The organism is Paenibacillus sp. BAC0078, assembly GCF_054483875.1.
The window spans coordinates 115,343-346,028 of record NZ_JBTLRW010000001.1; the positions used below are offsets into that span (position 1 = coordinate 115,343).

201 protein-coding genes, 5 pseudogenes and 2 riboswitches (2 of these 208 cut by a window edge) are annotated in these 230,686 nt (G+C 49.7%); of the genes and pseudogenes, 59 read left to right on the forward strand and 147 right to left on the reverse strand.

Translation table 11 applies throughout. The annotated features are described in order from the left end of the window. Window positions 1-121, forward strand: partial view of an ABC transporter substrate-binding protein gene (locus tag ACX1DY_RS00515; RefSeq protein ID WP_458962251.1) — the end only. The gene continues 1,328 nt to the left of window position 1, outside the view; the window shows 121 of its 1,449 coding nt (coding positions 1,329-1,449); its start codon lies beyond the left edge, outside the window; the stop codon is at window positions 119-121. Between the two features lie 72 nt (window positions 122-193). On the opposite strand, the gene ACX1DY_RS00520 is transcribed toward ACX1DY_RS00515, so the two are convergent. Beyond that, window positions 194-940 (reverse strand): AraC family transcriptional regulator, encoded by a 747-nt coding sequence (locus ACX1DY_RS00520; protein WP_458962252.1) that lies wholly within the window; start codon window positions 938-940, stop codon window positions 194-196. 166 nt (window positions 941-1,106) lie between these two features. On the opposite strand from ACX1DY_RS00520, the gene ACX1DY_RS00525 reads away from it, so the two are divergent. From ACX1DY_RS00525 to ACX1DY_RS00600, 16 genes and pseudogenes are all read left to right on the forward strand, one after another. Further along, a complete protein-coding gene (locus ACX1DY_RS00525; RefSeq protein WP_458962253.1) occupies window positions 1,107-2,885 on the forward strand; it encodes a glycoside hydrolase family 2 protein in 1,779 nt (592 codons plus the stop codon). A 111-nt stretch (window positions 2,886-2,996) separates the two neighbouring features. Continuing rightward, window positions 2,997-3,593: a sugar O-acetyltransferase gene (locus ACX1DY_RS00530; protein ID WP_458962254.1), complete on the forward strand. Its 597-nt coding sequence runs from the start codon at window positions 2,997-2,999 to the stop codon at window positions 3,591-3,593. A gap of 146 nt (window positions 3,594-3,739) precedes the next feature. Next, a complete protein-coding gene (locus ACX1DY_RS00535) occupies window positions 3,740-4,345 on the forward strand; it encodes a TetR/AcrR family transcriptional regulator (RefSeq protein ID WP_458962255.1) in 606 nt (201 codons plus the stop codon). Next, window positions 4,326-4,832 carry a flavodoxin family protein gene (locus tag ACX1DY_RS00540; RefSeq protein ID WP_458962256.1) on the forward strand — a complete coding sequence of 169 codons (507 nt, stop codon included), beginning with the start codon at window positions 4,326-4,328 and terminating at the stop codon, window positions 4,830-4,832. The genes ACX1DY_RS00535 and ACX1DY_RS00540 overlap by 20 nt, the downstream gene beginning before the upstream one ends. Then, on the forward strand, window positions 4,829-5,479 hold the full coding sequence (locus ACX1DY_RS00545) for a hypothetical protein (RefSeq protein ID WP_458962257.1): 651 nt from the start codon (window positions 4,829-4,831) through the stop codon (window positions 5,477-5,479). The genes ACX1DY_RS00540 and ACX1DY_RS00545 overlap by 4 nt, the downstream gene beginning before the upstream one ends. A 119-nt stretch (window positions 5,480-5,598) precedes the next feature. Then, entirely contained in the window at window positions 5,599-5,985 is a 387-nt protein-coding gene (locus tag ACX1DY_RS00550) for an OsmC family protein (protein ID WP_458962258.1), read from the forward strand. Between the two features lie 689 nt (window positions 5,986-6,674). Beyond that, window positions 6,675-7,106: an immunity 26/phosphotriesterase HocA family protein gene (locus tag ACX1DY_RS00555; RefSeq protein ID WP_458962259.1), complete on the forward strand. Its 432-nt coding sequence runs from the start codon at window positions 6,675-6,677 to the stop codon at window positions 7,104-7,106. Window positions 7,107-7,166: 60 nt separating this feature from the next. Further along, the gene (locus tag ACX1DY_RS00560; protein ID WP_458962260.1) at window positions 7,167-9,443 is read left to right on the forward strand and encodes a hypothetical protein; all 2,277 of its coding nucleotides are present in this window, start codon (window positions 7,167-7,169) and stop codon (window positions 9,441-9,443) included. A gap of 54 nt (window positions 9,444-9,497) precedes the next feature. After that, window positions 9,498-10,184, forward strand: coding sequence for a response regulator transcription factor (locus ACX1DY_RS00565; protein ID WP_458962261.1), 687 nt, complete (start codon window positions 9,498-9,500; stop codon window positions 10,182-10,184). After that, on the forward strand, window positions 10,171-11,160 hold the full coding sequence (locus ACX1DY_RS00570; RefSeq protein ID WP_458962262.1) for a sensor histidine kinase: 990 nt from the start codon (window positions 10,171-10,173) through the stop codon (window positions 11,158-11,160). Before ACX1DY_RS00565 ends, ACX1DY_RS00570 begins: the two co-directional genes overlap by 14 nt. A gap of 81 nt (window positions 11,161-11,241) precedes the next feature. After that, a complete protein-coding gene (locus tag ACX1DY_RS00575) occupies window positions 11,242-11,925 on the forward strand; it encodes an ABC transporter ATP-binding protein (RefSeq protein ID WP_458962263.1) in 684 nt (227 codons plus the stop codon). Beyond that, entirely contained in the window at window positions 11,922-14,501 is a 2,580-nt protein-coding gene (locus ACX1DY_RS00580) for an FtsX-like permease family protein (protein WP_458962264.1), read from the forward strand. The genes ACX1DY_RS00575 and ACX1DY_RS00580 overlap by 4 nt, the downstream gene beginning before the upstream one ends. A 393-nt stretch (window positions 14,502-14,894) precedes the next feature. Then, entirely contained in the window at window positions 14,895-15,110 is a 216-nt protein-coding gene (locus tag ACX1DY_RS00585; protein ID WP_458962265.1) for a glycosyltransferase family 2 protein, read from the forward strand. 57 nt (window positions 15,111-15,167) lie between these two features. Next, window positions 15,168-15,470, forward strand: coding sequence for a MazG-like family protein (locus tag ACX1DY_RS00590; protein ID WP_209445749.1), 303 nt, complete (start codon window positions 15,168-15,170; stop codon window positions 15,468-15,470). 711 nt (window positions 15,471-16,181) lie between these two features. Continuing rightward, window positions 16,182-16,909, forward strand: a pseudogene (locus ACX1DY_RS00595) (hypothetical protein). After that, on the forward strand, window positions 16,836-17,996 hold the full coding sequence (locus ACX1DY_RS00600) for a glycoside hydrolase family 27 protein (protein WP_458962266.1): 1,161 nt from the start codon (window positions 16,836-16,838) through the stop codon (window positions 17,994-17,996). Before ACX1DY_RS00595 ends, ACX1DY_RS00600 begins: the two are co-directional and overlap by 74 nt. Window positions 17,997-18,204: 208 nt before the next feature. On the opposite strand, the gene ACX1DY_RS00605 is transcribed toward ACX1DY_RS00600, so the two are convergent. Next, the gene (locus ACX1DY_RS00605) at window positions 18,205-18,978 is read right to left on the reverse strand and encodes a helix-turn-helix domain-containing protein (protein WP_458962806.1); all 774 of its coding nucleotides are present in this window, start codon (window positions 18,976-18,978) and stop codon (window positions 18,205-18,207) included. Window positions 18,979-19,193: 215 nt separating this feature from the next. Between ACX1DY_RS00605 and ACX1DY_RS00610 the strand changes: the two genes are divergently transcribed. Next, window positions 19,194-20,765 carry a glycoside hydrolase family 43 protein gene (locus tag ACX1DY_RS00610; RefSeq protein WP_458962267.1) on the forward strand — a complete coding sequence of 524 codons (1,572 nt, stop codon included), beginning with the start codon at window positions 19,194-19,196 and terminating at the stop codon, window positions 20,763-20,765. Window positions 20,766-20,944: 179 nt separating this feature from the next. Next, on the forward strand, window positions 20,945-22,063 hold the full coding sequence (locus ACX1DY_RS00615; protein ID WP_458962268.1) for a GNAT family N-acetyltransferase: 1,119 nt from the start codon (window positions 20,945-20,947) through the stop codon (window positions 22,061-22,063). Window positions 22,064-22,347: 284 nt separating this feature from the next. On the opposite strand, the gene xerS (ACX1DY_RS00620) is transcribed toward ACX1DY_RS00615, so the two are convergent. The 13 genes from xerS (ACX1DY_RS00620) to ACX1DY_RS00680 all read right to left on the reverse strand — a co-directional run bounded on the left by xerS (ACX1DY_RS00620) (window position 22,348) and on the right by ACX1DY_RS00680 (window position 55,912). Next, window positions 22,348-23,418: a tyrosine recombinase XerS gene (gene xerS, locus ACX1DY_RS00620; RefSeq protein WP_458962269.1), complete on the reverse strand. Its 1,071-nt coding sequence runs from the start codon at window positions 23,416-23,418 to the stop codon at window positions 22,348-22,350. Between the two features lie 198 nt (window positions 23,419-23,616). Further along, complete coding sequence (locus ACX1DY_RS00625) at window positions 23,617-24,330, reverse strand: thioesterase II family protein (RefSeq protein WP_458962270.1); 714 nt, start codon at window positions 24,328-24,330, stop codon at window positions 23,617-23,619. Between the two features lie 36 nt (window positions 24,331-24,366). Next, window positions 24,367-25,632: an MDR family MFS transporter gene (locus ACX1DY_RS00630; protein WP_458962271.1), complete on the reverse strand. Its 1,266-nt coding sequence runs from the start codon at window positions 25,630-25,632 to the stop codon at window positions 24,367-24,369. 22 nt (window positions 25,633-25,654) lie between these two features. After that, window positions 25,655-26,647 (reverse strand): 2,3-diaminopropionate biosynthesis protein SbnA, encoded by a 993-nt coding sequence (gene sbnA / locus ACX1DY_RS00635; protein WP_458962272.1) that lies wholly within the window; start codon window positions 26,645-26,647, stop codon window positions 25,655-25,657. 23 nt (window positions 26,648-26,670) lie between these two features. After that, on the reverse strand, window positions 26,671-30,768 hold the full coding sequence (locus ACX1DY_RS00640) for a thioester reductase domain-containing protein (RefSeq protein ID WP_458962273.1): 4,098 nt from the start codon (window positions 30,766-30,768) through the stop codon (window positions 26,671-26,673). 20 nt (window positions 30,769-30,788) lie between these two features. Next, window positions 30,789-40,673, reverse strand: a complete 9,885-nt coding sequence (locus tag ACX1DY_RS00645) for a non-ribosomal peptide synthetase (protein ID WP_458962274.1) — start codon at window positions 40,671-40,673, stop codon at window positions 30,789-30,791. 28 nt (window positions 40,674-40,701) lie between these two features. Then, window positions 40,702-49,167: an amino acid adenylation domain-containing protein gene (locus ACX1DY_RS00650; RefSeq protein ID WP_458962275.1), complete on the reverse strand. Its 8,466-nt coding sequence runs from the start codon at window positions 49,165-49,167 to the stop codon at window positions 40,702-40,704. 80 nt (window positions 49,168-49,247) lie between these two features. Then, window positions 49,248-51,698 (reverse strand): penicillin acylase family protein, encoded by a 2,451-nt coding sequence (locus ACX1DY_RS00655; protein WP_458962276.1) that lies wholly within the window; start codon window positions 51,696-51,698, stop codon window positions 49,248-49,250. Between the two features lie 16 nt (window positions 51,699-51,714). Continuing rightward, complete coding sequence (locus tag ACX1DY_RS00660) at window positions 51,715-52,683, reverse strand: 2,3-diaminopropionate biosynthesis protein SbnB (RefSeq protein WP_458962277.1); 969 nt, start codon at window positions 52,681-52,683, stop codon at window positions 51,715-51,717. Between the two features lie 24 nt (window positions 52,684-52,707). Beyond that, window positions 52,708-53,664 (reverse strand): ACP S-malonyltransferase, encoded by a 957-nt coding sequence (fabD, locus tag ACX1DY_RS00665; protein ID WP_458962278.1) that lies wholly within the window; start codon window positions 53,662-53,664, stop codon window positions 52,708-52,710. A 12-nt stretch (window positions 53,665-53,676) separates the two neighbouring features. Continuing rightward, window positions 53,677-54,756: an HAD-IIIC family phosphatase gene (locus ACX1DY_RS00670; protein ID WP_458962279.1), complete on the reverse strand. Its 1,080-nt coding sequence runs from the start codon at window positions 54,754-54,756 to the stop codon at window positions 53,677-53,679. 33 nt (window positions 54,757-54,789) lie between these two features. Beyond that, entirely contained in the window at window positions 54,790-55,026 is a 237-nt protein-coding gene (locus tag ACX1DY_RS00675; RefSeq protein WP_076114511.1) for an acyl carrier protein, read from the reverse strand. A 40-nt stretch (window positions 55,027-55,066) separates the two neighbouring features. After that, on the reverse strand, window positions 55,067-55,912 hold the full coding sequence (locus ACX1DY_RS00680) for a 3-hydroxyacyl-CoA dehydrogenase family protein (protein ID WP_458962280.1): 846 nt from the start codon (window positions 55,910-55,912) through the stop codon (window positions 55,067-55,069). A 233-nt stretch (window positions 55,913-56,145) separates the two neighbouring features. On the opposite strand from ACX1DY_RS00680, the gene ACX1DY_RS00685 reads away from it, so the two are divergent. Further along, the gene (locus tag ACX1DY_RS00685; RefSeq protein ID WP_458962281.1) at window positions 56,146-57,279 is read left to right on the forward strand and encodes an acyl-CoA dehydrogenase family protein; all 1,134 of its coding nucleotides are present in this window, start codon (window positions 56,146-56,148) and stop codon (window positions 57,277-57,279) included. Window positions 57,280-57,389: 110 nt separating this feature from the next. Here ACX1DY_RS00685 and ACX1DY_RS00690 read toward each other — a convergent pair whose 3' ends face one another. From ACX1DY_RS00690 to ACX1DY_RS00710, 5 genes are all read right to left on the reverse strand, one after another. After that, entirely contained in the window at window positions 57,390-58,337 is a 948-nt protein-coding gene (locus tag ACX1DY_RS00690; RefSeq protein ID WP_458962282.1) for an alpha/beta fold hydrolase, read from the reverse strand. A 226-nt stretch (window positions 58,338-58,563) separates the two neighbouring features. Further along, window positions 58,564-59,931, reverse strand: coding sequence for a sensor histidine kinase (locus tag ACX1DY_RS00695; RefSeq protein ID WP_458962283.1), 1,368 nt, complete (start codon window positions 59,929-59,931; stop codon window positions 58,564-58,566). Beyond that, the gene (locus ACX1DY_RS00700; protein ID WP_458962284.1) at window positions 59,928-60,602 is read right to left on the reverse strand and encodes a response regulator transcription factor; all 675 of its coding nucleotides are present in this window, start codon (window positions 60,600-60,602) and stop codon (window positions 59,928-59,930) included. Before ACX1DY_RS00700 ends, ACX1DY_RS00695 begins: the two co-directional genes overlap by 4 nt. Window positions 60,603-60,638: 36 nt before the next feature. Continuing rightward, entirely contained in the window at window positions 60,639-60,992 is a 354-nt protein-coding gene (locus ACX1DY_RS00705) for a DUF488 domain-containing protein (RefSeq protein WP_458962285.1), read from the reverse strand. Next, window positions 60,989-61,420: a MarR family winged helix-turn-helix transcriptional regulator gene (locus tag ACX1DY_RS00710; protein ID WP_458962286.1), complete on the reverse strand. Its 432-nt coding sequence runs from the start codon at window positions 61,418-61,420 to the stop codon at window positions 60,989-60,991. The genes ACX1DY_RS00705 and ACX1DY_RS00710 overlap by 4 nt, the downstream gene beginning before the upstream one ends. A gap of 401 nt (window positions 61,421-61,821) precedes the next feature. Between ACX1DY_RS00710 and ACX1DY_RS00715 the strand changes: the two genes are divergently transcribed. Continuing rightward, the gene (locus ACX1DY_RS00715) at window positions 61,822-63,426 is read left to right on the forward strand and encodes a M4 family metallopeptidase (protein ID WP_458962287.1); all 1,605 of its coding nucleotides are present in this window, start codon (window positions 61,822-61,824) and stop codon (window positions 63,424-63,426) included. Window positions 63,427-63,490: 64 nt separating this feature from the next. Here ACX1DY_RS00715 and ACX1DY_RS00720 read toward each other — a convergent pair whose 3' ends face one another. From ACX1DY_RS00720 to ACX1DY_RS00765, 10 genes are all read right to left on the reverse strand, one after another. Further along, window positions 63,491-64,198, reverse strand: a complete 708-nt coding sequence (locus ACX1DY_RS00720; RefSeq protein WP_458962288.1) for a Crp/Fnr family transcriptional regulator — start codon at window positions 64,196-64,198, stop codon at window positions 63,491-63,493. Between the two features lie 36 nt (window positions 64,199-64,234). After that, entirely contained in the window at window positions 64,235-64,414 is a 180-nt protein-coding gene (gene rd, locus ACX1DY_RS00725; protein ID WP_458962289.1) for a rubredoxin, read from the reverse strand. Window positions 64,415-64,444: 30 nt separating this feature from the next. Next, the gene (locus tag ACX1DY_RS00730; RefSeq protein ID WP_458962290.1) at window positions 64,445-65,665 is read right to left on the reverse strand and encodes an NAD(P)/FAD-dependent oxidoreductase; all 1,221 of its coding nucleotides are present in this window, start codon (window positions 65,663-65,665) and stop codon (window positions 64,445-64,447) included. Between the two features lie 16 nt (window positions 65,666-65,681). Continuing rightward, entirely contained in the window at window positions 65,682-66,917 is a 1,236-nt protein-coding gene (locus ACX1DY_RS00735; RefSeq protein ID WP_458962291.1) for an FprA family A-type flavoprotein, read from the reverse strand. 240 nt (window positions 66,918-67,157) lie between these two features. Next, on the reverse strand, window positions 67,158-67,502 hold the full coding sequence (locus ACX1DY_RS00740) for a hypothetical protein (RefSeq protein WP_458962292.1): 345 nt from the start codon (window positions 67,500-67,502) through the stop codon (window positions 67,158-67,160). A gap of 43 nt (window positions 67,503-67,545) precedes the next feature. Then, window positions 67,546-67,851 carry a metal-sensing transcriptional repressor gene (locus tag ACX1DY_RS00745; protein WP_458962293.1) on the reverse strand — a complete coding sequence of 102 codons (306 nt, stop codon included), beginning with the start codon at window positions 67,849-67,851 and terminating at the stop codon, window positions 67,546-67,548. A gap of 87 nt (window positions 67,852-67,938) precedes the next feature. Continuing rightward, complete coding sequence (locus ACX1DY_RS00750; protein ID WP_458962294.1) at window positions 67,939-69,846, reverse strand: heavy metal translocating P-type ATPase; 1,908 nt, start codon at window positions 69,844-69,846, stop codon at window positions 67,939-67,941. A gap of 244 nt (window positions 69,847-70,090) precedes the next feature. After that, complete coding sequence (locus ACX1DY_RS00755) at window positions 70,091-70,729, reverse strand: ABC-2 transporter permease (protein WP_458962295.1); 639 nt, start codon at window positions 70,727-70,729, stop codon at window positions 70,091-70,093. Continuing rightward, complete coding sequence (locus ACX1DY_RS00760; protein ID WP_458962296.1) at window positions 70,722-71,591, reverse strand: ABC transporter ATP-binding protein; 870 nt, start codon at window positions 71,589-71,591, stop codon at window positions 70,722-70,724. Before ACX1DY_RS00760 ends, ACX1DY_RS00755 begins: the two co-directional genes overlap by 8 nt. Then, the gene (locus tag ACX1DY_RS00765) at window positions 71,588-71,968 is read right to left on the reverse strand and encodes a GntR family transcriptional regulator (protein WP_458962297.1); all 381 of its coding nucleotides are present in this window, start codon (window positions 71,966-71,968) and stop codon (window positions 71,588-71,590) included. The genes ACX1DY_RS00760 and ACX1DY_RS00765 overlap by 4 nt, the downstream gene beginning before the upstream one ends. A 222-nt stretch (window positions 71,969-72,190) precedes the next feature. Between ACX1DY_RS00765 and ACX1DY_RS00770 the strand changes: the two genes are divergently transcribed. After that, window positions 72,191-73,633, forward strand: a complete 1,443-nt coding sequence (locus ACX1DY_RS00770) for a hypothetical protein (protein ID WP_458962298.1) — start codon at window positions 72,191-72,193, stop codon at window positions 73,631-73,633. Window positions 73,634-73,777: 144 nt separating this feature from the next. On the opposite strand, the gene ACX1DY_RS00775 is transcribed toward ACX1DY_RS00770, so the two are convergent. Together ACX1DY_RS00775 and ACX1DY_RS00780 are read right to left on the reverse strand one after the other, a co-directional pair. Continuing rightward, entirely contained in the window at window positions 73,778-74,632 is an 855-nt protein-coding gene (locus tag ACX1DY_RS00775) for an SDR family NAD(P)-dependent oxidoreductase (RefSeq protein ID WP_458962299.1), read from the reverse strand. Further along, window positions 74,629-75,519, reverse strand: a complete 891-nt coding sequence (locus tag ACX1DY_RS00780; RefSeq protein WP_458962300.1) for an NAD(P)H-binding protein — start codon at window positions 75,517-75,519, stop codon at window positions 74,629-74,631. Before ACX1DY_RS00780 ends, ACX1DY_RS00775 begins: the two co-directional genes overlap by 4 nt. A 150-nt stretch (window positions 75,520-75,669) precedes the next feature. Between ACX1DY_RS00780 and ACX1DY_RS00785 the strand changes: the two genes are divergently transcribed. Beyond that, a complete protein-coding gene (locus ACX1DY_RS00785) occupies window positions 75,670-76,221 on the forward strand; it encodes a TetR/AcrR family transcriptional regulator (protein ID WP_458962301.1) in 552 nt (183 codons plus the stop codon). An 82-nt stretch (window positions 76,222-76,303) separates the two neighbouring features. On the opposite strand, the gene ACX1DY_RS00790 is transcribed toward ACX1DY_RS00785, so the two are convergent. The 3 genes from ACX1DY_RS00790 to ACX1DY_RS00800 form a co-directional block, all read right to left on the reverse strand. Next, the gene (locus ACX1DY_RS00790) at window positions 76,304-76,984 is read right to left on the reverse strand and encodes a succinylglutamate desuccinylase/aspartoacylase family protein (protein ID WP_458962302.1); all 681 of its coding nucleotides are present in this window, start codon (window positions 76,982-76,984) and stop codon (window positions 76,304-76,306) included. 349 nt (window positions 76,985-77,333) lie between these two features. After that, complete coding sequence (locus ACX1DY_RS00795) at window positions 77,334-78,191, reverse strand: hypothetical protein (RefSeq protein WP_458962303.1); 858 nt, start codon at window positions 78,189-78,191, stop codon at window positions 77,334-77,336. Between the two features lie 105 nt (window positions 78,192-78,296). Next, window positions 78,297-78,794 (reverse strand): DinB family protein, encoded by a 498-nt coding sequence (locus tag ACX1DY_RS00800; protein ID WP_458962304.1) that lies wholly within the window; start codon window positions 78,792-78,794, stop codon window positions 78,297-78,299. Between the two features lie 146 nt (window positions 78,795-78,940). On the opposite strand from ACX1DY_RS00800, the gene ACX1DY_RS00805 reads away from it, so the two are divergent. Then, window positions 78,941-79,801, forward strand: a complete 861-nt coding sequence (locus ACX1DY_RS00805) for an AraC family transcriptional regulator (protein ID WP_458962305.1) — start codon at window positions 78,941-78,943, stop codon at window positions 79,799-79,801. Window positions 79,802-79,829: 28 nt separating this feature from the next. Here the strand turns inward: ACX1DY_RS00805 and ACX1DY_RS00810 are convergent, their stop codons facing one another. From ACX1DY_RS00810 to ACX1DY_RS00820, 3 genes are all read right to left on the reverse strand, one after another. After that, complete coding sequence (locus ACX1DY_RS00810) at window positions 79,830-81,227, reverse strand: HAMP domain-containing sensor histidine kinase (protein WP_458962306.1); 1,398 nt, start codon at window positions 81,225-81,227, stop codon at window positions 79,830-79,832. Continuing rightward, window positions 81,224-81,895, reverse strand: coding sequence for a response regulator transcription factor (locus ACX1DY_RS00815; protein WP_458962307.1), 672 nt, complete (start codon window positions 81,893-81,895; stop codon window positions 81,224-81,226). Before ACX1DY_RS00815 ends, ACX1DY_RS00810 begins: the two co-directional genes overlap by 4 nt. Window positions 81,896-81,989: 94 nt before the next feature. Continuing rightward, window positions 81,990-82,529 carry a GrpB family protein gene (locus tag ACX1DY_RS00820; protein WP_458962308.1) on the reverse strand — a complete coding sequence of 180 codons (540 nt, stop codon included), beginning with the start codon at window positions 82,527-82,529 and terminating at the stop codon, window positions 81,990-81,992. A gap of 173 nt (window positions 82,530-82,702) precedes the next feature. On the opposite strand from ACX1DY_RS00820, the gene ACX1DY_RS00825 reads away from it, so the two are divergent. The 3 genes from ACX1DY_RS00825 (at window position 82,703) to ACX1DY_RS00835 (ending at window position 84,243) form a co-directional block, all read left to right on the forward strand. Beyond that, window positions 82,703-82,873, forward strand: coding sequence for a hypothetical protein (locus ACX1DY_RS00825; protein WP_458962309.1), 171 nt, complete (start codon window positions 82,703-82,705; stop codon window positions 82,871-82,873). Window positions 82,874-83,037: 164 nt separating this feature from the next. Then, entirely contained in the window at window positions 83,038-83,826 is a 789-nt protein-coding gene (locus ACX1DY_RS00830) for a GNAT family N-acetyltransferase (protein ID WP_458962310.1), read from the forward strand. 63 nt (window positions 83,827-83,889) lie between these two features. After that, window positions 83,890-84,243, forward strand: a complete 354-nt coding sequence (locus ACX1DY_RS00835; RefSeq protein WP_458962311.1) for a DUF4190 domain-containing protein — start codon at window positions 83,890-83,892, stop codon at window positions 84,241-84,243. Window positions 84,244-84,386: 143 nt separating this feature from the next. Here the strand turns inward: ACX1DY_RS00835 and ACX1DY_RS00840 are convergent, their stop codons facing one another. The 5 genes from ACX1DY_RS00840 to ACX1DY_RS00860 form a co-directional block, all read right to left on the reverse strand. Then, window positions 84,387-86,585 carry a DEAD/DEAH box helicase gene (locus ACX1DY_RS00840; protein WP_458962312.1) on the reverse strand — a complete coding sequence of 733 codons (2,199 nt, stop codon included), beginning with the start codon at window positions 86,583-86,585 and terminating at the stop codon, window positions 84,387-84,389. Then, complete coding sequence (locus tag ACX1DY_RS00845) at window positions 86,582-87,901, reverse strand: ATP-binding protein (protein WP_458962313.1); 1,320 nt, start codon at window positions 87,899-87,901, stop codon at window positions 86,582-86,584. Before ACX1DY_RS00845 ends, ACX1DY_RS00840 begins: the two co-directional genes overlap by 4 nt. Before the next feature lie 7 nt (window positions 87,902-87,908). Continuing rightward, on the reverse strand, window positions 87,909-89,531 hold the full coding sequence (locus ACX1DY_RS00850) for a TerB N-terminal domain-containing protein (RefSeq protein ID WP_458962314.1): 1,623 nt from the start codon (window positions 89,529-89,531) through the stop codon (window positions 87,909-87,911). A gap of 297 nt (window positions 89,532-89,828) precedes the next feature. After that, a complete protein-coding gene (locus ACX1DY_RS00855; protein WP_458962315.1) occupies window positions 89,829-91,043 on the reverse strand; it encodes an MFS transporter in 1,215 nt (404 codons plus the stop codon). Window positions 91,044-91,064: 21 nt separating this feature from the next. Beyond that, the gene (locus ACX1DY_RS00860) at window positions 91,065-91,832 is read right to left on the reverse strand and encodes a DUF1836 domain-containing protein (protein ID WP_458962316.1); all 768 of its coding nucleotides are present in this window, start codon (window positions 91,830-91,832) and stop codon (window positions 91,065-91,067) included. A 115-nt stretch (window positions 91,833-91,947) separates the two neighbouring features. Between ACX1DY_RS00860 and ACX1DY_RS00865 the strand changes: the two genes are divergently transcribed. Beyond that, window positions 91,948-93,249, forward strand: coding sequence for a hemolysin family protein (locus tag ACX1DY_RS00865; protein ID WP_458962317.1), 1,302 nt, complete (start codon window positions 91,948-91,950; stop codon window positions 93,247-93,249). A 152-nt stretch (window positions 93,250-93,401) separates the two neighbouring features. On the opposite strand, the gene ACX1DY_RS00870 is transcribed toward ACX1DY_RS00865, so the two are convergent. The 3 genes from ACX1DY_RS00870 to ACX1DY_RS00880 all read right to left on the reverse strand — a co-directional run bounded on the left by ACX1DY_RS00870 (window position 93,402) and on the right by ACX1DY_RS00880 (window position 94,809). Beyond that, window positions 93,402-93,911: a GNAT family N-acetyltransferase gene (locus tag ACX1DY_RS00870; protein ID WP_458962318.1), complete on the reverse strand. Its 510-nt coding sequence runs from the start codon at window positions 93,909-93,911 to the stop codon at window positions 93,402-93,404. A gap of 26 nt (window positions 93,912-93,937) precedes the next feature. Beyond that, window positions 93,938-94,375 (reverse strand): GNAT family N-acetyltransferase, encoded by a 438-nt coding sequence (locus tag ACX1DY_RS00875; RefSeq protein ID WP_458962319.1) that lies wholly within the window; start codon window positions 94,373-94,375, stop codon window positions 93,938-93,940. 80 nt (window positions 94,376-94,455) lie between these two features. Further along, entirely contained in the window at window positions 94,456-94,809 is a 354-nt protein-coding gene (locus ACX1DY_RS00880) for a VOC family protein (protein ID WP_458962320.1), read from the reverse strand. A gap of 146 nt (window positions 94,810-94,955) precedes the next feature. Here ACX1DY_RS00880 and ACX1DY_RS00885 point away from each other — a divergent pair, with 146 nt between their 5' ends. Beyond that, window positions 94,956-96,302, forward strand: coding sequence for a TrkH family potassium uptake protein (locus ACX1DY_RS00885; RefSeq protein ID WP_458962321.1), 1,347 nt, complete (start codon window positions 94,956-94,958; stop codon window positions 96,300-96,302). 78 nt (window positions 96,303-96,380) lie between these two features. Here the strand turns inward: ACX1DY_RS00885 and ACX1DY_RS00890 are convergent, their stop codons facing one another. After that, entirely contained in the window at window positions 96,381-96,662 is a 282-nt protein-coding gene (locus ACX1DY_RS00890; protein ID WP_458962322.1) for a hypothetical protein, read from the reverse strand. 158 nt (window positions 96,663-96,820) lie between these two features. Between ACX1DY_RS00890 and ACX1DY_RS00895 the strand changes: the two genes are divergently transcribed. The 3 genes from ACX1DY_RS00895 (at window position 96,821) to ACX1DY_RS00905 (ending at window position 99,747) form a co-directional block, all read left to right on the forward strand. Next, window positions 96,821-98,053: an aminopeptidase gene (locus ACX1DY_RS00895; RefSeq protein WP_458962323.1), complete on the forward strand. Its 1,233-nt coding sequence runs from the start codon at window positions 96,821-96,823 to the stop codon at window positions 98,051-98,053. 41 nt (window positions 98,054-98,094) lie between these two features. Next, complete coding sequence (locus ACX1DY_RS00900; RefSeq protein WP_458962324.1) at window positions 98,095-99,324, forward strand: aminopeptidase; 1,230 nt, start codon at window positions 98,095-98,097, stop codon at window positions 99,322-99,324. A 246-nt stretch (window positions 99,325-99,570) separates the two neighbouring features. Continuing rightward, the gene (locus ACX1DY_RS00905) at window positions 99,571-99,747 is read left to right on the forward strand and encodes a hypothetical protein (RefSeq protein ID WP_458962325.1); all 177 of its coding nucleotides are present in this window, start codon (window positions 99,571-99,573) and stop codon (window positions 99,745-99,747) included. A gap of 77 nt (window positions 99,748-99,824) precedes the next feature. Here the strand turns inward: ACX1DY_RS00905 and ACX1DY_RS00910 are convergent, their stop codons facing one another. Genes ACX1DY_RS00910 through ACX1DY_RS00920 form a run of 3 tightly spaced genes read right to left on the reverse strand, consistent with a single transcriptional unit; the run spans window position 99,825 to window position 101,854 of the window. After that, the gene (locus ACX1DY_RS00910) at window positions 99,825-100,514 is read right to left on the reverse strand and encodes an AlkZ-related protein (protein ID WP_458962326.1); all 690 of its coding nucleotides are present in this window, start codon (window positions 100,512-100,514) and stop codon (window positions 99,825-99,827) included. A 40-nt stretch (window positions 100,515-100,554) separates the two neighbouring features. Further along, entirely contained in the window at window positions 100,555-101,133 is a 579-nt protein-coding gene (locus ACX1DY_RS00915) for a TetR-like C-terminal domain-containing protein (RefSeq protein ID WP_458962327.1), read from the reverse strand. Between the two features lies 1 nt (window position 101,134). Further along, window positions 101,135-101,854, reverse strand: coding sequence for an MBL fold metallo-hydrolase (locus ACX1DY_RS00920; RefSeq protein ID WP_458962328.1), 720 nt, complete (start codon window positions 101,852-101,854; stop codon window positions 101,135-101,137). Between the two features lie 331 nt (window positions 101,855-102,185). On the opposite strand from ACX1DY_RS00920, the gene ACX1DY_RS00925 reads away from it, so the two are divergent. Both ACX1DY_RS00925 and ACX1DY_RS00930 read left to right on the forward strand, forming a co-directional pair. Beyond that, window positions 102,186-102,500, forward strand: coding sequence for a DUF2089 family protein (locus tag ACX1DY_RS00925; RefSeq protein ID WP_458962807.1), 315 nt, complete (start codon window positions 102,186-102,188; stop codon window positions 102,498-102,500). 1 nt (window position 102,501) lies between these two features. Further along, window positions 102,502-102,789: a hypothetical protein gene (locus tag ACX1DY_RS00930; RefSeq protein WP_458962329.1), complete on the forward strand. Its 288-nt coding sequence runs from the start codon at window positions 102,502-102,504 to the stop codon at window positions 102,787-102,789. Window positions 102,790-102,914: 125 nt separating this feature from the next. On the opposite strand, the gene pstB is transcribed toward ACX1DY_RS00930, so the two are convergent. From pstB to ACX1DY_RS00950, 4 genes are all read right to left on the reverse strand, one after another. Further along, window positions 102,915-103,691 carry a phosphate ABC transporter ATP-binding protein PstB gene (gene pstB, locus ACX1DY_RS00935; RefSeq protein ID WP_458962330.1) on the reverse strand — a complete coding sequence of 259 codons (777 nt, stop codon included), beginning with the start codon at window positions 103,689-103,691 and terminating at the stop codon, window positions 102,915-102,917. 37 nt (window positions 103,692-103,728) lie between these two features. Then, entirely contained in the window at window positions 103,729-104,625 is an 897-nt protein-coding gene (gene pstA, locus ACX1DY_RS00940) for a phosphate ABC transporter permease PstA (RefSeq protein WP_458962331.1), read from the reverse strand. Further along, the gene (gene pstC / locus ACX1DY_RS00945; protein ID WP_458962332.1) at window positions 104,622-105,527 is read right to left on the reverse strand and encodes a phosphate ABC transporter permease subunit PstC; all 906 of its coding nucleotides are present in this window, start codon (window positions 105,525-105,527) and stop codon (window positions 104,622-104,624) included. Before pstC ends, pstA begins: the two co-directional genes overlap by 4 nt. Window positions 105,528-105,622: 95 nt before the next feature. Continuing rightward, on the reverse strand, window positions 105,623-106,579 hold the full coding sequence (locus ACX1DY_RS00950) for a phosphate ABC transporter substrate-binding protein (RefSeq protein WP_458962333.1): 957 nt from the start codon (window positions 106,577-106,579) through the stop codon (window positions 105,623-105,625). A 289-nt stretch (window positions 106,580-106,868) separates the two neighbouring features. On the opposite strand from ACX1DY_RS00950, the gene ACX1DY_RS00955 reads away from it, so the two are divergent. Continuing rightward, window positions 106,869-107,765 carry a LysR family transcriptional regulator gene (locus ACX1DY_RS00955; protein ID WP_458962334.1) on the forward strand — a complete coding sequence of 299 codons (897 nt, stop codon included), beginning with the start codon at window positions 106,869-106,871 and terminating at the stop codon, window positions 107,763-107,765. Window positions 107,766-107,844: 79 nt separating this feature from the next. Here ACX1DY_RS00955 and ACX1DY_RS00960 read toward each other — a convergent pair whose 3' ends face one another. From ACX1DY_RS00960 to queF, 8 genes and pseudogenes are all read right to left on the reverse strand, one after another. Next, on the reverse strand, window positions 107,845-108,675 hold the full coding sequence (locus tag ACX1DY_RS00960; RefSeq protein WP_458962335.1) for a class I SAM-dependent methyltransferase: 831 nt from the start codon (window positions 108,673-108,675) through the stop codon (window positions 107,845-107,847). A 34-nt stretch (window positions 108,676-108,709) separates the two neighbouring features. Then, entirely contained in the window at window positions 108,710-109,624 is a 915-nt protein-coding gene (locus ACX1DY_RS00965) for a DMT family transporter (protein ID WP_458962336.1), read from the reverse strand. Between the two features lie 33 nt (window positions 109,625-109,657). Then, window positions 109,658-110,453 (reverse strand): annotated as a pseudogene (locus ACX1DY_RS00970) (VanW family protein). A gap of 21 nt (window positions 110,454-110,474) precedes the next feature. Beyond that, a complete protein-coding gene (locus ACX1DY_RS00975) occupies window positions 110,475-111,002 on the reverse strand; it encodes a cysteine hydrolase family protein (protein ID WP_458962337.1) in 528 nt (175 codons plus the stop codon). A 123-nt stretch (window positions 111,003-111,125) separates the two neighbouring features. Beyond that, a complete protein-coding gene (queE, locus tag ACX1DY_RS00980; RefSeq protein WP_458962338.1) occupies window positions 111,126-111,848 on the reverse strand; it encodes a 7-carboxy-7-deazaguanine synthase QueE in 723 nt (240 codons plus the stop codon). Further along, window positions 111,841-112,323 (reverse strand): 6-pyruvoyl trahydropterin synthase family protein, encoded by a 483-nt coding sequence (locus ACX1DY_RS00985; protein WP_458962339.1) that lies wholly within the window; start codon window positions 112,321-112,323, stop codon window positions 111,841-111,843. Before ACX1DY_RS00985 ends, queE begins: the two co-directional genes overlap by 8 nt. Next, window positions 112,323-112,985, reverse strand: coding sequence for a 7-cyano-7-deazaguanine synthase QueC (gene queC, locus ACX1DY_RS00990; RefSeq protein ID WP_458962340.1), 663 nt, complete (start codon window positions 112,983-112,985; stop codon window positions 112,323-112,325). Before queC ends, ACX1DY_RS00985 begins: the two co-directional genes overlap by 1 nt. A 30-nt stretch (window positions 112,986-113,015) precedes the next feature. Further along, window positions 113,016-113,516, reverse strand: a complete 501-nt coding sequence (gene queF / locus ACX1DY_RS00995) for a preQ(1) synthase (protein WP_025708122.1) — start codon at window positions 113,514-113,516, stop codon at window positions 113,016-113,018. Window positions 113,517-113,601: 85 nt separating this feature from the next. Beyond that, window positions 113,602-113,640, reverse strand: a riboswitch (PreQ1 riboswitch). Between the two features lie 250 nt (window positions 113,641-113,890). Here queF and ACX1DY_RS01000 point away from each other — a divergent pair. Then, the gene (locus tag ACX1DY_RS01000; RefSeq protein ID WP_458962341.1) at window positions 113,891-114,232 is read left to right on the forward strand and encodes a hypothetical protein; all 342 of its coding nucleotides are present in this window, start codon (window positions 113,891-113,893) and stop codon (window positions 114,230-114,232) included. 59 nt (window positions 114,233-114,291) lie between these two features. On the opposite strand, the gene murB is transcribed toward ACX1DY_RS01000, so the two are convergent. From murB to ACX1DY_RS01045, 9 genes are all read right to left on the reverse strand, one after another. After that, window positions 114,292-115,203 carry a UDP-N-acetylmuramate dehydrogenase gene (murB, locus tag ACX1DY_RS01005; protein WP_458962342.1) on the reverse strand — a complete coding sequence of 304 codons (912 nt, stop codon included), beginning with the start codon at window positions 115,201-115,203 and terminating at the stop codon, window positions 114,292-114,294. Window positions 115,204-115,404: 201 nt separating this feature from the next. Next, window positions 115,405-116,211 (reverse strand): (2Fe-2S)-binding protein, encoded by an 807-nt coding sequence (locus tag ACX1DY_RS01010; protein WP_458962343.1) that lies wholly within the window; start codon window positions 116,209-116,211, stop codon window positions 115,405-115,407. A 12-nt stretch (window positions 116,212-116,223) separates the two neighbouring features. Further along, entirely contained in the window at window positions 116,224-117,030 is an 807-nt protein-coding gene (locus tag ACX1DY_RS01015; RefSeq protein ID WP_458962344.1) for an ABC transporter ATP-binding protein, read from the reverse strand. Between the two features lie 161 nt (window positions 117,031-117,191). Then, entirely contained in the window at window positions 117,192-117,821 is a 630-nt protein-coding gene (locus tag ACX1DY_RS01020) for a histidine phosphatase family protein (protein WP_458962345.1), read from the reverse strand. 125 nt (window positions 117,822-117,946) lie between these two features. After that, window positions 117,947-119,764: an APC family permease gene (locus ACX1DY_RS01025; RefSeq protein ID WP_458962346.1), complete on the reverse strand. Its 1,818-nt coding sequence runs from the start codon at window positions 119,762-119,764 to the stop codon at window positions 117,947-117,949. A 126-nt stretch (window positions 119,765-119,890) separates the two neighbouring features. Next, window positions 119,891-120,049, reverse strand: a riboswitch (cyclic di-AMP (ydaO/yuaA leader). Window positions 120,050-120,239: 190 nt separating this feature from the next. Further along, a complete protein-coding gene (locus ACX1DY_RS01030) occupies window positions 120,240-120,671 on the reverse strand; it encodes a disulfide oxidoreductase (RefSeq protein ID WP_458962347.1) in 432 nt (143 codons plus the stop codon). Next, window positions 120,671-121,423, reverse strand: coding sequence for a DsbA family protein (locus ACX1DY_RS01035; protein ID WP_458962348.1), 753 nt, complete (start codon window positions 121,421-121,423; stop codon window positions 120,671-120,673). The genes ACX1DY_RS01030 and ACX1DY_RS01035 overlap by 1 nt, the downstream gene beginning before the upstream one ends. Before the next feature lie 94 nt (window positions 121,424-121,517). Next, entirely contained in the window at window positions 121,518-123,386 is a 1,869-nt protein-coding gene (locus tag ACX1DY_RS01040) for an ATP-binding protein (RefSeq protein WP_458962349.1), read from the reverse strand. A gap of 178 nt (window positions 123,387-123,564) precedes the next feature. Next, window positions 123,565-124,884: a hemolysin family protein gene (locus ACX1DY_RS01045; protein ID WP_458962350.1), complete on the reverse strand. Its 1,320-nt coding sequence runs from the start codon at window positions 124,882-124,884 to the stop codon at window positions 123,565-123,567. 335 nt (window positions 124,885-125,219) lie between these two features. On the opposite strand from ACX1DY_RS01045, the gene ACX1DY_RS01050 reads away from it, so the two are divergent. Next, entirely contained in the window at window positions 125,220-125,633 is a 414-nt protein-coding gene (locus ACX1DY_RS01050) for a hypothetical protein (RefSeq protein ID WP_458962351.1), read from the forward strand. On the opposite strand, the gene ACX1DY_RS01055 is transcribed toward ACX1DY_RS01050, so the two are convergent. The 8 genes from ACX1DY_RS01055 to ACX1DY_RS01090 form a co-directional block, all read right to left on the reverse strand. After that, a complete protein-coding gene (locus ACX1DY_RS01055; protein ID WP_458962352.1) occupies window positions 125,596-125,958 on the reverse strand; it encodes a YmaF family protein in 363 nt (120 codons plus the stop codon). The two genes, ACX1DY_RS01050 and ACX1DY_RS01055, sit on opposite strands and share 38 nt — an antisense overlap. Before the next feature lie 195 nt (window positions 125,959-126,153). After that, window positions 126,154-126,558: a spore coat protein GerQ gene (gerQ, locus tag ACX1DY_RS01060; RefSeq protein WP_458962808.1), complete on the reverse strand. Its 405-nt coding sequence runs from the start codon at window positions 126,556-126,558 to the stop codon at window positions 126,154-126,156. 271 nt (window positions 126,559-126,829) lie between these two features. Next, on the reverse strand, window positions 126,830-127,252 hold the full coding sequence (locus tag ACX1DY_RS01065; RefSeq protein ID WP_458962353.1) for a cell wall hydrolase: 423 nt from the start codon (window positions 127,250-127,252) through the stop codon (window positions 126,830-126,832). A 191-nt stretch (window positions 127,253-127,443) separates the two neighbouring features. Continuing rightward, complete coding sequence (locus ACX1DY_RS01070; RefSeq protein WP_458962809.1) at window positions 127,444-127,836, reverse strand: DUF2500 domain-containing protein; 393 nt, start codon at window positions 127,834-127,836, stop codon at window positions 127,444-127,446. Window positions 127,837-128,048: 212 nt separating this feature from the next. Then, window positions 128,049-128,225, reverse strand: a complete 177-nt coding sequence (locus ACX1DY_RS01075; protein ID WP_458962354.1) for a hypothetical protein — start codon at window positions 128,223-128,225, stop codon at window positions 128,049-128,051. Between the two features lie 184 nt (window positions 128,226-128,409). Further along, window positions 128,410-128,874 carry a GNAT family N-acetyltransferase gene (locus ACX1DY_RS01080; RefSeq protein ID WP_458962355.1) on the reverse strand — a complete coding sequence of 155 codons (465 nt, stop codon included), beginning with the start codon at window positions 128,872-128,874 and terminating at the stop codon, window positions 128,410-128,412. Between the two features lie 29 nt (window positions 128,875-128,903). Beyond that, entirely contained in the window at window positions 128,904-130,193 is a 1,290-nt protein-coding gene (locus tag ACX1DY_RS01085; RefSeq protein ID WP_458962356.1) for a WD40/YVTN/BNR-like repeat-containing protein, read from the reverse strand. A gap of 236 nt (window positions 130,194-130,429) precedes the next feature. Next, window positions 130,430-131,815 carry an amino acid permease gene (locus ACX1DY_RS01090; protein ID WP_458962357.1) on the reverse strand — a complete coding sequence of 462 codons (1,386 nt, stop codon included), beginning with the start codon at window positions 131,813-131,815 and terminating at the stop codon, window positions 130,430-130,432. 213 nt (window positions 131,816-132,028) lie between these two features. Between ACX1DY_RS01090 and ACX1DY_RS01095 the strand changes: the two genes are divergently transcribed. Further along, window positions 132,029-132,955 (forward strand): L-lactate dehydrogenase, encoded by a 927-nt coding sequence (locus ACX1DY_RS01095; RefSeq protein WP_458962358.1) that lies wholly within the window; start codon window positions 132,029-132,031, stop codon window positions 132,953-132,955. 327 nt (window positions 132,956-133,282) lie between these two features. On the opposite strand, the pseudogene ACX1DY_RS01100 reads toward ACX1DY_RS01095, so the two are convergent. The 3 genes and pseudogenes from ACX1DY_RS01100 to ACX1DY_RS01110 all read right to left on the reverse strand — a co-directional run. Beyond that, a pseudogene (locus tag ACX1DY_RS01100) lies at window positions 133,283-133,414 on the reverse strand (carbohydrate ABC transporter permease); the annotation flags it as partial. 138 nt (window positions 133,415-133,552) lie between these two features. Further along, window positions 133,553-134,485, reverse strand: coding sequence for a tyrosine-type recombinase/integrase (locus ACX1DY_RS01105; protein WP_458962359.1), 933 nt, complete (start codon window positions 134,483-134,485; stop codon window positions 133,553-133,555). 61 nt (window positions 134,486-134,546) lie between these two features. Then, on the reverse strand, window positions 134,547-135,452 hold the full coding sequence (locus ACX1DY_RS01110) for a LysR family transcriptional regulator (RefSeq protein ID WP_458962360.1): 906 nt from the start codon (window positions 135,450-135,452) through the stop codon (window positions 134,547-134,549). Window positions 135,453-135,577: 125 nt separating this feature from the next. On the opposite strand from ACX1DY_RS01110, the gene ACX1DY_RS01115 reads away from it, so the two are divergent. Together ACX1DY_RS01115 and ACX1DY_RS01120 are read left to right on the forward strand one after the other, a co-directional pair. Then, window positions 135,578-136,894, forward strand: coding sequence for an APC family permease (locus ACX1DY_RS01115; RefSeq protein WP_458962361.1), 1,317 nt, complete (start codon window positions 135,578-135,580; stop codon window positions 136,892-136,894). A gap of 192 nt (window positions 136,895-137,086) precedes the next feature. Beyond that, entirely contained in the window at window positions 137,087-138,391 is a 1,305-nt protein-coding gene (locus ACX1DY_RS01120) for an outer membrane protein assembly factor BamB family protein (RefSeq protein ID WP_458962362.1), read from the forward strand. A 117-nt stretch (window positions 138,392-138,508) separates the two neighbouring features. Here ACX1DY_RS01120 and ACX1DY_RS01125 read toward each other — a convergent pair whose 3' ends face one another. The 4 genes from ACX1DY_RS01125 to ACX1DY_RS01140 form a co-directional block, all read right to left on the reverse strand. Continuing rightward, window positions 138,509-139,726: an aminotransferase class I/II-fold pyridoxal phosphate-dependent enzyme gene (locus ACX1DY_RS01125; protein ID WP_458962363.1), complete on the reverse strand. Its 1,218-nt coding sequence runs from the start codon at window positions 139,724-139,726 to the stop codon at window positions 138,509-138,511. 214 nt (window positions 139,727-139,940) lie between these two features. Further along, a complete protein-coding gene (locus ACX1DY_RS01130; protein ID WP_458962364.1) occupies window positions 139,941-141,044 on the reverse strand; it encodes a GerAB/ArcD/ProY family transporter in 1,104 nt (367 codons plus the stop codon). A gap of 417 nt (window positions 141,045-141,461) precedes the next feature. Continuing rightward, complete coding sequence (locus ACX1DY_RS01135) at window positions 141,462-142,400, reverse strand: ketopantoate reductase family protein (RefSeq protein ID WP_458962365.1); 939 nt, start codon at window positions 142,398-142,400, stop codon at window positions 141,462-141,464. 270 nt (window positions 142,401-142,670) lie between these two features. Beyond that, window positions 142,671-144,440 carry an ABC transporter substrate-binding protein gene (locus ACX1DY_RS01140; protein WP_458962366.1) on the reverse strand — a complete coding sequence of 590 codons (1,770 nt, stop codon included), beginning with the start codon at window positions 144,438-144,440 and terminating at the stop codon, window positions 142,671-142,673. A 160-nt stretch (window positions 144,441-144,600) separates the two neighbouring features. On the opposite strand from ACX1DY_RS01140, the gene ACX1DY_RS01145 reads away from it, so the two are divergent. Together ACX1DY_RS01145 and ACX1DY_RS01150 are read left to right on the forward strand one after the other, a co-directional pair. Beyond that, entirely contained in the window at window positions 144,601-145,839 is a 1,239-nt protein-coding gene (locus ACX1DY_RS01145; protein ID WP_458962367.1) for an MDR family MFS transporter, read from the forward strand. Window positions 145,840-146,037: 198 nt separating this feature from the next. After that, window positions 146,038-146,520 carry a hypothetical protein gene (locus ACX1DY_RS01150; RefSeq protein WP_458962368.1) on the forward strand — a complete coding sequence of 161 codons (483 nt, stop codon included), beginning with the start codon at window positions 146,038-146,040 and terminating at the stop codon, window positions 146,518-146,520. A 52-nt stretch (window positions 146,521-146,572) separates the two neighbouring features. On the opposite strand, the pseudogene ACX1DY_RS01155 reads toward ACX1DY_RS01150, so the two are convergent. Next, window positions 146,573-146,988 (reverse strand): annotated as a pseudogene (locus tag ACX1DY_RS01155) (YdeI/OmpD-associated family protein). Next, window positions 146,978-147,448: a VOC family protein gene (locus tag ACX1DY_RS01160; protein WP_458962369.1), complete on the reverse strand. Its 471-nt coding sequence runs from the start codon at window positions 147,446-147,448 to the stop codon at window positions 146,978-146,980. Before ACX1DY_RS01160 ends, ACX1DY_RS01155 begins: the two are co-directional and overlap by 11 nt. Before the next feature lie 102 nt (window positions 147,449-147,550). On the opposite strand from ACX1DY_RS01160, the gene ACX1DY_RS01165 reads away from it, so the two are divergent. Then, window positions 147,551-148,465, forward strand: coding sequence for a helix-turn-helix transcriptional regulator (locus ACX1DY_RS01165; protein ID WP_458962370.1), 915 nt, complete (start codon window positions 147,551-147,553; stop codon window positions 148,463-148,465). 9 nt (window positions 148,466-148,474) lie between these two features. On the opposite strand, the gene ACX1DY_RS01170 is transcribed toward ACX1DY_RS01165, so the two are convergent. After that, window positions 148,475-149,416 (reverse strand): helix-turn-helix transcriptional regulator, encoded by a 942-nt coding sequence (locus ACX1DY_RS01170; RefSeq protein ID WP_458962371.1) that lies wholly within the window; start codon window positions 149,414-149,416, stop codon window positions 148,475-148,477. Window positions 149,417-149,567: 151 nt separating this feature from the next. Between ACX1DY_RS01170 and ACX1DY_RS01175 the strand changes: the two genes are divergently transcribed. Beyond that, a complete protein-coding gene (locus ACX1DY_RS01175) occupies window positions 149,568-150,503 on the forward strand; it encodes a Gfo/Idh/MocA family protein (RefSeq protein WP_458962372.1) in 936 nt (311 codons plus the stop codon). Between the two features lie 350 nt (window positions 150,504-150,853). Here ACX1DY_RS01175 and ACX1DY_RS01180 read toward each other — a convergent pair whose 3' ends face one another. The 6 genes from ACX1DY_RS01180 to ACX1DY_RS01205 form a co-directional block, all read right to left on the reverse strand. After that, window positions 150,854-151,567, reverse strand: coding sequence for an NAD(P)-binding oxidoreductase (locus tag ACX1DY_RS01180; protein ID WP_458962373.1), 714 nt, complete (start codon window positions 151,565-151,567; stop codon window positions 150,854-150,856). Beyond that, a complete protein-coding gene (locus ACX1DY_RS01185) occupies window positions 151,564-152,262 on the reverse strand; it encodes a DUF4386 domain-containing protein (RefSeq protein WP_458962374.1) in 699 nt (232 codons plus the stop codon). The genes ACX1DY_RS01180 and ACX1DY_RS01185 overlap by 4 nt, the downstream gene beginning before the upstream one ends. Window positions 152,263-152,427: 165 nt before the next feature. Beyond that, window positions 152,428-155,067, reverse strand: coding sequence for a LuxR C-terminal-related transcriptional regulator (locus ACX1DY_RS01190; RefSeq protein WP_458962375.1), 2,640 nt, complete (start codon window positions 155,065-155,067; stop codon window positions 152,428-152,430). A gap of 244 nt (window positions 155,068-155,311) precedes the next feature. Further along, window positions 155,312-156,079, reverse strand: coding sequence for a DUF817 domain-containing protein (locus ACX1DY_RS01195; protein WP_458962810.1), 768 nt, complete (start codon window positions 156,077-156,079; stop codon window positions 155,312-155,314). A gap of 13 nt (window positions 156,080-156,092) precedes the next feature. Beyond that, entirely contained in the window at window positions 156,093-157,115 is a 1,023-nt protein-coding gene (locus ACX1DY_RS01200; RefSeq protein ID WP_458962376.1) for a hypothetical protein, read from the reverse strand. Between the two features lie 115 nt (window positions 157,116-157,230). Next, window positions 157,231-157,740 (reverse strand): GNAT family N-acetyltransferase, encoded by a 510-nt coding sequence (locus tag ACX1DY_RS01205; protein WP_458962377.1) that lies wholly within the window; start codon window positions 157,738-157,740, stop codon window positions 157,231-157,233. Window positions 157,741-157,913: 173 nt separating this feature from the next. On the opposite strand from ACX1DY_RS01205, the gene xerS (ACX1DY_RS01210) reads away from it, so the two are divergent. Both xerS (ACX1DY_RS01210) and ACX1DY_RS01215 read left to right on the forward strand, forming a co-directional pair. Next, a complete protein-coding gene (gene xerS, locus ACX1DY_RS01210; RefSeq protein WP_458962378.1) occupies window positions 157,914-158,996 on the forward strand; it encodes a tyrosine recombinase XerS in 1,083 nt (360 codons plus the stop codon). A 32-nt stretch (window positions 158,997-159,028) separates the two neighbouring features. Then, window positions 159,029-159,901 (forward strand): pentapeptide repeat-containing protein, encoded by an 873-nt coding sequence (locus ACX1DY_RS01215; RefSeq protein ID WP_458962379.1) that lies wholly within the window; start codon window positions 159,029-159,031, stop codon window positions 159,899-159,901. A 157-nt stretch (window positions 159,902-160,058) separates the two neighbouring features. On the opposite strand, the gene mobB is transcribed toward ACX1DY_RS01215, so the two are convergent. From mobB to ACX1DY_RS01265, 10 genes are all read right to left on the reverse strand, one after another. Beyond that, window positions 160,059-160,808, reverse strand: a complete 750-nt coding sequence (gene mobB, locus ACX1DY_RS01220; protein ID WP_458962380.1) for a molybdopterin-guanine dinucleotide biosynthesis protein B — start codon at window positions 160,806-160,808, stop codon at window positions 160,059-160,061. 65 nt (window positions 160,809-160,873) lie between these two features. Continuing rightward, the gene (locus ACX1DY_RS01225) at window positions 160,874-162,154 is read right to left on the reverse strand and encodes a molybdopterin molybdotransferase MoeA (RefSeq protein WP_458962381.1); all 1,281 of its coding nucleotides are present in this window, start codon (window positions 162,152-162,154) and stop codon (window positions 160,874-160,876) included. Between the two features lie 88 nt (window positions 162,155-162,242). After that, on the reverse strand, window positions 162,243-162,716 hold the full coding sequence (locus ACX1DY_RS01230) for a DUF5680 domain-containing protein (protein WP_458962382.1): 474 nt from the start codon (window positions 162,714-162,716) through the stop codon (window positions 162,243-162,245). A 134-nt stretch (window positions 162,717-162,850) separates the two neighbouring features. Continuing rightward, on the reverse strand, window positions 162,851-163,357 hold the full coding sequence (locus ACX1DY_RS01235) for a DUF4178 domain-containing protein (protein WP_458962383.1): 507 nt from the start codon (window positions 163,355-163,357) through the stop codon (window positions 162,851-162,853). Window positions 163,358-163,407: 50 nt separating this feature from the next. After that, window positions 163,408-163,818 carry a DUF350 domain-containing protein gene (locus tag ACX1DY_RS01240; RefSeq protein ID WP_458962384.1) on the reverse strand — a complete coding sequence of 137 codons (411 nt, stop codon included), beginning with the start codon at window positions 163,816-163,818 and terminating at the stop codon, window positions 163,408-163,410. Between the two features lie 125 nt (window positions 163,819-163,943). Then, complete coding sequence (locus ACX1DY_RS01245; protein ID WP_458962385.1) at window positions 163,944-164,612, reverse strand: PspA/IM30 family protein; 669 nt, start codon at window positions 164,610-164,612, stop codon at window positions 163,944-163,946. A gap of 76 nt (window positions 164,613-164,688) precedes the next feature. After that, window positions 164,689-165,021 (reverse strand): prenylated flavin chaperone LpdD, encoded by a 333-nt coding sequence (gene lpdD / locus ACX1DY_RS01250; protein WP_458962386.1) that lies wholly within the window; start codon window positions 165,019-165,021, stop codon window positions 164,689-164,691. Between the two features lie 77 nt (window positions 165,022-165,098). Next, window positions 165,099-166,031: a dihydroorotate dehydrogenase gene (locus ACX1DY_RS01255; protein WP_458962387.1), complete on the reverse strand. Its 933-nt coding sequence runs from the start codon at window positions 166,029-166,031 to the stop codon at window positions 165,099-165,101. Next, window positions 166,024-166,728, reverse strand: a complete 705-nt coding sequence (locus tag ACX1DY_RS01260; RefSeq protein WP_458962388.1) for a dihydroorotate dehydrogenase electron transfer subunit — start codon at window positions 166,726-166,728, stop codon at window positions 166,024-166,026. The genes ACX1DY_RS01255 and ACX1DY_RS01260 overlap by 8 nt, the downstream gene beginning before the upstream one ends. An 85-nt stretch (window positions 166,729-166,813) precedes the next feature. Then, window positions 166,814-167,854, reverse strand: coding sequence for an NADH:flavin oxidoreductase/NADH oxidase (locus ACX1DY_RS01265; RefSeq protein WP_458962389.1), 1,041 nt, complete (start codon window positions 167,852-167,854; stop codon window positions 166,814-166,816). A 195-nt stretch (window positions 167,855-168,049) separates the two neighbouring features. Here ACX1DY_RS01265 and ACX1DY_RS01270 point away from each other — a divergent pair, with 195 nt between their 5' ends. Next, complete coding sequence (locus tag ACX1DY_RS01270; protein ID WP_458962390.1) at window positions 168,050-168,937, forward strand: polysaccharide deacetylase family protein; 888 nt, start codon at window positions 168,050-168,052, stop codon at window positions 168,935-168,937. Window positions 168,938-169,023: 86 nt separating this feature from the next. Here the strand turns inward: ACX1DY_RS01270 and ACX1DY_RS01275 are convergent, their stop codons facing one another. Then, the gene (locus ACX1DY_RS01275; protein ID WP_458962391.1) at window positions 169,024-169,689 is read right to left on the reverse strand and encodes a 3D domain-containing protein; all 666 of its coding nucleotides are present in this window, start codon (window positions 169,687-169,689) and stop codon (window positions 169,024-169,026) included. Between the two features lie 325 nt (window positions 169,690-170,014). On the opposite strand from ACX1DY_RS01275, the gene ppk1 reads away from it, so the two are divergent. Next, complete coding sequence (ppk1, locus tag ACX1DY_RS01280) at window positions 170,015-172,177, forward strand: polyphosphate kinase 1 (protein WP_458962392.1); 2,163 nt, start codon at window positions 170,015-170,017, stop codon at window positions 172,175-172,177. Here the strand turns inward: ppk1 and ACX1DY_RS01285 are convergent. From ACX1DY_RS01285 to ACX1DY_RS01300, 4 genes are all read right to left on the reverse strand, one after another. Next, complete coding sequence (locus ACX1DY_RS01285) at window positions 172,125-173,654, reverse strand: Ppx/GppA phosphatase family protein (RefSeq protein ID WP_458962393.1); 1,530 nt, start codon at window positions 173,652-173,654, stop codon at window positions 172,125-172,127. The two genes, ppk1 and ACX1DY_RS01285, sit on opposite strands and share 53 nt — an antisense overlap. Window positions 173,655-173,768: 114 nt before the next feature. Further along, entirely contained in the window at window positions 173,769-174,491 is a 723-nt protein-coding gene (locus ACX1DY_RS01290; protein WP_458962394.1) for an amino acid ABC transporter ATP-binding protein, read from the reverse strand. Next, a complete protein-coding gene (locus ACX1DY_RS01295; protein WP_458962395.1) occupies window positions 174,478-175,137 on the reverse strand; it encodes an amino acid ABC transporter permease in 660 nt (219 codons plus the stop codon). Before ACX1DY_RS01295 ends, ACX1DY_RS01290 begins: the two co-directional genes overlap by 14 nt. A 123-nt stretch (window positions 175,138-175,260) precedes the next feature. Further along, complete coding sequence (locus ACX1DY_RS01300) at window positions 175,261-176,082, reverse strand: transporter substrate-binding domain-containing protein (RefSeq protein ID WP_458962396.1); 822 nt, start codon at window positions 176,080-176,082, stop codon at window positions 175,261-175,263. Window positions 176,083-176,396: 314 nt separating this feature from the next. Between ACX1DY_RS01300 and ACX1DY_RS01305 the strand changes: the two genes are divergently transcribed. Continuing rightward, window positions 176,397-178,142 carry an alpha-glycosidase gene (locus ACX1DY_RS01305; protein WP_458962397.1) on the forward strand — a complete coding sequence of 582 codons (1,746 nt, stop codon included), beginning with the start codon at window positions 176,397-176,399 and terminating at the stop codon, window positions 178,140-178,142. Window positions 178,143-178,238: 96 nt separating this feature from the next. Here the strand turns inward: ACX1DY_RS01305 and glgA are convergent, their stop codons facing one another. Further along, window positions 178,239-179,663: a glycogen synthase GlgA gene (gene glgA, locus ACX1DY_RS01310; RefSeq protein ID WP_458962398.1), complete on the reverse strand. Its 1,425-nt coding sequence runs from the start codon at window positions 179,661-179,663 to the stop codon at window positions 178,239-178,241. A 42-nt stretch (window positions 179,664-179,705) separates the two neighbouring features. Beyond that, window positions 179,706-181,625 carry a 1,4-alpha-glucan branching protein GlgB gene (glgB, locus tag ACX1DY_RS01315; protein WP_458962399.1) on the reverse strand — a complete coding sequence of 640 codons (1,920 nt, stop codon included), beginning with the start codon at window positions 181,623-181,625 and terminating at the stop codon, window positions 179,706-179,708. Window positions 181,626-181,839: 214 nt separating this feature from the next. Here glgB and ACX1DY_RS01320 point away from each other — a divergent pair, with 214 nt between their 5' ends. Next, entirely contained in the window at window positions 181,840-183,063 is a 1,224-nt protein-coding gene (locus tag ACX1DY_RS01320; RefSeq protein WP_458962400.1) for a glucose-1-phosphate adenylyltransferase, read from the forward strand. Between the two features lie 75 nt (window positions 183,064-183,138). Here ACX1DY_RS01320 and ACX1DY_RS01325 read toward each other — a convergent pair whose 3' ends face one another. The 6 genes and pseudogenes from ACX1DY_RS01325 to ACX1DY_RS01350 form a co-directional block, all read right to left on the reverse strand. After that, window positions 183,139-184,215, reverse strand: coding sequence for a GNAT family N-acetyltransferase (locus ACX1DY_RS01325; RefSeq protein WP_458962401.1), 1,077 nt, complete (start codon window positions 184,213-184,215; stop codon window positions 183,139-183,141). Between the two features lie 41 nt (window positions 184,216-184,256). Further along, window positions 184,257-185,684, reverse strand: coding sequence for a sensor histidine kinase (locus ACX1DY_RS01330; protein ID WP_458962402.1), 1,428 nt, complete (start codon window positions 185,682-185,684; stop codon window positions 184,257-184,259). Continuing rightward, on the reverse strand, window positions 185,681-186,379 hold the full coding sequence (locus ACX1DY_RS01335; protein WP_019910749.1) for a response regulator transcription factor: 699 nt from the start codon (window positions 186,377-186,379) through the stop codon (window positions 185,681-185,683). Before ACX1DY_RS01335 ends, ACX1DY_RS01330 begins: the two co-directional genes overlap by 4 nt. After that, entirely contained in the window at window positions 186,372-187,655 is a 1,284-nt protein-coding gene (locus ACX1DY_RS01340; protein WP_458962403.1) for a hypothetical protein, read from the reverse strand. The genes ACX1DY_RS01335 and ACX1DY_RS01340 overlap by 8 nt, the downstream gene beginning before the upstream one ends. A gap of 45 nt (window positions 187,656-187,700) precedes the next feature. After that, window positions 187,701-188,426, reverse strand: a complete 726-nt coding sequence (locus ACX1DY_RS01345; RefSeq protein ID WP_458962404.1) for a phosphonate ABC transporter ATP-binding protein — start codon at window positions 188,424-188,426, stop codon at window positions 187,701-187,703. A 90-nt stretch (window positions 188,427-188,516) separates the two neighbouring features. Then, a pseudogene (locus ACX1DY_RS01350) lies at window positions 188,517-189,694 on the reverse strand (MFS transporter). A gap of 138 nt (window positions 189,695-189,832) precedes the next feature. Here ACX1DY_RS01350 and ACX1DY_RS01355 point away from each other — a divergent pair. The 3 genes from ACX1DY_RS01355 to ACX1DY_RS01365 all read left to right on the forward strand — a co-directional run bounded on the left by ACX1DY_RS01355 (window position 189,833) and on the right by ACX1DY_RS01365 (window position 192,372). Further along, window positions 189,833-190,750 (forward strand): ArsR/SmtB family transcription factor, encoded by a 918-nt coding sequence (locus tag ACX1DY_RS01355; protein ID WP_458962405.1) that lies wholly within the window; start codon window positions 189,833-189,835, stop codon window positions 190,748-190,750. A 39-nt stretch (window positions 190,751-190,789) separates the two neighbouring features. Further along, window positions 190,790-191,530: an HAD family hydrolase gene (locus ACX1DY_RS01360; protein WP_458962406.1), complete on the forward strand. Its 741-nt coding sequence runs from the start codon at window positions 190,790-190,792 to the stop codon at window positions 191,528-191,530. Window positions 191,531-191,637: 107 nt separating this feature from the next. Then, complete coding sequence (locus ACX1DY_RS01365; protein WP_458962407.1) at window positions 191,638-192,372, forward strand: DsbA family protein; 735 nt, start codon at window positions 191,638-191,640, stop codon at window positions 192,370-192,372. Between the two features lie 157 nt (window positions 192,373-192,529). Here the strand turns inward: ACX1DY_RS01365 and ACX1DY_RS01370 are convergent, their stop codons facing one another. Both ACX1DY_RS01370 and ACX1DY_RS01375 read right to left on the reverse strand, forming a co-directional pair. Continuing rightward, entirely contained in the window at window positions 192,530-194,812 is a 2,283-nt protein-coding gene (locus ACX1DY_RS01370) for a type IA DNA topoisomerase (RefSeq protein WP_458962408.1), read from the reverse strand. A gap of 314 nt (window positions 194,813-195,126) precedes the next feature. Then, window positions 195,127-195,522 (reverse strand): winged helix-turn-helix transcriptional regulator, encoded by a 396-nt coding sequence (locus tag ACX1DY_RS01375; protein ID WP_458962409.1) that lies wholly within the window; start codon window positions 195,520-195,522, stop codon window positions 195,127-195,129. A 229-nt stretch (window positions 195,523-195,751) separates the two neighbouring features. Between ACX1DY_RS01375 and ahlS the strand changes: the two genes are divergently transcribed. Further along, window positions 195,752-196,600, forward strand: a complete 849-nt coding sequence (ahlS, locus tag ACX1DY_RS01380) for an AhlS family quorum-quenching N-acyl homoserine lactonase (protein WP_458962410.1) — start codon at window positions 195,752-195,754, stop codon at window positions 196,598-196,600. A 132-nt stretch (window positions 196,601-196,732) separates the two neighbouring features. Here ahlS and ACX1DY_RS01385 read toward each other — a convergent pair whose 3' ends face one another. Together ACX1DY_RS01385 and ACX1DY_RS01390 are read right to left on the reverse strand one after the other, a co-directional pair. After that, the gene (locus ACX1DY_RS01385; RefSeq protein ID WP_458962411.1) at window positions 196,733-197,155 is read right to left on the reverse strand and encodes a GNAT family N-acetyltransferase; all 423 of its coding nucleotides are present in this window, start codon (window positions 197,153-197,155) and stop codon (window positions 196,733-196,735) included. Between the two features lie 203 nt (window positions 197,156-197,358). Further along, window positions 197,359-199,065 carry a proline--tRNA ligase gene (locus ACX1DY_RS01390; RefSeq protein WP_458962412.1) on the reverse strand — a complete coding sequence of 569 codons (1,707 nt, stop codon included), beginning with the start codon at window positions 199,063-199,065 and terminating at the stop codon, window positions 197,359-197,361. A gap of 484 nt (window positions 199,066-199,549) precedes the next feature. Here ACX1DY_RS01390 and ACX1DY_RS01395 point away from each other — a divergent pair, with 484 nt between their 5' ends. After that, entirely contained in the window at window positions 199,550-201,547 is a 1,998-nt protein-coding gene (locus ACX1DY_RS01395) for a methyl-accepting chemotaxis protein (protein ID WP_458962413.1), read from the forward strand. Window positions 201,548-201,645: 98 nt separating this feature from the next. On the opposite strand, the gene ACX1DY_RS01400 is transcribed toward ACX1DY_RS01395, so the two are convergent. From ACX1DY_RS01400 to pdhA, 7 genes are all read right to left on the reverse strand, one after another. Then, entirely contained in the window at window positions 201,646-203,133 is a 1,488-nt protein-coding gene (locus ACX1DY_RS01400; RefSeq protein ID WP_458962414.1) for a glutamate synthase subunit beta, read from the reverse strand. A gap of 235 nt (window positions 203,134-203,368) precedes the next feature. Beyond that, window positions 203,369-203,860, reverse strand: a complete 492-nt coding sequence (locus tag ACX1DY_RS01405) for a dihydrofolate reductase (protein ID WP_458962415.1) — start codon at window positions 203,858-203,860, stop codon at window positions 203,369-203,371. Between the two features lie 47 nt (window positions 203,861-203,907). Continuing rightward, window positions 203,908-204,702, reverse strand: coding sequence for a thymidylate synthase (thyA, locus tag ACX1DY_RS01410; RefSeq protein ID WP_458962416.1), 795 nt, complete (start codon window positions 204,700-204,702; stop codon window positions 203,908-203,910). A 225-nt stretch (window positions 204,703-204,927) separates the two neighbouring features. Next, the gene (gene lpdA / locus ACX1DY_RS01415; protein WP_019910724.1) at window positions 204,928-206,340 is read right to left on the reverse strand and encodes a dihydrolipoyl dehydrogenase; all 1,413 of its coding nucleotides are present in this window, start codon (window positions 206,338-206,340) and stop codon (window positions 204,928-204,930) included. A gap of 3 nt (window positions 206,341-206,343) precedes the next feature. Next, entirely contained in the window at window positions 206,344-207,969 is a 1,626-nt protein-coding gene (locus ACX1DY_RS01420; RefSeq protein ID WP_458962417.1) for a 2-oxo acid dehydrogenase subunit E2, read from the reverse strand. A gap of 193 nt (window positions 207,970-208,162) precedes the next feature. After that, a complete protein-coding gene (locus tag ACX1DY_RS01425; RefSeq protein WP_458962418.1) occupies window positions 208,163-209,140 on the reverse strand; it encodes an alpha-ketoacid dehydrogenase subunit beta in 978 nt (325 codons plus the stop codon). Window positions 209,141-209,155: 15 nt separating this feature from the next. After that, on the reverse strand, window positions 209,156-210,223 hold the full coding sequence (gene pdhA / locus ACX1DY_RS01430) for a pyruvate dehydrogenase (acetyl-transferring) E1 component subunit alpha (RefSeq protein ID WP_458962811.1): 1,068 nt from the start codon (window positions 210,221-210,223) through the stop codon (window positions 209,156-209,158). A 266-nt stretch (window positions 210,224-210,489) separates the two neighbouring features. Here pdhA and ACX1DY_RS01435 point away from each other — a divergent pair, with 266 nt between their 5' ends. Then, window positions 210,490-211,221 (forward strand): alpha/beta hydrolase, encoded by a 732-nt coding sequence (locus ACX1DY_RS01435; RefSeq protein WP_458962419.1) that lies wholly within the window; start codon window positions 210,490-210,492, stop codon window positions 211,219-211,221. 154 nt (window positions 211,222-211,375) lie between these two features. Here ACX1DY_RS01435 and ACX1DY_RS01440 read toward each other — a convergent pair whose 3' ends face one another. After that, window positions 211,376-211,840 (reverse strand): low molecular weight protein-tyrosine-phosphatase, encoded by a 465-nt coding sequence (locus ACX1DY_RS01440; RefSeq protein WP_458962812.1) that lies wholly within the window; start codon window positions 211,838-211,840, stop codon window positions 211,376-211,378. A gap of 129 nt (window positions 211,841-211,969) precedes the next feature. Between ACX1DY_RS01440 and ACX1DY_RS01445 the strand changes: the two genes are divergently transcribed. Beyond that, a complete protein-coding gene (locus tag ACX1DY_RS01445; protein ID WP_458962420.1) occupies window positions 211,970-212,611 on the forward strand; it encodes a thiamine diphosphokinase in 642 nt (213 codons plus the stop codon). Window positions 212,612-212,895: 284 nt separating this feature from the next. Next, the gene (locus tag ACX1DY_RS01450) at window positions 212,896-213,402 is read left to right on the forward strand and encodes a C40 family peptidase (protein WP_458962421.1); all 507 of its coding nucleotides are present in this window, start codon (window positions 212,896-212,898) and stop codon (window positions 213,400-213,402) included. Between the two features lie 59 nt (window positions 213,403-213,461). On the opposite strand, the gene ACX1DY_RS01455 is transcribed toward ACX1DY_RS01450, so the two are convergent. The 17 genes from ACX1DY_RS01455 to ACX1DY_RS01535 all read right to left on the reverse strand — a co-directional run bounded on the left by ACX1DY_RS01455 (window position 213,462) and on the right by ACX1DY_RS01535 (window position 229,888). Further along, window positions 213,462-214,211: a winged helix-turn-helix domain-containing protein gene (locus ACX1DY_RS01455; RefSeq protein ID WP_458962422.1), complete on the reverse strand. Its 750-nt coding sequence runs from the start codon at window positions 214,209-214,211 to the stop codon at window positions 213,462-213,464. A gap of 125 nt (window positions 214,212-214,336) precedes the next feature. Continuing rightward, the gene (locus tag ACX1DY_RS01460; RefSeq protein ID WP_458962423.1) at window positions 214,337-215,407 is read right to left on the reverse strand and encodes a ThiF family adenylyltransferase; all 1,071 of its coding nucleotides are present in this window, start codon (window positions 215,405-215,407) and stop codon (window positions 214,337-214,339) included. 144 nt (window positions 215,408-215,551) lie between these two features. After that, entirely contained in the window at window positions 215,552-217,057 is a 1,506-nt protein-coding gene (locus ACX1DY_RS01465; protein ID WP_458962424.1) for a serine/threonine-protein kinase, read from the reverse strand. Window positions 217,058-217,206: 149 nt separating this feature from the next. Next, window positions 217,207-218,262, reverse strand: coding sequence for an SAM-dependent methyltransferase (locus ACX1DY_RS01470; RefSeq protein WP_458962813.1), 1,056 nt, complete (start codon window positions 218,260-218,262; stop codon window positions 217,207-217,209). Between the two features lie 8 nt (window positions 218,263-218,270). Beyond that, window positions 218,271-219,053, reverse strand: a complete 783-nt coding sequence (locus ACX1DY_RS01475) for an ABC transporter ATP-binding protein (RefSeq protein ID WP_458962425.1) — start codon at window positions 219,051-219,053, stop codon at window positions 218,271-218,273. After that, complete coding sequence (locus ACX1DY_RS01480; RefSeq protein ID WP_458962426.1) at window positions 219,053-219,376, reverse strand: thioredoxin family protein; 324 nt, start codon at window positions 219,374-219,376, stop codon at window positions 219,053-219,055. The genes ACX1DY_RS01475 and ACX1DY_RS01480 overlap by 1 nt, the downstream gene beginning before the upstream one ends. Further along, complete coding sequence (locus ACX1DY_RS01485; protein WP_458962427.1) at window positions 219,376-219,717, reverse strand: cyclic-phosphate processing receiver domain-containing protein; 342 nt, start codon at window positions 219,715-219,717, stop codon at window positions 219,376-219,378. The genes ACX1DY_RS01480 and ACX1DY_RS01485 overlap by 1 nt, the downstream gene beginning before the upstream one ends. Next, window positions 219,714-220,577: a deoxyribonuclease IV gene (locus tag ACX1DY_RS01490; protein ID WP_458962428.1), complete on the reverse strand. Its 864-nt coding sequence runs from the start codon at window positions 220,575-220,577 to the stop codon at window positions 219,714-219,716. Before ACX1DY_RS01490 ends, ACX1DY_RS01485 begins: the two co-directional genes overlap by 4 nt. Beyond that, on the reverse strand, window positions 220,567-221,382 hold the full coding sequence (locus ACX1DY_RS01495; protein ID WP_458962814.1) for an Fpg/Nei family DNA glycosylase: 816 nt from the start codon (window positions 221,380-221,382) through the stop codon (window positions 220,567-220,569). Before ACX1DY_RS01495 ends, ACX1DY_RS01490 begins: the two co-directional genes overlap by 11 nt. A 45-nt stretch (window positions 221,383-221,427) precedes the next feature. Next, window positions 221,428-222,216 carry an HAD-IIA family hydrolase gene (locus ACX1DY_RS01500; RefSeq protein ID WP_458962429.1) on the reverse strand — a complete coding sequence of 263 codons (789 nt, stop codon included), beginning with the start codon at window positions 222,214-222,216 and terminating at the stop codon, window positions 221,428-221,430. 161 nt (window positions 222,217-222,377) lie between these two features. Next, on the reverse strand, window positions 222,378-223,340 hold the full coding sequence (gene rnz / locus ACX1DY_RS01505) for a ribonuclease Z (RefSeq protein ID WP_458962430.1): 963 nt from the start codon (window positions 223,338-223,340) through the stop codon (window positions 222,378-222,380). Window positions 223,341-223,532: 192 nt separating this feature from the next. Continuing rightward, entirely contained in the window at window positions 223,533-226,910 is a 3,378-nt protein-coding gene (gene metH / locus ACX1DY_RS01510) for a methionine synthase (RefSeq protein WP_458962815.1), read from the reverse strand. 186 nt (window positions 226,911-227,096) lie between these two features. Then, window positions 227,097-227,519, reverse strand: coding sequence for a FixH family protein (locus tag ACX1DY_RS01515; RefSeq protein WP_458962431.1), 423 nt, complete (start codon window positions 227,517-227,519; stop codon window positions 227,097-227,099). A gap of 240 nt (window positions 227,520-227,759) precedes the next feature. Beyond that, a complete protein-coding gene (locus ACX1DY_RS01520) occupies window positions 227,760-228,545 on the reverse strand; it encodes an HAD family hydrolase (protein ID WP_458962432.1) in 786 nt (261 codons plus the stop codon). Between the two features lie 34 nt (window positions 228,546-228,579). Then, on the reverse strand, window positions 228,580-229,107 hold the full coding sequence (locus ACX1DY_RS01525) for a hypothetical protein (protein WP_458962433.1): 528 nt from the start codon (window positions 229,105-229,107) through the stop codon (window positions 228,580-228,582). An 83-nt stretch (window positions 229,108-229,190) separates the two neighbouring features. Then, entirely contained in the window at window positions 229,191-229,364 is a 174-nt protein-coding gene (locus tag ACX1DY_RS01530) for a DUF896 domain-containing protein (RefSeq protein WP_458962434.1), read from the reverse strand. 110 nt (window positions 229,365-229,474) lie between these two features. After that, entirely contained in the window at window positions 229,475-229,888 is a 414-nt protein-coding gene (locus tag ACX1DY_RS01535) for a LysM peptidoglycan-binding domain-containing protein (RefSeq protein WP_458962435.1), read from the reverse strand. A gap of 198 nt (window positions 229,889-230,086) precedes the next feature. On the opposite strand from ACX1DY_RS01535, the gene lexA reads away from it, so the two are divergent. Further along, window positions 230,087-230,686, forward strand: partial view of a transcriptional repressor LexA gene (gene lexA / locus ACX1DY_RS01540; protein WP_028530732.1) — the 5' portion only. It continues 27 nt past the right edge of the window; 600 of the gene's 627 nt are visible here — the first part of the coding sequence; the start codon lies at window positions 230,087-230,089; the stop codon falls past the right edge of the window.

Genomic DNA, 230,686 nt, shown 5'->3' on the forward strand with positions numbered 1-230,686 from the left:
AGCTATGTCTACCGTCGTTCAAGAATCATTCTCCAAGAAAGGAACAGACTCTAAGCAGCAGCTTGACGATGCCGCAAAAAACGTGCAAGAGAATAACTTTGACAAAATCGTAGTTAAATAAGTGAGACAAATCAAAACACCTTCAAGAGATTGAGCCCATGTCGTTAGATATGGAGATAACCTTGGAGGTGTTTTACCTTCCTCTGTATTCACTTGGAGTTATTCCTACGAACTTTTTGAATTGCCGCATAAAATGTACATCGTTCTCATAACCGCAAATTCCAGAAATATGACTGATCGTGTATGCTGTGTTCTTCAGTAAATAGGAGGCATATCCTAGTCTGTTAAGGATGATATCGTTAATTACCGATATGCCAAAGATTTGTTTGTATATATTTTGAAAATAAGACCGGCTCATATTCACCTTATCCGCCAAGAACTCGACGGTATACCAGGTAGAAGGAGAACTGAAAACTTCATTTCTCAGGTTCAGGAACTGATCATAGTATTTACTAATCTGATTGTGTGGCTCCAGATGATTTCGAATATCGCTAAGCTTCATGAACAGGCAACGAATGGTATAATCGATGATCTCATTTCGAAATGTTCCATTCTGCAGATTCTCCCAATGAATATCATTCACCTTTCTGGAAATATACAAGGGGTCATATGCTTTGATTAAAGTATCTAAAGGGAGATTCAACCGGTCAAAAAAAACATCTGCATCCTCCATTTCAAAATGGAACCAGTCATGGACCAGAGGCTGTTCGGCATCCCGGTAGAAATACGGGCTGTTTTTATTAAAAATAATAAAGGTATTAGGTTCAACAAACACAGTTTGCGAATGTAGCCTAAGCTCCATTTTGCTCCGGAAGAATAAAAAGACATAATCCCCAGAGCCGTCCGGGCGGTCGACCGTAAAGCCTTCCGGATGAATCACATTGTACCCGCATCGCTTCAGATGTATCAGTGAATTCCACTCCTCAATAGGATAATAGATCAGTCATTAGATAGAATAAATCATTTTCTTTCTCTAAACAAGATAGTAATCTGTGATATGAAATACAGAGGATATATCAGTGATCAGAGAGAGGATTGGTGCTAAGATGCCCACAGCAGCTACGAAATTTTATATGAAAAATTATCCGAGACCCCAATTTGTACGGAGCCAGTGGCTGGATCTGAATGGGGAGTGGGATTTCAGTTTCGATGATGAAAAAGTCGGTGTTGCAGAACGCTGGATGGATCATTTTCCGGCCGCACATAAAATAAATGTTCCATTTACCTATGAGACCCGGGCGAGCGGGATCGGCGAGGAGAAATTCCATGCGCAGATCTGGTATCGCAGAAAGCTGACACTTTCTCCAGAGGCAGAAGGGAAACGAACGATCCTGCATTTCGAAGGTGTGGATTACAAAGCCTCCTGCTGGGTAAACGGCAGATTTGCAGGGGAGCATGAAGGAGCGTACGCCCGGTTTTCCTTTGATATTACCGACCTGCTTAAGCAAGACGCCGAAAATGAAATTGTGCTAAAAGTGGAAGACAGCGATAGCTGTCTTCAGCCTCGGGGCAAGCAGCGCTGGGCGGGACGGAATCATGCTTCGTTTTATGTGCAGACGACAGGCATATGGAAAAGCGTCTGGCTCGAACATGTCCATGAAACCCGTCTGGATATTGTGAAAATTACGCCGGATATTGACCGTCAAATGATTCGTTTTGACTTCCGCGTTAACGGTACGAACAACAAAAATGATCTCCAGCTGGAGACAGAAATTACATTTAAGGGCGAAACGGTAAGGAAGCTTAGCCTTTCGGTGGACAGAGCCTGGCTGACGCTCGAAACCGGCATGATGAGCAGTATCAACGGGCCTTGGCTGCAAAACCTGTGGTCTCCGGGCAATCCAAATCTGTTTGATGTGGAGTTTGTGCTGTATGAAGGAGAAAGAGAGCTCGACCGGGTGGGCTCTTATTTCGGTATGCGTAAAATCTCGATCAGGGACGGCCAAATCCTGCTGAACAATATTCCCCTTTACCAGAGACTGATCCTTGATCAGGGCTACTGGCCCGAAAGTCATCTGACGCCTCCGTCCGAAGAAGCGCTGATAGAAGATATCGAAGCGATATTCGAGCTGGGCTACAACGGTTTGCGCAAGCATATGAAAATTGAAGACGCCCGGTTCCTATACTGGTGTGATGTCAAAGGTATGCTGGTCTGGTCCGAAATGGCGGCTGCTTATGAATATAACGATGAGGCTGTGGAGCGTTTTACCAAGGAATGGATTGAGGTTGTGCAGCAGCAGTATAATCATCCCTGCATTATTACCTGGGTGCCTTTTAATGAATCCTGGGGCATTCAGAATATTATCCATGACGCGCGGCAGCAGAAATTTACGGAAGGTATTTATTATTTGACCAAATCTATCGACCCGTATCGTCCAGTCGTCACCAATGATGGATGGGAGCACACCATTTCTGATATTTTGACTCTTCATGATTATGTAGAACGGGGCGAAGATCTGTACGAAACCTACAAGGATAAAGACGCGATTACGGGTAACAGCGGGACGTACAATGAGTGGAAATTTGCATTCGCCCAAGGCTACAGTTATAAAGGCCAGCCGATTATCATCAGCGAGTATGGAGGGATTGCTTTCAAGAGCGAGCATGGCTGGGGTTACGGCAACCAGGTGGATAGTGAGGAAGCTTTCCTGGAGCGGTTCGGCAGCATAACCAGAGCGATTAAGGCAATTCCGTTTATTTCCGGCTACTGTTATACACAGATTACGGACGTGCAGCATGAGGTTAACGGCCTGCTTACCGAAGACCGAAAACCGAAAGTGGCGCTGGAAAAGATCCGGGAGATTAATTTGGATTACAAGAAGTGAAAGCAGCAGTGATATAATTTTATCTTGTACAACATAAAATGATAGATCCGTGTTTCGCATGGATGGATTGTTCACTTCAAGTGTAGAAATACACTAGGACCAGGAGGGCTTATGAATATCGAAGAGATAAAGAAGATGATTAATTCAGGTAACATGTATGATGATGCCGGAAAAGATGTGTCTGCACTTAGAGCTCATGCGATTTCGAGCTGCAGGAAGTACAATCATAAAGTCAATACCGATGATGAGTACGACATGTCGATTTTAAAAGAGTTGTTTGCCGAAGTGGGGGAGAACGTGTACATCGAGTCTAATTTCCGGTGTGAGTTCGGCTTTAATATTTCCATCGGCAATGATGTTTATATCAATCATGATATGATTATTCTCGATTGTAACGAAGTGAAAATTGGCAACGATGTTTATATTGGTCCGAGAGCAGGACTGTATGGTGCCAATCATGCGGAAGATCCTTTTGAACGTGCAGAAAAAGGGGTGTATTCGGCACCAATCATTCTGGAAGATAACGTATGGCTTGGCGGAGACGTTAAGATTACTCAAGGCGTGACCATCGGGAAGAATAGCATAATCGGAGCAGGGAGTGTAGTGACTAAAAATATTCCACCGAATTCTATCGCTGCCGGAGTTCCATGTAAAGTCATCCGGCCAGTCCAATTCTCTGACAATCCATGGAGAAGACCTGCTGAATGAACCTCATAAAGTACTTTCGAAATTCAGGGTAATTTTTCGTGGTTCTTCGTCAAAATTGAATGATTTCCTAGATAACCTTTAATTTTGACAGCGTCAAGATTAAAGGTTATCTTTACATTGTAAAGATGTTGAAAGGAGCGTTTTTGGTGCGGCCTAAACCCTATCATCATGGAGATTTACGTAACACATTAATTGAAACCGGCATTGAGCTAATTGGTGAGGAAGGTTTAGGAGGTTTCTCCTTGCGTAAAGTTGCAGTCAAATGCGGTGTCAGTCACGCAGCTCCTTACAGTCATTTCAAGGATATACAGGAACTGTTGACGGCAATGGCAAATCATGTAACCGAACAGTTTACAACTTCCCTGCAAGACTCCATTAAAGAGCAAAACGACCCCATGTCCGCAATGGAAAAGCTTGGTACGGCCTATATTGCCTTTTTCGAGCAGCATCCTGCTTACCTGCCATTTCTCTTTTTTCAGTCGGGGATTATCATTCAGGTAGACGAAGGAGCAGAAGGTATTCCGCCTTACCCGCCATTTGCGTTATTCCGGGCAACTGGCTATCGGCTGTTCCGCAGTTTGGGTCTTCCACCAGAGCTGGACGCTAAAATGCTGATGGCCTATTGGTCGCTTGTACACGGCGTGGCATCACTACTATCCAGCAGCGGTATTCGATATTCAGGCAATTGGCATGAGGTATGGCAAGTCATTCTTCAATCGGGAGGAGAAGCAAATGAGACTGATTGTCCATGATTTAGCAGACCATGAGTATGACTCTCAGCTAAGTGGCTACAGCAGGGATACTGATGAGATCATCGGAGAAACGGGTTCCATTCGTCATTGTGTAGGCTGCTTTGGTTGTTGGGTTCGCACTCCGGGAACCTGTGTGCTTAAAGACCCCTATAAGCACATAGGCGAACGGCTCGCCGCCTGTGATGAGTTCGTGCTTATCAGCCGCAACGTGTATGGGGGATACAGCCCGTTCGTGAGCAATGTATTGAACCGGGCACTACCTTATATCCTTCCCTATTTTGTAATTAAAAATGGGGAGACACATCACCAGCAACGCTACAAGCGGCAGTTCAAGTTCACAGTCTATTTTTATGGAGAAGGAATAACGGAGTCTGAACGTCAAACGGCACAAGCATTGACTCGGGCCAATGCAATAAATCTGGATGTGTCCGATTATTGTGTTTCTTTTCACAACACGCTTCATGGGTTGACGGAGGTGCATCAATGAAGATTTCTCTGATTAACGGTAGCCCCAAAGGCGGACCGAGCAACTCTGGATTTCTATTAGAAAAGCTCAAGCCACTCATCAGCGAAGACAACGAGCTAAGTTTTTACCGGGTAAATGCAAAACAGTTGAAGTATGAGCAATACCGGGAAATTAACAATGCCGATGTAATGGTACTAGCATTTCCGCTCTATTTTGATGCCATTCCTTCACATCTACTACGGATGATGGTCGAATTGGAGAATTACCGGCAGAATGAGCAAGGAAACCCGAACCTCATTGTTTATGCGCTAATAAATAATGGATTTTATGAAGGGCATCAGTGCACCATTGCAGTGGATATTGTTAGTAACTGGTGCATACGCTGCAGCTTCCGTTTTGGAATGGCAGTAGGTCACGGAGCAGGGGAAATGCTCAACATAAAGGTTCCTTTGGGAAAAGGCCCTCTAAAGAATCTCGGCACGGCAATGACCCAACTTTCCACTGCTATCCTTACCCAAAGTAGTGCAAAATCGCTGTTTATTCAGCCAAACTTCCCACGTATTCTATGGCGTTTGTCCGCCACTTATTTCTTCTGGCACCGCAAAGCAAAGGAGAATGGACTACGGCCAAAGGATCTGAGGAAGCAGCCGTTTCAGCAAGGCCGGTAGCACAGCAAAAAATGTAATTGACATGGATGGGCATTTAATTGCTTATCCTTTTTTTGTTAGGAAGGGTTAGGTTGGAATTAATGATCTGATCCAAATATCTTCCGTGAAAAGCCATCCCAGTGCCAAAAGGGGGGAGCGGTCATGGAGCAGAACCTCAGCAATTACTAATATCATCCGCGGTTGCTTGCTATACGATGACGCTGGCCTACATGTTAGATCGTAGCATGCTTCCTGTAACCGGGTTCTATATGGATACCGTAGGAAGTGTATCAACAGGTGATCAACTAGGAATTGTCCACTATCCACACGTTGTTTTGTCTGAGGAAGCTACTAATGAAGATATAGCAAAGGCTGAAGGTCTAATTAGCATGGCAGACGAACAGTGCCACATTGGTCAATTACTCATCAAAGCAGGTGTTCCGGTCAAAGCAGAAGGTAAAGTGTCAGTAGATTCAGGGGATGCGGCTACAAAGCAATACATTGAAACACATGGATTGAACTGGTAACCTGTTTGTAGGTACCTTAATTGTTGGTGGATAAGAACATAGTCCCATTAGAACCCGCGCCCAGCGCGGGTTTACTGTTGTAAGCCGAAGGTGGCCAGGAATATGGTACTATTGGCTATTTGAGAGAAATATGCTTTTTAGAATGAGTATATACTCTGTTTTTATGATAGCTGTACCTAAAATCAGGTATTCATGTGAATACTCCCACCGCCTATAGAGGCGGGGGCTTCTTGTTTCGACGATCGCTGCCTTTTTGTAGAAAGGTCTTACATGATCTCCACAAGCGTTCGATGCAGTATGCATCCCGTTCGGGGCAAACCCTCCCTACGGCGATCGATCCATCATGCACTGATTTCCTTGATCGGATCATATGTTCCTATTATATCACACAAACATCCAACATCTATCCTCTTATTGGAAAAAGATAGGATGAATTTGACGCCCAAGGGCACACACAATAGAAAATGCATATAGGCTTCGCCTAACCGAGATTCATCCCCTACCTGCAGAGGTAGGGGACTTCTCTCAGAAGGCCGTTAAAAGGATCGTTTGGAGGATACTGGGGATTACCAAATAATGATATAGTTTAAATCAGTTAAGTAAAGAGTCGGTCAGTCAGAGGAGGCAGTGATCGTGCAAGTTTGGATAAATGTAATTACTAGTTCGGCTGCAGCTGTTAATGGATGCGTATGAGAAAGAGATATAGCGAAGGCGATATATTTATGATTCCCATGCATGATGGACGATTTGCAGTATGCCAGGTGGTTTGTGCGCTAAAAGACCGTTTCAAAAAGGCGTTTTCGTTCGGTGTAATTCGCTTGGAGCTGGATGATACAAATGTGGAGGATGGAGCCTTTCTCAGCTACCGGTTCGGAAGCCGGCAAAGCAGCGTGATTTTCACCTCTCCGGCAAATCTTCGAAACGGAACGTGGAGGATTGTAGGCAATATTCCCTTGACTCCCGATAAGGAAGAACTGAAAGTATTCCAGTGCGCCGGGCATTTGTACCGCGGAGACGAGTACATTCGTAACCTTAGGCAGGATGAGTATGGTAAGTTCACTGCGTTGGGCGTGGCCGGTTATGAGCTGGTGCAGATTCATCTGTCGGAGATGAAGCAATGACAGGTATACATATAACAACGGACATGTAGAACCAACATGAATTAAAGGGAGAGAAACAGATTGAAAAAAAAGCGAGCGGTATCTCTAATCAATTTGGTGTTTTTGATTCCAGTAATACTTTTAAGTTTTTTTATGTGGAACGATTACAAGAGTTATATTAAAAATATTGATAACTATCTGCCATCCTTGGAGAGCACCTATATGCTGGATGAGGGGAAGAAGCTGATTGGCTTTTCAAACGACGACCGGTTTGGTGAACAATACCAGGTTTATCTTTTTGATACGAATACGGAAACTATAATTAAAGAGACTACTATACGTACCAATTTCCAATCCGGACTGGGGCCAGCGGCTTATCAGCAAGATGGAATCATCATCCCAACCTACGACGATACATTAGGGCTGCAAATGAATTACTTCCACTCAACAGGCGAGGTTGAAGAGTTGGCTCAGGGAACAATGCACCTTCCACCCTCATGGAGTTCAAATGTGTATTCCTGGCGCGGCAGACTCATTGTAGCCGGGGAATCACCAAGTTCTGAATGGTATGTAGCTCAGGTGAAGGACGGAAAGTTAGATAAAGTGAATTTAGGCGAAAAGGAACTACTTCCATCCAGGCCTGTTCGGATAGATGAAGTGCATGGAAGTTTTCAGAACGACCAGGCAGTTCCAATATTTTCGGTGAGTTTAAAGGACGATAGAACTGCATTTGTCAGCGGAATACTAGACCCAAAAGGCGATCTATCCGTGCTGCTTAAGAAGAAGGATGAAGGGACGTTTGCTGCACAGGATCGGGCAGGCGTACACTTCGCCAAAATCTTCGGCTTCAATAACGCCAAGCTGGTACGCGAAAATGGGAACTACCCTGAAGAAGCATCATTTTATAACGCTAACGAAAAACATTGGGGAACTGCGGTTCCTACGCCAAAGCCGGTTTATCAAGCCCGGATATTCTTGCTGAATGACGAGGAACTCCTGATCGCCGGATCTACTGCAGAAGATGAATTAAATGGAACTGTAATTGGATATGTATTCAATGAGAAATCCGGAAAATTTCAAGATGCCACAGTTCTTTTGAAGCAGCTGCCCTACGAAAATTTAAAAAATAGCAAATCTGAATTTCACAAGCAATTAGGCAGTGACATCCTATACTATCGCGGTGGAGACCTTGCGGTAGGTTATGCCGATCTGAAAATCCAAAAGGCTAAGGTTCTTTCGAGCGGTCAGGTCGAAGGATGGATGGTCACAGAAGACGAAACCAAGGTCTCGATTCAAAGCTTCTGGAATTATGCAAAGCAAGGTGGAGCGATCCTTATTAACTGGGCGGTTTGGGTCATTATTATTCTTGTCTCATTCCTAGGCCTCGCAATCGCCCCTCGCATGTTCGTAAGATCAAAAATGAAAAAAATAAGAGATGGCCAGCATATTCAGGGCCGGATTATGGGTATGCAAGAATCGGGTGTATATGTGAATGAACGGCCGATGATCCAGTTTATCGTTCAGTTCGAGGATGAAGGTCAAATGAAAGAGGTTGAAATCAAGCAGGTCATCTCCTATCTGAATCCTGTTCAAATTGGTGATACAGTAATGATCAGTTACAACCGAAAGAAACACAAGGCTGTGTTCATCACAGAAGAGGATCTTAAACATGCGTCGCAAGAGTCAGAACCGGTACTTATTAAAGATGCGGTCCTCGCCCGTATCGAACGTTATGGAAAAGTGAACCGGGGACAAGCCCTTCAGCTTCACTTCACAGCCGAAGGACGCGATTATACGATACCGGTCGTTGAACCTTTCGGATTTGAATATCGTACCGGTGAACGGGCGAACCTTATTTTGATTCAGGGAATGGCGAGAATCTTCAGGTATGGCAATATAAGCACCACTAAGGCAGCGGACCAGCTCTCTCTACAGGGTGAAGTAATCCATGTGCAGAAAATGCCGATATTCATTGAAAATAAGCAGCTCATGCTTCTAGAAGTCATAATTTCTAGAGGAGCGGACCGAATCCGTAAAGCCAATAGTCTATTTGTGCCAGAAAACCTGTCCGTAAATGTGGGTACAGTCATTCCAGTCTCCATGGAAATAGACGATTTACAGAAGGACACCCGGTTACTTCAAGGTAAGCAGGGCGCGGCTAAAGTGCTCTCCGTCCATTTTGACGGAACAAAGGGAGAACGGCCACTAGCCAATATTACCGCAGAAAAGGACGGAGTTATCTACCACATTAAACAGACAATTGAACCCGTATATGGTGTAGTGACTGGAGATGAGTTGTGGATCGCTTACGATGAAGGTACGCAAGAAGCCATGATTATTAACTATTCTTCGAGGTAGTCACATTACTTTAGACGACTTGCAAGTATGGATAAGAAAACGGAGGTCTGACTAATGCCACGAATATTTTTGGTTGAGGACGATAAGGCAATCGCTAAAAACCTTATACTTTTGCTTCGCTCGGAGGGATTTACAGTCACCCACGCCCCTACGCGGGGTGACGCCCTTGTTGCGCTTGCCGGGAATAAATTTGACTTGGCGTTGATTGATATTTCTTTGCCTGACGGAAATGGCTTTACGGTTTGCACGGAAATCAAAGAAGCTGGGGATGTTCCCGTTATCTTTCTGACAGCTTCCGGCGATGAGGCGAGTGTGGTTACCGGGCTGAACATGGGTGCGGACGACTATATCACCAAGCCTTTTCGTCCGCGTGAATTGATTGCGCGGATTGGAACCGCCCTGCGAAAAAGCGGGCGCTCTCAGTCGGCTTTTGAAATCTGCGGGCTTCATGTCGATACGGGAAGCGGTGTTGTGAAAAAAAACGGCAACGAGGTTTTTCTTTCAGCTTTAGAATACCGCTTGTTGCTGGTGTTCATTAGCAATCCAAAAAGTATTATCACGAGGGGCAGGCTACTTGACGAATTGTGGGACGCGGCGGGCGAGTTTGTCAATGACAATACCTTGACCGTGTACATCAAACGCTTGCGAGAGAAGATCGAGAACGACCCGGCAAGCCCCCAAATCATTCTGACCGTTCGCGGGACGGGGTATAGATTGGGTGGCGAGTATGCTTCGGAATAGAGAGTTTCGGCAGTTTACCATTTTGTTCTCCTTAATAGCCGCCGCCGCTGTAATACTGGGGTTTGCATTAAATACGTCAGCGGGAATCCTCGCCATGGCTTCTGCCGCCGCCTTTGGTACAGCGTTTTTCGTGTTTACCAAAGCCCGATACAACAGCATTGCGCGGATTTCAAATCAAATCGACCTTGTGCTTCATAATGCTGACCATCTGTTTATTGGTGAATCGGACGAGGGCGAGCTTTCCATTCTACATAGCGAGATAACAAAAATGACGTCACGTATTCGGGATCAAAACGACGCGCTCAAAAAAGAAAAAGAACATCTTGCCGATTCGCTGGCCGACATAGCCCACCAGCTCCGGACTCCGCTCACATCTGTGAACCTCATTCTGTCATTGTTAGCGAATAACCCCGATGAAAACGAGCGGAAAGCATTTGTGAGGGAAACAGAGGAATTGCTTGTGCGGATGGATTGGCTGATTACTTCTCTATTGAAATTATCCCGCCTGGACGCGGGCATTGTGGTGTTCCAAAGCGAGCAGATAGATGTAAACAACTTGATATCCACCGCGCTACGCCCGTTCCTAATCTCAATGGAGCTGCACGATATTGATGTGCAAATAGATGCACCGCAAGGGATAACTATTCAAGGTGACTCAGGTTGGCTTTCGGAAGCAATTCAAAACATCCTCAAAAATTGCATGGAAAGCGCAGGCGGGAAAGGGAAGCTTGAGATTGTCTGCACGGACAACCCACTGTTTACTGAGATTTCCATCCACGACAGCGGCGCGGGCTTTGACAAAGAAGATTTACCCTGCCTGTTCGACAGGTTTTATCGTGGGAAAAACCCAAACGCTACAGGATACGGGATTGGACTCGCTCTCTGCAAGATGATTATTACACGGCAGGGAGGGTTAATTACCGCAAAAAATCACCCGCAGGGCGGCGCGGTGTTTGCTATTCGTTTCCCAAAGTGACTAATCTCTCACCTGAAAGTCACAGAGATGTAAGTTGAAGGTTCTATTATATGGGTAAGCCATAGAAGGGGGACTCACATAATGGAGTTTTTAAAAATTGAAAATTTATACAAGGTCTACGGCAAGGGCGAAAACCAAGTTACCGCGCTTGACCATGTTTCGCTTACAATCGAAAAGGGGGAGTTTACCGCAATCATCGGCTCCTCCGGCTCCGGAAAATCCACATTGCTTCACATCATAGGCGGCGTGGACGTGCCGTCAAGCGGAAAGGTGTATTTGGACGGGCAGGATGTATATGCTCAAAACAATGAAAAACTCGCCATTTTCCGCAGGCGGCAGGTTGGGCTGATTTACCAGTTTCACAACCTCATTCCCACGCTGAATGTGGTGGAAAACATCACCCTGCCTATCCTGATGGACAAGCGCAAGGTCAACGAGGAACGGCTGAATGACCTGCTCGAAATGCTTGGGCTAAAAGACCGCAAAACGCATTTACCCAATCAGCTTTCGGGCGGTCAGCAACAGCGTGTTTCCATAGGACGCGCTTTGATGAACGCCCCGGCGGTCATGCTTGCCGACGAACCCACGGGCAGTTTGGACAGCCGGAATGGACATGAAATCATCAAGCTGCTGAAAGAAAGCAATAAAAAATATGGGCAGACCCTGCTTCTCGTCACCCATGACGAAAATATCGCCCTGCAAGCAGACCGCATTATCGGCATATCAGACGGCAAAGTAGTGCGAGATGAGAGGGTACGGCCATGAACATTTTAAACAAAGTTACCCTGCAAGGCTTGAAAAAGAGTCGCACACGAACGATTGTCACGATTATCGGAGTTGTTCTGTCCGCTGCTATGATCACGGGCGTACTCACCTTTGGCGTTTCCCTGCTGAACTATATGGCAAACGGCGCGGCCCAGAAATACGGCGATTGGCACGTTGAGTTCTTGGACGCCCCTTCTTCTTTCGTACAGGAACGAACCCACGACAAGGGGGTCGCTAACACCGCTGCATTTGAAAATATAGGCTACGCAGCACTTAAGGACGGGCAAAGCCCCAACAAGCCGTATCTTTTTATAGCCGGATTTAGCAAGAAAACCTTCGATACCTTGCCCATCAACCTGACGTCCGGCAGGCTGCCTGAAAACAGCGGAGAGATTCTTGTTCCGATGAGCGTCGAAGTAAAGGGCGGCGTTAAATTTGCGGAGGGTGACAAGCTTTCACTTGGTGTTGGAAGCCGCATGAATGGCGACAAGAAACTCGGTCAACACACCCCTTACATTTCCGGAAAAGAAACTCTTGTGCCAAAAGCCGAGAGAACCTACACGGTTGTCGGTATCTACCAAAAAGCCTACTTTGAGGAATCTTCCGCGCCAGGCTATACCTTGATCACAAAAGCAGATCCTGGAGATAAAGCGGACAGTTTCAGCCTATTTGTCACGCTTACAAATCCACGTGGGGTTCACGCTTACGCAAGCAATACAGCCGGAACCGAGGCTTATGTCTTTAACGATAATGTGCTGCGCTTCATGGGTCTGTCGGATGATAATATATTCAACACGTTTTTGTACGCGGTTGGCGGCATTGTGGTCGCCATCATCATGATCGGCTCGATTTTTCTGATTTATAACGCATTCACCATCTCACTGAACGAACGCACACATCAGTTCGGGATTCTGTCATCTGTGGGAGCCACAGCAAAGCAGCTACGAAATTCGGTGCTGTTCGAGGGGCTTTGTATCGGCGCGGTCGGCATACCGATTGGTGTTATCGTTGGCATAGGCAGCATCGGGCTTGTGATTTCCGTTGTCGCCAAGAATTTTAGCGATATTCTCTATACCAACGTCCCGTTTACCTTGTCGGTGTCCATCCCCGCAATTGTCGTTGCGGCGGCGGTTAGCTTGGTTACGATTCTGATTTCGGCCTATATCCCGGCTCGAAAGGCCGCAAACACTCCCGTTATGGAGAGTATTCGCCAGACGAACGAGGTCAAAGTTGAGTCCAAAGCCGTGAAAACGTCAAAACTGGCGCAGCGTATTTACGGTTTGGAGGGAACCCTTGCGCTCAAGAATTTTAAAAGAAACAAAAAACGCTATCGCAGCATTGTGCTATCACTTGTTCTAAGCGTAGTGCTGTTTATATCGGCCAGTGCTTTTATAACGGATCTGAAGCAGGGGGCGGAGCGGGCAGTAGTGGCTACTGACATTGACATTAGTTTGGCCACGCAGGACATGGACGATAGCGAAATGTTGCCGCTTTACGACAAACTAAAAACCGCCGACGGGGTTTACAAAAGCTCTTATCAAACGCTTATGAAGTATTCAGGCGTTGCCAAAGCAAGCGATCTTTCAGACGCTTACTGGGAAAGCCAGAGTTCCCACTCGCCGGACGAAACGGTTAATCTGCCAATGGACATCCAGTTTCTTGATGACAGCACCTATCTGAATATTGTCCAGGGCCTCGGCTTGCCTGCAGAGGAATATACCGGGCAAAATGCGAAACTGATTGCCGTTGCCAAAATGGTAGACCAGGCCAATCAGGTGGCGGAGGTTGACCAGCTTAGTGATATGTTCAAGAGTTCTTCCATGAATTTTACCATCGCTCCCGAAACAAATGGTAAGCCGAAGATGGAACAGGGGCGAAATGTAAGCATTATGTTTGTCAATATCGTGCCGCCTGATGGCCCCCCGATCCCAGGAAACTCCGGGTCGAAGAATCCGTTCACTTTTAGGGTGATGGCCCCCTATTCGCTCAAAGAGAAGTTTGAAACCCCCGAGACCCATCTGGCTATTAAGGGCTTGACCTTTCGGTCAAAGCATCCCACACAGTCGATGGCTGAAATGAAAACGATGATTCAGGATGTGGGAATTACATCCAGTTACACCCTGATCAATTTCTCTGAAGTGCTTGATCAGAACCGCAATATGATATTCATTGCCAACGTGTTCGCTTATACTTTTATCATTCTGATTTCGCTGATTGCGGTTGCCAATGTGTTCAACACGATTTCCACGAATATCAAGCTGCGCCGGCGGGAGCTTGCCATGCTCCGCTCTGTGGGGATGTCTGAACGCAGCTTCCAAAAGATGATGAATTTCGAGTGTGCCTTTTATGGCATGAGGGCATTGCTCTTCGGGCTTCCCGTAGCGGCACTCTCTTCTTGGCTGATTTACAAAAGGATGGGAGGCGGGGCGGACAATATCGATTTTGTGTTCCCCTGGGGCAGTATGGCAATCAGCGTGTTCAGTGTGCTCTTTATCGTGTTCATTACAATGCTGTATGCCATTAGCAAGATAAAAAAAGAAAATATCATTGACGCGCTCCGTGATGATATGACTTGAATCAAAACCGATATTAATTTGTATTAATTTGATAGAAAAAGCGCCGGCTCACGATGTTATCATGAACCCGGCGCTTTTTCTATTCGTTTCATATTCGTTCAAATGGAGTCGCTGGTTCTCTCAGCATTATAAACCGATATCTTCGGAAAAACTTGTGATGAAGAAGTTGTCAAAGAGATTCCCTATAGAGAGCGAACACTCCATAGCCAGAAAGGGGAATTATTATTAAAAATTTAGGAGCCGAAATATTGTACCCCCTATCCGAAATTCGAGCCATATATATCAGAGATTTTAAAGTTTATTATGTAATTCATAAAAGTAATTTAATTTCATTAAAGAATTTTGTTTTCATTTAAATGGATTATATTTCTTTTTATGAAAGGAGATTACTAATTGCCAGAAATAACCATTATAATCCCGACCTATGAAAAAGCTTTCTACCTAGACTTAACTTTGGCCGGTTTTGTCGGGCAAACCAAAAAAGATTTTGAAATCATTATTATTAATGATGGTAGCGAAGACCACACTGAACAGATAATCAATAAATATAGTAATTTGGATATAAAATATCTGCACCAGCACTTACAACTTGCACGGAGAGCTTATTAAGCCTCCTTACTTGCTCTGTTGCAAATAAAAATTTTATATGGGATAGGGGAGAATAAAATGATTGATTTATTACAATTACAAAAAAGAGTCTATCAGAATAAAATTGCGAAGGGATTTAATGTTACTGATATTTTTCAAGAATTTTGTTTTATTTATGGCGAATTATCAGAAGCTTGCGAAGCATATCTGAAAAAGAAGGACGATTTGGGTGAAGAATTGGCTGATGTTGCACTCTACTTAATAGGACTTTCGGAACTTCTAGGAATTAACTTGGAAGAGGAAATAATGCATAAAATGGAAAAAAACGAAAAAAGAAAATACGAAAATAAAGATGGTGTTCTTACAAAAGTAAAAGAATAATATAAAGAATTTCACACAACACGATAACTACGACAATTGGATCCTGCTCTCGCTACGGAGTTAGCCTCTCAATTTAAGACCGAATCGAAATGGGAAGGTCTTTTTAAGCTTACTTTAACCGGAGATGATCAAATTCCAATGAAAGGAATCCCTTAAGTCCATATTTACGACCGGATGAAGGTGCTCAGCCGGAATACATAAAAGAAGTCATAACGATGTTCCCACTTTAGTAGCTAAAATGCAACATGAAGCGAATTCTAATAATCCCTAGGAGCTATTAAAAGAACAGAAGATGAAGATTAAAGTATCACGGGCTAAAATCTTGGTAGAATATAGTTAAAAGAATATTTGTGATGCATTTTGTTCTTGTTGTAAGAGGACAAGAACATATATTTATTGAACCCCGTGCTGGACGCGGTTTTTTTGATTTATGAATCCATGTTCTTGTCCCAAGCAAAGGACAAGAATATGGATTCATTGCCGAAAATGGACAAGAACATGTATCTATTGCCAATTTCATGATCATCTAAACATATTGTTATGCTGATACATCGGACCTGAAATTACACAAAGTTGATTTTTTTGATAAAAGAACATGCATTATACACCTGCCAGGAGCGTCCGGCGCTGCAATGGCTGAAGCAATATCTGGGCGGCTCGACCGGTGGTGGTGGAGCAACTACCACTGCCTACGCCGATTTTGAATCGGGTATGGAAGGCTGGACAGGCTCGAATATTGTTGGCGGCCCCTGGTCAACCTCAGCCTGGAGTTCCAAGAACACACACTCCCTGCAAGTAGATATTGCGATGTCCCCGAACTCTCAGCATACCGTATCAAGATCGTCAACGCGGATTTCTCCGCCCATACCAAACTGAAGGCGACAGTGCATGGTTCAGATTGGGGCGGATACGGCTCGGGATTAGGTGTGAAATTGTTCGTCAAGCATGGGAACGCCTACACGTTCACCGACAGCGGCTGGGCAACGATAGGCAAGAGCGGAACCATTGACCTGACTTTGGACTTGAAGACAGTCAATGCCGCCGATATCAGGGAGTATGGCATTCAATTCATTGATGCCGGCAACTCCTCTGGTCTATCTGACGAACTGATTTTAAGTATCACTCTGGAGGGCTGTTCCCGGTGCGTGAAGGCGCGGAGAGCAGCCCTTCTTTGTCATGTCAGGAACATTGTCCGGCAAAGTACAATGGCCGAATTTCTGTTCTTCCGGAGAAAAGCAACAAATGTCGATGTGAAAGCAACGTCAAGCTATAGATCGAAAGAGTTGTGTATGATTAAATACATAAAGAATATAACATCTGTTCTTACACCTAATCTTCGAGTTACACGAAAGGATGAATACTATTATGAACAAACAACAACTCGGCTTGACACCACCCATGGGTTGGAATTCATGGAACACCTTTACATGGGACATTAATGAGCAGCTTATCCGGGAAGCCGCCGATACACTTGTTGCAGAGGGGTACAAGGATGCGGGATATGAGTACATTGTTATTGATGATTGCTGGAGCCTGAAAGAAAGGGACAAGGATGGCAAGCTAGTTGCCGATCCGATCAAATTCCCAAATGGGATGAAGGCGCTTGCAGATTATATTCATTCAAAGGGATTAAAATTTGGGATGTACTCTTGTGTAGGAACACATACATGTGCAGGATATCCGGGGAGCTTTGAACATGAATTTCAGGATGCGGAATTACTGGCCGAATGGGGCGTAGATTTTTTGAAGTATGATTACTGCTTCAAGCCCAGACATATATCGGGGGAACTGCTGTACAAACGAATGAGCCTGGCGCTTAAAAACTGCGGAAGAGATATTCTGTTCTCGGCATGCAATTGGGGTGAGGACAATGTATACCATTGGATTCGTGAGTCAGGCGCCCATATGTACCGGTCCACTGGGGATATTCAGGATAGCTGGGATTCCATCAAGAGTTTAGCTTTGTCACAGCTTGATAAGGCCTGCTACACAGGAGCATATTGCCATAATGATATGGATATGCTGGTTGTCGGCATGTACGGAGGCAGCAACAGCGACTTTATCGGAAGCCAAGTCGGCGGTTGTAGTGATGTGGAGTACAAGACCCATTTTTCTTTATGGAGCATGATGGGGTCTCCGCTGATGATTGGCAGTGACATCCGGAAAACCAACCAGGTCACCAGAGATATTCTGATGAACGGGGATTTGATTGCCATTAATCAGGATGTGGAAGGCCGCGGTGCTTATCGCATCAAGCCGGAACCGCAATGGTTTCATGCGGATGATGTATTTATGCTGGTGAAAGTGTTAACTGACGGAGACGTGGCTATAGGTTTCTTCAATTTGAGTGATGGTCAAAGGGAAATGTCGTTGCAGTTCTGGGATATCGGACTCCCCTATGCTTCCGGAAAATCGCTGTCGCTGCATGACTGCTGGGAGCATAAAGAAATCGGTGTATTCCGAGAAAGATATGCTCCTGTAGTTCTGGCTCATGATTGTCTGATTGTGCGGGCGAAATTGGTATAAAGGATAACATGAACATGAATAGGACATGCAGAACATGCGGAGTTCCCTTAATGACGGATGATGTGGCGATTTACCTGAAGCTTGTTACGCGAAACGCCCAAGACTTCCTGTGTATAGATTGTCTTGGCGAGAAACTGAAATGCGGGCGCAGCCCCATTGAGAAATTGATAAAATATTTCCGGGAATCCGGGAATTGTGTGCTGTTTCGCTAAGTCAGACTATTCACATTAACCCTTATAGCCTTCCTATATTGCGAAGGAGTGTACGAAGTTGCTTTTTTGAATACTTTGGAAAAATACAACGGGTCTTGATAGCCCACTGAATAGGCCAATGACTGTATAGATAACTGGGAATTCTCCAATAATTCGCAGGCGCGCCGAATCCTGAAGGCAGTTAGATAGCCGGAAATGGATATGCCGTTTTCTTCCTTGAATAACCGGAACAGATAGCTGCGCTCAATCTTCACAAATTCCACTACATCCAGAACCGATAATGAAGGCTTCCAAAAGTTGCTTTCAATGTAATATGACAATAAAAGATGCAGCCCTGCATCCGATCGCTCTCTTTCGAACGGCTCCATTCCGGCAGTCTTGACTCTATGAAACAATGGTTTGAAATCCTGCGGCGATGCCTCCAAGACCGGATGATCAGGTGCAATATGAATCATCGACAAAAGGCGTGCGGCCTCAAGTCCGTTAAATTCAATCCAATAATACTCCCACGGATCCCGTGGATCAGGATAATAATATACTTCCATATGCGGAAAAATAATGAAGCTTTCGCCTGTTTTCAAAGGAAAGGTTGTATGGCATGTCTTTAAATAGCCCCTACCGCTTACAATATAATGCAGGGCAAAAACATCGCGGACACCCGGTCCCCATTTGTGCAAATTAGGAGGTTTATAGCCGTTCCCTTTACAAATCGAACCCTCGTTGAAACCGTAACACATTGACTTCATAGGCTGTACCCATATCCTTTGCATCAAGATATTATATTTTTACACCAATGTCACGCACACTTGATCTGTGTTTCGAATACATCCCAATTATACCATTATCCGATCAGATAGCAGTTCTTAACCGTTATAAAATAACTGCAAAGTGACAGGTTGTTCGCATTTATTTGTAAACGCTATACTTAGGTTATATCCATTCTTGCAAAAATATTTTATAACCGTATCTATGGAGGAGTAAAAGAATGAAAACTGCTATTAAACACAATTCAGTTAACTATAATAATCCGATTATGCCTGGTTTTTATCCCGACCCGTCAGTATGCCGGGTCGGGGAAGACTATTATTTGGTAACATCGACATTTGCTTATTTTCCTGGTGTGCCGATTTTCCATAGCCGTGATCTTGTGAATTGGAAGCAGATTGGCAATGTACTTAACCGCCCTTCACAATTGAACTTACAGGGAGCCAGGCACTCAGGGGGGATTTTTGCCCCAACGATACGTTATCATGAGGGCAAGTTCTATATGATTACGACCAATGTAACTTATGGTGGGAATTTCGTTGTTACAGCAACCAATCCTGCCGGGCCATGGTCGGAACCCTATTTTATTCAAGGAGCGGTAGGGATTGACCCCACGATTTTCTTTGATGATGACGGAAGAACCTATTATTTAGGTACAAGGCCTAACTCAACTGGAGTACGTTATGACGGCAACTGGGAAGTATGGATTCAGGAACTGAACTTGGAGACCATGGAGTTTGCAGGGGAGAGCTATGTACTTTGGAGAGGCGCCATGACAGATGTGATTTGGCCGGAAGGGCCGCATCTGTACAAGAAAGATGGCTTCTATTATTTAATGATTGCCGAGGGAGGAACAGGGCCGAATCACGCGGTGACCGTTGCACGCAGCCAGAAGCTGACAGAAGGCTATGCCGGGAATCCGAACAACCCGATCATTACGCATCGTCATCTGGGCAAGCATTATCCGATTATTAATGTGGGGCATGCCGATTTAGTTCAGGCTGCAGACGGTCAATGGTTTATGGTGATGCTCGCTTCACGTCCTTATGGAGGTGGCTATAGTAATTTGGGGCGGGAGACGTTCCTTGCTTCAGTGATCTGGGAGGATGGATGGCCTGTAGTCAATGAGGGCCGGGGAATTCTGGAGGAGCAGGGGGTCATGGGTTTGGCACCGGTTCCGGTGGAGCCGCAATTGCGCTGCGACCATTTTGACAGTGACAATCTGGCGCTGAAATGGATGTTCTTAAGGAATCCGCAGGCGGATTTATATTCATTGACAGAACGTAAAGGATATTTGCGGCTAAAGCTAAAACCTCAAACGTTCAAGGATCAGGATAATCTCAGCTTTGTCTGTTTGCGGCAACAGCATTTTGATTATGCGGCTGCAGCAGTGATGGAGTTTGAGGCGCGGAGCATCCATGAATCGGCAGGTTTGGCTGTCATTCAAAATGAAATGTATCATATCCGGTTTGAGCGCGTGTTGCATGATGACAGGCAAGCCCTACGTGTTGTGACTTGCATCAATGGCCAGGAGACGAATGTTGCACAGGCAGATGTTGATGCTCAGCGGTTGCATTTAAAGATGGCTGCGAGAGGCCAGGAGTTGAGCTTCTACTACAGCACCGACGGAGATCAATATCATTTGGTTGCAGAACATGTGGATACGAGTAGTTTGAGTACCGAGGTGGCAGGCGGATTTGTGGGCTGCTGCATAGGAATGTATTGTACGAGTAACGGTACGGCCTCTGATAATGCGGCAGATTTTGATTGTTTTGAATATGGCGCGTATTAAACCAGCCAGAGTAAAATAAAAAGTGATGAGTTCAATGCAGCCGGAGATAACCAGCAAGCGATTGATGAGGCCGCAGCCAAGTGGCAGAAATTAGAGTGAAATGCGGCATGATAATGAATATGCTTCTAGAATAATTGTTGATAGGTAGTTGAATATTTACACTGAAAGGGTAGGCGGAAATGGTTGAATACAGAATGGCAACTCAGGACGAGCGCGAGGAATGCATAGATTTGGCTAATTATGCTTTTCGCTTGGATTTTGAAACCCTGATGCCCAAAGCGTATGACAAGAACGTAGATTCTTCAGCTATGCATAAGGTTGCAGTGGATGAGAAAGGCAGGCTGCGTGCACAGGTGGCCGTTTTTCCAGAGCCTCTGACGGTATGTGATTATACTCTGCGAACCGGCTATTTGGGTACCGTATCAGTCCATCCGCGTGCGCGTGGCGAAGGGCATATGAAGGCGCTCATGGACATGTGGCTTGAAGAACTGCGCAATACGTGTGATATGGTTGTATTATATGGTCAGCGACAGAGATATGAGTATTTCGGCTTCACGCTTGGCGGTGTAAAGTTCAAGTATTTCGTGGGAGAGGCCAATGTGCGCCATGGCTTAAGACATGTGAACGACACTGGAATATCCTTCAGCCCGTTATTCGAGATTGAAGGAGCAGATGCCTTTGCGCATAACATGAACACCTCGCGGCTTGCTTATATTGAACGTAACTTACAGCAATTGCCGCTTATTTTTAACACCCTCCATCAAAATGCACTGGGTGTCCTGGATAAAGGTAAGTTGATCGGGTATCTGATTGTAAACGAAGCAGGCGATGAAATATCTGAATTCGCGATGGGAGATGCGGACGATATTTCGCGGACTCTCAAGGCGTATAGGGGATATAGCAGAGCAGAGCGGATAACGATTTACACGCCGGAGTATGACATTTCTCTGAATACGGCTCTTGGCAGCATTGCTGACGACTATGTTATCGAGACCTCTGATATGTATCATATTCTGGATTTCGCCAATGTATTGAAGGCTTATCTGACGCTTAAGTTCAAGACGACAGGGATTGTCCAGGGGGAATTCTCCGCAGTTATGGACGGTCAGCCGGTTACTGCGCGAGCGGATGCGGGTGGCGTGACTGTCGAGCGGTCTGCTAAGCCGGGTGCAGTTGTCCTTAACAAGCAGCAGGCTCAGGCGCTTCTGCTTACACAGCACAGTCGTTATATGGGAGTTAATGCGCCCGTAGGATGGTTTCCGCTACCCATATTCTGGTACAAGATTGATAAATTCTGACTAATCCAACTATTTAGCTATACCGGATTTTGGATATAGAAAAGATACTAAGCTTCGTACACACAACTCCTTGCCTGCTACGATGAACACTGGCCCTTACACAGCCAGCGTTCTTCGTTCGCAGGCTTTTTTTGAATCATAATGGCTTTATATTTTCCCGGGGGCATGCCGGCTATTGTCCAGTGGTGACAAAGGGTATAAATAATACATAGACATATGTACAAAATACGGGTTTTGTGAAGATGTCCTTGAGAAAACCCGTAACGCCTTAGGTTTAACGATGTTTAACGATCCATATTGTTCACAGCATTACGCATCTCTTCATCTGTTAAGTGTGTGTATATCATCGTTGTTTGAATGGATGAATGTCCTAATTGATTCTTCAATCTGGGTACATCGTTATTCTCCAAGTGATACCGCGTTGCAAAGGAATGCCTTAGTGAATGTACGGTTAAGGATGGTTTCCCAAAAGCTGTTGCGTATTTTTCAATTAACTTTTCGATGGATCGGCCTGTCAAACGCCGGCTTTTTCCTTTGCGGCCTATGGGAGCTGCCATGAACAAGAAGCTTTCAAGCTTTTCAGGTGTATATCTTGATTCTCTGATCTGCAGATAACTTTCTAAGTCCAATAATGCTTGCTTGCTGAAATACACATATTGCTCTTTATTGCCTTTGCGTATAACACGTACTATAGCTTTATTCATATCTATGTCTTCCAGGTTAATCCCTGCAACCTCTGATAGTCTAAGTCCGGAACCCAAAATAAGTGAAACAATGGCTGTATCCCGTTCACGATTGAATTGATGGAAATTATAAATTCGTTTGTTTTCTTTATTCTTTTCTCCAAAATCATGCGCCACAAATTGTCTAAACGCTTCAAAATCATCTTCTCTGAGAATTTTTCCCTCGATACGGTTCGCGATGGTTTCCTGGCTTTCCTTAACCGCATTTAAATCCATTTTAGCCATCACATTCCGCTGTATATAAGGCTTCAGGTCAGTTGTCTCAGCTTTGTTCTGTAGATAATCAAATAAGGACTTTAGAGATGATAATTTACGATTTACCGTCAGTTTAGTGTTCCCCAATTGATACTCCAGGAAAGACAAAAAATTCTCAACTTCACGGACGGTTAATGACTCTAGTGCTTCCAGATTGATTTCTGTTCGACTTGTGGAAGTCAGGTTCTCCACAACAAGCCAGTCAAAAAAGATAATATAATCATGGCAATAGTTCAAAAGTGTCGTGGGAGAAAGTTTTCGTTTCTTGCTATCTATAAATTCTGTTACGAACCAAGGAAGATCGGACAGTTTCTCATCAATGCGTTGTATGTAATGTAGCTTCATCTGTTTATCCATATGTATAACAGCCTCCATGGCTATAATATATCTCATCACCAATTATTCGTCAAATTTATATTTTACGTAATTATATAATGTTTCTTTTCCTATATTGCCTTTATCCTTAATCGAGTTTGTACTGCCTCGTACAGCCAAAGTAGTCATAACAAAAACCAGTGCTGACTGTCCAAAGAATAAACAGCACTGGCTTTCACTTTATACTTGCAATGTCTTATTGATAAAAGCAACCACTTCCGAAGCATTTTGGGTAACAAAAAAATGTCCCCCGGGAAATCCTTGAATTCTACAATCTGCCTCGCTGTACAGCGTCCAATGCTCTAACTGCTTGAGATTATCAATCGTATCCTCCTGACCGAACAAGACAGAAAGATTAGATTGTACAGGGGTAATCTTATCAACAGTCAGGCGGTAATTCTCAACCATCTGCATATCGGACCTGATAATTGGCAGGAACAGCTTAAGCAGATCATCATGTTGCTGAAGTTCAAGAGAAATCCCGCCGAGACCTACAAGATAGTCCAAGAACTCGTCATCGGGAAGAAGGTGCCGACTGCCTCCTCCTGCAAGATGCAAAGGGGATCTTCCGGAAAAAAACACATGGACCGGATCCAGCTGCAGCTCATTATGTATCATTTTGACGAGCTCATAGGCAAGTATCGCTCCTAGACTATGACCAAGTACGGTAAATGGTCCCCCATTCAATTCCGGCTTCACTTGTTCCAACAGATCACGAACGGTCTCGGATACATCCGTAGATAGAGGTTCTCCGAAGCGTCTTCCCCTCCCGGATAATTCGAGCGGGCACAGCTCTATGTCAGGTCGTAAATAATGTCTCCAACTGTTGTAAGCCGACGCAAGCCCGCCTGCATAAGGGATACAAAAAAGTTTAACTGCTTGTTCTTTATTCACTTGTCGCCTCCTTTCTCTGCCACTTCGTCTTTCGAGTTACTGCATAAGTGTGGGGCTTGTTGTAGGATCTAGCGGCGCGGCCTTCTCCTCCATTCTGCTCATAAAGATTACAAATAACCAGGCCGCAATAACTCCTGTACCAAGAAAAAGCAATCCCATTAGCCACACTGGAAGCCAATGACCAATCGTAATCGCTGCTCCGCCCAGCATCGTGGCGGCTCTGCCAACCAGGCTATTGACCGCCATATATACGCTACGGCTCTCCGCAGGTGCAATATCTGCCAGATAGGTTTGTTTTACCGGATAAAACATCAATTCTCCAATCGTTGCAGGAATCATCATCGCCAATAACAGCCAGGCATTGTTGCCAATCGCAATAAAATAATAGCCTACTGCGTTTATAAGAACCCCTAATATGAGCAGCCACCGATCCTTAATAATTCTGCTTAATAAACCCACTGTCAATGAGAACAGGATTACAATAACCGCATTCTCTGAACGCAACAGCCCAAACAGCTCCACACCACCTAATGAGAACTGAAAGCGGTCCGTATTCCACAAGCTAAACTGATCCGTACTATTGGATAACCGTACACCTGTATAATTCATTACCTGGAATTCCAATGATAATGCCAATGTCGAGGCCAGAATGTAGATCATAAACAATTTGTCGTGCCAGGTAATTTTATAATCGTGATATAACTTGCGCAGGTGTACACGTTCCTTAAACTCTGTGAAGAAGGTCTCCTGTATGAAAAATTTCACGATAATAAATGAAAGCAGCGAGCCGGCAGCCGCGATAATCAATAGTTCGAACAAATGGTTCGAAAATAACACGCCTCCCAGCCCGACACCGATGGCTAAAGCCAAATTCGAGGACCAATATTCCAGACGATAAATTAGCTTCCGGTTGTCCGGTGTACTAACATCGACCACCATCGCTTGGGCCGCCGGAAGAGCAAGTCCGCTTCCAATGTTAAGCAGGATCATCAAAACAAAAGTAAGGCTTGGCCATGTTTGCCAGGGGGAATTGCAAAAAATTAACAAGAATAAGGCGACAAACCGGAGCACCTCGGATAATAGCATGATCTTTTTTCTTCCCAGTTTGTCGGCAAGCTGTCCTCCGTACAGGCTTGATACCAAACCGACTACCGTAATCACCGCTACCAGAATACCAGCAAGCGTCTCACCAAAATATTTGGCAAAATAAATCGCCATAAATGGCAGAAACATAAACGTGATGAACGATGAAAAAAATGATTCAGCAAGCCGGACCTTTATGTTCAGATGAAGTTTATTCATTGAGAAATCCTCATTTCAGGGATTATAGATGGAAATGTACGTACCGATCCATGATGTCTTCATCCATTAAGATGTCGTGTTCTTCTAACCAAGCATCCGAGAAGATCGTATCGTAATATCGTTCGCCACGGTCTGGAAGAATGATGAGCACCTTTTGACTGGGAGGTAAAGATTTGGCTAATTGGATACCTGCATGGACGGCGGATCCTGAGGACCCTCCCGCCAAGATCCCTTCTTCCAGCGCAAGCCTGCGTGTCATTTGAAATGCTTCCCGGTCTGTGACGTGAACAACCTGATCAAAAAGCTCTGGCCGCAAATTGCCAGGGACAACCGCTGCTCCAAGCCCAACCTGGAGTCTGGGTCCGGGAGGTTTCCCGAAGATAACAGACCCTTCTGCATCTACAGCCATAACCTTTATATCCGGAATGAGCTCCTTTAACCCCATACTGCAACCTGTTGACAGCCCTGCTGTTCCAACTGGAGTTACTACCCAATCCAAATCCTGGCCGAAATCCTGAAAGATTTCCCGGGCCGTTCCTAACCGGTGCGCTTCTGGATTTGCGGGATTATTATATTGATTAGGCCAGTATACATGCTCCAGCTGTTCACTCAGTGATTGGACCAGTTCAAGTCTGGCAGCCAAATAATTACCATTCTGATCCGGATGATTAACCATTCTGATCTCCGCCCCATAGGCTTGCAGAATTCTGAGATTTACACGGTTGATTTTGGGATCGACTACGGCAATCATCCGATAGCCTTTGATACGGGCAATCATGGCTAGTCCGATCGCTAAATTACCTGATGATGATTCAACGATAACCCCGCCCGGCTGTAAATCTCCACTGGCTTCAGCTTGCCGGATAATATTAAAGGCGGTTCGGTCCTTCATACTCCCCCCTGGGTTAAAGCCCTCGATTTTGACAAAAACCTGCGCACCTTCTGAAGGAGCGATTGTATGCAAAGCGACAACGGGTGTACTTCCGATCAGATCAATTACCGATGAATAGATCATATGAACAACCTGCTTTCTATGGGCTATAGTCTTGCAGCGAACGGACTTACCAGGAACCCGCAATCCACCAGATAGTCAAAATATCGGGTCAATAGGGAAGCGTCTACTTTTGGGCATAGGATGGAATTGGCTGTAAGTCTCTCCGCCGTATTCTGCATATCGTACATTTTGCCCTGTACAGGAATCTTCTGACCGGGTGTATGCGGCTCTTTCTCGGGAGCAAAATAGAATAAAAAAGGAGTCAGCGCATTGTCTTTGGATTCCCGAATGGCTTGTTCCAGCTTGTCGTTCCAATCATTAACCGGGATCAGATCGAGTACATATCCATAACTTTGAATCCATTCCAGCAATGAAAGCCAGGTTTCGGTTTCCGGATTGGTAATATGATAAATAGGCTGACAGCCATCTCCTTGCCGGGACAATAAGACGATAGATCGGGCCACAAAATCGACAGGCGTTACATTGACATACAAATCGGTGTATGGGGCAGCCCCGATCTGTATACACCCTTTTACCATGCGGAAGACAAAATCATTGATATTGCTTATTCCATTCAGACTGCTTCCCGTTACATAGGCCGACCGGAAAATAGAAACGGGAAGACCGCAAGCCCGGGCTTCAAGCAGCAGCTGCTCGGAAGCCCATTTGGATTCCGCGTAACCGGTCTGGAAGGTGCGCAAATGCCCGATGTCTTCATTCTCATAACATACCCGGGTCAGAGGCAGCTCCTGGGAATCAAACACGGCAACAGAAGACATAAAGTGTACAGGCTTCAGACGGCTGTAAGAAGCGAGCCGGATAATTTCTTTAGTACCGAGAACATTCGCGGCTCTCAGCTCGGAATAAGGATAGATCCAGTTCACCCAAGCAGCCATATGGTAAATGACCGACGTTGTGCCAGCGATATCGGCAAATTGCTCTTCGCTTATTCCCAGCCTTTCCTCATCCAAATTCCCCAGTACCGGAATAATGCGGTCTCGATGGTCCTCCGTCCAAATCAAGTAGCGCTGCATAACAGATGAGATCCGTTCCATCGCTTCCTGTGGCGTCAAAGCCCGGACAAGGCAGTAGATATTGCTTCGGGTTTCTCGAAGCAGCTCATATAGCACGTGTGACCCGATGAACCCTGTAGCACCTGTCAGGAAGATCCTGTCATCTGCAGTTTCCAAGGTCTCAAGCCTGGAAAGGCCAACAAGAGTCCGAATGCTGTCAGCCACTTGCGGATCCAGATGAATATCGTCTGGTGCGCTGGATACCGGCACCGGATGATGTACAGGTGTCTCCTGGTCTTGCAACTGCTCGCTACGCAAGCGGTTGACCTCGGCTGCAATCCCCTGTACAGTCGGGGCCATGAAAATCAGTTCCATCGAGAAATGAGACTGAAAGGTATGATTAATCTTGGATAAAAATTGTGCGGCAACAAGTGAATTTCCGCCAAGTGCAAAGAAGTTATCCTGCGGACCCGGCCGCTCCACACCGAGAATATCCTCGAAAATCCCGGCGATGATAAGTGTTGTCTGCTCCTCCTTTGTTGTCTCCGCGGGACTGCCAGCGTTATCCTCGGCTTCGTTCATTCCCGGTGGATGTTGAATCATGCCATCCCTTTCCCCTCCGAATACCGCAGACAAATCAGGTTCGATCCAGTGACGTTTTCTCTCGAACGGATACGTAGGCAGCGGAATGCGGCGGCCAGGCCCCTGATCCAGGCGCATTTCCTTCCAATTTATCGTTTGACCGCAGACCCAGTGCATTCCGCCAAGATATAGGAGCATTGACACTTCGGATTGCTCCTGATGAATCCTTTTTAACGTGCTGAATGTATAAGCGGTCTGGCCTTGTGCTGTGAACATGCGCTGCACACTCGCGCCTAGAACCTGGAGAGGCCCGACTTCGCTGAACAGGAATCTGGAGCCATGACGTTTGATTTGCTGAATTCCTGCCTCAAATTGTTCAGGGCTCTGCAAATGCCGAAGCCAATAGCTTGGATCTGAAGCTTCAGCTTCAGAAATCCAAGTGCCGGTTACAGAGGAGACAAAAGCAAGGTGCGGCGTCTGGAACTCAAGGTTATCCACTGTTCGCTTGAACGCGGTTATGCCAGGCTCCGGTTCTTCTAGGGATGAAGATGTTGCTTCGGCTGTAAGCATCAGCCTGACACGGGCGGATACCAACGCGACTGCATTCTCCAAACTGAGTATGCCGGAGACACAAGCTGCCGCGTATTCTCCTGTTCCGCAACCGATAACAGCTGCTGGCTGAATCCCCCAGGAGAGGAGAAGAGAAGCAAGAGCATATTCCATTGTAAAATTCACAGGCAGGCTGTATAAGGAGTCCAGCCGGTGCTCATGCGGTTCCTCTCTGCTTCCATCCGAAGCAATGACTGCCCTAACATCTATTCCGAGATGAGAGCTAAAGAGAACGTTACAGCGCTCCACTTCTCTTTTTACAACCGGAAAGGTCTCGAATAATTCTCTTCCAATGCCAAAGTACTCCCCACCAATACTTGGAAACATGAAGATGCTTGCATAAGGCTGAGAGGCAGCGATCGGCGATTGATGCAAAAGGGTTCCGACGCGCTTGTCTTCCGGATGCTGAAGCAGATCAATGGCTTCGTCCCTTCCAGAGCAGACAAGCAGTCTGCGGTTTGCGAACGCCTTTCTTCCGAACTGGAGCGTGTAGGCTACATCGGATAATTGTGCTGTTTCGTTTCGAGCCAGATACGATTGTAAATTTTCGGTCATCTGTTCCAATGCACCGGGTGTCTTAGCGGAAAAAGGCAGCACCTGCCAGCCTTCCTGCTCCTCCAAAGCATGCAGCGGCTGAGCTTCCTCCAGCACAAGGTGGACATTGGTTCCTCCAACGCCAAAGGAACTGACCGAAGCTCTCCGCGGCTCGTTACGGGATTCCCAGTTTACTAATGAGGTATTGATATCGAAACAGGAATCCTCCAGCCCCAGTCGGGGATTAGGCGCGGAGAAATGTAGCGTTGGCGGAATCTGGCCGTGCTTCAGGATCAGTATCGTTTTTACAAGACCTGCAATCCCTGCAGCTGTATTCAGATGGCCCACGTTGGTCTTAACCGATCCAAGCACAATTTTGCCGCCGTCCGGCTGGTCATAGCACTGCTTCAGCGCTTCAATCTCGATCATATCCCCCAGCTTGGTTCCGGTCCCGTGGGTTTCGATATAGCCGATCGTTTCCGGAGGTGTCTCTGCCATGCTGAGCGCCTCCGCAATAACTTTAGCTTGTCCTCTGGTGCTGGGGGCTGTGAAGCCAATCTTCATGCTTCCGTCGTTATTCATCGCGGATCCCTTAATGACAGCATGGATGGTATCTCCGTCCTTCAGGGCATCCTCCAGACGTTTGAGCAGCACAATCCCAACACCGTCTCCGAAAATGGTACCGCCCGAGTCTTTATCGAACGCACGGCAATGTCCGTCATCGGAATAAATATTGCCTTCTTCATAGAGATATCCGGAATGATTGGGCATGGCAATAGAGGCAGCCCCGGCAAGAGCCATGTCGCTCTCCCCGTTAAGCAAGCTTTGGCAGGCTAAATGAACATTCACCAGCGCGGTAGAGCATGCAGTCTGTACGGTCATGCTGGGACCTTGAAGATTCAGTTTGTAGGACACGCGCGTGCTCAAAAAATCCTTGTCATTAAAGAGCTTGCTCTGCATCTTCCCTAACTGTTCCAACAGATCCGGCCGGCTGAAAATATGAAATAAGAAATAGGTGCTTTCTCCAACACCGCCAAAAACACCGATCGGGCCAGGATAATCTTCTCCATGGTACCCTGCCGACTCCAGCGCTTCCCAGGCGCATTCCAGAAACAGCCGCTGCTGAGGATCCATCAAGCTGGCTTCCTTCGGGGTGAATTGAAAAAATTCTGCATCGAAAAGATCAATATCTTGTAATACCGGCTTGGCGGAAACATAATTGTCGAGCTTATAGACCGAAGAAGGAATTCCGCTCTTCTCCAGCTCCTCTTCTGTAAAAAAGGTAACCGACTCGACTCCGCTTCGGAGATTATTCCAGAACTCCTCTATGGTTCCAGCGCCGGGAAACCGGATGGACATCCCCACAACCGCAATGGCATTATCCTGCTCTGTCTCGTAATTCATCTGAATCTCTCCCCTCCGGATTACTCATGTGGATCGCGGGCTTGTCTCCGCTTCTTCATCTTTTCCTTGCGCTGGCTGACCCGTTCCATGGTCCCGGATAATTCTTCCCGGTTGCGTTTGTCTTGCTTAGCCGAGTCATGGAGCAGCACAGCCAGCGATTTGATGGTAGGATACTGAAATAAATCAGCAATCGCTATCGTACAGCCCAGTGTCTGCTCAAGCCTGCTGTGAACTTGCATTAACCGGAGCGAATCCCCGCCGATTTCAAAGAAATGCTCGTCGATTCCGACTGTTTCCCTTTGGAGTACATCCTGCCACACGGCGGCAATGGACTGCTGGAGAGCATTCTCTGGAAGCAGAACGGGCTCGTCATTTGACTCCTGACGCTCACTAGGGAGGGGCAGCTTTTTCCGGTCAACCTTGCCGTTTGACGTTAACGGAATCGCATCTATGAGCAATAGATAAGATGGAATGCAGTAATCGGGCAGCTGGGCTCTCAGATAGGAACGCAGCTCCTTGGCTGACAACTCTAATCCAGGCTTTGTAACGATATAACCGGCCAGATATTTTTCATGGGAAATCTTGTCCAGAGCGACTACGACGCTCTCCCGAATTCCCGAATGGCGCCCGAGAACGGTCTCGATCTCCCCGATTTCGATGCGATGACCGCGGATTTTCACCTGGTGATCCACGCGCCCGAGGAATACCAGATTTCCATCCTCAAGGTAACGGACCAGATCGCCGGTTTTGTACAGCCTGGCACCCAAAGAAACATCAAACGGGTTGTCCAGAAAGACCTCGGACGTTTTTTCGGGATTACCGACATATCCTCTTCCCACACCAACCCCGCCTACATACAGCTCACCGGGTACTCCAAGGGGTACTGGCCTCAGGTGGCTGTCCAGCACATACATTGCCATGCCACGGACCGGACGTCCGATCGGGACAATGTTCCACGGGTTAGCCGGTTCTTCGTAAATCGGATAATGTGTAACATCGTCGGAGCACTCCGTCGGTCCGTAGGCATTCATCATTGGAACATGGGAATATTGCCCGAACCACTGCCTAACCAAATCCGGGGGAAGAGCTTCTCCGGTAGGGATCATCCAGCGGAGATGAGGCAATTCAGGCGCTTTCTCCATCCGGCCGGTTTGATCCAGCATCGTCCGGATCACCGAAGGCACCATTTCCAGAATGGTAATTTCTTTGCGTTCAATGACCTGCAGCATGGCGGCTGCGTTATAGACAAGCTCGTCCTCGCAGATATGCACGCTTCCGCCAACCAAAAGCCCGGACAAGAATTGCCACACGGAAATATCGAAGCATTGTGATGCATTTTGGGCGATCCTATCACCTTCGGTCAGCTGAAGATCGGTTATTTTGGCGAACAGATGATTCATCATTCCTTTGTGCTCGACCATTGCCCCTTTCGGCCGGCCTGTTGACCCCGACGTAAAAATAATATAGGCCAGCTGGTCCTTGCCGGGGTACATGCCGGGAGAATCCGCAGCGTGTTCTGCCTGAAGCAGCTCTGTCATCGTAACAATCTCGCATAATTGACCCGAATTTCGGGTATCCATCATCCGCTCAAACGGTTCCGCATACTCATCCGATGTGATCACCAGCCTGCTGCAGCTAATGTCCACCATATCTGCAATCCGCTCTTCAGGATAATGCGGGTCGAGCGGAACATAGACGCCTCCGGATTTTAGAACGGCGATTAAGGTAATCAAGAAATTCAGATTACGCTGGCCGAGTACAGCAATACATACGCCTGGACCCGCGCCCCTAGCGATCAGCTCCCGGGCAGCCTCATTTGAGCGGGTATTCAGCTCGAAGTAACTGATGCTCTGATCCCGGTCACTCGCAGCAATCCGGTTCGGCCAATTCGCTGCTCTCTCTTCAAATAGCTGAGGGAACGATACATCCGGTAACGAAGGATCCTGTGAAGATTTGCTCCGGTTCCACCGGTACAAAAGCAGCTCTTTCTCCTCCTCGGACAACAGATCCTGATGCAGATAACGGGCATGACGGCTACTGAGCAAGCAATCGAATGCTTTTTGGTAATAGCCTGCCACTTCGCGGACCTGTCTCTCAGACAGGATGCTGGCGTTATAGTGCAGCTCAAAACGGACATGGCCGGAGGCAATATCGCGGGAGAACTCTGCGCGAAGCGGAAAGTCGGTTTCAAGCACCGCATCCATATCGGTCAATTCAAGCTCAGGCAGCCTGAGCAGCTCCTCAGCCACGTGGAAGTGGGTATAGTTAAAGACCGTCTCAAATAAAGGCTGACCTCCCTGATCCCTTTGGATCTGAGCCATGGGATAACGACGGTAGGGGAGCAGAGTGGTCTCTGTACGGAAAGCTTCCCGTATCAGCGATTCCCATGAGTCTTCTTCCACATTGAGATTTAACCTGAACGGAATGGTATTCAAGAACAAGCCCAGCATGCTCTCAGCCTGGTCCGCTTCTGGTCTTCCATTGTGCTCAAGCCCCGTCAGCACATCTTCCGTACCGCCCAGCAGGCCCATAACTCTCATGTGTACGGCTAGCAGAATGCTTTTTAGCGGAACCCCCATGTCCTCGGCCAGTTGGATAAGCTTATCCGAAACATGCTGCGGGATATCCGCCTTCCAGTACCGGATCGTAAACCTGCCGGCTGCATTAGGTAAGGCAGTAATCCGCGGGACCGGGCTAAAGGTCATACCCTCTAATTCGTCCAGCCAGAATTGCTTAGCCTCATCAGTGGCGGCCGCCTGTCTCTCCAAAGCCACATATTCACGGAAAGGAACAGACGGAGCGCTTACGGAAGTAGCCGCACCGGTGATCCGTTTGATATAGTCTGTGAACAGTTCGGTGATCAGGGCGTTAACACTCCAGCCGTCAAGCATGGAATCGTGGAAACTAAGGGTTGCACAATATTCGTCGTCTCCCAGCACATGCACGAAGAAACGAACCAGCGGCTTGCTCCAATCGAATTGTAGCTGCCGCTCACTCTCCTTGAACCGATGCAGCGCTTCTTTCCGTTCTACTTCAGATACCCTGGTGAGATCCACAATGATCAGTGCCTCGTCCATCTGCAGATGGACCAGCTGAACCGGCTCGCTATAAGAGGCCAGATCAAAGGTTGTCCGAAGAATGGAATGCCGCCCCGACAGATTTCGAATTGCCTGCTTAAAAGCCTCTTCGTCAAAACGCCCCTTGATCGTGAAGCTCATGATATCGTGATACACAGCAGTATTCGGATATAACTGGCTATGATAGACAAGCCCAGCCTGAAGAGCAGTCAATGGGTAAGCATCCTCAACTCCAAGGCTTTTCAATTTGACGGCATCGGCAGGCGCCAGCAGCGCGAAGGGCTCGACGGCTCTCTCTTCAATGATCTGTGCGGTATTGGCTTCAATCTGGTTCAGCAGCGCTGAAATCGTAGGGAATTCAAAGAGCTGCTGCAGCGTAAAGAAAATTCCAGCGGTTGTGGCCTTCGATAATACTGAAATGCTTCGGATCGAATCTCCGCCCAAGGTGAAAAAGTTATCGTTAACGCCTACCCGGTCAACGCCCAGCACATCCTGCCAAATGCCAGCCAGCTTGCGCTCTGCCTCATTTGATGGCGGGACATAACCTGTCGCAAGTTCCGGTCTGCTCTCCTGCGGCATCGGCAGCTGACGGCGGTCCGTCTTTCCGCTCGGTGTCAGCGGCATCGCCTCCACTTCCACCCACGCCGCCGGAACCATGTATTCTGGCAGCTCGTCTTTCAGGTAGCTCCGCAGCTCCGCTGCACTCACACTTCCCGGCTTCTTCGAGGTCCAGTACCCGATCAGCCGTTTCCCGGCACGTCCGTCCTCCCGCACAACAACGGCACTTTTCAGTACCTCAGGGTGCTTCAGCATCGCTGCTTCAATCTCCCCAAGCTCGATCCGGAATCCCCGCAGCTTGATCTGGTCATCGCTCCGTCCGGCGTATTCCAGTCTTCCATCCGGCCCGTATCTGGCCCAATCCCCCGTCTTATATATTCGCGCGCCTGCTTCTCTACGGAATGGGTCCGGCAGGAACCGCTCGTTCGTCAAATCCGCCCGGCCGTGATATCCCCGGGCCAGCTGCACGCCCCCGATGTACAAATCTCCCGTGACACCCGCCGGCACCGGCTGCAGCTCCCGGTTCAGCACGTACATCTGCGTATTCGCCACCGGATATCCAATCGGTACGTTGCTCGTCCCTGTTCCCGGGCTGCACTTCCAGAAGGTTACGTCAATCGCTGCTTCCGTCGGGCCGTACAGATTCCACAGCTCTGCACCGACCCGCATGAAATACCGCTCCTGCAGTTCATAAGGCAGAGCTTCCCCGCTGCAGATCACCCGCTTCAGGCTTGCGGTATTCTCCACCCCGGGCTGCTCCACGAACATTTGCAGCATCGACGGCACGAAGTGCAGCGTCGTCACCTGTTCCTCGCGGATCAGCCGCAGGAGGTAATTCGGGTCCTTATGCCCTTCCGGCGCTGCGATGATTATGCCGGCTCCGGTCATCAGCGGCCAGAACAGCTCCCATACCGACACGTCGAAGCTGATCGGTGTCTTCTGCATCACCCGGTCTTCGGGCGTGAGGCGGAAGGTATCCTGCATCCACAGCAGGCGGTTCACCACCGCTTCCTGGATATTGATCACACCCTTGGGGGTGCCGGTCGAACCCGAGGTGTAGATCATATACACTGCATCCTTCGGTCCGGCAGCCGACTTCACTGGCTCCTCTTCCGCAAGCTCTTCCGGTGGTACGGCCTCTGGCCCGTCAAGAAGCACGATCTGCGCAGCATGCTCCGGCAGTCCTGCGGATAGATGGGACTGGGTCAGCAGGATTGGCACTCCAGCGTCCTGCAGCATGAAAGCCAGCCGCTCCCGGGGATAGGACGGGTCCAGCGGAACATAGGCTGCCCCGGACTTTAAAATGCCCAGCAGCCCGACCATCATCTCAAGAGAGCGTTCCACGCTGATGCCCACGAACCGGTCCGGACCAGCGCCCATTCTGCGGAGCCGTATAGCCAGCTGTTCCGCTTGACGGTTCAGCTCGCTGTAGGTCAGCTCCCGGCCTTCGAACCGGAGGGCCATCGCGTCCGGGGTCCGTTCGGCCTGCTCTTCGATCCACCGGATCAAGGGCTTGTCCAGCTCGTATTCACACTGTGTAGCGTTCCATTCTGTTAGGATCTTTCTCCGTTCGTCCGCCGGGAGAGGAGTAAACGCCGAATAACTGGTCAAGGGTTCCCGAGTCATTGATTCCAGAGTCCGCAAGTAATATTCCTTGAATTGCACCATTTGCTCCTTGCTGAAGCGGGAAGTGTTCCACTGCAAAATCAATTTGAGCTCCGATGATCTCGGGTCGAGATTAAATTGGATCATCCAATCAAAGTTGGTATAAGCTGTGTCCGCCGCGTTCAGAACGCTCAAATCTTCGGACCCGGCGAAGGATTGATAAATATGGAAATCGGTAAAGTTAAATACGCTATCAAACAGCGGCTGCCCCTCAGCTGCGATTTTTTGGATTTCGTCCAGGGGAAGACGCCGGTACGGCCAGACTTCCATTTCTGTTTTAAAGGTATCCTTCACCAGTTCCAGCCAGCTTGTATCCTTCAACTGCAGCCGCAGAGGAAGTGTATTAAGGAACAATCCGAGTACCTGATCTCCGGACAACTCTTCCGGACGGCAGTTGGCAACGAGACCTGTGACCAAATCGGGTTCGTTGCATAACGTTCGCAGAACATACAGATGGCTGGCGAGAAGTACGCTCTTGAGCGGGACTGAAGCCATTACCGCCAGCTGCTTGGCACCGTTAAAAAGCTCAGACGGAACAGTATATTCAGCGGAGTCCATTGCGATTTCCCGCAGACCGTTCTTACCGGTCCCTGTAGCACCAGGCAATCGGTTATAAGCCGCTTCTGACAGGTATTCCTCCCAAAATCTTCGGGTACCCTCGTCTTCCAAGGTCAGCTGTTCCATCTCCACATAGTCGGAGTATTCAATGGACAGTGCGGTTTCCTGCATGGACTCCCGCTGCAAAATATAATCGTTATAGTAGCCGAATAACTCGGTCAGCATCGAGGCTACACTCCACCCGTCCAGGATGGCATGGTGCTCGGTGAGCGTGAACTGGAATGTATCTTCGGTCAAAAGATGAATATGAATTCTGAACAACGGAAATGAGGTCCAGTCAAAAGAAGTTCTGCGTTCCGTTTCATGCCAGCTATTTAACGCGGCTTCCTGTTCCCTCCCGGACATGCCGCGCAGGTCGTCCATGTTCACTCCGACTTGAGCCCACCCGTGTACCAGCTGCAGCGGAACACTGTAGGAAGTCAGGTCAAAGGAAGTCCGCAGTACACGATGCTGTGAAACCACCTTTTGAACTGCCCTGTCGAGTGCTGCGAATTCGAGCTGTCCCTTCAAGGTGATGCTGGTGATGTTGTGATAAATGGAGCTGCCGTTTGGATGCAGGACCGAATGAAATAACATGCCGGATTGGAGCCTGCTCAGCGGATAAGCGTCGATGACACTGTCCGGCATTTTGGACCGGTCCGATTCAGAGAGACCGTGAAATGCCGTACGTGTTGTAGCTTCATGTAAGATTTGTACTTCCGGCTTGAGAGCTGCAGCCAGCATACGGATCGTCTGAAGCTCGAACAGCTGCTGAATCGTGAACAGAATCCCCAGCTGCTGAGCCTCCGCTCTTACGCGAATAGCCCGGATCGAATCGCCGCCAAGTTCGAAGAAGTTATCATCAATCCCTATGGAATCAACACCGAGTACCTTCTGCCATATCGAGCACAGCTGCCGTTCTTCCCCGGTCCTTGGAGCGCAGAATCTGCTGTTCCCGTCCACCTGCTGTACATTCATGGACAGAATAGTCTTTAGATCTGCTTTCCCGTTATGGGTAAGCGGAATGGCATCCAGTTCATAGAATGCGGCAGGAATCATGTAATTCGGCAGTTTTTGCCCTAAGTAAACCCGGATAGCCTGAAGATTCAGCTCCCTTCCAGGGTTCTTGACCAAATACGCCTCCAGGCGCTTCAGTGCGGAGAGCCCCTGCTCCTCTCTAATGGTCACAACCGCTTCGCCGATCTCTGGAACCTGTTTCAATACAGCCTCAATTTCTCCCAGCTCAATGCGGAAGCCGTTGATTTTGACCTGATGGTCGATCCGGCCGATATATTCGAGGTCCCCGCCGGACTGAAAACGGGCTAAATCCCCTGTTTTATAAAGCCGCTCTCCGGGAACGTAGGGATGAGGTATAAACCGGTCCGCAGTCAATTCTGCTTTTTTCCAATACCCTCGGGTGACCCCGGCGCCGCCGACATACATTTCTCCCGGAATGCCTACGGGTACGGGCTGCAAATGCTCGTTCAACACATAGATGGAAAGATCGCCCAGCGGGCGGCCGATGATACTTCCACTGTGTGTATTTGTATCCGAACTGCTAATCGGGTAAAGCGTCGTATGAACCGTTGTCTCCGTTATCCCGTACATGTTGACCAATTGGGCAGCACGTTCCCCATGACGCTGAAACCACGGCTTAAGCGAATCCATGTCCAGAGCCTCTCCGCCAAAAACGATGTAGCGCAGTGCAAGCTCAGCGCCAGGAAACCCCGATTCTTCAGCCTTCAGCAATTGACGAAAAGCCGAAGGTGTCTGATTCAGGACGGTGACCTGCTCTTGAAGCAGGGTACGGTAGAAATCTTCCGGTGAACGACTAACCCAGTAAGGCACTATCACAAGACGGCCTCCGTACAGGAGTGCGCCCCAAATTTCCCATACGGAAAAATCAAAGGCATAGGAATGGAACAGCGTCCACACATCTTTTTCGTTAAATGTGAAGTAGGACTGTGTGGTCTCAAAGAGCCGGACAGCGTTGCCGTGCTCCACCATAACCCCTTTTGGCTGTCCGGTTGAACCTGACGTATAGATCATATAGGCCAGATGACCGGATGGGATGGTACAATTGGGATTACCTGCCGGCTCTCCGGACAGCAACATTCCAGGCCCGTCAAGCTCGATCCATGCGCCTTGATACGCTGGAAGCGAAGCGGAAAGGCCTTGCGATGTGATGATCGTCTGCAGACCGCTGTCATGCAGCATATAGCTTAGTCTGTCGGCAGGCAGCGCTGGATCAAGCGGAACATAGGCGCCGCCGGCTTTCAGGATGCCGATGAGACCGACGATCATTTCGATTGACCGTTCCATATATAGGCCGATGAATTGTTCTGCCTGTATCCCCGAGCGAAGCAGATAATGGGCGACACGGTTAGCTTGTTCATTAAGCTCCCGGTAGGTCAGCTCCGCTTCATTAAAAGTTAGGGCAATGCGATCGGGCATCAGTGAGGCTTGCTGTTCAAACCATTCAACCAGATTGTGATGCTGCAGCCGAGCTTCGGACGCGCCTCCGCTGTATTCCTTGATCGTCCGCTCCAGTTCTGCCTCACTCATAATGGATAGCCGGGATATTGGAATGTCTGGCGCTTCAACCGCACTTTTCATCATATTTAACAGATGGTCCGCCATGCGCTCGATGTCCTCCGGAGCGAACAGTCCGCTGCGATACTCCAGCGTTCCTTTCAGAACACTTCCCTCTTCTTCGACCGACAACACCAGATTATACTTGGCCGTATCGTTATGAAGGTTCAGATATTCCAACGTTAGACCCGGAAGCTCCAGGGTCTGTTTCGGCGTATTTTGCAGCGTGAACAAGGCCTGGAATAAGGGAGAGACTCCTGCGGACCGGCTGACATGGAGTTCTTGGAGCACCTTTTCAAACGGAACCTCCTGATTGGAAAAAGCGTTCAGGCATGTATGCTTGATCTCCCCGGCCAGTTCCCGAAAGGTTGAAGCTGCAGAGATTTTGGAACGGATGACGAGGCTATTCACGAAGCAGCCGATCAGATTGGCAGTCTCGGAATGGTTCCGGTTAGCCACCGGCGTACCGATCAGCAAATTCTCCTGTCCCGTATACCGGAACAACAGGGCCTTGAACGCAGACAGCAGTGTCATGAACAGTGTGGCACCTTCGTTCGTTCCGAACTCCCGCAGCTTGGCGGTTAATACCGCTGGAATTTCAAAAGAACAGATGCCTCCCCCAGTAGCCGGGACTAATGGAGATTTACGTTCCATCGGTAATTGCAGAACGGGATGCGGGCCTTGTAAATGGTTCTTCCAATACTCCAGCTGCTTCCGGTAACCTTCTGATTGAAGCCACTCTTGTTCCCACCAAGCATAATCCGCATATTGAACCGGCAGCTCCGGCAAGCTTACAGCCACCTGGTCCACCAGGATTTTATAACAGGACATAATTTCCTGGATCAAAATCCCTTTGGACCATCCATCTGAAATAATGTGGTGCATATTGATATAGAAAATCGAAGTATTCCCGCCGGTAAGAAACAGCTTGGTCCGCAGAAGCGGCGCTTCCGATAAATCAAATGGCTGCTGCGCATCCGCTTTGGCAGCGCTGAGCGCCGCTTCCTCTCCATAATCTTCTTTCTCTCCCCTGAGGTCGATAATCTCAAGCGGGATACTAACCGCACTGGCCATCACCTGCTGAGGTTCTCCATTCAGCTCGATAAAGGAAGTACGCAGCGCCGCATGCCTGCCGGCAATAGCTGACAGACTTTCCTCCAGGGCTGCGATTTGAAGATTCCCGGTCATTCTTACAGCAGCACACATATTGTATTCCGAGCTTAAAGAGTCATATTGGCTCATAAACCACATTCCGGATTGAGCAGAAGATAATGGAGCCGGACCTTCGGCTGCCCGTTGTATAATACGGGACCTCCTCGGCTCATGCTCTCCCCGGTTCATCCTTTTGCTCAGCAGCGCAAGTTTGGCATCGGATAATTTGGACAGACGAGAGTCTTGCGGGTCAAAGCTTGTCATTTTGCCAGTCTCCTTTACGATCTAGTCCCTATTCGGCTTCCAGCAGTAAGCGGGCTTCTTCTTCATCCATGTTCTCGATTTCCTCGATGAGAAGACGCTCGATTTCATTGCTCAAACGGGCAACGGTAGGTGAATCGAACAAGGTCTTAACAGAAAGTTGCACGCCGAACTCGTCCCGGACCTGAGATATCACTTCCATAGCCAACAGGGAATGGCCGCCCCATTCGAAGAAATGATCGTGAATGCCCATATCAGGTGCTCCAAGAAGCTCCCGCCAGTATTTCAATATGAATTCATCAATCGCATTTCTTGGTTCTGCGCTGCATTCAGCCGCGTTGCTGGTGGTGTCCGGATGAGGCAGGCTCGTCAAGTCATATTGGCCACCATGGGTTAAAGGAATGTTGTCAAGCAGAACCAGATAACGAGGGATCAAATGACCCGGCAGCCTCATGTGCATGTACTCTTTCAATTCGGAGGCCGTTACGCTCTCCTGGTGAACTGACAGATACACTGCAAGCACCGGGACAGGACCCGCGTCAATTTTCTTCAGGCACACCTGTCTGACCGCAGGATGACGATACAAAACAGCTTCAACAGGTTCTTTCTCCATGCGGAAACCTTCGGATTCGTCGTCATCATCTATCGTTCCTATGTAGCGGATGGAACCGTCCGGCAGTCTGCGGACCCAAACACCGGAACTGAACCATTCAGCCTGCAGTGAACCCGTTTCTGCATGATGTACAGCAGCGTTTTTCCAATACAGCGGCCCAGGACCGGGTTTGGTAAAATACAGTTCTCCGGCTGCTCCTAAGGGTACTGGCTGCTTGTACCGGTTCAGAACGGCTGGCTTCACATCATATAAAGGCTGTCCCAGACAAGGCTCAATGTGATCTGCAATCCGGCATCCAAATGCTGCTCCCGCCTGCTCCGGCATGCCGAAGATTTGATAGAAACGGATATCCTCGCTCTTCGCCAAGCGACTCCACAGTGTTTGGTCCAGTAGCTCACCGATCACACAAATCGTCTTCAGCGCGGTTGGGCGTTGAAGTGTCAGCCCCTCTCCGATCAGCATTCGCAGCTGAGGCGGCGTACAGGCAAATACTTCGATTTCATGTTTTCTTGCAAAAGTTAGCATCTCGGCGGATTCTGTACGAATGTCATGCCGGACAGGATACAGCGTATGCCCATATAAAAGATACTGCATCTGCATCAGAAGGCTCTCCGATTCAGTAGAACCGGTCCATCCTGCCCGCAGAGGCTTTTCTGTCAGCTCTTTCTTGAGCAAGTCTTCCATCCGTTTCGCTTGAACAGCCAGGGAGGAATGTGTGACAATAACTCCCCGGGGTGCTGAACCGCTGCCGGAGGCGTAGATCAGGCATGCCGGCTGTTCAGGCTTCAGGTTGAGGTTAAACTCCAGGCTGTCTTCCATGCCGCAATCGGTCCGGTTTATCCTGGCATCGTCAATGGTGATGATTTGGCCCGGGAATGACGGCAGCTTTTCTTTGAAATGCTGCTGTGTAAGAATCAGCTGCATACCGGAGTCTTCGGCTATCGCGTTGATGCGTTCAGTTGAACATTCAGCATCAATCGGGACGCAGAAGGCTCCGGATTTCAATATCCCCAGGAAGGACGCTGCAAAATCAGGCGATCTTTCCATAAAAAGACCAACGGGGCAACCTTCCCCGATCCCTTCCTTCAGCAGCCTGACAGCCAATAGCTCGGCACGCCCGTTCAATTCCGAATAGGAGACCGTCTGCCCTTCATATACAATGGCTGCGGAATCCGGTGTCCGGTGTACCTGCTCTTCAAACAGCCCAATAAATCCTTCGGCTGACGGCTGTACCTTTTCATACTGCGGCTCTCCGCTTGTCAGCGGATTTTCTTTTTGCGGTATGGACAAGGTGTGGATATTCCAGTCTGGATGCTCTGTTACAGCCTGAAGCAGATCCTGGAAATAACCCGCCATCCTGTTTATCGTATCCGGACGAAACAAATCAGTGTTATATTCGAAATTCCCTTCCAGTCCGCTGGCTGTTTCTTCGAACGTCAGCGTTAAATCAAACTTGGCAATGCCCTGGTCATATTGGACCGGCTCCGTAATGATATGATCGAGCCTAACAGCCGGAAGCTCGTTATTCTGCAAAATGAACATCACCTGGAACAAGGGGGAATACATGGGATTCCGTACCGGCTGCAATATCTCCACAAGCTTCTCGAAGGGAACATCCTGATTATCGTATGCTTCAAGGCAGCTCTCGCGGACTTTGCGAAGCATCTGTCTAAAGTCAGGTGTCCCCGACAGATCTGTCCGCAGAACCAGGGTATTGGCAAAAAAGCCAATAATGGGTTCTATCTCTTTCCGGTTCCGGCCTGCGACGGGTACCCCCACTGCAATATCGTCTTCATTCGTATATCGGCCAAGCAAAATATTAAATGCCGCCAGAAGAGTCATGAACAGGGTAGCTCCCTCAGAACGCCCCAGCTCCTGTAATGATTCTAGCAATCCAGCATCCAGCCCAAACCGCTGCACACTTCCTCTAAACCTCTGTTGCTCGGGACGCGGGAAATCGGCAGGAAGCATCAGGACAGGCTTAAGACTCCGCAGCTTCTTTTTCCAGTAATTCAGTTGACTTGTCCATTGCGGTTCTGCCGAATAGCGGCGCTGCCAGCGTACATAATGTGAATATTGGTATTGAAGCGGTGTCAACGGTGAAGTCTTATGCTGCAAATAGGCATTGTAGAGCTTGGACAATTCTTGCGTAAATATCGCTAAGGACCAGCCGTCCGAGACAATATGGTGCATCGTAACTAGAAACAGATGATCTTCCGTGTCTAAACGGAACAAAGACGCCCGGATGAGTGGATCGCTGGACAGCTCAAAGGGTCTGCTTGCCTCCTCCGCAGCCAGCCGCTGAATCGCAGATTCCCGGTCCTCCTTGGCATATGGACAAGGCAGCGGATCAAGCTCCAGACATACCAATTCTCGTATTTGAACAAAAGGAATACCGCTTAACTCATGAAAAGCAGAGCGAAGACTTTCGTGACGATTGATGATCTCGTTCAGGCTGCTGCGAAGCGCTTGTAGGTTCAAGCTTCCCTTGAACCTTAGTGCGCCGGGAATATTGTAGGCCGCTTTATCTTCCATATAGTGATTCAGGAACCATAACCGCTGCTGAGCAAAAGAAAGCGGATAATCTGCGTCGCGGTCAACAGCATTTCCTTCATTAAATCCTTCTAGCTTCTCAGAGGATTCGCCATAAGCAGAAGGTTGGCTGTGCCGCTCAAGGTAACGTGACAACTCGCTGATTGTCGGATGCTCAAAAATCGCTTTCAGCGAGATCTCGGTCCCTAAAGATTCCCTTATCCAGGACGCCAGCTGTGTTGCCATAATGGAATGACCGCCCAAGGTGAAAAAGTTATCGTTAACGCCTACCCGGTCTACGCCCAGCACATCCTGCCAAATGCCGGCCAGCTTGCGCTCTGCCTCATTTGACGGCGGGACATAACCTGTCGCAAGTTCCGGTCTGCTCTCCTGCGGCATCGGCAGCTGACGGCGATCCGTCTTTCCGCTCGGTGTCAGCGGCATCGCCTCCACTTCCATCCACGCCGCCGGAACCATGTACTCCGGCAGCTCCTCTTTCAGGAAGCTCCTCAGCTCTGCAGCACTCATACTTCCCGGCTTCTTCGATGTCCAGTACCCGATCAGCCGTTTCCCGGCACGTCCGTCCTCCCGCACAACAACGGCACTTTCCAGTACCTCGGGGTGCTTCAGCATCGCCGCTTCAATTTCCCCCAGCTCGATCCGAAATCCCCGCAGCTTGATCTGGTCATCGCTCCGTCCGGCGTATTCCAGTCTTCCATCCGGCCCGTATCTGGCCCAATCCCCCGTCTTATATATTCGCGCGCCCGCGTCTCTGCGGAATGGGTCCGGCAGGAACCGCTCGTTCGTCAAATCCGCCCGGCCATGATATCCCCGGGCCAGCTGCACGCCCCCGATGTACAAATCTCCCGTGACACCCGCCGGCACCGGCTGCAGCTCCCGGTTCAGCACGTACATCTGCGTATTCGCCACCGGATATCCGATCGGCACGGCGTTCGTCCCTGTTCCCGGGCTGCACTTCCAGAAGGTTACGTCAATCGCTGCTTCCGTCGGGCCGTACAGATTCCACAGCTCTGCACCGACCCGCATGAAATACCGCTCCTGCAGTTCATAAGGCAGAGCTTCCCCGCTGCAGATCACCCGCTTCAGGCTTGCGGTATTCTCCACCCCGGGCTGCTCCACGAACATTTGCAGCATCGACGGCACGAAATGCAGCGTCGTCACCTGTTCCTCGCGGATCAGCCGCAGGAGGTAATCCGGGTCCTTATGCCCTTCCGGCGCTGCGATGATTATGCCGGCTCCGGTCATCAGCGGCCAGAACAGCTCCCATACCGACACGTCGAAGCTGATCGGTGTCTTCTGCATCACCCGGTCCTCCGGCGTGAGGCGGAAGGTATCCTGCATCCACAGCAGGCGGTTCACCACTGCTTCCTGGATATTGATCACACCCTTTGGGGTACCGGTCGAACCCGAGGTGTAGATCATATACACTGCATCCTTGGGTACGGCAGCCGACTTCACCGGCTCCTCTTCCGCAAGCTCTTCCGGTGGTACGGCCTCTGGCCCGTCAAGAAGCACGATCTGCGCAGCATGCTCCGGCAGTCCTGCGGATAGATGGGACTGGGTCAGCAGGATTGGCACTCCAGCGTCCTGCAGCATGAAAGCCAGCCGCTCCCGGGGATAGGACGGGTCCAGCGGAACATAGGCTGCCCCGGACTTTAAGATGCCCAGCAGCCCGACCATCATCTCCAGCGAGCGTTCCACGCTGATGCCCACGAACCGGTCCGGACCAGCGCCCATTCTGCGGAGCCGTATAGCCAGCTGTTCCGCTTGACGGTCCAGCTCGCTGTAGGTCAGCTCCCGGCCTTCGAACCGGAGGGCCATCGCGTCCGGGGTCCGTTCGGCCTGCTCTTCGATCCACCGGATCAAGGGCTTGTCCAGCTCGTATTCACACTGTGTAGCGTTCCATTCTGTTAGGATCTTTCTCCGTTCGTCCGCCGGGATTACAGGCAAACGGGACACCGGACAATCCGGATCGGCCGCAATCCCACCGAGCAGAACTTTGAATGCTTCTGCCATTTGTTGGGCCGTATCCGCTGTGAACAAATCCGTATTGTACTCCAGTCTGGCTCCGAGCCTTCCTTCCGTCTCCACGATCATAAGCGTAAGGTCGAACTGGGCGGTCTGCGGCTGCAGTCCGAAGGATTCCAGCTGCAAATCCCCAAGGGCAAATTTCTCCCCGGAACGTCCAAGAATAATACTGGACAGCTGCTCCAGCTTCTGCGGCTTCTCCAGAACAAACATCACCTGGAACAAAGGAGAAACCCCGGGGTCCCTTGTCACCTGCAGTTGTTCGAGCAGCCTTGCAAAAGGATAGCCCTGATGCTGAATTGCGCCAAGCACCTGTTGTTGGATGGTCTTAAGAAATTGGACGAAGGAAGGGTTATCCTCTACAGATCCGCGGATCACAACCGGATTAACATAATACCCGACCGTATCCTTCATTCTCGTGTCATGGCGCTCGGCAGTCGGAGTACCAATACAAATCTCTGATTGCCCGCTGTAGTGATGAAGCAGTACTTGAAAAGATGCCATAAGCAAGGCATACAGGGTTACACCCTGAGCCCTGGACAGGTCTTTGATCGCCTTCGTCAACTTCTGTCCAATCTCAAAATCGTAACAGGAGCCTTTATAGCTCATATTTTTAGGTCTTGGCTTATCCAAAGGCAATGTAAGCTGTTCATAAGGCTTGGAGAACTGTTCCTCCCAGTAAGCAGCAAGTTCTTGTCCGCGCGGACTGTCCAGAAGCTGCTGCTGCTGCATAACAAAGGATCTGTACCGCCCGGCAGACTCCGGCAGCCGGACTTGCTCGCCGCGTACCAATTCGGGGTATACCCGTCCCCATTCCTCCATCAGCTGCACAAGAGACCACAGGTCCGCCGCGATATGATGTACGGATAGCAGCAGAATATCGCCTGCCTGCGAAGTTCGTATGAGCCGTATGCGGAACACTTCCTGCTCCAGCTTAAACGGCTTGTGTGCTTCACTGGACAGCAGAGACCGCAGCTTCTGTTCGTCATGGTCGGCTGTCTCGATGATTTCAAAATCCAGTATAGCGTTAGTAAGAGTGCTGGCGACTGGCTGCTTATCTTCCATAGGATAGACGGTCCGCAGCAATTCATGCCGTTCGATGAGATACTGAAAGGACTGCTGTAGTGCGGCCTCTTGAAACCCGGAAGAGGATTTAAAGGCGAACGACAGATTGTAAGCGGTGTTCCCGGGCTCATACTGCTGAAGGAACCACAAAGCTTTTTGTCCATAAGAAAGCTGACGGTTCCAGCTTATCTCTTCATTAATAATAGAAGCAGGTTCGGCGGTGCCTTCCTCCATCTTCCTGCAAATGTCTTGCGTTAAATCGGGAACGCTGGTTCCGTTAAGCAGATTCACCACCGACAAGGAAACGCCTAAGTCTGTGTTAACCCGGTTAATCAATTCAAGAGCCGCGAGAGAGTCCAATCCCCAGTTCACTATGGACTCTTCCCTTGAAAGACGGGACTCATCAATATTCAGCGCATTCGCAAGCAAGCCCCGAACGTAGCGGCCGATGCGGACAGCCCGTTCTTCAACCGGCAGCTGCAGCAGCTCCTGCTGATCGGGCGACTCTGTGGTTGGCGGTTCACTTAAAATGTAGTTATTACTGAGCATATCCAGGGTTCCTGACAGAAACTCTTTTTTACATAGATGTCTCTGGATCTTACCACTTGAGGTCTTGGGAATACGTCCTGGATTCAAGAGGATAACGGCGTAGGTTTGCAGGCCATACTCTTCCGCGATCCGGGAACGAATGGCATCGCTGACCTCTTCGGGATTCAAGCTTTTCCGGTATTTGCGTTCAACCTCATGTACAATGACCAGCATTTCCTGCCGGTTCACCTCAACTGAAAAAACCGCACCGTGGCCAATGCGAAGCGCCGGATGGGCTTGTTCGGCTGAGGCTTCGATATCCTGAGGATAATAATTGATGCCGTGTATAATCAGCAGATCCTTTTTACGGCCTGTTATATAGAGCTCGCCATTCCGTATACATCCTAGGTCCCCTGTTGCCAAATAGAGGCGGGGATCGTCTGGAAGCATTCTTCCGAAACACTGCTCGGTGGCTTCCTGGTTATTCCAATAACCTTCCGCAACGCTCGGGCTGGAAACCCAGATCTCTCCGATCTCATCTGCATCACAAACTTCGGACATATCCGGGCGTACAATACGTATGTCCTGGCCTTCCATACTTCGGCCTGACCCAATCAGGATCATGTGGTCTTCCTGATCTTTCGGAGTCCTTACCTTATGCTCACCCAATGCTTTTCTTGAAAAAGCAGAGACTGACGGTCCTTTTCCGAGCTCTCCTCCAGTAACCATCAGCGTCGATTCGGCCAGTCCGTAACAAGGAAAATAGGCATCATGCTTGAACCCGCACGCCGAGAATTTGTCCCTAAACCGCTCTAAGGTCTCTGCTCTGATTGGTTCTGCTCCGTTAAAGGCCAACCGCCAGCTCGTCAGATCCAGACCTACCATTTGCTCCTCGGTTACGGCCTCGACACATAGATCATAGGCGAAATTTGGTCCTCCGCTTACAGTCGCCTTCTTGTCGGAAATCATCTTCAGCCATTGGAAAGGACTCTGCAGGAAGTCCACCGGCGCCATCAGCGTAGAGGGCAGTCCAGCATACAACGGAGATATAATGCCGCCTATCAATCCCATATCGTGATACGGCGGAAGCCAGAGCACAAGCTTGGTCTCTTCGGTTAAGCCGAAGGAATGGGTAATCCGTCCCGCATTATGCAGCAAATTACCGTTAGTCAACCGTACACCCTTGGGCTGGGAGGTCGATCCCGAAGTGTATTGCAGGAACACCAGGTTGTCTACTCCGAAATTCTTTTCCTTCCAGGACGCTCCATCTCCCACTTCGAGTAAGTCAAGCGAAGTTAACCATTTCAGTTTCCGAAGTTCGGATGAACCGGTTAATTGATTCTGGATGCTCTGATAGATCCTGTCGCTCGTTAGCGCAAGCTTAGCCTGTGCATTGGTTACAATAGATTCAATCCGCGACAACGAGCGGTTCAGCCTCGGCGGATAGACCGGAACTGCAACAATTCCCGCATACAAACACCCGAAAAAAGCCGTTATATATTCTAGGCCGGGCGGATACATCAGCAGCGCCCGTTCCCCGTCCAGCTTCAATTCCTGAAGAACCGCAGCTATGGAGCGGGCGCGGTTATCCAGTTCGGCATAGGTTATTTCCTGCTCCTGACCGTTCACCATAAATCCCAGAGCCTGCCGATGCGGCTGCATGGCTGCTCTCCATCGGATCAATTCCACCAAACTTAAAAAATGGGACATCGTCACTCACCTCATAGCAAAGAATGTCATTTTTCTTGAAATATAAGAATCTTATATTTCTCGCTGAAACGGAACCGTCCTTATAAGGACGGCGTAGCCGTTTCCACTTGCGGGAGCATTGTTAACAGCGTTCCCTGCCGATATTCTTCCGGGTCCATCTTTTGATTGAACTGCAGTCCGTCAGCATGATTCTGTGCCTGATCCTCATAATGCGGGCTGCATACATTACCCGATTGACCCGGTGCCAGGATATCATAGGAGCAGCGTTTCAGATCAGACAGGTCAACCACCGTCCGCCAGGATGCAGACCAGTATACGGCACCAGTAGCGTTCGGAACCATCGCTCCCACCGATATGTTGCTGCCCCCGATGGGGCGCATTTTGGTATTCAGCAACCCTCCCAGCCCTTTTACGGCTGAGCCGAAGGGATGCACGGGACCGATGCGGTGATATGTACCCCAGGTCCAAGTGCCGGGAGTATTACCCTGCAGTTGGACACACTCCTGGATCGCTTGCCGGTAGCTCTTTACAATGACTTCGGCCCATCCTCCGGCACGAATGAACCAATCATTTTCAACTCCCTTATCCGCTTCAATAATCATCCGGTCGAGAACATTGACCTTATCAAACATCCGGGTGAAGAGCACCTTTCCCATAACAGGCTCGAAGATGGTCCTTCCCAATTCATCCATCCATTTATAAAAAATAAGCGGTGCGGCCTGATCCGCTTCGTCCTTCCGGTTCCAATGCTCCAGGATATCTAAAGCCGACTGTTCAGCAGGAGCAAGCTTTGTGTGCAGCCGGAGCCTCGGAAGCAGAATGGGCAAAAGCAAATCGGCCTGCGGATTCATGAAGTCAACCTGCAGCTTCATCATCTCCTCGGCCCTTATCTCCGACATTCCGGAGAGCAGCTCGTAAATACGGTTTGCCCGGTAAGGAGGAGCCCAGGCGTATGACAGGAAGTATGGATAGCTTTCTTCGTCAGCTAATTTGTTGTTAGCGCTGATAATCATACCTTCTTGCGGATTCACTGACTCTGGAAGTTCATCAAACGGAATATAGCCGGTCGGTTCATATGCTTTCTTCCATCCCGGAACGGGCAGCAGGCCGTCATGGTTCTGCCGGATCGGCACAAGTCCCGCTACCTTGGCAGCAATGTCATCCTTTGACGCGAACATGAAGGTCAGCACCGGAGTCTGATACTGCCTCAGCGCGGTTCTGAACTCTTTCCAATCTTTGGCATCATTGAAAGCCAGCACGGCTTCCAGCTCTGTGGTAGGCAGATGAGCCGGCCATGACAGGGCCAATGCTTCCGAATCGTCTTCAAGCTCTTCATCCATCCCGAGTACGCCGCATAAAATGGGACCATGATGCGTAACCAGGACCTCAAGCTCTGTATCAGGCTCTCCCTTGACCTTTATTCTTTCGCGGTATACTTCGGCATCTAACCAGCGTTCGTCATATTCATACTTGTATTTGTCTTTAGGATTTATTTTTTCTATATACAAATCCTGTGTATCAATCTTTGTGTTCGTTACTCCCCAGGCGATGTGCTCGTTATGGCCCAGCGTGATGCCAGGCACACCCGGTATGCTTACCCCGATCACATTTTTACGGGTCTCCCCGTCTTTAATGATCATTAGGTGTGATTGATACCAAAGGGAAGGATTACTGTGGTTAATGTGCGGATCATTGGCCAAAATCGGATAGCCTGATTTCGTATGTCTCCCCGATAATACCCAGGCGTTGGACCCGGCTGTTTCGTCCGGTAGCTCTGTTGTCGCTGCGAGGAGCTCTTCAAGATCAAGGAGGGGATTAATGGAAGGCTGCACTGGGCTTCTGCTGCATTCTTTACCGCCTCCGGTGGATTGAGAGTTTGACTTAACCGTGACAAACCCGTCCGGCGGATATACGGGGAACAATTGGGTGCATAAGTGGAGTCCGGCTTTTTTAGCCAGCTGATAACGATAAGTCTCGGCCCGCCAGTTCTCACTCATGTCATACGACATCAGCTTGAGGATCATGAGGCAGTCTATCGGATGCCAGGGAGCCGGCCGGTACCGCAGCAGCTTGAATTCCAAAGGCAGCTTTCCCTTCCCCGTCGCCTGTTGGATGTAGGCGTTAACCCCCTTGCAATAGCTATCCATGATCTTGCGTGTCTTCTCAGAGTAGGCAGCAAGGGAACGTTCGGCGGACTGCCGCAGCTGAAGCGTCCGGAAAAGCTTGTCGCTGCTTAACTGGGCGCTGCCGATAATTTCAGCCAGTTCTCCTCCGGCAAGCCGGCGCATCATGTCCATTTGCCACAAACGGTCCTGTGCCGTGATGTAGCCCTGCACCTGATACAGATCCTCTTCAGTCTCCGCTTCGATATGCGGTACGCCTCTTTGGTCCCGGTATACCCGGGATTCGTACGTTAATCCGGGTATGATCAGACTGCCTTTGGTTTGAACTTTTGAACGGGTGAGATACCCGATCCCTGCCCGGGTAAACGAAGCAGCCATAATATTGTTGAGCAGATCCCAAGAAATCATATGGAGCCTCCTTTACCTACTCTTCAAGCTCAATTCCAGCTCCAAGCTCAGCGGCCATTCGATAAAAATAGGAACCCACTGCGATATCAAATACCGCCATCCCCATCGGATTGAACATCACGGCTTCAGCAGTGGATAAGTGTTCCAAAGCGCCATTGATAACGATATCCCGGATGGAGAAGGTACCTTCTTTTTGCAGATTCTTAAGCTTATGCAGCATCTCGATGTCCGTGTTTTCCCGGCATACCTCATCCCAGTCGTCAACAGCGATTTGCCGGGTGTATTCGTAAATGTCCGCGGTGAAATCCCGCAGAGACACATTGAGCAGTAAAGCTCCGTCTTTGGGCTTTCGGTCGATATACCGGTGTTTAGATACCGTGCATGTCATAAAAATATCCGATTGCCCGTAAACCTCTTCCCAGTGATCACAGATGGTAACGCGGTCCCGGATAGAAATTTCGATATCTTCTGCATCCACTCCGCGCAGGTCATAGAGAAGTACCCGCTCTATTTCTTCGGGAAAAAGCGCAGCGATCATTTTCAGGTGGAGCTGTCCGATAGGGCCGAATCCGATAATTCCTGCGGTCAGATGAGATTTCTTTTGGGCCTGCAAAAACTTCTGTATAACCAAACCGGAGACCGATGCGGTTCTAATCCCGCTGATCAGACCGCTGTTTATGATGGAGACCGGCTTCCCGGACGAAGCGTCGTTCAGGACAGTAACCGAATGAGCACGCTGTATCCCCTGATTGATATTGTTCGGGAAGCTGGCAATCCATTTGATTCCGGCCAGCGAAAAAGGTCCGCCGACAAAGGCGGGCATCGCAATAATGCGGTTGGCTGGGTCTTTAAAACGCACATAGGGTTTGACCGGCTGGGAGAAATCACCTGTATGCAAGCATTCTGTTGCCTTCTCAATTTCACGAACCGTATCCTTCCAATGTAATCCGATTCGGTTCAGATCATCCGTATTAAGGTATAGCATAAGGACCTCCTAGACATAGATTGGTTATATGAAGCTGCTCTGCAGGCTCAAATATTGAATAAGGGTCTGCCGATCCGAAGCCGTATCCAAACCGAACGAAGTTATTCCACTTGGGATATTGGCTTTTACCAAACTGCTCAATACGGTTTTGGGGCCAAATTCGACTGTCAGGCTAACGTTCTGCTGGCTAAGAAAGCTCATCGTATCAATCCACCTAACCGGATGAGTAATCTGCCGTTTCAGCAGGTCAGCTGCCGATTCTTCATCCGGGTAAGGCTGTCCGGTCACATTGGAAATGACAGGCCAGCGAAGGCGGGAGAATTGAATTGATTGAAGAGATTCGGCAAATTGTTCAGAGACTCCGGCCATTAAAGGATGATGAAAAGGAGCGCTGCGAAATAAAGGGGTTATTGTTGCTCCCATATTTCTCAGGCTCATCTCAACCAAGTCCATTGTCTGATTCTCGCCCGACAGGGCGGTCTGCTCCGGGGCATTCTGGCAGCTGACGCTAACCCTGGAGCCTGATGGATCAGCGGAGCTGCACTCAATCTCTACCTTTTCCAAAGCTACGCCATCTACTATCGTCATTCGGCCAATTCCCGACTCAATATGACGTTGAGTGAGCTCACCACGCCGGTGTACCAGCTGTAAGGCATCCTTGAACGTAATTGCTCCGCTGACTGTAAGTGCAGCGTACTCACCCAGACTGTGTCCTGCTGTATAATTGGGCTGAATTCCGATCTCCTGCATATAGACTCGATAAGCACTGATACTCGTTGTTAGAAGAGCTGGTTGAACGATTGAAGAATCTGACAACTCACTATAACTGCCTTCGAAGCAAATCCTGGCAAGATCGTATCCCAAAAGATCGCCTGCTTCTTCGAAGGTCCGCCGGACTACTGAATACTCCCGGGCAAGCGCCTGTCCCATTCCAATGTACTGTGACCCCTGACCGGGAAAAATAAAAGCAAGCTTCTCCATGGTTGCTCTCTCCTATTCTTTGCTGGTTTTCATCTTTATGTAATGCGGAAAAGGCTGAATAGCAGACAGATCATGTTCAAGCAGCACCGTATTTCCGTTCTCTCCGATCTCTTGGAAGCCGGCAAATTTGTATGTAACATACATCATCCGGTTCCACGGATTTTCAACAAATTCCGCTCTCAGCCTACATCCCGCCTTGCGGGCTTCGCGCATCACAAAATTCAGCATGACGGACCCCACGCCGCGGGACATTACTCTGCAGGACATGAGCAGCAGTTTGAGCGTCCATATATCCTCTGAGCATTCAACGAGGGCAAGTCCTATTTTCCCGTAGGTTCCATATCTATCTTCCAGCTCCGCTACCCAAAGCCGGTGCAGATCCGATTGCCGGAACTCATCCAATTCCTGATAAGAATAGGTATAGCCTGTAGCATTCAGCTGATGGGTTCTTACGGTCAGCTCCTCAGCCCGCTGCAAATCTCCCTCGCTGGCCGGGTAAAGGCCAAAAACCATATCTAAGGTAGCAAGAAACTCCTCTGTGGTACCCGAAAAACGTTCTTCATCTTCTTTTCTTTCAATATCGCTCCTATACAGGCTCCGGCGCATCCTGGAATCTTCGGTAATGAATCTGGGGTTCATATCAGGCCTGTCCAGGATTGACGAAACGTCTTCAGCGGCAATGCATCTTACTTCAGGCAGCGAATAACGGACCTCGTCTCTTTCAAAGGGCTGATCATCAATAAAGGCAATGGTGTTCGGATTGATGTTGATCAGAGCAGCTATACGTTTAACCGATTCTGATTTTGGCTCCCAGGATATTTGCGGGTGCAGGAAGTAGCTATGGATACCCAGCTCCTTCAGCTTCAGCATCGCTTGGCTGGCATCGTTCCTGCTGGCAATAGACAGCAGAATTCCCCTTTCATCCAGCCCCTGAATGACCTCCAGAACGCCTTCCTTCAAGCTCACCTGCTTGTCCTCAAGTAAAATCCCTTCCCAAAGGGTATGATCCAAATCCCATACGACGCATTTAACTTTGACTTCCTCGAGGGTCTGCTGTACGTTATCCCCGGTATGATTCCCATGCAAGTTCAATCCCCAAACACCCTTTCCCTATGATCTTGCCCGCTAAGCAAGCAGCCGGTTAACTGTCTGTTCAATGGAATTGATAGATTTGAAATTATCGGGATTCATCTCCTGATTCGTAATGCGGATGCTGAAGCGGGATTCCAGATACATAATGAGCTGCATTGCGAACAGGGAGTTAACAGCACCGGAGCTGAAGATATCCTCATCATCCTGAATATCCTGATTCTTCACATAGCGGGACAAAAATGCACGAACATCCGATTTAATATCTGACATTAGCCATTCTCCTTTTTTTGTTTTTTTGCATATATGGGGATTAATATTGATAGAAGCCCTGACCGGATTTGCGTCCGCATTTTCCCGCCGATACCATCTGGCGCAAGAGAGGGCAGGCTCTGAACTTCGGGTCCTGGTACGATTCGTACAACACTTCAAGTGAATACAGTATGGTATCCAGGCCGATGAGATCACCTGTCTCGAGCGGTCCGCTTGTATGGCCGAAGCATTCTTTGAAAATACGATCGACATCCTCTGGCGGGGCAACCTGATCCTGTACAGTCCAGATCGCTTCATTGATCGTCAGCATCAATACCCGGTTCGATACAAACCCCGGCATATCGTTAACTAATATGTACTTCTTGCCCATTCCCGCTAGGATGCCGGCTGCATAATTAATCGTTTCCTGTGAAGTATAAGCGCCCCGGATGGCCTCCACGGTGGATTTTAAGGGTACGGGATTCATGAAATGAATGCCCAGGATACGGTCGGGGCGCCGGGTAAGCGCACCAATCTTTGTAATGGATATACATGAGGTGTTGACTGCAAAAACCGCGGATTCAGGGCAAATCTTGTCCAGAGCCGGATATATTTCCTTTTTAATCTCCCATTTTTCCGTTACGTTCTCGATAACAAAGTCGCAGTCACTGAGAACTTCCATATGGAGATCGCTTTCGATGCGGCTTAACACCTCGTCTGGATCAAACGATTCCTTCCCCCGCGTATAGAACTGGTGCATTCTTGCATTGTTATATATCTCTCTTTTCGCATGTGCCAAAATATCCTCGTTAACATCTACCAGTCGCACATTAAATCCGGATTGGGCCAGATTCTGTGCGACCCCAACCCCCATGACACCTGCTCCGATAACGCCGACTTTCTTCATTGTCCGCACACCCCATCTATATTTTATGATATATGGCACATAATGTTTTATTTCCAATAGTTAAACTATTATAGTAAGTAGATCCTAATTCACAAAACAATAGTAAGGCAAAAATATCCATTTGTCTATTAAAAATCTGCATAAATATACAAAACATCTTTTATCAACGACGTATTTGTAATAATATATTATTATTACAACAAAATACCATATGGATAAGGCGGTCTGATAAGATGGATTTTCGTTTAACTGAAGAACAAATCGAATTACAAAAACAATTCAGATGTTTTGCCGACGAAAAAATAGCCCCTTATGCACAGCAGCACGATGAAGACGAAAAACTGACGGATGAGGTTCTTGAATACATGAAACAATCAGGCTACCTGGGTTCTATGATTCCACAGCAATATGGCGGAACAATGCTTAATATGGTGGAAACCGGGCTGCTTAACGAAGAGATTGGCAGAGGATGTGCCTCAGTTCGCAGTCTGTTAACCGTTCATGGAATGGTCGCATTGGGTATTCTGAGATGGGGAACTGAGACACAGAAGGATTACTGGCTTCCTAAGCTGGCCAGCGGCAGTAAGATCGGGGCATTTGGTCTGACAGAACCTCTTGTAGGCAGCGATGCCAAAAGCGTGAGTACATCCGCTATTTTACATGAAGATTCATACATCCTGAATGGGGTGAAAAAATGGATTACGATGGGACAGATCGCCGATGTCTTTATTATCATGGCCCAGCTGAATGGAAAACCTACGGCTTTCCTGGTCGAGAGGGACAATCCGAATCTGACAATCAAACCAATGAAGGGGCTGCTCGGCTGCCGGGCTTCCATGATTGCAGAACTCACCTTGGAGGACTGCCGGATTCCGGCTGACAGCATTATAGGGGCGCCGGGTACAGGGCTGTCGCACATAGCTCTAACCTGTTTAGACTATGGAAGATATACGGTAGCCTGGGGGGCTGTCGGTACGGCACAAGCATGTCTGGAAGCAAGTGTTCATTACGCTAGAAAGAGAAAGCAATTCGGAAGACCTCTAAGAGAATACCAGCTCATCCAGAAGATGATCACGGAAATGATTGTAAGTATTAAAGCTGCAAGACTTATGTGCTTTCAGGCAGGCAATTTGAAGGACATTGGCGATCCCGATACCATTATGGAGACATGGGCCGCTAAATATTATTCAGCAAGCATGGTCAACAAAATTGCCAGCGATGCTGTTCAAATTCACGGAGCCAACGGCTGCAGCCGGGATTATCCCATTGAACGATATTTTAGAGATGCCAGAATCAATGAAATCATAGAAGGAACATCACAGATGCATGAAGTCTTAATTGCAATGAACGGATTCCGGACAATTTAGTTTGTTCGACGCAAACGTCCCGCAATCCACGATTTTAGATTGCGGGACTTTAAAGCTAATACGTTCTTTATTTCAAAAAAACCGCCCCTAAGGACGGTTATTAATTGCACTTATTTCACTTCCTGCACGTCTTTCATAAATTCCCGGAAGTCCTCAGCGATTTCTTTTGATCTGGTATGGTGTAAATAATGCGCTCCTTCTAGGGTTATCATTTTTCCATGCACAGAATTCTTTATTTGCTCTTCATGCAGTGGTATCCAATCTTTAACTTCTGGATCATTCGCCAGTACGAACAAAAGAACCGGAAGATTTTTGGGGAATGTTAGGTTTTTGGCTGCTTTGAAATTAGCACTAATATTTTTCATTTCATTCAAAACAGTGGCATCATTCGAGTTCTTATTCGAAATCATTCTCATCTGATCTTTGGTTTCATCATCATAAGGCAGTCCGGCATAGGGGTCGCCGCCTATTTTCTTGAGCAATCTTATGAGACCTGATTTTTCGAGAAACTCAAGCGACTGGATTGGAGTTTCTTCATCCGCCCCACCTTGCGTTGGAACACTGCTGTCGATCCCGACAAATGCACTCACTTCGTTTGGATATTTATTCACATAAGCCAGTCCGTAAATGCCCGCAATCGAATGACCCATTAGAGTGTAACGGTCAATCTTGAGCCGCTGTAAAGCTTCATGAATTTCACTAACGATATTCTCAGTGCTTCGTTCTTTGCCGGTTCCATCACTTAATCCATACCCAAAAGGTTCAATTACGACTACCCGGTAAAACGGAGATAACTCCTCTACTAGCGGCTTAAAATCAAGTGCTGGCGCTCCTGTACCAAGACCTGGAAGCAGCACAACTGTCTCATCTCCTTTTCCTTGGATCAGAACATTCATGTTCTTCCCGTCTACAGGCACTAACTGGCCATAGGAATGTATTTTCCCTTGCTCTGATTTGTTACTGATCACATTAACTATAAAAACAATAGCAAAAAACAGCACTATCGCTATTGCTGCAACTCCTATGGTTTTAAGTAAAATGGTGAACAGTTTCTTCATTCTAGTACCCTTCCTAATGTTCATTACCTCTCTTTGTTCCACTCTCATCTTCTCCTATCCTCATCTGTCTATTAATCTGAGTTAAATAGCTGTTAATGAAAGCTTATAGGACGAAGATGTACTCCTAATGACTACAATATGAACGGAATATGAACAAGCAAAAAAAATGCTACAGCGCGACATGCAAGGAAGCTTGCACATAATGCCGTAGCATAGAGATGACTAATTAATCTGCCCGCGTTCTGATCGGCAACGTGACAATGATGGCCGTTCCCCGGCCGAGCTCGCTCTCCACTTGAATGTCGCCTTGATGAAGCGAAACGATCTGTTTGACGATAGCAAGCCCCATACCGCTGCCGTTATACTTACGACTGTGGGAACGATCCGCCTTAAAGAACCGTTCGAATATGCGCTTCTGGTCCTCGGGGGAAATACCAATGCCAGTGTCGGATATCCGGACGAGTACGTTTTTGACATCTTGCTGAATGCTGACGCTAATAACGCCGCTATCCATAGAAAATTTGATGCTATTGCCGAGTAGGTTCGTCCATACCTGGTTTAATTGATCATAATCTGCCATTAGCCGAACGGCCTTCAAATTGAGCTCAAAACTAATGTTGCGGGCCGACCATTGCGGCTGGATTGCAACGATAACTCGTCTGATCTGCTCATCAAGGCTAAACGTAGTGAGCCGCAGCTGCTGGGACTGCGATTCAAGCAAGCTCAGCTTGAGCAGGCTATCACTCAGCTTGGATATCCGCTCTGCTTCTGCAATAATAATATCGAGATAGCGGGTTCGCTCATGATCCGCGATGTCTACTTGCTTGAGTGCTTGAGCATAACCGGAGATTGAGGTCAGCGGCGACTGAACTTCGTGAGATACATTCGATACGAATTCCCTGCGCATCTCTTCAAGCTGCTGCAGATCTTGCATCATTTCTTCGAAGCTGCGGGCCAAAGTACCTAACTCACCCTTTTGCTTAATATTCAGCTTGACGCTGAAATCTCCATCTGCTATTTGCTTAGTCGCTTTTGTCAGTTTTTTGATCGGTCTTATTAAGAACATAGCAGCAACCATAATCAACAGACTGCCTGCAACCAATGAGTAGATTAAAAAGTTGATAACCCACTTTACCATAAATGAGGAGGAAGAAGGCGGGCGCTGCTCCACAAACATCGCTTTCGTTCCCATCTCCGTTTTCAAGGGCAGCCCTAAGAGGAGCGGTTTAATACCATTGGTCTTGACTTGAACAACTCCGCCACCGAGTACTTCCGTTATTTGCTCCTTAGTCACTGTACCAGGATTGTGGCCCTTAAGCGCTCCGAAGGACTGCAACTGCCCCTTCCCATCATAAATTCGAATATAATAGGAATTGAGCTGCTTCATGTCACCCACGAATGAGTCTGCTTCACGCGTCGGTAAAGTCTCGTAAATCCGGGAGACGTCCTGACCAAAATCAAGTAAGGTAATCTGCATATTCTCGTTCAATTGATCTTTAAACACCCAGGTTGCCACATAAAAAGCAATAATCGTTCCCACGATTGCAGACGCCAGGAAAGTCAGGACGACCCGTATATATAAGGATCTGATCATTCATATACCTCAAGCCGGTAACCAAGCCCGCGCATCGTTTCGATACGAAAATCCGGTGTATCCGCAAACCGTTCCCGCAGACGCTTAATATGTACGTCTACCGTCCGATCATCTCCAGCGTAATCAATCCCCCAAATTTCATCAATCAACTGCTCACGCGTATAGACTTGTCCGGGTGTTCCCGCAAGCTTATACAGCAATTCGAACTCCTTGAGCGGTAGTGTGAGCGTCTCCGCCCCCCGCTTCACTTTATAGGTCTGCCGATCGAGGCTGACGTTGCCGATCTGGATCGACTGCGTGGAGCCAATCCGGTAACGTTTCAGTAAGGCTCTAACACGAACTGTCAACTCCAAAGGATCGAATGGTTTCGTCAAATAATCGTCCGTCCCGAGATCAAATCCCTTCACTTTCTCCCAAGTCTCGCCTCTTGCAGTCAGCATAAGCAACGGAAGATCAGGATTGGCTCTTCGAAGCTCCTTGCATAACGTCCAGCCATCCATGACAGGCATCATAATATCGAGCACGACCAGATCGACATGTGTTGAGGTATACACGGCCAGTGCTTCCTTACCGTCCTCAGCTTCGAGCGTTGTGTATCCGTCATTTCGTAAAAATAAACAGACGAGTTCGCGAATGTTCGCATCGTCGTCAGCAACCAGTATTGTAGGCATCCGTTCCCTCTTCCCCTGTTTTCCAGTCATATTTTCTCATTTCAAAAGAAGCCACTGCTGCAAAACTATCGCATGATTATAGACAGGATCTTTCGCGGCATAAACCAAAGTCACCCTTTGATGCAGCGCAAGCTCCGCGATCTTCGCACCCAGTTCCCCGCGTAACGGATCGCCCTCCAGCTCTTGGATATAGCTTTTGCTAAATGCATCAAAACGCTCGGGCTTATGATCAAACCATTTGCGCAGCTCCGGGCTGGGGGCAATCTCCTTCATCCACTCATTAATGGAAGCCTCCTGTTTGGAAATGCCGCGCGGCCACAGCCTGTCTACCAGTATGCGATATCCATCCTCTGGAGCAGCCGGCTCGTAAATCCGCTTCAGAGCGATCATAGGTTCGAATTTACTTTCATCAATAGATTCATTAAGGTTTCCGCTTCTTCTGCAGAAAGGCCTTTGGTGATGCTTTTTTCCACTTCCGTAAAAATCTCGTTGAATTCATCGACAAGAACAACCGCCTTATCCAATAAATATATTTTTTTCTGCCGCTCATTGTCTTTCGGAATGACCCGTGTGATGTACCCTTTTTTCTCCAACCCTTGAAGCATACTGGTGATGCTGGCTTCCTTGCGATTGAAGTGCTCTGCCAAATCCTTTTGGATCAGACCTTTATCCTGATTTTCAAAAATGTAGCCGATCATCTGTCCCTGCTGAGAATTCAGTCCCAGCTCCATTAATCTGGCGTCTCCTATTCTTTTCTGTTTCAATCCAATTTCCCGAATCAGATTTGAATATGGAGTATTCGAAGCTGGTTTTGTCATACGACCCTCTCCCTTATAGGTTTCATAGTTAGGATTCTAATTATAAGGAGATCATAAGCTTTAGGTTCCCGATAGTCAAATTACAAGACAAGAATCGCGTCTACTTTTCCACAAAAACTGATTATCCAACAAATTACATAAATCTCTTGACTCTTCCTAATTTTGTAATATAATAAAAATACTATAATTACATAAATATCCAGTTTTCTTGTCATGGATTGAAATGTAGTTGTAAAATTCATATGAAATGGGGGTGTCTGCTCACCTACTCTAATCAAAAGGTTGTCCGTTGCACTTGTCTTTACAGCCAGATCGCAGCTTGGATACAGGCTAGATAAAGGATGTCTACAAGAATTCGGCACAATTAAAAACCAACTATTTTGATTGGAGGAGTATTTTTTATGAAAAAAAGTTTAGCTTCCCTTCTTGCAGGTATTGTAGCATTAGGCTCATTCGCATCCGTGGGCAGCGCAGCTGAGGGCAATGAGCACAGCCAGTCAGGTGAGCTGTTCACGAGCTCTTCCCCCATTTCTCTTACGGACCAAACCTGGAAAGCACCGACCGGATCAACTCCCGAGGATAAGGTGTGGGGGTATCTCGAAAGTGTCAAAGGCAACCTGAGCCTATCCGCCAAAGAAGATGTACGCAGCAAATTTCAAATTACGGAGCAAAAAACCAACAGCAAGACAGGCAGCCAGCACTACCGGTTAAGCCAATACATCTCCGGTATTCCGGTATATGGTGCAGATCAGACACTTCATATTGATAAAAACGGCAACGTTACCTCCCTGCTCGGCAGCGTGGTCGAAGATGTCTACCAGTCCATCCCGCAGCCGCTAATTCAGCTCAAAACCATTTCGGGAACAGAGGCCGTTTCAGCTGCAACTCAGGATGCGACGCTGGAGTATGGACCGCTTGGGGAAGCCCAAATTGAGCCCGCAGCGGAACTCTATTATTTTATCGTAGAAGGAGAACCTAAGTTAGCTTATAAAACGGAAGTAAATGTGCTCGAGCCTGAACCGCTGCGGATACGGTACTTCATTTCGGCAGAGAATGGAAGCGTGTTGTTCAAGTATAATATTTTGGAGGATCTGACCGGTACAGGGACAGGGGTCAACGGTGATACCAAGACGTTCGAGACTCGTCTCTCCGGTTCCACTTATCAGCTCTACGACAGTACTCGGGGCAATGGTATCGTTACCTACACGGCCAGAAACCGGACCAGCCTTCCTGGAACGCTCCTAACCAGCAGCAGCAACGTCTGGACGGACAAAGCCGCCGTTGATGCACATGCGTATGCGGAGAAAACCTACGATTATTATCTCCAGCATTTCGGCCGCAACAGTCTGGACAACAATGGGCTGCAGATCCGCTCCACCGTCCACTATTACACCTCCTATAACAATGCTTTCTGGAATGGAACTCAAATTGTCTTCGGAGATGGAGACGGGGTTACATTTACGCAATTGTCCGGTGATCTGGATGTTGTAGGACATGAGCTTACGCATGGCGTAACGGAAAAAACGGCTGATCTCGAATACTATGGAGAACCTGGAGCGCTGAATGAATCCTTCTCGGACATCATCGGCAATGCGATTGAAGGCGACAGTTGGCTGATTGGAGATGATGTGTATACCCCGGGAGTAGCTGGCGACGCCCTTCGTTCACTGGCCAATCCGCCCCTCTACGACCAGCCTGACAAATACAGCGACCGCTACACCGGCACCAGCGATAACGGTGGTGTGCATACGAACAGCGGCATCAATAACAAGGCCTTCTATCTGGCAGCACAAGGCGGTACATTCAACGGTGTGACGGTCACAGGCATCGGCCGTGAGGATGCTGTTCAAATCTATTACAATGCACTCGTCTATTACCTCACAACTTCATCTAACTTCTCTGCTGCGCGCACTGCAGTCATTCAATCTGCAACCGAATTGTTCGGAGCAGGGTCCGCTCAGGTTGCTGCAGTGACCCAAGCCTATAATGCGGTTGGTGTCCACTAAGGCTGATACAACAGAACAGGCCAATGATTGGAAGATCATTGGCCTGTTTTTTACACTGCATGGGCTAATCTATATATTTTTCCAAGGAAGGACGATTCGTCAGGATCATCTGTTTGTTGCCGATCAGCTCGATTAACCCCAAATCTTCAAAGACAGCAAATTTCCGGCTGATCGTTTCCCGGGTAACGCCAACATAATTGGCCAATTCTTCACGGGACAGAGGAAGATCTATATGAATCCGCCCTCCCCGCTGCTTGCCATATTTATCACTGAGCTCCAGAATCATATAGGCAATCCGGATTTCCGGGTCTTTGGTTGCCAGGCTCTGAGCGAGATTTTCCGTGTGGGCCAGCCTTTTGGTGACAGTCTTCAGCAGCTTGTAGGAAATATCCGGGTTCTCCGCTATTAGCTGCTCCATATCCGTTTTGGTCAGCATGCATATGCTGGTATCTTTTAATGCATAGGCACTGAAGTTGCTAAGCTCTTCGCTATTAAAAATATTCAGCTCACCGAAAAAGTCGCCTGTCGTCAAAACATGCAAAATCTGTTCCTTCCCCTGTGGGGTCATTTTGGACAATTTAACATGCCCCTGCTGAATAATATATAGTGTGTCCGTCGGCTGTTCTTCAAGAATCAACGCCTGACCCTTGGCATATTTCCGATGTTTGATCATAGCGCTGATCCTTGAAAGATCCCCATCGGTTAACGAAGCGAAGATTGGCACTTTACGTGTACAGGGCTCCGCGGCGTTCTGGCAGGAATGTTCCGACATGTCTGTTTCCCCCTAGTTTTTGTATACAGAGTGGCGTTAGGAAACCGCACCCTTATCTTCTACAGGCGCAAAATGGCTAGTGTCCTCCCCGCAGACCGGGCAGCACCAATCTTCAGGCAGATCCTCAAATGCAGTACCTGGAGCTACATCCTCGTCCGGGTCTCCAATCGCAGGATCATAGATGTAACCGCATGGCAGACAGATATATTTTTGCATTCTGTTCATCTCCTCGTATTTTATAAAAAACTAATTGTGCAATCTGGTCTGTACTTCGGCCATAATCTCTGTGAGGCTGCCTTCTGCAAGCTGGATGCCGGTGAGGCTGATTCCCCGCTCGATAGCATCTTTATAGACCAGTGAAGCGGCGGCTCCCTCCCATGAGATCGCTCCAACCATTGTGTCATTCTTCACAAATATCCGGGTGTAGATGCCATTTTCCTGAGTCGCTACGGTCAGGTCACACTGGCTCTCCTCTGTACCGCCAATGGAGAAAAGCGAGATTCCAAAAGCATTGAATAACGTAACAGGAACCGCTCTACGATAAACAGCGTTCTCCGCTGCAGCCATGTTGCTCCCGGCAATGCGCCCCTGTTCTATGGCTCCTCCCCATAATCCCTCTACATGGCCATGGATTTCCGCAATATCTCCGGCAGCATACACATTAGGTACACTTGTCTCCATATTTGCGTTAACAACGATGCCGGACCGGGTGTTAATCCCTGTTTCTTTTGCAAGTGCTATATTCGGTACGATCCCAATCGAGTAAACCACATGCTCGCATGGGATTGTGGACTGGTCATCCAGCATTACTCCAGTAACCGACTCCACGCCTGTAATTGAAGCTACTCCAGCCTGAAGAACAACCTTCACACCTGAGTTCTCCATCGTTCGCAAAAGCTGCTGTGAGGAGCTTTCGTCAAGCTGTCTAGTCATAAGGCGGGAGGACATTTCGATGACAGTCACCTGGTATCCGCCTTCATGCAATGCCCAGGCAGTCTCAAGTCCCTGTACTCCTCCCCCGATAATGACTACACGGTTGCCGCTCGTAAGGCTTGCCTTCAGCCTGTCGGCATCGTTCATATCCCTGATGGTATGCACATTTTTCAGTCCTGCACCGTTTATTGTGAGCGCCCTGTTTCTTGCCCCCATACAGAGCAGCAGCTTGTGGTAAGACAGGAGTTTGCCTTCCGCAGTCTCTACCTGCTGCCGGTCTGTATGGATGGACACAACGCGGGTCGATTGCTGGACAGAAATACGGTTGTCCCGGTACCATTTCTCTTTCTTGATCAGCACCTTCTCACTGTGCAGGTCACTGAACAAGCCTTTGGTCAGCTTGATCCGGTTGTAGGGAAGATGATCCTCCTCACCGAGAATCGTTATTTCCGTTTCCGGGTCCTGGTCACGGATAGCCTTGGCGGCATGAACTGCCGCTACTCCGCTGCCGACTATAATAAAATGCTTTGGCATGGATCTTCTACCTCCTTTAAAATGAGCTCAGCAGCAAATCAGACACAAATTCAGCAGCATTTTTAATTTTCTGCACCTTATCCGCTTCCTTGGGAGAGAAACGAACGCGCACTGGAAACTCCACATGTGTCATTCCTGTAGATTTGATAACCTCCGAAGTGCTCTGTACAGTCATATTTGTTGTGTTCAGGTAATCCTGAATAACCTCAATAGCTTCTCCGCTCCAGCCGTAGGAGCCGAACGCCGCCGCCAGCTTGCCCTCCAGGCTCATATGCTGCAGTTCTTTCAGCAATGGCTCGAGGTTGCCGATCATGTCCGCATATTTGGTGGAGCTGCCGATAAAGACGGCGTCCGCTGAATTGATACTGCTTAGGATATCTTCCATACTGCTCTTGTCTGCATCCCAAACCTCTGTCCCGATACCATTCTCCTGCAAGGTAGTTTGCAAAATATTAGCCATCTTTTTCGTGTTGTTTTTGATCGTCGTATAGACAATGGCTGCCTTCTTGCCCTGGGTTGTCTCACGGCTCAGTGTAGCGTAGAGATCTATATATTTGCGGATATCTTCCCGGATAATAAAGCCGTGGGATGGTGCGATCATCGTTATATCCAAATCCTTGACAGCCTCAAGCAGCGTTCTTACATATCTTCTGTGAGGATGAATGATTGCGTTGTAATAGCCCTTGAAATCCTCTGTAATATCAAACCCGGCTTCATCGCTAAAAAGCTTCTCCACAGCCACATGTGTGCTGAAAATATCGCAAGGGAACAATATCCGGTCTTCAATGCAGTAGGTAATCATTGTTTCTGCCGTATGGAGATACGGCGTTTCTTTGAATAACAGCGTTTTTCCGCCAATGTCCAGCGTATCGCCGTCTTTGACTACAAGGAAATTCCGGTTATGCAGCTTGTACATTTCCTGAAGCTCCGGTACGGCAATCCCTGTGCATACAATAGTGGCATTGGTAGCTCGGGAAGCCAGTGCGGCAAGTCCGCCGGAATGATCGGGTTCGGTATGGTTAATAACGATATATGCAATGTCGAGCGGATCAATCATTTGACCCAGGCGCTCCGCATATTCACGTCCGAATTCCATATCGACGGTATCAATGACGGTTGGTTTGCCTGACTTCAGCAGGTAAGAGTTGTAGGTGGTTCCTTTTGCTAGTATAAGGCGATGGAACGGAACCTCCCGGTCGTCGATCTTTCCAACCCAATAAGTGTCGCTTGCAATCTTGAATTCTGCGTTCATATTCTTTAGCCCCCTGAATGATAATGTTTATCAACAACCTCATTCTATAATGGGAGCCAAACAAAAAAGAGGATTACAATCAAATTTTGAAAGTTTTAAAATCTATTTCTCATAATTTGAATATACACCGATCCCGGGAAGTGATTATGCGTCTGGTCACTTTTTGATGTTATTTCCAAAAAAATAGATCAGCGCAAAATACGCTGATCCAGTATTCAATCTTGCTGAGGCTAACTCTGCCTAGAAGGACAACTGTACGGAGCCATCCTCGTAGATGTCTACTCTCTGCGTACAGAGCAGCATGCCCGCTCCTGTTACCGTTCCTTTGTCACGTAAATCTCTTTGCCGGCGTTCCCATAGCTCCCGGTCATGGATGATGTCATACAAGTAATAACTCTCCGAATTGGCTGCCTCCATCTCCTCCACAAAGATGAAGTTTTCTGGAAACAGGCTGCGGAACCAGTCTGCCGCCTCAGCATGGGAAGTGAACGCCGGTAGGTCACGTTCAAAGCGTTCGGATAAATAACGCTGCTTCAATCTGCCGATTCTTACATAGTAGTCTTCGAGATTATGCGGAGTGATCACTCAGACGCCCCCTTGGTTTGAAATTTTGCAATAAAATATCATGCTAGCGTATATAATTGTCGATCGCCTTGTTCAGATCCTCCAGCACCTTTTCCTCGTCGCCATGATGGACGGCTTTGACCACACAGTTCTCCAAATGGTCCTTCAGCAGCAGCTTCGCAGCCTTGTCCAGCGCTTTCTGCACGGCGGCAATTTGCAGCAATACCTCGGAGCAATCGCGGTCTTCGGCGGTCATTTCCTTGACGGCGCGGACATGGCCTTCAATACGGGCCAGCCGGTTAACGATTTGCTTGCGGTACTTGTGCTCATAATTCTCGTCATGATGATGACCACTTGCTTCCTGAACCATATATTTACACCCCGGCTTCTTTTCTATCATCTGAAGATAGCTTTAGGGGTATTATAGCAAGAATAGATTCCAAGAAACAAACAGGGCTTATTTGAGCAGCCGCAGGCCGCTTAAGATTACAGCCAGCGTACTGCCTTCGTGACTGACCACACCCGAGGGCAAGTTGATGCCGCCCGCAAAGTTGGACACAACCAGGAGCAGAATAACGGCGAGGGCAAACGCAATATTTTGCTTAATGACCCGGCTGGTCCGGCTCCCGAGTGAGATGGCATAAGGAATCTTGGCAATATCGTCGGTCATCAGCACCACGCCTGCCGTCTCCAGCGCCACATCACTCCCGGCGGCTCCCATCGCAATGCCAACGGATGCCGCCACCAGCGCGGGCGCATCATTCACGCCATCCCCGACCATCGCTACTGCGCCATATTGCTCTGTTAGCTTACGGATCACGTCCAGTTTCCCGTCCGGCAGCATCTCGGCGTATATCTCCTCAACTCCCGCTTGTTTGCCAATAGCCTCCGCAGTAGCCTTGGCATCTCCGGTAAGCATAACCACATGCTTGTTCATCGCTTTAAGCCGCTGAATCGCTTCTGAAGCATGGGAACGCAGAACATCCTGCACGGCCAGCATACCAGCATACCGTCCCTCAAATTCGACGAAGACGACAGATTTCCCCTCAGTCTCCAGTTGCTCAGCCTCGGCAATCGGCCCATCATCAATGTTAAGGTCCAGCAGCAGCGCTTTTTTGCCAAGTCTGCAGGGTTTGCCGCTCACGAGTCCGCTGACCCCCATGCCAGTTACCGCTTGCATCGCAGCCGCCGGCTCAAGGATAAGCTTCTGCTCCTCGGCCGCATCAACTACCGCTCTAGCAATCGGATGCCGGGACAGCTTCTCCAGCGATGCCGCAAGGCGCAGCAGCTCCTCTTCCGTGAAGCCGTCCGCCGGACGGATATCCGTTACCTGCGGCTTGCCCTGCGTAAGTGTTCCGGTTTTGTCAAAAACCACTGCGTTCACGCTCCCAATCTGCTCCAAGTGTACACCTCCCTTGAACAGAACGCCTTTGCGGGCGGCATTGGAGATGCCGGACAGGATTGCAGGCATAATAGAGGATACAAGCGCGCAAGGAGAAGCGACAACAAGGAATATCATCGCCCGGTAAAACGTATCCTCCCAGGTCCAGCCAAACAGATATGGCGGCAGCACCATTAACAGCAGTGCAAGCACGACCACGCTTTTGGCATAAATGCCTTCAAACCGCTCCACAAAAAGCTGGCTCGGCGGCAGCTCATTCTTCGCCTCCTGCACCATATGTATAATCCGGGAGAGCAGCGTATCGTCCGCCGCCTTGGTCACAAGCACTCGAAGGGCTCCCTGCCCGTTCATCGTCCCGGCAAATACAGCATCGTTCAGCGTTTTATCCACGGGAATAGGCTCACCGGTAATTGTAGCCTGATCAACGGAGGAGCTGCCTTCGACGATGGTCCCGTCACAGGGGATACGCTCGCCGGGGCGTATCAGCACAAGATCTCCCTTTTGCAGCTCGAAGGCCTTGATCCGCTCTTCCACACCTTCTCTCAGCCTTACCGCTTCTTCCGGACGGTATTTCAGAATTGCGGCGATATCCTGGTTGGTCTTCTCCATAGAGTAATCTTCCAGTGCTCCGCTAAGACAAAAAATGAAGATCAGCACCGCACCATCCAGCCAGTAGCCGATGCTTGCCGCCCCAATGGCCGCAACAACCATAAGGAGGTCAACATCGAGATCCTTTTCCTTAATCAGAGTTTCCAAGCCATCCCATGCCTTGCGATAACCACCCACGGCATAAGCCATGACGAAAAAGATAATCGACAAGACCCCCTGTCCGCTCCGGTCCAGGCTCCAGGCCACTCCAATCAGCACCAGACAGGCGGCTGCGATCAGAATTCCGCCGTTCTTTTCCCATGCAGACGTCCAAGAGAAAGCTTTGGTTTCCTTCGTTCGTATAATTTCTCCCATGCCATTCACTCCTCAAATATAGTGAGAACCGTTCTCATGAATATATCCCCCCGGGGGGCATATTGTAAATGGCTTTTTCACATGGAGTTGTGACAAGCAGAAACGGATTTGCCGTCCTTTAAAGGGACGGTACCGTTTCAGCGAGAAATAGAAGGATGATTTATAGTGTAAAACACATAAACCCTTATATTTCAAAAAAATGACCCCTGACGATGATCAGAGGCCACTTCGTAAGATTTATGGGTTATACGTCTTTCTTAATGAAAATCCGCAGCGAAATCAGATAAGAGCAATACAGGATGATTACATAACCTAAGCCGGCAATAATGGGTATAAGTATGTTGTCTGTAGTTCCAGTAGCCAGCCACTCAGAAAGCGCCGGAAAGCGGTCTTTCAAGCTGGATAAGCCGGTGACATTGATCATTATCATTAGCATAAAAATGACATTGACGAATTGCATTCCCTTTTGACCAAGCCAGTAATACAGCGGCAAATAAATGGCCGCAAGTATTGGAAACGTCGCAATGACCAGGAACAATTCTCTCCAGGCAATGGGCTCGGATGTCCAGCCTAGCAGGAAAGCAGTGCAGTACAACAATAGAGTGCAGCTTAGGCTAATCAAGCAATAGGGCAGCACTGTCAAATATTTGGCCAGCACCAGTTGCTGCCTGCGGAGTGGAAGACTGACCAGAAACCGTTGATTATTATGCTGCACATCCAAAGTGCAAGCGTTCATCATCATTAGCATAGATGGAAACAGCGCAAACATCGTGTAGTAATCGATATTCGTATACGCCATAATCACAAAGTAGGGAATCATCAGCAGCATAAACTTGCGCAGCAGGATGAAATCCTTGCGGATTAAGTGCAGCGAGCTATACACGGGCTTCACTTCCTTTTACGGTAAAATACATAATTTCCTCCAGTGTCGGAGTCTCGCAAATCGCAGTATCCTTAAAATAACGTTCTCCCTCCGCCCGGTTGCCGATCAGTCCTTCAAAGCCCAGTCCGCTCTCACGGATGCCGATGAACCAGCGCCGGACATCCCGGTCAAGCAGCTCCTTCCCGCCTCTCACCAGCAGATACTTCTCCGCCAGCGTCTCCTTCATCTCATTGAAAATAATCCGTCCGTCATTGATGAAAACAATATAATCCGCAATCCGGTCCAGATCGGTAGTGTTATGGGTGGAGAACAGAATCGACCTCTTCTCATCCTGAATGTGCTCACTGAGCAGCTCCAGCAGTTCCCTGCGGAAGATGGGGTCCAGTCCCGATGTCGGCTCATCCATAATCAGCAGATCCGCATGATGCGACAGGGCAACCGCGAGCGAAAATTTAATTTTCATCCCTTTCGACAAATCCTTGATCTTCTTGCCGGGCGGAAGCTTGAACAGCTCCTGGTATTTCTGGTATGTATGCTCATCCCAATGACTGTAGAACGGGGCAACGACCCGCTTCATCTGCTTGACGGTGAGATTCTCGTAATAGATATTCTCGTCCGATACATAGCCGATCCGCTCTTTAATCGCCGCCTGATTCCGCAGGTGATTCTGCCCGAACAGCTCGATTTCACCCTGGTCAGGGTAGACCATCGACATCATCATTTTAATCAGGCTTGTTTTACCCGCTCCGTTCGGGCCGATCAGCCCCGTGATATACCCCTCCTTAATCCCGAGTGTAATATCCCGCAATTCAAAGCGGTCATAGCTTTTGGTCAAATTGTTCAATCTGATGACTTCACTCATTCTTGTTCCTCCTCATAGAGCAGTTTCAGCATTTCTGCCAGCTCAGCGTATTCCATTCCCACAAGCCTGCTCTCTTCAATAATCTCTTTCAGCTTGATTTCCATAATCCGCAGCCGCTGCTCCCGGATGAACTCCTGATCCGCCCCGGATACAAAAGACCCCTTGCCGACGATAGAGTTGATCAGCCCTTCCCGCTCCAGCTCCTCATATGCGCGTTTGGTAGTGATGACACTGATCTGCAGCTCTTTGGCCAGCAGGCGGATGGATGGCAGCGGTGTGCCGGAGACCAGCTCCCCCTGTAAAACCATTTGACGGACCTGCCTTACAATCTGGGCATAAATCGGCTCGCCGGAGGTACTCGATATCAATATGTTCATGTTGCGGCACCAGCACCTTTTGTGATTAATGTATTTATTGTATATATGTAATATATACACCATTCCAACCATTGTCAAGGCTATGCTTTTGTGCGGGAGGGGCAGATGGACACGTATTACGGGAGGGCTTATTGGGAAAAGGTAATCATGAGGATTTTTTATTTTACCGTTCATTAACAATGTAGAGATATAATAGGTGAAAAAAGGGGTTTATTCATTCCAATGCGAACAAAATGGTTCAAGCTGGGCTATGGGGTGCTGATCGCCATTGTCGTTGCACTTATGATGCCTAAATACTCTTACAATGACCCGGACACCTTCTGGCATATTGAGCTCGGCCGCTACATGATTGCCCACGGGACCGTGCTGCATCACGCCATCCATACCTTCTATGGAGACAAGCTGCCTTATATCCCGCATGAGTTCGGCTTTCAGATATTATTAGCTCCCTTATATCAGAAATTCGGATGGCCGGGGGTATATCTGCTGACCGCGTTATGTCTTTTCCTTCTGGTGATGGGGCTGCTCCGGCTGGGCCGCATTTCCCGCAAAGAGCTGGGCATGACGGAAGAGCATCCGCTGCTGCTGCCCTTCGTGCTGCTAATTACTAGCTGGATCTACTACAACTATTTCAAAGGCAGACCGCAGATGATCTCCTCCTGGATGATCGTATGGTTCTTCGTGTATTTGCGCGAGTTCCAGCTTAAGACAAACCTGAAGTATGCTGCTGCAATGGTCCTGCTCTCCTGCGCTGTAGCGAATATCCACACTGGCGTGTGGCTGGTGATTGCGGTGTTCACTGGCATGGCTGCGCTGGAATCGCTGCTGGAGCGGAAGCTTACCTGGCGGCGGGCTGCTGTGTTTATTCTGGTCTGGCTCTCCGGTCTTCTCAATCCGGGTGGACTAAAAAGCCTGCTGTTTATTTTTACTGTGACCCATAAGAACTTCAACATGCTGATCAATGAATGGCAGCCCATCCAGTATAGCCGTCTGGAGAACTTGCCGATTCTGCTGCTGCTGCTGTTTTTTGCCGTAACCTTGCCCTTTTCCCTGCAAAAAAAACCGTTCCGCTTCTTCCTCATGACCGGCATTCTGTATCTGGGCGTATCCAATTTCAAGCAGAATCTGTTCATGTGGCTGTTCATCCCTTATTTTGCCGGCGCCTTTTTCGAAGCGATTCCATATCTCCGCAACACTACCTTCCGGTTCAGCCGCAGGCTGCTGATGCTTGCACTGGCTGTCGGTCTGCTTTTTAATATAGGCTATATCTTTGCTGTGCCGCCGGTAATCGACGCGAGGGCTTATCCTGTGGACGAAATGAATTATGTTATGGAGCATACCGCCCAAGGGATACGACCCAAGGTGCTCTCCAGCTATGGTTCATCGGGGTATGTGATGTTTCGCGGAGGGGATGTGCTCTGTGACGGCAGGCAGGACCCTTTTATCACCAAGGACTCCATAGGCGTGATGGGCTGGACTGCGTTTGAGCGCTCCATGTACGGCTTCTCAGAGTATCTCCCGGACATCGTGAACTTCGACCACCCCGACTATATCATCGTCAAAGAAGGCAGCTCCAGCAGACTTTACCAGGACTGGGTAAAAGCCTTTGGCAGTCCGGTCTATAAAGGAAGCTACGGGAGTGTATTTGCTGTCAAAAGAAAATAAAGTATGTTTTAGACTGACTCTGGATACGGTTCTCCGCTTTGTCTGTAACTGCAAGTTTTAAGGCCATCCTTTTGCGGGATGGCCTTTACTCGATATCACTCCGTTATTGACAAAGCATTCTCAATCGCTAGACAAGCGGCCCGGTTAGTAACTTGTCAGCCCTTCGCACAAGGTCCACAGTTTGTTGCCCGCTCCATCATCAAACCTGGTGTGAATCGGTACGATCTGCTTCTTATCATCGAAGAACACGCCATTTGTGCGCTCTATTTCTTTCGCGGATGCCAGATAAACCCCGATCCCGCATTCTGCTTTGACCCATGCGTTCATGAGAGGTGCAGCGGCCCTTAAATACCAAGGCGCGTTCCTCGAAAGATTGGATTTCACAAACCCCGGATAAAAAGCGTTGGAGGTCACTCCAGTTCCTTCCAAACGTTTTGCCAATTCGAAAGCAAACAGCGTCTTGGCGAACAGCGACTGGTTGGCTGCACTCATCCCGCTATACTGGCGCTCCATTTGAATATCATCGAAGTTAATGACGGGATTCTTAAAAAATCTAGGGTTACCCGACACTGTGATGACGCGTGCGGGCCCACTTTCCTGGAGGATGTCGAGCAGCCGGTTAGTCAGCAGATAATGGCTAAGCACATTGACCGCGAACGTACGATCAATCCCCTCAGCCGTCAGTTCCTTCTTAAAATAGATTGCACCACAAGCATTAACAAGCACATGCAATTGATCGTATTTCCGCTTGATCACATCGCTGACTTCCCGGATCGATGACTGCAGGGAAATATCCGCCACCACCCAATCTCCCCTGCTGTTGCCTGTGGCCTCCGAAATATCCTTTAATGCAGCTTGTCCACTCTCCGCACTTCTGCTGATGATCACGACCTTGGCGCCGAGACTGGCTAGTCCCGTTGCGATGGCTTTTCCTACTCCGGATGTTCCCCCTGAAATTAAAAATACTCTGTTTTCAATATCCGTACGTGTGTCGTTCATTGTCTCTCCTCCTTATATATAGCAGCAAAAATTTTCGCGAAGTCTTCGAGCTTGACTTTGCCCAGGTGGTAGTCGGTGGCACGGAGACTGGCGTAAAATTCATCGGGGCTCTCACCGGCGCGGCTCATTTGGGCGAAGCGGTTAGCGGTGTCTTCGTGGAAGCCTAGTTTTATCATATTTTCAACGAGGGCTTCGAAAGGGATTTGCTGGTATTTGGCTTCGATCCCATTCTCGGCAAGAGCCTTAAGCCAGTCGCTGCCTGTGGCCCAGTCGCTAACGACGAATTTCGCGCTTTTGCCCGCTGGGGTGTGATCAATCAGGGCGTAAGCAACGTCTGCAATATCAATGGGGCTGACCCAACCGTGCGCGATATTAGCCGAAACTGGACTAAAGAGGGTTTGCATCGTTTTGAGACTTTGCATGTCGGCAAAAAGATTGCTGTAAAAGCCGACAGGACGAATATGAGCAACGTTCACGCCTTCAAGCGAGTTAAGCGCGTCTTCTGCAAAATGATAGATGTAAAGGATGCCGGCGTTAGGGTTGTCGGCGCCGACTGAGCTGAGGTTGACGACGTTTTTCACGCCCGAATTTTGCACGGCGGTCTTATAATTCTCTGAGAGCTCGATTGCTCTCTGCCACATGTCGATGCCGGAGGCTGGATTGATGCCTGAAATCATGAGATAAACAACGTCGCTGCCTGTGAAAGCCCGAGTAAGGAAGTCGACGTCCCGGTTTGAGCCGACTGCTGCTTTGGCACCAAGCGCTTCGATGTCGGCGATACGATCGCTAGAGCTTGTGATGACCGTGACGTCGTGTCCATCAGCGATGAGGCGTGGAAGGTAGTAACGATTAATATTGCCAAGTGAGCCGAGTACTGTGATTTTCATTGTGTATTCTCCTTCTTTTTGATAAAATAGTGTCACAAACTGACATTTGCAATCATTGTATACCTGCGGGTTTTTTATTGTCAAGAAAAAATGTCAGAAACTGACCTTTCTATTTTCTTCCATTAATCATATAAATAGGGATGATAAAAAATGAAAAGCAAAGAAAAATTACAGGCGGCGGCCACCAAATTATTTATGGAAAAAGGCTATGAAAACACGACTGTGCAGGAGATTGCGAATCTTGCGGGTGTGACGGAGCGAACCTTTTTCCGGCAGTTCAAGGACAAGTCGGACGTGCTTTTTGACACGAACAATGAGCTGGGGCAGGGGGTCGCGGCTTTTATCACGGACAATTTTGACGTAGAGAAAAAACCGCTGAAGCTTGCGGTTGAAGGTTTTGTATCGGTTTCCGGGTTTTTCGATGGCTCGCGGGAGAGGGTGCTGGCGCGGAGTCAAATTATTCACAGCAACCCTGATCTGCAGGAACGGGAGCTGTTGAAGGGGCAGGTGCTCATCGCGTCTGTCACAAACTCGTTATCTGCCACATATGATAGCGATCTGTCAGAGCTTGCCGCGCGGTTTGCGGTTGAAATTTTTCACATGGCATTTAATAAATGGATTAAAAGCGCTGAGAAAGACCTTGCGGAGCAGCTGCTCACTGTGTATGAGTTGTATGAGAACTCGTTTTGTTACGTGGATTGAAACACTAAAAATTTCGCCGTCACTTAAGGTAGGGTTCACCGCGAATGGTTTTGAACTATTCCGCCCGTTAGTGGCCCTGGCGCTAGCGTGTCAATCCCGCCGCTCTCAAGAAATGGCCGACAATCTCCGTCTGATACCGGACCCGCAGCGGGAAGCTCAGACTCCAGCAGGTCTCTACGGTAATTGCTCTCGCGCCAAACATGCGCTGCATCGCCATCCGGGATGTCCCTGAACGCTCGCGCAGGTGAATATTGAAATGATACGCAGGAACAGAAATAGACTCATTCATCCGCTTAACAATTTGCCGCGCTACAGGGGCTGCCTTGCTTCCCGGGCTAATCATCAGGGTCTGCCCCACCCGCTTGCGGTTTTTTTGCGACAGTCCGTTCGCCTCATGCAGGTCGAGGTACCACGAAGGATGATAGCGCCGTGCAAGCTCAACTAAAGCTGCGGCAAGCGGATGGCTGGCACGGGCCTTAGCGTTTCGCGGAAAGGTGCGGTTGAGGTCCGGCACGCCTCGGATATGCTTGCTGTATGCTTTCTGATTCACCAGAGGGACGATGATCAGCTTGCCCTTGCGGAGAAGCAGCTCCTTGCGTGTGAAGCTTCCGGCTAAATTTTTGGCAGCACGGATACTGGCCCGCTCGTTTCCATGAATGCCGGAGACCACCATAAAGACCGGTCCGGGCTGCAGGCTGTTGACTACATAATAGGGTGTGGCAAACGGGGTTCCGGGAGATAGTACACTTTTCTTAACAATCACCGAAGCTCACCTCCGTGTGAAAGCGCCGGATTGCCCCCGGCAGCTTCCGCAAATTATATCTATATGTGTATGCACAATAAGCTTAGCGGCTTGGACGAACACACACTTGAACACAATTGTTCATGGACAATTGGATGACCACTGTAGTGGCAAATGTTTATGTTTATGGCCGAGCAACAAAAAAAGCCCTGCATCTCTGCAGGGCACCGTGTATATTCGACTTCCACAAACACTGTAAAAGCAATTCAATCAGTAATCAACGCCGTGTCCCAATGAAATAATCGCTAGTGTCCCAAATGGCGCCGAAGGTCTGGTCTGCTGATTATCTGCAAAGGCTGTTACTGAAAAGCTACTGAATATAACCACTGTGAACAGAACTGAAAGAAATGTCTTTTTCATCCATTAACACTCCTTCTAAAATGGTTTTTAACTGCAGCTTATATAGCTGTTCTTGTTCTCTGCTGGCAAACTCTCTGAATGATTCAAAAAGAGCTGTCAGCTTTTTGAATGCTATATTATCTTCTACCATAACACTTACTGTCAAAGCTTCCAAGTTCTTCTCTACTGCATTATGATAATCTCCCTGCTTATACTTATAAAGTGAAAATAAGCACAAGTATTCCGTGAAGTATCTGGCTGTAGTGCTATTGTTTGGGTTGCCCCCAATTTCTCCTAATTCATCAGATAGATCAGTCAACACCCAATCAATAGACAAATCGCTATTTATAGCAAATTCAAAAATAGTACTCATCCCGGCAACAAGCTCTCTCGGGTATTGTTTCAAATACTGGATGTAATCAACAAGGACTTCTTGGTTTCCCTCCATCAAATCGACCGTATATGTATTACCTAAAGCAAATATATGGAAGTCTTCAACTATATACTGGTCTTTTTCTTCAACACCTTTTAACCATGAAAGGTCTTTGTACTTTTGAATACAATCTCTCGATTTCTGGTATTGTTTTAATTTTTGATAAGCCACACCTTTACATAGCTGTGAAAATCCAATGTAGTAAATCAAAGGCCTATCATGAGAGGATTTACTGATTGGCTGCTGTAACAAGTAATAGTATAGTACGCTTGACTCTTCATAGAGTCTGTCAGCAATTATAATCATATTATGCCAATCTTCGTTGGAGAACGCTAGTTTCAACATTTTTGTCAGAGAATCAATGTCGTCTATGTTACCCAAGTCTATACCCTTCAACCCAAATCCTCCTTATTTGCCATTTTAATACATTATATCCCACATCTATACAATGGTCAAATAATTGATAGTCATAGTTTTACTCTGCAAAAGGCGCGGCTTAGTTCATTTGCCTTGCTCGTCGGCCGAGGGACCGTAAGGGCCTGGCACCGGAATATCGAGTAGCCGCAAATAAACCCCAAGCTGTGCCCGGTGGTGAACCATGTGGCTTATTCCGAAGGTGCGAAGCGCGATCGCCCGCGGCTGGCGCAGGATGATATGGTCGCCGTTCCGCAAGGTCCATTCCTCGCCGAGCGATTCTACGTCGCATTCGGCTAACAGCTTTTCAAGCTTGGCGACGTTCGTGTCGAATTCCTTCAGCAGGTCTTCTCGTCTTTCCAAAGGCTCCCGCCGAAACGGCACGGTCGAAAGATCGAATTCCGGGTAAAGAAAAATTGCAATTTGCCAGTTCAGCAGGTTGATCAGATGCGTGGACAGCCCGCTGAGCGTCATCGATTTCACGTGTGGCTTCCACTTCATATGCTCCTCGGGCAAGCACTCCAGCATTCGGCGCGTAGCGGCCAGCTCATGCATGACGTCTCCTACAATCAGTTGTTTCACCATAGATTCCCTCTCCTCCCTTATATGGCTAGCATACTATAAACCTGTGGAGCTTCACTAGATGTTAAGTGAAAGAATGTTGCATTTAGGGCAGGCCTGATGTAGCCTGACAATAGTGTGTTCCCATAAGCAAAAAAGGAGGCGCGTCCATGATTCCTGAGCACTATCAATTTACTGCCGGCTTCAACCTGCTCCCGGAAGAGCAGGACTTTGCCGTCCTGTTCAGCGGGGAAGGCCTTCCTTATCCCGGCCATAAAATTGGACCGTCCGTACATGATTATTATCTGATCCATACCGTTCTGGATGGAGAAGGCTGCTTTCAGAGCAGCACCGTCTCTCACCAGTGCCGCAGCGGAGACACCTTTATAATCTTCCCCGGCTCACTGTTCAGCTATCAGGCGGATCAGCACAACCCTTGGCATTATGCCTGGGTAGCGCTGCAAGGTACAGCGGTATCCACGCTGCTCGCCGGCATCGGCATTACGAAGGATCAGCCGCTGCTGCATTCGGAGAATACCGTCAGCCTTCACAGCTTGTACGAACGCATCCGGCTGTGCTTCCAGCAGTCCGCTTACCCACAGCTTGAAAGCCTGGAGGCTTCCGGCTGGGCAAGGCTGCTGCTGCATCATTTTGGGCAGGACAATCTTGACCTGCTGCCTGCAAGACCAGCAGAAATGCCGGAGATAATCGACCGGCAGATTGATCAGGCCATCCGCTGGATCTCGCTGCAGTTCCATCAGCAAATCAGCATTGATCATATGGCGTCCACGCTCGGCTACCACCGGGCGCATTTGTCCAAGGCTTTCAAGCAGAAGACCGGCCTATCCCCGAAGCAATACCTGCTCAAGACCCGGATGGACAAAGCCAAGGGGCTGCTAAGCGGCACGCTAACGATTGACCAGGTGGCTTCATCGGTGGGCTTCAACGATGCGCTGTATTTCTCCAGGCAGTTCCGCAAATTCTGCGGCATGTCGCCCAGTGAATACCGGACGCTTCTGCGGCAGGAATAGGAATGGACCATACCGGAAACGGCTACATTTAGTTTATCGGGAAAGAAAGGTTTAAGGTGGTGCCGAGGCCTGGTGTGCTGAAGACCGTGATCTCACCGCCGTATCTTTTGACCAGCCGTTCGGCAATTGCAAGTCCCAGGCCGCTTCCTCCCTGTTCACGGCTCCTTGATTTATCGACACGGTAAAAGCGCTGGAATACAAATGGCAAATCCTCCTGAGGTATCCCGATTCCCCGGTCCTCCACACTGATCTGAACCTTGTTCGAATGCAGGGCTCCGCTTACCGTAATGGCCCGCACGGTCCCCGAATACTTCACGGCATTATCCAGCAGAATGAGCAATATCTGTTCCAGGTGATTTGGTACAATTTTGATGATCACACCGGCAAGCGCATCGAGGTTCTGGGTAAACTGGAAATCGGCATGCAGCAGGGAGAAATTCCGCAGGGTGTACTGGACGGTATCCATCACGAGACAAGGAAAATCACGCTTCTCTTTAGTCTCTTCTTCAGCCCGCGTAAGCTCCAGCAGCTCGTTGACGATTCCTTTTAACCGGCCCAGCTCCTGAACCGACACATTCAGCGACTCCTCCAGAATCTGCGGATCATGCTTGCCCCAGCGGTTAAGCAGCGAAATATGCCCTTCGATGATGGATATCGGCGTCCGCAGTTCATGGGAGGCGTCCTCAACGAATTGCTTCTGGTTATAGAAGGAGCTCTCCAACTGGTCCATCAGATCATTGAATACTTTTGCGAGCTGTGCCAGCTCATCGTTGCTGCCCGAGATGCTTACCCGTTCCTGAAGCCCTTTTTGCTTAATGCTGATCATGGTGTCGCTTAAGGATTGAATCGGCCGCAGGAGCTGCCGGGACAGAAAAACCCCGCCCAATCCGCTAAGCACAATAGCCCCGATCCAACCGGCGAGCATAACAGCCAGCAGCACGTCGCTTAGCTTGTCAGAGTTCTCCAGGTTATTCACAATTTCAATCGTGCCGGTGAACTGTGACATATGCAGCGGACTTCTGATCAACAGCAGATGCTCCTCCTCATGCCATACACTCTCCATTGTAGCCCTGCCGGAAACCTGCGGCTTAACCCAAGTCGGCGGCAGTTGATCGGAAACGGTCAATACCGGATCGCCCTGAGAATCCAGAATGCGAACCATTTGGTGGCTCACATTGATGCTTTCTATAAAAGCGCGGCTGCTCGCGATCCAGTTGTCCTTTCCATCCTCTGTTTTGAGATATCCTTGAATCTCCCCCATATTCTTGGTGATGGAGGTTTCCTCCTGATGGAACATCCAGCGGTTAATTACAAAATACTGCACACCGTTGTACCCTAAAAAAAGCAAACAGAGCAGTACAGAGGCCCAGATGGCCAGCTTCCACCGGATAGAGAGCTTCGAGAACAGCAAGGAGATTCTGCTCATTTACGAATCACGTATCCCAGGCCGCGCAAGGTCTGCACGATGCTGGGTTGGCCCAGTGAATCAATTTTGCCTCTTAAATAGCTGATGTACACATCGACGACCTTCATATCCACATCCGATTCATAGCCCCATACCGACTCCAGCAGCATCTCGCGTGTCATCACCCGCCCCATGTTCTGCATCAGCACGAGGAGAATATCAAATTCACGTTTCGTGAGTTCAACAGGCACCCCATCCTTGGTTAAGGTCCGGCCGAGAGCATCCAGCTTAATATCCTGGCACACCAGCAGTTGGGCGTCATTCAAGGAACCTGATCTTCGGAAAAGGGATCTCATCCGGGCCAGCAATTCCTCTATCGCAAAAGGTTTAGCGAGGTAATCGTCGGCACCGCTGTCCAGCCCGCTAATAGTGTCGGATAAACCGTCTCTTGCTGTAATCATAATGACCGGTGTCATCTTCACCTTGCGTATGCGCCGGCACACCTCGATGCCGTTTAGCCCCGGCAGCATAACGTCCAGCAAAATCATATCCCAGGCTTCTTCCTCCGCCAGCTTCAGACCGGTAAGCCCATCATAAGCCTGTGTCACCGAATAAGACTCATGCTGCAGCTCAAGCTCTATGAACCGGGCCAGATTCTTCTCATCTTCGATTAACAATATTCTATTCATAAGTGATCCTCTCCGAACGATTCTAGTGCAAGTGCAGCTTCATTCACATCACTACAAGTACAATTAAGTGTACCTCCCGTTCCTTAAAGGATCATTAATTATGCGGATGGCCGCCCCACTTCCCGGACTTTTCCAAAATGGAATGGACAACCTCAGTCTTCCCGTTACAGTAGCTGTCAATGTCATAGCGGAATTGCTCGGCCAGCCGTTTCTTCACTTCCTCATACTCCAAACGCGCCTCTGGATGAGACCGCAGATAGTCACGGAAGGCGATATGCTCCAAATAACCCTTGCCGTCCTTGGGACACACGTACAGATGGTATTTCATGAATTGGTCCTCCTGCTCCCGCTTGAACGCCTCCCTGCCCTCAATGCCGAGATTGCCTTGATGCACATATCCGTATTGCCGCAGCCTTTCCACAATGTCCGGAAAAACATCATAACTCTCCATCACAAGATCAATATCAATAATGGGTTTGGCTGATAATCCTTCCACAGAGGTACTGCCCACATGCTCAGCAGCAATGATAAGATCCCCCACGATTTCAAGCATCCATGCTTTAAGTCTGCCGAATTCCGTTTTCCATGCGGGATCGTAGGCAACAACTTGGGCAACCTTGGTTTTTTCCGCCATGACTGTCACCTGCTTTGCATTATTTTGTACATATAGTATAGCAACATCTGTCAACGGATAATAACTGGTGTCGAAAGCGCTCCAAGCAAGGTGAACGTGCGGAACTGTATCGGATTCTGGGATAAAATGCAAACCAGGGTCTCATACTATGTCCAGAGATGGAGGTGAATGAAATGCCTAAGAATAGTGCCGATCCCAAGAAGGACCGCTCCAATAATCGTGCCGATAAGAAAAACAGTCAGCGGAATCAGGCTCATTTTACAGAAGAACCGCTAATGGCGTCGAATCAAAAATCTGCCAATTATGTGCCAAGCTTAAATGGAGTTACCAAAAATGAAACTTAATTGACCAAGCGGGCTGCACGAACGTCACACCATGACGGGAAGGCAGCTTTTTCAACTTTTCTGAAGGCAGGTAAATAAAGGTGAGGTCATAAACGGAATTTTATAGTAAAATTGAAGAAATACAGGTGATGGGCTACTCACTCAGGATAGGAGGTGAACAATATTTGGGGCATCAAGAAGTGATTATGGAGCATCTGCGGAAGCATCCGCTGAAAAATGTCACCCTGCTAAAAATGATGGCCTCTTATCATCAGGTGATCGACAGCTATTTAGTTGAGCAGCGCGAACATTGGGGAATTCTTCTTCTGCTGCCTGCCGGAGCATTTGCTTATGACCGCAGAGCATATCCTGATGCTGATATGATTGTGCTCATGGACTATAGCAGCCCGGATGTTTTTCCTGCTCTATTTGAGCTGCTGCCCAAGGATGCCAGACTGGTCTTCAAGCTTCAGGAGGAACAATGCCTCCGCGCACTGGCCGAGCATTACCCGCTGCATAAGGTTCGCAGCTTCTATTCCTTCACATCTGCACCGGGACAGAGCTACGCCAAGGATGAGAGCGCTGTTCTGAGTGAACAGCTTGACGAGCGGCTGCTCCCGCTGTGGGCGGCGAATGATTATACGAGAGAGGAGGTCGCACATTATTTTGAGGAGGGCGCTTTTTCCATATCTCTTTTCGAAGATGATGCTCCGCTGAGCACCTGTCTGGTTTTCCGCAACGAAGATCAGATATGGGAGATTGGCGCCGTACATACGGCAGAGGCCGGGAGAAGAAAGGGATTGGCACGTCGTGTGGTCTGCACAGCATTATTTCATATCCTGCAAAGGGGCCACATTCCAAGATATCAGGTCCTGGACAGCAATATCCCCTCCATTCGTCTGGCCGAGTCCATCGGACTTTTGCTTGCTGTAACGCTTGAGCACTGGATTAACTACATAGAGCAGCCGATATAATAAAAAGAGCACCAACTCACAAAACTAAGCGTAAGCTAATAAAACTTTTAAAGGAGCTACTACATGAGTTATCAACCACCGCCATTTGGAAATCAGGAGTATTATCCGCCAGCCCCGCCGCCGCCAGCCCGGACGAACGGCAAATCTGTTGCCTCTATGGTGCTCGGTATTCTAGCCGTTGTAACACCATATGTCGGCCTCTTATTCGGGATCGTTGCCATCATTCTCTCAGCAATTTCCCTAAAAGAGATCCGTACCCGCTATGAGCAAGGTAAAGGCATGGCGATTGCCGGACTGGTCTGCGGAATTATTGGCACGATCCTTTATGCCATTCTAATTGCTATAATCGTTCTCGCTGTGATTTTCATTAATGATGGAAGCAGTATAAACACTTGGAATAGCTTCAACAACATCTAGCCTGCTGAGCAGTAATACTGTTTGCATCTTTACCAAAAAGGAAGCTGACACCGGTTTTTGAAATCGGCATCAGCTTCCTTTTTTTTCGGGCGGCATGTTTCCTGGGCCTCATTAGCTTGTTAATGTACTGGTACAATCAGTATTTATTCGTTCTTCCGCCACTCCCTTAACACGCCAAGCAGGCCCGGAACATCCAGTCCGTCGAGTGAAAAGGCTTTGCGCAACAGGTCGTGCGGGATAAATTCATCATATTTGCCCAGATAAGGCGCTTCATCCGGTCCCAGCAGAGCTATGGGGTCTGACACGGCTGTTGCTTCGGCCATAATCTCCTCTTCCAGTGTCTCGGAATCTGTCTTTCCGGCCACCACCATATAATAAGGCTCCATCGGAGTCACAGAACGGAGGCCAAGCCGGTCTTTCAGATTGTTTTTGAGCAGACGCTCCAGCGTACGGAACTGCCGGCTACCCGCCCAAGGCAGAATGAACATGGAGTCGCCGCCTGCCGGAAGGACGGAATGTGTCAGCAGCCCGCTCTCCTTCGCCAGACGGCGGGCCCGCTCCAGCCTCGCAGCCGCACTTGGTGCCAAATAAGGGTACAGTGTGGTTGCTCCCAGCACCTCGCGGATTTTGGTCATGATTCGTGTGTGCACATCCCCGCCTCCGCCAACCCACAAGGTATCCACCTTGCCGCGCGAGCCCTTGACGTACACCGCCTTGTGGCGGTTGTCCACCTCTTCCACCTTCCACAGCTTGCCAGCCAGCGTGAAGCAGTAGCCCGGCGGCGGCACCGTAGTAATCGAACCGATCTCCTCCGTGCCATTGTAGACCACATGCTCCTCATCGTCTTTAAACACCGCATAGAAGCGGAAGTTATTGACGATCTTCTCCCCGGCCATGCCGATCAGCAGGCCCCCTTCATCCATAGCCTCAATATGCCCCATGCCAAGCATATATTCCATGAAGGCATCATAATCCGCAGGGTCGATGCTCTGAAAGGATGGCAGGCTCAATACTGCCGCCTTTAGGTCCTCCGGTTCGGCTTCCCCCATGCTCTTCAGAATACTCATCGTCTGATGGTACAGCAGGCCCACAGGCAGTTGTCTTACTACCAGCGGCTCCACCCATTTCTCGCGCACGTACAGCTCGATAACCGCGATTGCCCGCAGCAGCGTCCAGGGCATCCGCGCCGGAAGCTGCGCTTCCTCGTCCTCCTCCTCCGGTGTGACGAAGATCATCTCAGAGGCCGCGTCGCCCCGTCGGCCGGAGCGTCCCAGCCGCTGGACGAAGCTGGCGCAGCTATATGGCGCGCCTACCTGCAGCACCCGCTCCAGCTCGCCGAGGTCAATCCCCAGCTCCAGCGTCAGCGTCGCTGCAGCCACCGCCGGACCGGAGCCTTGCCGAAGCGCGGCTTCCGTCTCTTCACGCAGCATCGCGGAGATGCTCCCGTGATGCACGTAGAACACATCGCGCTCCCCGCGCTTGGCAGCAAGCCGCCGCATCTCCAGAATCGCCTCCTCTGCATCCGAGCGGCTGTTGGTGAAGATAAGCGCCTTCTTCAGGTGCGTGTGGTCATAAATAAAGCCCTGGTAAGCTTGCTTTGCCCGCTCCAGATGCTCAGCCTGCTGCTCGTCCCGCGCATCCGGAAATGAAAAATGCTCCACGCTCAGGCGCAGCTTCCGCCCGCCCTGCGGCGCGGAGACCTCTACGCTCTCGCGGGTTCCGGCGGCGAGCCACTCCGTCACGGAGGCGTAATCGCTCAGCGTAGCAGAGAGTCCGATCCGCCGGGGATGACAGCCGGCCATACGCGAGATCCGCGCAAGCTGGCTCAGGACCTGGATGCCGCGGTCAGCACCCATGAAGGCATGCACCTCGTCGATAATGATAAACCGCAGATCATGGAACAGCGCCGGAATCGCGTTCGGACGGTTCATCAGCAGCCCTTCCAGCGATTCCGGGGTGATCTGCAGCACGCCCGAAGGATTCTGCATTAGCTTACTCTTGTCAGCCTGCGGCACATCGCCGTGCCAATGCCAGACGGGGATATGGCCTTCGCGCAGCAGATCATTCAGCCGCGTGAATTGATCATTGATCAACGCCTTGAGCGGCGCGATGTAGAGAATACCGACCGAAGCGGACGGCTGTTCATACAGCTCGGTAAGCGCCGGGAAAAAGGCGGCCTCCGTCTTGCCTGAAGCCGTACCTGATGCGATCAGCAGATGATGCGGGGTATCGAACAGCACCCGGCAAGCATCCACCTGGGCCTCCCGCAAAGTCTCCCAGCGGTTCTTATAGATGAACTCTTTAATAAATGGAGCCAGCCTGTAGAACGGATTACTGCTCATAGGTCAAACTCCGCAAGGAAGCCGTCCAGTTCGTTTGTCTCTGTCTCGGCTGGCTTCGGGGTACGCTCGCCTACGAGCTTCTCGAACGAAAGCTCCGGATGCTGGTGCAGGGTATGCAGCAGGTCCATGAAATCGCGAACCACCTCGCGTGCGGTAAGCAGCTCATCCGCGCCAAGCCTGCCTACAGCTTCCTCCATGAAATGCACCAGCTGTTCCTGCGTCAGCCTGGCTTCATAGCCGTAATGCAGGGCATGAATATCCCGCAGCTTTTGCAGCAGCACCAGAATCTCCTCATGGGAGAGCATGTCCAGGGCAATAATCGGCCCGGTGAAATTGTTCAGTCCAGTCCCGCCGTAACGTCCCGCAACCAGACGTGAACGCAACGCTTCATAGCTGAACAATCCACGGCGGCCATCTTCCACGAACTGCGGCGTTCCCCCGATGAAGATGCCCAGCCGCTCCGCTTTGCCCTGCATCGTATCATTGAACATGGTTAGCAGCTTCTCGTAATTGCTCTGGCGGGAGATACTGTTGGTGATCTTGTAGAGATTCACGCCTTCGTCAATGAACAGCAGCAGCCCTTTATAGCCAATTGCGCCGGTGAATTCAGCCCATAGCTTCATATAATCATACCAGTTGTCATCATCAATGATGACCCCCACGTCCAGCGCCTTCCGCGCCTCGGTACGGGTAGCGAATTCACCGCGCAGCCAGCGCAGGGAATCCTGCTTCAGATCATCATCCGCAAGCTTATGCCCATTCCAGTAGGCTGCCAGCACCTTGGCAAAATCAAACCCATGCACCAAACCCCGCATCTCCGAAGCTACCATGTAGATCCTCTGCTCGACCTCTTCGCCGAGCTGCGGGGAATCCGGTCCATAGCCCTTCTCCTGCATAACAGCCTGCTGAAGCGTAACAATCCACTTCTGCAGCATAATCTCCAGCGCTCCGCCATCCGGGCGTGTACGCGTTGACAGGTGGCTCATCAGCTCACGGTAGGTGGCCAGCCCCTGGCCTTTGGTACCCACCAGCCGCCGCTCCGGCGACAGGTCGGCATCGGCAACGACAAAATCCCGGTCCATCGCATAGTTGCGGATGATCTGCAGCAAAAAGCTTTTGCCGCTGCCGAATCTGCCGGTAATCAGCTTGAAGGCGGCTCCGCCTTCGGCGATATTGTCCATATCCCGAAGGATTGCCTCCACCTCCGGACGGCGGCCGACAGCGATATGCTCCAGCCCGATACGCGGCACTACTCCCGCAGTCAGTGAGTTCACGAGCGCTGTCGTTATCCGTTTCGGTATTTTCAGTTCATTCATTTATCCTTCACCCCATTAAGTAATGCAGCATTGGCACATACTCCTCGTTCAGCTCTTCGCCGTCGATCAGCAGATCTCCGAGCAGGTCCATGGCAATTTCATTGATCTCATCAAACAGCAGTTCCGGCATGGTACCTCCGGCAGCAGCCAGATTATGTACTGCAGAGGAACCTTCTCCTGCGGCGAGAGCAAGCACTACAGCACGTTGCAAGGAAGTCAGCGAGGACGCCAGTTGCTCCCATGGCGAAGCGTCGCTGTCGCCGGGGCTATGTAAATGCTCATCTGCAGCAGGGACAGCAAGCTCCAGCGTCCCAACAGGCGCATCCCCATCGTCTTCCCCACTTGCAGCGCCTGAGGCTACAAGGGTTTCTTCCGCCGGCGAACCTGCGCTATCCCAGGTTTCAACGGTTTCCTTTTCGTACCTATCTTCCAGCCCTGTGATCTCCTCTACCGTGAGCAACGTACGCACGATTTCAGAGTCGCTTTGCAGCCGCTCCAGCTTTTTCTGGTCAATAACTACGGCTGGACCTTTCTCCTCCTGCTCCGCTTTGCGGAATTCGCGCTTCAGAAACCGTGTGACCAAATCCTCCATATCCGCATCGACCCGAACGTCCTTGAGTCTGCCCCGGAAGCCCAGCAGCTCACGCAGCTTATTCTCAGTCAGCCGGAACAGGCGTGTGATCAGACTGCGCAGCGGGGGAGATTTGCTGATCCGCACCACAGGCACAAGCACTGAATACCCATATAATGAAATATCATAGACGGCGCTGCGGAACAGGTAACGCTCCCTGGACACCGCCGGCCCCGGCGGGAACATCCCGATCAGATTCGAGCCGTGCTTCCGCGCCACATAGGCGTCAATCAGAGCAACCACCTGGGGGATATAACGCTCCGCAGCCGTTTTGCCGTCACCGGTATAGAACTTGGATTTACTGATATCATAGTCCGACATTACCGTCAGCACTTCGAACGTCAACTGCTCCGGAGCCGCCGACAGACAGCGCATTAATTCCAGTTCGGCCAGATCACCGGCGAGACCACGCGTACGGGCAACAATTCCCGAGAGCGGAACCTCCAGATGATGCACAAACGAAAAATCCGCAATCCAGCCGCCAAGATATTGATCCAGACGTTTATACTGATCCCGGTACGCCTCCCATAACAGATTAAGCTGTCTGTAGCCATCCTCAGGCTCGTTCCAGCCCACACCATTAATTAGCTCATAAACATGCAAAAAGATGTACGAAAGATCAGTCTTCAGGTACCTGCCCTGCCTAACCTCGTCCCGCCAAAAGAAATACCACCGGCTCTGCGCCCCCGTCATATGTCCATAGGTCGGCCAATAGCTTTTAAATGGAACAAACAACGCCGCAGCTTCCTTGCGGTCCACCAGCTCCCGCGCGCGCATAACAAACTCACTCTCCGTCGTAGTCACTGGCTCCTGCGTTTCTTCCATATCCCATAGCTGTAGCTGTACCGTAGTTTCCTCGGGCGTTTTCTTCTTTTCTCTGGCAGCCAGAGATTTGGGTATTGCTGCATCTGCGGAATTCCGGGGCGGAATCGGCAGATTCTGCTCTGTGCTCTCCCACACCAGCTCCGTAAAGTGCAGCCCTTCCCCGTTTCTCTTCATAGCTCTCCCCCCATTCGCACGCCAGCAGACTTATTTTCAAGCTGCCGGCCATTCCGGCCTTATGAAAAAACGGTCCTGTTCACAGTTGTGAAGGAACCGTCTTGTTCAAATATAAGAAAGTATAAGTTTCACCCTATACTTTATCCTTATATTTCTCGCTGAAACGAATACCGTCCTTTTAAGGACGGCGTGGCCGTTTCTACTTGGTCTCGCATTACGTTGTCCAGTCTACAATTCACTACTAATATTAGCATTCTTCCCAGATGAACATCAAGTAGATGCCGTTTCCTCCAAGGCTTAGGTAAGCTCCGTACCCTTCGTCTCTTTACCAAGGAAGAGCACCGCAAGCGCACCGATAATAATCGTCACAAAAAACAGCATAAAAATCGACCCGATGCCGATGGACTTGCCTACCAGTACACCTACCAGCGAAGGTGCGATAATCCCGCCAATCCGTCCGAAGGAGGCCGCCATGCCCGTTCCCGTCGAGCGGATAGCTGTGGGGTACAGCTCCGGTGTATAGGCGTACATTCCACCCCAGGCTCCGAGATTGAAGAACGACAGGCAGATGCCGGCAGCCATCAGCATACCCTCGGTGGTGGCATTTCCGAACCAGGCCGCGCTGACCGCTGTGAGCAGCAGATAAATGACAAGCACGAACTTACGGCCGAACTTCTCGATGAAATAAGCGGCTGTAAAATAGCCCGGAAGCTGGGCCAGCGTCATAATCAGCACATACTCAAAGCTTCTGACCAGACTGAAGCCTTTGAGGACCATAACCGTAGGCAGCCATAGAAACATACCGTAATAGGAAAAGACCACCGTGAACCACAAAATCCACAGCATTATCGTCGAACGGCGGTGTTCCGCTGACCAGACCGAAGCAATACGGCTGCGCAAAGGAACCGTTGTCTTCTTTTTAACCTCCGTAAATCTTGGGGAATCATCAATGGCCCGCCGCAAATACAACGCGTAAAGGGCGGGAACGGCACCGATGGCAAAAGCGATTCTCCAGCCGTAATCCGGAATGACGAAATAAGCGATCAAGGCCGAGGCGATCCAGCCTGCCGCCCAGAAGCTTTCGAGCAGCACTACAGCCCGTCCACGTTCCTTCGCAGGCACACTCTCGGATACCAGTGTCGAAGCAACCGGCAGCTCTCCGCCGAGCCCGAAGCCGGCCACAAAACGCAGCACACACAGCACGGCATACCCTGCGGCAAAAGCCGACAATCCGCTCGCTATGGAGAAAATCAGCAGCGTCCACAGGAGCACCGATTTACGGCCGAAGCGGTCCGCGAGAATGCCTGCTGCCGCAGCGCCTACGGCCATGCCCACAGAATTAATGCTCGTTAAATATCCTATTCTTTCCGGTCCCAGCCCCCACTCCTTCGCAAGCGCCGCCACCACAAAAGAAATCATTCCCACGTCCATCGCGTCAAACATCCAGCTAAGCCCTGCGCTAAACAGCAGCTTTCTTTGCTTCGGATGCTGCAGCAGCGACAACTTACTCATCTTCAAGCACCTCTTTCTGGTTCAAAAATCAAGGAATAACGCCGCATTACAGTATTGCCGGGCCAGCGCCTGAAAATAACTGGTTTGCACGGAGATCGCAGCAATCATCAGCATATTCCGCACTGTATCCCGCTGTGATCTCGTCAGATGGTTCAGCCGCTTCATCATATTTTCCAGCGACACCTTCAGCACCCGCTCCGCCTTCGTGGAATATTCCTGCTGGGCGCTGCGGTCAGCGAGACCCTGGACCTGCAGCACGGGAGAGCTTTTGATCTCCTCGAACAGCTCCGCGTAGCCGTAATACAGCTGAGCCGGTTCAACCAGATCATCATCATCCCGTTCCGGTGCAAGGAACAGCAGCCTGAAAAGCTGGCGGATGCTTTCGAAATCAAGCGCCGCCTTCAGATCATCAATCATAAAGAGCAGCGCCGCCTGATTGACTGAATACTTCTTGCCCTCCCTGGGCGAACCCAGATATTCCTTGAAATCGCGTTTGACCCAGTTCTGCATGGCCGTAACCGACAGTGTAGAGTACTCAATCAAGTGGCCGAGTGTGGCAATTTCCCCGAGCGATAGACCTTTAACCCTGCCGCCGTTAATGATTTTTTGCAGGAGCGGAGGAATCTCTGTCGACAAAAAAGCAGGCAAGGTGGTGCCCTTCTGTACCTCTTCACGATGAAATTTCGACCAGGCTTCTTGTAAAATATGCAGCGGTCTCCGCTCCGAAACTCCGTTTAAGGACAACAGCAATTCGGACATCTCAATCCGGCTCAGTGTGATAGCTTCCATATATGGCACCCCTTCGCCATTTGATTTTCTATAGAAAAGTTCGTACAATGAGTTCATGTGAACTCATAATATGAGTATAACCTATTTTAACAACGAAAGGGATGGTAAAGATTTTATGGGTATAGGACTTAGTTTGACGCTTGTGGCAATTTTGATTGTTTTAACCGCTTTTTTTGTAGCGACGGAATTTGCATTGGTACGGCTGAGAGGCAGCCAGGTTAGCCAAATGGTGCTTGACGGGAAGAAGAACGCTTTAGCTGTACAAAAAGTGTCCGCCAACCTAGACGGTTACTTGTCTGCATGCCAGCTTGGGATCACTATTACTGCTCTCGGTATCGGGGCTTTGGCAGAGCCTGCATTTGAGCGGCTGCTGCTTCCGGTATTCGATCTGGTGAACATCAGCCACAGTGTCAGTGAGCCTATTGCTTTTGCATTGGCATTTATTATTGCCACATTCCTGCATGTTGTTGTCGGTGAACTTGCCCCGAAGACAGCCGCTATAAATATTCCGGAGAAAATCGGTCAAATTACCTCACCGCTGATTATTTGGTTCTACAGAATTCTGTACCCGCTGATCTGGATCATGAACGGTTCCGCCAATCTGCTGGTCCGCATGTTCGGAATGAAGCCGGCCAGTGAGCATGGAGATGCGCATAGCGAAGATGAGATTCGCCTGATCCTGTCGGAAAGCTATGAAAGCGGCAAAATCAACAAAGCCGAATACGGCTATGTGAACCGGATTTTTAACTTCGATGAAATGCTGGCCAAAGAAATTATGGTGCCGCGGACAGACATGATATGCTTATACACTAACCATTCTCTGAAGGAGAATTTCGAGATCATCCGCAAAGAGCAGTATACCCGCTTCCCTGTTGCAGATGGGAGCAAGGACAACATCATCGGGATGATCAATACCAAGCAGCTCTACCTGAAATATGACAACAACCCGGATTTCGATTTCAAAAGCTTGATCCTGCCGCTTCTGACGGTATCCGAAGTGACCCCGGTTAAGACCCTGCTGACCCGTATGCAGATGGAGCGTGTGCATATCGCGCTGCTGCTGGATGAATACGGCGGGACCTCCGGTCTGATCACCATCGAAGATATTCTCGAAGAAATTGTCGGTGAAATCCGCGATGAATTTGACGGCGATGAACGCCGGGACGTGGAGAAGCTCAGTGACTCACATTATCTATTTGACGGCAAGGTCTCCGTCCTGGAGGTTAAGCAGCTGACAGGTCTTGATCTTGATGATGACGAGGTCACCACTATTGGAGGATGGCTGTACAGCCATCTGGAGGAACCCGCAGTCGGCAAAAGTGTGATTCATGAGCATGTGACACTCACTGTCCGTGAGATGAACCGTCACCGCATCCGCAAGGTTGAGATGAAGATTGGTCAACCCAGCACTGTATAGGTATAATGGCATCCTAGCGATCTTATATATAGCGAAAGGCGCTCCGATTATGGAGCGCCTTTCTTGCATTTGCTAAATGGAATTTCTCCATTTAGTTCTAGCGTTTCCCTCAAGATTGCTGCAAAACGCCGAAATCAATAGAGAAATTCCATTTAAGTAGTAAATATTCTGCCCATGTAATATTCATCCACCCATTCGTCATTCACCTTAAGCGACTTCTTTTTGGTCCCTTCAATCTCAAACCCGTTCTTGCTGTATAACGCCAAAGCACGCTTGTTATGTATCATAACTGTCAGCTCCAGACGGACGATTCCCGTTTCCTTCGCCCAGCTCTCCATTTCCTTAAACAGGCCGCTGCCGATTCCCATCCCCTGATACTGTTCTAAGATGCCAATGACGATATAAGCGCTGTGGCGGTTGCGTCTAACACTTCCGCCTCTAACCGACAGATATCCCGCCAGTCTGCCGTCCGCCTCCGCTCCAATCAGGATGGAGGTTTCTGCGTTCGCGAAGCAGTTGATCATCTCTTCCACCTGCTGAATACCCGTCTGCCGCTCATCAGGCTCAAGCAGCATGAACGCTGATTCTTCATCCAGGCGGTGCTGCAGATTAAGAAGCTCAGCGGCATCAGCCGGGACCAGCTTCCTCAGTGTAACAATCATTCCCCTTCTTCCTCCCGCTCTTTTTATTAATCATTATTGAGGTACCTCTTAAAAAGTCTGCTTCCATCCCCATCATAACCAAGCCGCTCATAGAACCGGTGAGCCTCCGTCCGCCTCATGGCGCTGGAGAGCATCACCTTAAGTGATCCTCTGGCTGCAGCCGCCTCCTCGGCATGTCTCATCAGTGCGGCTCCGTAACCTTTGCCACGCGATTCCGGTGCGGTCACTACCCGTTCAATCACAGCAAAAGGCCTTTCGCCGCTCAGCGCATCCATGCAAAAGTGAAGATGCACCGTTCCAACAACGGCTCCCTCTGCTTCATATACATACAGAAAGCTCTCAGGATTGGTTGCGATTTGACCGATTCTTGCAGGCAGGACCTTAATATCCTTCTGCTCAGGCAGCAGTATCCGGTATAGCTGTTCAATAGAGGGCGCATCCTCCGGCACTGCTTCTCTAATCATGAACGAAATCCTCCTATTGTTTAATTAACATCATTAATTTTTCGAAATAATTAATGACGTGAACTATAATTCCACTTCTATTAACATCGGCAGATCATCAATATATTCCCGTCCGGGTCCTTAAAATTGAACCAGTGATCATTCTCAATATCTGTCAGAATTTCTGCCCCGGATGCTTTGACAAAATCGTATGCAGCGTCAATATCTTCCGTGTTCAGATGGAAAGCTGGTACCTTCAGTACAGCCTCCGCTGTGAAAATTTTGCTGTCCAGCACAATTCCCGGTCCTTGCATCGGCACAACGTAGAGATGTCCGAACAATACTTCTCCGTCGAGCGGAAGCCCCAGCAAGCTGCAATACCAGTCTTTCGACCTCTCAATATCACTAACCGGAATGAAGACGGCACCAATCTGGTTCAGAATCGGACTTGTCACTGTCAAAATGCCTCCCCTATGAAACTGTAGTTGGTACACTTAACCAATTCGATAAAATCTGCCAATTTCCTGCCCCTTTAAGTGAAGGGGTGTAAAGTTATGCTATAATCTTGTCAGATATTCATCAGACGTCAGGAGAATGAGCTTTGGCTAACTTATCTTTTGGGAACCTCAGGCTGACGCCGCCCAAAATATTATCACTTGGATTCTTTCTACTAATTGTAGCAGGAACGGTTCTGCTGTGCTTGCCAGCGGCTTCCACCGGCGAGCGAATCTCCTTCATCGACGCTTTATTTATGGCAACCTCCGCCACCTGTGTCACCGGACTAGCGGTCATTGATACCGGAACGCAGCTTACCGTATTTGGACAAATTGTTCTGCTGGTGCTGTTTCAGTTCGGGGGCCTGGGGTTCGTGACTATGGCTACGGTAATTACGCTCGTGCTTAATAAGAGAATCTCGCTGAAAGACCGTCTGCTGCTGCAGGAATCCATGAATCAGAATTCGATGCAAGGGATCGTCAAGCTGATCCGCAGGGTAATCCTGTACTCGCTTGTCATCCAGCTCAGCGGAGCCATTCTTCTTGCCGCCAGATTTACACTGGATATGCCGGTTGGCAAAGCGGTATACTACGGACTCTTCCACAGCATCTCCATTTTTAACAATGCCGGTTTTGATCTTTTCGGAGATATTCACGGACCGTTCAGCGGGCTTACCCGATATGCGGAGGACTTTGTTGTGAATATCACCTCCATGCTGCTGATCTTTCTCGGCGGCATCGGCTTTATCGTACTATCCGACGTGGTCGATTACCCTAAGCGCAAACGGCTTACACTTCACTCCAAGGTGGTGCTCTCCACCTCCGCCATGTTAATAGTGGTTGGCGCTGCTGTCTTTTTCTGGCTGGAGCTGAACTCAACGCTGAAGCCCCTGCATCCTGGCGGCAAAATAATGGCCTCGCTCCTGCAGGCAATTACTCCGCGTTCTGGAGGGGTCACTACGATCGAGATTCCACTGCTGCGGGAATCCACACAATTTCTGATGATTCTGCTAATGTTTATTGGAGCGGCTCCCGGCTCGACCGGCGGGGGGATTAAGATCACTACGTTCGCAATTCTGGTCAGCACTGCATTTGCCAGGCTTCGCGGGAAAGAAGACATTGTCATGTTCCGCAACCGGATATCCAAAGAGAATGTATACCGCGCAATCACCATAACCTTGCTCTCACTCATGCTTGTTGTCTCTGCCACCATGCTGCTGTCCGTAACAGAGCGCGCGGATTTTCTCACTGTGCTGTTTGAAGCCGTTTCGGCTTTCGGTACATCCGGCATTACCATGGGGCTTACTCCAGAACTGACGACGATAGGTAAAATCCTTGTAATTATTCTTATGTTCGTTGGCCGGACAGGTCCACTGACTCTGGCCTATGCGCTTAAGCCCAAGAACAGCAAAGAGCTCTACCGCTACCCCGAAGGGAACATTACCATTGGCTAGATCCAGTTCCGTTATACTCTAACATGACAAATGCGACCCTTTCCCGGCAGTCCATGCCAAAAGCGGTCGCATTTGTTGTTACGCTTCCTCTTCCGGAAGCTCTTGGGTATCCAGTGCCGCATCGAGCAACTGATTGTAGACATCGTCATCATTTTCCAGAAGCTGGTCGGTTTCCAGGAACTGCTCTTCACTGCCCGGCTCGCCGGCAAAGCTCAAGCTATAATCCCATTCCGTACCGCGTTTGCTGAAGAATGTGATTTCATAAGGAGAGTTATGATTCTCCAGCTTGAAGATCGTCCTCCCAATGAAGCTGCTGTCCTCTTCCCGTTTCATTTCCGCTTTAATAATTTCTACATTCATACTCTGATCTTCCTTTCATCTGATCATCCTTGCTTTTTACATAGTATATCATTGATATGAATGCAAATCCCTCCCTTTGTACTCTAATTGACTTTTTTCATCCGGCGGTTAATAATTTAATACTAAAGACTAATAATTAGTAAATGGAGGAAATCGCAATGTCTCATTTTGAAGCGCAGCTTAGTAAATACGCGGATTTGGCCGTTCAAATCGGTGTTAACGTTCAACCTGGACAAATCCTGGTCGTAAGCGCGCCGATCTCGGCCGCTGAATTCGTGCGTCTCATAACAGCCAAGGCTTATGCCATCGGTGTAAGTCAGGTTAAGGTCAACTGGAGCGACGAGTTCATTACCCGCCAGCAATTTGAACATGCCGCACCGGAAGTTTTCAGCAAGTCGCCTACCTGGTTCGCCGGAGAGATGACCGAGTTCGCTGAGAATGGCGCAGCTTTTCTCCATGTCATTGCAGAGGATCCGGATGCGCTCAAAGGCATTGATCCTGAACGTATTGCCACCTACCAGAAAACCCGCGGAGCTGCACTCACGAAATACCGCGAGTATCAAATGTCAGATAAGGTTAGCTGGAGCATTGTAGCCATCCCTTCGCAGCCTTGGGCCGATAAGGTATTCCCGGATGTTCCCGCAGAAGAACGCGTAGATAAGCTCTGGGAAGCCATCTTTCACACCGTACGTCTGGACCGGGAAGATCCGGTAGCCGCCTGGCAGGAGCATTTGGACACCCTTGAACAGAAAGCCAATGTCCTGAATACCAAAAAGTATAAAAGCCTCCACTACATAGCACCTGGCACTGACCTCAGCATTGAACTGCCAGAGGGACATTTATGGGCGCAAGGGGACAGCATCAACGCTAAAGGCCATACTTTTGTAGCCAACATGCCGACCGAAGAAGTATTCACAGCTCCACTCAAGACCGGTGTTAATGGAACCGTGAGAAGCACCAAACCTCTAAGTCACGGGGGCAATATTATTGATGGCTTCTCGATTACTTTTGAGCAAGGCCGTATTGTCAGTGTGAGTGCTGAACAAGGCCAGGAAGCGCTGGAGCATCTCATTGCAATGGATGAAGGGGCAAAATATCTTGGCGAGGTTGCCCTCGTTCCGCATAAATCCCCTATCTCTGAGTCCAATATCCTCTACTTCAACACACTTTTTGACGAGAATGCTTCCAATCATCTGGCAATCGGCACAGCGTATGCCTTCTGTATTGAAGGCGGCAAGGAAATGACACAGGATGAGCTGATTTCTCATGGCCTGAACACCAGTGTTACCCATGTGGATTTCATGATCGGCTCGTCGGAGATGGACATTTACGGTATTACGGTCGACGGCACACGGGAAGCGGTATTCCTTAAAGGAAACTGGGCGTTTTAGTTTTAAGAACATAGACAGAGATATTGGGAGGATTGGAAACTATGCTGAGTTTCGAGCAAAAGCTGGAGAATTATGCATTGCTTGCGGTAAAGATCGGAATTAATATTCAGCCTGGGCAGACTCTTGTGGTCAATGCCGATATTGCTTCTGCAGAGCTGGTGCGTCTTGTGGTTCGCCAAGCTTATGAGGCCGGTGCGAAGCTGGTTAAAGTCAATTATACGGATGAGCTTGTCACGCGGACCCGGTATGAGCTTGCGCCTGCTTCCAGCTTTCTGGAGCCGCCAAAATGGCAGGCGGATGAGCTTGAGGATCTGGCCCGGAACGGTGCAGCCTTCCTGACAATCGTCTCGACCAATCCGGATCTGCTGAACGGAATAGAGCCTGCAAGAATTGCCGATAACCAGCGCACAGTTGGTCAGGCTACAGCTCCTTACCGTGAAATGCTGATGGGCAACCATGCCAGTTGGAGTATTGTCGCCTTCCCTTCTCCGGTCTGGGCTGCTAAGGTATTCCCGGATGCTCCTCCTGAGGAGCAGGTTGGGCTACTGTGGGATGCTATATTCAAGGCTGTCCGTGCGGACCTGGAGAATCCGGTTGAAGCCTGGACGCTTCATTTGAACGGCTTGAAGCAGCGCTGTGACATCCTGAACGCGAAAAAATACCGCAAGCTGCACTATTCTGCTCCAGGCACTGATCTGACAATTGAGCTGCCTGAAGGCCATATCTGGTGTCAGGCGGGTGCCGTGAACGGACGCGGCGTGCCTTTCCTGGCCAATATTCCAACAGAAGAGGTTTTCACAGCGCCACTAAAGACCGGCGCAAACGGCAAAGTCAGCAGCACCAAACCGCTTAGCTATAGTGGCAAGATTATTGACCGCTTCACACTTACACTGGAGAACGGCAAGGTTACAGACTTTACGGCAGAGGAAGGCCATGACGCTTTAGCCACCCTGCTCGCTACGGACGAAGGCTCTGTTTATTTTGGCGAAGTCGCTCTTGTTCCTTATCATTCTCCGATCTCGGAAAGCGGCATTCTATATTACACCACCCTTTATGATGAGAATGCCTCCTGCCACTTGGCTCTGGGTGCAGCATACGCATTCACCTTGCAGGAAGGGACCAAGATGTCCAAGGAAGAGCTTCTTGAAAGAGGCATGAACCAAAGCATGACCCATGTGGACTTCATGATGGGCTCGCCTGAGATGAATATCGACGGAATTACGGATGATGGCATTGCAGAACCGCTGTTCCGCAACGGAAACTGGGCATAAGCTCTTGGATTGAATTTCTTGACAAATCATCAATTCATATAGAACACCCTGTAACTCTTCTTGAAATGGAGAGCTACAGGGTGTTTTTTGGTTCAATAAATGTAATTAATCAGATGAATAATTGCAATTTAAAGATATGTTCAAATAATATTCACATAATTGTTGAATTAAATTCACAATTATGTCACAATACAGATAAGGAATCAGTTTCCAAGTTCCCACATTACTTTTGAGGAGGTAATCCGGATGAAAGAGTCGTTATCCCAGGACACAGAGCCCCTTGAAAAGGAACGATCGGAAGGAAATGCCCCTAAAGACTTAAGTATTGTTGCCTCCAATGCCATCAAATACACTGCCTACATTATGCTATTATTCGGTTTCTTGTATTTCCTGATCGCTTACCTTGCTCCCATGCTGGAATAGGTTGTGTTATTATGTACCCTATAGAAAGCGTTTACGGCTGACCATCCCCCTCCAGGAGACGATCAGCCGTTTCTATGTTACCAGGACAGTACCTTGCTAAGCCAGCATATTGCCGCTGGAGTCCATTTCCCTTCCATACGAGAGCGGAGCCATGTTATTGCTTCCTCCCTTGTGCCATTAAATGCTGGAATTCCATTCTCCTTCATCCAATGGCTCGTCGTTTCATACGAGGTGCTGTTCCAGCCATTTTTCTCACCTTCGGCATTATAACGCTCTTTCACACCAGAAATCACAATATCCAGCGTGCCCTGCAGCTCCGTTACCGCATTGTCAAATGGGGTCTTCTTCTCTTTCGCCTTCATCTCAGCCAGCCTGCGCAGCTCGCGTGTCTCTATGCCCTGGTTATCGCGGATGATCTGCAGCAGAGTCAGTGCTTCCCTGGTGGCCAGCCCGCTATTGTAACGCTCCTCAAGGTCCACCTTGCTGCCTGCTGCGGCTACATATGCCGGGAACCATTCTTTTGAGACCAGAATTGCTTTTTTCTTGATGAACTTGCCGTATGCAGCCAGACCTTCGCCGGGAAAGCGTGCACGCCACCCCCAAGGATCTAATTCAGTATCAGTGTGCCAGTTCTCAGCTTTGGTCAAGCCGTTCACGGAAGGGTGCTCCGGGATCAGTGAAGCCAGTGGTACAATTCCCAGCCTGTCGATGACAGCCTTCATTTCCTCGTATGTTGTAACCATCCCTTGCTCTTCAACAATACTCACGTTCGTATACCTCCCGGCGGTTGTTACTAGATTAGTTTAGTTATTCAGCAGTTGCTCTCATGCTGTGAATACCGGCAATAAACATGCTGATCAGCCGGGTTAAGCTTACATCCAGGTCCAGCGGCATGCCAAAGCCTCCCTTATTCTCCAGAGCGGCAAAGCCGTGCAGTAAGCTGCGGAAGCCCCGGACGGCGTGCAATTCTCCCGCTTCTCCAAGCTCATAGCTTGCGAGCACTTCAATAATTAACGACAGCAGCTGTTCACTCATCTTCTCCAGCGCTGAATTCCCCTGCTCCGGCGCACGCAATGTAGTCTCATACAGCCCCGGGTGTTTCCTTGCAAAGTCAACATACGCACGCCCCATAGCGTGAAGAGCTTCATCTCCCCTTAGCCCCGCTGAAGAAACAGCCATGGCAGCGTATAGCTGCTCCAGGCCGTAAACAGCAAGCAATGATCGCAGTCCTTGAAGACCGTTAACATGATTATACAACGATGGTGAACGTACGCCCAGCTTGGCCGCCAGCGCAGCCAGGGTAACTTCCTCAATCCCCTGCTCATCTGCGATTTCAGCCGCTGCGAGTACAAGGGTATGTGTATCTAATCCAGCTCTCGGTGACATCTCAGTTTCCCACCTTCTCCTGCAGTAATTGCGCTGTGTGAACTGCCTGTTTTATTTGTTCACCTGGAGCCTTCAGCAGATTGCCGTGACCTACTGCAAGCAGCTTGGGCGAGAGCTCCAGGATTTTTATTGCGCTGCTCAGCGCCTGAGCTTTGTTCCAGGTGGCCATGGCCGGAAAAGGGAACCAAGGAACAACCGTCCCCGAAACCGCGATTCTACGGAAGGTCTGGAAAGCATCTCCTACAATCAGCGCCCCTGTCCGCTCATCCAGAAAAGACATGGAACCCGGCGTATGTCCGGGCGTGCTGATGGCCGTTAATGAGCCGATTGAATCCCCCTCATGCAGCAATACGTCAGGCCTCGAAGATATCTTGGTCGGCACACTGCCCTTAATCGGAGTCTGCGGCTCGTCAGCCCTTAGAGAACGGTCCCCTCTCAGCAGAGCGGCATCCCTCTCGGAGATGTACAGCTTAGCTTCAGGAATCCGCTTCTTCAGCTCATCCAGCGCACCCACATGATCACCATGCGCATGAGTCAGAACGATGCGGTTAATCGGTTTGTTCAGCCGGGCCGCAGTATGCATAATCCCTTTAACACTGAACGGCATCGCCGCATCAATTAACGTCAAGCCATCCGCTTCTTCAACAAGGTAACAATTGACGGGGAAAAATCTTGGCATCCAGGTAAGCTGCAGCAAATGGCCTTCTTGAGTTACTCTCATCAAACACCCTCCTCGAAAACTAATCTCATTAGTTATAATGTAAACTAATGAGATTAGTTTATCAAGAGCATTCTGAAAATCTCAGCAGATTAACTTGCTTGAACTTCTGCTTCTCTCCGGCTTTGCCCGGAAGCAGGTAGAGACCGCCACGAATCCCCTTCACCGTACTTCTCTTTTCTTAAGCTTCGAATTATATTTGCTGGCCTGTCATCTGAATCCGCGCAAGCTTCAGCTTCAAATTTTCTGTTCGCCCCACCTGGCCCTTTCCAGCATCACAATAGAATTTGACCTTAATAAAATTAATGTTATAATAAATATTATTAAAGCCAATATGAAAGGAGGATTTATTTTGGAGATTGATAAAATACCTGTATGGCTACTCGCCCTAGAGCAAGAAGATGTTGTGTTTCTTAAGAATTTTGTTTTGAACTCCGGATCTTTAAAAGAAATATCCAAATTATATGCTGTTTCTTACCCAACGGTACGACTGCGGCTGGACAAATTAATTCAGAAGATACAGCTGAATGACCAACAGGAAGAGGAGCCTTTTCAGGCGTTTATTAAAGGATTGGCGGTTGATTCTCGTATTGATTTAGAAACCGCTAAATTAATTATTGAAAAATATAACAAAGATAAGGAGAACTGAAATGATTGAATTAATTATTGGCTTAACTATTGCTGCTCTATTAATGTCGGTAGAATATTTGTTAAGTGTGAAATTAGAAAATCCGTTGTGGGGAGGGATTGTTCCTTTAATCCTGATTATCGGAACTGCTTATGTTTTTATGAGTGGTTTATTACAGCCAGAGATTAAAACGCTTCTTCCATTTCTGCTACTGATCTCTTTGATACTTGGAGATTGGGGTGCTGGACGGGAAAAACAGATCAAAAACCGCAAAGCTGAACTTGAAAAAATGAAAGCAAAGGATATTTGAATTATTAAGGCCACTCGTGAGAAAAACTGCCGGAAGACACGGAATGGGTCTGATTCATTTGGGTTAGAGCGCGTCACAAAAAAATATGGCCCCTCACCATAGAGGAACCATACTTGTTCAGAGGATCAGCCGAAGCGGCCCATGATATACTCTTGAGTCATTTGATTATCAGGATTACTGAAGACCTTCTCCGTCTTATCATATTCTACAAGCGAGCCCAGGTAAAAGTATGCCGTATAATCCGAGATCCGCGCCGCTTGCTGCATATTGTGGGTAACGATTACGATCCGCAGCTCCTCTTTGAGCTCCTTAATCAGCTCCTCAACTTTACCTGTGGATACCGGGTCCAGCGCCGAAGCCGGCTCATCCAGGAGCAGAATCTGCGGATTAACCGACAAGGCCCGTGCTATGCACAGCCGCTGCTGTTGTCCGCCGGACAGGGCCAGTGCCGAATCCTTCAGCCGGTCCTTGACCTCGTCCCACAAGGCGGCGCGGCGCAGGCTGCTCTCAACGATATCATCCAAGGCAGCTTTACCTTTAATGCCGTGGTATTTCGGCCCGAAGGCGATATTGTCGTAGATGGACTTATAGAACGGGTTCGGCTTCTGCCAGACCATTCCGATCTTTTGCCGCAGTCTGATAACATCTGTGCCGGGTGCGTTAATGTCCATGCCGTCAATCCAGATGCTCCCCTTCGTTGTCGATCCGGATATTTCATCGTTCATCCGGTTCAGCGAGCGGAGAAATGTCGATTTGCCGCAGCCGGAAGGCCCGATTAGCGCCGTAACCGTATTTTGGGCAAAAGGAAGACTAATCCCCTTCACTGCCTCATATGTGCCGTAAAATATACTTAGATTCTCCGTTTGAAAAGATTCGCGCACCACTGGTTCTGCAATACCCATCTCTTACTCCTCCTATTGATCTTTCGTATTCTTGGTTTTAACTCATTCTTTTGGAAGCCGTGAGCTTGCGGTAGATGAATCTGCCGAAATAACGCGCCGCCAGATTGAAAATCAGTACGGTAATTACAAGCACCGCCGAGGCTCCGGCTGCGATTTGTGCGGCGTCAGGCGCCAAGCCTTCGCTGTTGACCTTCCAGATATGCACAGCCAGCGTTTCCGCCGGACGGAAAGGGTTCAGCGGCGATGAAGGGCTAAGCGGATTCCAGTTCGTGAAATCGAGGCGCGGACTGCTCATACCCGCTGTGAACATGAGTGCAGCCGCTTCACCGAAGACACGGCCTGCGGACAGGATCGTTCCGGTGATAATCGTAGGCAAGGCTACCGGAAGCAGCACAGTGGTAACGATTTTCCATTTGGACAATCCAAGGGCAAAACCCGCCTCCTTCTGCTGCTTCGGCACTGTACGGAACGCCTGCTCCGTGATCCGGACCATCAGCGGCAGGTTGAAGAAGGTAAGCGCAAGTGCGCCGGATATCAAGGAGAAGCCAAGATCAAAATAATTTACGATTAACAAGAGTCCGAACAAACCGACGATAATCGAAGGGAAAGAAGACAATACCTCGACGATCAGACGGATAAAATTCGTAAGCTTGCCGGGACGGGCATATTCCGCCATGAAGATTCCCGCGCCAAGTCCAAGCGGTATCGTAATGATTAAAGTCAGCACCAGCAGGAAAACGGAGTTGAACAACTGCGGGCCAATCCCCCCGCCTGCGCGGATCTTTTGCGGTGCTGAAGTCAGGAAATCCCAACTAATATGGCTGAAGCCGCGGATGATAATGTATCCAAGCAATCCTACGAGGATGGCTACAATAAGTAATGCGAAAAATACGATCAGCCCTGTGGCTATTTTGTCTGCGGTTCTCGGCTTCATATTTTATTTCTCCTTTCGAGCATTCTTACGAGGAGGACAAATACAAAGGTCATCAACATAAGAACCAGTGCCATGCTCCACAGCGCATTATTATGCGGCGAGCCCATCGTAGTGTTCCCCATGCTCAGCGTAATGACGCTGGTCAGGGTCGAAGCCGATTCAAAGAGCGACCGCGGAACGAACGGCGCATTCCCGATAACCATCTGAACAGCAAGGGCTTCACCGAAAGCGCGGGCCATCCCCAAAACAATCCCCGTCATAATCGCCGGGAAGGTTGTCGGGAGAATTACCCGGGAGATCGTCTGCCACCGTGTGGCACCGAGCGCAAAGGAGGACTCTTTCAAGTTTTGCGGCAAAGAAGCCAGCGCGTCTGCAGCCACGCTTGTAATGGTCGGCAGAATCATGACCGACAGGACAAGCGCGCCTGCAGCAACCCCGATGCCCTGGCCGGGAAATGTATTACGCAGAAACGGAACAATTACGCTTAGTCCCACGAAGCCGTACACAACGGATGGAATTCCGGACAGCAATTCAATTACAGGCTGCAGCAGCTTTTTGCCCCAGCCCGGTACAATCTCAGTCATGAACAGAGCCGCGCACAGGCTGAGCGGACTTGCGATAAGCGCTGCAAGCAGCGTAACCAGAAATGAGCCGGCAATGAAAGGGAACGCTCCATATGATGGGGTATCTCCTTCAGGCGCCCATTTTGTACCGAACAAGAATTCTGAGATCTTGACATCACCGCTGGTAAAGGTAGAAATCCCTTTGGACGCTACAAAATAAACCATCGATACAATGATAACTATCAATAGCAGTACACAAAAGGACATATATGAACGTCCAATGAAATCTTCTATATGATGTTTCTCAATCCGCGTTTTCTTCGGTTTTACCGTCAACATGCTCCCTCTTTCTAAAGTGAAAAGAGAGGCAGAAGAATTCCGCCTCTAATCACATGATGTTCTAATGATTGATTTGTTTGGATGTTTCAAGTAAATTACTTAGTGGTAACCTTACCTTCTACATCACGGGAAACTTTCATTTGCGAAGCTGGAATGTAGCCCAGGTCCACTACGTCGCCGGTTTGCACTTCATCAGTCATGAAGTAGTCAAGGAATGCTTTTACTTGTGCATTAGGTTCGCCGTTAGTGTACATGTGCTCGTAAGCCCATACTGGATATTTACCAGCGATTACATTGTCAACGGAAGGTTCAACACCGTCATACTTCAATGTTTTAACAGAAGAGTCCAGATAGGACAGAGCGAGGTAACCGATAGCTCCCGGAGTTTCGCCGATCATTTTCTTAACAGTACCGGAGGAATCCTCTTGGATTGAACCTTGCAGGTCTTCTGTTTTGGTGCCAAGTGCAAAGTTTTCAAAGGTAGCACGTGTACCGGAGCTGCTTGGACGGTTGATGATCTGAATCTTTTGATCCTTGCCGCCAACTTCTTTCCAGTTCGTCACTTTACCAGTGAAGATGTCGATAAGCTGTTGTTTGGTCAAGGTATCTACGCCTGCATCCGGATGAGTAACTGCTGCAATCGCTACAACCGCTACCTGGTGGTCAACGAGTGCTTTTGCTTTTTCAGCATCGGCATCCTTCAGCTTTTCTTCTGCAAATACGTCGGAGTTACCGATATCCACTTGCTTCTCAGCTACTTGAGTAAGTCCGGTGCCGCTGCCTCCGCCTTGAACCTGAATGTCTACGCCGGAATTCTTTTCCATGAATTTCTCAGCTACTTGCTCAACGAGCGGTTGCAGTGCTGTAGAGCCTGAAGCCAGAATAGATCCGCTTAGATCCGAGCCGCTGCTTGCTTCTGTAGGAGCAGTTGTGGCAGCCGCATTTCCTCCGTTATTGGTTGCTGCATTATTTCCACCGTTGTTACCGCATGCTGAAAGTGCTACTACACCAGTTAACGCCAAAGCCATGACCCACGATTTTCTGAATTGCATTTTTTTTGTCTCCTCCTGAGTGTTTTGTATAGCATCTGCTGCTGCATCTGCTATGTTTTGTGAGTATCTGCTACATAATCTGTGTTCGTACAAAACTCACCTTTGGAAGCATCAGATTGTGTTCATGTCACATCTGACTCTTCTTATTCTAGAGCCCGTTCGTCAGGGAAAATTCTTATGTTTGTAAAATAAAAGATAAAAAACATAATAGAAAATGTATAATTCAATAGATATAATCTATATTGAGAATACTATTGATTAACGATTCCCTATTTGCCGGAGGTAAATTATGAATATTGTTAAATTACAAATCATTGTCCTGATTGAAAAATATAAAAAAGTAACCGATGTTGCTGCAGAAATGGGACTGAAACAGCCGACGGTATCCTTCCATATGAAAAGTCTGGAGGCTGAGCTGGGAGCTCCCCTTTTTCAGTTCCGCAGCGGCCGGGTGCTCCTTACCGACGCCGGACGGACTCTTTATCAATATGCGGCCAAAATTGTGGCATTGACAGCCGAGGCAGAGCGCAGCATCAAGCAGTACTCCTCCCTCTCCTCAGGTAATCTGCATCTTGAAGCAAGTTATATACCCGGTACATATCTTCTGCCAAAAACATTCACGCAATTCACCCTTCAATATCCAGGTCTGGACATCTCACTCTCGGTTCAGCCTGAAGATGTTATACGCGAACGGCTGCGGGGCAGAGAAATTCCGCTGGCGGCTTTACATAGCGCGGCTGGTCGGGACAGCTCCTTCCATACAAAAAGCATCTTGCGGGATGAAGCCGTACTAGTCTTCGCCCCCGGCCACCCTTTCGCAAATATTCATGATTTAACACCGGAGCAGCTCGTCCTTGAACCCTGGCTTCAACACGAACCGTCCTCTTCCCTGCAGAGGCTTGCGGATCAATGGGCCCAGCGGAACGGGGTAAAAGTATGGGGACATGCGGTGATGAATTCGCCGGAGGCGATGAAGAGAATACTTCGTGAAGGCGGAGGTGTCGCGTTATTCTCCAAGGCGGGAATTATGGAAGAAGTGGCAGCCGGGAGCTTATCCTATGCGGCGCTGCCGGGAGTGCAGCCGGATCATGGCGATTTTGTGCTCGCCTGGCGGAAGGATTCTGCCTTGACTCCCCTGCAGCAGGCTTTTGTGAATTTGGCAGTTGGGGGTACGGCAGCGGAATAAGTAATATCCGATAAAAAAACGGTACAGCCTCAAGTGGCCGCTGAACAAGCGCCACAGGCTATACCGTTTGGTTAACAGACTACTTTTTCTCCGCCACCAGGACGAATGTCTTGGGAATTCCTTTGTCATACACCTGGGAAGACAGATTCGGCTCCTCATCCAATTCACGGATCACAAGTCCGCTGCGCGCTGCTGCCGTTACGATTTCACCCAGCGTCCAGCGGCGCCAATACACGACACTGTGTTTCATGTCTTCCGCGGTTTCGCCTGGCGAGGGTAAATACTTCGAATACGAAACCTTCTTCTCCTCCAGTGCGGTGTCAAAATAATCCCCGCTCACCTTATGCTTCCGGACTTTCGCGGTCGATCCCTTCGAGGTAATCAGCTTGGTCGTTACCGGATGGAAATCACGCAGCACGAACCTTCCGCCGGCTGCCAGCAGCCTATATGCCGTATCCATGAACGGAGCTAGGTCTGTAAAATAATGCACAATCCCCATCTCGGCAAAAACGATATCGTACGAGCCGTCCAGCAGCTCTTGCGGCAGCTTCAAGACATCCGAGACGAGATAATTCAGCCGGACTCCGGCTGCCGCTGCCAGCTCGCCTGCATACCGGGCGTTGGCTTCCGAGAAATCGGCGACGGTTACCTGAGCTCCCAGCAGACTCAGCGCTACGGCTTTCATCCCGTTTGAGCCCATGAGATTCATGATCTTTCTGCCCTTAACATCACCAAGATAACTACCAAGCGGGAACAGCTTGCCCGCAGGCTCCTTCACTAGCTTTGCCGCAGCCTCGGAAGGTGTGCCAAAACGGCTTGTCCAGGCAGCATATGTATCTTCGTTCCACAGCTCCTCACTGGAAGGGACTGCGCCTCCGGTTACTTCCTGATTCAAATCATGTTCATTCATTTAATTAAGCCCCTTTGTCTAGTGAAAATCTCTGCTATGATGCGTTTTTAAGGGCTTCTTTTGCCCTTGCGGCTTTTTTTCTTCCTGCGAATAAATAGACGGCCAGACCGCCCATCACCAGCACGCCGCCGGTCCACTGCAGTCCGGTCAGCGCTTCACCCAGCAGCAAAAATGCCAAAATGCTTGCCCCCACAGGCTCGCCCAGAATGTTCATCGAAACTGTAGTCGCCGAAGCATACTGCAGCAGCCAATTGAACAGAATGTGGCCGAATACCGTCGGTACGACAGCGAGCAGAATAAAGATTCCCCACTCACGCGCCGGATAAGCAAAAAACGGGATGCCGGACAGCAAATTGTAGATGGCAAATACCAGCACTGCCGAGATAAAGACGATCAGACTGTAGAGGTAGGAAGGCATACGGGACACAAGCTTTTGGCCAATCAGCATATGAACAGCCACTGCAACAGTTCCGCCAATGGACAACAGATCGCCTTTCACATTATCCGGGGACAGCCCTATATCCCCCCAACCGATAAAGACAACCCCGAAGATCGCGATTGCGAGGCCCAATATGGCGGCAGATGTACTCCGTTCTTTGTACAGTATGTATGCGCCCAGCATAATAAATACCGGCTCCAGCGCCATAATCATCGTCGAGCTGGCTACGGAGGTATACTTCAGCGAGCCCATCCACAGCAAAAAATGCAGCGCCAACATCATCCCCGAGCAACCCAGCAGCAGCCAGTCCTTCCGGCGCAGGGCGTAAGCTGCTCCACTGTAGGGACGGGCAAAAGGCAGCATCAGGAGCGAAGTAAAGAGCAGGCGGTACATGCCCTGGACCGAGGCCGGAGCCGCCGACCATTTTATAAATATAGAAGAAAAAGAAATTGCCACAATTCCGATCAGCATCAGGAGCGGGACGGGAACGGGCGGTTTTTTTGAATTCACAGCTCTGATTCCTTTCGGTTTGGATAAAACTAACTATGTAAGCAGCGGTGAATACATCATAAGCGCATGATTGTCAGCAATCGCTTCATCACGGGCGATTTCACCCGTGCGGGTCATGACCTTGCGGCGGATACTGTTGCTGCGGATATAGACGCCCCATGGTTCCAGACTGATAACGTGATCAGCTTCGTAAACTTCGTAGGTGTATAGCGGTTGCCCGCTGCATCTCCATTCCCCGTACAAATGACTGTCATCCAGCCATAGCTTGAGCTGATACACTTCATCCGTTTGATTCATCAGCTGCAGATCCAAGTAATTGTAGGCACAGGTTGCCCCACTGCCGAAGGGCTGGGTCCGCTGCTCATCGGGAAAGACATCATAGCTGTGACGGTGCCGCTCTGTAACGGTCAGCGGAGTGTGCAGCGTCATTCAGTAGATTAGATTAGAGAGCTGGCATAAGCCGCCTCCCGTGCCGGAACGGAACCCGCCGTAAATGCAGCACCATTCCGTCCAGATACCCTTTACGGCGTGTCGGCTTGCCAATAGTCTGCCAATAGGAAAAATTCTCGCCGGGGCGTACGATCAGACCGTTAAGCTTCGCCGCAGCAAGCTTCAGATTCGTTATTTTATTGTACTGCAGCTGCATGTCGACGTTTCGCAGACTTCGCAGCAGCGGAGTCGCATGTGTGGCTGAGATATAGAGCAGGTCTTCTGCAAGATGTCCCCTGGCTCTATTCTTTCGCTGGGTTAACCGTTGCCAATATCTTTTCCAGGAAAAATAACGCTTGTCTGCGAAAAGTCTCAGCCGTGAACGGCGGATAGACTTCATAGCTAATCTGGCGGACTCCCATTAGAATTCCACTTCATGTTCCTTGCGCAGCTTGGCAAATCTGCCACCCAGCACAGAGTTGTGATGCTTCACGATCTCGCCGCCGCTTAAATTGGCATTATCGAAGGTGCTATGCGCATCCTCCACCAGCACACTGGAGTAGCCCAGGCTGTATGCGCGTCTTGTGGTGGTATCCAGACAGAACTCGCTTTGCATTCCGCAGAGGACCAGATCGGTGATGCCACGCTTCTGAAGCTCCTCATGCAGCGGTGTCCGGTGAAACGCGTCCCAGGTCGGCTTTTCCACAATTAAATCTTCCTCGCGCGGAGTAATTCGGCTGCTGATCTGCCAGGTGGGAGTTCCTTTGGTGTATTCTTCATCCTCGGTATGCTGAATATACACGACAGGCGTTCCTGCCAAGCGGGCTTTATGCAGCAGTGCAACGATTCTGTCCATTACGCCCTCTTCATCATGCAGTTTCATGCCCGGATATGAAAACATCGCCTCTTGCACATCAATGATTACTAATGCGGTTGAACCATTTGCCACTGCATTCTCTCCCTTCGCTATTGTTAATTTCTAACGGACAGTCTATCTACCTTAAAGATTATAACAGATTTTCTCAAAAAAAAACGGACCTCTGCATTACAGAAGCCCGGTCATACAGTCCAATTATTTGCCCCGCTTATTATGCCAAATAAGGGCATGCAGCTGCGGAAGCACCCGCGCCCGGTTCATCTCAGGATCAGCAATCACCTGATTGAACAGCCATTCCAGCCGACCCAGCAGGCGGGCCGAGATGTCCCCCTCTTCCGTCACATTATCATTGCCCGGCTGCAGGAAGAGCGGCACTTCCGGGTATCTCACGTGGATGCTTTTCGCGTACAGATAGTCCTCGTCGTTAAAGACGACTACCTTCAGGCTATGGGCAGACCTGCCTTGTGCCTTCATTTTATCCATAATACCATCTAGCATTTCCCAATCGGTCTTCGTCCCTGAGCTTGGCGGCTTGGGGCTGACCGTCAGCACATCCACGTCGTAGAACCAGTCCTGCCATCTGCTGCCCTGGGTTTCAATCGCCGCCTGAATGCCGCGTTCATGCAGCAGCCGGATGAATGTCCCCATGCCTTCTCCAATCAGAGCGGGATTGCCCCCTGAGATCGTCACACAGTCAAAATTATTACCGGCAAGCGCATGCAGCTCCGCCAGAACCTCCTCCGGTGCAAGCATCCGCATCTTGTCCTTCGCCGATCCATCCCAGGTAAAAGCGGAATCACACCAGCCGCAGCGGTAGTCGCAGCCGTAGGTGCGGACGAACATCGTTTTGACGCCGATGACCGCACCTTCCCCCTGAATCGTCGGGCCGAATATTTCAATTACCGGCAGCTTACTCACAGTCACAGCCTCCATGCAGCCGATAGTACGGCCCTTCTTCAGGGATGTCCGTAGCCAGCACCTCCGCCCAGGAGGTTGGCGTTTCCCACAGCTTGACGGAATACAGCGGAAGTGAGGCCATCTTCAGCTTGTAGGCGATATATGCCGACATATTTTCCACCGTTGTCCGGAATGACAGATGCGCCACCTTGGACCCCGTATTTACCAGCGTCTTCAATACAGGCTCATTGCCCATCGCCAGAAAAGCATGATCCAGATGGTCCACCAGACTCTCCTGCACCGTAGCCTTGATATCGCTGAAATCAACCACAAACCCTTCGTCGGAGTGGCCCTCTGCTGCGAGTGGCTTGCCCTTCAGCACCACTTCCAGCTTATAGGTATGGCCATGCAGGTTGCTGCACTTCCCTTTATGTCCGACCAGTTGATGGGCTGCATCAAAGGTAAAAATCTTACATACGGATACCTCGCCCAGCATCAGGAACCAACCTCATTTCGTTCTGCTTCATATTGGTCCAGGCCGCGCTTACGCAGCAGACAAGCCGGACAAGTGCCGCAGCCGCTGCCGACAATTCCGTTGTAGCAGGTCAGCGTATGCTCACGGATATATTCGAAGCAGCCGAGATCATCGGCCATTTTCCAGGTTTCTTTTTTATCCAGCCACATGAGCGGTGTATGAATGACGAACTCGTAGTCCATCGACAGATTGAGGGTCACATTCAGTGATTTGACGAACACATCCCGGCAGTCGGGATATCCGCTGAAGTCGGTCTGGCAGACTCCGGTGATAATATTCGCATACCCAAGCTGCTTCGCCAGAATTGCCGCAAAGGACAAGAACAGCAAATTGCGTCCATCCACGAACGTGCTGGGCAATTCCTCTCCTTCACCCGCAACGATTTCAATCTCATCACGCGTCAATGCGTTCGGGGCCAGCTGATTCAGCAGACCGAGATCGAGAATATGCTGCTTCACCTTGAACTTCGCGGCAATCTCCTTGGCAACTTCTATTTCAGCCGCATGGCGCTGATTATAATTGAAGGTTACCACCTGAACCTCCTCGAACTGCTGTAGCGCCCATACGAGACATGTTGTGCTGTCTTGGCCGCCGCTGAAGACGACCAGTGCTTTTTTATTCATGATCAAATTCCTCCCTTTCCTTGCCCCGGATTAACGGTTGTCCACTTTCTCAGGATACAAGTCATGATTGATCAGCCGGTGCTCGGCCATCGCTTCATATTTAGTCCCCGGACGCCCCCAGTTGCAGTAAGGATCAATGGAAATGCCGCCACGCGGGGTGAATTTGCCCCAGACCTCAATATAACGCGGCTCCATCAGCGAGATCAGATCGTTCATAATAATGTTCACACAGTCTTCATGGAAATCGCCATGATTGCGGAAGCTGAACAAGTAGAGCTTCAGTGATTTCGATTCAACCATTTTTTGTTCAGGAATGTACGAGATGTACATTGCCCCGAAATCCGGCTGCCCGGTAACAGGACACAGGCTTGTGAACTCCGGACAGTTGAATTTGACGAAATAATCGCGGCCCGGATGCTTGTTGTCGAACACCTCAAGAATATCCGGATCATAACCGAATTTGTACGTTGTGCCTTGGTTGCCGAGCAGGGTAACCTCCTGCATTTCCTCTTTCAATCTGCCTTCTGACATGACAAAAAACCCCTCTCTTTTCCCCCGGCTGTCCGCCGGAACAGGAAAGAAGAATGAGCTTCGAAAACCTGGCTCTACTAAGAAGCTTAGTTTTTTATAGAGGGAGTTTGCGAACCTCTCCTGCGGATTATCCGCAGAATTCTTCTTTATACATAGTACTGCGAATTGAACTATACCATGCCAGCCGTGGCTTGACAACCCTCACAGACGATCCAAAATCAGTGAAAAGAGCATCCCTGACGCATTTTTTCACAGCATAAATTATTCATAACATTAATTATTATTTTTCCCTCACTGACAGAACTATGGATTCAATTTCGAACAAAAGGGTAACTTAACTTCTATAATCTCCTTGATAAGGATGGGATCATCTGATGGATCAAAGCGAACAGAAACTTATGGATTGGCTGACCGCCCAGGCGGGCGCAACCATTGTCATTAAGAAACAGGAGATGAATGACCACGACACCGTCCACTTCAGTCTGGAATCCGTGGCTTACCGTAATGCCGATGACGTTATTGACGATTATCTGGACAGCGCGCTGATCTTGCGGGGCACTGGCAGTACCCTTAACAGGGATGGCGAGCTAGTACCTCTTCCCCAGCAGAGCTATGAGATTGCCGTCAGCGGGCTCCGCCTGGATGCTGTAGATGACGGTCAGGTTGAACTCCGGACAGATAGAGGAAAGTATTCCATCTCACTGGCTGAAGCATGACCCTGCCTCTTATGCAGAAAAAAACAGGACGCGGCATTTCAGCCTGCGTCCTATATCAGTTACTCTTCTCCAATAATCTCTACTTCCGTCTCGAGCTCCACACCGAACTTATCCTTAACCGTAGCCTGAACATGATGAATCAGCCCGATATAGTCCTTAGCCGTCGCATGATCTGTGTTCACAATGAATCCTGCATGCTTACGCGACACTTCAGCACCGCCGATTCTTGTTCCCTGAAGTCCGCTTTCTTGAATCAATTGCCCGGCAAATCTTCCGGGAGGGCGCTTGAAGACACTTCCGCAGGAAGGATACTCCAGTGGCTGCTTCGATTCACGCTGGTAGGTCAAATCGTCCATTATGGCTTTGATATTCGCTGAATCCCCCGGCTGCAAGGCAAATCGGGCCTCCAGCACAATGAAGTCCCCGCTGGCGAAGACGCTTTTACGGTAGCCCCACTCCAGTTCATCCCCCTGCAAAGTCACCAGCCGTCCAGCTTTGTCAACGGCAAGTGCGCTATGCAGCACATCCTTGACCTCACCGCCATATGCTCCAGCATTCATGTACAGCGCTCCGCCTACAGTGCCAGGAATTCCGCAGGCGAACTCAAGCCCGGCAAGCTGCTTCTCCAAAGCAAATCTGGAGACATCAATAATCTTTGCGCCGCACTGGGCATAGAGCAAATCGTCCCGCAGCCCCATTTCGGTTAATTCAGAGGTCAGCAGAACAATTCCGCGGATGCCTCCGTCACGGATAATGACATTCGAGCCATTACCCAGGACTGTAAGCGGAATTTCATTTACGCGGGCATATGTAACAATGGACTGAAGCTCCTCATAGGTCACTGGCGCTGCCAGGACGTCCGCCTGACCGCCCATACGGGTGAACACGTGGCTCTCCAGCACCTCATCGCGCTTAACCGCTCCAGCCCGAACCAACTGCTGCAGATCCTCATATATTTTGCTGATATTCATCTTCTTTGCTCCTTTGACTCTATAAAAATAATGATCCTTATTCACCGGATAATCATACTCCGCTGCTTATATGCAAAAAAATAGTGTGGAATTTAATCAGGGCAACCACAACTTTAACAACGAACAGGCTCCCTTGTCAATGACGGGAGCCTGGGCCTGCTGCATATATAATCATTATGAGTCAGATTTCACGTTTATAACCTATCCTTGGGGGCGGGCCGCCTTTTTGCGGTATTCTACCCGCCGTGCCGCTCTCTCCTCTTCTTTCAAGCGGGGACAGGTGTAACAGTAGCTTCCACCTTCAGTCCGGTAATAGAGACAGCAGCGGTTGCGCATCTGCACGGTCCGCTCCGGGTCGTCCAGCGCTTCTATTCTGCGAACCGTGACATCAAACGGATTCCGCTTCATCCCGAGAATTTCTGCCGGCAGACTGTGCTTCAGATAGCTGTAATCGTCCTGTAAAGTATCCAGCAGCTTGGAATCCTGAAGCCCATCTGCAAACTGCTCCATATAGTAGTTGAATTTAGTCGGCAGTTGGCCCCATATATCACTCAGACTCAGACCGCTTGCCTCATGCAAGCTCCGCAGTAACGGAGCTGCTGTATCACGGTAGAAGCGGGTCAGTACCTCATTGCGCCAACCCTCACGCGCCGCTTCCTTCGGGGCATTCTCTATCTCCCAGTCCTGTAGCGAAAAAGCTATCCGGCAATACCCGTTGGCCGGAATGAGATGGTTGGATAAACAAGACAAGCTTACTATCGGTATTGAGGAATATACGGAGAGCGAATATTGCACCGCGAGCGCCAGACTCGAGAACCAGCTTCCCATATATGCCGCAGCCGCTTTATCATCCAGTGCTTTCATAAGAGGGCGGTAACAGTCGAGGAAAGGGCGCATTCCCTCTTCATGGACAAGCTCCAGCGCCTTAAAAGAATGCAGAGCCTCGGCAGGTTGTACGGGATGAAGGTCAAACTTGCTGATCAGCTCTTGGCTGAGCGCTTCATTCATACCCTTGCCTCATTACATTGCTACCGCTTTGTATGCCGCCAATTCATAAGGCAGGCAGAGTGGCACACCTGTACGCGGATCAGGAACAATATCCGCTTCGATCCCGAATACCTCACGCAGCACACCCGGCGTCATTACCTCGGCCGGAGTGCCTTCGCTGATCACACTGCCCGATTTGATCGCCACCATATGCTGGGCATAACGGGACGCATGGTTCAAATCATGCACAACCATAATAATCGTGCGGCCTTCCTCCTCGTTCAGCTTCTGCAGAAGCTGCAGCACCTCCAATTGGTGCGCCATATCAAGAAACGTTGTCGGCTCATCGAGGAAAAGAATATCCGTCTGCTGAGCCAGAGCCATAGCAATCCAGGCCCGCTGGCGCTGCCCCCCGGAGAGGCGGTCAATCGGGCGGTCATGGAACGCTTCCATCCCGGTAACAGAGATCGCCTTAGCGATAATTTCGCGGTCCTCCGAAGTCATGGTGCCGAAGCCCTTCTGATGGGGATAGCGGCCATAGCCAACCAGCTCAGAGACGGTCAGACCATCCGGAGCGGTAGGATTCTGCGGCAGAATCGCAAGCTGCCGGGCTACCTCTTTTGTGGACAGATTGTGAATCGACTTGCCGTCCAGCATCACACTGCCGCTCTTAGGCTTCATGATACGCGCCATAGTCTTGAGAATGGTAGATTTCCCGGAGCCGTTGGCCCCGACAAGCGCTGTGATCTTCCCTGTTGGAAGGGACAGATCCAATCCCTTGACGATCATCGTCTCAGCATATCCTATACTTAATTGTTCTGTGTTCAAACGTTCTGACATGGTTTTCACTCCTAAAAAAGTTTTAAGGAGCAGTTGCTCCTGCAGGTTCAACATCACAGTAAAATTTGCTTCGTAACATTCGCTTAAATTGATAAGCCGAATGCCTTAGTCTCACTCCACTAAATGATATTGATTCTCATTATCCATGTCAATATAAATGTTTAGTTTTTGGTACAATTTAGATGCTCCGTATGGTTTTCTATTGAAATTTCCCAGCCTCCGTCACAATACTCCACTTTATGAATACTGGTATATGAAGCCGGGAATGTTTTGCTGCTTTTGTTTGTCCAATCTAACCCTCTTAGAATATGATAAATAACGTTTATTACACCACCGTGTGTAACAACGACTACATTTTCATTATGACTGCTTCTTACTTGCTCTTCGCATAATTTCATAAATGCCTCTTTTATACGAGTGAAAAACTCAAGAGGACTTTCACCGCCAGGATACCTCTCATCCATCTGTAAACTTGCGAAATACAAACCAGGATACCGTTCATCTACGATTTCGTTGGGCATACCGGCTATGACACCATTGTTCGTTTCTCTCCAGTAACTGCTGCCTTCAACTGGCATTTCTAGTGCCCTGGCAATCTCATTTGCCGTATCTAATGCCCGCTGCAAATCGCTGCTAATGATACGATGAATGTTAAATGTGGACTTATTTTCCTTGAGATAATGGCCGAGCTTCTCCGATTGCCTGTAACCCTGGGCTACAAGTCCACGCTGACTCCATCCGCCGCGAAAACCTTCTTCATCTATACCATGTCTTACAAAATAAATAGCCATTTCCCTTCTACCCCCTTTAATAGTCGTAATACATATAATACCATATTGATGAATTCTATTTCTTCCATAAAAAAAGGCCGCTTCCGGAATCCCCGGAAACAGCCATGATAATGCAGTCTATCTGTCTATTTGTGCAAATGAAAAGGCACGGTTGCTACAACAATGTCTTTTTGATTCATGAGATAAGAACGGATGAACAAGCTGGTCTGGTTATGCAGGATGGCCTGCCACCAGTGCTTGGTAATAAATTGCGGGATCAAGACGGTGATATGGTCGGTTGAAGCTGTCTTCCACTCTACCGTATCAATGAACTTGACAAGCGGACGGATAATGCTGCGGTAACGGGAACGGAGCACAATCAGGCGTACACCGGGGTTCCACTCCTCCCATTTCTGCTCCATCTTGTGAATTTCTTCTTCATCAAAACCGACGTACACAGCCACCACATTGTCCGTCAAGGACTTGGCGTAGCTGATTGAATGTAGCACCGCACGTGTCACACCCGCGACAGGAACGACTACTGTGCTTCCCTTAATGCAGGGCTTATCTGTTGCCGGGCAAATACGCAGCTGATCTGCAGTATTCAGATAATGGTGGTGAATGCGGTGGAACACGAACATGACAACAGGCAGGAAGATAAAGGCCATCCATACACTGGAGAACTTCGTAATAATGAAGATCATTGTAATTGTCAGAGTTGTGAGCATCCCCACCGTGTTCACAGCAAATTTATTGTGCCAGCCTTTGGGCTTGGTCTTGAACCAGTGCACCATCATGCCAAGCTGGGACAGTGTAAACGGAATAAACACACCCACCGCATACAAAGGAATCAAGCTCTCGGTATTACCGTGGAATGCCGTTACAAGCAAGGCCGATAGGACCCCAAGAAAAATAATGCCGTTGGAGAAGCCCAAGCGGTCACCGCGGACCATAAATGCATGCGGCAGGTACTTATCCTTAGCGAACATGAAGGCGAGTAGCGGAAACGCCGAGTAGGCTGTATTGGCAGCCAGGAACAGGATCACTGCTGTAATGCCTTGAATGAAAAAGTACAAAGCGCCGCGGCCAAAGGTGGATTCGGCAATTTGTGAAACAACTGTCGCTTTTTCATCCGGTGTAACTCCATACCAGTAAGCAAGCAGCGTAATCCCCGTGAACATGATCCCGAGGATAATCCCCATCATCATCAAGGTTTTGGCGGCATTTTTCTCCGCCGGGGCTTTGAAGTTCGGAATGGCATTGGATACAGCCTCGACACCCGTCAGCGCCGAACAACCGGAGCTGAAGGCCTTGAGCAACAGAAACAGGCTGACGTTGGAAACGGCCGACCCGATTTCAGGGACACTCGCATGAGCGCCGCCGGTTATATATTTGAATACTCCTGATATAATCAGCACAAAGATCGAGATCACGAACAGATATACCGGAATGGCAATGAAGGATGCAGATTCCGTAACCCCCCGCAAATTGACAATGGTCAAGAGCAGAATTACGGTAACAGCGATAAGTACGCTATGATTATGCAGACTTGGAAAAGCGGATGTAATCGCATCCGTACCCGCCGAGGCACTTACCGCAACGGTCAAAATGTAATCCACCAACAAAGAGCCTCCGGCGAGCAAGCCGGTTGGAATCCCGAGGTTGCTTTTGGCTACGATATACGCGCCGCCGCCCTGAGGATAGGCAAAAATGGTCTGGCGATAGGATAAAATCAAAATAGCCAGCAGGCCCAATACGGCTAATGCAATTGGCAGTGAATACCAGATGGCTGTAAAACCGGCAGCCACCAAGACAATCAGGATTTGTTCCGTCCCATAGGCTACAGACGAGAGCGCATCAGAAGATAGGACAGCCAATGCTTTTACCTTGGATAACTTTTCATGATCGAGCTCATTCGACTTCATCGGACGCCCGATCAATAGTCGTTTTACCTTGCTTACCATTGTAGTAACAGTTCCTCTCTTTGTTAAGCTGAATCGGTAGTACCGTGCGCTGTTTTCATCGGCGGGTTTCATAAATGCAGGCACAAAAATAAGCATACGGAAATGATCCGCATGCTTATAGCATCGTCATTATCCCACCGTTGCTTACGAGGTTAGCTGGCGGATTCGGACTGTGGTAGCCCTACGGTTGGGGTCATTTGACCCGCTCCCGATTCACCCCTTTGGCACATCTGCCAATAATGGTTCCCCCGTTTTCCCTTACGGAAAATTCAGCGCGTATTCAACTTCTCACAAGGACTAATGATAATCTACAACGCGTCTTCCGTAAAGCGGTGAAAAAAATGAAAAAATAATGAAAAAACATTCAAATAACGCAAATCCAGGATGAGGGATAACCCGATCTTTCATTCTCTTCAATTATCCCTTCAACACGTCTTTTTACAGGATTTCGATTAATATTTGTGTCAGAAGTTTCTTACTCTGCCTCTTCTTCTTTACGCCCGTTCCAGAGCAAAATTGCGATTAATGCAAAAGCAATCAGTGCCAGCAACGGAATGGTAATAAACCCGAAATAATTCAGATAATCCTTGTTGCAGGGAACGCCGATTGTGCAGGGAATCACCTTACTGAGGGCGGGAATCTTCTGCTCGGCATAATGATAGAGCGAGATCGAGCCGCCAATCAGGCTTAAGGGGAGCACATAGGGAATAATGCTTTTATCATTCCGGTAGGTGGCAATTCCGAGCAGGATGAGCTGCGGATACATAAAAATGCGCTGGAACCAGCAGAGCTTGCAGGGCTCATATTTCAGCACCTCGCTGAGATACAAGCTGCCTGCTACGGCAATTACGGATACGAACCAGGCCAGATAAAGGCAGTGGCGGCGGCAGAACCTGGAAAACTTCATCACTTGGCACTCACTGCTGTGGTGGCGGCTTTAACCTGTGCGTCAATCGCTTGCATCTTGAAAGGCTCATCCACCTTTACACCATTAACAAAAACTGTAGGTGTGGAAGTTACCCCTGCATCTTTGGCGATCTTAATGTCGCTTTGCAGTTCACTTTCATAGGTGCGGTTCTCAATGTCTTTGCGCAGGAGATCAAAATCAATCGGGAGTTTTTCCTTCTGCGCCAGGCTTACCAGAAAGTCTGCGGTTGCCCACTCCTTGTTCTCGTCACCTTGGTTAGCATAAATAGCATCGTAGTAGGTCCAGAAAGCGTCACTGTTCTGATGGTAGACAGACAATGCGGCCAAAGAGGCCGTTACCGAATCCGGGCCAATAAAGGCCATATTCACAAAATAAAGTGCCGCCTTACCCTGATTCACATATTCCTGAACAAGCTGCGGTTTGATCGAGCCGGAGAATTGGGCGCACGCCGGACATTTGAAATCGCCAAACTCGACGATTTTTACCGGGGCATCCTCTTTGCCTAGTCTTGGCAGCTCACTGTAATTGAAGTTGAATGCTGTACCGGAACCTGCTGTTGACGAGGAACTGTCCTTTGAAGCTAACATGAATAACCCTACAAAGATGATAACAACTAACGCTACTGTACTGATAATCAGAATTCTCGTCTTCTGCTTCTCAAGCTCTGCCCTGCGTCTCTCCTGCTTGTTTAATTGGGGAGCCATGACATTATTATTTTTTGTTTTGCTCAAAAGAGAGTTCCTTTCCGTCCTGTGCGGACTGGTGTGATGAAGTTCATATGATTTAAAATTATATAATTAAAACTCTAGCTTTGGCAAACCCCATTCACACGGCTTCTGTCCCGATCTGTTCAATAGTCTGCAGCGTAATCCGAAAGCTAAATTCGGTCCCGCCGCCATCTGCGGCTGCAGCCCAAATCTCGCCGTTCATTAAATCGACCAGCTTTTTGCATATAGCCAGCCCAAGCCCGGTTCCGGGATAGCTGCGGCTGTGGGAAGCATCCACCTGGGAGAAAGGCTGGAACAACAGCCTCAGCTTGTCAGGCGAGATCCCAATGCCCGTATCCTTAACTGTAAACTGCAGATCCAAGGCTGCTCCAGCAGAATTATAAGGCTCTACAATTACACTAACCTCTCCGGCATGGGTGAATTTGACTGCATTTCCGATTAAATTGACGAGAATCTGGCGGATTCGCGCACTGTCACCGACTACAGTTTGGGGGATCGACGGCTCAAGCTGGAGCTTAAGGCTCAAATTTTTATCGCTGGCATTCACTGCAAACAGGTCCATACATTCCTGAAGCATGGCTGCAAGCTGAAAAGGCTCTCTGTACAGCAGCAAATTCTCTGCCTCCAAGCGGGAGATATCGAGGATGTCGTTCATTACTTTTAGTAGAGCGTGACTGCTTGTGTTCTGGAGCTTAAGCAGGTCTAAATGCTCAGGCAATCTTATTTCCTCTGTGAGCAGTTGATTGATGCCAATGATTCCGTTAAGCGGGGTCCTGATTTCGTGGCTCATGGTAGCCAGGAACTCGCTTTTCATCCGGGCGGCGCTCTCGGCAGCATTTTTCGCCACGATTAACTCCTGCTGATATTCCGCCAATGCGGTAACATCCTCCGCAACGATATACACAAAGTTCTGTTTATCATGTACCAATGGAAAAACAGTAGCGCTGCACACGAGCCTGCGCCCTCCTTTGGTTGTGACTGACAATTCCAGCTTGCTGGATTCACCTTCTGCCGCCCTTTTGACTGCGGTTTTGAGCGCCTCTTCATCCTGACCGGTATACATAACATTTTTATAGTTACCCAGCTCCTCTGTGCCGAACCCTGTTGTCTGCCGGAGTGAAGGATTGACACTGATGACATTTTGACGGACAGGATCAATACAAATCACCATATCCGGACTGAATTCAAACAAGGCCATGTAGCGCTGCTCATTAAACTGCGAGGAGTGCAGCACCCGCTGCCGGTCTCTATATAGAAGAATAAATACGATGGTCACCATGAGCAGAAAGGCACATGCCAAAATCAGCTCCAGTACTGAATCACTAAGGAGCGAGCTTTTCCCTGTATCCATCGCCATATCTGGTGTAACAAAAGAGGCTCCGGCCATCGCGGAGTAATGGGTTCCCAGGAGCGCGCCGGTTAGCGTGAGCATGAGCATTATTTTTTTGATGGTAAACATATTATAGGAATTTCGCACCCAGTTGGAGTCAAAGGAGACGGTAACGACAGGGATAATAAGTGAAAACAAGACAGACCCTGCAATTGAGAGCCTGCTTTGCTCATACTCCAAAGAGGGGTTCGTCGCCAGCCTTCCACAGTAATGCATGATCTGAAGGCCACTGCCAAACAGCAACCCGCCAAATCCGAGGTACAGCTTGTTGCGGGTCCGGGGATGATTGAACAGCACAAGCAGTATATAGGACGCCGCGATGGGGACGCACAATGAAAGAAGTATTAGCGGAAGCGAGTAAGAAACAGCCATTTCCAGCTCTATAGCCATCATACCCATAAAATGCGCACTCCACAGCCCTACCCCCAGTACGCAGGAAATATATAGGATAAAGGAAGGGGTTCTTTTGTCCCGGACCAACCGTTCAGTCAGATCGAGTGCCGCAAAACAAGACAGCAATGCGACTATAATAGAAAAAAGGACAAGCAGCACGTTATAGTGAAGATGATCGGGCATTGCCTCCTCCCCTTTCTCCTTCGGATGATGGATAAGCGCTGGTTACATTCCTTATACCCGACATGAATAGAAGCGAATCGGAAGTTCCTCCTGATGGCGGCAAAGCTTTTATGGTCACGGCAAAAAAGCACAGCGCCAGTACTGAACGCCATGCCTCTAAAGCTTTGCTATTGCTGAATTAAGCTCCCGCCTCTTCCGATAGAAGCTGCTGCACCTTCAACACCTTAATGCGGGAAATTCTTTTGTTATCGGTCTCCTCCACCACGAACAGGTGGCTGTCGAATTCAACCGTCTGGCCATTATGCGGCGGATTCACCTCAAGCTTAGAGTACAGCCAGCCGCCAATAGTGTCATAATCATCGGTCTCCATGTTCAGTCCAAGCCGGTCGTTGATCTCTTCAATCAGCATCAGGCCGTCTATGGAGTATTCATCCTCCCCCAGCTTCTCAACGCCGGGACGCTCTTCATCAAACTCATCCTGAATCTCTCCGACGATTTCCTCCATGATGTCTTCCAGTGTTACCATCCCCGACGTGCCTCCATATTCATCAATCAGGATGGCAATTTGCGTCTTGGCACGCTGCATTACTTTCAGAAGGGCACTGATCTGGATCGACTCGGGTACGGTAAGTATCGGACGGATCAGCTCATCATACTTGAGCGCATTGTCCCGGATCAGATCCTTAATATGAATGAAGCCAAGGATATGGTCCTTATCGCCGTCACAGACCGGATAACGCGTCCGCATGCCGTCGAAGGCAACCTCCAGATTCTCTTCTATTGAAAGATGATTGTTCAGACAGATCATTTCGGTGCGGGGGATCATAATCTCCCGGGCCATCGTATCGGCAAATTCAAAAATATTGTCTACCAAAGTCATTTCCGTATTATCTATAAGTCCGCTCTTGTTGCTCTCCTGCATAATGATGCGAATTTCTTCCTCCGTATGCGCTGTTGCGAGCTCTGAGGCCGGCGCCAGACGGAAAACACTTAGCAGTCCGCGGGCCATACCGTTAACGACCCAAATAAATGGATACATGATACGGTAGAAAACATTCATCGCACCAGCGGCTAACAGCAGCACAGCTTCGGCTTTATTCACCGCAATCGTCTTGGGAGCAAGCTCACCCAGCACAATATGCAGAACCGTAATGAACAGAAAAGCAATGATTAAAGAGATCACAAAAACGGATGTTTCGCCAAATCCTAGGCTTGTTACAATTGGCCCCACAATCGTTGCAATTGCCGGCTCCCCCAGCCAGCCGAGTGCCAGCGAGGCAAGGGTGATCCCCAATTGGCAGGCGGACAGGAAGCCGTCCAGATTGTGTACGATTTTACCTGCTGCTACTGCTCTTTTGCTGCCTTCCTCAATCAGGGAATCAATACGGCCGCTGCGTACCTTCACCATCGCATATTCAACCGAAACAAAAAAGCCATTACACAGCACCAGCAAAATAATAAGACCTACATGTAATATACCGGGTAAAGGGTCGCTCAATTTATACTCCTATCCACCGTCTCCACGATTCAGGCGGATAGGCCCACCTCCTTCGTTTGTTCAAAATGTCAGCCTGGGCAGCTCCAGTTGTTCCTTTCAGTATCAATTTCCCAATGTCTTCATCTCCTGACTGAAATCACGGATATAAATATATACATTATTATATTATTACTCGGAGCATAAAAACAGGTATCTATTGGTGTAAAAATATCGCAGATTTGAAAAGCCAACGAATGATAAGCAAATGAAATTAAATGATGAAATGATTTGTGAAACCGAAACGACCGAGTACAGCCTCAGTACGCAAATTTATACAACGGATAAGAGAGAACCCTATGAAAAAAACCACTACACAAGGAGGCATATTCAAGAAAACGTCAATCGCCGCCGCTTCTGCAGCCGCGCTTGGTCTTGGAATTGTTAGTACCGGCAATAACGAATTGAGATCCGCTGCGGACAACGACCAGATTACAAAGCTTGGAATCAGTGATACTCATGAGGGAGCGACCCTGACTGTTGCAGAGGCTTACCACGATGGAAAGAGCTTGTCCATTGCCTTAACGCGCGAAGGATTAACTACAAACGAAGATCGTTTAGTCGGTGAATCTGCTGCCTATTATCAACTCCGATTACGTGTGCAAAAAAATGCAGCTCTTCTGCAAATAACCCGTCAGGCCAATGGCGCCCGGCGGGTTAATTTATTTTCTTATTTTACACCAGCGGTGATTGAATCAATGTCGCGAAATTAAATTGGTGCATGTGGCCATCATTTAGTGTAGTATGACCCGTCACAAAATGTACGTGTTTGCCGTTTCCTACTGGAATGGCTGGTCCTGTTCTTATCTTCTTCAAATTATGGAAATGGTTCAAGAAGTCAGTGTGTTCGAACTCAATTTCATGGAAGTGGCTTTTTCCTGATTTAATCGCTTGTCCCGTAACACCTGCAAAACGATGGTTGTGCCGATCTGCGCCGGTTTCAGCCAGTTTAGTGCTGCCTTCGAATTCATGTACGTGTCTCTGTGTCTGAATAGTGCCTCTTCTGATCTTCTTAACAGTAGGCCGTATCTTCTGCATCCGTTCTATTCCTCCTTAGAATTAAACGACTTCTCAACATCCTATTAAGGCAGCCCTGGATAGGTGCAAGCAGAAACCCAAAAAATAACTTCACCACTACTCATAATTTCTGGAAGCGCCAAAAAAAGAAACGGCCGCCACCCTCGTAGGGCAACTGCCGTCTCTGGAGTAAGAATGCAGCTTACCGAGCAATGATTAACGACAATTGCGGGTGGTTGGCGGATTGCCGATTACACCTGGATATTGGTAAGTAAGCGGTTCGTTGAAGGTGGCATAATCGAAATTAACCATAAGCAGCACTATCCGCTGTCCGGTAGCTTTGTCGCTGATGATGATATGGTCGCGGCCCGCAGCTTCAAGTACACCTGTGTAGATCTTGGCATTCCATTCTTTGTTGTTTTCGTATGTGAAATAAAAAGTACCTACTTTGCCAAGATTCAGCCGGAAAATGTTTTCGATGTATGATTGCTCAAATACTGGAGCGGTCGTGGGCACAACAGTTCCACTAGGAGTCATTGGGCTGCCGCTGGTAACTGATGGAGGCGTCGCGGGCATGGTGGTCGGCATACCACTTCCCATGCTTCCCATACTACCACCCATACTGCCCATGCTGCCCATTGTACCTGTTCCCATAGAACCTTTACCACTCATGGGACTCATGTTGCTCATAGGGCCCATGTTGTTCATAGGGCCCATGTTATTCATAGGGCCCATGTTATTCATATTGTTCATGTTGCTCATTCCACCTGATGGCATACTGCCAATTGAATAAGTAACTGGACGGTAAGGCTGAGTTATCATTTTCCAAATACCTCCTAAATGTTTTTGTTGCTTGCAAGATTAACTCTGTCTTCGTGGACATCTTCCACTCCTAGAATAATGAAGGACAATCCTCACTGGTTGGCGTAAAGAAGCAGTGTGCTTTGTACCGGCCGGTATTTTGCTGGTTGTACCAGGTCGCCGGGCATTCTCCGACAGGCCGGAAAAACCAGAGCGCATTCGACGCAGGCCATATTCTTTCGCCCCCAATAACACGTCTGGCCAGGCGGACATCAGCGTCACGGGCACGCTGGTAGAAATACCCCTTCTGCGGTGCTTCGAAGCCTCCAGGGCTTTGAAATACCATATCATTCACACTGCGGATGTTTCTAAAGTCCAGGCAGTTGCCAAGTATCCGGTTGACTCCCACATTGCCGACCATTAGCATGCCTGAATCCCCATCCTCTTCGGCCTCTGCCCTCATCAGCCTTGCAAGCACTCTTGCATCCTGCGAGTTCGCCTTAATAACAGCCACGCCTTCTCCTCCTTAGCTGCACTTTTCTCTACTGCTCGCTGTATTGTATGTGCATTCGCCCAAGAGGTGACAGTCATACCCAAATTCCGCCCAGTTCTTGAATCTCAGCATACAAATATCCCCTTGCTCCGTTACCCGGAATCAAGGGGATGCTACAAGCTGTTATATTCATAAGCAAGCTTACATCTGTACTATTCTGCAGTTGAATAGTGGGGCTGCCGCTGGAATCCGTGGTATCTTGTACCTTGATAAGTCAGTATCCCCCTATCCCCTTCTGCGCTCATGCCGTATTCGCTGCCTTCCACCTTGAACTCCATCCGGGCACCATTCTCCAGCTCATAGGTTAAATAATAGGTCGTGCTGGTGCGGCTGGTTGTGTTCTCTTCCTGGGACTGCTGCTGCCGCACCTCACTGCGTTTGCTGACGATGCGGGCGGGGATGGTCAGTATGGGCGAGCTGTTGTTCCGGCTCCACTGTAGCAAACCCCTGCCTGCAGATACAGCGACAATGCCAATCACCAGGGCGAGAAAGAGCGGTATTACCGTCCCTGTCAGATCAAACATCCAAGATGAATCCGGGCCCATTCCCATGACTTATTCCCCCTTATTCCCCATGTTATCCTGCTTACAGCATGGATACAGGTACTTCTGTACATGTATATGCCCCTGCTATTCCATAAAGCATTACAAAAACATTAAATCTGAGTAAGTGGCTCAGACATGTCAAAAAGGCCACAACCGTTCTCTGTAATCAGAGATCGGCTGTGGCCTTCATTAACATCCATCCGCCCTTTTGATTAGGCGTGTACGAGATCTAATAATTGCTTGGTTTCGTCATTGTCTACAGGAAGCATTCCGCTTTCCGCCCAGCATGCTCTGCATTGTTCTTCTGTTTCACAGAGGTGAGCATCATCACAGTTGTAGCACAGCTGCAGCAGGTTTCTAGTCACATAATCCGTTTCGAAAGTTTTCATTAGAATCTCTCCTATTCGGGATGAAAGTTTGTGAAAAAATGAACTTGTTCTCTATGTGTTAAATATATCACACGTTTATTTATTTGTCATGTGATTTTTTTCACACTTATAAATAAAATTTTTATAAAGATTTTTTTGTTTCATTTTTTTATAAAACTGATATCCGAACGGGATTTCTAATTAATTAATGCTGGTCCTTCGCCTTCACCTTTACAAATCTATACCCAGTGATTTCATAACCCAGTTCCTTATAAAAAACATGCGCTTCCTCCGCCCGCTTCAGTCCGCTGACGAGCCAGGTTCCCAAACAGCCGCGCTCTGAAGCCAACTGTTCTGCATATGCGATCAGTTGCCGCCCGATCCCCTGCCTGCGGACTTGCTTATCCGCAACCAACATCGAAACTTCTCCATAGCGGGTCATATCCTCTATATTCTCCCGCAGCCGGAAGCCCATAGCCCCAAGCAGCGGGAGATCTTCCTGCCCATCGGACTGCACGGCTACATATAGCTCCTCAATAGGGCTATTCTCTATAAATTCCAAGCGGCGCTCAATTTGCTCCAGCGACTGCGGTGCGCCTTTCAACTGCTCTATCAAGCGGCACAGCTCCCGGGCATCAGCCCACAGAGCCTTACGGATATGAATCTCCATAACATTAACGCCTCCTTGCTATTCAAGTTCTACATCACACGCCAGTTAATTCCGCCATTCGTAGTCTGCAGCAGGATGGATCTGCGGTCTTCTTTTTTCTCAATCAGCAGCCAGCCCACTTCACTGGAAATAAACTGCAGCTTCACAATCTCCGGATACTCCTCAAGCTTCGATTGCAGCACTCTGCTGGCCGGAAGCGCAGTCCACGTCTGCCCCTGATTGGTTGTTTTGTACAGCAGGTTCTGCTTCAAAATCCAGCCATACTGCGAATTGAAAAAGGTTGGAGCAATGTGGCGATTAATTCCCGTCTGGCTGCCCAGTCCAAACGACACGAATTTCCAGTTTTCTCCACCATTGGCTGTGAAATAACCATTGTAGGTAATGGCGCTATCTTTTTCCTTTTGGCACCCTACCGGCATCCAGCCGTTCTGATTACCCTTGTCAAAGAAAACCGGCTCGCCGGTGATCACACGGTCACAGCCCGCTAATTGGTCATTCACCAAAAATTCGGGGCCTTGACTCCAGGTTGCTGCGCCGTCTTTGGTCATGTAGATCTTCGGGAGCGCCCCGGTCTGCAGGGTTACAAAGCCATGTATACTGTCCTTGAAAATCATTCCTGTAATGACCCCGGATATCGGGATCGTATTATTCGGCAGATTGGGATTGTACTGCTCATTTTGCATCACCATATTCCAGGTCGCTCCGCCGTCAGCCGTTGCATAAAGCGCTTTGCTCTCTTTAGTGGCACTGGAATCCCAGGAGGTCATCAGCCAGCCATGAGATGGCGAGTTGAAATAGATCGATGAAATCGTGTTCGCATCGGGAAAAGAAGAAACCTTCCAGCTGCTTCCCCCATCCGTGGTCCGCAGCACAACCGTTTCCGTAAGCCCGGCGGCACTTCGCAGAATCCAGCCATTGCTAGGGTCCGTGAAGAAGATATCTTTGCCGTACACAGGGTTAGCCAAAAACTGCACATTCGTTGAAGGCGAGATGTTGGTCCACGTTCTGCCGTTGTTCTTTGTCATGTAGATGCGCAGCTCGTTTTTGGTCACACCCCAGGCCAGCCCTACTGCATCATTCAGGAGCCTGAAATCGGTCAGCCTGGTCTGGATCTGATATTTCGGGGTATTCTCATTGTCGATATTCTTGGCATCGGGTGTGATCAGTGTAATCGTCTGCCCTATTTCCGGCGCTTCCGTCGGCTGTGGGGGCTGGGAAGGCTCCGGTGGAGGAGAAGAGCAGGCCGAGAGTATAAGCAGGGTCAGGATTACCGTAAATACGGCTGCCAGAACCTTGAAGCCAGGCATTTTAGATGACAATCTTCTCTCTCCTCTTCCTTGTCTATATAAACTGAACTGTAAATCTAACAAATTGGCTATAGTCGTGACTGCGGGGAATGTTTGGACTTCCGGCCGCTGTTGTCTGCAGATTTCTTGATTGTTACCGCTCTTCGCGGTGGAAATCCGCAGACAAAGGCGGTCGCGTTCGCTCCTTCAGTTCCAAACTTCCCCTCCGCCACTTCTGCCTTCTGTAATTTTCCAGTCAGTTTATATAATTATTTTTTCTTATTCAGGTTACTGCTCTTGTAGCCGTATAATCCATAGATCACGAGTCCAACGATCAGCCAGATGATAAAGCCGGTCCAGGTCTCTTTTCCCAAATTATACATCAAATAGCCGCAGGCTGCCGCACTGAGTAATGGAATTAGTGGAACCCAGGGTACCTTAAAGCTTCTCTTCAGATTAGGATGAGTATACCGCAGCACGATCACACCAAGGGAAACGACCAGAAAAGCAAACAGTGTGCCGATGCTGGTCAGGTTAGCCAGACGGTCGAGTGGAACAAAGGCGGTAAGCAGAGCGATAATGCCGCCTACCATCCAAGTACTGCGGACTGGGGTATGCGTCTTGGCGTTTACCTTGGACAAGGTCTGTGGCAGAAGCCCATCCCGCGATATCGCGAACAGCAGACGGGACTGGCCGAACAGCAATACCAGCAGAACCGTGGTCATCCCCGCGATGGCTCCCACAGAGATCAGGCCAGCAATCATGTTCTGATTCACAAACCGCAGAGCAAATGAAACCGGATCGCTAACATTCAGGTTCTGGTAAGGAACAATACCGGTGAGCACCAGTGAGACAACGATATACAGCACAGTGCAAATTGCAAGGGAAGAGATAATCCCGATCGGCAGATCGCGCTGTGGACGCTTGACTTCTTCGGCTGCCGTAGAGAGGGCATCAAAGCCGATATAGGCAAAAAACACTGTAGCTGCGCCATTCACTACACCGTGAAAGCCAAAGGGCATAAAGGGTGTCCAGTTCTCCGGTTTTACATAGAAAATGCCGGTAACTATAAATAAAAGCACCACCGACAGCTTAATTACGACCATAATGGCATTGAAACGGGCCGTTTCCTTGACACCGCGGCTCAGCAGGAAGGAAATCAGCAAAATGATAACAATTGCGGGCAGGTTGATAAAAGTCCCTTTGTCCGCATTATACGCCCCGGACAGCGCCGTGGGCAAATGCAGCCCCAAGCCATCAAGCAAACCTTGGAAATATCCTGACCAGCCGCTGCTTACTGCCGCCGCTGCAACGCCATATTCCAGCACCAAATCCCAGCCGAGAATCCAGGCCAGCAGTTCGCCGAAGGCTACGTAGCTGTAAGCATAAGCACTGCCGGATACCGGGAGCGTGGAAGCGAATTCAGAATAGCATAGTGCGGACAGCACACAGGCAATACCGGCCAGTATGAAGGATAGGACCAGGGCCGGTCCCGCATGCTCTGCGGCGGCAACGCCTGTCATTACAAATATTCCGGTGCCGATGATTGCTCCCACACCCAATGTGGTTAGATCCAGAGCACCCAGTGTCTTGCTTAGCTTGTCCGCTTCGGCGATTGCAGGAGCAGCCAGCGGCTTTTTGCGGAATAAATCCATACTTAAGTTCTCTCCTGTCAGTAGTTATGACTTCCAATAAATAATAAAATTGTGGAAATACTAAACATTGCTGTTTCATTTGTTCCAGCTTCTTTGTTAGCATGCCCGCTTTTGGGTAATGGATTAAAGAAGCATGCTTGAAAACAATAACCTTTCCGATTATGATGGATAAGATTGGACACAGAAAATTCAAAATCAGGAGGAGATGTAGCAATGGCCCCCCCATTTAAACCAAATCGTGTAGTAGTTATCGGCACCGGTGCCGTCGGCACTACAACCGCCTATACTCTGCTGCTGCGCAGACGCATGCAAGAACTGGTCTTTATCGACGTCAATCATCAGAAAGCGCTTGGTGAAGCACTTGATATGAACCACGGCATGCCTTTTGTCGGCGGCGTGAAGCTCTGGGCCGGAACCTATGAAGATTGCCGGGAAGCGGACATTATTATTGTGACCGCCGGCGCCTCCCAGAAGACGGGTGAGACCCGGATTGATCTGCTGCGCAAGAACATTTCGATTTTCAAGGATATTATCCAGAAAATCACGAAATACAACCATCACGCCATTCTGCTGATCGCCACAAACCCGGTGGATATTCTTGCCTATGCCACACTCAAGATCAGCGGTTTCGACCGCAGACGTGTCATCGGTTCCGGTACCGTGCTTGACAGCGCAAGATTCCGTTACCTGATTGGCCGTCATAAGGAAATTGATCCGCGCAGCATTCACGGACAAATCATCGGTGAGCATGGCGACTCCGAGCTGCCGGTCTGGAGCCTGGCCAATGTTGCCGGGATTGATCTTGGGTTCGATGACGCGGAACGCAAGGAAATCTTCGAAGATACCAAGAATGCCGCTTACGAAATCATTGACGCCAAGGGTTCTACCTCCTATGCGATTGCCCTTGCGCTGGACCGCATCGTGGCTGCGATTCTGCAGAATGAAGGCGCTGTGCTGAATGTCTCCACGCTGCTTAACAATTACAATGGAGTATCAGATGTATTCCTCGGCGCTCCATGTGTCGTTGACCGCTCCGGCGTTCGCGAAGTGCTGGATCTTCCGCTGAGTGAAGATGAACAAGCGATGTTCCAGAAATCCGCAGAGAAGCTGAAGAGCGAAATCTCCAAGCTGGAGCTGTAAGCCAGGGCTGCATACCCGGACGGACTATCTCCACCACCATAACTGGGGTGCGGGATAGTCCTTTTTTAAAATATAAGAATTTTTATGTTTCATACTATAAATTATCCTTATATTTCTCGCTGAAACGGTTACCGTCCTTATAAGGACGGCGTAGCCGTTTCCACTTGACGTGCTGCGCACACCGGAAAGCAAAAAAACGCCCTTCCGGTAATGGAGAATAACCCCCACTTACTGAAAGGACGGAGCTTCTTGTATCAACAAATATAACATGAATCGTCATGTCTGCCAATGAAATTGGTCCTTGCTGTCCCTTGCATTATATTACAATTACTCTTTTACCCCGCCTAGAGTCAGACCGGTGATAAAGTACTTTTGCAGAAACGGATAGACGATCACGATTGGAACGGTTGCCACAACCGTAATCGCCGCACGAATGGATGCCGGAGTGACGATGTTGGCCTGAATATTTTTACTGCTGGCAGTAAATACGCATGAAGATAGAAAAGTGATTAGCTCCGTCAATCTGCGCCGATTACGCAGGAGTTGTATTTTAAACTTCATGCTTGCGGTCCCTTTGTTTACATAATATTAATTATGTTATTCTCTGGCGGTTGTTTCTCGTTCAGGCATGCTGATTTGCAGCCGTGACATCGCCTCTTCCTTCTCCCGGCTCGTGATATGAGTGTACACGGTCGTGGTTTGAATCGACGAGTGGCCCAGCAGCTCCTGCACTGTGCGTAAATCCGCCCCCTTACGCAGCAGCATCGTGGCGAAGGAGTGGCGTAGCTTGTGGCTGGAGTAAGGCCGGCGATGAGCGGCGGGAACTCCGCTCTGAAAACGCTCAAAGGTATCTGCTGCGATGCCCTGAATTCCGCGGATGGAGAGCCTCCGTCCCTTTTGCGAGATGAACATGGCTTCCTCTTTGCTGCGCCAAGGGTCAAGACGGTCTTTCAGTGCCTGCTCCAAAAAGGGAGCAACATCCGCAGGCACCGGCACATTGCGCCATTTGCGGCCTTTCCCGAAGACACGGAGCGAACGCCGTTCGGCGTTGTAATCGCTCAGATTCAGGGTGTGCACCTCCCCTACCCGCAGTCCCATGTAGGACATGAGCAGAAAAACAGCCAGATTGCGGCTTCGGTACTTTCCTTCTACGACGGACAAAAACCGCTGCAGGTCATTTTCATCGAGAAAAACCGGTTCACGGTTCTTTTCCGTTCTGGACTTCTTGATTCCGGCCGCAGGATTTGCAGACAGCAGTTCAAGCTCCATCAGAGCTTTGAATAAGCAGTTTACCGAAGCATGCTTCCGGTTCCGGGTTGCATCGCTTACCCCGCGTTCACGGACAGAGGTCAAATAGGAAACGACATGCAGCTTTTTGACAGTCTCCAGCTTTTTACCGTTCAGACTCGCCAGGAACTCCCGCACATCAGCAAGATAGGATTTCTGTGTGTAGGCGGTAAAACCGGCGTCCTTCATCCAGATGAGAAAGGCATCCAGCTCTTCTTCATAGTCAGGCTCCCAGTCGTTCATGACCTCCAGCTCCCCTCCGTGTTAATGACAACCTATTGTACCATAGAATAGCTTAATAGAATCAAGTGGTTAAGGCTCTCCATTCCGCCGCATGCTGCTGGACGATTGATAGAAATTCTGCAAGCGCCGGCGATTTCCACTTCTTGCTGTGGTACGCGAGTTGTGTGGCGACCCGCTGCGACTCGTCATTCCAGCTTAGGCGGGCCAGCTTGCCTTCGGCAAGCTCATTTCTGACCGTAATCAGCGGCAAAAAAGAGATGCCCAGCCCTGCCATCACACATTGCTTAATCGCCTCAATGCTCCAGAATTCCAGCTTGGGATCGGGAAAGACACCGTGGCTGTTCAAATGACGCTCGAACAATGTCCGGTAGGTGCAGCCGGTTTCGGTATGGAGAATCGTTTCGTTCTTCAGATGAAGCGGCAGCACTTCGTCCAGCTCAAGGAGAGGATGTCCCAAAGGCGCAACCAGCGTCATTGGTTCATGGATCAGCGTCTCGCTGTGCATGTCCTTATACTCGGTCTCCGGCTGAAGCAGAAAAACCAAATCCAGCTCCCCTGAGCGCACAAGCTCGGTAAGCTCCCAGCAGAGCCCCGGCTTCAGGGTAATTTGCACCTGCGGATATCTCCCGCGGAATTCTTTAATAATCCCCGGCAACCGGAAGGCTGCCAAGGATTCAGGTGCGCCAATCCTGAGCGCTCCCGACAGTTCGGTCTCCGAACGCAGTGCATCTTCAGCCATAGTATGCATTCTGGAAATTTCCTGAGCGTAGGGGAGCAGGCGGCGTCCGGCATCCGTGAGAATGATTTTTTTGCTGATGCGGTCAAACAAAGGCTGGCCCAGCTCCGCTTCGAGCGCCTGAATTTGGGCGGTAATACTTGACTGGGCGTAGTCCAGCTTCAGGGCGGCGCGTGTAAAGCTGCCTGCTTCCACCACGGCCAGAAACGTAAATAAGTGCCTTGATTCCATTGAAACATCCCCTCTACAGAGGTATCATCGGTTTTTTGAATGGATACCATTTGATATTTCTGTTTTTCCAATGGGTCTATTATCTGATACTCTATAGTTAATTACAAGGAAAGCGGGATTGTTATATGAAGGAAACGAATCATCTCAAGCGAAATATCGGCATGCCGCAGGCCATTGCCCTGTACATTGGAGCGGTGCTTGGATCTGGGGTCCTCATTGTGCCCGGTCTCGCTGCGGAAATGGCCGGTCCGGCATCGCTATTGGCCTGGGGCTTTATGACATTGCTGATTCTGCCCCTGGCCCTGTCCATGGGCCTGCTCTCCGCCAAGTATCCAAATGCCGGTGGCGTCTCCCATTTTGTTACTTTGGCTTTTGGACCTAAGGCCGGAGCGCTGGTCGGCTGGTTCTTCCTGATGTCGGTGCCGATTGGCGGACCTGTAGCCGCATTAACAGGAGCGGGCTATATGACCGCAGCCATGGGCTGGAGTGACACTGCCAGAATTGCCATGGCTGCTGCCATGCTGGGAATTGGGCTGGTTACGAACTGGATCGGCATGCAGGTAGCCGGCAAAGTGCAAATTGCCGTTGTTATCGCAATTATTGCCGTCTTGGTCTTTTCGTTTGCCGCAGCGCTGCCCCGGATGGAAAGTGCGCATTTTACACCTTTTGTCCCGCATGGATGGATGAGCATCGGTCAGGCCGCAGCGATTTTATTCTGGTGTTTTATCGGCTGGGAGGCTGTGTCCCATCTCTCTGAAGAGTTCAAAGACCCGCAGCGGGCGGCAGTCAAAGGCGTTACCATTGCCGCAATTATCGTAGGCGTGCTGTACTTCCTCTCCGCTCTCGCCACCGTTGGAACGCAAAGCTACCTCCGGGGCGGAGCAGACTCTTCTCTTGTCTGGATCATCAGCCAGCCGCTCGGCTCCTGGGGCGGATTCATTGCCGGACTTACCGGACTGTTCATCTGTACGGCGACGATTATCGCTTACACCGGAGCTGCATCGCGTGTAGCCTTTGCTCTATCCCGGCAGGGCTATGCTCCAAGGTGGATGGGCCGCTTGTCCCACCGCTTTCAGACTCCGACCGGAGCTATCGGCTTCCTGCTGTTATGTTTTGCAGCCGTACTATTTCTGTATGGCAGCGGCCTGCTCTCCATTACAACACTGATTCAGTTCCCCAATGCCACCTTCATCCTGACCTACATCGGGGGGTGCGCGGCGGGAATCCGGCTCCTGAAGGATCATCGGTTAGGCGTAATGATCAGTTGGATCTCCTTTGCAGCCACTGCTGCTGTATTTCCTTTTACCGGCTGGGCTATCGGCTATCCGCTGCTGATCACCACCCTCTTCTTCCTGATCGTCTACGCGAGACGAAGCCGCAACAATTCCCTGCTTGAGCCTGCACCTGGCGAAGCACAGGAAGCTAGTCGTAAAGCGCTGTAAAATGCGCTATTCTTAGTTCACAGCAGGCGGCAACGACCTTGGAGACAAGAGCGTTGCCGCCTGCTTCATAGCATTAAGTTAACATAATATTATTTATGTATACTACACTGTGTTTTTTTTCCTCAAAAGTGAAACTTATCTTGCATAAAGCGGGTCTAACAGAGAGATACATTTTTCAAGGAGCTGAATTTAATGACAAAACCAGTAGCGATAGCAACCACTCTTCTCTTAGCCTCCCTCCTCACCACCGGAGCCGCCTTCCACACACCTGAAGTTATACAAGCATCCGCAGCAACAGTCAGCAGCAGCGCAACTGCGGTTAGTTCCTCCAACCTAACGCCCTTATGGCAAGTGAACAAGGATGCTCAGGGATTGTATGCAGAGGGGCAGCAAACGTCACAGGGGCGGACCTTTTATACAACAAGGAACGGTCTGAATGCCGCCGATATAACAACCGGACGCACCAAATGGACTTATAAGGATGGGACGTACCCGCAGATCATTACGAACAATTCCGTGTTCTTTATTACCAACCAAGGAGAGCTTGTAAAAGTTGCTGCGGACAGCGGCAAGCTGCTCTGGAAGGTAAAGGCGGCAAAGGCTCCCATTGAAATAGGGGCGCAGGCGAGGTTGATTGATGGAGTGGTGTATTTTGCCAATGAGAGCGGCGGGATGGCGGCTTACAGCCCGGCTACAGGAAAAAGAATTTGGGCAAACCAGACCATCCCCATGTATGTGGGCAGTCTGATTGGTACATACAAAAATACATTGCTCGTATCCAGCACAGTCGATAACATCCGCTCCCAGTTCTTCGGACTTGATCCCGCTACAGGCAAGCAGCGTTGGAGAGTCGAGGGACAGTACTCTTATGCCGGCTACAGAGATGGACAGCTATGCTTGCGCGAAAGCAAATACGCTGCAGGTAAAGCTTCTGCAACTCCATCCACGCCGGAGTACTTAATGACGCTCACCAGCATAGATGTCAGATCAGGTAAAATCATTTCCCGAAACCATTACCAGCCGCTTGCGGATACCGCCACCATTTACAATACCCGCACAATTATCCAGGGCTCTTCTGTGTATTCGGTAGACGAGAATATGGAGCAGCCCGGGCCGTTTGTTACCCGGTTTACGCTGGGACAACGGGCCGAACAGAGCTACAATTCCTACGGAAGCTGGCTGGAAGGGCCTGTCGACGGGAGAATTTACTTCGAAAAAGACCGGCAGATTAGAAGCGTTAACCTCGCAGACAATGCAACTATCTTATTCAAGCACGCCGCTAGTCCAGTCATTCATCTGCAAAAAATCGGCAAAGCCGTCTACGCCGGTCATGAGAACGGAATCTTCTCTATCATGAACGCAGATACCGGCGCATTGCTTGGCACACTACAAACAAACGCCAAAGAATATGGAAGCATCTCTGTGGTAAACGGAATCGCGCTGATACCTACCGAGCACAAATTGTTTGCGGTGCCGCTACCTAAGGAGCTGAGATAACGCAGCCGTTTTGCGCTGCATAGAGAGTATTCCGTGACATCTCCAGCTACAAAAGAACACCTGGGCAGCTACAGTCGCCCAGGTGTTACATGTTTAGCCTGCCTTGTTGCGCTCGGCTTATAGCCCCCGCAAATACTCCCCGATTCTCCGCGCAGCTTCCAGCAGCCGCTCCTCGCTCTGCACCAGAGCTATGCGGACGAAGCCTTCGCCTTGCCCTCCAAATGCATCTCCCGGTATTACGGCTACCCCGGTCTTCAGCAGCAAATCACGGGCAAAGGCGCGCGATCCGCCGCCATCCCAAATACGGGTCCACTGCTGCGGCAGCGCGGCCCAGATGAACATCGTCGCCTTCGGCTCCGGCACGCTCCACCCTTCGCGGGCAAGCTCCGCCACGAATAGATCACGGCGGCGTTGATATAGAGGCGCGACCCCGCCGTGCTCCTTATCGGTCATCGCCAGCTCCAAGGCAAGCACCGCCGCCTCCTGAATCGGCTCGAACACGCCGAAGTCCATATTGCCCTTCAGCTCGCGCAGCGCTCCCAAAGCTTCGCGGTTGCCGGTCAAGAAGCCGACGCGGCAGCCGGCCATGTTGAAGCTTTTGGAGAAGGAATGAAATTCCACAGCCGTCTCTATCGCACCCGGAACCTCCAGGATGCTCAGCGGCTTATACCCATCGAAGCCCATCTCGGAATAGGCCAGATCGTGGATAATCAGCACATTCCATTTGCGGGCCAAGGCCACCAGTTTCTCGAAGAACGCCGCATCCACCGCTGTGGAAATCGGATTCCCCGGAAAGTTCAGCAGAATGAACACCGCATCCTTCCATACCTGATCCGGCACTTGATCCAGATCAGGTATAAAATCATTTTCCTGCAGCAAAGGAATATACCACGGCTGTACCCCGGCAATCGCCAGCGAGCCGGAATAAATCGGATAACCAGGGTCCGGTACAATGGCTAAATCTCCGGGATTGCAAATCGCGAGCGCCAGATGGGCAAGTCCGTCCTGGGACCCCATTAACGCGAGCACCTCTTCCTCTGCATCCACCTTGACTCCAAACCGCTTGTCCATCCAGGCAGCCGCCTGCTTACGGAAAGCCAGGCTTCCTTTGGAGGACGGATACGAATAACAATCTTCTCGCAGTACAGCCGAACTTAACGCCTCACGAATTTCAGGTCTTGGCGCACCGTCGGGACTTCCAATTCCCAAATCTATAACCGTTAAGCCCGAACCGTGGGCTTCCGCTTTCCATTCTGCCACTTCGGAGAAAATAGAGGAACCAAGCTGCGATAGCTTCTCCGCTCTCCAGCTTTTTTTGATGCTACCTTGCGTCACCGAATTTCACCCCGCCTATTTTTGATTCATTATACCATGAGCTGCCCGAATAGACGGTATAACATCTGGAATCGCCCAAAATAGCCTCATTTCAAGCTGTCCAATTACCCAATTTCACTTATAAAAATCCATCAGAACGAAAACAGCGTATAATTTATGTTATACGCTGTTTTTAGGCCTTTTCAGTTGTCTTTTTAAAAAGAGATGTTAACATTTACACCTCCTGCTTCAATCCCTTCTTTCTAATGATCAGAACTACTGAAAGCAGCACCGGCAGTAGAAAAAACAATAGGATTCCCATCCTTCCAATAATATCCCCAACGGCAAATACATCATTGATTCGTATGGGAATTAAGGCCGTGATGAAAATCACCGGCATCAGCCCGAAGATCACAGGGACAAATTTAATCTTGAACACCTGCGAGATCCCCAAAGCAGCATTAAAAAAAAAACTGCTAAAGATACAAAACATCTGCATCATCCAGATCACCAGTAGAGGAAACTCGAAACGTTCAAAAAAGAATCCGGAGATCTCAAAGCTGCGCACTAAATCAATAGTAGGCCAGGTACTCGTGATCACAGAATCTATAGACAGGCCTCCAACAACCATAACCACAGTGAGGATGTATAAGGTCATAGGTATGGCAATTCCCGTTAACATGGCTTTGACCGCATTCTCCGGATGCTGCATGAAGGCTGTGATAACCATCACCACTTCACACCCCGTAAAGACGAGTACAGTGGATTTCAGTCCCCTAATTACAGGCATGAGTCCTTCACTCAGTACAGGACGCAGATGGTTAATGTCAAATATTCTGATACTTAAGACATAACATAACATCAAGATAAAGAGGCTTATCGGGAAAACAATTTGATATGTCCTGGAGATGGAATTGATTCCTCCAAACACCAAATATGCCCCAATCCAGATAAAAGGAATGATGATTGCCCAAATGGGTGTTCCTTCGAGCAGGAAAAACATCGCAATTTCTCCCAATACGCGATTCTGAAATCCGGCACTGAGTAGAAAGTATGCAATTAAAAACAAGGATAAAAATCCTCCCAGGTACCCTCCTACGATCTGTTTGGAGTATTGATAGATGGTCTTGCCAGGAAATTGTTGGCTTAATTTCACCATGATCACAATAATCAACATTACAATAATCCCACCGAGCACTACAGACATCCATGCGTCCGGTGTCTTGACGGATTCCACCACATTTCTGGGCAAAGTGAGAATTCCCACCCCCAGTACCGAATTCGTCAAGAATAGAGATGCTTGGCTTGTTGTGATTTTATCATCAGCGCGTACAAACATTTATTTTTCCCTTTCCATCTATTCCTTGGAATAAACGTCCCTTTTCCGCGAATGTAAATCATATTCTATCCATTAAAAGTATGATCTATCCCTAATCTCTGGCAGCCAAGGATTCCCCGAGGAATCCTGCCTACTACCTGTGCATAAGATAGCGTATCAAGGGCGAAGGTGGGATCAGCATGTCTAAAAACAAGCGCGGCAAAGCACTATGGCGTACTCCGTCCCGTAGCAGAGGAACTTGTCCGATCTGCGGCAGCACACGAATCAAGCTTTTGTATTTCGGTAAAGGGCCCTCTGGCGAAAAGCTCACCGTCTGTAAAAAATGCGATGGCAAGCAAGCGGGGTGACAAGGATCATCCTGGAAGCAATTGGCGCAAAAAAGGGAATGCCGCAATCGCAGCACTCCCTTTTTTCATATTAACGGCTTTCATATACTTTTAACCGGGCGTACACCGCTTCAAGGACAGGATGAGTACCCTTTCCCGCAGTATCCAAGGCAAGGAGTGAACCGTGCAAATGGTCCGTCTCAACTGGCAGTTGTTTCTGCAGGTCCCGATGCATAGAGGAGGTCATGCTTGGCGGCGCAGATTGCATCCGCTGCAGAGTAGCCGCTTCCATGTCCTGGCCCACCGGCATTCCGGCGCTGCGGGCAAGGGCAACGATCTCATTCACAAGCTGGCTAAATATCGCACGCGATTGCGGGACGGCTAGAATAGGTCCAATCGAGCTATCCATTAATGTAGTAATTCCGCTTAAGCTGGCTACAAATATATATTTCTGCCACACTTCCTGCTGGATATTCTGGCTTAACGTAACTGTGAATCCGGCATTGCTCAGGTGGTTATACAGCAACCGAGAACGTTCTGACTCCCCGCCTGTCCACTCTCCGAACACAATGCTGTGGAACGGGCTGGATTGAATGATTGCCCCTTGTGGGTCCAGCGTAGTTTCAATGTAGCACAGACCACCCAGCACTTTTTGCTGACCAAATCTCTGCTGCAGAAGCTCGAAATGGCTGTATCCATTAAGTAAAGGAAGAATTACAGTTTGCTCACCAACATAAGGTGCAAGGTCAATCAGCAGCTGGGGCAAATGGTAGGCTTTGACCGCCAGAACTATGCAATCGAACGGCTCATCTTCCTCACCATATGTAAGTGTTTGAACCGGTGTCTGATAATCTCCATGCACGCTGTGAATGGACAGCCCCTTTGCTTCTAACTGCGCCTGTTTGGAAGCCCGGACCAGAAAAGTGACGTTCTCCCCTTTTTGAACCAGACGGCCGCCGAAATAACCTCCGATTGCTCCTGCCCCCACGATCAGAAATCGCATTATACCATGTTTCATCTGTGTTGTCATGATTGGACTCCACCTTTCTTAAGCTTATTTTGGGCAAAACAAAAAGACCTCTTAGCATCTCATCTAAAAAGGTCCGAAAGGCAAAAAAAGAGTCAAGTTTTGACCGTTCTTTTGTCTCGGTCCTTACGGATCAGAGCAAAATTATGGCGAGTTCACCTCCATGGCTTTACATTTGCAGCTATAAAATTCATTCTTCTTAGAGTACCATTCGAATGGATTCGATATAGTCTCTTTTGAGAGTATAGCAGACTTGATGGAATCTGCATACTCTCAGTGCGCCGGCTTAATCCACAGCTTGGAGATATCTAGGAAACCAAATGAGCCGGCATGCAGACCGAGCAGGCTCTGATTGAGCTGGGCTCTCTTGTTAACATGACAACCAAACAGCAGCCAGCATTGATCCCGGATGATTCCTTCCACTTTATCCAGCAGCTCAGCCCGGCCCTCTCCGGGTAATTGTGCAAAGTTCTCCAGTTCCCGGTCCAGCATAGCGTTTTGTTCAGGCTCCAGATAGGCATGTAAATAATTGGCTTCATTCTTAAAATAATTAATCAATCCCCATTGCCAATCATCCTCCAGAATTTCCTCCGCCATGATCAGATGGGCTGTGCTGATTGAGTCCTCTTCGTGGGATTGGATGTAAGTCTGCAGCTCAATATTCAGCCCTATCTCTGCTCCGCGACGCTTAAGCCAATCTGCTTCTTCCAGGTCTTTAAACACCGTGTATGCAAGAATGATGCTCTCTCCTTGATAACCACTGCTGGCCAACAGCTCGCGTGCCTCTTCCAGTGAAGGCTCCTTCCAATCTCTAAGACTGCTCTTCCAAGGCAAGAAGCTGTCTGCCGGTGTAATGCGGTTGCCGCCCAGTTCCCTTACTAGAGCTACTTGATTGTACAGGATTCGCAGCGCTTGCCGAAAAGCCAGCTTATGGTGTACTCCTTTTTTACGGAAATTAACCAGCATGTACTTGCATCCCCAAGCCGGATAGTCAATGCTGTTCGTCCCGCAGCGATCCGAAGGGAGCTTCATCCGGTCTGCGCCCGGCAGCTCGTAGTGACGCTCATTCGAGCCATAGTCCGGCACAACCCAAATATCCACGCGGTCCAGGTGCGGACGGATTCCGTAATATTGGTCAAATGCGCTGAGCACCAGCACATCTTCACTCAAATCACTGATACGGTAGGGGCCAGTCCCGATCAGCTCCGTACGGATATCCACATCATAAGGCAGAATACTCATATATATGCAACTGAACAAATGCAGGAAGAACAGATTCGGACGGCGCAGATGGAATCGGATGCAGTGCTCCCCCTCTACGCATATCTGCTCAATATCCTCATAACTCCGGATGGCCGGACTGTTCAGATCAAATAAGCGCTGGAGGGTTTCCTTTACATCCCGGGAAGTCATCACTCTGCCGTGATGGAACCGCACGCTTTTGCGCAAATAGAAGACCCACATTGTGTGATCCTCGCTGCATTCCCACGTGTGAGCCAGCCCCGGAAGAAAAGAATCGGTCGAGGCATCATAGGTAACCAGCGTGCTGCAGATTTGCCCCAGCAAATAAGCTTCAAAAGCTGTAAAAATAAAAGCCGGGTCCAGCTTCTCCAGACGGCGTCCACGCATCATGCGCAGCACATCCTGTCCCGAGGCGGTTTCCGCTTCAGTATGAAAGCCCATTTGGATATTCAGCGAGCTGAGCAGCCGTTCCTTTAACGTCTCATTGGCCTCTGTGACACGAATCAGGTCAATGGCTTCCTTAATCTTGCCTTTTTCCATCAGCTCCTGAAAACTAGCTTCAAGAGCCTCATCAATTCCCCGCAAAAAGGTCAATTCAGAAGTATGCCCTCTTCCCCGCCCTGGCTTCCACTGTATATACGCTCCCTCTTCAAGCCTGCGCAAAATAAATTTCACATTACGGGGAGTACAGCACAGAGCCGCAGATAAGCTGTCTATCGTAACGGGAATAGGCTCCTGGATTCTAAAAGGATTATTAATCGCTCTTGCCAAATCTATAAAATGTGCGGTGTTGGTATCCATTGCCGGTGCTCCTTTTTAAAGGTGAAATACATCGAATAATTCTTACACTTTTATTTCCCCCTTTTATCATTACAATTATACACAAGCCGTTTTTTATTTCATAGCAGCTTACATAAGCAGTCTCAAAATTCAGCAGGAAGATTAGGAGAACCACAATCACATGAAACAGACTCTGCGGCAAATCCATCCATTGGCCTGGACCATCATTATCGGTACGATGTTCGGGCGTTTAGTGACCTCAATGAGCATTCCTTTTTTATCCATTTACTTGACGCAAGTCCTTGGCGCATCACATTCCCAGACTGGTCTAACTGTAGCTGTCAGCTCTTTGGCCGGTGTGCTCATCAGCTTTTATGGCGGATACATATCCGATATCTTTGGCCGCAAAATTGTTATGCTGGTCTCCGTGTTCGGCTGGGCCTGTGTCTTCTTCGGCTTCTCGTCAGCCCAGCATCTTTGGGTATTCTTCCTGGTCAATACATTGAACGGCCTATGCCGTGCTGTATTTGAACCAACCTCACGTGCGCTGCTCTCAGATATAACACCGCCTGACCATAAGCTGCTCGTGTTTAATCTGCGTTATGCGGCGGTGAATCTGGGTGTAGTGTTCGGTCCTATCATCGGCCTGCAGCTTGGTTCAGCCAAGTCAACCTTTCCGTTCCTGATTGCGGGAATCGTGTACGTTGCTTACGGAGTGGTGCTATTCATGCAGTTCTCTGCTCACCGCGCCAGCCTGCCAGTTCGTTCGAAAGCCCACGCTCCGCAGTTGCGTGAAGCTCTGGCGACAACCGGACGCGACCGCGTGTTTCTCCCGGTACTGCTGGGAACGATCTTCTGTGTGCTCGGCTATGGGCATTTCAGCTCCACGCTGGCGCAATATTTGGCGGTGAACCCTCACTTCTCGAACGGCGGGCAGATTTTTTCCTACATGCTGTCGCTCAACGCAGTCACAGTACTGGTCGTACAATACCCGATTGTCCGCACGGCCAGCAAATTTCCGCCGCTTGTTCCTTTGATTCTGGGGAATATTTGTGTAGCACTTAGCATGCTGCTGTTCGGGTTAAATGGCGGGGTGGCCCTGCTGATGTTCAGTGTTGTGCTGTTTACGATTGGCGAAGTGCTGCTCTTCACGATGATGGATATGCTGATCGACCGGATTGCCAAGCCTGAATGGAAAGGCACTTATTTCGGCACAATTGGCTTCAATAACCTTGGCAACGTCATGGCTCCGATCCTCGGCGGTGTGCTGCTCGATCAGTTCGGCGCCAGCAATGGCCCGGCCGTATTCGTGCCGCTCGCACTTACGACTGCAATTGGGTTGCCGTTCCTCATTACTGCACACAAAAGACTTAAGCTGCGAGAATCCGCAGAAGCAGCAATTACTTCACAGAGCGCTTAGCTCACGCGGGATCTAATATACAATACACCAAACAAGACCCGTCTTAGCCAAAGCGCTAAAGCGGGTCTTATTCTATTAGGGCTATTTTTTGCCAGTCTTCCATTCATAAATTGTAATATGAGATTTTTATACATTTATTTAAAATTATATGGTATATTTGAAGAGTAGTTACAAAAATAATCCAGAAAAGAGGTTATTATGAAAAAGATTATTCTTCTTTTTTTCGCGGCTTTTATGCTCCTGCTCCCTGTTTCCCCACGAACATTTGCATACGGAGAACGGCTCACGGTCTACGAATCATTTATTATGAATTCGAATCCGCTAGTATCAAACAACATTACGTATTCCCTGAATTTTACCACTTCTGGAGATATTCAGCTATGGAACAACCGCAAACGCACTATGTTATGGCACACCAATACCCGCGATCTTAGAATATCACAGCTCAGAATTGATCAATATAACGGAAGACTCAAGCTAATGGATTCTAATAATACTCCGTATTGGACGTCAGACAATAATGCATGGGCTAATGCGTGGTACGGACCAAATAATGTACCGGCAAACCTCCGGGGCGACCTTCTCATCGTTCAAGATGACGGAAATTTAGTTCTGTACAACACTACGGACTTGAATAGAGGCTGGTATCCTGTCTGGGCTTCAAATACAGGCGGGCAATAAGAAGATAATACTTAGAGCCGTGTTAAGATGCGGCTCTTTTTATTAGTAGCTTTTACGGGAATAGACGTCCGTTATCATTCCATTGACCGTACATTTTGTTTTCTCTAGTGTTTGTTATGAATTTGTCTAATCTGCTCCTATACAATTCTTGCTGATTCATATTGCTTTGTATCGTGTCGATCCGAACTCTTTTATAAAGCTACGCTCTTTATTTAATTCAGTCCACGAACTTTTTTTACTTCTAGGTGACAGCCTCTGAGCCAGCTCCGTTTCGGAAATTTTCTTTTTGATTCCATCAATCCATCCAAAGCACAATGCTTCCTCGACTACGTCCAAATATAATAACATATTAGGGGTAGGCGACATACTAACCAAGACCCAGCAAGACTTTTTGGTCTTGCTGTTTTCCTGTAGCCAGTTCCTCAGATCTTCTCTCGATTTTGCTGGAATCAGATTTTCAATTTCCATAATTACCTGCAATAACTTTTTCAAGAAACTTATCTGCGTCACTATTAAATTTCCAGCAGACCCCAAACTTATCAACCAGCATTCCAAAGCATGAAGACCAAGGAGTATTGGATAACGGCATCATAACATTGCCACCAACAGATAAATTATTATAGTATTCTTCCAGTTTTTGTTTATCATCGATGACTAGACTAATCAGTACATTATTTCCTTTCACCAACTCACCTGTTACCATTTTCATTGAAGGCAAAATATCCGACATCATTATTTTCCCGCCTGCGAATTCTATTGAAGATTCCATGATCATATTTAACTCATTTTCTGGCAGTGGATAGTTTGGATCTTGTGGAAAATCCTTAAATTTAGCTTTTTTTACTTCACTTGCATTTAAAGCCTCTGAATAAAATTCAATCACTTGTTCTGCAATCCCATCAAAGTTTAAATATGCAATAGCTGACATAAAGCAATACCTCCTTCTTGTGATAAATGTAGTATAATCTACAAAAGGTGACGGCTGTATGTCACCGTTCTTAGATTAAGTAGAGTAAAAGGAGGAGGAAATATGGACAAGGTTGAGAGACTTATTTCTATAATAATGATATTGCTGAAAAAAAATGTCGTTTCATCAACAGAATTAGCACAATTATTTAATGTTTCCAAAAGAACTATTCTTCGCGACATGGAAGCACTCAGTTTATCAAATATCCCGATCTATTCTATCAATGGAGTTAATGGCGGCTACGGTATTATGGATGAATATAAGGTTGATAAACGTCTTTTAAGCAGCTCCGACTTAGAGAATATATTAACTGCATTGAACGGAATGGAACAAATTCTAATTAGTGAAGAAGTTGAAATGACTATTAAAAAAATAGAAGCGATGGTTAGCCCATTGTCTCTGAAAAGTTCAATTCATTTGTCATTTTATGATTGGGAAGGCCGGTCTGAAATTCTTCAAACCTTGAAGATGTATCAAGAATCCATATTAAAGAGAAGGTTAATATCATTTGATTATATAGATAAAAATGGCACCACGACGAATAGAATTGTTGAACCGTATCAGCTTCATTTTAGCGAAACGAGTTGGTATTTGAAGGGATTCTGTTTACATCGCAAAAACTATAGAACGTTTAAATTATCTCGTATCGATAACCTTAATATGGATGAAAAAACATTTAGCCCCAGAGAATATTTATTAGAACAAGATCGCGAAGCATGCTTTCAACCGCAGCTAGCCGCTATTAAGGCATTGATTACGCCTAACATAAAAGATCAATTCATTGAAAGGTACGGCCGAAAGAGTATTGAAAACTATAGCTCTGAATTTTTATTAGCAACAATTTGTGTCCCTCATAACAGTACCGGATTTCAATTTTTAGCTAGCTTCGGCACAAATCTAATAATAGTAGAACCTAAAGCATATGCCCAAGACTTTCGAAATTATTTAAATAAAATGATGGAGAATTATTTGAATTAGAACATTTCTTCACAAATAAACCCCCTGCAGATGCACAAGCCGCCCCTTGATATACTCTCTAAGCTCTGGGGGATGCAGAATTTCTGCCACATCCAGCAGCTTCATCGCCTGCCCGCAGGCTGATTCGTAGCTGTACAAGTTCAGCGTCCAGTCGATATACTCACCCGTTTCCTTTTTCTCGATAACCTCAAGCTTGCTCATGGATTCCTGCCGGCCTTTTGCCGTCCGTACAACTGCAGCATAGAACTCTTCTTTTTTGCAGCTTTGCTTGAACGCCTCGCTCCCCTCCAGCCAATATTCCTCGAGGGAGAAATCTGCAGGAATCTCATAGGCTCCATCCGTAGGCAGGACCGAGATAATCCGCTCGCACTTAAAAGTACGCAGTTCTTCCGCCGCCTCGCAATATGCTGCCAGATACCAGTCCCCTTGCTTCACAATCAGCCCATAGGGATGAAGAATACGGGTGGTCAGATTCCCGCTCACCTTGCGGTATTTAATCTGAATTGCACGGCATCTCCAGACCGCAGAGCGAAGCTCCTCCAGAAAGGGCAGCTCGGCACGTTCATTCCACCATGGTGTATCATCGTAATAAAACCGGGTTTTGGCCTTGCGGATATCCTCCTGATAGGCTGCGGGCAAGGTCTTTTCCAGCTTGAGCAGAGCATTCTTCAGCTTCAGTCCCGATTCAGTTTGACCGTCAAAAGGGATGCCCATCCCCGTCAAATACAGGTTAATTACCTCTTCACCGTGCAGCTTCTGGAGATTCAGGGTATAGCCCTCCATCAAAGAGATTCCGCCCTTAGGCCCGGGAGTTGTCACCATAGGAATGCCGGATTCCGCCAGCACATCAATGTCCCTGTAAATGGAACGCACCGAGGTTTCAAGCGCCTCCGCCAGCTCGCTCGCCTTTATTCTCCCCCGGGATTCAATCAGTAAAAGTATAGCAATCAAGCGGTGCAGCCTCATAAAAAGCCCTCAATTCTATAATAAGTAGTCATTACTATTTTTGAAAAACATCTGCTGAGGGCTTCACAATTCTCGCCACTCAGTTGTCAACAATTCCTATGTATGATGAATGTATCAGAGAGAGGAGCTGCTGTAAATGAATATTGGCATATTGGGAACAGGCTTTGGAGCTTTCCATGCAAGCCTATTTGCATCTATGGAGGAGGTCAACCGGATTGTTGTTTTTGGCCGAAATGAAGCCAAGCTGCAGAAGCTGAAGGAGGATTTGGGAGTCGAGATCTCCACGTCCATAGATGAGGTGATATCGGACAGTTCGCTGGATCTGATCGACATCTGTCTGCCTTCCGCCCTGCACAGCAAATACGCAGTCGAAGCGCTTAAAGCCGGGAAAAATGTGTTTTGCGAAACCCCGGTTTGTCTGAACAGGGAGGATGCCCAGGCTATGCGGCAAGCGGAGGAAACCTGCGGAAAACGTATATTTGTCAACCAATTCATCAAATTTGATCATGCTTATTCCTACTTGTACGAGGCGGTACATAGCGGGCAATACGGCAAGCTTCTCCGTGTATCCCTAAAAAGAGAAACCGCGCCGCTATGGGGTGATCTCGGACTCAGTACAATCGCTGCGAATCTCATGATTCACGATTTGGATTTTGTGACCTGGCTGCTGGGGAATCCCCCATTATCAGTAGTCCGGGGAACTAGCGGCGGAAAAGACGGTCAAGCGCTGGTTGTTGCCGCTTTTGACACATCGGATGTATCTGCCGAGATCGTCGTCTCTTCACAAATGCCCCGAGCGTACCCGTTCACAGTCGGCTATGAAGCTTATTTTGAGCAGGCCAAGCTAGTGTTTCAGGAGAGCGATTATGCAGACGGCAGTATCGATGCTACGCTGTATGAATACGGGGCTTCCGGCAAACAAGAGATTGTTCTGGACAAGCTCAACCCTTATGAAAAAAGCCTCCGCTACGCGCTCCAAACCTTCCAAAGCGGCGGGGACTCCATCATTTTACTGGAGCATGCAGCAATCGCCGCAGAAGCTGCTTTTGAAATCACCCGGAGATTATCTTGATCATGCATTGTCTGTTTACGAGTCGCGCCCCCCCATCCTTTTTCGTGGTTTTAGTGTCAAAGGATCGCATAAGGGATGGATTGTTTATGTGGTTGCTGGGGATGTGGATAGGTTTAGGTTTTCTATTATGAATTTTTCATATGTTGAAATAAAAAGAATAGTGTGTAGATTTTTTCTATAACTTCATAGAGTAAATTTGAGTATAGGTTACATATTTAATATTATGTTAACATATACCTCTTCATTTCACTAAAAGAAGCGGAAAACGACCTGCTAATTCTTATGAATTCTCCATTATCCATGAACCAGTGATCTAAAATTCGTCAAAGCCAAAAATCAGAAAGTACGAGTTACTTATTATAAATTACTGGTGTTTTACAGTCCCAACGCTTCCAAAGCAATGGGTCTGTGGCCAGTTCCGTCATGAAGTGGCCTACGTTCCTTCTGCTTGTTTTTCCAGAATTGAATAAAGGGCTTCTAACGGGGGAACTTGTTACTTCATAAAGGCTTAATTCGTCGTGATTGACTAACGTGTCCGGTCTTACGACAATCCAACTGACATACTCATTTTCTTTTCCCAAAACGTCAACCAAGTAGTCGGCCGCCAGTACATTATCGCGATGCGGGGGCAAAAGCAAGCCCAATACAGAGAAGATTACCCTCTCCCCCCAGGAATGCGACTCCCCTATTGAGCGATTCGTATAGCCCGTCGTACTCATAAGGATCAGTTTAATTTTGTACTCGGACCTTTTCACAGCTTCGCTTACTTTCTGAATCGCATCTGAAACCAAATTGCGGGGTTTTCCGAACATCCCCTTGAGAGTAGGGGTGTGGCCGAGACAAGAGATCACCACGGTACAATCGCTCAGCAGATGACTCAGTTCGGTTCGATCAAGCTCGCTAATGCTCCCCTTCACGATCTCAACGTATGAGCTTTTCTCAATGTCAGGATCAAGAACAGCTGTTTTTCGGATAAGTATCCTTGTTGGTATGCTGCGGCTAATCAATTCCCTGACAACTTGCCGACCAGTAGCTCCACTTGCTCCTAGCACAACGATTTTCATGCGTTATTCTCCGCTCCTCTCAGCTCTTTATCGTCAACGTTAAATCCTTTTATCATTAGAAATAAAGCCAGAATCAATTCGCCAAAAGCCGTTGGCGCATTTAAGAGCAGATAGGCCGAAGTTGTGATCGAAATCCCGTCCGATAATAGAATCAACGTAGCGACAACTGTACAGATGGAACCTATCATCCCCCATACCGCCAGCCATCTTGGAATCCGTCCAGTTGTATAGAGGCAATAATACAGAATTAAACTGCCGATACTCCATGGCAAGATCATGCCGATATGATTAACGAAATCCCGACCCTGCCGAAGCCATTCTGCATTCCAATCAAAGATTACTTCGTTTACAGGAGTGGCCGATGCTGCACTTTGGCTGACTTCTATTAAAAGAGGGAGAAAACCGATTCCGAGGAACAGAAAACCTGCACCTATTAATTTGAAAGCGACAAATCCTGTTACTAATCGCTCGCTATAAGACTTTAGATGGGAATAAAACAATACGGTTATAGCAACATATGATATTGCCATTGCTGCTTGAAAGAAAGCCGCTGTCAACACTTGCTTTTCGAGATCAGGCAACTGTTCCAAATAATCGGGACGTTCTAATGCAGGCACAGAGCTAAAGATACCGAATATCAAGCTGCATATAAGAAGTAGCCCCAACAGGATCGCCGTTCGTCTATTTGTTTCCAATAGCCATTCACTCCCCGATATAATGAAATGCACTTACTACATCATATCGGTTCCCGGCAATAACGCGGTAGCTACTAAAGTAGGGTACGGAAGAAGGCTGCGACATATCCTTAAAAACAGGCTGGCATTTGCTGACGAACCCTGTTAATCAAGCGTTACGCAGCACTAAAGTAATCCGACCTCGCGAGCACGCGCAATCGCTTCTGTACGCCTTTTCACCTGCAACTTCTCAAATATGCTGCGATTATATCCTTTCACCGTGCTTAAAGCCAGGAAAAGGCGATTTGCTATTTGCTGATTAGAAAGACCCGCTGCAATCAACTGCAAAACATCCCATTCTCTCTCGGTTAGCGGTTCTACAAAAAACTCGGACAGGGCAGGATTGCTGCTGCCAGGAAATATGTTGCGCAGTTGTCTCTCCTCACGTAAATGAGTTATCAAAAACTTCGTATAATCCGGTTGTATTCTTCGAGCAGCCGCTTGAGTGACTAAATCGAGCATAGGTTTTCCTTCGTCGACAAATAACCGGACAAAGTCATCGCGCTTCGCCATTAGGAATGCATCATTCATTTGGTGCAATGCCATTTTCAGATCGCCCTTTTGCTGAAAGGCTACCGCCAAAAGCACAAGCAGCCGGAGTTGCTCATTCTTCTGTTGCTTCACTTTCGCTCGATCATACAACACGTTCAATAAGGCAATGGCAGCTTCAGCATTACCTTGAATCAGATATATTCTCGCCTGAAGAATACCGCTCCCATGCACCGCTGACAAGTTCCATTCATTTGAGGTTTCGTCTCGATAAAGAGAAAGGTTAAGCTTCAGGAGTGCAGCTTGTTCCACTAGATGCGAATAAGCTTGTTCCTGGATACTCTGACTGGCTTTCAACACCAGTTCCTCCGATGAGAGCAAGTCGTACCCGGCAAGCTTGATTTTTGCTGCAAGCAATTCGCACTCCGGCAACTTGTCCGTGTCTTCAAGCTGCCTGGCCAGCAACATACCCTGCTGTACATGCAATTCGGCTGCCTTTAAATCATTCCATTCATAGAAGATTCGGGACATGCCCAAATAGGCATCGCAAGCCGCCGGCAATGGCGGTGTACCGGCTAGTTGAATGACTTGTCGATAGGTTTGCATAGCCAGCTTCAATTGATTATCCTGCTCCTGAAGCTGACCAGCGCCCAAGGTTGCCATCAGCGTGATAATAAGATGTCCAATCGACCTTCCGATCGACATAGCCTCGGCATATGCACGTCTGGCAGCCGCCCATTCTCCCTTTAGCTGATAAGCAACGCCCTGTGTCCAAATGGTAGCGGCACGAACCGGATGGTTGCTAGGATGCAGATGCTTCAGAGAGATATGAGCTTGTTCGATAATGATATCCGCATCATTCCGGGCCGCTCCTAGCGTAGCTCTGATCGAAGCAATATGCCCTATTAGATCCTTGTTTCTATCGTCGAGTTCACCATCAAGCAGCAATGCTTCCGCATCTGCTGCATGCTGTTCGACTTCATTTAGCTTTCCAGTCATTAATAGTGCAGAAGCATAAAAAACATGCAGGGAAGGATTAGCAGCAAACAAAGAAATCTCTTGCTTCTCAAGCCAAGATAGAATGATTCTCGCTCCTCCGCGAAAATGCAGAGGCATTCCATCACCTTCGATCAGCCTGACAGCCCGCTCCACATCTTGAGCAGCGGTAGCATGATGAAATGCCTCAATGTCAAATCCATGCTCCTCCAGCCACTTGCTCGCACGGATATGCAGAGCGGCAGCTTCCTCCTCCCGCCCTCGAAAGAAATGAGCATAACGCTGGCGCAGCAAATCAGAAAAGAGATGATGATACCGATACCACTGACGTTCATCATCCAATGGAATGACAAAAAGATTACTTCGATCAAGAAAAACCAGGATTTCCTCCCCTTCCTTGTCTCTTTGCAGCATTGCATCACAAAGAGAACCACAAAATCGATCCAGAATGGAGGTTTGAAGTAAAAAGTCCTGAACTTTCTCGGACTGCTGCGACAGCACCTCTTCCATTAAATAATCCATCACAAACCGATGGCTGCCAGTAAAAGAAGAAATAAATGCGCTGCGATCCGTCCGATTTCTCATGGATAATGCCGCCAAGTGAAGCCCAGCCACCCAGCCCTCCGTACGTTTCTCCAAAGTCTCAATCTCATTGGGTGAAAGACGGAGGTTCATCCTTTGGTTAAAAAACTGGGTCGTTTCGCATTCCGTAAAACGCAAATCGTTTCCGCGTACTTCAACCAGTTCATTTCTTGCTCGCATACTTGCAAGAGGGAGCGGTGGATCTTCCCGCGTAATGAGGATTACATGCATGTTTGCGGGCTGATTTTCTATGAGGAAGCCTAACGCAACGTGTACAGCCTGAGATTCAATCAAATGGCAATCATCCAAAACGAGGATTAAAGGCTTGGCACAGGCGGAAATATCGTGGAGAAGTGCGTTAAGAACATAGGATATCGGCAATGATGGCTGGTAATGCCATGCATTTCTCAGCTCTTGGCTGTCATCGCCAGCGACTTTTTTGAACGCGGCCATGAGATATTGAAGAAATCGAATGGGATCATTATCATGCTCGTCCAGCGATAACCAGGTCGCTTGGTATGTACAATGTGCTAACCACTGACTCACCAAAGTCGTTTTGCCATAACCTGCCGAAGCGGAGACCAATGTCATTTTTCCATTTGAACCTTCGTGCAGCAGTTCAAACAACCGTGTACGCCTAATCATGTTAGAGCGCACAGACGGAATACGCAATTTTTCAGATTGTATGGCTACATTCATGTCCTTTTCCCCCTGCTTTCTGTATGTATGCCACCTACCACAGATTGCTTTCCTCTATGTTTCATCAGGAGATGAATTCAAATGCAATGGTCTACCAAACAATACCTGCTTATCTGAGTCAAACAGCTTGCGATACAATAGTTAACATAATAATATTTATGTCACCATCTGATGAACCTATCCTCTTCCTACATTACGATATCAATCACTTGCCCATCGCCCAATCTCAACTCGACCATGAATCCTACGTTTTCCGGCTAGCTTTAACATGTTTTAGCTGGGCAACAATAATAACGCTAATGATTACCAGCAGGAACCATGAGCTGATCTTGCTGAAGCTGACCAAATGCCAGGCGTGGTACTGGTTAGGATATTTCCAAGCATTAAAAAATGTCGCTATATTCTCGGCTAACCAGATAAAGAAACCTACTATGAAAAAAGCCAGTGTCAAGGGCATTCGATAAGTAGTATTTCGTACCCGATATATGATCCATGTTTTCCAAAAGACAATGAGCACAAGTCCCGTCAGCCACCAACGAAAATCAGGAATGAAATGGTGTGTGAAAAAGTTCAGATAAATGGCTCCTCCCAGTAATCCAGCAGAGGTAAGCCCCGGCCAGCCGGTCATATCCATCTTCAGTCTACGCCATATCTGACACATAAAGCTTGCGACACTTGCATACATAAATCCGCTATAGAGCGGCACACCAAATAACTTCGTAAGTCCGGGCTCAGGGTATGACCATGACCCCATTCTGACTTTATATATTTCCAGCAACAGACCAATACAGTGAAATATACAGATTACTTTAATTTCATCGAGTGTCTCTAATCCACTGCAGTACATGAGGTACTGAACTGCCAGCAGGATAACAAGAATGGCATCATAACGGTAAATAAAAGGCAGCTCGATTGCGCTGGAAAGAGCCAAAGTCCCAAATATCGCAACAGGAAAAATGCAGCTCATCGCTTGATGATAGCCAAAAAGCAGTAGTTGTACTATTGGTTTCATTGACGTTGTCGTATTAATCAATATTGGCGACCTTCCATTCCCCCTGCTTATTGCGCAGCAAAGAGATTGTATTGCTCCTATCCGCCAGATAACCCTCGTCAGTCATAGATTGATACACCACATTAAAATTCGCCCGCTGCGTACCTTCGGCAGGGATTCCGGCATAAGTGATCTCATTGAAACGGTACGTGATCGAATGATCAAGGAAAAACCCTAAGTATTCCCCCGCTTCCGGCGAGTACATTGTGTCTATAAATTTCTGCTTATCTTGACTAGCAATGGCTTCCAGACAATTCATTACCTCCTGAAGCATCTGCTTGTTCTCTTTGCCCTTTCCTACATCCGGCTCCTGAACAAAGACTCCGGCAACCAGCGGCGGTTGCTTCTTCATGTATTGGACTTCCCTCAGCATATCGACAAACAGCGGCAATAGCTTTTCCCTCTGCTCAGCAGTGGTCCGGATTTGCGCGTGGTACACTTGTCCTTTTGCTTTAAAAAGGAACACGTCCACTCTGCCATCGTTCTCTGTGTAGCTGCCCTGATATTCCTTGTACTGAAGCAATGCGGCTTTGCTCCCGTCTGAATCTGTTTTATCCAATTTTGTATTGGCTGGACTCTCTTCGCTTAATGGTTCAAAAACAATCCAATTTTGCTTATCCGCAGTTCCCCAGGCGGTTCTGCCATTCTGCTCAAATCGAATCATCTGCTCCGGCATAAACATCGCCAGCGGCTGGTGTTGATCGGCAGAATATTTCGCCTGTTGCTCCGTTCCTCCGGTCAAATACGCCCGTCCTGACCCGTCGTATTCAGGTACTCCGCCTGCAAACAACGATACTGATTGTGCGGAAGGGCGTGGAGTCGCCTCAACAGTAGCTGTATCCGTAGTTGCGGCAGCAGTTGAAGTGACAACAACTTCTGTTGCCAGACGGTCTGAAGCGTCTCCTTTCTTGGAATCTGCATCACTTGTGCAGCCTGAAGCAAGCACTGCTAGTGCGGATAGACAACCGATCCAGACAATTTTTTGGATGCTCAGCACGTAGAATCACCTCAATTAACAGACGCCGGAAATCCCTACAAGTTGCGCCCGGTAACAACGGTTTTCTCTTTTATGCAGGATTCTGTCTTGTCCGTTTCGCTTCTGGCAGGTCATTTTATTTATTAACTCTATTAATACTTAATGTGCTGAAGTATTGACTGGGATTCCCCTGCTTGGGATTGAAGCGTTCCTGGAACGCCCCGCCTGTGTAATCGCCAATCACCCGATGCCAGAAAGTGCGTGCAGGTGTATTGGCCCGGATCTGCGACACCTTCCAGTCGCCGGGAAACATATCGAACAGCCGATGTGCGGCCCAAGTGCCTACTCCGCTGCGGCGGTACTTTTGCATCACAAAAAACTCTGTCATGTAGAACTGCCCCTCCGAACTGCGCAGCAGACGGTCCACCAGCGCGAATCCGGCGATATTGTCGTCCACGGTAAATAGATAAGCAAATTTATTGGTACCGCTGTTCCAGTAAGCCTCAAGACCGGGATAGGACGGAAAAGCGCCGTCACGGTCCACCTCAAGCTCCAGATAACGGGTAAAGTCATATAAATAAAACTGCATCAGCCTGCTGATGGTATGGCGCTGCTCTTTGGGAACCAGCTCAATTCCAAGTTCCATAAGTCACCTCTGTGATTCACTTTTTATTACACATTCTATATCTTTGTCACCACAGGAGCAAGGCAAGCCCCCCTGAAGCTACTTCGAAATCCGGCCAAACTTCATGAAACATGGTAAAATGGAAAGACAACTCCGCATGCAAACAGCAATCCAAAAGGCAGGTGAACAACACATTGAGCATTCAAAAAAATAACGACCGCATACATCTCGATCAAAGAGTGCTGAATATGCCCTGGTTTGTACAGCAGTTCATTGACTATAAACGTCCAGATCTGTCACCTTCTACTCTGCTGGAGTACATCCGCGATTATGAATCGTTCTTCGGCTGGCTGCGGGCAGAGGGGCTCTCTCAAGCTGCAAGTCTTTCTGAAATAACCTTGCTTGATCTGGAGACGCTGCATATGGACAGTATTGTCGGATACCGCCTGCATTTGACTACCCGTGCCGAGGGCACGAATTCCAGAGTCACCGTATCCCGCAAGCTTTCCGCACTCCGATCACTTTTTCACTATTTAAGCCAGATTGCCGAGGACGAGAACTTCTATCCTTTACTGAAGCGCAATGTTATGGCCAAGGTGGAGATCAAGCGCATTCACAAACCTAAGGACACGGCCGCCAAGCTCAAAGGTAAAATTCTGGAGGAAGACGAGCTGCTGGAGTTCATAGGCTACATTTATGAAGGATATGGGCGCGATGTTGAAGCCAACAAGCAGGCCCTTTATTCCTTTCAGCTCAACCGTGAACGCGACGCCTGTATTGCCAGCCTCATTCTCAATTCCGGCCTCCGCGTCTCTGAAGTCGTCAATCTGAATGTGGATGATCTGGATGTGAACAATAAGCTGCTGTATGTCTACCGCAAAGGCAATAACGATGAAACGTTCAAAACCCCGGTCTATTTCCGTGAACAGGCCAGGGATGACCTCTCGCTCTATCTTAGTCTGCGGCAGTCCCGCTACAAGACGCCCAAACGGGAAAAAGCTCTGTTCATCGCGCTGCCGAACGGCACTCAGGAAGGTAAACGGATGACCAAACGGGCGATCCAGGAAATGATCATCAAATACGCCAAACGGTTCGGCAAGCCTTATCTGACTGTACATAAGCTGCGCCATTCTTTTGCCACGGATTATTATCTGCAAAATGATATCTATAAAACGAAGGAGCAGCTCGGACACGCCTCAACGGAAACGACCGAGGTCTACGCCCACCTTACGGACAAAACGATGTCCGAAGCGATTGAGCGTCGTCTGGAGAGCTGAATTCCCCATTATGGAAGGAGTCATTGCCTCAAATGTCTCATCAACATGAATTTCTATCTGCTTCACCGGATCTTAGCCATACCGATCTGCAGTCGAACTGTGAGGACTGCTTCGGCCTATGCTGCGCCGCATTGCCATTTGCCGCTTCATCAGATTTTGCCATTCATAAAAATGCCGGACAGCCTTGTCCTAATTTGCGGTCTGATTTCCGCTGCGGTATCCACACGGAGCTAAGGTCCAAAGGGTTCCGGGGCTGTACCGTCTACGAATGCTTCGGGGCCGGCCCCAAGGTCTCTCATGTCACCTTCGGCGGGCATGACTGGCGGCAGGCTCCGCATACCGCTTCACAAATGTTCGAGGTCTTCCCGGTTATGCGCCATCTGCATGAGCTGCTAAGATATCTGACTGAAGCTCTATCCCTGCAGTCTGCGGCGACGATTCACAACCAGCTTCGCTCGCTACTAGAGGAGACCGAACGACTGACCCTGCTGCCGCCCGAAGCGCTGCTGCAGGTCGACGTGCCGTCACACCGGGCAGAGATCAATGAGCTGCTTCTTCGGACTAGCGAGCTTACACGCGATGCCGCGCGGCGTCAGCTCAAGAATGCTCCCAAACGCCCTAAGAACTATGGGCGGGGAGCAGATCTGATCGGAGCCAAGCTCAAAAAAGCCGATTTACGCTGTGTCAGCCTGCGCGGCGCCTATCTTATTGCGGCAGATCTCAGCGGGGCTGACCTGAGGGGAGCGGATCTCATCGGAGCTGATTTCCGCGACACAAATCTTTGCGGCGCCGACCTTACAGACACTCTCTTTCTGACCCAATCGCAGCTTAATGCGGCGAAGGGCGATGCCTCAACCAAGCTTCCAGCCGCATTGTCACGCCCTGCGCACTGGACCGGCTTGTAAATTTGCTTTCGCAATTATTGGCTCTCTTCCAGCATACATGCCAGGATAGCAGAACAGCGGCCCTTTCTCCTTCAATGGGAGAATGGGGCCGCTGTTCCTTGTGACGAAGTTTTTAGGAGACGTACTACTAGAGGTTGGGGGTAGCATTTTGGATTTTCTATTGTGAATTTTTCATATGCTGAAATTTTGAAAATAAAAAACGTTGCTGCCACAAGAATTCGGCAATTCCCACGCTATCGTTAATGCTGAATTGGCTGATGCCCGGCATCTGCGGAAGCGAGGCGGCATCCGCTGCCGTGCTCCAGAGAGCAACCGCTGACAAATTGCTCACTTCGCTCAGCAGCGAGAAATCCGCTTCACGGCGGATCAGCCCGATTTTGGGATACTGCTCCTGCTTGAAGCCCTCCACCAGCACATAATCGTAATCTGCAAAAGCGGCAATCAGCTCGGCCAGGCTGCTGGCGCGTTCTTCAATCTTTGCTGTACGCGTACCGCTTGTAATAGCCACTGCCGAAGCTCCGGCCTGCCGCTGCTTCCAGGTGTCCGTTCCCTCATGGTCCATATCAAAATCGTGGCCGTCATGCTTGATCACAGCAACCGTACAGCCCTTGCTCCGCAAAAGCGGAATCAGCTCGCAGATCAGCGTAGTTTTGCCGCTGTTCTTGTAGCCGACAATCTGGCAAACGGCGGGCGAAGCAGTATCGCCTCCTGTTGCCCGCAGACTCCCGGGTTGGTCAGCCATGCCTGCCGTCGAATTCGCGGCTTGCATCGAACACAGATTGAGGTTGCTACGGGCATTACGGTGAACCGATCTGCTTCCACTACTCCCGCTGCTTGATGTTACGCGGCCTCTATCAGTGCTGATCCTGCCGTCTCCGCTGCTTAGTATCTTCAAGCTGTTCTTCATAGGCTCTTGCCTCCGCCGCCTCATTCCAGGTCTCCTCCACCTTTCACTTGATCCAGTCCTTCTGCTCAGCCGCGAATGTCACCGGGCAGCTTAAGCACCTTCACAAGGGTCCCTGCCGTCAATCCCCGTTCTTCCGGCGGAACGATGATCAGGCAGTCGCTGTCCTTGATCGTAACCATTACTGAAGATTCATCAATGGCGGCCGGATAAGCGTATATTTGCCCCCCTTGAATCTCCAGCCGGGAACGGACAAACCGGGTATAGTTGTTCACTTTGGAATAATCCGCTCCAAGCACCGCCGTCCACTCCGGCAGGAATGGCTTCTCGGCTCCCTGCATTCTCCCGATAACGGGCCGGGCGAACAAGTGAAATCCGACAAAGCAGGCTCCGGGATTGCCTGACAAGGCCAGCAGAAGCTTGCCGCTGCGTACAGCCGCAGTTGTCACGCTTCCCGGGCGCATCGTTACTTTGTTGAACAGCATGTCCCCGCTGTTCTCACGGACCAGATCCCCCATAATATCATAATCCCCAACGGACACACCGCCGGTGGTAATCACCAGATCATAGCTCTCCAGCGCCAGCTGCACCTTGCTCCGCGCCAGCTCGATATCGTCAACGATTGCACCGAGCATAACCGGCTCCGCGCCGCTCTCCCGTACCAGCGCTTCCAGCATGGGAGAGTTGCTGTTACGGATTTTGCCGGGAGCTAGCGGTTCATGCACCTCCAGCAGTTCGGTCCCGGTTGCAAATATCCCCACTCTAGGTCTGCGCCGCACTTTCACAACAGGCATGCCAAAGGCGGCCAGAACAGCAATATCCCCCGCCGTTATGATCTTTCCGGCCGGCAGCACAAGCACCCCTTCCTTCAGTTCAAAACCGATCGGAGTAATATTTCGCCCGGCCTGCTGCGCTTTGCGGATTCCCACTTGAGTTATGCCCCCAGCTTCCCTGCTCTCCGTTGCTTCAAGCATAACAACGGTATCTGCACCCGCCGGCACCTGAGCTCCGGTCATAATCCGCGCAGCCATTCCGCTCCGGATATCGACACCAGGCACTGCTCCGCATGGGATGTCGTCTACGACGTCCAGCCAGATTAAGCCATCCTCCCGGGTCTTCTCTGTATCTGCCGCGATGAGCGCATAACCGTCCATCCCCGAGCGGTTAAATGCCGGAAATGGATGAGGCGCATACACAGGCTCGGCCAAATAACGTCCGGTGCTATCATTAAGTGGTATCTCTTCCATGTCCATCAGCTTCGTATACTTAATAACCCGTGACTGGGCTTCTTCAACCTGGAGTGCTTTTCGACGAAATTTAGAATCCATTGCTTCTTCTTTGCTGTTCATATGTCAACCAACCTCTTCTGTCTCGTATTCTCGTTATAGAGTACACGTCAATTATTTCCGCTATTCATACAGCACTATTTTATACCATTCAGCAGATAAATCCACCGCAATATTGCAGCGAATATATCTCTGTCCCCTGCCGCAAGATCTTCTCTTTCCCGGAAAAACGCTCTAAATCCCCTTCGTTTACATCAAAATACTGATACTCTCCTTCACTGAAGGATCGCGGTCCCCTGTATGGATGATCCTCCGCTACCCGGCGCATCGCTTGTCTCAAAAAAGCATATGTATCCTTAACCTCATCAAGTTTCAGTTCCTTTATTGTTCCGCCGCCGTATGTCATTGACCAGATGGCCTGTCCACCGAAATATATCGTTTCCTGTCCGGCAAAATAGGCCATGCCCAGATATAAATCCCGGTAGAAATAATCTCCGTCCCCGTATTCCAATTGGCGGTATCCTTCAAGCAATGGCGGAACCGAAGCCTCGTCTCCTTGAGCTGCATATGTTGCATTTTTAGCCTTCAGCAAAAATTCCACAAGTGGTTTCTTCTCTATTTCCATTCTAATCCACTCCCTTCTGCCATTATGTTCTCATCTTAGCACAAGGAACACACGTTCTCAATTCATGTAATAAAAAGAAAACGGCCGTTTCGTCCTCTACATGGACAATACAGCCGTTTCGGTAAGCACCTTTCTTAATTCGCCCGGATCACCCTTACATCACCCGGGATGACTTTTTCGCCTTCGTACAGCATAAAACGGCCGTTCTGCCACTCCACCCGCAGCAGCCGGGAATCATCGGACTGGTACTGCCAGACATGCTGCTGTCCGCCGTTCATATAAGGAGTCTGACCCTTAACTTCGGAGTATCCCTCGTATTCTTCCTCCAAGTAGTATGTGTAATCATCCAGCTCCAGAGTTGCCGGGACCTCGGCGGGATTATCCAAGCGCCCGTCAATCGGCTGATACAGCCCATATTGCAGCTGCTCCCGCTCTTCGATATGCAGATAGGCAATACGGCTGCCGTCACGTAAGGTCAGCACCACAGCATTGCGTCCGCTGGTCTGGGTCCGGCCCGTTACCTCGTAGGTAACCAGCGAGACCTCGCAAATGTCGCCCGGGGACAGGTTCAGCATGCTTTTGGGTGCGGCCGGAGCCTCCGGCTTCGAGAATATATTGCCAATACGCTTCCATATACTCAAACTCCATCATTCCTTTTAAAAGTTTTGGCTTTAAAGTCTAACATAAAGCATTATCCTTGAATAAATGCAGCTATAATCAAGGCTCCGGTCAAATGCAGCGAGCCTGCCAGCAGCCCGTAGCCTATTTTGCCCAATTGGGTGCCATAGTCAAGATCGAGCTTGCCCCAGCGGCTCAGCAGCAGTTCGACTGTTTTTTCCAGAGAGAATAAAAGAATAAAGGAGACTATGGAGATTACAATGGCATCTCCCAAACTGTTCGAAGAGGCAATGGAGGACGATAAGATGCAGCCTTGTGCCAAAAGCTTCAGCACGAATCTAGTAGTAACCGCCATATTGCCTGCCTTGAGCTCCTCTAAATCGTTGTAACGGGTAAACAGCGAATCCACGAACATCAGCACAAACAGCAGCACTGCGCCGCACACCGTCCATACCACCATAGACACCAGAGTATGGAAATCCATTGCTTTAGCCCCCGATTGTCAGTTTGCCTGCCCTCCCCGGGCAGCATAGAGAAGGCGAAGGAGAAACCGCTCTTTCTCTCCTTCGCCTGTGAACATCAGATTTGCTTCCGGCTTATGCCAATATATTATTGTTTGTCGTATTGCTTCATCAGCGCGGCCAGCTCGTCTTCCACAGCCTGATCCTTGCCCAGCTTCTCGAATTCGTCATCCAGCGATCTGTTGCCAGCGCTCATCTCGTTGCTGGCTTCAGCCTGAGCTTCAGCCTGCAGCATTTTCTCTTCCATACGCTTGAGACCCGCGGAAGCCGAATCGGAGCTGAATCCGCTCATCGCTTTGTTGATTTCCGTTTGCGCCTTGGCTGCATTATAGCGCGCAACCAAAGTTTCACGTTTATTCTTCATTTCTGTAAGCTGTTTGCGCATTTCTTCAAGCTTGTCGCGCAGGTTGTCTGCCGATGCCTTATTCTGATCGAAGCTGGCTTTGTATTCTGCAAGCTTGGCTTCAGCGGCTTTCTTCTCTTCCAGTGCGCGGCGCGCCAGATCCACATTGCCGGCTTGGGCAGCGGTATGTGCCTGCTGGTTGCGTTTGTTCACCAGCGCTTCCTGTTCTTCATAGAGCTGCTTGAATTTCTTCTCGATGGCGATCTGGGCGGCTACCGCTTTTTCAGCATCCTCCAGATCCTCAGTCATGTCCCGAATGTATTGATCCGTCATTTTTACAGGATCTTCTGCTTTATCAATAATCGCATTCACATTGGACATCGTTAAATCACGCAATCTTTTAAATATAGACATGGTTCATTCCTCCAAAATTAAGTTAAATGCTTATTTGTTATCTATTACGCAGGAAGATTCATTAACGTTTCAAATTTTACCAAGATAAATATTGATCTAATTTTCGGTTCACGGTTTCCACAACCTGGGCTATGCCCTCTTTGCTCAAATTGTCATAATGAATGCCCATAACTACCGTAACTGTTCTGTTCAGTACAGCAGCCGCTTTGAGCGCAGCGGACTCGCTGATTGTGTGCTCCTTGTGATGGGGGACTGCCGAAGTAGATACCTTGGCTACGCCATCTTCAATATAAGCAGTGCTGGCAGCGCCAATATGGCGGACGCCTCCGGTAATGAGCAGCAGCAGATCACGGCCAACCTCCACAGCAGTCAGCTCGATATCGTCAGGATGAAATTCTGATGCAGCCAAGCGGAATCTCCCCTTTCCCATGATATGAACCTTCGATAGATAAAGACATCTCAGGCGGAGGAATAAATTGAGCCATCTTAGATGATGCCGCGGATTTCGTCCAGCGATGAAATATTCTCCTCGATCATGAACTGCTGTAATTCCTCTACAAGCGTACTGCCTGCCCGCAGATTCATGAAGTTATAGGTTCCCACCTGAATGACCGTTGCCCCGGCCATGATGAATTCAATGATATCTGTAGCTGAAGTAATTCCGCCCATGCCGATTACCGGAATGGATACCCTTTTTGCCACCTGATGCACCATACGCAGCGCTACTGGCTTAATAGCAGGACCGGACAATCCGGCATATAAGTTATTGAACACACTGCGGCGGCGGCGGACATCTATCTTCATCCCGGAGATCGTATTAATCAGTGAAACGGCGTCCGCGCCTTCCTCCTGGCACATCTCGGCCATTCCAGCGATGTCCTCGGCGTTCGGGGACAGCTTCACAGCCAGCGGCAGACGGGTAGCAGCTCTTACCGCACGTACAACCTCCTGCGCCGCCGGAGTCTTGACTCCAAAGGCGATGCCGCCTTCTTTGACATTGGGGCAGGAAATATTCAGCTCAATCATATCTACAGCAGGCTTGCCGGCAGCACTGCGGGCATCGGCATCACGCTGGATCAGCTCGGCGCCGAGCACATAATCCGGCAGCGTATTGCCGCCAAGATTTACAATACGCGCGGTATCCAGAGTCTCCCAATAAGGAAGCTCCTTGGCCAAGAACGCTTCCACCCCCGGATTCTCTAGGCCCACGCTGTTCAGCATGCCGGAGGCCGTCTCATAAACGCGAATGCCGGGATTTCCTGCCTTAGCGTTAAGTGTAAGCCCCTTGCCGGAGATGCCCCCCAGGAGCGACACATCATACAGCTTGCCATATTCCCGGCCGAAGCCGAAGGTTCCTGAAGCCATAACAATCGGGTTCTTGAAATGAACGCCTGCAATACTTGCTGTCATATTAATCATGGAAGATCACCTCTTCCGCCAGAAATACCGGACCGTCCGCACAAGCCTTGCGCTGTCCGTCACGGCAGGAGACGCTGCAGACGAGACAAGCGCCGATTCCGCATGCCATGCGGTTCTCAAGCGACAAATACACATTAGGTCTCTTGCCGGCAGCTTCAGCGGCTATGCTTTTTTGCTGTGCAGCCTTCAGCATCGGCTGCGGACCGCAGACGAAAATATGATCGTAGCTGGTGAAATCGACACTGTCCAGCACCAAACCGCCGACGTTCACCGTCAATTCGGCAGCCAGAGGACGGAATGCCTCAACGCGGAAGGGTTCACGGCTGAAGCCCAGGTAAATGTCGCTTTGCGGAAGCTCCTGCGCACAGTAATACAGTGGAGCAATGCCGATCCCTCCACCTATCAAGGCAACCTTTCCTTCCACAGCAGGAAATCCGTTACCGAACGGGCCTTCAAGCTCAAGCGTGGCCCCTGGCGTAAGCTTTGCCAGAATCTCAGTGCCTTCACCAACCACATGATAAAGAAATTCGACACCATTGTCATTTACTTGATGTATGCTAAGCGGTCTGGACAGCAATGGATAGGCTCCCCATGCCCGCAGCATGTAGAATTGCCCCATTGTCCCGCCGTAATTCCCTTCAACCCGAAGGTGATACACTCCATCAGTCAGCCGCTCGTTACTAATCACCGTCGCCACGTTATCAAGCTCCTTCAAATTTTATCTTATTAACCATGCCTTAGAAGGGGCTTAAAATCTGTGACATAGTTCACATTCTTAGGGTTCATTTTCTCTTCCAAACTCCTCGTTCGTACGCCGCAGGCACACTGGTCTTCTCCACACCGCCAAGCGCTTCCTCCGCATGCAGCGCCCAGTAAGGATCACTGAGCATTCCTCTGCCCACTGCTACCAGCTCTGCCCTCTCCTCGGAGACAATAGACTGTGCGTCCTCATAGGATTCGAGGCGTCCTACAGCAATTACCGGAATTTGCAGGCCGCTGCGGATGTGCTCAGCAAGATCGACCTGATAAGCAGGACCTGCGTTAGGACCGCCGTTCGAACCAATAGGACCCTCACCGCCTGAGGATACATGGAACATGTCAACTCCGGCAGCCTTGTAGCGGCGGCAAAAGCCCAGTGCATAGTCCTCATCATAGCCCCCTTCTACATATTCCTTGGCGGATACTCTCATCAGCAGCGGCATTTCAGCCGGCAGCACTTCCCTGACGGCTTGTACAACCTGTTCTCCGAACAAACCCGGGTCGTTGCCGTATTCATCATCTCTGACATTGGTCAGCGGCGAATGAAACTGGTGAATCAGGTAGCCATGCGCTCCATGAATCTCCACTGTATCAAAGCCGGCTTCAACAGCACGGCGGGCGCCTTCTCGGTAAGCCTCGATCAGTTCAGCGATCTCAGCCTTGCTGAGCGCCCGCGGAGTTTTGGATTTGGCATCAAATGGGATTGCGGAGGGAGCAACCGGAGGCTCCGCATCCAGAGCTTTCCTTCCGGCATGGCCCAGTTGAATTGCGATTTTCGCTCCCCCGGCATGAACGGCTTCTGTAAGCCTGCGGTAAGCTTCAATCTGGTGGTCTCCCCAGATCCCGGTATCCTTGTTCGTAATCCGTCCATCCGGATGGATACCGGTCATTTCAACAATAATGAAGCCTGTGCCGCCGACAGCGCGGCTGACATAATGCACAAAATGCCAATCATTTGGCGTGCCATCCTGCTGTTCTACAGCATATTGGCACATAGGGGGCATAACCACACGATTTTTTAAGGTCAGGCCCTTTAATTCATAGGGTGCAAATAAATCCGGCATTGATCGTTCCTTCCTTCCTGTTATTTGCAAATTGTGGCCGGGGAAATCTCCCGTTTCATTCAGTATACACGTATTTTCCGCCTCGATAAATCTTAATCAGAGCTCTTGGAATTACAGCATAAATCCGGCTTTTATTGGAGATAACAAGATAAGACAATAACGGATTGCAGGATCACAAAAAAGGAGGCGCTGCATGTGAATGGTCTGAAGCTAAGCCGAAAACTGCCCATTCTGGCAATTGTGTTATTATTCCTGCTCAGTCCGGCCTCTGAAGCGGAGCTGGCTGCCGCGATTCCGGCGGATTCGCCCTCCCTCCCTCAGCTAAGCAACATCAATGCCCCGGATGGAAAGTCCGGGAAGGATCAGGTTCTCCCGGCAGGCTCCTCTTCTGCGTCGGCGGGACCACAAAAACGGGAACGGGTCAAAGGCCTGACCCTCAGCCAACTGATCCGCAAATACCCTGAAACGATCAAAACACAGGGGCCGCGCCGCAAACATATTGCGCTTACGTTCGATGATGTGCCTGATCCGAGGTTTACACCACAGGTGCTAAACGTTCTGCGCAAGCATCATGTAAAAGCAACCTTTTTCATAGTCGGCAGCCGTGCAGCGAAGCATCCTGATCTCGTGAAGCGGATCATCAGGGAAGGTCATGCCGTGGGTAACCATTCCTACAACCATCCTCAGTTCGGGAAGATCAGCGTAAATGAATTCCGGTCGCAAATTATCCGTACGGAAAATATAATTGATGCTCTGGCGGGATATAAACCACGGCTCATCCGGCCACCCTATGGAGACATCAACGAGCAGCAGCTGCAATGGGCGAAGGCCCACGGCTATAAGCTGGTGAACTGGAATGTGGATTCCCTTGACTGGAGAGGGCTCTCAAGGTCCCAGGTCAGAAACAATATCGTATCCCATGCGGGCAAAGGGTCAATCATTCTCCAGCACGGCGGCGGCGGCCGGGGCAGCAATTTGCGCGGAACCATTCAGGCACTGCCGGAAGTGATCAGCATCATGCGCAACAGGGGCTACACCTTTGTAACCGTCCCCCAGATGCTTCAGGTGAATAAAGAAAAGTAGATGTTGCTGTTCAAAAAAAGGAAACGAGTCCTGCCCTTGCGGCATTCTTCGTTTCCTTTTGAGTTTATAGCTCTTGCCTGATTATACTATTCAATAAAGTACAACTGTACATATTGAAATCCAAAATCCGATACAAAGCTTTGGCTTCCGGGAATAAAGATATCAATGCGGTTGCCTTTGATCGCGCTGCCTGTATCCATAGCGGTAGCCAAAAACGCCTGCTTGGGCAGACCCGGATGGGAATAGCCGGTTACGAGCACTTTGGTACCAAGCGGGATTATACTTGGATCGACCGCAATAGTTCCAAGTTTCAGCGGATTGCCGAAATAATCAACGGCCCCCCAGATGCCATTCTCGCTGATGGCTGAGGAATAGGCGGTAGCCTTCATTTGCATCACTTTGCCATAGTTGAATTCCTTGCCCCATGCTTGAACTGTATTGGACTTAGGCTCTACACTCAAAATAGACGCCTCTGAAAAGGCTTTGGCAGACGGCTCAGCGGCAACGGTCTTGGCTTTTGTTATCCCTGGGATGGTGAGTCTGAGACCAGGGTAGATATTCAAAGCTGCAACATTCGGATTGGCGTTCATAAGTTTATCAACACTTATGCCATAATGATTAGATAAGGTATAATAGGTTGTAGTTTCTCCCGCGATATGTACGCTGTCGGCCTGAGCGGGAGCTGTGTGCAGCAGTGCGCTGACTCCGAGGGCTGCAGCCAAGGCTGTAATCTTTCTAAATCTGATCTTCATAAATTGCCTCCTTCGTGAATAGCAGAGCAAACTTGACATGCAGTTCTGCTTCATTGCAACTCCGGACTTATGTACCTTGTTGTGCCTTGCGTCCAAAATGCAGATATTTGTTAACTAACAGGATTGAATATATCACAATTTTGTAACCAATGCGCAAGTAATTGTTACCAATTTGATAATTTTGGCGTTTTGAAGCATTATTAGAGTAAGTAATTTTACATAATTTTAATAAAATCAGCAAAAATCCGTGCTTTTCAGCTTTTCAGGAATAATTTCGCGAATATTTTACACAGATTTAACATTTCCCTCTGTAGCAGATAGTAAAATGATAGAATACGACAAAGATATTGAAGCACTTGGAGGGTCCGCGAACGTGAATGAAGAAGAGAAAAAAAACAACTACAGCAGTCCATCTACCGCTTATCTTAACCGGGATTTAAGCTGGATCGAATTCAACCGCCGTGTATTGCAGGAGGCGCAGGACCCAGATAATCCGCTTATGGAGCGGGCCAAGTTCCTGGCGATTGTGTCGAGCAATCTGGATGAATTCATCAGCGTCCGCGTGGCCGGAATTCAGGATCAGATCCGTGCAGGCTATACAAAAAAGGATTTCACGGGCTATACCCCATCCGGGCTGTACAAGCGTCTGATCAAACGGGTCAGCAAAATTATTACCGACCAGTACCGGACGTTCCGGGATATTTCAAGGCATCTGCATAAGGAAGGAATTGTCTTCGTGGATTACGAGGACCTGACCCAGGCACAGGAGCTTTCCATTGAGCAGTATTACCGTGATATTATTTTTCCCGTTCTGACTCCTATGGCTGTTGACCAGAGCCGGCCGTTTCCGCTTGTGCACAGCCAATTCATCTATCTCGCGGTAGTGCTGACGCGCAAGAACAGCAAGGAGGAAGAGCCCTATTTCGCAATTCTGCAGATTCCTTCCAATCTGCCGAGATGCATCCCGCTCCCCCACCGCTCTAACAGCAAGAAACGGCAATTTGTCTTTATTGAAGACGTGATCCGCCATCATATTCAAACCTTGTTCAGCGGTTATGAACCCGTGGCCGTCAGCGAGTTCCGGTTAACGCGCAATTCTGACCTTACGATTGACGAGGAAGGCGCGGAGGATCTGCTTGAGGAGATTGAAAAGGAGCTGCGTAAACGCCGGCGCGGTGTTCCCGCCCGTCTGGAGGTGCAGAAGGGGATTCACCCGTATGCGCTTGAGCAGCTTCAAGCCGAGTTTGAGCTTGAGGATTCCGTCTTCGAAATTGACGGACCGCTTGATCTCGGATTTCTGCGCGGCTTCGCCGGCAGTCTCAAGGGCTTCAGCTATCTGCATGAAGTGCCGATTGAGCCGCTCTATCCGGTAGAATTCGATGAGAACGAGGATTTCTTCGAGGTGCTGCGCGAACGCGATGTGCTGGTCTACCATCCTTATGAATCCTTTGATGCGATGACCGACTTCATCACTCAGGCTTCTGAAGACGAACAGGTTAGAGCAATCAAAATGACGCTGTACCGGGTCAGCGGCAATTCTCCGCTGATTGCCGCACTGGCCCATGCCGCAGAATCCGGCAAACAGGTCACCGTTGTCGTCGAGCTTAAGGCAAGATTCGACGAGGAGCGCAATATCGCCTGGGCCCGCAAGCTGGAGCAGGCTGGCTGCCATGTGGTCTATGGCCTGGTTGGCCTCAAAACCCATGCCAAGATTACGCTGATTGTCCGCCAGGAAGGCCCGGATCTGCGCCGCTATGTGCATGTGGGCACAGGCAACTACAATGACAGCACCGCCAAGGCCTACACCGACCTCAGCCTATTCACAGCAAACAACGAGATCGGGCTGGATGCTTCGGAGCTGTTCAACCAGATGACAGGCTATTCCGCGAGCTATGACTGGAATTCCTTCATTGTGGCGCCTACCAACATGAGCCTCTCTTTGGAAAAGCTCATCGCGCGCGAAGCCGAGCATGCGGCAGCAGGCCGCCCGGCCCGGATTATCGCCAAGATGAACTCGCTCTCCAACCAGGAGGTTATAGATTATCTGTACAGCGCGGCCCAAGCCGGTGTCTCCATTGATCTGATTGTCCGCGGAGTCTGCTGCCTGCGGCCCGGCATTGAAGGCCTCAGCGAGCGCATCACCGTCCGCAGCATTGTGGACCGCTTCCTGGAGCATTCGCGGATCTATTATTTCGAGAACGGCGGCAATCCAGAGGTCTACTTGTCCAGCGCGGACTGGATGACACGTAACCTGACCCGGCGCATTGAGCTGATGTGCCCGGTGAAGGACAAGGAAATCCGCAAGCAAATTGTCAAGATTCTGGACATCACGCTTAGTGACAATGTCAAATCGAGCTTCCTGCAGCCCAACGGATATTACGAGCGTGCGGACGACAAAAAGGCCCCGTTCCGGAGCCAGTTCGCCGCTATGGATGTTACACGCTGGAAGGGAACCCGAGCTTTACCTTCACCGCCCAAACATTCCTGAAGGCTTTGAGGGCAGTCTCGATGTCCTCCAGCCCAATGAGAAGCTCGCCTGCGCCCTGCAGGGCAAGATCAAGGGTATTGCCGTGCAGGCGGGCTTGTAGCCCGCTCACAATGCCAATCTCGGTACTGTCCAGAGCAATGCATAGTTGAACCAGAGTTCCAAGCTTATGAATCCACTCTTCGTCGGAAGCCAGCAAAATGTCCTTATGTGTCAGGGACAATTTCTGCTTCCGGCTTTTTGTGCTGTACGAGGCGATCAGGGCGCTGAGGATTAGCTGCCGGTGCGTAAGCCCGCGAATCGGTGAATTCATCAGCCAGTAACGTGTATGCCGCTTGGATTGGTAGTAGTTAATATTAGAGCCGGTGCGGTGCAGCATGACCGCGACATACATCAGCATTTTCTGTTCCGTCCGGTCGGTCCCGTCCTCAAAAGCGTCAAACAGGCTGAGGGCCAGCTTGTAAATATGGTCCAAATGCCGTTTGGACGAATGGATGTCAAAGCGGACGATGGTGTTCAGACTGAACTCCAGCGCACTCTCGCGCACAGGCTGCTCTGGTTTAAGGAGATCATGCAGCATACCTTCCCGCAAGCCTTCTCCGCTGATCAATGCCTGACTGGCGCCGATATACTGATATACCGTATGAAAAATAATCAGACCCGAGACAATGATATCCCCCCGGCTCTTGGACAGCCCGTCCAAATCCTTGCGTTTCTCATACGGAATGAGAGGCAGCGTCTCCATGAAATGGCCGATGGTTTCGCTGGACAACGTATACCCGTGTGAATTGGGCAGCGAATAATTCCGGCTCTTCTGGTCCAGCTTGCCAAGGGAACGAAGGGTTCCGCCAAGCCCGTAGAGGGGCAGCCCTTGGCCGCTGTTCAGCCAATCATGCTCCACCAGTCTTCCAGTGACATAGGCCTGAAGCTTGCGCACCTGGTCGCTGTTCCAATTCCCGTGCTGACTGAACATAAGATTCGTATTCACCGCGCCAAAAGGAAAGGAAATGCTGTTCTGGTAACGCCGTCCCCGGAACAGGGTAACCTCCGTGCTGCCGCCGCCGATGTCGATAACAAATCCGTCCTGAACATCAAAGGCATTGATTACACCCAAGAAGCCAAAGTAAGCCTCCTGATGGCCGCTGATGACTTCAATGTTAATCTCCGATGCCTCCGACAGATAGGAGATAATCTCGGAGGAATTTGCGGCGTTGCGGATGGCCGCTGTGGCTCCGGCGCGGATTTTATCAACTTCAAAGGCGCTGCATATCTCCTTGAACTGGTGCAGAACCGGCACGATGGTATCCATGTCCTTCCGCTCCAGCCTCCCGTCCCTTGTGATCTTCTCACTCAGACGAGCGGAGTATTTGCACTCCTTGATAATTTTATAGCCTCCTTCCAGCGTCGTATCATAGATCACAAGGCGAATGGAGTTAGAACCAATATCAATGATGCCAATCCGGCATAGGTCATCTCTCATCTGTATGTACTCCTTTTCAAGTTGATTGGCCATCTATATACTATATCACCCATTTACCCTCAGCAAAAAGCAAAACGGCCGCTGAAAAAGTTTACAGGGCCGTTTTGTGCATATTTATAGAACTTTGCTTAAGAAATCTTTGGTGCGCACATGCTTCGGATTTCCGAATACTTCCGCCGGAGTGCCTTCTTCCACAATCACGCCACCGTCCATGAAGAGGATACGGTCGCCCACCTCGCGGGCGAAGCCCATTTCATGCGTCACAATGACCATTGTCATGCCCTCTTCGGCCAGCTTCTTCATAACCTCCAGCACCTCTCCGACCATTTCAGGATCAAGCGCCGAGGTTGGCTCGTCAAAAAGCATCACATGCGGCTGCATGGCGAGTGCGCGGGCGATGGCAATGCGCTGCTTCTGCCCCCCGGAGAGCTGAACCGGATAAGCATCCCGCTTATCTTCCAGGCCGACGGTGCGCAGCAGCTCCAGCGCGATTTTTTCCGCTTCCTCCGGTTTCTGCTTTTTCACTTTCAGCGGGGCAAGCATGATGTTCTGCAGCACGGTTTTGTGCGGGAACAGGTTGAACTGCTGGAAGACCATGCCCATTTTCTCCCTAGTCACATTAATATCATGCTTCTTGTCTGTAATGGACTGGCCTTCAAAGGTAATCTCCCCGCCCGTTGGCTGCTCCAGCAGATTCAGACAGCGCAAAAAGGTGCTTTTGCCCGAACCGCTGGGGCCGATAACAACCACAACTTCACCTTTGTGGATCTGCAGATCAATGCCTTTGAGAATTTCGAGCTTGCCAAAATGCTTTTGCAGGTTTTTAACGGCGATCATCTGTATTGAGCCTCCTTTCCAGGATGCCAAGTGCCTTGGACAACGTAAATGTCAGAACAAAATACATAAGTGCAATAATGATATACGGATTCAGACCCTGGTAGGTAATCGTGCTGACGCTGCCGGCCTGAAACATAAGGTCCATAACACCTATCATAGATACAATCGACGACTCCTTAATGATGGTGATGAACTCGTTCCCAATGGCCGGAAGCACATTCTTGAGCGCCTGCGGCAGTACGATATAGCGCATCGTCATGCCCTGCCTCATCCCCAGTGAACGTGCTGCCTCCACCTGGCCACGGTCCACATTTTGAATACCGGCGCGAAAAATTTCTGCCAGGTAAGCCGAGCTGTTGATGGTCAGCGTGATGGCGCCTGATTGAATCGGTGTGAACTCAAGACCAAGCTCCGGCAAGCCGTAATGGATGATGAACAGCTGCACAAGCATCGGCGTACCGCGCAGAAATTCCACCCAGGCCGTTGCGATAAAACGCAGAATCCGCCATTTGGACATCCGCAGCAGGGAAACTACAATCCCGAGTGCAAACCCAAATACCACGCCGAGCACTGCCAGCAGCAGGGTATATTTTAGACCGGAAAGAAAAAAACCGCGGTAATTCATGATCATATCGAATATATTCATTGTTGGCATTACCTCCTGTCTCCAAAAAAATAGAAAACAGCGGATCACCGCCATTTTCTGTAATGTAACATCAAGCTGCAGGCCAGCATTCTGTATGCTTTAGCCGTAAAATCCCGCTGTACCTTATTTGCTCTCTGCCAGCTCGCTTGCTGCCGCTACATATTGGTCAATCTTCCCTTCCGTATTCAGACGGGCTAAAGTCTTGTTGACCTGGTCGAGCAATTCTGTATTGCCCTTCTTGACGCCAACGACATAGCCGTCGTCTTCCACTTCAGGTTTGGCAGCTGTAATCGCCAGTCCCTTAACCTTCTTAACGAAAGCATTCGCTACAGGTCCTTCCATAATGGAAGCATCCACACGGTTGGATTGAAGCTGCATCACGATCTCAGAAATTTTGGCCAGTGAGGTTAACTTTGCGCCTTCAATGCCTTTGGCGATATCTTCCTGAATCGAACCAGTCTGAATTCCAATCTTGGCTCCCTTCAGGGAATCCATAGTTGCAAATTTATCCTTGTCCGCTTCACGCACAACTACGGCTTGTTCCGCTTTGTAGTAGATGTCGGATAATCCAACGGCCTTTTCCCGTTCCGGTGTAGGGCTCAGACCCGAGATCACCATGTCCACTCTGCCGCTCGACAGCTCATTCAGCAGGGACTTAAAGGGCATATCCTTGATCACCAGCTCAGCGCCCATGTCCGCCGCAATATTCTTGGCAATTTCGATATCGAAGCCTACGACAGTATCCTTACCGTCCACAACCTTGCGGAACTCATACGGAGGAAAATCCGCGCTGGTTCCCAGTGTAAGCGTCTTAGTTGCCGCTGCGGTATTTGTGTTCGCTCCGCTTCCTTCGGCTGTAGTATTTTCTTTGTTATTGTTGCCGCAGCCGGTCATAAGGCCTGCTACAAGCAGCATCCCTAATGAAAGTTTACCCCATTTGTTCATCTGTAGATCTCCCCTATTCTTTCTCAATTCTGCTAAGTTCTCTAAGTTGTAGTCTCATTGACCGATTTATTATAAATCAGCGCGTATGAATATGCAAAGACAAATTTGTGACAAAGTCTGTTAATAATATGGAAACCGCATATACTGAGTACTATCTCCAATTACTCCCGGAATAACCGGAGTTGATTCATGCGACCCTGCTTGGTGGTAATAACTATGGCTCACTCACAAAACTTAAACGTATGCTTACGAAGGGGTTTTGTAAGAAGCGAATCAAGTGGCATTAGCTCACAAAACTTTTAGGAGGTGTCTACATGCTTGTAGAAGCAATGTACCATGTGCCACGGGATAAGTGGGCTTATGCCTATGATGCAAAGACTATACATTTGCGTGTCCGCACCAAAAGAGATGATGTGGATTGTGTAGTAGCGCTCACCGGTGACAAGTACAACTGGGCCCATACCTCCTTTGACATAAAAATGGAAAAAGCCGCCTCGGACGACATGTTTGACTATTGGGAAGCCGCGGTGCGTCCCAAATATAAACGCCTCAGCTACACTATCCGCGTCAGCAAAGGCCAAGAAAACGTGTATATGCTCGACAACGGCATCCGTTCCGAGTGTCCTCCCCCGCCCAACCACTTCTACGAATTTCCTTACATACACCAAATCGACCTGTTTCAGGTTCCGAACTGGGCCAAGGATGCCGTGTTTTATCAGATTATGACCGAGCGCTTTGCCAAGGGTGATCCGTCCATTGATCCGGAGGGAACAGAGGCATGGGGCGGCACTCCGAAGCTGGATAATTTTTTTGGCGGAGACCTGCAAGGCGTACTGGACCACCTGGGCGATCTGCAGGAGCTGGGGATTAGCGCCATATACTTTACCCCCCTGTTCGTCTCCCCTTCCAACCATAAATACGATATTGTGGACTATAAAAGAGTCGATCCTCATTTCGGAGATAATGCTCTACTCAAAACCGTTGTCGAAGAGTGTCACAGAAGAGGCATCCGCGTCATGCTCGACGCCGTGTTCAATCATTGTAGCGACAGGTTCCCGCCTTTTCAGGATGTGTTGGAGAAGGGGGAATATTCCGTATACAGAGACTGGTTCCACATTAACGCCTTCCCGGCCGAAATTGTCGACGGTATTCCTACGTATGACACTTTCGGTTTTTTTGGCAATATGCCGAAGTTCAACACCGCCAATCATGAGGTGAAAGCCTATTTGCTGGGAGTTGCCGAATACTGGATTAAGGAAATTAAGGTGGACGGGTGGCGGCTGGACGTAGCCAATGAGGTGGATCACCATTTCTGGCGCGATTTCCGCAAAGTGGTGAAAGCCGCCAATCCGGAGGCTTATATCGTTGGCGAGGTGTGGAGCGATTCGCTCACTTGGCTGCTCGGAGACCAGTTCGATTCCGTGATGAATTACCCGTTCTCCGGTACGGTGCTGGAATTCTTCGGCGGCGGCATGGACGGGATTACCTTCGGCCACCGGATCGGCAGCCTGCTGATGCGCTACCCGCAGCAGACGAACGAAGTCGTCTTCAATCTGCTCGGCAGTCACGACACACCACGTCTGCTGACGGTGGTGGGCGAGGACAAGCGGCGGTTGAAGCTGGCGGTCGTCTTTTTATTCACCTTTATGGGCACCCCATGCATTTATTATGGCGATGAAATCGGCCTTACCGGGAAGGAAGATCCCGACTGCCGCAAATGTATGGAGTGGGATAAGGCGAAGCAGGACCGCGAGCTGTATGACTTTTACCGGATGATGATCGCTCTGCGCAAAACAAACAAGGCACTGCGTGAAGGCCGCTTCCGCATCCTGCAGGCTTATCAGAATGACCCGTGCATCGTGTATGAACGGTCGGATGACAGGCTTCATTTTACCGTGTGGATGAATAACTCCCCGCAGCCCCGTACCCTTAGTCATCCGATGGAAACCGATGATTGGCAGGATGCGCTCACCGGCGATTCTGTAGCTCCAGTGCATGGGATGATGCATATTTCTCTCGACCCTTACGGTTACCGGATTCTGAGCCGGAAGTTAAGTTAGGCATAAGCAACAGAAAAAAGAGACGTTCCAAAGGTCAGGGTTGATGGCCAGTGGTGCGTCTCTTTTATTTTAGCGGATGACACTGTTATTTCAGTACTATTCGGTAATGTGGTTGTAGATGTCAATGTACTGCTGCGCGGATACACTCCAGCTATAGTCACCGGCAAATGCGTTTTTGGTTACCTTCTTCCAGTGCTCGGGCTGGCGGTAAAAGGAAACGGCCCGGCGGAGAGTGTACATCATGTCGTGGGCATTGTAATCCTTGAAGGTGAACCCGTTGCCTTCGCCGGTCTCCTCATTATAAGCATGTACGGTATCATTCAGCCCGCCAGTCTCCCGTACAACCGGAATGCTGCCATAGCGCAAGGCAATAAGCTGGCTAATCCCGCAGGGCTCGAATTTGGAGGGCATCAGGAACAGATCGCTGCCAGCGTATATTTTGCGGGAAAGCGCGTCATTAAATCGAATCTGTGAGGACAGCTTGGCCGGATAACGCCACGCCGCTTCACGGAACCACCGCTCATAAGACTCATCCCCCGTTCCCAGCAGCACAAACTGGATATCATCATAATAGAGCAGCTCATCGAGCACGCGGGTCAGGAGATCCAGTCCTTTGGAATCCACCAGCCGGGTTACCATTCCCACCAGCGGAATATCAGGGGCTACGGGCAAACCCAGCTCCTGCTGAAGCGCGGTCTTGTTTTCCTTTTTTTTGTCCAGATTGGAGCGGTAGCGGGTGAAGATCTGCTGGTCGCTGGCCGGATTATAGCTCTTGGTGTCGATGCCGTTGACAATTCCGCTCAGGTGATCCGCCCGCGAGGACAGCAATCCATCCAGTCCGTAGCCGTAATACGCAGTGCGGATTTCCCTAGCATAGGTTGGGCTGACCGTCGTCACATGATCGCTGTATACAATGCCGCCTTTCATAAAGTTCACGTTGCCGTAATACTCCACTGCGAGGAAGTAGTTGTCGCTAAGACCCAGCAGCTCGCCCAGTACCGAATAAGGGAACACTCCCTGATACAGCAAATTGTGAATAGTGAACACAGTATGCATTTCGCTGTAAAACGGGTTGTGGCGGTAATGGCCCTGTAGCAGCATAGGAATAACCGCAGCATGCCAGTCATGGCAGTGCAGCACGTCAGGCTGGAAATCAATCGCCGGCAGGCATTCCAGCACCGCACGGTTGAAGAAGGCAAAACGTTCCCCATCATCCATGTAACCGTATATCCCATCCCGCCCGAAGTAATATTCATTGTCGATAAAATAGACCGGTACTCCGTCATGAACAATCCGTTTGATCCCGCAATATTGATTGCGCCAGCCGACCGGCACTTCGAGAACAGCTACATGCTCCATTTGTGATGAGAATTTCTCTGGTATCCCGCGGTATTTTGGCAAGATCACCCGTACGTCCACTCCCGCACCCTTCAGCGCTTTGGGCAAAGCTCCAATGACATCGGCCAGACCGCCCGTTTTGATGAACGGATCAGCTTCGGCTGCGGCAAATAATACCTTCATATTTCGATATCCCCCTTAAGTAGTACGGATTGTCTGCCAAGCTTATTTAACCGCCTTGCGCCCTGATTTCTTCAGCACCAGGAAGCTAAGCGGCGGAACGGTCAGTTCAATGCTGTTCGGCTGGTTATGCCATGCCTTTTTGACACTCTTCATTGGCGTATTGCGCAGACCGGAGCCGCCGAATTCGGTATTCTCCGAGCTGAATATCTCTTCATATGTCCCCGGACGCGGCACTCCGATACGGTACAAACGCCGCTCCACCGGCTGAAAATTGATCAGAATCACCAGCGTATCCACGGGCTTCTTGCCTCTGCGGATGCAGGATATCACGCTTTGGCCGATGTCATCGGCATCAATCCATTGATAGCCTTCCATCTCATGATCCAGCTCCCACAGCGCCCTCTCCGACAGGTAGAGCTTGTTAAGTGCGGCGGTGTAAGTCAGCATATGGCGGTGGCTCTCATAATCCAGCAGCAGCCAGTCAAGCTGGTCCTGATCCTTCCATTCGATGAACTGGCCAAATTCACCGCCCATGAACAGCAGCTTTTTGCCGGGATGGCTGATCTGGTAGCCCAGAAGCTGCCTGAGCCCGGCGAATTTCTGCTCGTAGGAGCCAGGCATTTTGTCCAGCAAAGACTTCTTGCCATGCACCACCTCGTCATGTGACAGAGGCAGCGTGTAATTCTCACTGTATGCATAACAGATCGGGAAGGTCAGCAAATTATGATGATAGGGCCTGGCCTCGAATTGATGTTCTATGTAACCCAGGGTGTCGTTCATCCAGCCCATGTTCCATTTGTAGCTAAAACCCAGGCCTCCCTCATGCACAGGTGCTGTAACCCCCGGCCAGGCGCTGGATTCCTCCGCCATCATCAAGGCTTTTGGATAGTAATGGAAGACGGTCTTGTTGAGCTGTTGAATGAACCGGATGGCCTCCAGATTCTCCAGCCCGCCGTTTGCATTTTTCTTGTACTGATGACTCCGCTTCTCGAAATCCAGCCTCAGCATGCTGGTCACCGCATCCACGCGCATACCGTCAATATGATATAGCTCGAACCAGAACAGCGCATTGGAGATCAGAAACGAGGAAATTTCCGGCTTGCTGAAATCAAAGGAAAGCGTGCCCCAACCCGGTCTCTCCGCCAGAAGCGGATCGGAATATTCATACAGCGGCGTGCCGTCGAACATCCTTAATCCATGAGCATCTTTGGCAAAATGGGCCGGAACCCAGTCCAGCAGAACGCCGATTCCCGCCTGATGGAGCTGGTCGATCAAATACATTAGCTCCTGCGGTTCACCGTACCGGCTGGTCGCCGCAAAATAACCCGTGCCCTGATATCCCCAGGACAAATCATACGGATGTTCAGCCAGCGGCATAAATTCTACATGGGTATAACTCATCTCCAGCAAATAAGGGATCAACAGCCCGCTCATCTCCCGGTAGGTGTAATATTCCCCATTTTTTTTCTGCCGCCATGTGCCAAAATGCATTTCATAAATATTCATCGGAGCATGATAAGGAGCCTTGCTACGCCGACGCCATGCAGTATCTCCCCAGGTGTAGCCACCCAGGTCTGCTACGACGGAAGCCGTGGCCGGACGTACCTCTGCCTTGAATGCGTATGGGTCTGCTTTGAGAAAGCTTGCCCCCTCTGGGCCTACAATCCTGTATTTGTAAAAAGTTCCCTCTTCTATGCCCGGGAAAAAACGACTCCAAAATCCTGAATCGGGTATCTTATATAACGAGTCCACGTTCTCAGTTCCATCCCAGCCGTTATGATTACCAGCCAGTCCTACATATGTCGCGTGAGGAGCCCACACGGTAAAGCGGACACCCGGTATTCCTTCTTCAGCGGCAATGTGCGCGCCAAGCATCGTATAGCTGCGATAATTCGTGCCCTCATGAAAAAGGTAAATATCCTCAGATGACGGGAGGTTGTCTGCTTTTGGAATATCGGCCAAATCATCACCACCTTTTTATATAGGATGCACCTACTACATTACCCGAATCTGCGCTATTTGAAAATGACTTCCAGGCTGAAAACGGAATTACAGAATAAAGAAAATTATTAATGTAATTTTTACATCAACACAGCAATATAATTCACCTATGCGTTCAAGCGGTTGGTGCGAGTGAACATTACAAGCATTGACAAAAAAATGGGAGTGATAACAAATGAGTAAAAAAGAATGCATCGCGATGCTCCTGGCAGGCGGGGAGGGCCGCAGACTGGCCCCTTTGACCACCACTATGGCGAAACCTGCTGTTCCCTTTGGAGGACAGTATAGGATCATTGACTTTCCACTAAGCAACTGTGTGAATTCCGATATTGATACCATAGGGGTGCTGACGCAATACGAAGCGGACTCCCTGCACCAGCATATCGGTGAGGGCGAACCGTGGGGGCTTCACACCCGTACGGATAAAGGCGTTAAGCTGCTTCCTTCCGGCGTAGAAGGCAGAGGCAATTACTCGGGGACTGCCGATGCCATTTATAAAAATATTGCCTACATCGACAGCCATAACCCGGAGCATGTGCTGATTCTTTCGGCGGATCACATTTATCACATGAATTACCGTAAAATGCTGGACCATCATATCAGCAAGAACGCAAAAGCAACGATTTCGGTGATGGAGGTGCCTTGGGAAGAAGCCAGCCGCTTCGGTGTGATGAATGTGAACCAGGAGCTTCAGATTTCCGAGTTTGTCGAAAAACCGCAGGTTCCCAAAAGCAATCTGGCTTCCATGGGCATTTACCTGTTCGAATGGAGTTATCTGAAGGCGCATCTGGAGCGCGATGCTGCTAATCCGGCATCCAGCCATGACTTTGGCAAGGATGTTATTCCAGCGATGCTGGGCGGAGATGATGCCTTGTTTGCCTACCGCTTCAAGGGTTACTGGCGCGACGTGGGTACGGTTGACAGCCTGTGGGAGGCCCATATGGATCTTCTGCAGGAGGACAATGGCTTCAAGCTGGATAATTCCCGCTGGCCGATGTACAGCCGGGTCCGCCGAACGAAGCCTGCTATACCCAAGCCGCGCGTTCAGCTTCCCATTGCGGATAGCCTTGTGAATGAATCCTGCCTGCTGGAAGGCAGCCTGCAGCGCTCGGTAGTCTTCGGCGGTGTTGAGGTCGGCAAGCTGAGCCTGATCAAGGACAGTGTGATAATGCCGGGCGTGCATATCGGCCGGGGAGTGCTGATTGAGAATGCCATTATCGGCGAAGGGGCTGTGATTAAGGATGGTGCAGTAGTCAAGGGTAACGGTGAGAATATCATCGTTGTGGGTCCTCAAGAGATCATAGCCGCAAAGCCCGTCATTCGGACCCAGCCGACCCGCCTTCTGCAGGAGGTCTATGAGAAGACCGGCCGTCTGCGTGCCGAGGGGCTGCCTTCCTGACTAAGGCTGCCTTTGCAGCTTAGACAAATAAAGGGATGCTCGGCTGTGACATAGCAACAGCTAAGCATCCCTTATTTAACTGTGGCCCAGTGCCCGCCACTCCCGGTTTAAAAGGCCAAACTCAATACAATCTGTGTAATGTTCCCCAAACAACGCCGCTTCACGCGAGACCCCCTCGCGGACAAAACCCTCATTCTCGTAGCATTTAAGCGCAGCAGTATTAAAAGCATACGCACCAAGTGACAGACGGTGCAGACCCAGCCCCTGGAAACCGATCCGAAGCGCCTCCTGAATCATGCCCCGCCCGATCCCCCTTCCTTGTAGCTGCGGGTCAACAATCACACGGCCGATTCGAGCCGAGCTGTTAACCCGGTCAATACCCGCAAGGCTCAGATGCCCTACAACCTGGCCTCCTGCTCTCTCGACTGCACAATAGATCAGTTTATCGGAACTTGCAGGATGATTCGCTCCCTCCAGATACGCCTTAAGCTGCCCGTTATCCAGCGGATAAGCAAATGAAGGACCGGCCCACTGCTTGAGAAATTCAGGCGATACGCTCCAACGCTGCAGATACTGAAAATCCGATTCATCCATGTATCGTAAAAGAATTGGGTTGTCGCCGCTGGCGCCATACTCATACAGATTGACCAGCCGCCCTGCGCCTACATCTCTGGTTCCCATATAGCAAAAACCCAGGCTCTGATAATACCGGTTCAGCTTAACATTATGTGCCACCGTATCCAGCCGCAGAGCGCGGTTGCCAAGTCCCCGTGCCTTATTCAGAGCGTAATCAATCAACTGCCGGCCAAGACCGCCGCCCCTGAAGGCTTTGGCTACGGCAAGCCTGTGCAGATATGCGCAGGTCTCATCATTGCGGTCTCCCCAGTACTGCGGATCGCTGAACTGCAAGGTGAACATTCCGGCAACCGTTTCGCCGTCTAGTGCCAAATATACTTCCCTATCTGTAAAATAGGCGGCAATATCGTGTTCGTTGAACTGTCCGGGTGTCCATTGCCGGATTCCCTTGCCCTCCATCCAGCCTGCCGCCTCACGCAGCAGCTTCAGCACATCCCCGGTCCGTTCAACATTGGCACGGATAATGGTGAAGCTTGACCGGGAAGCTGAGGAAGGCTGCAGCTTCTGTTCATCCATTGGTCCTCCTCCTCACAACTCACTAACCCTTAAGCCCATAGCTAAATCTGGCTCTCTACCTGGGGAGCTGCAGGCGGAAGCTCTTCGGTCATAGGCAAAATCACAGTAACCTGTGTGCCCTTGCCAAGCTCGCTGTCCATCTCCAGCTTCCCGCCATGAAGCTCCACAATCTGCTGTGAAATGGCAAGCCCCAGTCCCGTACCGCCATTCAGCGCATCGACCTGGAAGAACCGGTCGCGCACTCTGGCGAGATGCGTTTCGCTGATGCCAATCCCGCTGTCCCGCACTGCTACAGCCATTTCACTGCCCGGTAACCGGTGTGCCGACAGGACAATGCTAGAATCCTCGGGAGAAAACTTGACGGCGTTATCCACCAAATTGAGGAACACCTGCTTCAGCCGGTTAGCATCCGCCGTGATAAAGATGGTCTCTTCGCATTCGAGCAGCAGATGAATCCGTTTCTTCTCTGCCTTGGCCCATATGTTCAGGATCGTCTCCTGCAGCAGCACTTTGACATCTACACGGCCCATCGAGAGCTTCATTTCATTCTGCTGCAGCTTGGAGAAGTCAAGAATCTCTTCCACCAGCCCGATCAGACGGTCGCTCTCCTTGGAAATGATGCTCATGCCAAGCTTGGTCTCTTCAGGATCATAGCCGCCTGAGATCAGCGTTTCGCTCCAGCCCTTGATACTGGTCAGCGGAGTCCGCAGCTCATGCGAGATGGAGGAGATAAAGTCATCCTTGATCTGATTGCTGCGGATGATTTCATCCGCCATATAGTTCAATGTGGACGCCAAATCACCGATTTCATATTTGTAATCGCCTTTTATGCGCGTGTTGAATCTTCCCTTGGCCATCTGAGCGGAGACGGCAGTAATATTGTTGAGCGGCTTCACGATGGAGTTAGCCAGGCCGAAGCTGAACAGGACAACTATAGCCATAACCGCCCCGCCGATGCCGATGGATACCAGCGTCAGGTTCAGCAGGTCACTGTCAATTCGCTCCATAGAAGTAACATATCTGATCACGTACGTCTCTCGTCCGTTGATATGCATAAGCTTGGATACAGCCATGACACTCTCATTCGTCCCTGCCTGCCGGCCGACCCACCGGCCGACACTTCCGCCTACCGCCTCAGGAACATCGCTTGTCGTGATGGTACGGTCCGGCTGGAACCCGGTGGAGCTGATAAGCATATTGCCGTCCGGCGTCAGCACCTGCAGCTCAGTGTACTCCATTTCGAAGAAATCGAGCAGCTTTTGAAGCTGATTAGGCGATCGCTCGCCTGAAATCTCATATTTCAGGAAATCCTCCGCCGTGCCGATATGCGTCGTAATTTTACTGTAGACACTGTCGTAATAATACGTCCGGATCGCCAGGAGGAATATAACCTCTACAAGGAGAAGCGCTACAAATACGACAAAAATATAGTGCAATACAATCTGTCTGCGCATCCCCTTCTTGATCATTGTCCTTGGCCTTTCCACTTATATCCGTGGCCCCATACCGTCTGCAGATATTCGGGCTCTGAAGGATTATTCTCAATTTTCTGGCGCAAACGGCGGATGTTCACATCTACAATTTTGGGGTCCCCCATATACTCCTTGCCCCAGACATGATCCAGAAGCGAATCACGGCTGAGCGGAGTGTTCTCCTTCTCAAGGAAAAATTGCACCAGCGAAAATTCGGTTGGCGTCAGCTCAATGGCCTCTCCGCTGCGTTTGAATTGCTTGGAAATCAGATCAAGTGTAAACGGACCGGATTGAAAAGACACCTTCGCGGACTGCTCGCGGTGCACATTGACCCGGCGCAGCAATGACTGGATGCGGGCAATCAGCTCAGTGGGGCTGAACGGCTTGCTGACGTGGTCATCCGCTCCTACAGAGAGGGCGTACACCTTATCCTGCTCCTGAACCTTAGCGGTCAGAAAAATAATGCCGAGCCGTTCATTGGTCTCTCTGATCCGCCGGCATACCTCAAAACCATCAATCCCCGGGACCATCACGTCAAGCAGCGCGATATCAATATCCTGGATCGTCGTCAGCTTGTGCAGCGCTTCATTTCCATCCGCCGCCTCAAGCACCTCAAATCCGTTGCGCTTGAGATTGATTACAATAAAACTCCGGATGGACTCCTCGTCCTCCAGGATCAGTACTTTACTCATTGATTCCCTTCCTTTCAATTGGCGAGGTGATTTTGTTATGATCTCCCCCGCTTGTGCTTTGTTCCAGTTCTCCGCGGTAGCCGATTATTTTGTCCATATCGGTTCCAAGCATCTCCCACCTGGAATTTTTCACGCGGTCCCATTCAGCCTGGGAGAAGAAGGATACCTCGGCAACCGTCTCTCCGGTATCGGCCATGATGAACTTCAGGGATTTATCCAGAACGGACTTGGTGTCCACTGTAACCTTCTCATACCATTCGGGCGAGAAATTAATGATAAACCGGTCCGACGGATCGCGATACTGCTGGGATGAGAAAGTCAATCCATTCTTGCCGTCCCACTTATAATAGGAGTTGAAATATGGGATCGTCTGCGGATCAAAATATTCCCAGCCCTTCGGCGGCTCCAGCAGCCCAATCTCGATAATACCGTCGCCATCAATGTCTTCGCTGACAATTTTTCTTTCCTTGAAGGTACGGGCATCTCCCGGAATTACCACACGCAGCTTGTTATTCTCCATTACAACCACTGTCGTATAAGCCGACCGGGAATCCACCGCAGCATCCAGAACTATACCTTCTTTATTCTCGGCCACTTTTCCTGAGACAATATTGTAATAATTATAAAAGTAAGGGTCCAGATCATCGAGTTCATCCAGAACCTTGAACCCGTCGCTGTACTGATAGGTTGTAATTGTGGCAAATTCATTGCGTTTGAAATTTATAACGGTAATGTCTGGTGTTCCATCCTCATTCATGTCGTCCACGATATATTTCGTATATGGCTGAGTAAACAATTCCTCCAGCGCTCCGCCCGAATAGCGGTAGACTACCATGCCTTTTTCTTCGCCCCGCGAATAGCCGACAATGATGTCAAGCTTGCCGTCGCCTGTCACATCCTTGATATCCACCGAATCCAGCTCTGTCCCGTTGCCGTCAAAAGCAAGCTTCTTGACCCAGGCATCATCCTGCTTCGCCAGTATCATCCCGTGGATCTGCACCGTTTCATTCTTCGTCAAATAGAAGACTAGCGTCTCCATTATTCCATCCTTGTCCAGATCCACAGTAAAAATAGAGCTGTCATCGTCATTGGCCGGACGGATCAGCGTAGAAGCGGCTGGCTTCAGCGAGTTGATCGCGGTCATGAGTGAAGCCTTGTCGGCGGAGAGCTGCGGCGCCTTCATCCGCGAAACAGGATCGCTGATGAAGGTGCAGCCCGACAGCACGGACAGTGACAAGGATACCGCTGCCAGACGCTTCAGAATCCGTATATTCAACTTCATCCCTCTTCCCTTGTTCCGTGGTTCGGATCTTAACAAATTCTACAAATGTGCCCGCTCCTGAGAAGTCAGGCGCCGGCCCTTCACGTCATATTTGATTCTGCCGTCTTCCAGTACCCAGAGCCGGGTCGCATACCGTTCCGCCAGCTCAAGCGGGATCACGGTCAGCACCGTCAGCCCCGTTTCCTTACACAGCTTGCGTAACGTTTCCAGTACGCTCTCCGCAGTTTTCGGGTCAAGGCCGGTTACAGGCTCATCCGCCAGAATAACCTTGGCTCCGTGCACCAATGCGCGGGCGATCGCCACCCGCTGACGCTCACCGCCGCTAAGCTGGCTGGTCTTCATCTTGGCTTTGTCGAGCAGACCGAGCAGGTCCAGTTCGTCCATCGCCCCCATGTAATCATCCGACCGCACCATCCCGGTTACCATCCGCCACAGCGGAGTCTGCGAGGACTGGCCGATCAGCACATTCTTCAGCGCTGTGCGGTTCGGATTCAGCTCCGCATTCTGTTCCAGATAGGCCCATTCGCGGCGGATCTTGCGTTTGCCGGCAAAAGAGCTCTTCATGATGTCGGTGCCATCCACTCTAAAGTTGCCTCTATCCCATTTCTCCTTGAGGGCCAGGCAGCGCAGCAGCGTTGATTTGCCGCTTCCGCTGGCTCCCAGCAGCACTACCAGCTCACCTTCTTCTAATTGAAAGCCAATATCCTGCAGCACCGGGGTTTTCCCTTCCCCGACTGCTTTGGCCAAGTGTTCAACTGTGATCATAGTTCAGCCTCTCCCTGTCTTCATCTCTACTCTCTAGTGTACTCTGAAAGCGGGATCAAATTCCATGCGAGCACTCGTTCCTATTCTACCTCAAATCGGCTTCCGTGGCGAGAATAATAACCCTGTCAATCCGAATAAAATATATAAAGCGCCAAGGAGAGCAAATACACCGCCGCCCCAGCCGAATTGCAGCAGCAGACCGCCGATTCCCGGGCCAATAATGCTGCCTAAGCTATAGTGGAAAGACGAGACCACATTTGCGGCCGGGAGCAGATTGCGCGGGAGAATATCCGCTGCAAAGCTTAGCCCCAGCGAAAAAAAGGAGCCAACAAGCCCGCCAGCCACCGTCAGGAGAATCATTGTCAGCAGGAAACTGTCCCCCGCCAGCGGCAGCAGCGCGAAAGCCAGGCCGCCGCCTGCACCGGAACAGATCAGGATTCTTTTTCGCCCGTAGCGGTCGCTCCACATTCCCAGCGGCAGTTGCAGAATCAGCCCGCCAATACCTACGAACGGCAGCAAAGCCGCAATCTGATTGGCGCTGAAGCCGATGCGCAGTCCGTACACGGGGAAGTTGCTGTTCAGACTTGCTTCCATATATCCGTATAAAGAGCCGGTATCAGCGCATACCACGCAAATCTGTAGCTTCTTGCAAAGCGGCGGGCCTGCCCCTCTCCATGCTCTACTTTATCCGGATGGGAGTCCGGCAGCTTGAGCAATACCAGGATCAGGATGAAGAGAAACAGCAGCGCAATAGCCGCAAAAGGCCCCGCCTGGCCGAAGCGCAGCAGACTGATGCCGAGCGGACCCAGGCTGAAGCCCAGCCCGTAGGACATGCCGTAAAGAGACAGATTACGCCCCCGGTGCGCAGCAGGCGTCATCAGCAGCACCCAGAGCTGGGCGGCATAATTGATGGCCGCGTCTCCCACTCCTACCAAGAGGCGCAGCAGAAACCAGGACTTGGCTCCAGGCAGCAGCGGAAATAAAATGAGCGACACCAGCACAAGGCTGATCCCTGCCGCAATCAGCTTTTTGAAGCCGATCGCACCGAGAACCCGTTCTGCGACCAGTGTCATGGCGAACGAGCCCACATACAGCGCAGCGGCATTCAGGCCGTTGAGCGAAGAGGAGACTCCTTTTTGCTCCAGCAGAATGGACAGCACGGGAAGCAGCAGGCCTTGGCTGAGCCCCGCCGCAATAATGACGGTAATAAGTATGATGTAGTTCAATTTGCTGCTCTTGCTTACAGATAGGGTCTGACTATGTGACACGGATAAATCCTCCTATGTAATCCTGTGGTTATGGAACTGCCGCTTCCCCCGGCAAACACCGAACATTATAGTGGACAACCCTCTTCTAAACAAGAGATAATATATAGAAGTGACCGATTTTCTGGGGGTGCAAGGTTCATGAACTATAAATTAGAAATTGACGTTTCTCCGGTATACGAACTGCTGGACAGTTTTATGTTATATGTAACTAGAAAATGGATTTCCAATCTGGATATCGGCCCTGACTGGATACGCGATGTCGATTCCCGCCTTGCCCCGCAGCAGATTTCCGCCTTCCGGCAGGCTGCTGAATGGCCTTTCGAGGACTATGATGTGCTCTATGCCTGGGCGTACAGCAGGGGAGCGGCTTCCAAGGTGACACAATTCCTGGATGAGCTGGAGTCCTCCGGGCTTGAGGATTGCTTCGAGCGCACCAAACCTTTTTTCCACCAATTCACGATTGAGGAATGCGCCCGGATCAAATATAACTATACTCCGCTGCTGCGTCTGTGGTATGCAGAGTATTTCCGCCATGAGGAGCAGAGGATCCTGCCGCTGCTGATCGAGGACGCTTCGGAGAAAAAAATGCTTGAGAGTAAAATGGACATGGTGCCGCTTATTGAATATGCCTCGGGTGGAATCGTGATTGAGGACGTGCCGGATCTGCAGACCATTGTCCTCCTGCCCACCGTTCACAACCGGCCCATCAACACCTATTGCTTCTATAAGACGATGATGCTCGTGCAATACCCTGTGGATGTGCCTTTGGACAGCGAGGATGAACCGCCTACTGTGCTGCTGCGGCTAACCAAAGCGCTCTCTGATCCGACACGGCTGCGCATGCTGCGCTTCATTGCCCACGAGCCTAAGACACTCTGGGAGATGCAATCGGAGCTCAATCAGTCCAGAGAAATGCTGATGCATCACCTGCTAAGCCTCCGGGTTGCCGGGCTGCTGCGCGTACATCTGCGCGGGGAAGGCACAGAGCGCTACAGTATCAGACCGGACGGGGCCTCGGAGCTTCAGATGTTTCTTGAATCCTACATTCGTATATAATAGCTTTACAATACAGAGATAGATACAGGAGTGAATATTATGAAATATTTAACACAGCAAGTCATTTTCGATCTCGACGATACCCTGGTGCATTGCAACAAATATTTCGACCTCATTTTGGGGCAATATTTTGAGCTTATGTCACAGTGGTTTGGTGAATATGGTCCGACAACCGCTGAATTCCGCAGCAAGCAGATAGAAATTGATGTAGCAACTGTGAGCACAAGCGGCCTCTCCAGCGAAAATTTTCCGAAGTCTCTGATCGCAACCTACCGTTTCTTTTGCGACAAATACAATCATCCGGCAGACCCTCATCAGGAGCAGCAGCTAATGAAGCTCGGACTTAGCGTATACGACCAGGAGATTGAAGCTTATCCGGGTATGGTGGAAACACTCGATACCTTGAAGCAGGACGGGCACGCGTTATACCTCTACACCGGAGGAGACGACACCATTCAGCAGCGCAAAATCGAGCAGATGAAGCTAGATGCTTATTTTGATGACCGGATCTACATCCGTCAGCACAAAAATGTAGAATCGCTGGAGGATATCCTGCGTACACACAGCTTTGACCGCAAAAAAACCTGGATGATCGGAAATTCCCTGCGTACGGATGTGCTTCCGGCCCTGACTGCAGGCATCAACAGCATTTATCTGAAGCAGCAAAATGAATGGCTCTACAATCTCATTGAGCTTCAGCGTGAAATGCAGCAGTCCGTGCTGACCATCTCCTCAATCATCGAGGTTCCGCCGGTTATCCGTTCCGCCGCCCTGCGCTAGAACCACGGCTAAAGCTTCCTTTAGGTTCGTGTTACAAATGGCATATGCAGCCTGCGGCGGTATGATTATACTATTTGAGTATTTTCATATCATGCAGGAGGTTAGCAATGAACAAGAAAGCAAGCCGCAGTTACAGCACGAACAACAAACGCTTAATACCGATGCTGCTCGGAGTCGTTATTGTTCTGCTGATTGGAGCTCTTGTCTTTTTGGCGACGAAGAACAAAGATAGTGACGCTGCTGAACTCGACAATCTGCCCAACTATACGGATGTGAAGGGAAAGATCGTTGTCGATGGGTTGAAATACGAGAAGCAGCCGCATCTGGGCAGTGAGAACGCCAAGGTGAAGGTCATTGAGTTCGCCGATTTTAAATGCCCCGCCTGCAAAAAGTGGACCGAGACCTACCTGGACACATTCATTAAAGACTACGTGGACACAGGCAAAGTGCAGTTCTACTTCATGAACTTCGCCTTTATCGACCGGGATTCTTATCTCGCTGCCAGTGCAGGTGAAGCCATTTACAAGCAGAGCAACGAGAAATTCTGGGAATACGTTCATAAGTTGTACGCTAATCAGGGTGATGAGAGCAAGATTTGGGCAACTCAGAAGTTTATCCTTAATTTCGTGAAAAACAATATCGAAGGCATCGACTACGACCAGTTCGAGCAGGATCTCAAGAACCAGACTTATATGTTCGATGTGAAGGAAGACTTTAAAATCGCCGGCTCCTATGGAGTGAACGGCACGCCGAAGTTTATGGTTAATGGCGTTCTGCTGCCGGACTCCTCCTACGAGGGTTTGACTGCCGCTATTGAAGCTGGCCTGAAGGATGGCAAGTAAGGATAAGGATTCGGCATAGTCATTGTAAAATAAAGAGGATGCGCCCGGCCGGGAATCATGAAGGCCGTGACGCATCCTCTTTTGCTGCCGGGATTGCCGGGATCTTCCTGGATCTACAGCAGTCTTGCGTGTAATGAACATTCGCTTTTGGTCGTATTCACTCGATGGTCAACTGTCCTGTATCCATATTGCTAAGCACTAGCTTGCCCTCCAGCGGGGAGCCATCCTCACCGGTAAGCTTCAGCTTGCCGGTCCGCCCCTTCTCAATCAGCGCCTTCACCTGGGCATCGGTCAGAGTCCGGCCGTAAGTTTCCTTCCAGATCACGAACTTGCAGCCTTCCTTGTAATGAGAGCAGCCGTAGCCTTTGCGGCCCATAAAGATCATGCCGCCGCAGCCCGGACGCGGGCATTGTCCGATCACCTTCGGCCCGCCTTCCGCAGCACCATCCGCAGACCCCTGCCGGGTCCTGGAAGATTGTGCGGCATTCCCGGTGCCGGATTCGCCGCCGCGCTTTCTCGGTGCGGCCGGTTTACGCGCGACTGTGGCGCTGCGGCTTTTGCCGCCGCTGTTCAGCGAAGGAGTCTCCCCTTCGAAGGAGGTTTTATCCGCCCGGGACTGCACCCGGACCTTGTCTACAATCATCGAGGCGAACCTTTTTACATTCTCCATGAATTGTCCATCCGCTGCCGTCCCTCTGGCAATCTCGTTCAGCCGCCGCTCCCATTGTCCGGTCATTTCCGGCGAGGTCAGCAGCTCAATACCCGCGCCGCGGATCAGCTCAATCGCTGTCCGGCCCTTTTGGGTGATAGCGATCTTTTTACCCTGCATTTCTACATAGCCGACATTCTTTAGCCGCTCAATCGTTGCCGCCCGGGTCGCCGGTGTGCCCAGCCCAGAGTCTTTCATGGCATCGCGCAGCTCCTCATCCTCAATCTGCTTCCCCGCGCTTTCCATCGCCTTCAGCAGGGTTCCTTCGGTGTAATGCTTTGGCGGTTGGGTATCCTTCTCCTTGACGATGGCATCGCTGCAGAGCACCCCGGCATTCGAATCTATCGAGAAAGGCTCGCTAACCTCAATCTCCTCTTCCTCTTCATCCTCTTTGCCCTTGCCTTTAGAGGACTTGGTCTTGTCTTTCTTCTGATCGGCATAGATCACCTTCCAGCCCAGGCTCAATAGCTCCTTGACCGTAGTTTTGAAGTTTTCCCCTTCGACCTCGGTAATCACGGTATGGACCTTGTACTCGGCAGCCGGGTAGAACTGCGAGAGGAACCGGCGGACGATCAAATCGTACAGCTTGGCCTCATCGGTACTTAGTCCTGTTGCCTTGCGGTTCGTTGGCAGAATGGCATGGTGATCCTCCACCTTCGCCGGGTTGCAAATGAATTTGTTGCCCTTATGGACCAGGCTCCGGTTCGCACCCTTGACCCACTCGTCATACGATGTGCCCTGCAGCGCAGAAAGTGTCTTATGCATTTCCGGTACATTCTGCTCGGTTACATAGTTCGAGTTCGTACGCGGATACGAAATCACCTTATGCTTCTCGTAGAGCGCCTGGGCGATGTCGAGCGTTTTTTTGGCGGAAAAAGCATGCTTGCCATTCGCTTCCCGCTGCAGCAGTGTAAGATCATACAGCTTGCCCGGATACTCTTTCGTTTCCTTAACCTCATAGGAGGCAACCCGTGCCGGCTTGCCCTTGACCTTGGCTGCGAGTGCCTCGGCCTTGGCTCCGTCAGTCATCCGTTCTCCCTGCCACATACCTTTGTAGCTCATATCATTCTGGGCAAAATGCCCCTCCACTTCAAAAAACTTCAGGGAGGAGAACGCCTCAATCGTCTTCTGCCGGTCATAGATCAGCGCAAGCACCGGAGTCTGCACCCGGCCCACTGACAGCAGCACATTATGCTTGGTGGTAAAAGCGCGCGAGCCGTTCATCCCGATCAGCCAATCGGCCTCACTGCGGGCTCTGGCAGCTTTGGTCAGATTCTCGTATTCCGCTCCATCCTTCAGCTCCTGGAAGCCTTTGCGGATCGTCTCCGGAGTCAAATCGGATATCCACAGTCGCTTCACCGGCTGGCTGAGCTGCAAATGCCGCTGAATCAGCGAGAAGATATGCTGCCCTTCGCGCCCGGCATCACAGGAATTGACCAGCAGATCGCTGCGCTTCGCCAGATCTCCAATCACCTTAAGCTGATCAAGCGTGCGGGCATTCGGCACCAGCTTGAACTGCTCGGGGATAATCGGCAAATCGTTAATATTCCATTTCTTGTACTTCGAATCATACGCTTCCGGTTCCGCCAGGCCGATGAGATGCCCGATGGCCCAGGTAATAATGTAATGCTCGCCTTCCAGATAGGACCGGTAATTTTTGGCCTTCGGTTCTATTGCGGCGGCGATATTCCGCCCCATGTCCGGTTTCTCCGCAATAATGAGTGTCTTCAAAAAGTATCGCTCCTTAGCCTCGTTCTTCCAAAATGCGTCCAGTATTCTATTATACCATTATGTTTAACGCATTACCTGCTATAAATCGGTGTAAATGGAATAGTAATTATGTCTTCTCATGGATACGCTGTAACGGCAGGACCTTACAGAGTAAAGCAAGATAAATGATTGAGCAGATGAATAATTTACTTGGTAATCTTTGAACGAAAAAATAAATAAGCTTCCCTCTATAAGGAAGCCCTAATTGTCACTTGTTTTTTACATTGGCACAGTCTGTCAAGGTTCTCCCCGTATCTACCTGAGTATCATCTGCCTTAATTCAGTGAACGAGTGGTATAAGCAAAGTCATAGTTAGCCCGTGCCTCTACAACTTGATTGTAATTCACTCTTCCCCACTGCCTTAGCTCTTTCATCGGCTGAAGCAATGTTTCTCCTAATGGCGTTAATGAATACTCAACGCTTGGCGGCACTGTAAGAGTTATGTGTCGCCCAACCAATCCATCACGCTCAAGCTTGCGTACCGTCTGGGTAAGCATTTTTTTGGATATCCCCTCGACCCTCCTGAGCATTTCTCCGTATCGGATTCCACCTTTTTCCATGGCATAAATAACAAGTACAGTCCACTTGTTAGAGATAATGTCAAGAACTTTGCTATAACCGCAATTCGATAACGAAATATCAGATTGTTTTGATTTAGATACATTTGTCAAATGATTTCCCTCCTATGCAATACGAAGTTCCCAGGACACTTTAAAGTGCCTACTTATATCATTTTAATTTTTGTAATACTGTATGTCTATACCAGTACTGTAGCAGCTTTGTGCAAAATCTGCCGTAACAAGGCACCGCTTAAGGGCGATCCGGACGTTCCAAGAGCAGGAAGATATGCTCCCGAAAGGGGAATCTTGTACTGGATTACTTCGATGGGCAGGTATAAACATGACAAATATTATTAAAAAGCGTCCCAAGCTATTTGTATTGGATAACGGTCGAATGAGCATGGATAAAAATTGGATAATCGCCATGCATAATCCGGCTACAATAAATAATCCAAATGCCCCGACACAATTTGTGGAATTTCCAATCTATACGGTATTGATTGATCATCCTGAGGGAAAAATCTTGTTTGATACAGCCTGCAACCCAAACTCCATGGGCATTGGAGGGCGTTGGGCACAATCGACCCAACTGTCGTCTCCATGGGTGGCAAGCGAGGAATGTTACCTGCATAACCGACTGGAGCAACTTAATGTTAGACCCGAGGAAATCAAGTACGTCGTTGCCTCCCACTTACATCTGGACCATGCAGGATGCCTCGAAATGTTCAAGAACGCGACCATTATCGTTCATGAGGATGAGTTTAATGGAGCACTGCAAACCTACGCCCGCAATGAAAAAGAAGGGGCCTATGTTTGGGCTGATATCGATGCATGGATCAAAAACCAATTACAGTGGAAAACGGTCAAACCAGGCGAAGATAACTTGGCTCTGTTGGATGGCATCAAAATCTTGAATTTTGGAAGTGGTCATGCATGGGGTATGTTGGGTCTCCAGATCGAATTGCCAGAAACAGGCGGAATCATTCTAGCTTCCGATGCCATTTATACCGCGGAAAGTTTCGGTCCTCCGGTCAAGCCACCTGGTATTATTTATGATTTGATCGGCTACAGAAATTCGGTGGAGAAAATCCGTACTTTGGCTACCCGCACGAATTCCCAAGTGTGGTTCGGGCATGATGCGAATCAATTCAGACACTTGAGAAAATCTACTGAAGGATATTATGAATAATAATAATCCCCTATCATGTTTAGTAGATGCTTTTATTTGAAATAAAAAGAAAATGACCAAATATTAAGCAAAAAGCATGGCTGTCGAGACTTTCTCGACAGCCTGACAAGAAACTAAATGCGGTTACTTGTTTTATTTATTTTCCATAACCCAGTACTTCTCTTCTCCAGGACGGCCTTCCTCAACAACCTTCTTCCATCCATTGCGCTCATAAAATGTCAATGCCTTATGATTTTTAGATACGCATTTTAATCGCATCGGTTTATTCAATTTATCGCCAGCTGCTTGCAGCAAACGACTGCCGACTCCTTTACCGGAGCAATTCGGGTGAACAAAAAGATTATGAATGAAGTTATCCGGCAAATACAAGGAGGTAAAGCCCATAAGGATACCGGCCTCTTCTGCTACAATGATGAATTCATCCTCCGTATGCTTATCGAAATCCTCCAAAGTCATTTCAAAAATATTGTCCCATATAAAGGTATTGCACCGTGATTCGAGATACAGCTTTCTTAGTTCAGGGTAATCCCCTTCATGAGCCTCTCTAATAATCAATTGCTCACTCCCTCTGCACTGAAGTCTGATGTGATGATGTCTCTCTTATATAGTAACATGTCAGATCCTGATTCTAAAATTTTGTTCTCGGGATTATGGCGCCCCTGCTGCGGATATCGCGATAATCAAATAGTCGTGTTGGGAACGTGCGCAAACGCTCGCCGATCATTTCATCATCGTTGCTCAGCGCCTGGCTGAACAGCTTAATGTCTTGCAGTTACCCGCGATACAGCTTCAGCGATATCAATGACCTCTTTAGTATTCAATTTCCGGTCCAGGTACTCCACTTTTTGCTCCGCTGCATCCTTGCCGACAACAAGGGTTACCGGTATGCCGATCAGCAGGGAATCCTTGAACTTCACACCTGCCCGTTCATCCCTGTCATCCAGCAGGGTCTCAATGCCGAGCCGGGTGAGCTGTTCATACAGAGCTTCAGCTGCCGCCGCCTGGGCTTCATTTTTGACAGACATGAGCAGGATATGAACCCTATATGGAGCCAGTGCCATTGGCCAGATGATTCCCTGCTCATCGTGATGCTGTTCAGCCACCGCCGCAAGCATCCGCGAAATTCCAATCCCATAGCAGCCCATAATCATTGGTTTGCTTGCGCCCGATGAGTCCAGAAATGCCGCTCCGAGCTTCTCACTGTATTTCGTCCCCAGCTTGAAGACATGGCCGATCTCGATCCCCTGCTCGAAATGAAGATCGCCTTCGCCGCAATGCGGACAGGTCTCGCCTTCGGAGGCTGTGCGGAAATCGCCCACGTACTCCAGACTGAAATCCCGGCCTGGCACCACATTCCGCAGGTGATAGTCCCTCTCCCCGGCTCCGGCAATCCCCTCTGTCATTGCGGCGACCGCTGCGTCAACCAAGAGGGTCAGGAAGAGTCCAACCGGTCCGACAAAACCGCTCTCCACACCGGCTGCAGCCTGCACAGAATGAAAATCGGCCAGAGCAATCTCGCGTGCTCCGATGTAATTCCGCACCTTGATCTCGTTAACTTCATGATCGCCCCGGACCAATACGGCGAAGGTTCTGCCGCCGCCTTCGTAGATCAACGTCTTGATCACCTGCTCTGGAGGAATTTGCAATTCCTGCTCCAATTGATCAATGGTGCGGATGCCAGGAGTGTGGAACTTCTCGGCGGCAGGCTGATTGCCGAAATCCATCCGGGCTACGCCCTCTCCGGCACGAACCTCGGCCTGTTCCAGATTGGCGGCATAGTCACAGGCAGAACAAACGGCGATTGTATCCTCGCCAATGCCCGACAGAGCCATGAATTCATGCGTCTCACCTTCACCGCCTATCGCTCCGGCATCCGCTTGGACTGCCCTGTAAGCCAGCCCGCAGCGCTCGAAAATTCTCTGATATGCCTTATACATCCGCACATAGTTCTCGTCCAGCCCTTCCCAGCCGGTGTCGAACGAATAAGCATCCTTCATCAGAAACTCCCTGCCCCGCAGCAGCCCGGAACGCGGACGGCGTTCGTCACGGAACTTGGTCTGAATCTGGTATACGGTGACCGGCAGCTTCCGGTACGAGCTAATATCTCCCCGCACCAGCGTCGTCACCACCTCCTCATGAGTGGGTCCGAGCACAAATTCACGTGCGTGGCGGTCCTCAAGCTTCATCAGCTCCTTGCCGTAGACATCATATCTCTCCGACTCTTTCCACAGCTCCGCAGGCTGCATGGAAGGCATCAGCATTTCCTGTGCTCCGGCGGCATCCATTTCCTCACGCACGATATTTTCTATTTTGCGCAGGACACGGCGGCCGAGCGGCAGATAAGTATAGATTCCGGCCGCGAGCTGCCGGATATATCCGGCACGCAGCAGTAACTGGTGATTAATCGTTTCAGCTTCTGCAGGAGCTTCGCGGAGAGTACTCCCTAACAGTTTGCTTTGGCGCATAAATATTCATCCTCTCTTGTCTATATAAAGTGCATCTTCAGTCTCTGAAGACAAACACAAAAAGACACATCCGTCAGGGACGAATGTGTCGTGATACCACCCTAGTTCAACCGCCTGCTTAATGCTTGGCGGTCCTCAACACGGATAACGGCCGAGTCCGGCAGCATTGTTCATGCTGCAGCTACCAAGGCAGGGTATGCTTCACTCGCTCTATGAGGGACCTTTCAGCCGGTGAATCCCCTCTCTGTTCTAACGATCATAGAAGCATAGATCCTTGGTCAACGCTGTTCAATATCGAGATTGTTTTTAATCTATACGATATTCCAAATCATGTCAAGTCCCTGAAAAAATGACGCTGTATTGGTAATGCATAACTAATTATTTTACATAAGTCGACATAGGTATGAAATTATCCTGCCGCTCAACCGAATATATCAATAGAGTTATTCATAGACCATTTCTACCAGTCCAAGGGGGAGCTACCATGAACACTATCAAACGACTAATCCAAAAAGCCTCGTCCAAGTCATTGCAGAAAAGAATGATGCTGTTGTTCACAATCATGCTGGTTATCCCTATCCTCCTTGTCAGCTACTTCTCGTATTCCAATTCCAGTAAGCAACTGGAGCTCAAAATGCAGGAGTCAACCCGATCAAGTGTGGAATTGCTGCATGGCACGATCAATGAAACCGTTGAAGGCGCCATGCGAAACGTACAGCAGCTCAGCCAGCAGTTCACCTCCAGTGACATTGATGCCCAAAAACCGGAGGCCCGCGCACTGATGGATTTATTCATGAAGGAGCACCCGGAGCTTGAGATCCTTATTCTCGGCAACAATAACGGTGCCTGGATGAAGTCTCCAAATGCCGCCAGCAAGGATTATGACCCGCGTACCAGAGATTGGTACAAGGCTGCTATGAAAAACACGGGCAAGATTACGATTATTAACCCGTTCACATCCGCAACAACAGGCAATTATAACCTGTATATCTCCGAAACACTCAAGGATGGCAAAGGGGCCGTCAGCAGCAGCCTCAGCCTTAAGCATATGGGAGAAATGGTCAACAAGATCAAGCTTGGCAAAGACGGCTATATTTTCATAGTCGATGGCAATAATAAATTCGTCTCCCATCCGGTTAGAAAAGCCGGAGAAGATGTAGCAGCCGATGTAGCCAATCTGCTTAAGGACGACAACGGGACAATATCCTACACCAGTCCAGATACAGGCCTGCAGATGCGGGGATATTACATGACGGATAAGACCACTGGTTTTAAAATTATCGGTGTACTTTCTACAAAAGAGTTCTCTGAAGCTTCGTTGCCGATTCTCTATAATGGCCTCATGATTCTGGGAATAGCGCTGGTTGTCGCCTTGATCCTGATGTACTTTATCATCCGGGCGATTACCAAGCCAATCGTCAGCCTGAACCGTTCCGCACGCCGTGTAAGCGAAGGTTATCTGAACGAGCAGATCAAGATTGACCGTAAAGATGAAATCGGCCAGCTCGCCCAGAACTATAACCTGATGGTAGAGTCGCTTCGCAATATCGTCGTAGACATTTCGGATACCTCCGGTATGCTTGCTTCATCAAGCCAGCAACTGACCGCCACTACCGAGGAAAATTCCAGAGCTACGAGTTATGTAGCTGAACTTGTGCAGGATTCTTCGGCAGGAGCCGAGACTCAGACTGCAGCAATGGCCGAAACTTCACGGTCAATGGAGGAAATGTCTTCAGGGATTCAAAGAATTGCCGAAGCTGCCGCTTCTATCGTTGATTCCTCGACTGATACAGAAACCGATGTACAGGCGGGAAGCCATAAAATTGAAGAAATGAGCCGCCAGATGGAGGCCATCCGGCAATCTACCCTTCACTCCTCCGAGCTGATTAGCCAGCTTAACGGGTTGAACAGTCAAGTATCGGCCATGAGCAGCGCCATTTCCAATATCGCGGTACAGACCAATCTGCTCTCGCTGAACGCAGGTATTGAGGCTGCCCGTGCCGGAGAGCATGGCCGCGGGTTCGCAGTTGTTGCCTCAGAGGTGCGCAAGCTGGCCGATCAATCCAAGACAACCGCCGGTAACATTCAAGACACGATTGTGCAGATGACAGAATTAATTGACCGGACTTTTGAGGCTATCCATGATAAGGTATCGGCCGATGTGGAGCTGGGCATGCAAGTGACGCTGGAAGCCAAAGAGGCCTTCTCGAGCATTGAACAATCCACCGCCAAAATCAACGGCCAGATTCATGACATCTCGGCCATCACCCAAGAAATGTCGGCCGGTGCGGAAGAAGTCGCCGCCTCTGTGCAAGAGATTTCCAATATTTCGCGTTCAACATCCGACGCATTCCAGAACGTCACAGCAGCTACTGAGCAGCAGCTTGCCTCGATGGAGGAAATCTCAGCTTCCGCTACTGAGCTGTCCAAAATGGCCTCTGACCTGCAGCACAAAGTCGAACGCTTCAAGCTGGAGGAGTAGGCTCACGCCTCTCCTCTCACAGTCTCGAGTCTACAACCCAAAAAGCCGTCTCACCCACGTAAGGCAGGTGAGACGGCTTTTTGCTGTGACTGCCCGGCTTAAGCCAGAACTGTCGAGCCCATCAAATATTTATCTACTTCACGTGCAGCTTCGCGTCCTTCGTTGATCGCCCAGACCACAAGGCTTTGACCACGGCGCATATCGCCGGCAGCGAATACTTTATCTACATTTGTGTTGAACTTGCCATAACGGGCCTTCACATTACTGCGGCGGTCCGTCTCCAGCTTAAGCTCCTCAATGATCTCCTGCTCCGGTCCATCGAAGCCAATGGCGATCAGCGCGAGCTGAGCGGGATATACGGCCTCTGTTCCCGGAATAGGCTCATAAATCTTGCGTCCGGTTTCATCCACAATACGGCGGATTTGCACCGTGTGCAGCTCTTTCAGGTTGCCTTCCTCATCGCCTACGAATTTGGTGGTCATGATGGAGAATTCACGCGGATCATCACCGAATACCGCTTTGGCTTCCTGCTGCGCATAATCCAAAGTGTAGACATTCGGGAATTGCGGCCAAGGGTTCGCAATTGGGTCACGCGTAAGCGGCGCCTTTTCATGTGTGCCGAACTGGGTGATGCTGCTGCAGCCATGACGCAGCGCGGTGGCTACACAGTCAGAGCCGGTATCGCCGCCGCCAAGCACGATAACATCCTTGCCTGCCGCAGATACATAGTTTCCATCTTCCAGATTGGAATTAAGGTAGCTCTTGATCGTTCCGTTCAAGTAATCCATTGCATACATAACGCCACTCAGCTCGCTGCCTTCTACATTGAATCGGCGAGCCTTCGTTGCACCACCGCATAGAACAACAGCATCATATTCGTCAACCAGCTGCTGGGTGGGAATATCCTTGCCAATCTCTGTGTTGACTACAAAGTTTACACCCTCGGCAGCCAGCAGATCCACGCGGCGCTGAACCACACGTTTGTCCAGCTTCATGGTCGGAATGCCATAGGTCAGCAGGCCGCCGATACGGTCGCTGCGCTCGAAGACCGTTACGGTATGTCCAGCTTTGTTAAGCTGTGCTGCGGCGGCGAGACCAGACGGTCCTGAGCCGACGATGGCAACCTTTTTACCTGTGCGTTTCTCTGGAGGATTCGGCACAACCCAGCCTTCCTCAAAGCCTTTATCAATAATCGCCAGCTCAATCGTCTTGATGGTAACCGGCTGCCCGATCAGCCCGACAGTACAGGAGCCTTCGCAAGGTGCAGGACAGATGCTCCCGGTGAACTCTGGAAAATTATTCGTCTTATGCAGCCGTTCCAGCGCTTCCTTCCATAGTCCCCGGTACACCAGATTGTTCCATTCAGGTATGAGATTGTGCACCGGACAACCCGAAGTGCCGCCGCTCATATCAATGCCGGTATGGCAGTAAGGAGTACCGCAGTCCATACAGCGCGCACCCTGTGTCCGAAGCTCGTCCTCGGTTAAATGATGATGGAACTCTTCCCAGTCCTTAACGCGCTGCTCAGGATCACGATCACCTGGGAGCTGGCGCTTATACTCCATAAATCCAGTAGGTGTAGACATATTTACGATTCCCCCATCCGATCTCTTCGTGTTGATGTATAGTACATTGTAGCATATTGCGGCATCCATATAATTTTCAGCGCAATGCAGTACCTGCACATTCTATAATACTTAAACCTTGAGCATTTGTAATTTTAATAATTATAGTAGCATCCAATACTTTTGCACTGTAATGGACTAATCTGCTGATTATTTGTACTATTTCACATGTTGTGTCAGAGAAAACGCTTTTTCCTTAAACCGAACGTTCGTAGACGTAAAATCGGTAATCATACGGATTCTTTTCATCCCGAATTCCTTGAGTGCTGGAGATTTCTCTCCACTCGCTCCAGTCGACCTCAGGGAACCTCGTGTCCCCTTCAATCTCCTCTTCAATCCGGGTGACCAGCAGCTTATCAGCAAAGGGAAGCATCAGCTTGTAAATTTCCGCACCGCCAATGATCATCAGCTCATCCTCTTTGCGTCCCTCAGCCACTGCTTCTTCCAGGGAATGCACGACGATGGCTCCCTCAGGAGTAAAGCTGTTATCGCGTGTCAGGACAACGCTCGTTCTGCCTTTTAACGGCTTGCCGCCAAGCGATTCCCAGGTTTTGCGTCCCATCAGCATTCTCTTCCCAAGTGTCTCTGCCTTGAAGTAGGCAAAGTCCCGCGGCAAATGCCAGGGCATATCGTTATCCTTGCCGATCACATTATTTGCGGCCATGGCCCAAATCATGCTAATGCTCATCCTGAATCCCTCATTCCACGTATTAATAGCTTGCCGCCAGCAAGAATTTAGATAGCCACCGGAGCTTTGATGGACGGATGATGAACATAATCGGCGAACTCAAAATCTTCGAAGGTATAGTCAAAAATACTCTCCGGCTGTCTGCGGATCACGAGCTTCGGAAGCGCATATGGCTGTCTCGCCAGTTGCGTAGCCACCTGCTCCAGATGGTTTGCATAAATGTGCACATCTCCACCGGACCAGATGAACTCCCCTACCTCAAGCCCGGTCTGCTGGGCAACCATATGCGTCAGCAGCGCATAGCTCGCTATATTGAACGGCAGACCAAGGAAGGTATCTACAGAACGCATCGTCAGCATGCAGGAGAGCTTGCCGTCCGCTACGTAGAACTGAAATACAAAATGGCAAGGCGGCAGCTTCATCTGCTCAATTTCCCCCACATTCCACGCACTAACGATATGACGGCGCGAGTCCGGGTTATTCTTGATCGAATCAATCACCGCGGCAATCTGGTCGATATGGCGTCCATCGGCACTTTCCCAGGCCCGCCATTGTGAACCGTATACCGGCCCAAGCTCTCCATTCTCGTCGGCCCATTCATCCCAGATAGAGACTCCATTCTCCTTCAAATAGGAAATGTTAGTCTCTCCCTTCAAAAACCAGAGGAGTTCGTGTACGACCGATTTCAAATGAATACGCTTGGTGGTCACCAGCGGAAACCCTTCCGCCAGGTCGAACCTGAGCTGACGTCCAAAAACGGATATTGTACCGGTTCCAGTCCGGTCGCTCTTGGCTGTGCCATGGTCTAATATATCCTGTAGTAAATCCAAATAATTACGCAAGCAGCGCCACACCCCTCTCCTCTTTTTTTCTTATACCAGTTTACCATGAGCTGACCGCCCTTGTAACTTGTTAAAGCGCAGAAAATGCAATTTCCAGCATCTAAATATTAACACATTGGGATATCAATTTTATGCTGCACGTAAAAAATAAGGATGCCCCATCAGCCACCTTAAGGCTTCTGAAGGCATCCTTATGAATAGCCTGCTGCGCAAGCCGTTAATCTATTATTTCATAACGTGAATCGGGTGGCCTTCCACAAGCTCAGCCGCTTCCATGACGATTTCGCCAAGGGTTGGGTGTGCATGGATGGTCAATGCGATGTCTTCGAGCGTAGCGCCCATTTCAATCGCCAGACCCAGCTCAGCGATCAGGTTGGAAGCTTCCAGACCAACGATTTGTGCACCCAGAACGAGATTGTTCTCGCTGTTAGCCACAATCTTGATGAAGCCGTCCGGAGCGTTCAAGGATACCGCACGGCCATTGCCCGCAAACGGGAATTTGCCGGCTTTTACTTTGTAGCCCTTGTCTTTAGCTTCTTTCTCGGTAAGACCAACGCTGGAGCATTCAGGATCAGTGAATACAACTGCCGGAATCACTTTGTAGTCAACTACGGATTTGTGTCCGGAGATGGCTTCAGCCGCGATTTTACCTTCGTAGGAAGCTTTGTGCGCCAGAGCCAAGCCTGGCACGATATCGCCGATTGCATAAATGTTAGGGATGTTGGTACGGCCCTGGTGGTCAACCTTGATCAGTCCGCGTTCATCCAGCTCAATACCGATCAGATCCAGACCCAGCTCACCGTCCGTGTTCGGACGACGGCCAACGGTAACAAGCAGGTAATCCGCAGTAACTTCCTTGGACTCGCCGCCCACGGAATATTTCACGGTAACTTCCTTGTCGTTCTGAACTGCACTTTCAGCTTTGGCATTGGTTACGATCTCGATGCCGGTCTTCGCCATGTTCTTGGCAACCAGACGGGTCATATCTTTATCGAAGCCTGGCAGAACTGTATCCATTCCTTCGATGATCGTTACCTTAGTTCCGAACTTGGAGTACATTTGACCAAGCTCTGCACCGATGTAGCCGCCGCCGATAACGATCAGGCTCTTCGGAATTTCCGGCAGATCAAGCGCTTCGGTCGAAGACAGAATGCGTCCGCCGAATGGGAAAGGCTTCAGTTCAATTGGGCGCGAGCCAGTTGCGATGATGCAGTTATTGAACTTGTAACGTGGAGATTCGTGTTCGTTGAACAAGCGGGCTTCATTAGCGTTGATGAACATAGCCTCACCGCTGAACACTTCAATTTTGTTGCCTTTCATCAGGCTGGTTACGCCGGTTGTCATTCTTTTAACAACGCCGTTTTTGAACTCCTGGGTTTTAGCCCAGTCCACTTTGACATTCTCAGCGGTAACACCGAAAACTTCGCCGTGTTGTGCAGCTTCATACTGATGTGCTGCAGAGATCAGAGCTTTGGAAGGAATACATCCGCGGTTCAAGCACACGCCGCCGAGTTCCGATTTATCCACGATCAGGACTTTCTGGCCGAGCTGGGCGGCACGAATTGCCGCCACATACCCGCCGGGACCTGCACCAATTACCAATGTGTCGATTTCAATTGAAGCGTCTCCGACTACCATTTATTACACCTCCATAACTAACATATCAGGATTTGCAAGCAGGGTCTTGATATAGTTCATAAAGTTCTGTGCTGTTGCGCCGTCAATAATGCGGTGGTCAAAGCTCAGGGACAGAGCCATTACCGGAGCAGCTACGATTTCACCATTCTTAACAACAGGTTTCTCGGTGATGCGTCCAGTACCCAGGATCGCCACTTCAGGGAAGTTGATGATCGGAGTGAAGAACATACCGCCGGCGGAACCGATGTTGGTGATCGAGATGGTGCTGCCTTTCATTTCGTTAGGTGCCAGCTTGCCGTCACGTCCACGCAGGGCCAGATCGGTAATCGCACTTGCAATCATCCAAATGCTCTTACGGTCAGCATCCTTAATTACAGGAACGATCAGACCGTTGTCTGTATCTGTAGCAATACCGATGTTGTAGTATTTCTTGTACACAATTTCATTGGCTTCTTCATCAATTGTAGCATTAAGAGCAGGGAATTGACGGGAAGCTGCAACAAGTGCCTTGACGATGAATGGAAGGTAAGTAACCTTCACACCTTTCTTCTCGGCAACTGGTTTCATGCGGGCACGGAAGGCTACCAGTTCGGTAACATCCACTTCGTCCATGATGGTAACATGCGGAGCAGTGTATGCCGATTTAACCATAGCGTTGGCAATGGCTTTGCGGATACCCTTGAACGGTACGCGTTCTTCTTCCAGACTCACATTGCCGGAAGCTGCAGCCGCTGCTGCTGGGGCCTTGGCTTTTGGAGCTTCCGCCGCAGGTGCTGCTGCTGCTGGAACTGCCGCAGGTGCTGCAGAACCACCCTTCAGGAAGGCTGCAACATCTTCATGGGTGATTTTGCCGTTCTTGCCGCTGCCGTTGACCAAAGCAAGATCAACACCTTGTTCACGGGCGGACTTGCGGACGCTTGGCGTAGCCAATACTTCGCGGTTAAGAGCCGGAACTGCTGCTGGAGCCGCGCTTGCTGCCGGTGCTGCCGCCCCGGTAGCCGGAGCTTCAGCATGGCCGCCTTCCTGCTGAGGAACATCGCCTTCTGCAGCAATGATTGCCACAACTTCACCCACACGGCATACCTGTCCGTCTTTGGCGAACACTTCAAGCACTGTGCCATTGACCGGAGAAGGAACTTCCACTACCGCTTTGTCGTTCTGAACTTCCATGATGATATCGTCATCGGTAATTTTGTCGCCGACTTTGATATGCATTTTGATAATTTCACCTTCATGGAGACCTTCGCCCAGTTCAGGGAACTTGTATTGAAAGTTAGCCGAGCCGCTCGCTGCAGGAGAAGAAGTTGTATCCGCTCCGCCTTTGGCTGCATCCACTTCTTGAGTTGCCTGTGCTTCAGCATGGCTGCCTTCTTGTTCAGGCACATCGCCTTCTGCATCAATGATTGCCACAACTTCGCCTACGCGGCACACTTGACCGTCTTTGGTGAAGACTTCAAGCACTGTACCATTGACTGGACAAGGAACCTCTACTACCGCCTTGTCATTCTGAACTTCCATTACGATATCGTCATCGGTTACTTTATCGCCGGCTTTGATGTGCATTTTGATAATTTCGCCTTCATGCAAACCTTCGCCCAGCTCAGGGAACCGGTACTCAAATTTTGCCACCTTAATAACCTCCTAAAAGTTTTGTTAGCATTACTACAATGAATTATCTACGTACAAAACTTGCTTCGAAAGGATACGCTTAGTTGTATGGAGCATAACTTCTTGCAACTCTCGCAAACTCACTTCGAAAGCATCCGTTTCGTTTGCAGAAACGGGCGCCGCCCTTATTCAAGGACGGCAGGATGCTGTATTCTTAGAATTCCAGAACTTTCTTCACGGCTGCAATGACACGTGCCGGTGTAGGAATCCAAGTATCCTCGATTTGCGCGAATGGATAGATGGTGTCCGGACCTGCTACACGAAGTACAGGCGCTTCAAGATGGAGAATAGCTTTTTCATTGATTTGTGCAATAACCTCAGCAGCAACGCCGGAGCTCTTCTGCGCTTCTTGGACCACAATTGCACGGTTGGTCTTCTTCACAGAAGCTACAATTGTATCAATGTCAATCGGGCTAACCGTACGCAGATCAATAATTTCAGCCTTAATGCCTTCCTTCTCAAGCTGATCGGCCGCTTTGGTAGCAGTATGTACCATCAGACCGTAAGCAATAATTGTTACATCCGAACCTTCACGGACAACATTTGCTTTACCCAGCTCAACGGTGTATTCGCCTTCTGGCACTTCATCGCGGAATGCATGATAGAGGTTCAAGTGCTCCATGAAGAACACAGGGTCATTATCACGGATAGACGCGATCAGAAGTCCCTTGGCATCGTATGGGTTGGAAGGAATTACAACCTTGATCCCCGGGCTTTGGGCAATCAGGCCTTCCAGGGAATCTGTATGAAGCTCGGCCGCTTTTACGCCGCCGCCAAATGGTGTGCGGAAAACTACAGGAGCATTGTATCTGCCCCCGGAACGCCAGCGCAGGCGTGCTGCCTGAACTACGATTTGATCCAGTGCTTCAAAGATGAAGCCGACGAACTGGATTTCAGCGATTGGACGGAAGCCTTGTACCCCGAGACCAAAAGCCAGACCACCGATTGCGGATTCAGCAAGTGGTGTATCAAATACACGCTCTTCGCCAAATTCCTTTTGCAGCCCTTCAGTTACACGGAAGACGCCGCCTACATTACCTACGTCTTCTCCGAAGATTAGAACGTTAGGGTCACGATTCAGTTCAACGCGCATTGCGTCACGGATTGCTTCTTTCATATTCATTTGTGCCATTGCCTGATATCCCCCTTATTCAAAATCGGCTTTTTGCTCTTCCAGATGTTTCGGTGTTACCTCGAACATGCTGTCGATCAAGCCGGGAACGGTCATTTTTTCGGTTTGCTCCGCTTTTTTAATCTGCTCGTTTACAGTTGCTTTCGCTTCTTCTCTTACGCGCACTGTATCTTCTTCGGTCCACAGACCCTTCTTCTCCAGATACTTGGCAAGACGGGCAATCGGGTCCTTCTCGTTCCATTGTCCTTCTTCTTCTTTGGAACGGTATTTGCTGGCGTCGTCGGAAAGGGAATGCGGACGGAAACGGTAAGTAACAGCTTCAATCAGCGTAGCTCCTTCGCCTTTGCGGGCGCGCTCGGCAGCTTCCTGCACAGCGGAAATTACCGCGAAGACGTCCATGCCGTCGACCTTGATGCCGGGGATACCCGCAGCAACCGCTTTATGGGCGATGGATTTGGCAGCCGTTTGTTTCGCAAACGGAGTTGTGATAGCATAGCCGTTATTTTGTACGAAGAAGATTACCGGCAGTTTGAAGCGTCCGGCATAGTTCAGACCTTCGTAGAAGTCACCTTCGGAAGAACCGCCGTCACCTGTGTAAGTAATTGCGACATTTGGCTGCTTCTTCAGCTTGAAGCCCATTGCAATACCTGTAGCATGCAGGATTTGAGCGCCGATGATGATCTGAGGCATCAATACATTTACGCCCTCAGGAATCTGTCCGCCATGTTGATGTCCACGCGAATATAGGAAAGCCTGGTATAATGGAAGTCCATGCCATACAAGCTGAGGAATATCACGGTAGCCAGGGCATACGAAATCTTCTTTCTGCAGGGCGAATTCACTGCCTACCATTGTGGCTTCCTGTCCGGATACCGGTGCGTAGAAACCAAGGCGGCCTTGACGGCCCAGATTGACGGCCCGGTCATCCCAGGTCCGGGTAAATACCATACGGTACATGATTTCTTTCAGTTGATCGTCGGTAAGTGCAGGCATCTTATCCTTATTGATAACTTCTCCATCAGGGGAAAGTACCGAAAGGGCCTCCACATCCTCTGTATACACTTCGTAAGGAACTTTAGTCATCATTTTCACCTCAATAAAAAAATTTGAATATCAGTGGCCTCTGTTATAGAATTATTATACACCTGTTTTATCTGTTTCGTCAAAGAAATACGCATAAAATTTATGTTTCCATAAACTTTGTATGTATAACAGGTCATCAAAAATTCTGTAACAGAGAAACTTTCAATTGGCAAGTAAATGATATTTGACACATTTACCGCGTGGATAATTTTAACGCAACACTACGACTAATGCAAAATTTCGACAAGAAAGGTGAGAATTCAGCCATGAGTGAGCCTGTTTTTCTGAAACGTACCATTTTGAAGCAAACCGTGTGGAGCAAGCATCTTCAGGAGGAGCGCAAGCTGCGCATCTATCTGCCTCCCGGTTATAACGAGGTCCTCAGCTACCCGGTAGTCTACTGCCAGGATGGAGAGGAATTCTTCAACTTCGGCCGCATCGCCACCCTTGCCGGGCAACTGATTCTGGAACAGGATATCGAGCCGTTCATCATCGTCGGGGTCGAAGTCAATGTTGCCGTGCGTACGCAGGAGTATGCTCCTTTTGGCAGCAGGTTCAAGGAGTACCTGTCTTGCTTTGCCGAAGAGATTATTCCCTTCATTGAACATAATTATCCGGTCCGCCGGACGCCGGATGAACGCATCATCGCAGGCGATTCACTGGGCGGCAGTGTATCGCTGCATCTCGCACTGGCGTATCCGGGCCTGTTCAGCCGTGTTCTGAGCCTTTCCGGAGCGTATTACCCGCAGACCCGCGAGATTCTGGCACTGGAGGAGGATCTTTCCTGGCTGGATATCAACATGGTGGTTGGGCTTCAGGAGACCAACTATAAGACGGATACCGGCGTATACGATTTTGTACAGATGAACCGGGAAACCAAGGAACTGCTGGAGTCACGCGGGGCGACCGTATCCTACCGGGAAAAAGACGGACGCCATCTCTGGGGATTCTGGCAAAAGGAGCTGCCGGAATCACTACTCTATTTTTTAAACAAATAACCCCCGCTTTGAACGAAAAAAATAATGAACATCTCAAGAACTATGTATCTCATATGCGTGTTTGCGCTTTCATATCGGGATGGGCATAGGCGGTGCCCGTCCTTATTTATAAGGACGGCAACCAAAGTAAGCGGAGCTCCATCATAGTTATCAGCTATAGCTTGTCCTTAATGATCCGCTCCAGCAGCACATCACAGCCTGCATTAACCAATTCATAGACCTGTTCGAAATTCCCCGTAAAATAAGGGTCCGGCACTTCCCGCAGCTCTTCCTCCGGCAATAAATCCATGAAGAACAGCAGCTCTGCCTTCTCTCCGCCAGGGATTTTGCGGACATTGTCGCCATTGGACTTATCCATGCAGATGATATAATGAAACTCTTCAAAATCACCGCTCTTCACAAGCCGGGCCTTCATGTTCTCATAGCTGATGCCGTGCTGGTCCAGGATTGAGCGAGTTCCTTCATGCGGCCCTTTGCCGATATGCCAGTCACCGGTACCTGCAGAGTCAACTGAAATTTGTGCTGACAGCTTCCGCTCCATGATTTTGTGGCGGAGAACAGCCTCGGCCATCGGCGAGCGGCAAATATTGCCCAGACATACAAACAGTACCTTTAAGATTCCTCTCACCCTCCAATACAATTTTTACTACCTTCATTTTATCGCGGACCGCAGCATTTGTACAACCTTTCGATCTGCATTATACTTGGTCAGGATGAGTGACAATTAAGCTATATAAGGAGGGGGCCCATGCCATCCACACGGGTTATTATATTTGCCGGAGGCGAGCTGTCCGCAGAATATTTGTCTCAATTAGATGAAGGGGATTACATCATCGGTGCCGATAAAGGAGCTTTGTTTCTAGTTTCTCATGGAATTACACCCGATATTGCCGTAGGTGATTTCGATTCGGTCAGCCAGGAGGACTTTCAACAAATCGAAGCAGGCAGCAAAAAAACGATCGCCGTTGATCCGGTAGACAAGGATTTGACAGATAGTGAAATGGCTTTTGATCTTGCACTGGACATGCAGCCTGAATCCATACTGCTGTTTGGCGTAACCGGAACGCGTTTTGACCACACGCTGGCCAGCATTCAGATGATGACAAGAGCGGCGCAGCGCCAGGTGCTCTGCTCCGTTGTCGATTCAAATAATTACATAACCTTGACTGGTTCACAGGCGGTTGTTCAAGATCTGGGATATACCTATGTCTCTCTGCTGCCTTTGACACCCGAGGTAACTGGCATCACGCTTGAAGGCTTCCAATATCCGCTGACTCGCGCCACCTTGAAGCTGGGACAATCTCTTGGCGTAAGCAATGTCCTGACTGCAGCTTCCGGAACCGTCACTATTGAGAGCGGTCTGCTGCTAATTGTTCAAAGCAAAGACTAAGTACATATGTAATTTAGAAACATCGTTGTAACTTTTAGCTTCAAACGTTGAAAGCCGGTAAACCCCTTCCACTCAAGGGATTACCGGCTTTTTTCAGTGCTGGAGAGGTGTAAATATTAATTTTTTGTAACTTTTAATGAACTTTTAATAAAACGCTTCCAACGCATGCCCGGCTTGGATTAGCGGCACCTTCTCCAGAATTTAGGACATGAATAACCTGCTATACTACGAACAGAGCAAGACACTAGAAACTTTCAACAACAAAACCTAGGAGGTATTACAACATGAAAAAACATCAATGGTTTAAGCAAGCTATAGTCGTAGGTATGTGCACCACGATTGGCCTGAGCACTCTGATGGCAACCAGCGCCGGAACAGCACCCGCTGCTGCCGCGTCTGTAACATCTTCTACCGGACAGAACATTGTCAACTTAGGCAGTAAATTCATGGGCGTTCGTTATGAGTTCGGCGCTCCAACTACTTCAACCAGAACCTTTGACTGCTCGTCCTTCACTAAATACATTTTCGGCAAATACGGAATCAACCTGCCCCGCACCTCTGTGGCGCAATCCACAGTAGGTACACCTGTATCCAAAGCAAACCTGCGGGCAGGCGATTTATTGTTCTTCTCCAGCGGTAGCAGAGCAAACGGCCATAATGTAACCCACGTGGCTGTCTACATGGGTAACGGTAAAATGCTTCATACCTACGGTGCTCCGGGTGTAACGATTTCCGACGTGAACTCAAACCACTGGACGAAAACATTCCTGAAAGCACGCCGGGTACTGTAGCAGCTCTTTTATCGTAATTGGAATATAGTAAAGAGTTGTAGATGATCATATTGTGATTATCATTGTGCGGCGCCGTATTCCGGTGCCCGCAGTACATATCCGGTACCGCGTACTGTATGAATCAATTTGTTCTTATGGCCTTTGTCCACTTTCAAACGGATATGTCTGATATACACATCAACCACATTGGTGTCGGCTTGGAAATGATATCCCCAAACCTGCTTTAGAATTTCGTCGCGGGGGCAAATCACTCCCAGATTTTGAGCCAGATAATAGAGCAGATCGAACTCTTTGGGGGTCATTTTCAGTTCTGTTCCATCCCGGCTAACCAGCCGGCGGCTGGGATCGAGAATCAGACCATCTATTCTAAGCAGCGCTGAATGGTCATGGCGGCGGCCTGTAAGTTTTAATAAATTCTCGACTCTGCATTTGAACTCACCGATATGTACCGGCTTCACCATGTACTCATTACCACCTGCATCAAATGCCGCTACAGCCTCTTCACCATACTCTCCGCAGGAAATCACCATTACTGGCAGTATTCTCCCCTGCTCTCTCAGGTCGGTAATTATCCCCCACCCTTCCCACTCTGCAGCATGGTGCAGCTCTGTAAGCAGCAATACAGGGTCCAGACTGGACAGCAATGAGCGAAGATCCCCCAGATCTTCGCTCATTGTCGTTTGCAGTCCCAGCTCTTGCAGCGCATGTTCCAGAGTCAAGCGCTCTTCATTTCTCCGCTTACCCGCTTCTGCAGTTTCATTGGCATCAGGGGAATGCCCGGCCGCAAACCAGATAATTCTCTCATTCACAATGTATCCCCCGCATGAAGTCAGCCTTGCAACGGCAGCACCGCTGCAGATCATTTATAGAGTTCCCGCAAAGCAAAGAGACCATTCCCGGGGAATGGTCTCTTTGCTCAATTAATGTGAAGCGGCTATCCGAAATACCGGTGGTAAAAGCTGCGGGCGGCGGCAACATCATTTGTTCCATGAATCAAAGCCCGCCCGTCGGCAAAGATAACCATCCGGTATGGTTCCTCCGTGAAGGAAACCAAGTACGGGTTGCTTTCGACCTTGCCGACAGCCAGTCTGGAGAGGCGGCTGGCCGTCTCCTGCAGGTTCAGCTTCCGGCGATTCGCCGGCCGGATCTGTACGGTATCTCTGCCGCACAGCACATCACTGCGTTCTGTGTTCGCTGCCGTCAGGTAAGGATAGATCGGATGGCTCCCGCAGGAAGGACAATCAGTCTTCTTGGCGGCTTTTACACCAATCTCCTGATGCTCGTTGCGCCACACATCGAACGACAGAAGCTTACTCCGCAGTTGTTCGCGGCGTCCGCCCAGCAGCTTCAGCGCCTCAGCGGTGCCGTTCGCTGTAACCAGTTGCACAGCCTGCGGGAGAATCCCCGCTGTGTCGCAGGTATCCCCGCCAAGCGGAACAGCCCCTAGCAGACAGTTCAAGCACGGGGTTTCTCCCGGGAGAATTGTGTATGTAATCCCGTAGCTTCCGACACAAGCCCCATAAATCCAGGGGATGCCATGCTTCTGAGCCATATCGTTGATGATTAGCCGGGTATCAAAATTATCGGTCCCATCCATAATCAGATCTACACCCGTGAGCAGATTCTCCAGCTCTTCAGCGCGTACATCCAGAACATGTGCCTCTATCATGATCTCCGAGTTAATCTGCTCAAGCCGCACCTTGGCGGCGGCAGCTTTGGGCATACGCTGACGGGCGTCCTCCTCGGTATAGAGCTGCTGCCGCTGCAGATTGCTCCATTCCACATAATCGCGGTCAGCCAGAATAATCCGCCCGACTCCGCAGCGCGCCAAGGTCTCGGCAATCCCTGTACCAAGCGCGCCCACACCGACGACAAGTACGGTTGAGCCGGCAAGTCCCGCCTGCCCCTCCGCCCCGAAAGGGCTGAACCTCACCTGGCGCGAGTAGCGCCCGTCCCGTCCATGCTCCTGCGCTGGAGCGCTTTTATCTTTTTCGTTATGGCTCATTCCAGAACCCCCTGTATAGTTAAAAGCCGGAGAATAGCAGCATATCACTGCTCTTCCCCGACTTCTGCTTATATTATACCGAACCAAACATACAACGATTTATTTTAGCATAAGTAAGCATCCTGCTGATATAGGAAATTGATTTTATGATTTTTTCTGAAAAATCCCGCCACGTTTTGCATATTTCCGTCCCGGTAGCTGTTCTTTCAATAGCTCGTCAAGCGTATCAAACAGCTTGCCCTTCTGCTGAAAAGGATCCTGCTGATAAGGCAGAGCGTGAACCTTGCTGCCCAGGGCAGCGCCCAGCAGATCTGCCGCCGCGCGGCTGGCAAGCGGCAGACAAATCCGCCAGCCTGGCTGCGGCACCAGCCCGTTTCGAGCGAGCCAGTGCAGCGTTTCCTCCAGCCGCCAGTCTGCGCCCGAAGCTATGAGGAGCGGGATTTCACTGGCTGCGAATTCCTGCAGCGCACCGGGATTCTCCACTGTTCCCAGATCAAGAACCACGTACGAGTACTCACGATTCAACAGTTCTGTGATATTGCCCTCTGGAGCTTTTCTCCAATAATGAACCCCTCTCCATATCAATGGAGCTTGTGAATTACCGGCAACCCCGGCTACCCTTGGCGCTTCGAGCAGATTGCAAATCCGGTCGTAGACCGCCAAATCAGGACTGGCGTCCAACCAAGCCGTAGGCCCAATTCGTGCAAGATAACTGCTTACAGCCAGGGAGGTATGGGTTGTCCCCAGTCCGGGAGCTACGCCAAGCAGAGCTACAGCTGTGGTTGCGTTGCCTTGCCGGACCATGACTGTCTGACTGCTCAGACCGCTTCTCTCCTGAGCATGTTCCACTGCAGCTTCAATGGGCTCCAAAGCCAGCAATACCTCTTCAGCGCTCTGGTACCTGTCTTCGGGATGCTGGCGCAGCAGACGCCGTATTACTGGAATTAAGGCGTCCGGCAGTAGGGAACGCAGCTTATCCTCCATTCCCGGCTGCCAGCGGCTATGTTGTCCGCCGGAAGCCATATATAGCAGAAGTGCGCCTAATCCGTACAGATCCGAAACCGGATGGCTTTGGCCACCGCCGTATTGCTCCGGGGCGGCAAAACCAACCGTCCCCAGCTTCTCGGTGTCCTCACCGGCTCCGCTTCTGAATTTGCGTGCGATGCCGAAGTCGATCAGCAGCAGCTCATCGCGCCCTGTCAGCATAATATTTCCCGGCTTCATATCGCGGTGAACAATCGGCGGATGATGCCCGTGCAAATATTGCAGCACTTCCAGCAGCTGCCCGGCATACCGGAGGATGCTTTTCACCGGCAGCGGCCCCGGGTTTGTCGAAATATATTGGCCCAGCGTCACACCTTCAATATAATCCATCACCAGATAACAGTAGCCCTCCTGATCGGGAGGAAAAAAATCGGCAACTCGCGGCAGCAACGGGTGGCTCAGTGAGATCAGCAGCTCCGCTTCCGCCTCAATGTCACCATAAGCCCTTTCTGGACTTACACTCTCCTTCACTGCCCAGTGTTTGCCCTGAAGACGCATATCTTCAGCCAGAAACACCCGGCTCATGCCACCCGTCCCTATAGCTCTGACAATTCTGTATCTGCCGCCAAGCAGCTCTCCGGCTCTAAGCTTTGATTCAAAAATCATTATGTCTCCTCCATTTCTTCACCTTAAGTCAGCACAAAAAAAGAGGGAAAGCCACCGTTATCCACGCTTAAAACGGCGTATAGCCGCCAACGTAGAAACGGGATGCTTTCCCTCTAAGTTACTTTCGTAAATTTTAAAAAATCTGCTGCCTAATACTTAATCATATAAAGTGTTATTTCATCACGGTTATGGAACAACTGCTTTGCCCGCTGAACTTGCATCCGCTCGCCCTCGAACATGGCGATAATCTCCTTAATCACTGCCATCGGCTTCTTGTGCATCAGCTTTACAGTGACGATGGCTGTTCCGCCGGGCGACAGACTGTGCAGCAGTCCGGTGACCAGCTTAGCCATCAGCTTGGGACTCCAGCTCATATCACAGACCAGCAGATCAAACTCATTATCCCGGAATTTGACTTCCCCGGCATTTTTGCGCAGAATCTTCAGCTTCGGATTATTGCGCAGCGACTCATGCATGAGCGCCGGGTCAACGGCAGTCACCTTGAGGCCGCGTTCCAGCAGGAATGAAGTCCAGCCGCCCGGGGATGCACCGATATCCACCGCATTCCGGAAGTTATAGAATGGAATCGAGAATTCCTTCTCCGCCTCCATCAGCTTGAACTTGGCCCGCGAAATCTGCCCGTCCTCCTTGCGGAAGCGAATCATCCCGCCGTTCCAGCTCGACAGATTATCCTCGGGGCGGGAGACACCGGCATACAGCGCATCGCCATCGGCATAGACCGAAATCACCCAAGCAGGCTCTTGTACGGTAAATTCGGCTCCAAGCGCCTCTAGCCGCCCCTGCAGCCATTCCCGTAGCTCGCCCGGGCTGTCGGGCCAGAAGGAGCTGCTGCCCTTGCGGACATGCAGCGACACCTTCTCACCCGCAAGCTCACTGCGGCGGCTCAAATAGACGGATAACCGTTCCAGCGCAGACATGTCGCCCTGATCCTGGAACTGCACCGGCTGAATATGCCGCAGAAAGATCGGCAGATGGCCCGCAAGAACGCGCGACACCTCCTCCGGCTCAGCCTCCAGCGTAGCCAGGAAGATCTCTCCCGGCAGCAAGAGCGTACTCTTCACCGCCCCGAACAGACGGCGCAGCTCTTCCTGGGCATACGGCGCGAACCCGTGATTGGCGGTGCAGATATATCTTGAATGTATTTTTGCTTCCGGAGCAGTGGTCTGCTCTACGGTTGTTTCCATGAAATTGCTCAAATGGCTTTGCCTCCAGGTCTTATTTTAATCCAGGGACGACCGCTATCCCATTCAATATCAGCAGGAATATCGTAAGTGGCCAAGATCATTTCCTTAGTCAATACTTCTTCCTTGAGGCCGGAGCCGGCCAGCTTGCCGCCACGGATCAGCGCCACATGCGTAAAGAGCGGTACAATTTCCTCCACATGATGCGTAACGTACACCACGGATACATCACGCTGCTTCAGCTTGTCGATTTCCGCAAGCATTTTCTCGCGTTCATACAGATCAAGTCCGGCACAAGGCTCGTCTAGGATCAGCAGCTTCGGCTCAGCCATCAGGCAGCGGGCGAGCATGGCTTTTTTGCGCTCTCCCTGCGACAAAGTTCCAAAAGGGTGATTGGCCATCTCACCGAGATTCATATCCTCCAGCAGGTGGAGCGCCTGCTCTTGTACAGTGCGGGGAATTTGCTGGTAGAAGCGAAGATACGCATAAGCCCCTGTTGCTACAACCTCCCATACAGGATCGTTCAGCGACAGCTTTTCCATTAGCGAGGGGCCGATATAGCCGATCTCCTTGCGCACCTCGCGCAAATCACACTCACCATATTTATAACCCAGCACTTCAACCGAACCTTTGCTTGGAAACAAATAGCCGGTCATCATTTCCAGCAGCGTTGTTTTGCCCGAGCCGTTCCGTCCGAGGATCACCCAGTTTTCGCCCTGCTTCATTTCGAGCGACACATCATCCAGGATCAGGTTATTCTCCCTGCGCAGGCTAAGATGTTGTAAAGAAATCATTATGAGATCACACTCCTTATGTAGTCCAGTACCCGTTCCACAGAGCCCATCGAATAATAGATTGCCGGAGCTGATCTGCGGTCTGCGGATGCCACCAGTAGTGCAGGCACGCTGGAAATCCGGTACGCCATCACAAGCTCAGGCAGCATGTTCACATTTCCCGCAGCAATCAGGAGATTCTCCGGCAGCAGATGCTCCGCCACCTCTAGCATGCGCCTGGCAGCTTTACAAGTACCGCATAGCGGAGTATAGAAGAACACAACCAATGGTTCTCCCTTCTGCTCCAGCCTTTCCAGCAGCTCCGCTTGATTCATTTCCTTCATCAGTGCTCCGCCCTCTCCGCAATCTCTGCCAGCCTGCCAGGGTCCAGCGGCCCGTTATGCAGCAGATCAGCATCAGAAATAGCGGGATACAAGGTTTCGTACATTTCCTTCCGGCCCTGGTGACTGGACGTATGCAGATAAATTTCCCAGGGGAACAGCCCCTCCAGCACGATCCGCCTTGCAACCTCACCACCGCTGAAATCCCCAGGACCCATGTCATAATCCAGCGACAAAATACGGACCTCGCACTCGCGCAGCAGCAGAAGGCATTCTTCGGTAGTCCGTGCCAGCACGAATCCCTTAGGCTGTTTTCTGTAATCGTCCATAAAAACGTTGATCACGCCCGTTCCTCCGCTTCATACCATTTCCGTACAAGGGCAATCTCCTCCCGGTGGCTGCCATCCGGCCCCTTCCCGGTTTCCATGACAATGGCCGCATTACGAAAAGGTTCCGTGAGCAGCAGACTCTTCAGCCCAGCCTCACCGATAAGTCCTTTCCCTATGGAAGCATGCCTGTCACGGCGCGATCCAAAAGCATACTGCGAATCATTCAAATGTACAGCAGCGAGCTGCTCCCAGTAGCCCAGCTGGGCTCCACGCTGCACAAATTCGTCCGTATGCTGCGGATTCCAGATTCCGGCGGCAAAGGCATGGCAGGTGTCTAAACAAAACCCAATCTTCTCAGGGAACCTGCTTAGCTCGCGCACCTTGACCAGTTCCTCCAGAGCCATGCCCTCACTTCCGTGATTGCCCGCCTGATTCTCAATCAGCAGCTTGGCCTGTCCTTGCCAGCCCTCTAGCGCATCATTCATACATTGTATAATATTTCGATAACCCTGTAACGGCTCTATACCGCCAAAATGTCCAAAATGAACCACAATGCCCAGCGAACCGCAAGCCTCGGCAAGCTCAAGATCATTTCGCAAAGAAGCCACCATAACCGCTCTTGACGCCGCTCCGCCCGTGCCTGCCGCCATATTCGTGGGGTAAGGAGTGTGGGCAATGGACACCACCCCCTTATCCCGGCAAAAGGCAGCGCAGCTCTCCGCATCACGCCTGTCCAGCGCTTTCAGCCGCAAGCTCCGCGGGTTCTTGGGGAAATATTGAAAGCATGTCGCACCGCTCTCCCAGGCGAACCGGGCTGCCCGCCCAAATCCTCCGCGAGTGCTGACATGCGCCCCGATTTTGGGGCTACTCGGCATGCTGGCAATCCGGGCAATAAAACACTTTGCGTCCGGACAGCTCTGTTTTGACAATCGTTCCCCCGCCGCGCAGACAAGGCTCGCCTTCACGGTCGTAGACCTTGCAATGGTCGTTATAAGTACCGGTAACGGTATCGCCAGTCATAAAAGGCATTTCCATATAGCCGCCGATTTCAGTCGCCTCGGTCAGCACCTTGCGGACACTGTTGTACAGCCGTGTTACCGCTTCAGGTGACAGATTCTGTACCAGCGCCGTTGGCAGCAGCCTGGCGTCAAAAGCGATTTCGTCGGCATAGCAATTGCCGATTCCAGCCATCACCTGCTGGTTCACCAGCAGGCTTTTCAGCGACCCCCTCCGGCCCTTCAGCAGCCCGGCAAAACGTTCTGCATTCATCCGCCGGTCCAGCAGCTCAGGACCCAGCTTGCCCATCGCCGCCTCGCTCTCCTTCACGGACAGCAGATGCAGATAACCCAGCCGCAGCCCCATGAAGTAGAGGATATGATCACCAAAAGCCAGCTCTACCTGTGTAGTACGCTCCGGCCGCTCTTCCTCTGTACCGTAGAACAGCAATCCCCCCAGCATCAAATGCAGCAGCAGCCTGCGGCCATCGTGAAGATGGAACAGAATATGCTTCGCCCGCCGCTCCACAAATACTATACGTGCGCCGATCAGGGTTTTCGTGAACTCGTCCGCCGCCAGGTTGATCGTCTTCTCACGATTTACGGTTACACCCGTTATTGGAACATTTATGATATGCTGGCTGAGCAGCTTCCTGTAATTCTCCATTTCCGGCAGTTCCGGCATCATTACATCGTCCCTTCGTATGTAGGTAAAAGCACATCCTTGACATTATACACCGAGCGTACCCATAAGTTCAGCTAAATCAGCACAAATTTCATCAGGGGTGACACCGGTAATTCTCTCGTAATGCTCCAAATTATCCTGTGTCGTCAGTCCGGTCAGCACCAGAATCGTCCGGCAGCCCGCCCGGGCTCCCGCCGAAATATCCGTACGCATGTTGTCTCCAACCACAACCGCTGCACCTGGCTTGATGCCGAGCAGAGCCGTGGCGTAGGTAATCAGGTGGGATTCCGGTTTACCGATCACCACAGGCGCTCGCCCGCTTGCCGCTTCAATGGCGGCTCCGAGTGTGCCCGCTCCTGGCATCACCCCGTCATCGGAGGGCAGCATCAGATCGGGATTCGTCAGCACGAACCTTGCGCCCTCACGAATCCAGCGTGAAGCCCGGGCCAGCGATTCATATGTAAATGACCGGTCAATCCCCTGCACAACATATTGCGGGGCTTCAGATACCAGCGTCAAGCCCGATTCGCTGCAAGCCTGGATCAATCCCTCTTCTCCAAGTATCGCCACTGTTGCACCGGGCGATTCCTCGGCGATATAGCGGGCCGCCGCCATAGAAGAAGTGCAGACCTCCTCCGCCTTTGCTTCAATGCCCATCCCGCGCAGATGTGCCGCGACACCCGCCGGAGTCCGTGACGAGTTGTTCGTAACGAACAGGAAGGGAAGCTTAGCACGGCGCAATGCGGCTATAAGGAGGTCGGCTCCGGGAATCATCCGCCCTCCGTGATACAAGGTTCCATCCAGATCTATCAATAATCCTCCGACATCATTCATGGCGACCTCAACTCTCTCATAAATATAATTAATAGTATTAATAATTAATGGTGTGCACCATCCAAAATTCAACATCCTCCGTCGAATGCTAGCGAAGCGCCGCCATTGCAGGATCTTTTTGGCATAGCACTGTCAGTTCCTGCGCTTTCCCGGAAAATAATTCATTTCCCCAAGGCATTTCCCGGGGTATTGGCAGGGGCTCTCCGGTGCACCGGAAAGGCACAAAATTCTTCGGCCAGCAGAGTTTTCGGGAAAATAGCCTGCGCCTCCTCAAGGAGCGGAATAAGCTCTTCCTGAGAGGTGTAGCGGGAGCTGAAATGGGTCAGCAGCAACTCCCGCCCTCCTGCTGCGAGCGCCAGCTCAGCCGCCTGACGGGCTGTGCTGTGATGATACTGAAAGGCCATGTCCGCCAGATCATGGGCAAACGTCGCCTCATGGATGATCAAGTCCGCGTCCTCGGCAAGCGGCAAGACTCCCGGACAGGGTCTAGTGTCGCCGAGAACGGTTATGATGCGGCCACGCTTTGGTGCGTTCAGTACCTCGGCTGCCCGGATAAGAACTCCATCCTCTGTCGTTATATCTTCACCTTTTTTCAGCTTGCCGTAAAGCGGTCCCGGTTTGAGTCCGTAGCTGAGCAGCAGTTCTGTATTCAGATTGCCCGGGCTGTCTTTCTCCGTGATACGGTAGCCATAGCTGTCAATCCGGTGCTCCAGCAGTCCTGCTTCAACCTTAAAGCCGTCATCCTCGAATACAAGTCCGCCGTTATGTTCAACAACCTCCAGCTTGTAGGGAATGCGGGACTGGCTTACCGACAATGAGATATCCAAATATGCTTTCAGGCCCGGCGGGCCATAGACGGTCAGCGGAGCGGTACCTCCCTGATAGCCACGGCTGGAGATTAGACCCGGTAATCCGAACAAGTGGTCACCGTGAAGGTGGGTAATGAACAGCTTTTCCAGCTTGCCGAGCCGCAGCGGAGAACGGAGAACCTGATGCTGCGTGCCTTCTCCGCAGTCGAACATCCAGAAGCTGCGCCGTTCCTCAAGCAGCCTGAGCACAACGGAAGTTACATTCCGCTGCAGCGTCGGCACCCCGGCATTCGTGCCCAAAAAGTATAATTCCATCGAAATCCTCCTTTCTTCCTTCTTTCCAAACAGCAACTGATCATGTCAGAATCCCATGCAGTGAATTCTACCCTTTTTGAGACAAAAAATCATCTTTTGGTAAAAAGCCGATTCAGCAAAAAACCTCCCGGTTACGGGAGGTTCCGCTGTTATGAAGGATAATCCCGAGCAGACGAGTGTATGTTATGGCAATTACTGCTTCTCCACATTGAAATACTGCGCTTCAGGATGGGCGAAGACCATCGCCGACACTGAGGCTTCCGGCTCCATCATAAAGCCCTCGGTTAGATGCACACCGATGTCCTCTGGAGAGAGCAGCTTGAAGAGCGGCCCTTGATCCTCCAGATCCGGGCAAGCCGGATAACCAAAGGATACGCGAATCCCCTGATAGCGGGCACCGTGTCTTTGTTTCATGGTCATATCCGCCGGGTCAGGGAAGCCCCAAGTATCCCGCATCATATGGTGGACGCGTTCCGCAAGCCCTTCTGCGACCTCCAGCGCCACCGCCTGAAGGGCATGGGAACGAAGGTAATCCCCCTTCTCCTTCAGCTCTGTCGACATCTCACGGACCCCATGACCAGCAGTAACAACCAGGAAGCCCACATAATCCATAATCCCGCTGTCCACCGGCTTCAGGAAGTCGGACAGGCAAAGATACGGCTCAACATTCTGACGCGGAAAGGTGAAGGTGTGCAGAATCTGGGACGTATCCTGCGGGTTATATATCAGAATATCATTCCCTTGCGATTGAGCCGGGAAAAACTGATACATTGCATGCGGCGTAATCGTCCCTTCCAGCATTGCCTGATGCAGAATATCATCCACCGTATCCTTCAGCTCCACAGTGCGCGGATCGCCGGCAGCAAGCTGGGCTTCAACCGAACCGCGAAGACCCAAGTGGTGGCCCAGCAGCATCTGCATATTCACATAAGGAATAATATGCCCAAGCGGGTAGTTGCGCATGACATGGCGCTCCAGATCCGGCGGAGTAAAGACCGGCGCATCTGCTGAAATTTTGGAACGGACCGCCCGGGTCAATGTCGGCAGATCCTGCTGTGGCGCTACCGCTACAGCCGTCTCCGCTTCAAGGCGCACTTCTTCCTCGATTTTGGCCCGCTCTTCCGGATTCATCAGCCGGTTCGCGATGTCCAGACCATCCATGGCATCCTTGGCATATAACACCAGTCCATCATATTCAGGCCGGATACGCGTCTTAGTGAACTTGCGTGTCAGTGCGGCGCCGCCCACCAGGATCGGAACATCAATCCCCGCATTGCGGAGGTCCTGGGCGGTCAGCACCATTTGCTGGGCCGATTTCACAAGCAGACCGGACAGCCCGATCGCATCGGCCTTCTCCCGCCGGAAAGCTTCGATGATATTCTCCGGTGGTACCTTTATACCCAGATTAACAATCTCATATCCATTATTGGAGAGGATAATCTCCACAAGGTTTTTACCGATATCATGCACATCGCCTTTAACGGTGGCCAGCATAATTTTACCTTTCACCGAGGTTTCATCCTTCTGCATGAACTGCTCCAGATGCCCCACAGAAGCCTTCATCACTTCAGCGCTTTGCAGCACTTCAGCGACGATTAGCTCATTGTTGTTGAACAGCCTGCCGACCTCGGACATCCCCGCCATCAGCGGGCCATTGATAATCTCCAGCGGACCCGATTTTTTCAAAGCTTCGTCCAGATCGGGAATCAAGCCTTCCTTAGTCCCCTCCACCACATAAGAAGCCAGACGCTCCTCCAGTGACAGGTTGGAGATTTTCTCTTTCTTCTCCACCTTTTTACCGCGGAAAGCAGCAACAAAGGCGGATAAAGTATCATCATTCGTATTGTAGATCAGTTGCTCGGCAAGCTTCCGTTCCTCTTCGGGAATGGAAGCATAGCGCTCCACCTTTTCCGTATTCACAATGGCATAGTCAAGTCCGGCTTTGGTGCATTCATAGAGGAACACCGAGTTCAACACCTCGCGTCCCGCCTCCGGCAGACCAAACGAGACGTTGCTGATCCCCAGAATGGTGTGCACGCCCGGAAGGGCTTCTTTGATCAGACGGATACCTTCAATTGTCTCTTTGGCAGAGCCGATATACTGCTCATCTCCCGTACCTACCGGGAATACAAGCGTGTCAAAAATCAAATCCTCCGGAGCCAGTCCGTATTTATTCACCAGCAGGTCGTAGGAGCGTTTGGCCACCTCCAGCTTGTCCGAAGCTTGGATCGCCTGTCCAGTCTCGTCAATAGTGCCCACAACAATCGCTGCACCATATTTATGAATCAGCGGAGTGACCCGCTCGAACTTTTCTTCACCATCTTCAAGGTTAATGGAATTAATTATCCCTTTGCCCTGGCAGTACTGAAGCGCCAGATCAATAACCTTCGGATCAGTGGTGTCGATCATCAAAGGCACTTTAACCTTTTTAACTACAAGCTCCAAGAATCGCTTTATATCTTCGCTTTCATCACGGTCAGGGTCCTGCACGCAGACGTCGATAACCTGCGCACCGCTCTTCACCTGGGCGCGGGCGATTTCTGAAGCTTCTTCATATTTGCCTTCGACAATCAGGCGTTTGAATTTCCGCGAGCCGAGCACATTCGTACGTTCACCCACCATATAAGGGCGGTTGTCGTTCTCAATATATACAGGCTCTATTCCCGACAGTGCGGGTGGATGCTGGCCTTCCAGTACACGCGGCGGATAGGCAGACAGCGTCTCTGCCATCGCCCGGATGTGATCCGGTGTCGTTCCGCAGCAGCCTCCGGCGATGTTCAGCCACCCCTTCTCGGCAAAACCCGCAAGCTTGCGGGCAAGCGAATCCGGCGACTCGTGATAATTCCCGTTCTCGTCCGGCAGTCCGGCATTCGGATAGCAGCTCACCGCCGCCGAAGCAATTGCCGACAGCGACCGGATATGATCCCGCATAAACTCCGGTCCGGTCGCGCAGTTCAGGCCGACGGAAATCGGCTTCAAATGCTCCAGCGAGATATAGAAGGCTTCAATGTTCTGACCAGCCAGTGTAGTACCCATAGGCTCAATCGTCCCCGAGATCATTACAGGCAGCGTAACACCGGTCTGTTCAAAGGCATTGCGGATGCCGATGCTTCCAGCCTTTACGTTCAGCGTATCCTGGGATGTTTCGAGCAGCAGCGCATCCACCTTACCGTCAATCAGCGCAACCGCCTGCTCCTCATAGCTCTCAACCAGCTCCTGGAACGTAACGCCGCCAGTGACCGAGAGCGTCTTCGTGGTTGGTCCCATAGCTCCGATTACGTAGCGCGGATGTTCCGGCGTATCATATTTCTCCACAGCATTTCTGGCAAGCCTGGCGGCTGTAAGATTTATCTCGCGCGCCCGCTGCGGAATGTCATATTCAGCAAGCACCACAGAGGTTGCCCCAAAAGTATTGGTCTCGATCAAATCGGCGCCGGCTTCAAGATATTTCTCATGAATGTTCTGTATCACCTCTGGCCGGGTAAGCACCAGCATTTCATTACAACCTTCCAGCTCTTCTCCGCCAAAATCTTCCCCGGTAAGCGGCACCTGTTGAATCATTGTGCCCATTGCTCCATCAAGAATCAGTATGCGCTGCTGTAAGCTATCAGCAAGTGTGAATTTAGCCACTTTCTATCCCCCCAGAAAAACATTAGAGTAAGTTTAGCAGAATAACAGGAATTCGAAAAGCCTTCCTTTCCTCTCTGCATTATACGTAATTGCTGGCAACAGCCTCAGTCTCTAAAAAATAATGATTTACGGCTGTACCAAAAGCTCCCTGCTCGGCATAGAGTGCTGCGTTCTCGCGGTTACATGGGAGGTTACAGTAAACTCCCCTTCTTCTTCAATAGTTCCATCAGCCTTGTATTTCCCATTTCCCGATGATTCGCCTGTGAACTCATATTTCCGGCTTTTATCTTTCTTATTTATGATTTCAAAAACAACCTCTTTCGCATCATCTACAGGCTCGCCTGCCTGTGTCACCACAGCCTCGAATGTTACCATTTGGTTAACGGAGACCTGCTGCGGAGTCCAGCTCAGCTCTACTTTGATAGGCTCCATCGGCATATTTGCCGCTGTATTCATCTGCCCGTCTGCTCCCGAATTTCCTGAACAGCCTGCTACCGCTACTGTAATAACAATCAACAAAAATGCCGCCAGCTTTTTATGGTTGATCATTTGGAGTCCTCCCGGTTAAGTGGTAGGTTTCAATGATACTGACATCTTGCGAGATGCTTCTTTGCTCATTATACACATAATATTCAGATTTTCGGAAATAAAACTCACATTTTCTTTCTCTGTCGTGATCTTACTCATATACACACCATTCCGCATTATGATTTACTTTTCCGCACTGATATGTAGACGCAAAAAAAGCCGACATCCCGCATGAGGATACCCGGCTTAATCAAAGATTCACTATAGAGATTCTACCAGCGGAAGAAGCTCCGCAAGATGGCCGATCTGGTAATCCGGCTGAATTTCCGGGTCCGGTTCTTTGCCGTTCCGGTTAATCCAGACGGTGGTCAGGCCAGCGCCAAGCCCGCCAAGAATATCCGTTGTCAGCTTGTCGCCGACCATCACCCCTTGCTCAGGGGAGATTTCCAGCAGGTCCAGCGCGTGCATGAAGATGCTCTTGTCCGGTTTCCCTTTGCCGAAGCTGCCCGAAATAACAATGTGGTCAAAATAAGGAATCAGCTCAGGCACACCGTCCAGCTTCTCCTGCTGCAGCGCCGGACAGCCGTTCGTGAGCAGCAGCAGTTTAACCTTGCCGCGCAGCTTATCCAGCACCTGCAGCGTTTCTTCATACATGTACGGCCGGCTGCGGCGTTCAGCGGCAAACCGGGCAGCCAGCGTTTCCGCCAGCGCTTCATCGTCAATGCCAAGCGCGGCCAAGCCGCGGCGCCACGATTCCTTACGATAGACGGGAGCAAGCTGCTCCATCCGGCGGAATTCCGGCTGCTCTCCGGCAGTAAAATTCCCCCACAGCGCTTCAAAAGGATTGATCCCGATCAGCTTGGTGAACGGGAATGTGTCATACGACTCGTAAAGGCTTCTCGCTTCCCGGCGCACAGCGGCCTCCAGCTCCTGCGGATTAACGGAATCCCCCGCCGCTTCAGCGGCAGTGCGGAAAGCTTCCTCAACGCTCCGTTCATCCCAGAGTAATGTGTCGTCAAGGTCAAAGAGTACGGCGGAAATCGGCATTGTTTTCTCCCTCTCCCTATGCTGGTATATCTTTCTACTCGTTAACGATTTCTACATGATTCTGCTTGGCAAATTGCTCCAGACGTTCTCCCATAGCCTGAATGTCATAACGGTTGAGCAGCTTGGAGAAAACCCATTGTGTACGTTTACCCTTATATTTAATTGAGACTGCGCTGCGGGTCACGATGATCTTCTCAATATCGGCTGCCGGCAGCCAGCGTTCACGGTTGAATTTGATTGTGGAGAGCCTAGCGCGTTCAACCTTTAAATAAGGGCGCCGGAAGAACAGCAGTGCCGCCAGCAAGAAATACAGCACAACTCCCAGCCAGTTGGCCAGTATACCGCTCCCCCTGGCCTCGTCTATTGAGCCAACTACCCAGAACATAATCCCAAGCAGCAGCAAAACTACAGGAAACACAATGTTGCGGCCTTTAAAAATATCACTGCCCTTTGCAGCGGCAGAGCTGGTTGAAGCATAAATGGACTCTTTCCCCTGCTTCTTGCGCTGCTTGTTAAGCTGCTGTGTGTTGCGTTGAACCATTCTTTCCCAAGAACGGGCCATGTAAGTTCCCCCTAGTCATCCTGTAATATCTATGAAAAGGAACAGGCACAGTCTATAGATGCCATGTAGCCTTGTTCATGCGCTTAATTATCGACAACTTCAATGTTATCAAGCTGAGCACGGAAGTTGTTGCGGATGTTGCCCAGATAGATCTCACGGAGCTTGGCTCTTTCCGCCAGCTCTTCTTCATTCAGGCCGTCACTCTTCTGCTTGCGTGCCAATTCGTTAATACGTGCGACCAATTGATCAATGTTCAATGTGTTCCCCTCCCCTTTAAATTCATTCTAACTGTGCCATGAGAAAAAGAGCTTGTCAAGGTCTGCTCCCTGAAAGCTCTCTGCATGGAAGTATGAGGTATGAATTTCAGTTAATATACCGGTAATGTAAGCACGTCACCAGCCTTGATGCTGCTGTTATCCAACCCGCTTGTCCGTTTGATTCCTTCTATATATACGGCAGTTTTCATATTAGCAGGCTTGTTCTTCAATGCAATGCTCCAAAGAGTGTCCCCGGGTTCGACAACCACCCGTTTCTCCTGCTTCAATAATGACACCGATCCCGCAAAAACATTTCCAACCACAGTAAACCCGGAAACAACTAAAAGAAGAACCAAAGCCAGCTTCACAAAATTGTCTTGGCGGAATAACCCCTTGCATGCTGTAAACAATGCTAGGATAAGCTCCTTAATATCGAGTCTATGAATAGAAGCAGAATGGTTATCCGCTGTATGAACTTCGCGAACCTCGTCGTAGATGCTGCGGTATGTGCTGTACTTTAACATATTTACCGACCTCCAAACACTTGTTCTTACTTTCGAAAATAATATAGCACGAACATGTGTTTTGCACAATACCCTTTTCGAACAATTGTTCCCTTAATTTTTGATGCCGTTATTTCCATATTTTTTAGAACTTATGTTTGTACGAACGGAGGTTCTATGTTATAATTTTCCCAAACATAGTATATGGGGTTGATTCCGATGTCAAAGATTTCGAGTCGTCAGCTGGCGATCCTGGAATTTATACGTAACGAAGTCCGCAGCAAGGGTTATCCGCCGTCCGTCCGGGAAATCGGTGAAGCGGTTGGACTGGCCTCCAGTTCCACTGTACATGGCCATCTGGACCGCCTTGAGAAGAAAGGCCTTATCCGCCGCGACCCTACAAAACCGCGTGCGATTGAACTGCTCGGCCAAGAGGACTCCGAGAATGTTCACCAATTCGTCCAGACGGTTACCCGTATTCCAGTAGTGGGCAAGGTTACCGCCGGGGTGCCGATCACAGCTACAGAGAATATTGAGGATTACTTTCCACTGCCTAGCCATTATGTAGGCGACAACAAAGTTTTTATGCTTTCAGTACTCGGTGACAGTATGGTTGACGCTGGTATCATGAACGGCGATTATGTTATCGTCCGCCAGCAGCAAACAGCAGATAACGGTGATATCGTTGTCGCAATGACCGAAGAAGACGAAGCAACAGTCAAGACCTTTTACAAAGAACGTGATCATATTCGCCTGCAGCCGGAGAACCCGGCTTATGAACCGCTACGCCTTAACCGCGTTACCATTTTGGGCAGAGTC

What these genes read in the sequence shown, in the direction of transcription:
- ACX1DY_RS00840 (WP_458962312.1), bottom strand. Translation starts at nt 86,585, where the DNA reads ATGAGCAGTAATCCGTTCTACAGGCTGGCTCCATTTATTAAAGAGTTC.
- ACX1DY_RS01030 (WP_458962347.1), bottom strand. Translation starts at nt 120,671, where the DNA reads ATGAAGTTTTCCAGGTTCTGCCGCCGCCACTGCCTTTATCTGGCCTGG.
- ACX1DY_RS00700 (WP_458962284.1), bottom strand. Translation starts at nt 60,602, where the DNA reads ATGCCTACAATACTGGTTGCTGACGACGATGCGAACATTCGCGAACTC.
- ACX1DY_RS01285 (WP_458962393.1), bottom strand. Translation starts at nt 173,654, where the DNA reads ATGAGAGATGACCTATGCCGGATTGGCATCATTGATATTGGTTCTAAC.
- ACX1DY_RS00985 (WP_458962339.1), bottom strand. Translation starts at nt 112,323, where the DNA reads ATGCTGGGCGAGGTATCCGTATGTAAGATTTTTACCTTTGATGCAGCC.
- ACX1DY_RS01255 (WP_458962387.1), bottom strand. Translation starts at nt 166,031, where the DNA reads ATGATTAATATGACAGCAAGTATTGCAGGCGTTCATTTCAAGAACCCG.
- ACX1DY_RS01190 (WP_458962375.1), bottom strand. Translation starts at nt 155,067, where the DNA reads ATGAATGTAGCCATACAATCTGAAAAATTGCGTATTCCGTCTGTGCGC.
- ACX1DY_RS01480 (WP_458962426.1), bottom strand. Translation starts at nt 219,376, where the DNA reads ATGAAGGAAATGAATCAAGCGGAGCTGCTGGAAAGGCTGGAGCAGAAG.
- ACX1DY_RS00780 (WP_458962300.1), bottom strand. Translation starts at nt 75,519, where the DNA reads ATGAAAATCACAGTACTCGGCTCACTTGGCAATATTAATCGTTACTAC.
- pstB (WP_458962330.1), bottom strand. Translation starts at nt 103,691, where the DNA reads ATGGGTATTGCAGAACCAGTGGTGCGCGAATCTTTTCAAACGGAGAAT.
- pstA (WP_458962331.1), bottom strand. Translation starts at nt 104,625, where the DNA reads ATGAAGCCGAGAACCGCAGACAAAATAGCCACAGGGCTGATCGTATTT.
- ACX1DY_RS01320 (WP_458962400.1), top strand. Translation starts at nt 181,840, where the DNA reads ATGAGTAAAAAAGAATGCATCGCGATGCTCCTGGCAGGCGGGGAGGGC.
- ACX1DY_RS00580 (WP_458962264.1), top strand. Translation starts at nt 11,922, where the DNA reads ATGAACATTTTAAACAAAGTTACCCTGCAAGGCTTGAAAAAGAGTCGC.
- metH (WP_458962815.1), bottom strand. Translation starts at nt 226,910, where the DNA reads ATGGGCACAATGATTCAACAGGTGCCGCTTACCGGGGAAGATTTTGGC.
- ACX1DY_RS00810 (WP_458962306.1), bottom strand. Translation starts at nt 81,227, where the DNA reads ATGAGCAGAATCTCCTTGCTGTTCTCGAAGCTCTCTATCCGGTGGAAG.
- ACX1DY_RS00955 (WP_458962334.1), top strand. Translation starts at nt 106,869, where the DNA reads ATGAATATTGTTAAATTACAAATCATTGTCCTGATTGAAAAATATAAA.
- ACX1DY_RS00695 (WP_458962283.1), bottom strand. Translation starts at nt 59,931, where the DNA reads ATGATCAGATCCTTATATATACGGGTCGTCCTGACTTTCCTGGCGTCT.
- ACX1DY_RS01230 (WP_458962382.1), bottom strand. Translation starts at nt 162,716, where the DNA reads ATGGAAATAGAGAAGAAACCACTTGTGGAATTTTTGCTGAAGGCTAAA.
- ACX1DY_RS01135 (WP_458962365.1), bottom strand. Translation starts at nt 142,400, where the DNA reads ATGACAACACAGATGAAACATGGTATAATGCGATTTCTGATCGTGGGG.
- ACX1DY_RS01205 (WP_458962377.1), bottom strand. Translation starts at nt 157,740, where the DNA reads ATGGAACTTGGAATTGAGCTGGTTCCCAAAGAGCAGCGCCATACCATC.
- ACX1DY_RS00650 (WP_458962275.1), bottom strand. Translation starts at nt 49,167, where the DNA reads ATGTCCCATTTTTTAAGTTTGGTGGAATTGATCCGATGGAGAGCAGCC.
- ACX1DY_RS01095 (WP_458962358.1), top strand. Translation starts at nt 132,029, where the DNA reads ATGGCCCCCCCATTTAAACCAAATCGTGTAGTAGTTATCGGCACCGGT.
- ACX1DY_RS01330 (WP_458962402.1), bottom strand. Translation starts at nt 185,684, where the DNA reads ATGATCAAGAAGGGGATGCGCAGACAGATTGTATTGCACTATATTTTT.
- ACX1DY_RS00860 (WP_458962316.1), bottom strand. Translation starts at nt 91,832, where the DNA reads ATGGAAGCTATCACACTGAGCCGGATTGAGATGTCCGAATTGCTGTTG.
- ACX1DY_RS00660 (WP_458962277.1), bottom strand. Translation starts at nt 52,683, where the DNA reads ATGCTATACCTTAATACGGATGATCTGAACCGAATCGGATTACATTGG.
- ACX1DY_RS01345 (WP_458962404.1), bottom strand. Translation starts at nt 188,426, where the DNA reads ATGATCACAGTTGAACACTTGGCCAAAGCAGTCGGGGAAGGGAAAACC.
- ACX1DY_RS01405 (WP_458962415.1), bottom strand. Translation starts at nt 203,860, where the DNA reads ATGAGCATTAGCATGATTTGGGCCATGGCCGCAAATAATGTGATCGGC.
- ACX1DY_RS01165 (WP_458962370.1), top strand. Translation starts at nt 147,551, where the DNA reads ATGGACAAGGTTGAGAGACTTATTTCTATAATAATGATATTGCTGAAA.
- ACX1DY_RS00875 (WP_458962319.1), bottom strand. Translation starts at nt 94,375, where the DNA reads ATGATTAGAGAAGCAGTGCCGGAGGATGCGCCCTCTATTGAACAGCTA.
- ACX1DY_RS01435 (WP_458962419.1), top strand. Translation starts at nt 210,490, where the DNA reads ATGAGTGAGCCTGTTTTTCTGAAACGTACCATTTTGAAGCAAACCGTG.
- ACX1DY_RS01040 (WP_458962349.1), bottom strand. Translation starts at nt 123,386, where the DNA reads ATGCCCGATCATCTTCACTATAACGTGCTGCTTGTCCTTTTTTCTATT.
- ACX1DY_RS00675 (WP_076114511.1), bottom strand. Translation starts at nt 55,026, where the DNA reads ATGTCAGATATTAAATCGGATGTTCGTGCATTTTTGTCCCGCTATGTG.
- ACX1DY_RS00690 (WP_458962282.1), bottom strand. Translation starts at nt 58,337, where the DNA reads ATGAAGAAACTGTTCACCATTTTACTTAAAACCATAGGAGTTGCAGCA.
- ACX1DY_RS01105 (WP_458962359.1), bottom strand. Translation starts at nt 134,485, where the DNA reads ATGAACGACTGGGAGCCTGACTATGAAGAAGAGCTGGATGCCTTTCTC.
- ACX1DY_RS00685 (WP_458962281.1), top strand. Translation starts at nt 56,146, where the DNA reads ATGGATTTTCGTTTAACTGAAGAACAAATCGAATTACAAAAACAATTC.
- ACX1DY_RS00745 (WP_458962293.1), bottom strand. Translation starts at nt 67,851, where the DNA reads ATGGTTCAGGAAGCAAGTGGTCATCATCATGACGAGAATTATGAGCAC.
- ACX1DY_RS00715 (WP_458962287.1), top strand. Translation starts at nt 61,822, where the DNA reads ATGAAAAAAAGTTTAGCTTCCCTTCTTGCAGGTATTGTAGCATTAGGC.
- ACX1DY_RS01395 (WP_458962413.1), top strand. Translation starts at nt 199,550, where the DNA reads ATGAACACTATCAAACGACTAATCCAAAAAGCCTCGTCCAAGTCATTG.
- ACX1DY_RS00775 (WP_458962299.1), bottom strand. Translation starts at nt 74,632, where the DNA reads ATGAACGACACACGTACGGATATTGAAAACAGAGTATTTTTAATTTCA.
- ACX1DY_RS00785 (WP_458962301.1), top strand. Translation starts at nt 75,670, where the DNA reads ATGAAAAGCAAAGAAAAATTACAGGCGGCGGCCACCAAATTATTTATG.
- ACX1DY_RS01015 (WP_458962344.1), bottom strand. Translation starts at nt 117,030, where the DNA reads ATGTCAGAACGTTTGAACACAGAACAATTAAGTATAGGATATGCTGAG.
- ACX1DY_RS01025 (WP_458962346.1), bottom strand. Translation starts at nt 119,764, where the DNA reads ATGGTAAGCAAGGTAAAACGACTATTGATCGGGCGTCCGATGAAGTCG.
- ACX1DY_RS01195 (WP_458962810.1), bottom strand. Translation starts at nt 156,079, where the DNA reads ATGAAACCAATAGTACAACTACTGCTTTTTGGCTATCATCAAGCGATG.
- ACX1DY_RS01245 (WP_458962385.1), bottom strand. Translation starts at nt 164,612, where the DNA reads ATGTCTATATTTAAAAGATTGCGTGATTTAACGATGTCCAATGTGAAT.
- ACX1DY_RS01390 (WP_458962412.1), bottom strand. Translation starts at nt 199,065, where the DNA reads ATGCGCCAAAGCAAACTGTTAGGGAGTACTCTCCGCGAAGCTCCTGCA.
- ACX1DY_RS00960 (WP_458962335.1), bottom strand. Translation starts at nt 108,675, where the DNA reads ATGAATGAACATGATTTGAATCAGGAAGTAACCGGAGGCGCAGTCCCT.
- ACX1DY_RS00525 (WP_458962253.1), top strand. Translation starts at nt 1,107, where the DNA reads ATGCCCACAGCAGCTACGAAATTTTATATGAAAAATTATCCGAGACCC.
- ACX1DY_RS01070 (WP_458962809.1), bottom strand. Translation starts at nt 127,836, where the DNA reads ATGGGCCCGGATTCATCTTGGATGTTTGATCTGACAGGGACGGTAATA.
- ACX1DY_RS01050 (WP_458962351.1), top strand. Translation starts at nt 125,220, where the DNA reads ATGAAAAAAACCACTACACAAGGAGGCATATTCAAGAAAACGTCAATC.
- ACX1DY_RS00705 (WP_458962285.1), bottom strand. Translation starts at nt 60,992, where the DNA reads ATGATCGCTCTGAAGCGGATTTACGAGCCGGCTGCTCCAGAGGATGGA.
- ACX1DY_RS01490 (WP_458962428.1), bottom strand. Translation starts at nt 220,577, where the DNA reads ATGCCGAGTAGCCCCAAAATCGGGGCGCATGTCAGCACTCGCGGAGGA.
- ACX1DY_RS00630 (WP_458962271.1), bottom strand. Translation starts at nt 25,632, where the DNA reads ATGAATAAACTTCATCTGAACATAAAGGTCCGGCTTGCTGAATCATTT.
- ACX1DY_RS01515 (WP_458962431.1), bottom strand. Translation starts at nt 227,519, where the DNA reads ATGATCAACCATAAAAAGCTGGCGGCATTTTTGTTGATTGTTATTACA.
- ACX1DY_RS00825 (WP_458962309.1), top strand. Translation starts at nt 82,703, where the DNA reads ATGCCTAAGAATAGTGCCGATCCCAAGAAGGACCGCTCCAATAATCGT.
- murB (WP_458962342.1), bottom strand. Translation starts at nt 115,203, where the DNA reads ATGAATATCAGCAAAATATATGAGGATCTGCAGCAGTTGGTTCGGGCT.
- ACX1DY_RS01090 (WP_458962357.1), bottom strand. Translation starts at nt 131,815, where the DNA reads ATGGATTTATTCCGCAAAAAGCCGCTGGCTGCTCCTGCAATCGCCGAA.
- ACX1DY_RS00610 (WP_458962267.1), top strand. Translation starts at nt 19,194, where the DNA reads ATGAAAACTGCTATTAAACACAATTCAGTTAACTATAATAATCCGATT.
- ACX1DY_RS01525 (WP_458962433.1), bottom strand. Translation starts at nt 229,107, where the DNA reads ATGGCCCGTTCTTGGGAAAGAATGGTTCAACGCAACACACAGCAGCTT.
- ACX1DY_RS00605 (WP_458962806.1), bottom strand. Translation starts at nt 18,978, where the DNA reads ATGCAAAGGATATGGGTACAGCCTATGAAGTCAATGTGTTACGGTTTC.
- ACX1DY_RS01130 (WP_458962364.1), bottom strand. Translation starts at nt 141,044, where the DNA reads ATGTTTGTACGCGCTGATGATAAAATCACAACAAGCCAAGCATCTCTA.
- ACX1DY_RS00890 (WP_458962322.1), bottom strand. Translation starts at nt 96,662, where the DNA reads ATGAATGTAGAAATTATTAAAGCGGAAATGAAACGGGAAGAGGACAGC.
- ACX1DY_RS01175 (WP_458962372.1), top strand. Translation starts at nt 149,568, where the DNA reads ATGAATATTGGCATATTGGGAACAGGCTTTGGAGCTTTCCATGCAAGC.
- ppk1 (WP_458962392.1), top strand. Translation starts at nt 170,015, where the DNA reads ATGATAGAATACGACAAAGATATTGAAGCACTTGGAGGGTCCGCGAAC.
- pdhA (WP_458962811.1), bottom strand. Translation starts at nt 210,223, where the DNA reads ATGACTAAAGTTCCTTACGAAGTGTATACAGAGGATGTGGAGGCCCTT.
- ACX1DY_RS00850 (WP_458962314.1), bottom strand. Translation starts at nt 89,531, where the DNA reads ATGAAGAGAAACGGGGAAGGGCTGCACTTTACGGAGCTGGTGTGGGAG.
- ACX1DY_RS00600 (WP_458962266.1), top strand. Translation starts at nt 16,836, where the DNA reads ATGAACAAACAACAACTCGGCTTGACACCACCCATGGGTTGGAATTCA.
- ACX1DY_RS01500 (WP_458962429.1), bottom strand. Translation starts at nt 222,216, where the DNA reads ATGAATGATGTCGGAGGATTATTGATAGATCTGGATGGAACCTTGTAT.
- ACX1DY_RS00770 (WP_458962298.1), top strand. Translation starts at nt 72,191, where the DNA reads ATGCGAACAAAATGGTTCAAGCTGGGCTATGGGGTGCTGATCGCCATT.
- sbnA (WP_458962272.1), bottom strand. Translation starts at nt 26,647, where the DNA reads ATGATCTATTCATCGGTAATTGATCTGATCGGAAGTACACCCGTTGTC.
- ACX1DY_RS01400 (WP_458962414.1), bottom strand. Translation starts at nt 203,133, where the DNA reads ATGTCTACACCTACTGGATTTATGGAGTATAAGCGCCAGCTCCCAGGT.
- ACX1DY_RS00735 (WP_458962291.1), bottom strand. Translation starts at nt 66,917, where the DNA reads ATGAACGCAGAATTCAAGATTGCAAGCGACACTTATTGGGTTGGAAAG.
- ACX1DY_RS01140 (WP_458962366.1), bottom strand. Translation starts at nt 144,440, where the DNA reads ATGGATACCAACACCGCACATTTTATAGATTTGGCAAGAGCGATTAAT.
- ACX1DY_RS01180 (WP_458962373.1), bottom strand. Translation starts at nt 151,567, where the DNA reads ATGAAAATCGTTGTGCTAGGAGCAAGTGGAGCTACTGGTCGGCAAGTT.
- rnz (WP_458962430.1), bottom strand. Translation starts at nt 223,340, where the DNA reads ATGGAATTATACTTTTTGGGCACGAATGCCGGGGTGCCGACGCTGCAG.
- ACX1DY_RS00645 (WP_458962274.1), bottom strand. Translation starts at nt 40,673, where the DNA reads ATGACAAGCTTTGACCCGCAAGACTCTCGTCTGTCCAAATTATCCGAT.
- ACX1DY_RS00640 (WP_458962273.1), bottom strand. Translation starts at nt 30,768, where the DNA reads ATGAATTACGAGACAGAGCAGGATAATGCCATTGCGGTTGTGGGGATG.
- ACX1DY_RS01450 (WP_458962421.1), top strand. Translation starts at nt 212,896, where the DNA reads ATGAAAAAACATCAATGGTTTAAGCAAGCTATAGTCGTAGGTATGTGC.
- ACX1DY_RS00590 (WP_209445749.1), top strand. Translation starts at nt 15,168, where the DNA reads ATGATTGATTTATTACAATTACAAAAAAGAGTCTATCAGAATAAAATT.
- xerS (WP_458962269.1), bottom strand. Translation starts at nt 23,418, where the DNA reads ATGGATAAACAGATGAAGCTACATTACATACAACGCATTGATGAGAAA.
- ACX1DY_RS00565 (WP_458962261.1), top strand. Translation starts at nt 9,498, where the DNA reads ATGCCACGAATATTTTTGGTTGAGGACGATAAGGCAATCGCTAAAAAC.
- ACX1DY_RS01365 (WP_458962407.1), top strand. Translation starts at nt 191,638, where the DNA reads ATGAACAAGAAAGCAAGCCGCAGTTACAGCACGAACAACAAACGCTTA.
- queF (WP_025708122.1), bottom strand. Translation starts at nt 113,516, where the DNA reads ATGTCAGAAGGCAGATTGAAAGAGGAAATGCAGGAGGTTACCCTGCTC.
- ACX1DY_RS01460 (WP_458962423.1), bottom strand. Translation starts at nt 215,407, where the DNA reads ATGAGCCATAACGAAAAAGATAAAAGCGCTCCAGCGCAGGAGCATGGA.
- ACX1DY_RS00530 (WP_458962254.1), top strand. Translation starts at nt 2,997, where the DNA reads ATGAATATCGAAGAGATAAAGAAGATGATTAATTCAGGTAACATGTAT.
- ACX1DY_RS01355 (WP_458962405.1), top strand. Translation starts at nt 189,833, where the DNA reads ATGAACTATAAATTAGAAATTGACGTTTCTCCGGTATACGAACTGCTG.
- ACX1DY_RS01425 (WP_458962418.1), bottom strand. Translation starts at nt 209,140, where the DNA reads ATGGCACAAATGAATATGAAAGAAGCAATCCGTGACGCAATGCGCGTT.
- ACX1DY_RS01000 (WP_458962341.1), top strand. Translation starts at nt 113,891, where the DNA reads ATGGATCAAAGCGAACAGAAACTTATGGATTGGCTGACCGCCCAGGCG.
- ACX1DY_RS01115 (WP_458962361.1), top strand. Translation starts at nt 135,578, where the DNA reads ATGAAGGAAACGAATCATCTCAAGCGAAATATCGGCATGCCGCAGGCC.
- ACX1DY_RS00730 (WP_458962290.1), bottom strand. Translation starts at nt 65,665, where the DNA reads ATGCCAAAGCATTTTATTATAGTCGGCAGCGGAGTAGCGGCAGTTCAT.
- ACX1DY_RS00805 (WP_458962305.1), top strand. Translation starts at nt 78,941, where the DNA reads ATGATTCCTGAGCACTATCAATTTACTGCCGGCTTCAACCTGCTCCCG.
- ACX1DY_RS01520 (WP_458962432.1), bottom strand. Translation starts at nt 228,545, where the DNA reads ATGCCGATTTCCGCCGTACTCTTTGACCTTGACGACACATTACTCTGG.
- ACX1DY_RS00855 (WP_458962315.1), bottom strand. Translation starts at nt 91,043, where the DNA reads ATGAGTAAGTTGTCGCTGCTGCAGCATCCGAAGCAAAGAAAGCTGCTG.
- ACX1DY_RS00820 (WP_458962308.1), bottom strand. Translation starts at nt 82,529, where the DNA reads ATGGCGGAAAAAACCAAGGTTGCCCAAGTTGTTGCCTACGATCCCGCA.
- ACX1DY_RS00870 (WP_458962318.1), bottom strand. Translation starts at nt 93,911, where the DNA reads ATGATTGTTACACTGAGGAAGCTGGTCCCGGCTGATGCCGCTGAGCTT.
- ACX1DY_RS01150 (WP_458962368.1), top strand. Translation starts at nt 146,038, where the DNA reads ATGAAAAAGATTATTCTTCTTTTTTTCGCGGCTTTTATGCTCCTGCTC.
- queC (WP_458962340.1), bottom strand. Translation starts at nt 112,985, where the DNA reads ATGAATAAAAAAGCACTGGTCGTCTTCAGCGGCGGCCAAGACAGCACA.
- ACX1DY_RS01120 (WP_458962362.1), top strand. Translation starts at nt 137,087, where the DNA reads ATGACAAAACCAGTAGCGATAGCAACCACTCTTCTCTTAGCCTCCCTC.
- ACX1DY_RS00570 (WP_458962262.1), top strand. Translation starts at nt 10,171, where the DNA reads ATGCTTCGGAATAGAGAGTTTCGGCAGTTTACCATTTTGTTCTCCTTA.
- ACX1DY_RS00710 (WP_458962286.1), bottom strand. Translation starts at nt 61,420, where the DNA reads ATGACAAAACCAGCTTCGAATACTCCATATTCAAATCTGATTCGGGAA.
- ACX1DY_RS01305 (WP_458962397.1), top strand. Translation starts at nt 176,397, where the DNA reads ATGCTTGTAGAAGCAATGTACCATGTGCCACGGGATAAGTGGGCTTAT.
- ACX1DY_RS01010 (WP_458962343.1), bottom strand. Translation starts at nt 116,211, where the DNA reads ATGAATGAAGCGCTCAGCCAAGAGCTGATCAGCAAGTTTGACCTTCAT.
- ACX1DY_RS01295 (WP_458962395.1), bottom strand. Translation starts at nt 175,137, where the DNA reads ATGAATATATTCGATATGATCATGAATTACCGCGGTTTTTTTCTTTCC.
- ACX1DY_RS01495 (WP_458962814.1), bottom strand. Translation starts at nt 221,382, where the DNA reads ATGCCGGAACTGCCGGAAATGGAGAATTACAGGAAGCTGCTCAGCCAG.
- ACX1DY_RS00750 (WP_458962294.1), bottom strand. Translation starts at nt 69,846, where the DNA reads ATGGGAGAAATTATACGAACGAAGGAAACCAAAGCTTTCTCTTGGACG.
- ACX1DY_RS01290 (WP_458962394.1), bottom strand. Translation starts at nt 174,491, where the DNA reads ATGATCGCCGTTAAAAACCTGCAAAAGCATTTTGGCAAGCTCGAAATT.
- ACX1DY_RS00925 (WP_458962807.1), top strand. Translation starts at nt 102,186, where the DNA reads ATGAAAGGAGGATTTATTTTGGAGATTGATAAAATACCTGTATGGCTA.
- ACX1DY_RS01465 (WP_458962424.1), bottom strand. Translation starts at nt 217,057, where the DNA reads ATGATTTTTGAATCAAAGCTTAGAGCCGGAGAGCTGCTTGGCGGCAGA.
- ACX1DY_RS00760 (WP_458962296.1), bottom strand. Translation starts at nt 71,591, where the DNA reads ATGAGTGAAGTCATCAGATTGAACAATTTGACCAAAAGCTATGACCGC.
- gerQ (WP_458962808.1), bottom strand. Translation starts at nt 126,558, where the DNA reads ATGGGTGGTAGTATGGGAAGCATGGGAAGTGGTATGCCGACCACCATG.
- ACX1DY_RS00540 (WP_458962256.1), top strand. Translation starts at nt 4,326, where the DNA reads ATGAGACTGATTGTCCATGATTTAGCAGACCATGAGTATGACTCTCAG.
- lpdA (WP_019910724.1), bottom strand. Translation starts at nt 206,340, where the DNA reads ATGGTAGTCGGAGACGCTTCAATTGAAATCGACACATTGGTAATTGGT.
- ACX1DY_RS00575 (WP_458962263.1), top strand. Translation starts at nt 11,242, where the DNA reads ATGGAGTTTTTAAAAATTGAAAATTTATACAAGGTCTACGGCAAGGGC.
- ACX1DY_RS00950 (WP_458962333.1), bottom strand. Translation starts at nt 106,579, where the DNA reads ATGCAATTCAGAAAATCGTGGGTCATGGCTTTGGCGTTAACTGGTGTA.
- ACX1DY_RS01445 (WP_458962420.1), top strand. Translation starts at nt 211,970, where the DNA reads ATGCCATCCACACGGGTTATTATATTTGCCGGAGGCGAGCTGTCCGCA.
- ACX1DY_RS00915 (WP_458962327.1), bottom strand. Translation starts at nt 101,133, where the DNA reads ATGTCACCGAGAGCTGGATTAGATACACATACCCTTGTACTCGCAGCG.
- ACX1DY_RS01240 (WP_458962384.1), bottom strand. Translation starts at nt 163,818, where the DNA reads ATGGATTTCCATACTCTGGTGTCTATGGTGGTATGGACGGTGTGCGGC.
- ACX1DY_RS01535 (WP_458962435.1), bottom strand. Translation starts at nt 229,888, where the DNA reads ATGTTAAAGTACAGCACATACCGCAGCATCTACGACGAGGTTCGCGAA.
- ACX1DY_RS00555 (WP_458962259.1), top strand. Translation starts at nt 6,675, where the DNA reads ATGAGAAAGAGATATAGCGAAGGCGATATATTTATGATTCCCATGCAT.
- ACX1DY_RS01275 (WP_458962391.1), bottom strand. Translation starts at nt 169,689, where the DNA reads ATGAAGATCAGATTTAGAAAGATTACAGCCTTGGCTGCAGCCCTCGGA.
- ACX1DY_RS01470 (WP_458962813.1), bottom strand. Translation starts at nt 218,262, where the DNA reads ATGGAAACAACCGTAGAGCAGACCACTGCTCCGGAAGCAAAAATACAT.
- ACX1DY_RS01055 (WP_458962352.1), bottom strand. Translation starts at nt 125,958, where the DNA reads ATGCAGAAGATACGGCCTACTGTTAAGAAGATCAGAAGAGGCACTATT.
- ACX1DY_RS01110 (WP_458962360.1), bottom strand. Translation starts at nt 135,452, where the DNA reads ATGGAATCAAGGCACTTATTTACGTTTCTGGCCGTGGTGGAAGCAGGC.
- ACX1DY_RS01360 (WP_458962406.1), top strand. Translation starts at nt 190,790, where the DNA reads ATGAAATATTTAACACAGCAAGTCATTTTCGATCTCGACGATACCCTG.
- ACX1DY_RS01225 (WP_458962381.1), bottom strand. Translation starts at nt 162,154, where the DNA reads ATGAACAGCAAAGAAGAAGCAATGGATTCTAAATTTCGTCGAAAAGCA.
- ACX1DY_RS00900 (WP_458962324.1), top strand. Translation starts at nt 98,095, where the DNA reads ATGCTGAGTTTCGAGCAAAAGCTGGAGAATTATGCATTGCTTGCGGTA.
- ACX1DY_RS00920 (WP_458962328.1), bottom strand. Translation starts at nt 101,854, where the DNA reads ATGAGAGTAACTCAAGAAGGCCATTTGCTGCAGCTTACCTGGATGCCA.
- rd (WP_458962289.1), bottom strand. Translation starts at nt 64,414, where the DNA reads ATGCAAAAATATATCTGTCTGCCATGCGGTTACATCTATGATCCTGCG.
- ahlS (WP_458962410.1), top strand. Translation starts at nt 195,752, where the DNA reads ATGACAAATATTATTAAAAAGCGTCCCAAGCTATTTGTATTGGATAAC.
- ACX1DY_RS00545 (WP_458962257.1), top strand. Translation starts at nt 4,829, where the DNA reads ATGAAGATTTCTCTGATTAACGGTAGCCCCAAAGGCGGACCGAGCAAC.
- ACX1DY_RS00615 (WP_458962268.1), top strand. Translation starts at nt 20,945, where the DNA reads ATGGTTGAATACAGAATGGCAACTCAGGACGAGCGCGAGGAATGCATA.
- mobB (WP_458962380.1), bottom strand. Translation starts at nt 160,808, where the DNA reads ATGAAGAACAGCTTGAAGATACTAAGCAGCGGAGACGGCAGGATCAGC.
- ACX1DY_RS00800 (WP_458962304.1), bottom strand. Translation starts at nt 78,794, where the DNA reads ATGGTGAAACAACTGATTGTAGGAGACGTCATGCATGAGCTGGCCGCT.
- ACX1DY_RS01215 (WP_458962379.1), top strand. Translation starts at nt 159,029, where the DNA reads ATGTCTCATCAACATGAATTTCTATCTGCTTCACCGGATCTTAGCCAT.
- glgA (WP_458962398.1), bottom strand. Translation starts at nt 179,663, where the DNA reads ATGAAGGTATTATTTGCCGCAGCCGAAGCTGATCCGTTCATCAAAACG.
- ACX1DY_RS01160 (WP_458962369.1), bottom strand. Translation starts at nt 147,448, where the DNA reads ATGTCAGCTATTGCATATTTAAACTTTGATGGGATTGCAGAACAAGTG.
- fabD (WP_458962278.1), bottom strand. Translation starts at nt 53,664, where the DNA reads ATGGAGAAGCTTGCTTTTATTTTTCCCGGTCAGGGGTCACAGTACATT.
- ACX1DY_RS01325 (WP_458962401.1), bottom strand. Translation starts at nt 184,215, where the DNA reads ATGGATGAACAGAAGCTGCAGCCTTCCTCAGCTTCCCGGTCAAGCTTC.
- pstC (WP_458962332.1), bottom strand. Translation starts at nt 105,527, where the DNA reads ATGTTGACGGTAAAACCGAAGAAAACGCGGATTGAGAAACATCATATA.
- ACX1DY_RS00765 (WP_458962297.1), bottom strand. Translation starts at nt 71,968, where the DNA reads ATGAACATATTGATATCGAGTACCTCCGGCGAGCCGATTTATGCCCAG.
- ACX1DY_RS01300 (WP_458962396.1), bottom strand. Translation starts at nt 176,082, where the DNA reads ATGAACAAATGGGGTAAACTTTCATTAGGGATGCTGCTTGTAGCAGGC.
- ACX1DY_RS00680 (WP_458962280.1), bottom strand. Translation starts at nt 55,912, where the DNA reads ATGAAGAAAGTCGGCGTTATCGGAGCAGGTGTCATGGGGGTTGGGGTC.
- ACX1DY_RS01075 (WP_458962354.1), bottom strand. Translation starts at nt 128,225, where the DNA reads ATGAAAACTTTCGAAACGGATTATGTGACTAGAAACCTGCTGCAGCTG.
- ACX1DY_RS01080 (WP_458962355.1), bottom strand. Translation starts at nt 128,874, where the DNA reads ATGGAGATTCATATCCGTAAGGCTCTGTGGGCTGATGCCCGGGAGCTG.
- ACX1DY_RS00930 (WP_458962329.1), top strand. Translation starts at nt 102,502, where the DNA reads ATGATTGAATTAATTATTGGCTTAACTATTGCTGCTCTATTAATGTCG.
- ACX1DY_RS01265 (WP_458962389.1), bottom strand. Translation starts at nt 167,854, where the DNA reads ATGCCGGATTTATTTGCACCCTATGAATTAAAGGGCCTGACCTTAAAA.
- ACX1DY_RS01020 (WP_458962345.1), bottom strand. Translation starts at nt 117,821, where the DNA reads ATGGCTATTTATTTTGTAAGACATGGTATAGATGAAGAAGGTTTTCGC.
- ACX1DY_RS00835 (WP_458962311.1), top strand. Translation starts at nt 83,890, where the DNA reads ATGAGTTATCAACCACCGCCATTTGGAAATCAGGAGTATTATCCGCCA.
- ACX1DY_RS00720 (WP_458962288.1), bottom strand. Translation starts at nt 64,198, where the DNA reads ATGTCGGAACATTCCTGCCAGAACGCCGCGGAGCCCTGTACACGTAAA.
- ACX1DY_RS00865 (WP_458962317.1), top strand. Translation starts at nt 91,948, where the DNA reads ATGGGTATAGGACTTAGTTTGACGCTTGTGGCAATTTTGATTGTTTTA.
- ACX1DY_RS01475 (WP_458962425.1), bottom strand. Translation starts at nt 219,053, where the DNA reads ATGATTTCTTTACAACATCTTAGCCTGCGCAGGGAGAATAACCTGATC.
- ACX1DY_RS00655 (WP_458962276.1), bottom strand. Translation starts at nt 51,698, where the DNA reads ATGATTTCTTGGGATCTGCTCAACAATATTATGGCTGCTTCGTTTACC.
- ACX1DY_RS00895 (WP_458962323.1), top strand. Translation starts at nt 96,821, where the DNA reads ATGTCTCATTTTGAAGCGCAGCTTAGTAAATACGCGGATTTGGCCGTT.
- ACX1DY_RS00905 (WP_458962325.1), top strand. Translation starts at nt 99,571, where the DNA reads ATGAAAGAGTCGTTATCCCAGGACACAGAGCCCCTTGAAAAGGAACGA.
- ACX1DY_RS01145 (WP_458962367.1), top strand. Translation starts at nt 144,601, where the DNA reads ATGAAACAGACTCTGCGGCAAATCCATCCATTGGCCTGGACCATCATT.
- ACX1DY_RS01335 (WP_019910749.1), bottom strand. Translation starts at nt 186,379, where the DNA reads ATGAGTAAAGTACTGATCCTGGAGGACGAGGAGTCCATCCGGAGTTTT.
- ACX1DY_RS00845 (WP_458962313.1), bottom strand. Translation starts at nt 87,901, where the DNA reads ATGAATGAACTGAAAATACCGAAACGGATAACGACAGCGCTCGTGAAC.
- ACX1DY_RS00815 (WP_458962307.1), bottom strand. Translation starts at nt 81,895, where the DNA reads ATGAATAGAATATTGTTAATCGAAGATGAGAAGAATCTGGCCCGGTTC.